Source organism: Pedobacter sp. W3I1, assembly GCF_030816015.1.
Taxonomy (GTDB): domain Bacteria; phylum Bacteroidota; class Bacteroidia; order Sphingobacteriales; family Sphingobacteriaceae; genus Pedobacter.
This window is the reverse complement of sequence record NZ_JAUSXN010000001.1, coordinates 2,363,064-2,593,749: the sequence shown is the minus strand read 5'-3', so window position 1 is coordinate 2,593,749 and position 230,686 is coordinate 2,363,064. Positions and strand designations below refer to the sequence as shown.

The 230,686-nt window shown below is 38.6% G+C and carries 193 protein-coding genes, 1 tRNA gene and 1 pseudogene (2 of these 195 only partly in view); 104 read left to right on the top strand and 91 right to left on the bottom strand.

The window, feature by feature from the left end:
- The 8 genes from QF042_RS10845 to QF042_RS10810 form a co-directional block, all read right to left on the bottom strand.
- Positions 1-226 carry the 5' end (the start) of a fasciclin domain-containing protein gene (locus QF042_RS10845; protein WP_307528147.1) on the bottom strand. 1,277 nt of this gene lie to the left of the window's left edge, so 226 of the gene's 1,503 nt are visible here — the first part of the coding sequence; it begins with the start codon at positions 224-226; the stop codon falls past the left edge of the window.
- Between the two features lie 195 nt (positions 227-421).
- Positions 422-2,176: a fasciclin domain-containing protein gene (locus QF042_RS10840; RefSeq protein WP_307528145.1), complete on the bottom strand. Its 1,755-nt coding sequence runs from the start codon at positions 2,174-2,176 to the stop codon at positions 422-424.
- Between the two features lie 23 nt (positions 2,177-2,199).
- The gene (locus QF042_RS10835; RefSeq protein WP_307528143.1) at positions 2,200-3,753 is read right to left on the bottom strand and encodes a RagB/SusD family nutrient uptake outer membrane protein; all 1,554 of its coding nucleotides are present in this window, start codon (positions 3,751-3,753) and stop codon (positions 2,200-2,202) included.
- Between the two features lie 10 nt (positions 3,754-3,763).
- Positions 3,764-6,988 (bottom strand): SusC/RagA family TonB-linked outer membrane protein, encoded by a 3,225-nt coding sequence (locus tag QF042_RS10830; RefSeq protein ID WP_307528141.1) that lies wholly within the window; start codon positions 6,986-6,988, stop codon positions 3,764-3,766.
- Between the two features lie 83 nt (positions 6,989-7,071).
- Positions 7,072-9,351: a fasciclin domain-containing protein gene (locus QF042_RS10825; protein ID WP_307528140.1), complete on the bottom strand. Its 2,280-nt coding sequence runs from the start codon at positions 9,349-9,351 to the stop codon at positions 7,072-7,074.
- A 747-nt stretch (positions 9,352-10,098) separates the two neighbouring features.
- Complete coding sequence (locus QF042_RS10820; protein ID WP_307528138.1) at positions 10,099-14,454, bottom strand: hybrid sensor histidine kinase/response regulator transcription factor; 4,356 nt, start codon at positions 14,452-14,454, stop codon at positions 10,099-10,101.
- A 58-nt stretch (positions 14,455-14,512) separates the two neighbouring features.
- On the bottom strand, positions 14,513-17,911 hold the full coding sequence (locus tag QF042_RS10815) for a DUF4450 domain-containing protein (RefSeq protein ID WP_307528136.1): 3,399 nt from the start codon (positions 17,909-17,911) through the stop codon (positions 14,513-14,515).
- Between the two features lie 8 nt (positions 17,912-17,919).
- Positions 17,920-19,338, bottom strand: a complete 1,419-nt coding sequence (locus QF042_RS10810; RefSeq protein WP_307528134.1) for a glycoside hydrolase family 28 protein — start codon at positions 19,336-19,338, stop codon at positions 17,920-17,922.
- Between the two features lie 199 nt (positions 19,339-19,537).
- On the opposite strand from QF042_RS10810, the gene QF042_RS10805 reads away from it, so the two are divergent.
- The gene (locus tag QF042_RS10805) at positions 19,538-21,280 is read left to right on the top strand and encodes an ABC transporter ATP-binding protein (protein WP_307528132.1); all 1,743 of its coding nucleotides are present in this window, start codon (positions 19,538-19,540) and stop codon (positions 21,278-21,280) included.
- Between the two features lie 581 nt (positions 21,281-21,861).
- Here the strand turns inward: QF042_RS10805 and QF042_RS10800 are convergent.
- Positions 21,862-22,044: a twin-arginine translocase TatA/TatE family subunit gene (locus tag QF042_RS10800; RefSeq protein WP_307528130.1), complete on the bottom strand. Its 183-nt coding sequence runs from the start codon at positions 22,042-22,044 to the stop codon at positions 21,862-21,864.
- A 157-nt stretch (positions 22,045-22,201) separates the two neighbouring features.
- On the opposite strand from QF042_RS10800, the gene QF042_RS10795 reads away from it, so the two are divergent.
- Positions 22,202-22,432 carry a hypothetical protein gene (locus QF042_RS10795; RefSeq protein ID WP_086547003.1) on the top strand — a complete coding sequence of 77 codons (231 nt, stop codon included), beginning with the start codon at positions 22,202-22,204 and terminating at the stop codon, positions 22,430-22,432.
- 15 nt (positions 22,433-22,447) lie between these two features.
- On the opposite strand, the gene QF042_RS10790 is transcribed toward QF042_RS10795, so the two are convergent.
- Both QF042_RS10790 and QF042_RS10785 read right to left on the bottom strand, forming a co-directional pair.
- The gene (locus QF042_RS10790; RefSeq protein WP_307528127.1) at positions 22,448-23,089 is read right to left on the bottom strand and encodes a hypothetical protein; all 642 of its coding nucleotides are present in this window, start codon (positions 23,087-23,089) and stop codon (positions 22,448-22,450) included.
- A 4-nt stretch (positions 23,090-23,093) separates the two neighbouring features.
- Complete coding sequence (locus QF042_RS10785; RefSeq protein WP_307528125.1) at positions 23,094-23,267, bottom strand: hypothetical protein; 174 nt, start codon at positions 23,265-23,267, stop codon at positions 23,094-23,096.
- Positions 23,268-23,448: 181 nt separating this feature from the next.
- Here QF042_RS10785 and QF042_RS10780 point away from each other — a divergent pair, with 181 nt between their 5' ends.
- The 11 genes from QF042_RS10780 (at position 23,449) to QF042_RS10730 (ending at position 31,826) form a co-directional block, all read left to right on the top strand.
- Positions 23,449-24,564, top strand: a complete 1,116-nt coding sequence (locus tag QF042_RS10780) for an XdhC family protein (protein WP_307528123.1) — start codon at positions 23,449-23,451, stop codon at positions 24,562-24,564.
- Positions 24,565-24,567: 3 nt separating this feature from the next.
- Complete coding sequence (locus QF042_RS10775; RefSeq protein ID WP_307528121.1) at positions 24,568-25,158, top strand: nucleotidyltransferase family protein; 591 nt, start codon at positions 24,568-24,570, stop codon at positions 25,156-25,158.
- Positions 25,155-26,135 (top strand): GTP 3',8-cyclase MoaA, encoded by a 981-nt coding sequence (gene moaA, locus QF042_RS10770; RefSeq protein WP_307528120.1) that lies wholly within the window; start codon positions 25,155-25,157, stop codon positions 26,133-26,135. The genes QF042_RS10775 and moaA overlap by 4 nt, the downstream gene beginning before the upstream one ends.
- Positions 26,136-26,141: 6 nt before the next feature.
- A complete protein-coding gene (gene glp / locus QF042_RS10765) occupies positions 26,142-27,320 on the top strand; it encodes a gephyrin-like molybdotransferase Glp (protein ID WP_307528118.1) in 1,179 nt (392 codons plus the stop codon).
- 3 nt (positions 27,321-27,323) lie between these two features.
- A complete protein-coding gene (locus QF042_RS10760) occupies positions 27,324-28,064 on the top strand; it encodes a sulfite exporter TauE/SafE family protein (protein WP_307528116.1) in 741 nt (246 codons plus the stop codon).
- On the top strand, positions 28,057-28,563 hold the full coding sequence (locus QF042_RS10755; RefSeq protein WP_307528114.1) for a molybdopterin-binding protein: 507 nt from the start codon (positions 28,057-28,059) through the stop codon (positions 28,561-28,563). Before QF042_RS10760 ends, QF042_RS10755 begins: the two co-directional genes overlap by 8 nt.
- Positions 28,564-28,567: 4 nt before the next feature.
- Positions 28,568-28,801 carry a MoaD/ThiS family protein gene (locus QF042_RS10750; protein WP_307528113.1) on the top strand — a complete coding sequence of 78 codons (234 nt, stop codon included), beginning with the start codon at positions 28,568-28,570 and terminating at the stop codon, positions 28,799-28,801.
- A gap of 6 nt (positions 28,802-28,807) precedes the next feature.
- Positions 28,808-29,914, top strand: coding sequence for a HesA/MoeB/ThiF family protein (locus QF042_RS10745; RefSeq protein ID WP_307528111.1), 1,107 nt, complete (start codon positions 28,808-28,810; stop codon positions 29,912-29,914).
- Position 29,915: 1 nt separating this feature from the next.
- Positions 29,916-30,359: a molybdenum cofactor biosynthesis protein MoaE gene (locus tag QF042_RS10740; RefSeq protein ID WP_307528109.1), complete on the top strand. Its 444-nt coding sequence runs from the start codon at positions 29,916-29,918 to the stop codon at positions 30,357-30,359.
- 1 nt (position 30,360) lies between these two features.
- Positions 30,361-31,293, top strand: coding sequence for a bifunctional molybdenum cofactor biosynthesis protein MoaC/MoaB (gene moaCB, locus QF042_RS10735; protein ID WP_307528107.1), 933 nt, complete (start codon positions 30,361-30,363; stop codon positions 31,291-31,293).
- Between the two features lie 191 nt (positions 31,294-31,484).
- Positions 31,485-31,826 (top strand): hypothetical protein, encoded by a 342-nt coding sequence (locus QF042_RS10730; protein WP_307528105.1) that lies wholly within the window; start codon positions 31,485-31,487, stop codon positions 31,824-31,826.
- A gap of 1 nt (position 31,827) precedes the next feature.
- On the opposite strand, the gene QF042_RS10725 is transcribed toward QF042_RS10730, so the two are convergent.
- From QF042_RS10725 to QF042_RS10685, 9 genes are all read right to left on the bottom strand, one after another.
- Positions 31,828-32,499, bottom strand: coding sequence for a hypothetical protein (locus QF042_RS10725; protein WP_307528103.1), 672 nt, complete (start codon positions 32,497-32,499; stop codon positions 31,828-31,830).
- Between the two features lie 245 nt (positions 32,500-32,744).
- Entirely contained in the window at positions 32,745-32,933 is a 189-nt protein-coding gene (locus QF042_RS10720; RefSeq protein ID WP_025142821.1) for a cold-shock protein, read from the bottom strand.
- A gap of 163 nt (positions 32,934-33,096) precedes the next feature.
- Entirely contained in the window at positions 33,097-33,387 is a 291-nt protein-coding gene (locus QF042_RS10715; protein WP_215126659.1) for a hypothetical protein, read from the bottom strand.
- A 788-nt stretch (positions 33,388-34,175) separates the two neighbouring features.
- The gene (locus QF042_RS10710) at positions 34,176-36,599 is read right to left on the bottom strand and encodes a DUF4982 domain-containing protein (protein ID WP_373459068.1); all 2,424 of its coding nucleotides are present in this window, start codon (positions 36,597-36,599) and stop codon (positions 34,176-34,178) included.
- Positions 36,600-36,619: 20 nt separating this feature from the next.
- Positions 36,620-39,160 (bottom strand): membrane or secreted protein, encoded by a 2,541-nt coding sequence (locus QF042_RS10705; RefSeq protein ID WP_307528094.1) that lies wholly within the window; start codon positions 39,158-39,160, stop codon positions 36,620-36,622.
- A 325-nt stretch (positions 39,161-39,485) separates the two neighbouring features.
- Entirely contained in the window at positions 39,486-40,538 is a 1,053-nt protein-coding gene (locus tag QF042_RS10700) for a glycosyl hydrolase 53 family protein (RefSeq protein WP_307528092.1), read from the bottom strand.
- A gap of 253 nt (positions 40,539-40,791) precedes the next feature.
- The gene (locus QF042_RS10695; protein ID WP_307528090.1) at positions 40,792-41,907 is read right to left on the bottom strand and encodes a SusE domain-containing protein; all 1,116 of its coding nucleotides are present in this window, start codon (positions 41,905-41,907) and stop codon (positions 40,792-40,794) included.
- Positions 41,908-41,917: 10 nt separating this feature from the next.
- Complete coding sequence (locus QF042_RS10690; RefSeq protein WP_307528088.1) at positions 41,918-43,525, bottom strand: RagB/SusD family nutrient uptake outer membrane protein; 1,608 nt, start codon at positions 43,523-43,525, stop codon at positions 41,918-41,920.
- A gap of 28 nt (positions 43,526-43,553) precedes the next feature.
- Positions 43,554-46,538: a TonB-dependent receptor gene (locus tag QF042_RS10685; RefSeq protein ID WP_307528086.1), complete on the bottom strand. Its 2,985-nt coding sequence runs from the start codon at positions 46,536-46,538 to the stop codon at positions 43,554-43,556.
- A gap of 192 nt (positions 46,539-46,730) precedes the next feature.
- On the opposite strand from QF042_RS10685, the gene QF042_RS10680 reads away from it, so the two are divergent.
- Complete coding sequence (locus QF042_RS10680; RefSeq protein WP_307528084.1) at positions 46,731-48,281, top strand: two-component regulator propeller domain-containing protein; 1,551 nt, start codon at positions 46,731-46,733, stop codon at positions 48,279-48,281.
- Complete coding sequence (locus QF042_RS10675; RefSeq protein WP_307528081.1) at positions 48,244-50,814, top strand: hybrid sensor histidine kinase/response regulator transcription factor; 2,571 nt, start codon at positions 48,244-48,246, stop codon at positions 50,812-50,814. Before QF042_RS10680 ends, QF042_RS10675 begins: the two co-directional genes overlap by 38 nt.
- A 198-nt stretch (positions 50,815-51,012) precedes the next feature.
- Here the strand turns inward: QF042_RS10675 and QF042_RS10670 are convergent, their stop codons facing one another.
- The 4 genes from QF042_RS10670 to QF042_RS10655 all read right to left on the bottom strand — a co-directional run bounded on the left by QF042_RS10670 (position 51,013) and on the right by QF042_RS10655 (position 56,373).
- Entirely contained in the window at positions 51,013-51,903 is an 891-nt protein-coding gene (locus tag QF042_RS10670) for an SMP-30/gluconolactonase/LRE family protein (protein WP_307528079.1), read from the bottom strand.
- Between the two features lie 56 nt (positions 51,904-51,959).
- Positions 51,960-53,720: an ABC transporter ATP-binding protein gene (locus QF042_RS10665; RefSeq protein ID WP_307528078.1), complete on the bottom strand. Its 1,761-nt coding sequence runs from the start codon at positions 53,718-53,720 to the stop codon at positions 51,960-51,962.
- Positions 53,704-55,440, bottom strand: a complete 1,737-nt coding sequence (locus QF042_RS10660; protein ID WP_307528075.1) for an ABC transporter ATP-binding protein — start codon at positions 55,438-55,440, stop codon at positions 53,704-53,706. The genes QF042_RS10665 and QF042_RS10660 overlap by 17 nt, the downstream gene beginning before the upstream one ends.
- Positions 55,441-55,770: 330 nt before the next feature.
- On the bottom strand, positions 55,771-56,373 hold the full coding sequence (locus tag QF042_RS10655) for an LURP-one-related/scramblase family protein (protein ID WP_307528073.1): 603 nt from the start codon (positions 56,371-56,373) through the stop codon (positions 55,771-55,773).
- Between the two features lie 415 nt (positions 56,374-56,788).
- On the opposite strand from QF042_RS10655, the gene QF042_RS10650 reads away from it, so the two are divergent.
- Positions 56,789-57,634 (top strand): S1 RNA-binding domain-containing protein, encoded by an 846-nt coding sequence (locus tag QF042_RS10650; protein ID WP_307528072.1) that lies wholly within the window; start codon positions 56,789-56,791, stop codon positions 57,632-57,634.
- Between the two features lie 352 nt (positions 57,635-57,986).
- Here the strand turns inward: QF042_RS10650 and QF042_RS10645 are convergent, their stop codons facing one another.
- From QF042_RS10645 to QF042_RS10635, 3 genes are all read right to left on the bottom strand, one after another.
- Complete coding sequence (locus tag QF042_RS10645; RefSeq protein ID WP_307528071.1) at positions 57,987-58,658, bottom strand: MCP four helix bundle domain-containing protein; 672 nt, start codon at positions 58,656-58,658, stop codon at positions 57,987-57,989.
- Between the two features lie 123 nt (positions 58,659-58,781).
- Entirely contained in the window at positions 58,782-60,215 is a 1,434-nt protein-coding gene (locus tag QF042_RS10640) for an ATP-dependent RecD-like DNA helicase (protein ID WP_307528069.1), read from the bottom strand.
- A gap of 221 nt (positions 60,216-60,436) precedes the next feature.
- Complete coding sequence (locus QF042_RS10635; protein ID WP_307528065.1) at positions 60,437-61,576, bottom strand: putative sensor domain DACNV-containing protein; 1,140 nt, start codon at positions 61,574-61,576, stop codon at positions 60,437-60,439.
- Positions 61,577-61,948: 372 nt separating this feature from the next.
- Between QF042_RS10635 and QF042_RS10630 the strand changes: the two genes are divergently transcribed.
- The 7 genes from QF042_RS10630 (at position 61,949) to QF042_RS10600 (ending at position 67,144) form a co-directional block, all read left to right on the top strand.
- On the top strand, positions 61,949-62,755 hold the full coding sequence (locus tag QF042_RS10630) for a DUF3822 family protein (RefSeq protein WP_307528063.1): 807 nt from the start codon (positions 61,949-61,951) through the stop codon (positions 62,753-62,755).
- On the top strand, positions 62,746-63,279 hold the full coding sequence (gene rsmD, locus QF042_RS10625; protein WP_307528061.1) for a 16S rRNA (guanine(966)-N(2))-methyltransferase RsmD: 534 nt from the start codon (positions 62,746-62,748) through the stop codon (positions 63,277-63,279). The genes QF042_RS10630 and rsmD overlap by 10 nt, the downstream gene beginning before the upstream one ends.
- Positions 63,280-63,607: 328 nt before the next feature.
- Entirely contained in the window at positions 63,608-64,684 is a 1,077-nt protein-coding gene (locus QF042_RS10620; protein WP_307525919.1) for an IS110 family transposase, read from the top strand.
- Between the two features lie 343 nt (positions 64,685-65,027).
- Complete coding sequence (gene coaD / locus QF042_RS10615; protein WP_307528059.1) at positions 65,028-65,489, top strand: pantetheine-phosphate adenylyltransferase; 462 nt, start codon at positions 65,028-65,030, stop codon at positions 65,487-65,489.
- Positions 65,490-65,503: 14 nt separating this feature from the next.
- A complete protein-coding gene (locus tag QF042_RS10610) occupies positions 65,504-65,836 on the top strand; it encodes a hypothetical protein (protein ID WP_307528057.1) in 333 nt (110 codons plus the stop codon).
- 209 nt (positions 65,837-66,045) lie between these two features.
- Complete coding sequence (locus QF042_RS10605) at positions 66,046-66,549, top strand: RNA polymerase sigma factor (protein WP_307528055.1); 504 nt, start codon at positions 66,046-66,048, stop codon at positions 66,547-66,549.
- Entirely contained in the window at positions 66,539-67,144 is a 606-nt protein-coding gene (locus tag QF042_RS10600; protein WP_307528053.1) for a hypothetical protein, read from the top strand. Before QF042_RS10605 ends, QF042_RS10600 begins: the two co-directional genes overlap by 11 nt.
- 100 nt (positions 67,145-67,244) lie before the next feature.
- On the opposite strand, the gene QF042_RS10595 is transcribed toward QF042_RS10600, so the two are convergent.
- Positions 67,245-67,856, bottom strand: a complete 612-nt coding sequence (locus QF042_RS10595; protein ID WP_307528051.1) for an NUDIX hydrolase — start codon at positions 67,854-67,856, stop codon at positions 67,245-67,247.
- A 434-nt stretch (positions 67,857-68,290) separates the two neighbouring features.
- Between QF042_RS10595 and QF042_RS10590 the strand changes: the two genes are divergently transcribed.
- Complete coding sequence (locus QF042_RS10590) at positions 68,291-69,157, top strand: hypothetical protein (protein ID WP_307528049.1); 867 nt, start codon at positions 68,291-68,293, stop codon at positions 69,155-69,157.
- Positions 69,158-69,250: 93 nt separating this feature from the next.
- Here QF042_RS10590 and QF042_RS10585 read toward each other — a convergent pair whose 3' ends face one another.
- Positions 69,251-70,294 carry an NAD(P)-dependent alcohol dehydrogenase gene (locus tag QF042_RS10585; protein WP_108200215.1) on the bottom strand — a complete coding sequence of 348 codons (1,044 nt, stop codon included), beginning with the start codon at positions 70,292-70,294 and terminating at the stop codon, positions 69,251-69,253.
- 99 nt (positions 70,295-70,393) lie between these two features.
- On the bottom strand, positions 70,394-70,972 hold the full coding sequence (nudK, locus tag QF042_RS10580) for a GDP-mannose pyrophosphatase NudK (RefSeq protein WP_373459067.1): 579 nt from the start codon (positions 70,970-70,972) through the stop codon (positions 70,394-70,396).
- 54 nt (positions 70,973-71,026) lie between these two features.
- Here nudK and QF042_RS10575 point away from each other — a divergent pair, with 54 nt between their 5' ends.
- Positions 71,027-71,779 (top strand): DeoR/GlpR family DNA-binding transcription regulator, encoded by a 753-nt coding sequence (locus tag QF042_RS10575; protein WP_307528045.1) that lies wholly within the window; start codon positions 71,027-71,029, stop codon positions 71,777-71,779.
- A gap of 85 nt (positions 71,780-71,864) precedes the next feature.
- Here the strand turns inward: QF042_RS10575 and QF042_RS10570 are convergent, their stop codons facing one another.
- From QF042_RS10570 to QF042_RS10555, 4 genes are all read right to left on the bottom strand, one after another.
- The gene (locus QF042_RS10570; RefSeq protein WP_307528043.1) at positions 71,865-72,275 is read right to left on the bottom strand and encodes a hypothetical protein; all 411 of its coding nucleotides are present in this window, start codon (positions 72,273-72,275) and stop codon (positions 71,865-71,867) included.
- Between the two features lie 277 nt (positions 72,276-72,552).
- Positions 72,553-72,933, bottom strand: coding sequence for a DUF4440 domain-containing protein (locus QF042_RS10565; protein ID WP_307528042.1), 381 nt, complete (start codon positions 72,931-72,933; stop codon positions 72,553-72,555).
- Positions 72,934-72,952: 19 nt separating this feature from the next.
- Positions 72,953-73,723, bottom strand: coding sequence for an isocitrate lyase/phosphoenolpyruvate mutase family protein (locus tag QF042_RS10560; RefSeq protein ID WP_307528040.1), 771 nt, complete (start codon positions 73,721-73,723; stop codon positions 72,953-72,955).
- Between the two features lie 85 nt (positions 73,724-73,808).
- Positions 73,809-74,621: a helix-turn-helix transcriptional regulator gene (locus tag QF042_RS10555; RefSeq protein WP_307528038.1), complete on the bottom strand. Its 813-nt coding sequence runs from the start codon at positions 74,619-74,621 to the stop codon at positions 73,809-73,811.
- Between the two features lie 357 nt (positions 74,622-74,978).
- Here QF042_RS10555 and pyrE point away from each other — a divergent pair, with 357 nt between their 5' ends.
- The 7 genes from pyrE to QF042_RS10520 all read left to right on the top strand — a co-directional run bounded on the left by pyrE (position 74,979) and on the right by QF042_RS10520 (position 85,171).
- On the top strand, positions 74,979-75,644 hold the full coding sequence (pyrE, locus tag QF042_RS10550; protein ID WP_307528036.1) for an orotate phosphoribosyltransferase: 666 nt from the start codon (positions 74,979-74,981) through the stop codon (positions 75,642-75,644).
- A gap of 37 nt (positions 75,645-75,681) precedes the next feature.
- A complete protein-coding gene (locus tag QF042_RS10545) occupies positions 75,682-76,080 on the top strand; it encodes an SRPBCC family protein (protein WP_307528034.1) in 399 nt (132 codons plus the stop codon).
- 154 nt (positions 76,081-76,234) lie between these two features.
- Positions 76,235-78,910: an alpha-L-rhamnosidase gene (locus tag QF042_RS10540; protein WP_307528032.1), complete on the top strand. Its 2,676-nt coding sequence runs from the start codon at positions 76,235-76,237 to the stop codon at positions 78,908-78,910.
- 713 nt (positions 78,911-79,623) lie between these two features.
- Positions 79,624-82,227, top strand: a complete 2,604-nt coding sequence (gene clpB, locus QF042_RS10535; protein WP_307528029.1) for an ATP-dependent chaperone ClpB — start codon at positions 79,624-79,626, stop codon at positions 82,225-82,227.
- Positions 82,228-83,078: 851 nt separating this feature from the next.
- The gene (locus QF042_RS10530) at positions 83,079-83,732 is read left to right on the top strand and encodes a hypothetical protein (RefSeq protein ID WP_307528028.1); all 654 of its coding nucleotides are present in this window, start codon (positions 83,079-83,081) and stop codon (positions 83,730-83,732) included.
- 11 nt (positions 83,733-83,743) lie between these two features.
- On the top strand, positions 83,744-84,373 hold the full coding sequence (locus tag QF042_RS10525) for a hypothetical protein (protein ID WP_307528026.1): 630 nt from the start codon (positions 83,744-83,746) through the stop codon (positions 84,371-84,373).
- A 156-nt stretch (positions 84,374-84,529) separates the two neighbouring features.
- The gene (locus QF042_RS10520) at positions 84,530-85,171 is read left to right on the top strand and encodes a hypothetical protein (RefSeq protein ID WP_307528025.1); all 642 of its coding nucleotides are present in this window, start codon (positions 84,530-84,532) and stop codon (positions 85,169-85,171) included.
- A 50-nt stretch (positions 85,172-85,221) separates the two neighbouring features.
- Here the strand turns inward: QF042_RS10520 and QF042_RS10515 are convergent, their stop codons facing one another.
- Positions 85,222-86,424 carry an MFS transporter gene (locus tag QF042_RS10515; RefSeq protein ID WP_307528024.1) on the bottom strand — a complete coding sequence of 401 codons (1,203 nt, stop codon included), beginning with the start codon at positions 86,422-86,424 and terminating at the stop codon, positions 85,222-85,224.
- Between the two features lie 103 nt (positions 86,425-86,527).
- Between QF042_RS10515 and QF042_RS10510 the strand changes: the two genes are divergently transcribed.
- Both QF042_RS10510 and QF042_RS10505 read left to right on the top strand, forming a co-directional pair.
- Positions 86,528-87,085 (top strand): NADPH-dependent FMN reductase, encoded by a 558-nt coding sequence (locus QF042_RS10510; protein WP_307528022.1) that lies wholly within the window; start codon positions 86,528-86,530, stop codon positions 87,083-87,085.
- Positions 87,086-87,402: 317 nt separating this feature from the next.
- The gene (locus tag QF042_RS10505) at positions 87,403-88,005 is read left to right on the top strand and encodes an outer membrane beta-barrel protein (protein ID WP_307528020.1); all 603 of its coding nucleotides are present in this window, start codon (positions 87,403-87,405) and stop codon (positions 88,003-88,005) included.
- A 79-nt stretch (positions 88,006-88,084) separates the two neighbouring features.
- Here QF042_RS10505 and QF042_RS10500 read toward each other — a convergent pair whose 3' ends face one another.
- Both QF042_RS10500 and QF042_RS10495 read right to left on the bottom strand, forming a co-directional pair.
- Positions 88,085-89,737 carry a M28 family metallopeptidase gene (locus tag QF042_RS10500; protein ID WP_307528019.1) on the bottom strand — a complete coding sequence of 551 codons (1,653 nt, stop codon included), beginning with the start codon at positions 89,735-89,737 and terminating at the stop codon, positions 88,085-88,087.
- A gap of 233 nt (positions 89,738-89,970) precedes the next feature.
- Positions 89,971-92,598: a S8 family serine peptidase gene (locus QF042_RS10495; protein ID WP_307528017.1), complete on the bottom strand. Its 2,628-nt coding sequence runs from the start codon at positions 92,596-92,598 to the stop codon at positions 89,971-89,973.
- 320 nt (positions 92,599-92,918) lie between these two features.
- Between QF042_RS10495 and QF042_RS10490 the strand changes: the two genes are divergently transcribed.
- Complete coding sequence (locus tag QF042_RS10490; protein ID WP_307528015.1) at positions 92,919-93,755, top strand: M57 family metalloprotease; 837 nt, start codon at positions 92,919-92,921, stop codon at positions 93,753-93,755.
- Between the two features lie 515 nt (positions 93,756-94,270).
- Here the strand turns inward: QF042_RS10490 and QF042_RS10485 are convergent.
- Together QF042_RS10485 and QF042_RS10480 are read right to left on the bottom strand one after the other, a co-directional pair.
- Positions 94,271-94,714, bottom strand: a complete 444-nt coding sequence (locus QF042_RS10485; protein WP_307528014.1) for a PepSY-like domain-containing protein — start codon at positions 94,712-94,714, stop codon at positions 94,271-94,273.
- Positions 94,715-95,944: 1,230 nt separating this feature from the next.
- On the bottom strand, positions 95,945-98,452 hold the full coding sequence (locus QF042_RS10480) for a DPP IV N-terminal domain-containing protein (protein ID WP_307528012.1): 2,508 nt from the start codon (positions 98,450-98,452) through the stop codon (positions 95,945-95,947).
- A gap of 176 nt (positions 98,453-98,628) precedes the next feature.
- On the opposite strand from QF042_RS10480, the gene QF042_RS10475 reads away from it, so the two are divergent.
- From QF042_RS10475 to QF042_RS10455, 5 genes are all read left to right on the top strand, one after another.
- Positions 98,629-99,507, top strand: coding sequence for a polysaccharide deacetylase family protein (locus tag QF042_RS10475; RefSeq protein ID WP_307528010.1), 879 nt, complete (start codon positions 98,629-98,631; stop codon positions 99,505-99,507).
- Between the two features lie 56 nt (positions 99,508-99,563).
- Complete coding sequence (locus QF042_RS10470) at positions 99,564-99,806, top strand: hypothetical protein (RefSeq protein ID WP_307528008.1); 243 nt, start codon at positions 99,564-99,566, stop codon at positions 99,804-99,806.
- A gap of 7 nt (positions 99,807-99,813) precedes the next feature.
- The gene (locus tag QF042_RS10465) at positions 99,814-100,926 is read left to right on the top strand and encodes a M1 family aminopeptidase (protein WP_307528006.1); all 1,113 of its coding nucleotides are present in this window, start codon (positions 99,814-99,816) and stop codon (positions 100,924-100,926) included.
- An 11-nt stretch (positions 100,927-100,937) separates the two neighbouring features.
- A complete protein-coding gene (locus QF042_RS10460) occupies positions 100,938-101,819 on the top strand; it encodes a polysaccharide deacetylase family protein (protein ID WP_307528004.1) in 882 nt (293 codons plus the stop codon).
- A 156-nt stretch (positions 101,820-101,975) separates the two neighbouring features.
- Positions 101,976-103,145: an RsiV family protein gene (locus QF042_RS10455; RefSeq protein ID WP_307528002.1), complete on the top strand. Its 1,170-nt coding sequence runs from the start codon at positions 101,976-101,978 to the stop codon at positions 103,143-103,145.
- A 200-nt stretch (positions 103,146-103,345) separates the two neighbouring features.
- On the opposite strand, the gene QF042_RS10450 is transcribed toward QF042_RS10455, so the two are convergent.
- From QF042_RS10450 to QF042_RS10430, 5 genes are all read right to left on the bottom strand, one after another.
- On the bottom strand, positions 103,346-103,798 hold the full coding sequence (locus QF042_RS10450) for a 3-oxoacyl-ACP synthase (protein ID WP_307528001.1): 453 nt from the start codon (positions 103,796-103,798) through the stop codon (positions 103,346-103,348).
- Positions 103,799-103,851: 53 nt separating this feature from the next.
- Positions 103,852-104,196: a DUF1801 domain-containing protein gene (locus tag QF042_RS10445; protein ID WP_307527999.1), complete on the bottom strand. Its 345-nt coding sequence runs from the start codon at positions 104,194-104,196 to the stop codon at positions 103,852-103,854.
- 176 nt (positions 104,197-104,372) lie between these two features.
- A complete protein-coding gene (locus QF042_RS10440) occupies positions 104,373-104,948 on the bottom strand; it encodes a nitroreductase (protein WP_307527997.1) in 576 nt (191 codons plus the stop codon).
- A 116-nt stretch (positions 104,949-105,064) separates the two neighbouring features.
- Entirely contained in the window at positions 105,065-105,625 is a 561-nt protein-coding gene (locus QF042_RS10435; protein ID WP_307527995.1) for a hypothetical protein, read from the bottom strand.
- 273 nt (positions 105,626-105,898) lie between these two features.
- Positions 105,899-106,579, bottom strand: a complete 681-nt coding sequence (locus QF042_RS10430) for a hypothetical protein (RefSeq protein WP_307527993.1) — start codon at positions 106,577-106,579, stop codon at positions 105,899-105,901.
- Between the two features lie 358 nt (positions 106,580-106,937).
- Between QF042_RS10430 and QF042_RS10425 the strand changes: the two genes are divergently transcribed.
- The 6 genes from QF042_RS10425 (at position 106,938) to QF042_RS10400 (ending at position 112,661) form a co-directional block, all read left to right on the top strand.
- Positions 106,938-108,560 (top strand): ABC-F family ATP-binding cassette domain-containing protein, encoded by a 1,623-nt coding sequence (locus tag QF042_RS10425; protein ID WP_307527991.1) that lies wholly within the window; start codon positions 106,938-106,940, stop codon positions 108,558-108,560.
- A gap of 166 nt (positions 108,561-108,726) precedes the next feature.
- Positions 108,727-109,422 carry a DUF4397 domain-containing protein gene (locus QF042_RS10420; RefSeq protein WP_307527989.1) on the top strand — a complete coding sequence of 232 codons (696 nt, stop codon included), beginning with the start codon at positions 108,727-108,729 and terminating at the stop codon, positions 109,420-109,422.
- Positions 109,423-109,545: 123 nt separating this feature from the next.
- Positions 109,546-110,130 carry an RNA polymerase sigma factor gene (locus QF042_RS10415; RefSeq protein WP_307527987.1) on the top strand — a complete coding sequence of 195 codons (585 nt, stop codon included), beginning with the start codon at positions 109,546-109,548 and terminating at the stop codon, positions 110,128-110,130.
- The gene (locus QF042_RS10410; protein ID WP_307527985.1) at positions 110,123-111,310 is read left to right on the top strand and encodes a hypothetical protein; all 1,188 of its coding nucleotides are present in this window, start codon (positions 110,123-110,125) and stop codon (positions 111,308-111,310) included. The genes QF042_RS10415 and QF042_RS10410 overlap by 8 nt, the downstream gene beginning before the upstream one ends.
- Before the next feature lie 83 nt (positions 111,311-111,393).
- Positions 111,394-112,023, top strand: coding sequence for a Uma2 family endonuclease (locus QF042_RS10405; protein ID WP_307527983.1), 630 nt, complete (start codon positions 111,394-111,396; stop codon positions 112,021-112,023).
- Positions 112,024-112,031: 8 nt separating this feature from the next.
- Positions 112,032-112,661: a Uma2 family endonuclease gene (locus QF042_RS10400; RefSeq protein WP_307527981.1), complete on the top strand. Its 630-nt coding sequence runs from the start codon at positions 112,032-112,034 to the stop codon at positions 112,659-112,661.
- 88 nt (positions 112,662-112,749) lie between these two features.
- Here QF042_RS10400 and QF042_RS10395 read toward each other — a convergent pair whose 3' ends face one another.
- A complete protein-coding gene (locus QF042_RS10395) occupies positions 112,750-113,256 on the bottom strand; it encodes a peptidylprolyl isomerase (protein ID WP_055905862.1) in 507 nt (168 codons plus the stop codon).
- Between the two features lie 10 nt (positions 113,257-113,266).
- A complete protein-coding gene (locus QF042_RS10390; protein ID WP_307527975.1) occupies positions 113,267-115,276 on the bottom strand; it encodes a thioredoxin domain-containing protein in 2,010 nt (669 codons plus the stop codon).
- A gap of 128 nt (positions 115,277-115,404) precedes the next feature.
- Between QF042_RS10390 and QF042_RS10385 the strand changes: the two genes are divergently transcribed.
- A complete protein-coding gene (locus QF042_RS10385; protein ID WP_307527973.1) occupies positions 115,405-116,388 on the top strand; it encodes a YhcG family protein in 984 nt (327 codons plus the stop codon).
- A 4-nt stretch (positions 116,389-116,392) separates the two neighbouring features.
- On the top strand, positions 116,393-117,490 hold the full coding sequence (locus QF042_RS10380) for a mandelate racemase/muconate lactonizing enzyme family protein (protein WP_307527971.1): 1,098 nt from the start codon (positions 116,393-116,395) through the stop codon (positions 117,488-117,490).
- A 210-nt stretch (positions 117,491-117,700) separates the two neighbouring features.
- Here the strand turns inward: QF042_RS10380 and QF042_RS10375 are convergent, their stop codons facing one another.
- Positions 117,701-118,597, bottom strand: a complete 897-nt coding sequence (locus tag QF042_RS10375) for a glycoside hydrolase family 25 protein (protein WP_307527969.1) — start codon at positions 118,595-118,597, stop codon at positions 117,701-117,703.
- A gap of 141 nt (positions 118,598-118,738) precedes the next feature.
- Here QF042_RS10375 and QF042_RS10370 point away from each other — a divergent pair, with 141 nt between their 5' ends.
- A complete protein-coding gene (locus QF042_RS10370) occupies positions 118,739-119,986 on the top strand; it encodes an MFS transporter (RefSeq protein WP_307527967.1) in 1,248 nt (415 codons plus the stop codon).
- A gap of 19 nt (positions 119,987-120,005) precedes the next feature.
- On the opposite strand, the gene QF042_RS10365 is transcribed toward QF042_RS10370, so the two are convergent.
- Positions 120,006-120,986 (bottom strand): glycoside hydrolase family 43 protein, encoded by a 981-nt coding sequence (locus QF042_RS10365; RefSeq protein WP_307527965.1) that lies wholly within the window; start codon positions 120,984-120,986, stop codon positions 120,006-120,008.
- A gap of 787 nt (positions 120,987-121,773) precedes the next feature.
- Positions 121,774-123,144: a dipeptidase gene (locus tag QF042_RS10360; RefSeq protein WP_307527963.1), complete on the bottom strand. Its 1,371-nt coding sequence runs from the start codon at positions 123,142-123,144 to the stop codon at positions 121,774-121,776.
- A 297-nt stretch (positions 123,145-123,441) separates the two neighbouring features.
- On the opposite strand from QF042_RS10360, the gene QF042_RS10355 reads away from it, so the two are divergent.
- From QF042_RS10355 to QF042_RS10340, 4 genes are read left to right on the top strand one after another with little or no spacing between them, the layout of a single operon-like run.
- The gene (locus QF042_RS10355) at positions 123,442-124,416 is read left to right on the top strand and encodes an SGNH/GDSL hydrolase family protein (protein WP_307527961.1); all 975 of its coding nucleotides are present in this window, start codon (positions 123,442-123,444) and stop codon (positions 124,414-124,416) included.
- A gap of 55 nt (positions 124,417-124,471) precedes the next feature.
- The gene (locus tag QF042_RS10350) at positions 124,472-125,026 is read left to right on the top strand and encodes a PH domain-containing protein (protein WP_307527959.1); all 555 of its coding nucleotides are present in this window, start codon (positions 124,472-124,474) and stop codon (positions 125,024-125,026) included.
- Entirely contained in the window at positions 125,019-126,524 is a 1,506-nt protein-coding gene (locus QF042_RS10345; protein WP_307527957.1) for a PH domain-containing protein, read from the top strand. Before QF042_RS10350 ends, QF042_RS10345 begins: the two co-directional genes overlap by 8 nt.
- 27 nt (positions 126,525-126,551) lie before the next feature.
- A complete protein-coding gene (locus QF042_RS10340; RefSeq protein WP_307527955.1) occupies positions 126,552-126,917 on the top strand; it encodes a nuclear transport factor 2 family protein in 366 nt (121 codons plus the stop codon).
- A gap of 47 nt (positions 126,918-126,964) precedes the next feature.
- Here QF042_RS10340 and QF042_RS10335 read toward each other — a convergent pair whose 3' ends face one another.
- The gene (locus QF042_RS10335) at positions 126,965-127,849 is read right to left on the bottom strand and encodes an NmrA family NAD(P)-binding protein (RefSeq protein ID WP_307527952.1); all 885 of its coding nucleotides are present in this window, start codon (positions 127,847-127,849) and stop codon (positions 126,965-126,967) included.
- A 6-nt stretch (positions 127,850-127,855) separates the two neighbouring features.
- On the opposite strand from QF042_RS10335, the gene QF042_RS10330 reads away from it, so the two are divergent.
- Positions 127,856-128,284, top strand: coding sequence for a helix-turn-helix domain-containing protein (locus tag QF042_RS10330; protein WP_307527950.1), 429 nt, complete (start codon positions 127,856-127,858; stop codon positions 128,282-128,284).
- Positions 128,285-129,143: 859 nt separating this feature from the next.
- Here QF042_RS10330 and QF042_RS10325 read toward each other — a convergent pair.
- Positions 129,144-129,467 carry a DUF493 family protein gene (locus QF042_RS10325; protein WP_307527948.1) on the bottom strand — a complete coding sequence of 108 codons (324 nt, stop codon included), beginning with the start codon at positions 129,465-129,467 and terminating at the stop codon, positions 129,144-129,146.
- A gap of 560 nt (positions 129,468-130,027) precedes the next feature.
- Here QF042_RS10325 and QF042_RS10320 point away from each other — a divergent pair.
- The 6 genes and pseudogenes from QF042_RS10320 to QF042_RS10295 all read left to right on the top strand — a co-directional run bounded on the left by QF042_RS10320 (position 130,028) and on the right by QF042_RS10295 (position 139,464).
- The gene (locus QF042_RS10320) at positions 130,028-132,331 is read left to right on the top strand and encodes an ATP-dependent helicase (protein ID WP_307533277.1); all 2,304 of its coding nucleotides are present in this window, start codon (positions 130,028-130,030) and stop codon (positions 132,329-132,331) included.
- Positions 132,332-132,600: 269 nt separating this feature from the next.
- Positions 132,601-135,276 carry a chromosome segregation protein SMC gene (gene smc / locus QF042_RS10315; RefSeq protein WP_307527946.1) on the top strand — a complete coding sequence of 892 codons (2,676 nt, stop codon included), beginning with the start codon at positions 132,601-132,603 and terminating at the stop codon, positions 135,274-135,276.
- Positions 135,221-136,141, top strand: coding sequence for an AAA family ATPase (locus QF042_RS10310; RefSeq protein ID WP_307527944.1), 921 nt, complete (start codon positions 135,221-135,223; stop codon positions 136,139-136,141). The genes smc and QF042_RS10310 overlap by 56 nt, the downstream gene beginning before the upstream one ends.
- A gap of 360 nt (positions 136,142-136,501) precedes the next feature.
- Positions 136,502-137,476 carry a M28 family peptidase gene (locus QF042_RS10305; RefSeq protein ID WP_307527942.1) on the top strand — a complete coding sequence of 325 codons (975 nt, stop codon included), beginning with the start codon at positions 136,502-136,504 and terminating at the stop codon, positions 137,474-137,476.
- Positions 137,477-137,655: 179 nt separating this feature from the next.
- Positions 137,656-138,028, top strand: a pseudogene (locus QF042_RS10300) (BlaI/MecI/CopY family transcriptional regulator).
- A gap of 182 nt (positions 138,029-138,210) precedes the next feature.
- The gene (locus tag QF042_RS10295) at positions 138,211-139,464 is read left to right on the top strand and encodes a M56 family metallopeptidase (RefSeq protein WP_307527941.1); all 1,254 of its coding nucleotides are present in this window, start codon (positions 138,211-138,213) and stop codon (positions 139,462-139,464) included.
- 93 nt (positions 139,465-139,557) lie between these two features.
- On the opposite strand, the gene QF042_RS10290 is transcribed toward QF042_RS10295, so the two are convergent.
- From QF042_RS10290 to QF042_RS10280, 3 genes are all read right to left on the bottom strand, one after another.
- Positions 139,558-140,676 (bottom strand): ATP-binding protein, encoded by a 1,119-nt coding sequence (locus tag QF042_RS10290; RefSeq protein WP_307527939.1) that lies wholly within the window; start codon positions 140,674-140,676, stop codon positions 139,558-139,560.
- A 135-nt stretch (positions 140,677-140,811) separates the two neighbouring features.
- Positions 140,812-141,447, bottom strand: coding sequence for a 16S rRNA (guanine(527)-N(7))-methyltransferase RsmG (gene rsmG, locus QF042_RS10285; protein ID WP_307527937.1), 636 nt, complete (start codon positions 141,445-141,447; stop codon positions 140,812-140,814).
- Positions 141,448-141,472: 25 nt separating this feature from the next.
- Positions 141,473-142,690 carry a glycosyltransferase gene (locus QF042_RS10280; protein ID WP_307527935.1) on the bottom strand — a complete coding sequence of 406 codons (1,218 nt, stop codon included), beginning with the start codon at positions 142,688-142,690 and terminating at the stop codon, positions 141,473-141,475.
- 142 nt (positions 142,691-142,832) lie between these two features.
- Between QF042_RS10280 and tgt the strand changes: the two genes are divergently transcribed.
- From tgt to QF042_RS10255, 5 genes are all read left to right on the top strand, one after another.
- Entirely contained in the window at positions 142,833-143,963 is a 1,131-nt protein-coding gene (tgt, locus tag QF042_RS10275; protein WP_307527933.1) for a tRNA guanosine(34) transglycosylase Tgt, read from the top strand.
- A 1-nt stretch (position 143,964) separates the two neighbouring features.
- Complete coding sequence (locus tag QF042_RS10270) at positions 143,965-145,068, top strand: LptF/LptG family permease (RefSeq protein ID WP_307527931.1); 1,104 nt, start codon at positions 143,965-143,967, stop codon at positions 145,066-145,068.
- Between the two features lie 2 nt (positions 145,069-145,070).
- The gene (locus QF042_RS10265; protein WP_307527929.1) at positions 145,071-145,949 is read left to right on the top strand and encodes a DMT family transporter; all 879 of its coding nucleotides are present in this window, start codon (positions 145,071-145,073) and stop codon (positions 145,947-145,949) included.
- Positions 145,950-148,042: 2,093 nt separating this feature from the next.
- Positions 148,043-150,847 carry a hypothetical protein gene (locus tag QF042_RS10260; protein WP_307527926.1) on the top strand — a complete coding sequence of 935 codons (2,805 nt, stop codon included), beginning with the start codon at positions 148,043-148,045 and terminating at the stop codon, positions 150,845-150,847.
- 4 nt (positions 150,848-150,851) lie between these two features.
- Entirely contained in the window at positions 150,852-151,130 is a 279-nt protein-coding gene (locus QF042_RS10255; RefSeq protein ID WP_307527924.1) for a lipopolysaccharide assembly protein LapA domain-containing protein, read from the top strand.
- A 226-nt stretch (positions 151,131-151,356) separates the two neighbouring features.
- On the opposite strand, the gene QF042_RS10250 is transcribed toward QF042_RS10255, so the two are convergent.
- From QF042_RS10250 to QF042_RS10240, 3 genes are all read right to left on the bottom strand, one after another.
- The gene (locus QF042_RS10250) at positions 151,357-151,650 is read right to left on the bottom strand and encodes a hypothetical protein (protein WP_307527922.1); all 294 of its coding nucleotides are present in this window, start codon (positions 151,648-151,650) and stop codon (positions 151,357-151,359) included.
- A 162-nt stretch (positions 151,651-151,812) separates the two neighbouring features.
- On the bottom strand, positions 151,813-152,535 hold the full coding sequence (locus QF042_RS10245) for a pirin family protein (protein ID WP_307527919.1): 723 nt from the start codon (positions 152,533-152,535) through the stop codon (positions 151,813-151,815).
- 108 nt (positions 152,536-152,643) lie between these two features.
- A complete protein-coding gene (locus tag QF042_RS10240; RefSeq protein ID WP_307527918.1) occupies positions 152,644-153,327 on the bottom strand; it encodes a DNA alkylation repair protein in 684 nt (227 codons plus the stop codon).
- A 224-nt stretch (positions 153,328-153,551) separates the two neighbouring features.
- On the opposite strand from QF042_RS10240, the gene QF042_RS10235 reads away from it, so the two are divergent.
- On the top strand, positions 153,552-154,808 hold the full coding sequence (locus tag QF042_RS10235; protein WP_307527916.1) for a hypothetical protein: 1,257 nt from the start codon (positions 153,552-153,554) through the stop codon (positions 154,806-154,808).
- A 241-nt stretch (positions 154,809-155,049) separates the two neighbouring features.
- Here the strand turns inward: QF042_RS10235 and QF042_RS10230 are convergent, their stop codons facing one another.
- The 3 genes from QF042_RS10230 to ispE all read right to left on the bottom strand — a co-directional run bounded on the left by QF042_RS10230 (position 155,050) and on the right by ispE (position 157,733).
- Positions 155,050-156,216: a PLP-dependent aspartate aminotransferase family protein gene (locus QF042_RS10230; protein WP_307527914.1), complete on the bottom strand. Its 1,167-nt coding sequence runs from the start codon at positions 156,214-156,216 to the stop codon at positions 155,050-155,052.
- A 165-nt stretch (positions 156,217-156,381) separates the two neighbouring features.
- The gene (locus QF042_RS10225) at positions 156,382-156,798 is read right to left on the bottom strand and encodes an OsmC family protein (protein WP_307527912.1); all 417 of its coding nucleotides are present in this window, start codon (positions 156,796-156,798) and stop codon (positions 156,382-156,384) included.
- A 131-nt stretch (positions 156,799-156,929) separates the two neighbouring features.
- A complete protein-coding gene (gene ispE, locus QF042_RS10220; protein ID WP_307527910.1) occupies positions 156,930-157,733 on the bottom strand; it encodes a 4-(cytidine 5'-diphospho)-2-C-methyl-D-erythritol kinase in 804 nt (267 codons plus the stop codon).
- A gap of 213 nt (positions 157,734-157,946) precedes the next feature.
- Between ispE and QF042_RS10215 the strand changes: the two genes are divergently transcribed.
- From QF042_RS10215 to QF042_RS10185, 7 genes are all read left to right on the top strand, one after another.
- Positions 157,947-158,741, top strand: coding sequence for a thymidylate synthase (locus QF042_RS10215; RefSeq protein ID WP_307527908.1), 795 nt, complete (start codon positions 157,947-157,949; stop codon positions 158,739-158,741).
- 20 nt (positions 158,742-158,761) lie between these two features.
- A complete protein-coding gene (locus QF042_RS10210) occupies positions 158,762-158,965 on the top strand; it encodes a hypothetical protein (RefSeq protein ID WP_132403862.1) in 204 nt (67 codons plus the stop codon).
- A gap of 5 nt (positions 158,966-158,970) precedes the next feature.
- Entirely contained in the window at positions 158,971-159,243 is a 273-nt protein-coding gene (locus QF042_RS10205; protein WP_307527905.1) for a type II toxin-antitoxin system YafQ family toxin, read from the top strand.
- Positions 159,244-159,268: 25 nt separating this feature from the next.
- A complete protein-coding gene (locus QF042_RS10200) occupies positions 159,269-159,760 on the top strand; it encodes a dihydrofolate reductase (protein ID WP_307527904.1) in 492 nt (163 codons plus the stop codon).
- A 373-nt stretch (positions 159,761-160,133) separates the two neighbouring features.
- A complete protein-coding gene (gene secDF / locus QF042_RS10195; RefSeq protein ID WP_307527902.1) occupies positions 160,134-163,118 on the top strand; it encodes a protein translocase subunit SecDF in 2,985 nt (994 codons plus the stop codon).
- A gap of 340 nt (positions 163,119-163,458) precedes the next feature.
- The gene (locus tag QF042_RS10190) at positions 163,459-164,793 is read left to right on the top strand and encodes an NAD(P)/FAD-dependent oxidoreductase (RefSeq protein ID WP_307527900.1); all 1,335 of its coding nucleotides are present in this window, start codon (positions 163,459-163,461) and stop codon (positions 164,791-164,793) included.
- A gap of 125 nt (positions 164,794-164,918) precedes the next feature.
- Entirely contained in the window at positions 164,919-165,779 is an 861-nt protein-coding gene (locus tag QF042_RS10185; protein ID WP_307527898.1) for a hydroxymethylglutaryl-CoA lyase, read from the top strand.
- On the opposite strand, the gene QF042_RS10180 is transcribed toward QF042_RS10185, so the two are convergent.
- From QF042_RS10180 to fbaA, 4 genes are all read right to left on the bottom strand, one after another.
- Positions 165,776-166,471, bottom strand: coding sequence for an energy transducer TonB (locus QF042_RS10180; protein WP_307527896.1), 696 nt, complete (start codon positions 166,469-166,471; stop codon positions 165,776-165,778). The two genes, QF042_RS10185 and QF042_RS10180, sit on opposite strands and share 4 nt — an antisense overlap.
- A gap of 195 nt (positions 166,472-166,666) precedes the next feature.
- Entirely contained in the window at positions 166,667-167,089 is a 423-nt protein-coding gene (locus QF042_RS10175) for a GNAT family N-acetyltransferase (protein ID WP_116252822.1), read from the bottom strand.
- Positions 167,064-167,570 (bottom strand): low affinity iron permease family protein, encoded by a 507-nt coding sequence (locus QF042_RS10170; RefSeq protein ID WP_307527893.1) that lies wholly within the window; start codon positions 167,568-167,570, stop codon positions 167,064-167,066. The genes QF042_RS10175 and QF042_RS10170 overlap by 26 nt, the downstream gene beginning before the upstream one ends.
- A gap of 142 nt (positions 167,571-167,712) precedes the next feature.
- Positions 167,713-168,792 carry a class II fructose-bisphosphate aldolase gene (gene fbaA / locus QF042_RS10165; RefSeq protein WP_307527891.1) on the bottom strand — a complete coding sequence of 360 codons (1,080 nt, stop codon included), beginning with the start codon at positions 168,790-168,792 and terminating at the stop codon, positions 167,713-167,715.
- Between the two features lie 321 nt (positions 168,793-169,113).
- Here fbaA and accD point away from each other — a divergent pair, with 321 nt between their 5' ends.
- From accD to QF042_RS10150, 3 genes are all read left to right on the top strand, one after another.
- The gene (gene accD, locus QF042_RS10160; RefSeq protein ID WP_307527889.1) at positions 169,114-169,959 is read left to right on the top strand and encodes an acetyl-CoA carboxylase, carboxyltransferase subunit beta; all 846 of its coding nucleotides are present in this window, start codon (positions 169,114-169,116) and stop codon (positions 169,957-169,959) included.
- 324 nt (positions 169,960-170,283) lie between these two features.
- The gene (locus QF042_RS10155) at positions 170,284-170,748 is read left to right on the top strand and encodes a YciI family protein (RefSeq protein ID WP_307527887.1); all 465 of its coding nucleotides are present in this window, start codon (positions 170,284-170,286) and stop codon (positions 170,746-170,748) included.
- 308 nt (positions 170,749-171,056) lie between these two features.
- Positions 171,057-172,604, top strand: a complete 1,548-nt coding sequence (locus tag QF042_RS10150; protein WP_307527885.1) for a M20/M25/M40 family metallo-hydrolase — start codon at positions 171,057-171,059, stop codon at positions 172,602-172,604.
- Between the two features lie 194 nt (positions 172,605-172,798).
- Here QF042_RS10150 and QF042_RS10145 read toward each other — a convergent pair whose 3' ends face one another.
- The 4 genes from QF042_RS10145 to QF042_RS10130 form a co-directional block, all read right to left on the bottom strand.
- Positions 172,799-173,803, bottom strand: a complete 1,005-nt coding sequence (locus QF042_RS10145) for a cytochrome d ubiquinol oxidase subunit II (protein WP_307527883.1) — start codon at positions 173,801-173,803, stop codon at positions 172,799-172,801.
- 77 nt (positions 173,804-173,880) lie between these two features.
- Positions 173,881-175,206 carry a cytochrome ubiquinol oxidase subunit I gene (locus QF042_RS10140; RefSeq protein WP_307527881.1) on the bottom strand — a complete coding sequence of 442 codons (1,326 nt, stop codon included), beginning with the start codon at positions 175,204-175,206 and terminating at the stop codon, positions 173,881-173,883.
- A 247-nt stretch (positions 175,207-175,453) separates the two neighbouring features.
- A complete protein-coding gene (locus tag QF042_RS10135; protein ID WP_307527879.1) occupies positions 175,454-176,353 on the bottom strand; it encodes an MBL fold metallo-hydrolase in 900 nt (299 codons plus the stop codon).
- An 83-nt stretch (positions 176,354-176,436) separates the two neighbouring features.
- The gene (locus tag QF042_RS10130; RefSeq protein ID WP_307527877.1) at positions 176,437-176,640 is read right to left on the bottom strand and encodes a hypothetical protein; all 204 of its coding nucleotides are present in this window, start codon (positions 176,638-176,640) and stop codon (positions 176,437-176,439) included.
- 570 nt (positions 176,641-177,210) lie between these two features.
- Here QF042_RS10130 and QF042_RS10125 point away from each other — a divergent pair.
- Positions 177,211-177,366, top strand: coding sequence for a hypothetical protein (locus QF042_RS10125; protein ID WP_307527875.1), 156 nt, complete (start codon positions 177,211-177,213; stop codon positions 177,364-177,366).
- A gap of 821 nt (positions 177,367-178,187) precedes the next feature.
- Here QF042_RS10125 and QF042_RS10120 read toward each other — a convergent pair.
- The 3 genes from QF042_RS10120 to glmM form a co-directional block, all read right to left on the bottom strand.
- The gene (locus tag QF042_RS10120) at positions 178,188-182,987 is read right to left on the bottom strand and encodes a RecQ family ATP-dependent DNA helicase (RefSeq protein WP_307527873.1); all 4,800 of its coding nucleotides are present in this window, start codon (positions 182,985-182,987) and stop codon (positions 178,188-178,190) included.
- A gap of 528 nt (positions 182,988-183,515) precedes the next feature.
- Complete coding sequence (locus QF042_RS10115; protein WP_307527871.1) at positions 183,516-184,664, bottom strand: cysteine desulfurase family protein; 1,149 nt, start codon at positions 184,662-184,664, stop codon at positions 183,516-183,518.
- A gap of 131 nt (positions 184,665-184,795) precedes the next feature.
- A complete protein-coding gene (glmM, locus tag QF042_RS10110) occupies positions 184,796-186,181 on the bottom strand; it encodes a phosphoglucosamine mutase (protein WP_307527870.1) in 1,386 nt (461 codons plus the stop codon).
- A gap of 271 nt (positions 186,182-186,452) precedes the next feature.
- On the opposite strand from glmM, the gene QF042_RS10105 reads away from it, so the two are divergent.
- From QF042_RS10105 to QF042_RS10085, 5 genes are all read left to right on the top strand, one after another.
- A complete protein-coding gene (locus tag QF042_RS10105) occupies positions 186,453-187,184 on the top strand; it encodes a bifunctional 2-polyprenyl-6-hydroxyphenol methylase/3-demethylubiquinol 3-O-methyltransferase UbiG (protein ID WP_307527867.1) in 732 nt (243 codons plus the stop codon).
- Positions 187,181-187,744, top strand: a complete 564-nt coding sequence (locus QF042_RS10100) for a phosphatase PAP2 family protein (RefSeq protein ID WP_307527866.1) — start codon at positions 187,181-187,183, stop codon at positions 187,742-187,744. Before QF042_RS10105 ends, QF042_RS10100 begins: the two co-directional genes overlap by 4 nt.
- Positions 187,745-187,747: 3 nt before the next feature.
- The gene (locus tag QF042_RS10095) at positions 187,748-188,464 is read left to right on the top strand and encodes a ZIP family metal transporter (protein WP_307527864.1); all 717 of its coding nucleotides are present in this window, start codon (positions 187,748-187,750) and stop codon (positions 188,462-188,464) included.
- A gap of 134 nt (positions 188,465-188,598) precedes the next feature.
- On the top strand, positions 188,599-189,204 hold the full coding sequence (locus QF042_RS10090; protein ID WP_307527861.1) for a Uma2 family endonuclease: 606 nt from the start codon (positions 188,599-188,601) through the stop codon (positions 189,202-189,204).
- Between the two features lie 68 nt (positions 189,205-189,272).
- Positions 189,273-189,878: a Uma2 family endonuclease gene (locus tag QF042_RS10085; protein ID WP_307527859.1), complete on the top strand. Its 606-nt coding sequence runs from the start codon at positions 189,273-189,275 to the stop codon at positions 189,876-189,878.
- A 54-nt stretch (positions 189,879-189,932) separates the two neighbouring features.
- On the opposite strand, the gene QF042_RS10080 is transcribed toward QF042_RS10085, so the two are convergent.
- The 8 genes from QF042_RS10080 to QF042_RS10045 all read right to left on the bottom strand — a co-directional run bounded on the left by QF042_RS10080 (position 189,933) and on the right by QF042_RS10045 (position 195,810).
- The gene (locus QF042_RS10080; RefSeq protein WP_307527857.1) at positions 189,933-190,079 is read right to left on the bottom strand and encodes a DUF5522 domain-containing protein; all 147 of its coding nucleotides are present in this window, start codon (positions 190,077-190,079) and stop codon (positions 189,933-189,935) included.
- Positions 190,080-190,188: 109 nt separating this feature from the next.
- Positions 190,189-191,142, bottom strand: a complete 954-nt coding sequence (locus QF042_RS10075; RefSeq protein WP_307527855.1) for an exonuclease — start codon at positions 191,140-191,142, stop codon at positions 190,189-190,191.
- Positions 191,143-191,184: 42 nt separating this feature from the next.
- Positions 191,185-191,802 (bottom strand): dephospho-CoA kinase, encoded by a 618-nt coding sequence (coaE, locus tag QF042_RS10070; protein ID WP_307527853.1) that lies wholly within the window; start codon positions 191,800-191,802, stop codon positions 191,185-191,187.
- Complete coding sequence (locus QF042_RS10065) at positions 191,802-192,749, bottom strand: YbbR-like domain-containing protein (RefSeq protein ID WP_307527852.1); 948 nt, start codon at positions 192,747-192,749, stop codon at positions 191,802-191,804. Before QF042_RS10065 ends, coaE begins: the two co-directional genes overlap by 1 nt.
- Positions 192,750-192,869: 120 nt before the next feature.
- Positions 192,870-193,190 carry a preprotein translocase subunit YajC gene (gene yajC / locus QF042_RS10060; protein WP_307527850.1) on the bottom strand — a complete coding sequence of 107 codons (321 nt, stop codon included), beginning with the start codon at positions 193,188-193,190 and terminating at the stop codon, positions 192,870-192,872.
- Between the two features lie 69 nt (positions 193,191-193,259).
- Positions 193,260-193,718 carry a DUF1573 domain-containing protein gene (locus tag QF042_RS10055; RefSeq protein ID WP_307527847.1) on the bottom strand — a complete coding sequence of 153 codons (459 nt, stop codon included), beginning with the start codon at positions 193,716-193,718 and terminating at the stop codon, positions 193,260-193,262.
- Positions 193,719-193,720: 2 nt separating this feature from the next.
- On the bottom strand, positions 193,721-194,671 hold the full coding sequence (gene nusB / locus QF042_RS10050; protein ID WP_307527845.1) for a transcription antitermination factor NusB: 951 nt from the start codon (positions 194,669-194,671) through the stop codon (positions 193,721-193,723).
- A 50-nt stretch (positions 194,672-194,721) separates the two neighbouring features.
- Positions 194,722-195,810 carry a Glu/Leu/Phe/Val dehydrogenase gene (locus QF042_RS10045; RefSeq protein ID WP_307527844.1) on the bottom strand — a complete coding sequence of 363 codons (1,089 nt, stop codon included), beginning with the start codon at positions 195,808-195,810 and terminating at the stop codon, positions 194,722-194,724.
- Between the two features lie 666 nt (positions 195,811-196,476).
- Here QF042_RS10045 and QF042_RS10040 point away from each other — a divergent pair.
- Together QF042_RS10040 and QF042_RS10035 are read left to right on the top strand one after the other, a co-directional pair.
- On the top strand, positions 196,477-198,267 hold the full coding sequence (locus QF042_RS10040) for an ABC transporter ATP-binding protein (RefSeq protein WP_307527842.1): 1,791 nt from the start codon (positions 196,477-196,479) through the stop codon (positions 198,265-198,267).
- Positions 198,268-198,346: 79 nt separating this feature from the next.
- Positions 198,347-198,670 carry a DUF3276 family protein gene (locus tag QF042_RS10035; protein WP_029275977.1) on the top strand — a complete coding sequence of 108 codons (324 nt, stop codon included), beginning with the start codon at positions 198,347-198,349 and terminating at the stop codon, positions 198,668-198,670.
- A 66-nt stretch (positions 198,671-198,736) separates the two neighbouring features.
- On the opposite strand, the gene QF042_RS10030 is transcribed toward QF042_RS10035, so the two are convergent.
- On the bottom strand, positions 198,737-199,201 hold the full coding sequence (locus tag QF042_RS10030) for a hypothetical protein (RefSeq protein ID WP_307527841.1): 465 nt from the start codon (positions 199,199-199,201) through the stop codon (positions 198,737-198,739).
- Positions 199,202-199,432: 231 nt separating this feature from the next.
- On the opposite strand from QF042_RS10030, the gene ychF reads away from it, so the two are divergent.
- Positions 199,433-200,533 carry a redox-regulated ATPase YchF gene (ychF, locus tag QF042_RS10025; RefSeq protein WP_307527838.1) on the top strand — a complete coding sequence of 367 codons (1,101 nt, stop codon included), beginning with the start codon at positions 199,433-199,435 and terminating at the stop codon, positions 200,531-200,533.
- A 991-nt stretch (positions 200,534-201,524) separates the two neighbouring features.
- On the opposite strand, the gene QF042_RS10020 is transcribed toward ychF, so the two are convergent.
- On the bottom strand, positions 201,525-202,139 hold the full coding sequence (locus QF042_RS10020; RefSeq protein ID WP_307527836.1) for an HAD hydrolase-like protein: 615 nt from the start codon (positions 202,137-202,139) through the stop codon (positions 201,525-201,527).
- A 9-nt stretch (positions 202,140-202,148) separates the two neighbouring features.
- On the bottom strand, positions 202,149-203,525 hold the full coding sequence (gene mgtE, locus QF042_RS10015) for a magnesium transporter (RefSeq protein WP_029275973.1): 1,377 nt from the start codon (positions 203,523-203,525) through the stop codon (positions 202,149-202,151).
- A gap of 468 nt (positions 203,526-203,993) precedes the next feature.
- Between mgtE and QF042_RS10010 the strand changes: the two genes are divergently transcribed.
- From QF042_RS10010 to QF042_RS09930, 17 genes are all read left to right on the top strand, one after another.
- Positions 203,994-204,365: an SPW repeat protein gene (locus QF042_RS10010; RefSeq protein WP_307527832.1), complete on the top strand. Its 372-nt coding sequence runs from the start codon at positions 203,994-203,996 to the stop codon at positions 204,363-204,365.
- Positions 204,366-204,606: 241 nt separating this feature from the next.
- Positions 204,607-205,758 (top strand): zinc-dependent alcohol dehydrogenase, encoded by a 1,152-nt coding sequence (locus QF042_RS10005; protein ID WP_307527830.1) that lies wholly within the window; start codon positions 204,607-204,609, stop codon positions 205,756-205,758.
- A gap of 4 nt (positions 205,759-205,762) precedes the next feature.
- Positions 205,763-206,245: a hypothetical protein gene (locus QF042_RS10000; protein ID WP_307527829.1), complete on the top strand. Its 483-nt coding sequence runs from the start codon at positions 205,763-205,765 to the stop codon at positions 206,243-206,245.
- Between the two features lie 263 nt (positions 206,246-206,508).
- Complete coding sequence (locus tag QF042_RS09995; protein WP_307527827.1) at positions 206,509-206,790, top strand: hypothetical protein; 282 nt, start codon at positions 206,509-206,511, stop codon at positions 206,788-206,790.
- Positions 206,791-207,058: 268 nt separating this feature from the next.
- Positions 207,059-207,799, top strand: a complete 741-nt coding sequence (locus tag QF042_RS09990; protein WP_307527825.1) for a DUF4142 domain-containing protein — start codon at positions 207,059-207,061, stop codon at positions 207,797-207,799.
- A gap of 92 nt (positions 207,800-207,891) precedes the next feature.
- The gene (locus QF042_RS09985; RefSeq protein WP_307527823.1) at positions 207,892-208,218 is read left to right on the top strand and encodes a hypothetical protein; all 327 of its coding nucleotides are present in this window, start codon (positions 207,892-207,894) and stop codon (positions 208,216-208,218) included.
- A gap of 447 nt (positions 208,219-208,665) precedes the next feature.
- Entirely contained in the window at positions 208,666-209,796 is a 1,131-nt protein-coding gene (locus QF042_RS09980; protein WP_307527821.1) for a Gfo/Idh/MocA family protein, read from the top strand.
- 227 nt (positions 209,797-210,023) lie between these two features.
- A complete protein-coding gene (locus tag QF042_RS09975) occupies positions 210,024-212,195 on the top strand; it encodes a hypothetical protein (RefSeq protein ID WP_307527819.1) in 2,172 nt (723 codons plus the stop codon).
- Between the two features lie 483 nt (positions 212,196-212,678).
- Positions 212,679-213,176: a BON domain-containing protein gene (locus QF042_RS09970; RefSeq protein ID WP_307527817.1), complete on the top strand. Its 498-nt coding sequence runs from the start codon at positions 212,679-212,681 to the stop codon at positions 213,174-213,176.
- A 6-nt stretch (positions 213,177-213,182) separates the two neighbouring features.
- The gene (locus QF042_RS09965) at positions 213,183-213,878 is read left to right on the top strand and encodes a DUF421 domain-containing protein (protein ID WP_307527815.1); all 696 of its coding nucleotides are present in this window, start codon (positions 213,183-213,185) and stop codon (positions 213,876-213,878) included.
- Positions 213,879-213,881: 3 nt separating this feature from the next.
- Positions 213,882-214,586, top strand: coding sequence for a DUF421 domain-containing protein (locus tag QF042_RS09960; RefSeq protein ID WP_307527813.1), 705 nt, complete (start codon positions 213,882-213,884; stop codon positions 214,584-214,586).
- 200 nt (positions 214,587-214,786) lie between these two features.
- Positions 214,787-215,308 carry a DUF4142 domain-containing protein gene (locus tag QF042_RS09955; RefSeq protein WP_307527811.1) on the top strand — a complete coding sequence of 174 codons (522 nt, stop codon included), beginning with the start codon at positions 214,787-214,789 and terminating at the stop codon, positions 215,306-215,308.
- Positions 215,309-215,359: 51 nt separating this feature from the next.
- Positions 215,360-215,554 (top strand): hypothetical protein, encoded by a 195-nt coding sequence (locus QF042_RS09950; protein WP_307527809.1) that lies wholly within the window; start codon positions 215,360-215,362, stop codon positions 215,552-215,554.
- A gap of 78 nt (positions 215,555-215,632) precedes the next feature.
- Positions 215,633-216,586, top strand: coding sequence for a manganese catalase family protein (locus tag QF042_RS09945; RefSeq protein WP_307527806.1), 954 nt, complete (start codon positions 215,633-215,635; stop codon positions 216,584-216,586).
- Positions 216,587-216,665: 79 nt separating this feature from the next.
- Positions 216,666-216,881 carry a hypothetical protein gene (locus QF042_RS09940; protein WP_307527804.1) on the top strand — a complete coding sequence of 72 codons (216 nt, stop codon included), beginning with the start codon at positions 216,666-216,668 and terminating at the stop codon, positions 216,879-216,881.
- A gap of 113 nt (positions 216,882-216,994) precedes the next feature.
- A complete protein-coding gene (locus tag QF042_RS09935) occupies positions 216,995-217,822 on the top strand; it encodes a cyanophycinase (protein WP_307527803.1) in 828 nt (275 codons plus the stop codon).
- Between the two features lie 293 nt (positions 217,823-218,115).
- Positions 218,116-218,187: transfer RNA gene (locus QF042_RS09930), tRNA-Arg, on the top strand.
- A gap of 89 nt (positions 218,188-218,276) precedes the next feature.
- Here the strand turns inward: QF042_RS09930 and QF042_RS09925 are convergent.
- Together QF042_RS09925 and QF042_RS09920 are read right to left on the bottom strand one after the other, a co-directional pair.
- The gene (locus tag QF042_RS09925; protein ID WP_307527800.1) at positions 218,277-218,435 is read right to left on the bottom strand and encodes a hypothetical protein; all 159 of its coding nucleotides are present in this window, start codon (positions 218,433-218,435) and stop codon (positions 218,277-218,279) included.
- 134 nt (positions 218,436-218,569) lie between these two features.
- Positions 218,570-220,399, bottom strand: a complete 1,830-nt coding sequence (locus QF042_RS09920) for a glycoside hydrolase family 2 protein (protein ID WP_307527798.1) — start codon at positions 220,397-220,399, stop codon at positions 218,570-218,572.
- A gap of 306 nt (positions 220,400-220,705) precedes the next feature.
- Here QF042_RS09920 and QF042_RS09915 point away from each other — a divergent pair, with 306 nt between their 5' ends.
- Both QF042_RS09915 and QF042_RS09910 read left to right on the top strand, forming a co-directional pair.
- Positions 220,706-221,812 (top strand): lactonase family protein, encoded by a 1,107-nt coding sequence (locus QF042_RS09915; protein WP_307527796.1) that lies wholly within the window; start codon positions 220,706-220,708, stop codon positions 221,810-221,812.
- A 382-nt stretch (positions 221,813-222,194) separates the two neighbouring features.
- Positions 222,195-222,539, top strand: coding sequence for a transposase (locus QF042_RS09910; RefSeq protein ID WP_307527794.1), 345 nt, complete (start codon positions 222,195-222,197; stop codon positions 222,537-222,539).
- A gap of 246 nt (positions 222,540-222,785) precedes the next feature.
- Here the strand turns inward: QF042_RS09910 and QF042_RS09905 are convergent, their stop codons facing one another.
- From QF042_RS09905 to QF042_RS09875, 7 genes are all read right to left on the bottom strand, one after another.
- Positions 222,786-223,622 (bottom strand): transporter, encoded by an 837-nt coding sequence (locus QF042_RS09905; RefSeq protein WP_307527792.1) that lies wholly within the window; start codon positions 223,620-223,622, stop codon positions 222,786-222,788.
- A 541-nt stretch (positions 223,623-224,163) separates the two neighbouring features.
- Positions 224,164-224,934 carry a DUF1080 domain-containing protein gene (locus QF042_RS09900; RefSeq protein WP_307527790.1) on the bottom strand — a complete coding sequence of 257 codons (771 nt, stop codon included), beginning with the start codon at positions 224,932-224,934 and terminating at the stop codon, positions 224,164-224,166.
- 32 nt (positions 224,935-224,966) lie between these two features.
- Positions 224,967-226,907, bottom strand: coding sequence for a c-type cytochrome (locus QF042_RS09895; RefSeq protein WP_307527789.1), 1,941 nt, complete (start codon positions 226,905-226,907; stop codon positions 224,967-224,969).
- A 4-nt stretch (positions 226,908-226,911) separates the two neighbouring features.
- Positions 226,912-227,664 (bottom strand): hypothetical protein, encoded by a 753-nt coding sequence (locus QF042_RS09890; protein ID WP_307527787.1) that lies wholly within the window; start codon positions 227,662-227,664, stop codon positions 226,912-226,914.
- Between the two features lie 162 nt (positions 227,665-227,826).
- A complete protein-coding gene (locus QF042_RS09885) occupies positions 227,827-229,953 on the bottom strand; it encodes a Sip1-related alpha-galactosidase (RefSeq protein WP_307527785.1) in 2,127 nt (708 codons plus the stop codon).
- A 111-nt stretch (positions 229,954-230,064) separates the two neighbouring features.
- Positions 230,065-230,265 carry a hypothetical protein gene (locus QF042_RS09880; RefSeq protein ID WP_307527783.1) on the bottom strand — a complete coding sequence of 67 codons (201 nt, stop codon included), beginning with the start codon at positions 230,263-230,265 and terminating at the stop codon, positions 230,065-230,067.
- Between the two features lie 117 nt (positions 230,266-230,382).
- Positions 230,383-230,686: the 3' end of a hybrid sensor histidine kinase/response regulator transcription factor gene (locus QF042_RS09875; protein WP_307527781.1), read on the bottom strand. It continues 3,821 nt past the right edge of the window; only the last 304 of its 4,125 coding nucleotides appear in the window; its start codon lies beyond the right edge, outside the window; it ends in the stop codon at positions 230,383-230,385.

The following is a 230,686-nucleotide window of genomic DNA, read 5'->3' as shown; positions in this document are numbered from 1 at the left end:
CCGTAAACGATTTAGACGATTTGAGCACGGCATCATAACCTGTTTTTACCACGTACGAAGTAAAGGTACTCAGGTTCGCATCATTGCTGATCTGCTCAAAAAGGGTTCGGTCTAATCTATCAATATTGATCTCGGTATGGTCTTTCCAGGAGTCCTTACAGCCAGCGAAGGCTAAACAGGCGCATAGAAATAGCAAAACAAAATATCCTGGTTTAAAATCAATCATTTCGGTTGGTATAATTTTTTAAATTTTATTTAATTCCTCTCTTATGGGGGAGGATCATAATCGTTGTCAGTCTGAGCTTGTCGAAGACTTCTCAATAGTCCAAAACAAAAAGCATCTGTCCTTCGACAAGCTCAGGATGACAATATTTTTTATTATATTCTCTTAAGCAATCGCAGTAGAATTGTGGTATTTTCATTATGGCCTAAGTATTTTAGATCCATCAACATTATATTTCCAGTACTGCTGATCGTCGTTAACCGGAATAATGTGGATCATATCGACATTGTTAGTGGCCTGCGAACCGTTTATGGCTTTTAAACGCAACCAATAACGACCTGTTTGTGGCAGATCGGCAATACCAACCAGCTTCCCGATCTGTGCGCCTGCTGTGTTTAACATATAGGTTTTAAAACCTACAGCCTCTTCTGCATCGGCATCAATTACGGTTACCCCATTTACTACTTTGTTTATTCCCGGGCGTTTTACCGTAAAGTTTAAAATGCGCGAATTTGATAAAGCAGCCCTATCGGTAGTGCCATCCAAGCCAATACTGGCCTGCACCTCGGTAGTGGTATTCGATTCGGCCTGTGCGTAAATACACACCCAGATTTTATATTTTCCTTTAATCAGCAAAGGCGTTCTAAACTCTACCCATTCTGCAGTATTAGACGTTCCGCCTGTAGCCAGCGGAATCACCAAAATATCTTTGTTGTAGGAGTTGGTTGAAGTTCCGGCACTGCCATATCTGTAGATCAGCGATTTGGTCGGGTCTTTTCCTTCTTCCCTTCCCGAGAATTTAATTTCGGTTAAAGCAGCCGCTTCATCTCCTGTAAAAAAGTAATTATTCTTCTTATAGTACTGTGTATTCTTCAACATTTCGGGGAAAGCACATACATCAAAATCAACGCGAAAAGGTGCACGAACCTTGATATCGAAATGTGCAGAAGGTTGATGCACTACCCCATTGCTGGCTGTAATATCACTTTTACCGCGAAGGAGTGAAAAACCTGGCTCGTAAATACCATTAAAGGTATCATCGTTCATCAACACCGTTTCGCCAGATAATTTTGAGGTTAAAACCTCCAATGGCGCCAGGGTATTGTGGGCACTTGCCGTAATGATATCGGCTAAATATTTGGCGTCGTACAAAATGTGATAATTTAAGAAAAGCTGTAAGCCATCTGTAGGCTGTGTCACATTTCCTGTAGTCGAATATTTAGCTTTTAAAGCGGCATAACTGTTAATGCCTGCAGCGGCTAATGTGGCGTTACTCTCTGGAATTACCGTCAAAAACTTCTGCTTTTCATCTGGATTATTAGCAGGCAGAATATTCAGTTTATCAAAGAGACCGCTTTCTCTCAAAGCCTCAGTAAAAATTGAATAATCAGGGTTTGCAGCAATGGTTTGCGCAACGGTTAAGGTGGCCGGCGTTAAAACATGATCGATACTGTGGATCAAGCCATTGCCCACTGAAATATTAGGTTGGATTACACTTGCCTGCCTGTTGATGCGGATTTTAGTTACGCCCGAAATCAATTCAGAAGAGGTGGTTAAATATTGACCGTACATGGTCAGATCGAACAGTTTACCATCAGTAAACCTCGATGTTGGAATAGAATCTTCGAGCAGGTGCAAACGGATAAAACTCTTCCAATCGGCAGCTGCAATATCGCCTACTGCACTTTTACCTTTACTTTGCAGGTACGCTTTAATCGCCTCGTTGGTTGGTGCAAAAAGGGTATAAGATCCATATGCATTTAAAAAAGATGCTGTTTCGGAGATTTCGAGGATCTTTGATAACTCTGAAAACTGATCAGGGTGATCACTCAGGTATTGAGTCATGTTCACCACATTTGATGTACCCTGTACCACCGAATCTTTGCGGCAGGCCCAAAGACACATAAATAAACTGCATAATCCCAGCAGCACTATTTTAACATTCTGTTTCATAGCTTTATTTTTTTGGTTAGCAATTATTGATAAAATGGATTTTGAACAAGCGCATTGTTTGTTTGCAACTCATACGAGTAGATCGGAAAATAATGGCTCCTGTGATCTCTGTATTTATTGATTACGGTTTGCTGTTTACTCGGTTGTGCACTTGCTGAAACGATATCGATCAACAGTTTTTCGTTTGCATAATTATTCCTTTTGGCATTGCGCAGAATATCATACCAGCGTTTGCCTTCGAAAGCAAATTCGCGTGCACGTTCTTCAAATACATATTGCGAAACATTGGCTGTTAGTGCAGGATCGGGTATTTCGATAAATTTATCAGCAACAAAAGTCTGCGCATTTCGGGCGGCCCTGATTCGGCCTACCAATTCAATAGCCTGACTGCCATTGGCACTATTTCCCGGCGCCAACCAGGTTAAAGCTTCAGCTTTCATTAACAATACATCCGAATAACGGTAAACAAACCAATGGGTAAAGGAGGTGGCGGCTGTTCTAAAATTGGTAAACTTGCAGATGGCAGAGTTGGCCTCAAACATTGAGGTGCCGTTACCACGGATATCTTTATTATTTAAATTGGCTAAATCGGTTCCAAAGAGTCCACCTTCTGCAATCCAATCAGCAGCTCTGAATTCTCTTCCGGTGATACCAAACATCGGTGCAAAAGGATTGAGTTTCTGATTATCAAACTGAAATTCAAAAATGCCTTCTACCGAATTTCCGTTAAGGTATACGGTATTGTAATAATCGGTTTGTTGGGTACCATTAGGTAGTAACCTGTATTTACCTGATTCGATGACCTTGTTGCAGGCATCGATACTTTTCTGGTATTCTTCGTTCCATAAATAAGCATCGGCCAATGCAGTATAAGCGGAGAATTTGGTCATTCTGCCCCGATCTTCGGCCATACTTCCATAGGTTACCTGTCCGTTTTCGCTTCCAAACAAGAGGTCTTTTATCACCTGCTGGTACACTTCCTGCTGGCTGTTTTTGGCAATCGCACCAATCTGCGAATCGTTATAAGTAGGTTCGAGTTTGAGCGGCACTTCGCCAAAAGACCTTAACAGATAGAAATACATCAACCCACGCAAAGCATGTGCTTCGGCCAGGTAGCTATTTAATGCCGTTTGGGTTAAAGTTTTATCTTTATTGAGTACCTCTGGGGCAAATTTGATTACCGTATTGCAGTAATTAATGGTTTTGTACACCGCCTCCCAGTTTACCAAAGTATTGGTTGAGGCAATTTGAGTACGCATAATATCAAATTCGTCTCTCAGCAATCCGCTTAGTTTCGATTCGTCATCATCAGAAGATATTTCTAAACCGGGTACCACCATATCGGCACGGAGCTCGCCCCAGATGAAAAGGTATTTGGCCAATGGTGTGGTGCTTCCACCCAACAATGAGGCATAACAGCCCATTACCGCAGCATCTAACTGTTCTTTAGTTTGCCAGTATTCATCGCGGATTAAACCATCCTGTGGCTTTAGATCCAACCATTTCTTACACGAAGTTCCAAAAACACTTACCAGTGTGATAAAAACCAATAGGGTATATTTAATTTTTCTGTTCATGGCTAATCAATTAAAGTCCAAGGGTTAAACCCATCGTAAAAGTTTTTGATGGCGGCGTAAGCGAACCATCGGCAGCGTAAGAAAAAGGATTGCTGCTCCCTACAGAGGTTACGTCAGGGTCTTGTCCGGTGTATTTAGTCCAGGTATATAAATTTTGTCCGGTTACATAAATGCTGGCACTTTTTACACCGACCCTCCTAAGCATATTCTGGGTAAAGTTGTAACGTACCGTAACCGAACTCAGGCGGATAAATGAAGCATCTTCTACGTAACGGTCAGATCCTAACCAGTTATAACCCACGCCATATAAAGCACGTGGCATATCGGTTACATCACCAGGGTTTCTCCAGCGTCTTAAAACCGCAGTACTCTGGTTATTAACCCCATACATATTAGTGGTAGTGATTTTAGCCGTGTTTACGATGTCGTAACCATAGCGGTAGCTAAAAAATGCCTGAACTTTAAGGTTACCATTAAAAGTTACACTTGGCCCGAAACCGCCTGTAAACTTTGGCACCGAATTACCCAGGTACACCATGTCTTTTTCATCAATATTTCCATCGTGGTTAATGTCTTCATATATGGCATCGCCCGGCTGAAATACATAATCAACTGTTGGGTAATTGTAACGCATGTAAATCGTCTGGCCATTTGGGCCCACAATTTCCTTCCCGTTCTGGTCTCTGGCAATCGTGGCATCAGCATCTTTATACACGCCTTTGTATTTAAACCCATAATAAGATCCGAAAGGATTGCCGATAATGAGGAACGATTTATACTCGCCCTGATCTGGAAGCCCTACAGAACTTTCTCTTGGATAGAACTCTGAAATGGACTGGATAGAATTGATGTTTCTAGAAATATTAAAATCAAAATTTACGATCCATTTTTTTGTTTTAACAGGTGTGGTACTGATCCCGATTTCCCAGCCATCGTTGTTCATGGTACCGATGTTCATATCAATGGCATTGTAACCGGTAGTGGCGGCAATCCGGAGATCATTGTAGAACATATTTTTAGTGGTGTTCTGGTAAATTTCCGCATCAATTTTAACGCGGCTATCGAACAGCCATAAGTTGAAACCAAGATTCTTACCTACAACGGTTTCCCATTTTAACCGCGAAAGTTCGATGTTTGAAGGATACACTGCGGCCCTACCAGCATACGACCATGCAAAAGGGGTATAATTGTTAAAATAGGCATAATTGCTGCCCGGTGCTTTTCCACTTGCACCATAACTAAGGCGTAAACTTAAATCATCAATGAAAGTGAAATTTTTCATAAAAGGTTCACCAGAAATTCTCCAACGGGTAGAAATCCCAGGAAAAAGACCAAAACGGTTATCTGGCGAGAATTTGGAGTTACCATCTACCCTACCATTCATGTTGATGATGTAACGGTCCAGAAACTCATATTGCGCTTGTAATAATACCCCTACACTCCTGGATTGTGCCTGACTGGAGTTTAACCCCAGGCCAGTTCCATTGGTGATAGACGGATTAGAAGGATCCTGAAATTCAGAAGATGCTGTATTTGATGTAGTAACCGAATAAGAAGCCGATTTGGTGTCATTGGTCTGAAAAGACAGCAAGCCCTGAAGGTTATGCTTTTCGTTTAAATGCGGGCGATAGATTAAGTTAATTTTAGATTGGATATTATAGGAGTCTCCATCAGCATCAGAAGCGCGGTTTACCGTAGTTTCGGTACTTGGCTGTCCGGTAGCTATCTGAGGTAGAAAGGTTTTCGATTTGGTATTGTTGATATCAAACTGAACATCTACGGTTGAAAATAAAACCGGTGAAATATCGTACTGAAGGTTAAATTTTGGTGTAATGCGCTCGCCGATTAAATGGCTTGCCCCTTCATTGGCCATCGCCAAAGGATTATAAGTTGCCTTATATTGGCCCTGGATATTGGAGATGGGTGAGAAATAGGCTGAAGTTTTATTCCCATATTCATCATACTCGTAATCAGACATATTCGGCATTTTGTTGATGGCCGTACTGCGCAAAGATTTATCGTAGTTGAGGTTATTATCCACGTGTGTATAGGTTACATCTGTTCTGAACCTCAACTTACTAGATACAATATAATCTAAATTGATTTTGGCTGTAATTCTTGATAAATCGGTACCTAAAGTGGTTCCGGTTTGCCCTAAATAGCCAACTGATGCATAATAGCGTGCTTTTTCTCCACCACCGCTCATCGAAATGTTATGGTCTTGTGTATAACCGTTTCGGGTAATCAGTTTTACCCAATCGGTATTATTGCTGTAATTGTAATAGTAATAGGCATCAGATGGATCGTATTGAAAGGCCTTATTTTGTCCGTTATTACCTAAAAAATCGAGCGGTAAACCTGTGGCATTCATTACCGCTTCGGGAATCAACATTGAGTATTGATCGCCAGTTAAAAACGGAATGGGATTAGGTTGCTGGGCCATCGAACCCTTAAAATTGTATGATACGATGGGTCTTCCCCTTTCGCCACGTTTGGTATTGATTAGCAATACGCCATTAGCTGCTCTCGAACCCCAAACTGCTGTAGATGCTGCATCTTTTAAAACAGTAATGTCTTTAATGTCGGATGGTGCAATATTTAAAAGCTGTGCATAACCTTGCTCATCTGCCGTTCCGAAGTTAAAATCAGAAGGGATTTCTGTTTCGTAAGGCATGCCATCGAGTACGATAAGCGGTTCAGCAGAGCCATTGATGGATGAAGTACCACGTATCCTGATCGACATACCTGCGCCCGGATCGCCCGATGTAGTACCAAAATCAACCCCAGATAAACGTCCGGCCAGAGCCTGATCAATTGAAGTTACCGCAAGCTCTTCTAAAGCTTTCCCGCTCACGGTTGCTGATGCAATGGTCGAATTACGCTCGGCAATGTTTAGTCCGGTTCCGTTATTCACCATTCTTTTTGCGGTTAACACTACTTCCTGCAAACTGTTCGAACTGGATTCGAGTGATACATTTATGGTTGTGCGGTTACTAATTACTCCTGCATTATGACTTTCATAACCGATAAACGAAACCACCAATTGATTTTTAGTATTGGTTACGCGCAGCGCAAAATTTCCGTTTATATCAGTACTTACCCCGGTAATAGTTCTTTTATTCTGATCTACCTCAATAACCGAGGCGCCAATAATTTCGAGCTTGTCTTTTTTATCGGTTACTTTTCCGCGCACGGTAACGGGCTGCTGTGCACGGATTGTCCCTGAATATCCCATGATTGTTAAAATCAAAACAGATAGACAGAAAATTCTATATAGAAATATTTTCATCTTATATAATCTAATTTTATCTGTAAGTGTTACTTATTGTAATTGAGATAATTGGAAATGGAATGGATCAGCGTACGGTTGGAGAGCTGGTTACTTGAACTGAAATTGACCTGCGTGGTGCGCCCTGCCCGATCGGTGATAATCAGATTGCTTGGCTGGTTCAGAATATTCAGCAGCGTATTATCTCCTGATTCTGTTTGTAGCAGGGTTAAATAGTTATCGGCTTTTTTACCATCAACCGCAACCGATTCGCCATTGATGATATGGTAGAGGATAAATTTTCTTACTAAATCTTTTTGAGCTTCTGCCGTTGGTGCAGCTGTCGGCAAAGCGCCTGTAGCTTTGGTTCCGGGTAATAATCCATCTTTAATCGCCTGTGTAATGGCTGCATTATCGGGCACCAATAGAGTATATTTATTATCAATCCCCGTATTCATGCCCGATATGGCCTTGGTGGTAGCATTGTACAATGAAGAGGTTGAAACAAACCAGTAGAAAGACGAAAAACGTGCAGGATCACTCGTAGCCAGATTTTGCAGGTGCTGACCTACGTTTTTATCAGTAAATGCCAAAGGTGCATCAACATAATATACAATGCCATTTACAGAAGTGGCGTCTGTTTTGGTCACATTGATATCAACACCGGTATCTACAGTTCCACTGGTCTGGATTTTTCCATTGCGGTAGCGAACATAATCGCCACTCTGACTTTCAACAATACCTGAACCGCCTAAACTGGTTAATTCGCCAGTTGGCGTAAGCAAAACACCTGTCTTAAACAAACGGAATGCATTATCGCGGTAAATCTGGTTGTGTGAATAACTTGCTGTTTGTGAGGTTCGATATCCCCAGGCTGTGGTTGTTGTGCCAATACTGCCTTCGTTATAACGGTAGCCAGCTGCTGTTACAACAGCATCGGGCATTACCAGTAAAGTTTGCCTTACGCCTGGTTGTGTCGTATAGATTTTAACGCCCGAGCCTCCATCCGCATAAACCAATAAAGTAAGGTTGGTTGTTGGATCGAGGTATGGAACGCCGTAAACCGTCCTGAAAACGTTCGAACTATGAGCCTGGTTTACACCATAAAAAACAGCATTGCTTAATACCTGCTTATCAACGGCATTATCAAAATTCAAGGTTGTGGTTTCGAGCAGGTAATTTTGGCCTTGTGCAAATTTGCCTGGCCATAAAGCTGTTGGCCACATATGAGAATTGATAAAATCGATCACAATACTGGGTGGAGTGTTTTTAAAGAATGAATTGCCATACTTGGCCAATATTTTTTTCCGGTAAGCCCTAAATGCATCATTGGTTGGCGCCATGATTGTCCAGCTTGATTTTTGAGATTCGTTTGCCAGATAACTGTTTACGCCGGGTTGCTGATAATTTTCATTGTTGATGGAGTAAGCCAGTAAACCGTTATATCCTTTTACATAAACTGAATCAGAAATGCCTGTAGCTACAAAGTTGCGGTGGGTTTGATAGGCATTAGAAACATAAAATTTTAGGGAATCGAGCAGTGCTTTAAATTCGCTGTAATTGGCATTGGTACTGATGTACTGATCGATACTTTTTAAAGGCATCGTAACGCGGTCTACTTCGTGTATCATTCCATTCTCGGCGCTGATATCCATATTCACCACTGCTGCAGCGGCTACATTGAATCCATTGTAAGCAGAACCTGGATAAAACACATTATAATCTGCAGGGCTCATGCCACCTGTTGTCATAAATGCGGTGGTAAAGTAAGGGATGTATTTATTGTTGTTATCGCCATCTATATAGGCAGAAGTATTTACGCCCCTAACCGATTGCACATTCCTATTGGTGGCAATAACTTTTCCGTGTGCAGCATCACCTTTTTGTTGTACCCAATCGTAATAAGCGGTTTTTCTTTTAAAGGCAAAACCAAGCCCAGTTTCTGCTCCTCCGGCCATTTGGTAGTTACTCAACTGGTCTTTACGGTAAGCATTGTATACCAGGGCATATTTTACGATAGAGGTAGCCATCGAATCGCTGATCTCAGCAGTACCTTTTATGTTCTGATCTTTAAAAAAACGTTCGAAAGCACCATCATTTGGTGCAAAAAAAGTCCACCAGCCTGTTTTACTTAAAATATCTTTATAACCCGCTTTGTCAATTACTGCGGTTAAATGTTTAAAATTGCCCCTGGCTTCAAGCTGTTGGTAAATGGGATCTCCCAAACCTGCCGGGCGCTCATAAAATGCATCAAATTCTTTTTTCTGGCACCCCGATAAAACGGCCAGAAAAAATAGAAAACAACACGAACTTGTAAAAAGTCTGGTCATAGATTATTTGGTTAGTACAGGTTTAAACAAGCAGAGGCTGAAGAGAAAAATTGAATACAGCAAAGCGGTGGCGAAATAAAATTGTCTTTTCATTTCAGCGCTAAAACCAGGATATCATAGACTGATATTCCTCAATAAAATTCAATGTAAATCTTTAAGCTATCGGCTTATTTGTTCAGTTATATATTTGGTTATTCAATACAAATCTATCTCAAACCACTAAAATGAGTTTTCAGAAATTGACGAATTACTTTCGTTATTTGGTGAATAAGTGGTTTTGAAGGTAGTTTCACGCTGATTTCGCAGATTACCGCAGAATAAAAAACATCATTAAAATCTGCGGGTATCTTTTTAATCTGCGGGAGCCGGACGACAGGTTTACAATGAATCGTCATCTCGACCGTAGTGGAGAGATCTTTTAATATAGTCCAAAGATCTCTCCACTACGCGTTGCTCCGGTCGAGATGACGACCATCTTTAATATCTACCATTGATAGCGTAGTTGAAGGGCATTTATTTGCGATTTATCTATCTCAAGTAGTCTTCGACTATGCTCAGACTGACGACCGAAGCGCTTAACTTAATGACATTAACTGTTTTGGTTCCCGCTGATTTCGCAGATTACCGCAGAATAAAAAACATCAATAAAATCTACGGGTATCTTTTTAATCTGCGGGAGAATAAACTGTAAATACTAAATTTGTTCCCGCTGATTTCGCAGATTACCGCAGAGCAAAACAACAGTAATTAGCTATGCACGATTGTTTTAAGATAAGCCGATGGTGAAGCACCGTATTTCTCCTTAAAACAGGTACTGAAATAAGGCAAACTGTTAAAACCTGATAAATAACCTGCGTCAGAAACAGTGAATTCGCCTGAATCTAACAACTGTTTACTACGTTTTAAACGCATATCACGTACAAATTCTACAGGACTCAGTGAAGTCAGGCTTTTTAGTTTTTTATAGAATGTTGTTCGGCCCATACCAATCGCAGTAGCCACCTCATCAATGTTAAAATCGGCTTGTACCATGCCCTCTTCTACGATTTTTATAATTTCTTTTAAAAACGTTTCATCTTTCGAGGTAATTACAATTTCATCCGGTTGAAGTGTTACAATACGTTGATCTTGTTTATTGGAGAGCTGTTCGAATAGTTTTCTTCTGGAACGGATTAAATTATCAATGGCTGCCGACAGGAAATCGGTATTGAAAGGTTTGGTTAAATAAATATCTGCACCATATTTCAAACCTTCAATTCTACTTTCGATAGAAGATTTAGCCGTTAGTAAAATTACAGGGATATGGCTTGTAGCGGCTTCATTTTTTAACTGGTCGAGCATTTGAATGCCATCCATTTTAGGCATCATCACATCGCTGATTATGAGGTCGGGCAGAATGGAAAGGGCCATTTCAAAACCTTCAGCGCCATCACCAGCAGTGCTTACCCGATACCGATCTTTAAATCGAAGCTCCAAAAAGTTTCTCAGATCGGGATTATCCTCAACAATTAAGAGTTGCGGATGAAGTCCGTTTTTATTTGCATGAGTTGACAGGATAAGGTTTTCTACCGGCAAGGCTAAATCTATTGGTTCAATTATATCCTGCTTTTCAGTAAAATTCACCTCCGAAGCATCAAAATGTGCATATCCAGGTTTTAGTTGAAGGGTAAAGATCATTCCGCCGCTGCTATGTTGCTCAGCCCAAAGCTTACCGTGGTGACTTAAGGCCAATCCACGGGCCAGCGCTAATCCAATTCCCGTTCCTTTTAAATTGGTATCTGCGGTGATACTTTCTTCGTGATAGATCTCAAATATTTCTTCAAGTTTATCTACAGAAATGCCTTTACCCTCATCAACAATGTGCATCAATATGTCGCCTGTTTCTTCTTCTGTTTTAATCTCCATCCATATTTTTCGATGTGCTGGCGTAAACTTAAAGGCGTTCGAAAGCAAATTATATAGGATAATTTCAATCTTCTCGCCATCTGCCCAGGCAAAAACCTTTGGTTGATCAGCAAAAACATTAAAATCAATGTGCTTTTCTTCGGCCATGGCAGAAAAGTGGCTGGCTACCTCTCTTGATAAGGCTACCACATCGATTTCGGCAACATTAAGCTGCATTTTACCATTCTGCAGCTTTCTAAAATCAAGCAGTTGATTGGTAAACCTGATCATGCGGTTGGCATTGCGGTGGATTACATTGATAAATTCCCTGCCTTTATCTGATAATTGCTCGTTACGTGATATTTCTTCCAGCGGACTTACAATTAACGTTAATGGCGTTCTCAATTCGTGTGAGATATTGGTAAAAAAAGAGAGTTTTACTTCTGTCAATTTCTGTTCTACCAACACCTTATTGCGTAACCTGATCATGGTTACAATAATCCTTCGAGCCAAAACGGCAACAACAATGGCTAAGAAAAAGTAGATCAGATAGGCAACCCAACTTAAATAAAAAGGCGGATGTACGATAATCTCCAGTGTTTTTTCTGGCAGACTTGAAAAAAGGTCATCATTTGTGGCCCGCACTTTAAAAGTATAACTTCCAGGCGGAATATTGGTGTAGGTTGCCCTGCGCAGATCGTTTACCTGATGCCAGGTTTTATCAAAACCTTCGAGCTTATAGGCATAGGTTATTTTGTTGGAGGCACGGTAATCGAGCACCGTATAATCAATGCTGATTACATTTTGATCGTAATTGAGCTGGAGCGATTCTGTTTCGTTAATGGTATATTTTAGTGGCGAATCTTTAGCTCCGGGATCAATATCTTTGTAGTACAGCTGAATTCTGGTCAGTGCCATTTTTGCCGAAGTGCGCTGATCGGCAATTTTTGAAGGATTAAATTTGATGTAGCCATCGGTAAGACCAAAATAGAGCTGCCCGTTACCTGCTGTAAAACACGTCGCTTCAGAGAAGCCAACTTTTGGCAATCCATCAAAAGAATCGTAGTTTTTAAATGTCTTGTTCTTTGGATTAAATTTGGATAAACCGCGTTCAGTGGCAATCCAGATATTTCCATCCTTATCACCACTCATCCCTAATAACACATCATTTGCTAAGCCATTTTGTGTGGTAAAAACTTCAAAACGTAATCTATCTGGATTTTTCTGATCGATAATTACTTTGTTCAATCCCCCACCAAAAGTACCGATCCAGATTCCACCGATCTTATCCTTATAAATATACTGCACGCTGTTGTTGCCCAAACTGGCATGGTCCCCGCGGATTTTACGGTAAGATAAAAACCGGTAACCATTGGCAACCGGCTTGTTCGGATCAAACAACAGCAAGCCATTGCTCGTTCCAATCCATATCCTACCGCCGTTATCTTCCAACAGGTACCTGATTACCTTGGCCCAACCAAAAGGGTAATTATGAAAAGCATTATAAAAATTCTTAAAACCTTCTTTACCATTGATATTACTCAAAAGGTTAATCCCACCGCCCAATGTGCCTACCCAGATCCGCCCTCTCGAATCTTCAATAACCGAGTAAACCAGATCACTACTCAGGCTATTTACATCTCTCGGATCATTTCTAAAATTCCTGATGATATAAAGATTGCGTTTTTGATCAGTTGGTGTTGCTTTAAACAAACCATCACCCTTGGTGCCTAACCAGACATTACCTTTGCTATCTTCTATGATGCTGTAAACCGTGCCAATTTTATTTCCTTTTCCGAAAACAGCAACTTCTTTTTCATTTTCGTAAACCCGAACCTGGCCGTCTTTACTACAGATCCATAAACGGCCCTTCTGATCATGCATCATGGCCCTTACTTCATTCTCTGAGCGGTTTTTGGGATTATCAGCCAAACGATGATAATTAAACTTATCAGTGAGTGAAACCACTTTGTTAATTCCGCCATCCCTTGCGCTCATCCATAGCGTACCAGTACGGTCCAGGTATAAACTGGTGATGATATTGGAGAATTTTTGATCTGAAGAACCCGGTTGATCATAAAAATAATCAATCTCATCACGCTGTGGATTGTAATAACCAAAACCACCACCTTTCATGCTCACCCATAATACACTGTTTGCGTCTGCAACCACACTATAATCGCGGCTTGAAAAGTTGAAATCCCTTTTTTGGCTAAAATATTTATACTGCTGCGTTCTAGGATCATATTTTACAATACCGTTTTCCTGTGGCTCGATCCAAATCAAACCTGACCGATCTTCGTAAAGAGATAAATAACTTTCGTTTGTACCAGATCCGCTAACTTTAAAACTGATCGGATCTACCGTAAGCATGCCTTTACCTTTGGTTGAAATGTAAAGCAAACCTGCTTTTGAATAACAAATGGAATTAAAGGCCGTTCCCTTGCTAATCTGCCTAATCTGAAAAGACTGTGTTCTGAGGTCATAGATTAATAAATTCCCATCACTGGTACCAAAATAAAGTGATTCTTTGCTCTGTGCAACGCAATTAATAGCAAATGAAGAAAGCATTTTTTCTACCGCTGGCTCAAACCTGACCACTTGATAATCTCCGTTAGGGTTTCGTTGCAGACAGTTTAATCCACCTTCAGTGCCTATCCAGATCCGCTGTTTTTCATCGAGATACCTGAATTTTACAGCATTTCCTTTAATCTGTCGTGCAGATTGCTGCATTTTAGCGAACTGAATAACAACTGGTTGCCCTTTTGAGTTATTTGCAGCATATAAAAGACCTTGATTTTCGGTTAACAACCAAACCCCATTTTTGGAATCGGGCACTACCTGATCTATAATGACCTGATCTTTAAAAAATGACTTAAAAGGACCATCAGATACCGGCAAAAATTGCTCCGTACGTTTATCAAAACGATAAATCTTAAAATCGTAGGTTTTCACCCACAAATAACCAGATTTATCCTCCACAATTTCTCTTATTTTATTGGAACGCAGGTTTGAAGTATCGCCTGGTCTGCTTTTGTAAACCACAAAATTGGTTCCATCAAAACGGTTTAAACCATCAAAAGTACCAAACCACATAAAACCATCGCGGTCTTGGGTAATGCAAAGCACACCATCGTGCGAAAGTCCATCTTCAGTAGAATAATGGGCTATATTGCTTTTCAACTGCGCAAATACAGAGAAAAAAGATAAGCAAATCATTATGATCAGCACTATTATTTTTCTCGATATCCAGTTTTTATAACACATTATTCAAAAACTAACGAACTAACGTCACAGCCATTAAACCAATAATCACATCATTGCACAGCGCAGACAAAGTGACTTTAGCAAGTGTTTTATTGTGATCGAGCTGAATACCCAATGCTGTTGCCGCACCTCCTTTTATTTCCTTTCCGTTCCAGCTGTCGCCGTCTTGTGCGGTTACGATTTTTCCTGTTTTTAGATGCACGCGGACTGGTCGTGCTGCACTTGTATCGAAAGCAAAACCATCTGTAAAAAGATCCTGCTCAATTGGCCACCAATTTTCTGGATTACGCAAAGGAAGTTTTTCAATAGAGCCATCGGTATAATGAACCATAATTTCTCCATTATCCATTCTGCTTTGCATCGGGTTAGTTGTTCCGGCGAGAAGAAAAAATATGCCACTCGCTTTGCCTGAAAGTGGAATTTCAGCCTTTCGTGGAAAATTGTCCCATTGAGAAGTGTAAATGATATTTTTCGAGGTACTATCTGAAGGCGTTTTAAAAACTATGCCCGAAGACATTGAAAATTCGCCTTTAGCGCCGGCCAGTTTGCGCAAACCTGCATCGTTAATTTCTGGTTTTAGTTTTGGATGCGTCCAATCGCCAATACCCTGCCAAGCCAACTGTAAAGTTGTGGTTTGTGGCCGTGGTGATAAATATTTATGATTAAAAATCTGGCTGACCTGATCATTAAAATAAGCAGATAAATCCTGCGTTTCGAGCTTTTTACCTGCCCACTGAGAGGAAGTTAAATCCAAAGTATGATCAGACTTCTTAACGCCTTCATTAAGTTTGAAACAGATCGGAAACCAATAGGTAAATGAACCATTACTGATCTGTGCAAAAACAGTACGGTCGCCAAGTTCGCCCTGAACGTTGGCACTCAGTTTTCCCAGGTTTGTAGTTGTGTTATTAAGCACCTTTTGGGGATCGAGTATCTTAACGATTTTCACTCTCCCGAAATCGACTTCCAATTTCGAACCAAGGGTATAAGCTGTATTTATTTTAGGATGGCTAATTGTCCCGCTACCCCAGGTTAACTCAACCAGGTAATCTTTTGCAGCTGCGCTTTCAATCTCAATTTCAGGTAAACCGATGGCATCAGCTACGTTTTTCCACTTTACTTCTTTACCATTGATCTTAACCGATTTTAACTGACTACTTCTGGCTTTAATGCGCATTTTAAGTCCAAGCCTGATGGCAAATCTAGGCAGTAGCTCATAAGTATCTGCCAAACCTTTCCGTTTGAAAGAAAAAGAAAGATCGGGAATATTTAAAGCTGCATGATTCCATTCTTGCGGTAATCCTGGTCTGATGAGCAGGGTTTTATTCAGTGCATCTGGTACGATACCAAAAAGCCCTTCTACCAGTGCCCTGGAATTAATGCCTACCGGATCGGCAAAATCACGGTAAGATTCGCCTAAAATGGCATCGTATCGAGAAACCTGCGCAAAATTACCCGGGCTACCGCCAATATACATGCTGGCCAGCAATTCACTTTTCCAAAGTTTAAAGGCTTCTTCAGTTCTGCCCGATTGCCAATTGGCCAATGCCATATGCGTAACTTCGGCCAAAACCACATTGTTTAGCGACCACTCGTAAGGCATCCAGTTTGTGGTTGATAAGGTATAATAACCTTTATCTTCAAGCCCACTGGCTCTTACCGGAATATGTGGAATGTTAGTATCTACATAACGCAAACTTTGCCAGGCCTGAAAGGCATCTGGAACTTCAGCATCTATACTATGATAAACCGTCCACAAACCTGCCGCAGGGTGTAATTGCTGTAAGCCTAAAGCATCTTTATATTCCGCATACCAGCCTTTCTCTGGCATCCAAAGCTGGCTATTCATCGCTTTTAATATTTTATCGGCTTCTTTCTGATAGCTACTGGGATCTTCATTAATCAATCGGGCCAATTGAGCTGCAACTAAATTTGCGCGGTAATTATAAGCCGAACTGTGCGTTCCGCTTCCACCACTGTATTGCAGCGCATCGCTTGCCCAGATGGCCGCATAAGCATCATAAAGACCATTATCATCCGGATCAAAAACCCTTTTCTCCCAGGCCAGATGTCGTTTAATTACAGGCCACATTTCCTTCACATAGGCTAAATCACCTGTCCAGTTAAAATGCCAGAGCAATTGATCGATATATACCAGGTTCATATCGTAATGGTGTGGCCTGATGGATTTTCCATCGGGTTCACGACTTATGTAACCATTGCTGAACATTGCCGTTCCCATCGCTTCTTTCGACCTGGAAAGATTAAAGACCGTATCGGCTAAAACAGGTCCGCTCTCCGGGCTAAGCACCTGCGATTTGGCATAGGCATTAAAATGTATTCTTGCCCGATCGTGCCAGCCTAAGGGATCGGCCGTGTAAGGACCACGCCAGCCCGGCAAGCGCATACGCCAACCAATGGCACCATGCATATAAGAGGGCGATTCCCAAATTCCATCCGAAGCCATAGCCAAAGCACCACCAAGGGTATTAAAAAAAGGATCTGGCGTATCAACCAGGATCCGATCGGCCAAAACTTGACGTTTCTTTTCAGCCTCCATAAACTGAGTGGCATTGTCCCATGTTTTAGGAGCATCGTCTTTTTCAGGATTTTGGATCAATATGTAAAAATCCTTACCGTTTTCTATTTTCAATTTCCCGGTAACTACTTGGTTTTGCTGTGTTTTAGATTGATCTAAGTTTAAAGGAGAAGATAAATCAGCAGCATCGGCAACTCTGATTCCGGCAGGAAAAGTTCCGTTTATTTTTTTGATTTTGGCGTATTGAAGCGAAAAACCGTTCTTCGTAACTGTATATACATTATCCTTACAGTTTTGTTTTTCCAGATAAAAAGAAGATTCAGGATCTACGCCCATATCGCCACTCCGGCTAAACTTTTTATCACTTGCACCACCAAAAACCCAAAGCAGTTCCACTCCTTTCTTCACATTTTCGAAGCGGGCTTTAAGCACAACACCATCGCCGTTACTTAATGCCAATACTGTTAAATGAAGTACACCATTGCCTAATATTGGATCTTTTATAGCATAAATCATCGATCCTGGTCTGTACCTTGCCGTAATATCAGCGGCTTTAATCAGCCATTTACTGCTATTGCCATCTAACAAAGCAAACTGCAAATTACCCCCCATGGCAGGCATGTACAAAGCAAATTCGGGCAGATCGCCTGCTTCTACCCTAAACGCGGTATTGGTTCCGTACAAAGCTCTGGTAAATCTCCTTGTTCCGTTATGGATTACAAAATCTCTCCCCTCCGGATGGTACCTTAAACTGGCTTTTTCATTGTGCCAGGTTCCGCTTTTCAATACCGGAGGATAAAGTTCTTGTGCAAAAAGTGTGGTAACAGACAGCGTCAGGCAGCAGCAAAAACTGTAAAATCTTTTCATCATCAAAACGTTTATGGATTTACATTTACTGAATTGCTCACTTTCAATACACTTTGATCTGCAGTGGTAATATTCACCCGATCAAAAGTCCAGTTTTGCCCAAAATCGATCGTTCCTGCAGTAGCAGCCTCTATTTTCAGGTTGCTCAGGTTAAAATTTTTCAATATGGTTTCAGAAAAACCAATAGCGTTGATTGCCTTCTTGGCTCTTGTAGCCGTAACATTAAATACGTTGATGTTCTGTATTTTAGGGATACCCTTACTTGCGGGTTCTACATGGGTTAACAGTTTGGTCCAATGTGCCGGAATAGAATCCGGATTGTAGCCAGCCGGTAAGGTAGAATAACTATAAGAGGGGTTCCAGTTTGGGTTTACCTGGATCACATTGCCCACACCATGCATGATAATGTTGCCGAAATACACGTCTTCAACTGTACCTCCTCTGGTTTTGGCCGATTTAATGTTGATGGCATTTCCGGTACCGTAGCCTACCAGATCAACAGCCCAAACGTGGCGGATACTGCCCGAAGTTTCACTGCCCAAAGTGAGTAAACCTGCTCCTTTACGGGCCACACAATTCCGGATCACCACATATTCTGTTGGCCGGTTAACCCGCAACCCATCCCAATCGCGACCAGCTTTAAGACAGAAATTGTCATCATTACAATCTATATCGCAATTTTCGATCAGTGTCCATAGCGAGGAATCTACATCAATCCCATCCGTACTTGGGCCACTGCCATCAACATTATTCCGAATGGTAATATGATCAACAGTTACATAAGAAGAGTACAAGATCTGCACCGTCCAGAAGCCAGCTTGTTGTACATGAATATCTTTGATCACCACATCTTTGGCCGACTCGACCAATATCGTTCTTGGACGTTTGGCATCGTAATCCACAATCCATCGTAATCCTTTGGGGTCATATTCTTTTCTTAAATTCCAGTAGTATTCCCAAAACGGTTTGCCCTGGGCATTTATGAGTCCTTTACCCGAAATGGAAGCTTTATCCTGTTTAAGAATATTGATCAGCGCTGCTGGCCATTTCATTTCAATCCCTGCCACTCGGGTATCTATTTCGGGATAATCCTTAATATTCTGACTACCGAGGATTCCTACGCCCTCATCTATCCTTAAGTTAACCCCGTTTTTAATAAAAATCGATCCGGTAAGGTATTGGCCTGGTTCAAAAGAAACTACCCCACCACCTTTTGCAGCGCAATCATTAATGGCTTTCTGAATGGCATTTGTAGCCAAAGTTTTACCATCGTTTATCGCTCCAAACTTATTTACGGAGTAGTTAGTCAGCTTAAAACTGAATTTTCTAGCGCCTACCTTGCTTACCCAATCTGGTGTTTTGGGTTGGGCAAAAACGGTAATATTAACGAGCATAAAGGCTGCAAACACAAAAAAAGGGATGCTTTTCATAAATCCGGGAATATATTTGGTTATACATTACAGCATGCGTTAGCTGGTCTGCTGGTTTATTTCCGGTTAATATATAGAATGTGGGTTATCCAACCATCCTGCTGCATCCTGTTCATCCCTGCAAGTACAAAATCTTATCAAAACTATTATAAGCCATTCGCGTTTATTATTTGCCCAACTGTACCTGTACTCCTCTAAGATGAAAATACTTTTAAAATACCTGAGGCCTCACCGGAAACTCATTATATTATCGCTCCTTTTGGCAGCAGCAGCTCAGCTCTTAAGCTTGCTCGACCCTATCATCTTTGGAAAAATCATCGACGATTATTCTACCAACAAACACCATTTAAGCGAACGTCAGCTGATTAGCGAAGTTTTTTATTGGCTGCTTATTGCGCTTGCTATTGCACTGGTAGCCAGACTTTGCCGTTCGATACAGGAATTTACTACCCGAAAAGCAGTAGCCCGTTTCGGAATGAATATTTTTAACGATGGCCTTAAACAAACACTCCGTCTCTCCTTTCAGGAATTTGAAGAAAGCCGCAGTGGAACCACGCTTTCTGTATTGCAAAAAGTAAAAACCGATGCCGAACGTTTTATTAACGCTTTTATCAATATTCTTTTTTCTTCATTGGTTGGGATCGGTTTTTTATTGTGGTACAGCCTGAACAAGAACTGGCTTTTGGTGCCTGTATTTTTTATAGGCGTATTGGTATTGGGTTCTTTAACAGGCCTCTTGTCTAAAAAGATAAAGGCCATTCAGCGGTCCATTAACCGTCAGGCCGATAAACAGGCTGGTGTAATAACAGAAAGCCTGCGCAATATCGAACTGGTAAAAAGTTTGGGCTTAACCTTTGCAGAGATCAGAAGGCTAAATGTACAGACCTTGAAAATTTTCGACCTTGAAATGTTAAAAGCCAGAAAAGTAAGTACGTTATCATTTCTGCAGGGCAATTTGCTCAACCTGCTCAAGCAATCGGTACTGTTCATTTTGCTCTGGCTAATTTTCCGCAAAATTCTCAGCACAGGAGAACTGATTGCGATGCAGTTTATCTCCACCGCCATCTTTACGCCACTGCAAGATTTGGGTAATATGATCATCCTCTACAGGGAGGCCGATGCTTCGCTTAAAACCTTCGATAATTTGATGCAAAAGCCGATAGAAACACGCCCTGATGATGCCGTAGAACTTGATGCCTTAAACCGGCTCGAATTTAAAAATGTAATTTTCAGACATAAAACAGCTGGTTACAATGCCATTGACGATATATCTTTCGAGATTCAAAATGGTGAAACAGTAGCATTTGTTGGCCCTTCAGGTTCTGGCAAATCTACGCTTGTTAAATTATTGGTAGGGCTTTATCTTCCGGTTGATGGTGAGATTCTCTTTAACGAAACCAGTTCTAAACGCATCCGTTACAATCCATTAAGGAGGCAGATCGGTTTCGTCACTCAGGATACCCAGCTTTATGCAGGTTCCATTAGGGAAAACATGCGTTTTGTTAATCCTACAGCCAGTGAAGAAGAGATTATGGAAGCGCTAAGGAAAGCCTCGGCAACTGCGCTCATTGCCAAAGCTGCTCAAGGAATTAATACGGTATTGGGCGAAAATGGCATGAAGTTATCTGGCGGCGAAAAACAACGGATCTCCATCGCAAGGGCGTTATTAAGAAAACCAAGGTTATTGATCTTTGACGAGGCTACCTCGGCGCTAGATTCGCTTACCGAAGAAGAAATATCGGCAACTATACGCGAAATCTCCTATAGAAGAGAACAAATGACCATCCTCATTGCCCACAGATTATCGACCATTATGCATGCCGATAAAATCTTTGTGCTCGAAAAGGGAAAAGTATCTGAAACGGGCAACCATACGGAACTGCTTGAAAAGAAAGGCCTGTATTATTCCATGTGGCGGCAACAAATTGGTGAGCGCAGGTAAGTTGAGAAGATTTTTATACATAAAATGTGGTTTTGGAGCGCAGGGCTTCTGCATCAAACCAACCTGGTTCCCGTGTTGCGCTTTTACGCTTCGGTTTCATAATCAACCAGCAGGGTAACGCTTCACCCGCGGCTAAATGGCTAAAACAGCTTTTCATTTTTGCGGTTTGCAAGGTGCAAAACGCTGTTCATAAACGCGATGATAACAAAAAGGCATTAACCATGTAAGAAATGTAAGGACCATATAAGCTTATATTTTCTTCTATGCCTTACATGGTTTAATTAGCTGTTTTTCTTTTTAGCGGTTTGCAAGGGCACAAAACGCTGTTCATAAACCTGATTGTCGGGAAAAGCTCCCGATTCTTCCATCGGGACTTGTACCAAAAGCAGGGCTGCAAAGCACTAAGAATAACTGCCCTTCCATTTCCAAACAAAAAAACATTTCCATTATTCAGCTGGCTAATTTTATTTATAAAGCAACCTTTCTTTTCCGGAGCGTAAGGCCGCTGCATCAAACCAACCTGGTTCCTGTGTTGCGCTTCACCCCAGGTTAACTATTCGGCATAGAAATTTTAAAAAAAATTAAGCTTGCTTTGTTACTTCAGGTTTTTCCTCTTCCTGTCCTGCTTTAAATTCTTTTATCCCTTTGCCAATTCCTTTCATTAGTTCAGGAATTTTCTTTCCGCCAAATAATAATAGTACAGCTATTCCAACAATAATCATTTCAGGGCCTCCAAGCAGGGCAGCGATGGTTGTATTCAACATTTTGTTTTCAGTTTATTAATATATTACACCTACGCATAAAACAGGGTCTTGGTTCTTTGACAACAAAATTTAAAATAGTTAAAAAAATCAACTCCTTTTAAAGTAATTTCTAAAGTTGTACGTCTACTACTGATAACAGACCTAAAAACTTTTCTATATGATAGCCGTTTTCAAAACAAATGTATCCACGGATAGCGAGTTAAACGTAATCAGCCCACTGCTGAACAGCCAGTTCAAAGAAATTAAGTGGAATATCGATTTATGGGACAGCGATAAAATCCTTAGGGTAGATTCGCCAAGAGATTGGACAAAAGAAATCACCGAGCTCTTTAACAGTATTGGTTTGCGCTGTATTAACCTCGAAATTTTTCATTCCGAGCCTTTTTGATTTTAAAAGCCTTATTTATAAAGGTATGGGGAAATCAATTTCTTCGCGTGGAATAAAGAATCCCTTAATGCAATTAAGATTTCGAATACAGATTTGAATATGACTTTTTTTCTTGATTCCTGCTCCTGGAAAAGCAGGTCCTCCTTCAGAAAAGACGCCTCTTACAGAATCGAATACCTTGAATTGACTATGGTTTTTATTGTTTATATCGCTGAAATAATTTTCAGTGATCGACTTATGCATATATTCAATAGTTGCACAATCCAGCAATCTTAACAATTTGTCTTTATGCCCATCATCTCTTGCTTCCAGATTTTTGGGCAGTGGTTTCCCAGCTTGCTGATATTCTTCAGCCATAGCAGGGTAATAAGATTCTATAAGACCAGTAAATTTTGAATCAAGAAAATCACAGCAATTGCCAAGCTGAAGCACTGCACCTAAAACAGCAGGGATTGTAATTTCTCCACGGTCATATTTATCGTTGGCCCATTGAAATGCTCTGGTATAATTATTTTCCCAAAAATAGAATCCATTCCCAAGCCAGTCATAGGGCTTTTTACTAATTTCAATAATATTTGGGTTTGATATTAATTTATTGCGGATACTAAGTTCGCATCCATGGAAACCAATAATCGTATTGGGCCTAACATCATACATAGAATTATTTATCTACGATTTCTTCAAGGGGTTGATAATCTTTTTTAAACTCGCCCTTTGTTGTTAGGATGCCAGCATGATTTAATGAACGGATAGCCTCCGTTTTTGTCATCTGCTTTGCTTCTTCAAGTTTAACCTTAGCCAGATCCATTAAATTTTGTATATCCTTTTCACTCATGATTAACTACCTATTGTATAGTCAAATATACCAATACAATTACTAAAAGAGAAAATATACCTGATGTTTTGCATATCCGTCGCTTATACAAAAAACGTCAATACAAATGGGCTTCTCCTACTTCTTACTCATTTTGTAATAGATAATGATTAAATTGCATCATCTATTGCATCAATCCCTAATGAAAGAAATTACCGATATCATAAAGGCATATCAAAAGGCTACGAAGGAAAAGAAAAAAACAGCCCTTGCAACGGTAGTTAAGGTAGAAGGTTCTTCCTACCGAAGGCCAGGCGCCAGGATGCTGATTACTGAAGATGGCCAGTTAACAGGTGCCATTAGTGGTGGTTGTTTAGAAGGGGATGCGTTGCGAAAAGCACTTTCGGCAATTGTACAGCAAGAAAACAAGCTCATTACTTACGATACCACCGACGAAGATGATGCCAAATTTGGTGTTCAGCTAGGCTGCAATGGTATCGTACATATCCTGTTCGAACCCATTATAGAAGCGGATGAGTTAAATCCAATTGCTATTTTAATCGCTTTGCAAGGCAAAAGGGAGAATGCGGTATTAGCAACACTTTTTTCCCTAACAGGTAAGCAGCAGTTAGGTACAAGCATGCTTTTTAGAAATGAACCTATTTTTTCTAAAACCCCAAAGTCAATTAGTGATGAATTAATTAAAGATATCCAGAACGTTTCTGAAAATAAAACTACAACATTTAAAGTTTATGAGCGCGACAGTCAACAGATTGATGCCTTTCTGGAGTTTATCCAACCTCCTATTTCATTAATGATAGCAGGTGCAGGCAATGATGCGCAGCCTTTGGCCGAAATGGCTTACCTTTTAGGTTGGGAAGTAACCGTAATAGATGGAAGACCTACACATGCCACGCCCCAACGTTTTGCAAACGCAACCAGGATTTTAGTGAGTAAACCTGAAAATGTGTTAGCTCAAATTCAGATAGATGAGCAAACGGCCTTTGTACTGATGACACATAATTACAACTATGATCTCGAACTACTTAAATATTTATTGGGTACAAACGCTCCATATATCGGTACACTAGGGCCAAAGAAAAAGCTGGTCAGGATGTTAGATGAACTGGATTTGGCAACGCCGGCAAACGAAACACGTGTACATGGTCCGGTTGGGCTGGATATTGGTGCAGAAACTGCAGAAGAAATTGCCATTTCTATCCTCGCAGAGATTAAATCCGTTTTTACAGGTGCTTCGGCCATGTTTTTAAAAGAGAAGAAAAATCCGATTCACGTTTACGAATTAAAAAGTAATTAAGCAATGAAAACAGGTATTATCATATTGGCTGCTGGCAGTTCTTCACGTTTAGGAAGACCAAAACAGCTTTTGGATTATAAAGGAAAAACACTCTTGCAAACGGTAATAAATGAAGCTTTAGAAACAAATTGCAAACCTGTTATCGTTGTTTTGGGTGCTAATGCTGAAGAAATAGCCGCCCAACACCAGAATGATCAGGTTAGTTTCGTGATTAATGAAAGTTGGGGAAATGGAATGGCCTCGAGTATTGCTGCCGGGCTTTCCGCCATGATCAAAAATAATAGCGCAACAGAAAGTATCATTATTGCAGTTGCCGATCAGATTTTTGTAAAAATGAGTAACTTTAATAACTTAATCGAAAAGCAGAGAGAAACTGGTAAGAATATCATTGCCAGTGCATATACCGAAACAATAGGAACTCCTGTCCTCTTCAAAAAAGATTACTTTGAAGCACTTTTATCGCTCGAAGGAGCAGAAGGGGCAAAAAACATATTAAAACAGTATCCTCAAGATGTAGAGACAGTAGTTTTCGAGCGTGGGGGAATTGATATTGATACAGAAACAGATTACAACAATTTAATTAGCCAGCAATGATAACAGATTCTTTCGGAAGAATACACGATTACCTGCGAATATCGCTTACCGATAACTGCAATTTTCGCTGTTTTTATTGCATGCCCGAAGAAGAATACGACTTCACCCCTGCCTCCCGGCTCATGCAAACCAACGAAATTATTAAGCTGGCAGAAGTTTTTGTGGCCAATGGCGTAAAAAAAATCAGGCTTACGGGGGGTGAACCATTGGTGAGAAAAGATGCAGCCCAAATTATTGCCGCTTTGGGTAAACTTCCGGTCGAGCTCGTCATTACCACAAATGGAACCCGCATTGCTGAAATGTTGCCGGTATTAAAAGAAGCAGGTATTAAAACCATTAATATTAGTCTGGATACACTACAACCTGAGAAATTCTTCATGATTACCCGAAGGGATGTTTTCCATCAGGTACGCAGTAATATCGAACTGCTTTTGCAGCATAAAATCAAGGTAAAAGTAAATATGGTGGTGATGAAAGGGCTTAATGATAATGAGATCGGCGATTTCATTAGCTGGACTAAACACAATCCCATTCAAATCCGGTTTATTGAGTTTATGCCTTTTAGTGGTAACAAATGGACGAGCAATAAAATGTTTTCTTTGGATGAAATACTGGCTGTGATTGAAAAAGATTTTACAGTATTACCTGTTAAAGGAGAACCGCATGATACAGCTAAAAGTTTCATGATTCCTGGCCATGAAGGTTCATTTGCCATTATCAGCACCATGACCAACCCTTTTTGCGATACCTGTAACCGCATGCGCTTAACTGCAGATGGCAAACTAAAAAACTGCCTGTTTTCGGATAGCGAAACCGATCTGCTTACCGCATTGCGGAAAAACGAAGATGTGCTTCCACTAATTCAATCGGCCATATGGAGCAAAAAGAAAGCATTAGGCGGACAACTGGTAAGCGATTTCGAAAAAATTGATGCTACCACCATTCAAAACAGAAGTATGATTACCATTGGAGGATAAATTTTCATGATTAGCGTTAAAGAAGCAAAAGACCTCATTTCTCAACACATAATAGCACTAAATCCCATTTCAATTGACCTGGCAAAGGCATCAGGGCATGTACTTGCCACTGATGTTTATGCAAAATACGATATTCCTGCATTTAACCAGTCATCAATGGATGGTTATGCGTTAAAGTTTGAAGATCATGAACAAGAACTCGACTTAATTGGCGAAATGGCCGCAGGAACGGCAATCCGTATTACTCTACAACACGGACAAACCAGCAGGATATTTACAGGTGCACCATTACCAGAAGGTGCCGATACTGTGGTGGTGCAGGAAAAAATCACGCGTAAGGATGGAAAAATCACCTTACAAGATCCCAATTTAAAACCGGGCTTAAATGTACGGGATAAAGGGTCGGAAATTAAGGCAGGAGCATTGGCCATGGAAAAAGGAAGCCTGCTCAGTCCTGCCGCTATTGGCTTTCTGGCAGGGATTGGTACTAACGAAGTTAGCGTTTATCCCATGCCAAAGATCTCGATTATTGTAACCGGAAAAGAATTACAACAACCGGGAAAAACACTTGAGTTTGGTCAGGTATATGAATCAAATTCCTATTCGCTCTCAGCAGCATTAAAACATGAAGGCATTGAACAAATTACAGTTTACGAAGCTGATGATGATCTCGGGATCCTTCAAAAAGTATTACAAACTGCAACAGAAAACAGCGATGTTGTTCTACTTACCGGAGGTGTAAGTGTTGGCGATTACGATTTCGTAATCGAAGCAGCTACACATTGCGGCATTAAACAGATTTTCCATAAGGTGAAACAGAAACCTGGCAAACCTTTGTATTTTGGCACAAAAGATCAAAAGCTAATATTCGGACTCCCCGGCAACCCTTCATCCGTGCTCAGCTGTTACTATAATTACGTATTGCCATCCATTAAGTCCTTATCACATAAAAACAATAGTGTAATTGAGGTTCAGGCTGAGCTTACACATCCCTATTCCAAACCTGCAGGGCTAACACATTTCCTGAAAGGCAAATATGAAAATGGGCTCGTTACCCCACTCAGCGCGCAGGAATCGTATCGATTAAGCTCCTTTGCACAGGCCAATTGCCTGATCTGCCTTGATGAAACACAAGAACAATTAAAAAAAGGCGACATCCTAACCGTAATGATTTTACCAAATTAAACCATGCAAGAAAGCTTTATCCTCTTTTACTGTTTACTTTTTATTGTTGCCTTTTTATATGCTTCAGTGGGGCATGGGGGAGCAAGTGGTTACCTTGCACTGATGGCTATTTTCGCCATTTCGCCGGCTGTAATGAAACCTACGGCACTATTGCTTAACCTTTTTGTTTCTTCCACCTCCTTTATCCAGTTTTACCGCGGCGGCCATTTTAAGTGGAAAACCTTTTGGCCTTTTGCGCTTGCCTCTATCCCACTCTCTTTTGTTGGCGGTATGATGGTTATTGAAAGTTCCATTTATAAAAAGATTTTGGGACTGCTTTTGCTTATCCCGGTCATCCGTTTTTTCTTCTTTAAAAATACCAACCCAAAAGATTTCAAACCATCAAATATCCCATTATCATTGGCCATTGGTGGCATTATTGGCTTACTTTCGGGCATGATTGGTATCGGGGGTGGGATTATCCTTTCTCCTATCCTCCTGCTTTTAAAATGGACTGATCAAAAACAGACCGCAGCCATTAGCGCAGCATTTATTTTTGTTAATTCAGTTGCTGGTTTAGCCGGTCAGCTGATCAAAGGTTTCGAATTTAACAACCACATGCTCGTTTATGTTGGGGTAGCTTTTGTTGGTGGCATTTGCGGGGCTTATTTTGGTGCCTTAAAATTCCCCCAAGCCGTTTTAAAAAATGTGCTGGCCTGTGTATTGGCGCTGGCCGCTTATAAATTACTATTTACACATGCATAATATCAAATACCTTATCATTGCCTTATTATTTTTAAGTTTTGCTGCAAATGCACAAGAGATCAAACAATTTATAATTGAAGGAAAGGTTAAAACACCCTTAACGGTTACTCTAGACAATTTAAGTGCTTATAAATCCGTTAGTTTGGATAGTATGACAATTTTTAATCACCTGATGCAGCGTAAAGGCAGTATTAAAAATATTAAAGGTGTGCTTTTAAAAGATATTTTGACTAAAGTGGAAATAGATGCCGCATCACCAAAAACATTGAGCGAATATTACCTTGTTTTAACCGCAACTGATAACTATAAAGTAGTGTATTCGTGGAACGAGATCTTTAATTCGCCTACGGGAAATCAAGTGCTGGTTTTAACCAGTTATGATACTAATCCTGCAAAAGCAGAAAAAGGGAATATTGCCATTATTACGCCCAGCGATTTCGCTACAGGAAGAAGATTTGTGAAAGGATTAAGTAAAATCAGCATCTTACAGGTAAATTAGCAGCATGGAAATTGAAATGATCAGTTTTGGCAAAATTGCCGAGTTTATCAACAATCAAAAAATTGAGGTTGATGGCATTGCTGATACCAATGCTTTTAAACAGTATCTCGAAAACCAGTTTCCTGCTTTAAAAGATATGAAGTACAAACTTGCCTTGAACAAAAACATTGTTCAGGAGAATACTGAAATTACAAACAATGCTACAATAGCCATAATGCCACCCTTTTCTGGAGGATAAAACGATATGAGTGCAGAGCGATACAACAGGCAGATTATCCTTAAAGGATTTGGAGAGGAAGCACAACAACTACTCTTAAAGGCGAAAATACTGGTAATTGGTGCTGGTGGTTTGGGTTGCCCTGCGTTACAATATCTCGCCGCTGCTGGCATTGGTCATATTGGTATTGTTGATGACGACACCATTTCATTGTCCAATTTACATAGACAGATTCTTTTTACTACGGCAGACATCGGAAAGCTGAAAGTAGAGGTTGCAGCCAAGCGCCTGCAGGAGATGAATACCCAGATTGGAATCATCCGTCACCCCATCCGCTTGCAGAAAAATAACATCCTCGATATTCTATCCAGATACGATTACATATTGGATGGTACAGACAATTTCGAATCGAGATACCTGATTAACGATGCCTGTGCCTTGCTTAACAAACCACTTATATTTGCAGCAGTTTCAGGTTTTGAAGGTCAATTAGCTATATTTAACACTCCTGATCATTTAACCCCTAGTACCAATTACCGCGATCTTTTTCCTGTTCCACCCGATAAGGGAGAAATACCAAGCTGTGCCGAAAATGGTGTAATTGGCGTATTACCAGGTATATTGGGCACCATGGCAGCCGCAGAAACCATTAAAGTGATTGCCAGAATCGGGAAACCGTTAACCAATAAAATATTAAGTTATAATTTACTTACACAAGAACAATATACCATCAGCATCAGTCACGGAGGCGGTTATACCCTGCCTAAAACTGTTGATGAATTTTTAAATATGGATTATCAGGATACGAGCGAAGGACCACAGGGATATATAGAAATAGATGCCAGCGAACTGGTTAAACTCCAACAACTAGAATCAACAATTTTAATCGATGTACGCGAAAGGCATGAAGTACCAGTGTTGGATAAACAGATTTTTACACAGGTACCAATGTCAGAATTTGGAGCTTTTATGAGCAAAGAGTTTTACCAAAAACATGTGGTTTTAATCTGCCAGCATGGGATAAGAAGTGTGGCCGCAGCAGAGGCCATACTGGAAAAGTATGGCGATGCCAAAAAAATTTACAGTTTAAAAGGTGGTATTGTAAAATGGAGAGATTACTTTCTCAAATCCTAACATGAGCGAAATAAAGATAAAGAACATATTTGTTGATGGTCCAATAGAACCTGCTTTTATAGCCGAAAGCATTGCCAAACACAACAGCAAAACAGCTATTGGTGGCCATAGTATTTTTATGGGCCAGGTGAGAAAAGATGAAATTGAAGGCAAATTTGTTGCAGCGATAGCATATACCGCCTACGAAGACCTTGCGCTCGAAAAAATGCATCAGATCAGGGAAGAAATCTTTGAAAAATATCCACTCAATTGCATGCATATTTATCATAGTTTGGGTACAGTTAAAACAGGCGAAATCTGCCTTTTTGTTTTCACTTCGTCAGCACACCGTAAACCGGCAATTGCAGCGTGTAGCGAAGTAGTAGACCGCTTAAAAGCAGAATTACCGATCTGGGGAAAAGAAATATTCGAAGACGAAACCCATCAGTGGAAAGAAAATATTTAATATGGTAAACATTACAAAAAAATCCAATACCTTAAGGATTGCCATTGCAACCGCTACCGTAAAGGTATCGAAGCAGGAAACCATTGATGCGGTTGAGCAACGCAAAATTCCCAAAGGCGATGTATTTGAATTTGCCCGCGCAGCAGGATTATTTGGTGTAAAGAAAACAAGTGATGTAATTCCGGATTGTCACCCGCTGCCGATTGAATATACTGCTATTACTTACGAAATTGTGGGTTTAACCATCATCATTAATGTTGAGGTACATACCATTTACAAAACAGGTGTAGAAGTTGAAGCCATGCATGGCGCCTCGGTTACCGCCTTAACCATGTATGATATGTTAAAACCAATTGACAAAGGCGTTGAAATAGAAAATATCAGGTTACTAAAAAAATCGGGAGGAAAATCTGACCTTAAAAATGCCAAATTCCCAGAACTAAAAGCTGCTGTTGTAGTTTGTTCGGATTCTATTTTTGAAAATAAAGCACAAGATAGTTCTGGCAAAGCGATTATTTCGCGACTTACCCAATGGGAAATTAATGCAGAGAAATATGAAATCGTACCCGACGAAATTAACATCATCCGGGATAAAGCCATTGAATTAAGTAGAAACGGCTATCATCTGATCATTTTTACCGGAGGAACCGGCCTTTCGCCACGCGATGTTACTCCGGAAGCCATTGCGCCTTTAATTGACAGGAATATTGAAGGGCTTATGGAAACTGCCCGTCGTTACGGACAGGAGCGCATGCCTTATGCCATGCTTTCGCGCGGTATAGCAGGTTTTATTGGAGAAACATTGGTGCTTACTTTCCCCGGCTCGAAAAGCGGTGTAGAAGAAAGCATGGATGCGCTATTCCCGCAGGTTTTGCATTTATTTAAGGTGATTAAAGGCGAAAAAACATTAGCTATCGTTAGTCTGAATTTGTAATCCATTTATCCTGTATTCCTTGGCTGGTGGCTCACCAGCCAATCCATCATCTACATTAAATAGGTCGGTGCGTCACCAACCTTGGAATTTGATTAATGGTTAAGATCCTGACCAGCACAAATGTCAACAATATTAAATCTAAACAGCAAAAATCTTTTTTGTGGTAAAAAATTAAGTCCTATTTTTGCGGCATGTCGTCTAAATATAAGATTTTATACTTTTTCCAAAATTCTGATACCGCTATTCTAGAAATTCAGCGTCTTGGTTTGCCGGACAATGCAGATGCAGAGGCGACCTACCACTGGCTTTATTTTGATAAATTAACAGGGTCGCTGATTAAATTATGGTTCAGATCGATGGATTCTTCTACCGAAATTGAAGAACGTTATTTTGAACAGGGTTATCTTAAATTTAATAAAACTGAGGCTACGTACATCGAAAAGCACAATTCTTCGCAGCAAAAACTCAATAATATGGGCAATAGAGCTATTGGCGATGAAATAAGTGTTTTATTAGAAAATTATCTGAAATAATTCAGGCCATCTCTGGCAGTTCTGATTCTAAACCAACTTTACTTAAAGGATAACGAGAGGCATGGAAATCCAGAAGCGAGCGACAAAAATCAGGATACCATTTTTGTTTATGCATGCTTTCTAAAAGTTGCGCACAGGCGAGCACATCGGCATCAGCCTGATGCAGTGCATGGGCAACAAAATTAACCACATCCCAAATGCCTTCCATCATAAAAAATCTAAACGTAGACAGGATTGCAGACCATTGCACTTTTTTAGCTTGTAGCAAAAAGAACCGCGAAACAGGGCTACATAAACGTTTAAAGGCCATGTAATCCTCTTCAGCACCTTCTAAGTTTAAGAGGCCATCGCTATAAGGAAGATTCGCAATTTCTGCAGCAATTTTATCACGGCCATGGAAATAAACACTGCCTGCACAAATAGAAGATATCGATATCAGCGCTAAATGATCATAGATTTCGGGGTGCATTTTCAACTTGCCATTGCGTACAAATACCAGTCCGCCTTTTTTAGCTACGCCGGCTTGTGTGTTTATAGCCGATAAACTTAAAAGCTCAAATTCGCCAGCAAAATTAAGTGCCGTTACAAACTGTGCTGCAGCCATAAAAGTACCCCGATCTAGCGGTTTATTGTTTATAACAGGTTCCTGAATTGAGAAAATAGAAAGTTGCAAAAATATTTAATTTGTTTGGTTCCGGCCGACTATATCGACATTAGCAAAAATAAAAATCCAATTCAGAAAAGAGCTATAATGAAAGCACGGAAAGCCCGCCAGAATGGTAATCAACTAGAAATGAGAAAGAAATTTTTTCAACCTTTTTGTTCAGTAAATGGTATCCTTAAGTTCGATAGTGTAATGAAATATCCGTGCAAAAAAAAAGCAGGACTAAATCCTGCTCAAAATCTTTTGGGGAAGAATTAAACAACTCTTACTTTCACTGCATTAAGGCCTTTTTTGCCTTCTTGAACTTCGTATTCAACTGTATCATTTTCTCTGATTTCGTCAATCAGGCCTGATGCATGCACAAAAATCTCAGATCCGCTTTCTTCTTTAATAAAGCCAAAGCCTTTTTCTGAGTTAAAAAATTTTACTGTTCCGTTTTTCATTATACTGGATGTTTTTAAATTAAAAACCAAAAATAGGATTAAAACCGAAAAACCAAAATTACTGGCAAACAAAATTGCTAATTATGAACAAAAAGATTACAACTGTAAAGATTATTGCCGCCATTTTACAGTCTAAAATATTAACTATGAGTGCTTATAAACCTTAAAAAGATTTTCCTTGCGTAATGGAAGAATACCAATTAATCGGGTGTGATCTTAAATTCATACCGTCACTCTCAATGTGATACAAGATAATGGGCATACTGAAATCAACAAAACGCTCTACCTGTTTGGAAAGTTTACCGAGAAAATCCATGCTCGATATGCCTTCCTTCAAATGAACGTAAATTACACTGCCTGTTTTAAACTCAAAGCGTTCTACCACTCCTGGCCACTCTGCTTTTATCCTGGTGAGGAAAGCTTTGATTTTGGTTTCTTCTTTTAGATTTTCCATAAGCTTATCAGGTTTTTTTAATATATGCTAATTTAAAAAATTATTCTAAATAAGATAAATTGTAACAGCACCTATACAATGATGTGGCAAAAAAACAATAAAACAAAAAGGGCTCTAAAAACAAAGCAATTTGATGGTGGTTTCTAAGAAAAAGCAGTACTAATTAGCTAGAAATAAAACAGATATAATATAAATAGTACCTACTATTCTTTCTTTTTGTCATTCTGAGCGTAGCGAAGAATCTTTAATTAAAGTGCTAATTCTCCTCTTTATCGTCTTTAGTGCCTAGGCAGGAACCCTAATCCCACTTACTAACAAGACAAACCTGTTAAATCATTAAGATTCCCAGTCGGGCTGGGCAATCACGGTATACCCCCCTACGTCATTCCCGCGCAGGCGGGAATCTTAATACCACCTATAAAAAGACAAACGTGCTAAAGCCTTAAGATTCCCAATCGAGTTACCAATGACAGATTCTAAAATTGGCGTCATCTTGACCGAAGCAAATGCGGAGTGGAGAGATCTTTGGACTATGTTAAAAGATCTCTCCACTGCGGTCGAGATGACGATTTATCTTACCTGTCACCCAACTCCTCTGTTTTTCGCTAAAAAACTGACCTCTGGGAATGACGATACGGATTAGGAATTTTATTAGAAACTTGTATTTTAAGTTATGGAACGAGGTGGTTGCGTATATATCATGACAAATGTCTTTAATACGGTTTATTATACTTGAGTTACCTAAATTCTAGTCTTAGCATCTGCTAAGATCACATTTAACAAGTTCACTACTTTACTGAAACAATCTCCACTCCGCCATCCTGTAATCCTTTCCCTTTAACCTTCAACTGTAATACACCACCTTTTTTACCAGCCTGTACCACTACCACCAACTTTCCGCTAAACAGTTTCATGGTTGGCTTTACGAAAGATTCTAATGAAGTTGCATCGCCGTTACAAACGGCTTTGAATGCCCCTGCTCCTTTTACTTCAAAATTTAAAGCATTGGTTGCTGTTGGACAAGGTATACCGTTTTGATCTACTACTGATACGGTTATGAAAGACAAATCTTTTCCGTCAGCCTTAATTTCTTTTCTATCTGGTGTTAACACAATTTTATAGGGTTTACCTGCCGTCATTACCTTTTCTTCTGCTACAGGCTTTCCATTGCTATCAAAGGCTACTACTTTTAAGGTTCCGGGTTCGTATTTCACATCCATCCACATTAGTCTGTAACGGTTCTGTGGTGTTGATTTGTCTTTTTTCCGCACGCCTAAACTTTTGCCATTCAAAAAAAGTTCGGCGCTATCGTAGCTCGTGTAAACGAAAACAGGTGTGGTTTGGCCTTCTCTTCCCTCCCAGTTCCAATGTGGAAGTAAATGTAGTGTAGGCTGTATTTTATTCCAACGGCTTTTGTACAGGTAATAACGGTCTTTGGGTAAACCTGCCAGATCAGAAATCCCGAAATACGAACTTCTTGACGGCCAGCTGCTATCGTAAGGGGTCGGCTCGCCCAGATAGTCGAAACCTGTCCAAACAAATTCGCCTATTACCCAGGGTTTATCGTCCTGCATTACAAAATCATCATCAGGCACGTTAGACCAGCTGCAATATTCAAGATCATAAGATGAAGATTGAAAATCAGGATACTGTTTATCAAATCCTTTTACAACCGGAAATTTATATATGCCCCTGGAACTTACCGTTGATGCCGTTTCTGATCCCAAAATAAATCCCTGTGGAAAAACCTTATTTGCTTCTTCGTAAAGGTGAACCCGATAATTTAACCCCGGAATATCCATTAATGCTCCAAAACCGGATTGCATGGTTGCCTTCACCTGATCCATCCCTACAGTAACTGGCCGTGTAGGATCTTCGCGATGAAAAATTTCCTGAAGCCATTTAGCCCTTTTAACGCCTTCAGCACCAAACTGATCGGGCACCTCATTTCCTGAGCTCCACATCACAATACAAGGGTGATTTTTATTGGCCTGAACCAGGTTTACAATATCCTTTTCGGCATCGGTATTGAAATATAAATGGTAACCGTTTTCTACCTTGGCCTTTGCCCATTCATCGAAACTTTCGGCAAGAAACATAAATCCCATTTCATCGCACAGTTCCAATTGCTCAGGTGAGGGCATATTGTGCGAACTCCTGATGGCATCGCAGCCCATTTCTTTCAAAATCGTTAATTGTCTTCTTAAAGCTGCTGTATTGATGGCAGCACCAAGCGGACCCAGATCATGGTGCAGACACACGCCTTTAAACTTTCTTACCTCACCGTTGAGGCTAAACCCTATGCCAGCACTAAAATTGATCGTCCTGATCCCAAATTTTGTTTTGACGACATCCTTCAATGTATTTCCGTCATATACACTCGATATCGAAGTGTACAAATAAGGTCTTTCCGGGCTCCAAAGCTTAGGATTGCTGATTTCTATATCCTGATCAGTTTCGTTCCCGAATATGCTTTTTGCCGTATCAATAGCCACCTGTTTGCCCAAACTATCTAAAATCTGCGTAACCAGGCGTACACCTTTACCTGTTAGTTTGGTTTTGATATTTACCTTAGCAAATTCTTTCTTAATTATCGGGGTGGTTATCGTAATCCCCCATTGCTCAATGCTTTTTTCTTCTTTGATAATCAAATGCACATTGCGATATAAACCCGCTCCAGGATACCAGCGAGAAGACTTCGGCAGGTTCTTCAAATGGATAGCCAATAAATTATCGCTCTTTTTTAGGTCGTTGGTAATGTCTATATAAAAGTAATTATAACCGTAGTTCCATTGTCCAACCTGTTTCCCGTTCAGGTAAACGCGGGGTTCGCTCATGGCGCCATCTATCTGAAGCAGCACTTTCTGGTTTGGTTTAAGTGCTGGGAGATTCAATTTTTTGCGGTACCAGCCTTCGCCGATATAAGGTAAAGCTCCTGTTCTACCGGTTTTTTCAGTGGCCTTGCTTTCGCCATTTTGAGTGATGGCGGTTACCTGTTTGTCTATTTCCTTATCAAAAGGCCCGCTAATGGCCCAATCATGCGGAACAGTTACGGTTTCCCAGCGGGTATCATTAAAAGTGGCTTCAGCACCATTGGGAAAATTTCCCTTTGAGAATTTCCAGCCTTCATCCAATAAAATTTCAGTCCGTTGTGCGGAGGCATTTAAATAAGCAAGGCTAACCATAAAAATGGTAAAAAGTATTTTTTTCAATCGGAACATGTAATTGACGGTTATTTTAAATAGATAGATTCGATAGTAATATTAGTAGGTTTAGTGGCATTTTCATAACCAAATGTAATTTCAAGTTTTTCAGCATTCTTCAGACTAAAAGCAGATCGGTCTGGTGATTGATAGTAAAGTGGCAAAAAGCCTGGATAAGGACGTGGAAGCAACAACTGTGCATCATTTTTAAGCTGATTTAAAGGAACTTCGATCAAATGAAAATCTTTTCCAGCAAGAATTTCTGCCGCGAAGAAATGTGCATCAGCATCAATTAAACCGATTTTAATCTTTGTGTTTTCGGTATTTGCTTTAATCTTGATCATCAATGTTTTTAAATTGTTCAGCTCTGTAGTTCGCCCAGCCATTTTATCGGCAAAAAAGCTTTGAAAACCAATCAATTGACCAGTTTTCGGCTTATTCATGGAGAGTTTCAGGTTCAATACCGATGGATTTTCTGCTGAAACATATTCAATTTTATTGTTTCCCCAATCGGGACTATAAATATTGATATTTTTTCCATCTATACTAGCATTGAAGATTTCTACAATGGCATCTTTAGCTGCCACATAAGTCTGGTAACTTTCAGTTTCAAGCTTATCCCAGGCATTGGGGTTTCCCTTTACATTTGTTGGAAAAGTGATGTAATCACCATTTGCTTTATGAACGATGATCTGATATTTCAGCAAACCATTTTTCACCAGTTCAGCCGGGATTGTTGCGTTATACTGATATTTCTGTTTTTTTTCTAGAGGAATATTTTTCCAGCGGTTTGCAGCATTTAGTTGAACAAAGGCAGAATCTTTTGCACCTAAGTCTGTAATTTCTACATTGATCTGAAAAGAAACATCTTCAGAAACCGTTGTTAAAGCCTGATGTTTAACAAAAATAGCCTCGTTAGAAGCTTTTGGTGCAACAAACTCACCCAAGGCTGTATTCTGACTAATGCTTTGGGCATTCAGATTGCTTTTCAAATTTTTCTTAATCAACAGATAAGCACCAGGAGAAACATTAAAACCATTATTAACAGCGGTTGAATTAAAAGTATTACCTTGATTTAATCCTTTGACCGAAAAATCTGAACCCAGATCGGGAAGATCAATTTCGATTGGTAAGGTAGACCAGATTATCCGTGTGACTTCTTTTTTTGGTGAAGCTCTTTCAAAAGGATCTCTGATGAGGATTGCATCTGGCATTACTTCCAACCGCCATACCCCAGCAGCCACCTGATCTATAAAGTACGCCCCTTTGCCTTGATATTGAATAATTTTAGAGCTGCCCACACCTGCAATATGCTTTAGTTTTTTTACATTGGTTAGTTTCGATGTGGTGTTGTTCGTATAATAAAATTCTTCAGCGGTATTCATTTCGCTCAACGAATTTTTGTAATCAATTTTAAACGGGCCAAAAGTATTGCCATTGTTTAAAGTATCTAAACGACCCAATTGATGGAAAACCTTGGATGCAATTAACATACTGATCGCTTTTGATGGCGTATAAGCGAGGTTTAAATAATGAGTTTGATACTCGGTATTGGCATAAGCAGTCGCCATCGGATCGTAAGCAAACTGCGTTGCCCATTGAAAACCCGCAGCTTTGAAACTTCTGGCCATTGCCGGATACATTATCGGCACCATCACATCACCTGCGTCAAATTCGTAAACTACTTTAGCGCGATTTTTAAATCCTGGAATAGTATCAAACGGAATTTTATATTTAGCCACATTAGGGAGATAATTACCCTGCAAGGTATGCCCGGCAACCAATCCTGTTGGATACCACTGAAAGCTATGTCCCTGAACATCTGCTTTTACAATGGCATCAGCGTACCAGGGCGATTCGCTGATGTTATAGAAAATAGGTTTGGTCCAACCTGTACTTTTTATGGCGGCTGTCATGCGGTTTACATATTCAGTTGCCCTTTCCTTTGCACCACTGTGATGAGGTTCGTTATTGATCTCGGTGGCTAAAATATCTACATCCTGTTGGTAAGTTAAACCAGTGTAAGGATTTTTATGCTTAAAAAACTGTTTCAGGTAATTTTCCTGCGCTTTAAAAGCTTCTTCATTTACTACGGATTTATCTTTACCGTACTTATTGGAGAAGCTTCCAGTATTTTCATCTTTCTCCGGATAACCGTTTCCCCAAAAGGCAATTGGCGTAACCAGGGTTTTGATTTTACGTTTCTTAAGTTCTGCCAACAAAAAATCGAAAAGACGTAAATGTTCATTATTGATCAGGTTTCCCTCAGCATCTGATATTTCCTGATCCCAGACATGTACACGGAAAGCATCTAAGCCCAATCGTGAGAAATGATAAACATCATCTTTTATCGCTTGCTCAGCTGTAACGCCCATTCTTAAAATGGCACGGTTACCATAAGCAAATGGCGCAGTATAATTTGTTCCAAAAAAAGCTGCTTCTTTATGGTCTTTCTCCCAGCGGATCACACCTGATGCATCTACATAAATGCCTTGTTTATTTTGGGCATGAGTAGCTATTGCTGCAAGAACAAAAGCGGTTGAAAGAAACAGTTTTTTGAGTAAAATCATAATAAAAATTAAAAGTTGTCGTCATGCTGATTTCAGCATCTTTCTCGCTATTAGACCCTGAAATAAATTCAGGGTGACGATCGCTTGTTAGTCGGGATTTGCAATCCCGACTCTTTAACTGCGGATTTGCAATCCGCTTCACCAGATCCGGATTACAAATCCGGACCATCAATATCTATATGGTTCGTGGAAGCACGAATCACAGCACCGCTCGCCTTGGTACGTGTCCTCACGTACCAAATTTGCATGGTTCGTGTCTCCGCGAACCAAGGCCAAATCAACTATTTTTGTTAGTCCGGATTACAAATCCGGACCAGCTGCCAAGTTAAGGCAGAAACGCATCCATGGCAACCGTTGGCTTACCGCTATCATCAAAAGCACCCAATTTATAACCGCTCCAGCTATTGTAAGATTGTGGTTCCCAATAGAAAACGCCTAAACCTTTGTTATTTGGCAACGATTTATTCTTCGCTATTAAATCCTTAATAAAAGCTTTGCAGGCCACCGCTTCTGAAACTGGCATTCCCAATTCGCAGATCATTACTTCCGATCCGTAACGGGAAACCATATCCGTCATATTGGCTAAACACTGTGTATTTTTTGCCGACCAATCTGTCGCTGTAGGATACATTGACATTCCGATCACATCCCATTTGGCGCCATTATTTTTTAATCCATCAAATATCCATCTAAATAAACTGTTATCATAGCCATTAGAGATGTGTACAATCACTTTTGAAGTCGGATTTACCGCTTTTACGCCATTATAACCAGAAAGCACTAAATCTGCAAAATTTTTCATGTTTACAGATGCTTTTCCATCGTTCCATAACATGCCATTATTGGTTTCGTTACCGACCTGCACCCATTCAGGCACAATTTTATTGGTTTTCAGGACTGTTAAAACCTCAACGGTATGATTGTAAACAGAGGTTTTTAAAGTAGCAAAGTCTTGAGACACCCATGCAGCTGGTTTGTTTTGCTGTGCTGGATCTGCCCACGAATCGCTATAATGGAAATCAATCAGCAAGCGCATATTCATGGCTTTTGCCCTTTTTGCCTTAGCCAAAACATCGGCCGTATTGCAATAACCACTAGCCGGATTTACCCAAACCCTAAGACGAATGGTATTGATCCCTTTATCTTTCAAAATCTGAAGCAGATCTTGTTGTGTTCCTGTAGCATTGTAAAACTTTTTACCCGCAGCTTCCATTTCCGTCAGCCAGCTTACATCGGCACCTAAGGCATAAGTACCCACTGGATCTGGCTCAGGATAAAACTGCGTTTCGCCTTTAACTGTTTTTTTACAGCCTGTGTTGGTCAGGGTAAATATGATAATAAGACCTAACCAGTTTATGATTTTTATTTTTTTAAACATCTCTATATTCTTTAAGCAAGTGGTGAACTTAATTTTTTTCTAACTCATCCGTCATTCCCGCGCAGGCAGGAATCGCAATCCCCAACACGACCTACCAACACTTTAAGATGAGGCTGTCTCATAGTATAGTTGTCATCCTGAGCCTGTCGAAGGACTAGATTAAATAGCCTTGACAGAGCGTTTCGACAAGCTCAACGTGACAATGCGGATCGAATGTAACTTTTTGATACAACCTCATGACGCAGCGAGAAATTTATTTAACCGAATAAGTATAATTTCCATCACCAGCACTTAAATCTAAAGTAACCGTGAAAACACCTGTTTTGGTAATTGGGATATTGATGCCGCCCCAGGTTGGTGCACCAGCATAAACTAAGGCGCCATTGGCATCTACTTTATAACTGATATCGTAGCCTCCATTACAGGTAAATACAAATGTTTTACCGGCAGTTAACGATACATTTGCCGCAACCCATTTTCCTGTGGTTGCATTGTAAATTAATGGTGTTGACGAAGTACTCCAGGCGTTATCATCTCCAGAGATAAAGAATTTTACTGGTGTATACGTGATGGTTAATGCATCTACATCGGCATTTACTTTCATGTAAGCTGGTGCTGGCGTAAGGTACAAATTACCTCCTGTTAAACTCATCGTTGTCGAAGTTCCTCCCCAACCATAAACCTTGCTGGCGTCTTTTGTAGATACCAATTGAAAAGCATCACCGCCATAACCATCGGCATTAGGTAAATTGAGATAACCTTCGTATTTCGAATTGAATTTAACTGAGGTTAGCACAAAACCATTGGTCCTTGCGGTTGGTGTTTTCCAGGAATTACCTCCTTTTACCATCAAAGCAGGATATTCTATTGTGGCTTTGTATGGATTAACCGTCATGGTTAAGCTCGAATAAATAGGTTTAATGGTTGATGCTGTCCCGGTATTCTGGGTCACTTCTGCTTTCAATCTCACCACTACAGTACTTACAACACCTGTTGGCAATAACAGCTGATTGGCCAAAAGCGAATTAAAATCGGCACCTAAGTAAGCTTTTTCAAAAGTACCAGCCGCAAGTTTAACGATTACCGCATTCGCCCAGGCAGTTGTGCCTATAGTATCAGCAGGGACATCGAATTCTAACGAATAGGTTGGGATAACACTTACGCCAAAGTTTGCAGCTTTAAAACTAAAAGTAGTAACATTGGTGGCATCATTCGCTGAGGTTAATACAACACTGGCTACCGAACTTTTAAAAGCAAGGCTACCTGCACCTGGTGGGGTAACGATATTTGTACTTTCTTCTTTTTTGCAGCCAAAGAACAGGCAGATTAAAAGCAAAGCATATATGATCTGAATTGATAACTTTTTCATATTTTTTAGATTAATAACCTGTATTCTGACGAAGATTTGGATTGGCCGAAAGATCAGTTGGCGGCAATGGATAAAGATTGTATTTGCCATTTACAGCTGTACCGCCTTTAACCCCACCTTTCCATGCCCATAAATAAGCGGCTGTGGTAAATTTTCCGAAACGGATCAAATCTGTTCTGCGGGTGGCTTCGTACCAAAGTTCACGTCCACGTTCATCTAAAATAAAATCAGTGGTTAAAGCGCTCGAGGTGATGTTTCCTGCTACACTTCCGTTATATGCACGGCTACGCAACTGGTTAATGTACGTTAACGCTTGTGTTAAACTACCACCAGTACCACCACGCAAAACGGCTTCCGCATAAGTTAAATAGGTTTCTCCTAAACGGAAAAGTGGAAAATCGATATCCGAAAAGTCTTTGGCCACATCCTGATGCGGTGCCGGACCACCTGAACGGGTTTTATTACGAAATTTAGTGCTTGAGTAACCATCATTCGAAGTGTATAAATCATTCACTTCCAAGTTTTGGCCCGACATATAAAACTGTGCCCTTGTATCCGTTGCACCTGTTTTATCGGCAAAAAGATTGACAAACTGCTGGGTAATCCTCAAACCGCCCCAATCGCCGTTAGAGCCTGAAACTTCAGCTGGTACGTGTGCCGGCCCATGCATCAGGTAAGTAGTCCCTCCAAAATTCTGGGTATTGGTGCCATCATAATTAATGGTAAAAATGTTCTCGTCTGTATTTAAGTGATTATCGGCAATGGTTAGTTCGCGGTAATTACCATGAAGCGTATAACCTGCAGCGGTAATTTTGTTGCAATAGGTAATCGCATCGGTATACCTGGCCGTACCGGTATATACCTCCGCATTTAGATAAATCCTCGATAACAAAGCCCATGATGCAGCCCGATCGGCACGGCCATATTCGTTGGCTTTTGGTGCGGCTAAATCATTTTCAATCGCTTTAAGTTCTGATTCTACATAAGCGAATAAATCTTTACGGGCAATTTGTTTGGGCAAATCTTTACCACCAATTTCGGCAGTTTCGGTAACCAGTGGTGGGTTTCCATAAATATCCATCAATACAGCGTATTGATAAGCCCTGATAAAACGTGCTTCGGCTCTAAACTTACGCACCTGATCTGCATCAGCACCAACAATTCCTCTTTTGCTTAAATTATCGTCAGACGATTGGTTGATAAAATCATTACAAAGTGTAATCTGGAAAAATGAACGGTAATATAAACCATTGATAATCGAATTAATCGACGACCAGGTCATTTCATGCAAGCCTTGGATTCCGGCATCATTCTGCCAGGACCAAACAGCCTCGTCGGTTGTTAATTCCTGCAAATTCCAGTATAAACGAAGGAAATCAGAGTTTCCTTCATCCTTAATAATCTCTACCGGAATATCAGGCTGACCTACCGATGCATTTCCGGTAAGGGCAAAAGCACCATACACCTTGGCTAATGATTGTTTATAACCAGCCGCCGAGGTATACACTTTATCAGCAGTAAGATCATTTGTAGGCACTAAATCTAGTTTGTTGCACGATGTGGCCAGTATGCCAATAGCACAAACTAGCGTGAATAATTGTAAAACACGTGGTTTCATATATTTTGTTTTAAAGCAGTTCATCATCTTAGAAATTAACATTTAAGCCTAGAGAGAATATCCTTGGTCGTGGGTAGATGTTGTTATCCACTCCGGAGGCCACCTCTGGATCCAGGCCTTTGTATTTGGTAATTACGAACACATTCTGTACACTAGCGGTTAAGCCTAAGTTTGCTTTGGTTTTTAAGATCTTACCAAAGGCATAACCCAGATTAACATTGTCCATTCTTAAAAAAGAAGCATTTTGAACATAATAATCGCTCAATAACTGCTGCGTTTTAAAATTGGTAGTGAGGTAGTTTGGCGATGCATTTAAAATAATGGCCGTTCCTAAAATCTGGTTTAAATTACCGCTTTGGCTATAGTTATTGTTGTAAACGTAGTTGCCTAAATTAGCCCTCAAAGTGAAAGACAGGTTCCATTTTTTATAGCTCAGGTTATTGCTAAAACCCAGAAATACTTTTGGATCTGCTTGTTTTCCTTTTTTGAAATCGTTCTGATTGATTACACCATCGCCATTCTGATCTACATAAACACCCTCAATTGGGTTTCCGTTCTGATCGTAAGTCTGTTCAAACAGGTTGAAGGTATTTTTTGGTCCGCCAACGGCATTGATAAAGGCATTTTGTCCACCAACCCCACCGGCAATTGTCCCACTAGGGAAACCTCCATAATTTGGATCGTTTGGCACCACCGTTAAATTGGTAATGGTGTTTTTGTTATAAGTGGCATTGAAGCTGAAATCCCAATTGAAATCTTTTTCTCGAACTGGATTAAACCCTAAGGTAAGCTCAACACCTTTGTTTTCCATATCCCCGACATTCACAATCGCGTTAGCAGCAAAATTAGTTCCGGCAGGCTGAGGAATTAAATTCAACAAATCGCTGGTTTTCTTTTGATAAACTTCCAGTGTACCTGTAATACGGTTATCCAAAAATCCGAAATCTAAACCAATATTGGCGGTTGCAGTTTCTTCCCACTTAATATTAGCAATGTAGGCACTTGGACGATACATCTGGTAAAATGTATTTCCAAACTGATAAGAGGCATTTAATGCACTCAAACCGTATGTAGACATATAGCCATAATTACCGATTCCGTCTTGCTGGCCGGTAACACCATAACCCAAACGTAGTTTCAATGCAGAAACGATTTTACTATCCTTAAGGAAAGATTCATTTTTAATCGTCCACGCCAGGGCGGCCGAAGGGAAAACACCGTATTTAAAAGAAGGCCCGAAACGGGATGAGCCATCCCTACGGATTGTTGCTGTTAGTAGAAACCGATCATCATAATTATAATTTAATCTTCCAAAATAAGAGATCAAACGATATTGAGGTTTATTAAAAGCAAAAGCAGGATCAGAGTTCACTACTTTAGTTCCATAAGCGTCAAAACTTGGATAATTGTATTGCGTAGTTAAATAATCATTGTAAGAATAACCTGCTGTTGCATCTATCCTACTTTTAATCGATTTAAATTCTTTAATGTAGTTCAGGTAAAAATCCAGAACGGTATTTCTTCTGTTTTGCTTATACTGATTGCTTACTCCATTGCTTAAAATCGATTCTGCAGCATTTGGATCTACGTAAACCGTTCCTTTGCCTGAGGCTACATCATAAGCAGCATTTAAATTGGCATGTAATTCTGGCAGGAAGTGAAAGCTATAATCAAGCTGAACATTACCGATACTACGCATTGGTTTCGCACGATCTTCTCTTTGTTCTAATAAACCAACCGGGTTACGCCCAACCAAATTAACCAGGCCCGTTGGTGTACTGGGATCTAACCATTCCCAATAACCATTATAATCAGATCGGTTGGTATAAGTGGCTTGCGTAGGATCGAAACTCACTGCCCCGCCGATCGCTGAAGTATTTGCAAAACGCGTTTTCTGCATACTTCCCTTAAGGTTAATATCCAGTTTTAGGTGATTATCAAAAAATCTTGGGTTAAACACAAGGGCAGCTGAGGTTTTCTGCAATTCATCGGTACGTAATACGCCTGTTTGATTTTGATAACCAATTGATAAACGGTAAGGCAATTTTTTGATTCCTCCGCTAATGCTGATGTTGTTATCGGTAGAAAAACCATCCTGATAAATTAAATCCTGCCAATTGGTATTAAATGTACCCAACTGCGCTTTTTGCGCTGAAGTACCTTTAGCGTTTACAATCGCACGGATTTCATCAGCACTCAATACATCTAACTGTTTGCTTAATTTAGAAACAGAGTTTACCGAATTAAATGTCACTTTTAAGGCATCACCCAAGCCTTTTTTTGTGGTGATGATAATTACACCATTTGAAGCTCTTGCACCATAAATGGCTGCTGCTGATGCGTCCTTTAAAACCGTAAAGGTTTCAATATCGTTAGGGTTAATGAAACTCAAAGGATTTGATGCACCCGAAACACCACCGCTTTCTAAAGGTACACCGTCTATAACAAATAATGGATCGTTACTTGCATTTAATGACGAACCTCCACGGATACGGATGGTACTGCCACTTCCCGGCTGACCACTGTTTGAAGTAATCGAAACCCCTGATACCTTACCTGATAACATTTGCTCTGGTGTGCTGATACTTCCTTTTTGGAAATCCTTTACACCAACAACTGCTACAGAACCCGTAAGATCTTGTTTTCGCGTGGTTCCGTAACCTACAACAACTACATCGTTTAAGGTAGAAGCATCTTCGATTAAAGTGATGGTTAAAGTTGTGGTTTTAGAAACTTGTACTTCCTGAACTTTATAACCCACCGAGGTGAATTCGAGAATCCCGGCTTTCGCAGGTATCTTGATACTAAAGTTTCCATTTGCATCAGTAGAGGTGGCAATCGCCGTTCCTTTTAAGCGAACACTTACGCCCGGCATTCCTAAATTATCGGGTGCTGATTTAACAACACCGGCAATGGTCGCCTGCTGTGCAAAAAGATATCCATGGGTAAAAATCAGTAGTAAAAGCATTAACATTCGCTTGTTACTCTTGAAGAAAGATGTAAAAATGTGCATAGAATATTATGGTTAGAATTAACGATACAAATGAAGGGTTTATGGCATTGCCCGCCTTGTGCTATCGTTCATTTCTTTTGTGCTAATCGACATATTATTGGTTTAAATCGCTATAAATTACATCCATCAACCTATTCCTGATAAAAAATCAATTATCTTTATCGGCTCAGAACTGTCTGCATAAACCGTCAAATGAACACACTAACGAGAACTTTTTTCCTGCTCCTCTTTATTTTTTTGATAGGAAACGTTAGCGCACAAAATTTAAAATTTAAACACGTTAGTGTCGAAGATGGACTGTCGAACAGTACCATCGAATGCATCTTTCAAGATCATCGGGGTTTCATCTGGTTTGGTACACGCGATGGTTTGAATAAATACGATGGCAATCAGATCACCGTTTTCAAACACAATAAAAACGGAAACAGCATCAGCGATAATTTCATCAGGTGTATCTTTGAAGACCAGAACCATAACCTATGGATCGGTACATCCGACGGACTAAACAGGTTTAATGCCGAGAAAAACAATTTTGTAACCTACAGATCTAAAGACAATAAGAACCAAACCAATAACATCGTTACCTCAGTTAAAGAAACCAACAAAGGAATTTGGGTAGGCACTTATGGAGGTGGGCTGAACCTGCTCGATAAAACTTCAAATACCTTTAGCCGATATCCATACCCATCTGATCAGACAAAAAGCGACCGAAAAGATTACATCAACGATCTGTACTGTGATGCTACCGGAAACATCTGGATGGCAACCGATGCTGGCATCCATGTTTTAGACCTTAAATCTGGTAGATCCACAGCCATAAAAGGTTTAGAGAATGAAACCTTCAGGGTAATTAAGAAAGACGCCGATGGTTCTTTTTGGTTTGGAACAGAAGAAAATGGCTTAATCCATTTCAATCCTGACAAAAATACGATTAAAACCTACCAGCATCAGGAAAAAAACAGCAGCAGTATTGGCAGCAATTTGGTAAGGGCTATTGTTTTCGATAAGCAAAAAAAGATATGGATCGGTGGCATTAACGGAGGTTTGAATCTTTTTGATCCAAAAACTGAAACTTTTGCACATTACCAGAATGAACCTGGTAATACCTTTAGTTTATCGCAACGCACGGTTTCGGCACTTTTTGTCGATCAACAGGAAAACTTATGGATCGGCACACACCGCGGAGGGGTAAATTTATATAGTCCGCAGGCAGAAAAATTTAAACTGGTGCGTCAGGAACCCAACAAAAACAGCTTAAGTTATAACGATGTTAGGGCATTCCACGAGGATAAAGCTGGCAATATTTATATCGGAACCGATGGTGGCGGACTCGATATTTACAACAAAACCAGCAAAACCTTTATCCACCACCGCTATAATCCTTTCAACCCCAAAAGCATAGGCGCTGATGCTATTCTGGATATCACCGAAACAAAAAGCGGTTTGTTACTCGTTGGTACCTGGGCAGGCGGGTTAAACCTTATGCACAGCGATGGCTCTTTTACCCGTTTTAACCACAACGCCAGCCCAACTTCTATTTCTTCGGATTACGTTCAAAAATCTTTTGAAGACAGCAACGGAAATATCTGGATAGGCACCTACTATGGCGGTTTGAACCTTTTCGATGCACAAAACAAACAGTTTAAACGCATTACCGAGGGGAAAAACGGCAGTAAATTAACTGGAAACAATATTGTCGCCATTAATGAAGATCAATATAAAAAACCTTTGGATCGGCACTGATGATGGTGGTTTAAACTGTTATAACCTCCATACCCAGGTATTTACCCATTATTTTATGGGCGGTGGAAAACGGCCGGATTTAAGGGTAATTTTTATCGATAGTAAAGGAAATTTATGGATCGGGCAGGCCGGGCTTTACCGTTTTAACCGTGCAAAGAACAAATTTGAACTATATACCACCAAAGCAGGTTTATCAACCGAGTTTATAAAAGGAATTATCGAAGATGACAAAGGCAATTTCTGGATTTCGACCGCCCATGGCCTTACCAGATTTAATCCGCAAAATGAAACCTTTAAGAAATACAATACCGGTGATGGTTTGCAAGGACTTGAATTCGAGACCAATGCCTATTTAAAAACACAGAATGGGGAAATGTTTTTTGGGGGAATAAATGGTTTCAATTCATTTTTTACTGACGATATCAAAACCAATAAGTTTATTCCGCCTGTTTACCTCACAGAGTTTCAGATCTTCAATCAAAAAATCTTACCAAACACAGAAGGTTCTGTACTCGAAAACGACATTAGCTATACCAAAGAAATTAAACTTGATTATGATCAGGCTTCGATATCATTCCGTTTTGCCGCTTTAAATTATGTGGCCAATGAAAATAATAACTATGCTTATCGATTAGAAGGTGAAGATAAAGACTGGATTTTTGCAGGCCATGCGAAGCAGGCATTTTATACCAACCTCGATCCGGGAACCTATACTTTTAAGGTTAGGGCATCGAACAACGATAATATTTGGAATACCACCGGAACAACGCTAAAAATCATCATCGCCCCTCCTTTCTGGGCAACCTGGTGGTTCAGGCTCATTGTGATTGCCACAGCCCTTTATTTAACTTATTTAGCACTAAGTTTTAAACGCAGATTGGAAATCAGAAGAATAGAGGAAGAAAAAAGAGAAGAAATCCATCAGACACAGCTTCAGTTTTTCACCAATATTTCGCATGAGTTCCGCACACCCCTATCGTTAATATTAGGGCCGATAGAACGCCTGTTGAGAGAAGATACACAAGAAAGTTTCCAGAGTTATTACAATACCATTCATCGTAACGCCAATCGCCTATTGAGGTTGATTAACGAACTGATGGATTTTAGAAAAACTGCTTCAGGCGCTTTAAAGCTAAACGTAGTAAACGGAAACCTGAACCTTTTTATTGATGAGGTTGCCGAAGAATTTTCGGAAATGGCAGCTGAAAAAGAAATTAGTTTTACGGTAGAAAAAGAAAATCTCCCTGCCGATATCTGGTTTGATCGGCAGGTAATCGAAAAAATCATCCTCAACCTGATTAATAACTCCATCAAATACACTAAATCTGGTGGAACACTTAAACTTCAGGTTTTTAGCGATCTAAGCGATCATAAACCAGCTTTCGAAAACCAATTGGTGATCAAAAGTGATTATGAAGCCAATTCGTACATCTATTTCCAAGTCATAGATAATGGAATAGGGATTTCCAAAGACTCCATCCAACATTTATTCGAACGTTATTACCGGATTACCGAAACACATTTGGGTTCTGGCGTAGGCTTAGCATTCGTAAAAAGTTTAACCATACTTCATAAAGGATTGATACAGGTATCCAGCGAGCGCAACGAAGGAACAGAAATTATTATCGGTATCCCAGGCAGCAAAGCAGATTACACACTAAACGAACAGTTTAGCCAAAACAATGAACCTGGTGGAACGCGGTTAGAAAGCATCAGTTATCAATTGGAAACTGAAGTAACACAAGTCAGTATAGAGCAAATACCTGCAGATGCCGCAACAAGTATTCTTATCGTAGATGACAACGAAGAACTGAGAACATTTTTAAAAGATACCTTAAGTCCTTTTTATGTAATTACCGAAGCTGCAGATGGACATTCAGGGCTTGAACAGGCGCGAAAAAATTTACCTGATCTGATTATCAGTGATGTAATGATGCCTGGCATGAACGGAACAGAATTTTGTAAGCATATCAAAGAAGATATAGAAACCAGCCATATTCCATTTTTAATGCTTACGGCCAAAAACAGTATCGAGGCTGAGATAGAAGGTGCCGAATCGGGTGCTGATCTTTATTTCACCAAACCCATCAATATTAACCTTTTACAGCTCACCATCAAAAACATTTTCGAGCAACGGCAAAAACTTAAAGATCACTATTTAAAAAATAAAGATACTGAGCCAAGAGCACTTGCCCATTCAGAGAGGGATAAAGCTTTCCTGACCAAATTACTGTCGATTATTGATGCCGAGATGATTAACCCTGAAATGGATATCGATTATTTATGCAAAGAAATTGGCATGAGCAGAACGAAACTCTATCAGAAAATAAAATCGATAACAGGTCAATCGATTGGAGAGTTCGTACGTTCAGCGAGACTTAGAAAGGCCATTGAAATTATGAAAACCGAAGATGTATTGATGACAGAGGTAATGTACCGGATCGGTATACAAACACAATCTTATTTTACAAAGGCATTTAAAAAAGAATTCGGAGTAACACCAACAGGTTACATGCAGAACTTAAAACATTAGCGTGGATATAAAAGTAAAAAAGCCCTTCAATCCTGAGAGGGCTTTTTCATAGTCGTCTATCCCTATAAGTAGGAATCCAAAACTAATTAATGTGTTTAATATTTTTAGGGGTTGAATAAACTGAACAGATTTTTTTATTGGCTTAATTCATCCTTGTTTATTTGGCTTTACATGCCTTTAAACGACCATAACAAAGCATTACTCCACTCCCTTCGCATTAGTAGGAATAACATACAGCGATTTTGAAGCCGTAATAAAAAGCAAATTTTTATCTTTTCCACCAAAACAAATGTTACCACACCACTCTTCAGGTACATCAATATGACCAATTTTTTCGCCTGTAGGTTTGTAAATGTTCACTCCTTTTCCGGTTACATAAATATTTCCTTTGTTATCCAAAGTCATCCCGTCAGAATGCTGGTTAAGGATAAGTTGCCTGTCTGTTAACCTGGCATTAGTACCAATCGAATAACGGTATGTTTTATTCGCGCCCATATCGGCGACATATAAAAATTTACCATCTGGCGTACCCACAATACCATTAGGTTTTATCACATCATCGGCCACAATAATGGCTTCTTTTTTGCCTTTTGGCAGATAATATACCTTTTGACCTTGAATCTCAGGCGATTTTCTCGTCCAGTAATCGCGCTGATAGTAGGGGTCAGTAAAATAAATACCACCTTTAGCATCCAACCAGATATCATTTGGCCCGTTAACCTTTTTGCCTTCATAATCACTGAAAAGCACTTTTATTTTTTTGTTTTTATCGATAGACCAGATTTGATTATGCTCATCGGCACACACAATTAAGTTTCCTTTCTTATCAAAATAAGTTCCATTGGCCCTACCCGATTTATCCATGTACAGACTCAGTTTGCCATCAATATCATATTTCCAGATCTTATCGTTGGGTTGATCCGTAAAAAAAACGTTGCCCTTTTTGTCAACAGATGCACCTTCTGTGAACTTAAACTGTGCAGAAATCACCTTTAAACTGTCCTGAACAAAAAGATTTTGACCTGCACTTTGCGCAAAAGAAGTAATGCTTAGGGCAGAAAACGCCAAAAAGAAGAAATATTTTTTCATTTGTATTATTGATTAGACCTCGCAGGTTTTAAAAACCTGCGAGGTCTGTAAATATATTAACTTACCCGCTTCCCTTTTAGTAACATATTTAATGCATCGTTCAGCGTTCCGGCCTTTTGCACTTCACCTTCGTTTACAAAATAAATTTCATCAGCGTTTTCGATGGTATTTAAACGGTGGGCAATAATAACAAGGGTAGTTTCTTTCGAAAGTTTGTTTAATATGCTTCCCAAAAGCTGCTCCGTTATGGTATCGATGTTTGCCGTAGCCTCATCAAGGATCAACAGTTCAGGATTCCGTAAAACCGCACGCATAAAGGCAATCAGCTGTTTCTGCCCCAAACTTATACTGTCTGATCCGGAAGTAATCTGTGTATTTAATCCCTCATCAAATATGGCTAAAAGTGCATTTAGGTTGGCTTCTTCAATTATTTTTTCTAACTGCTCATCCATTACGTCTTTATATTGACTGTTGCCATACAAAATATTCTCTTTTACAGTTCCAGTAAATAAAAATGGCTCTTGCAAAATGAAACCGATCTTTTGTGTTCTTTCTTCCGCAGAAAATGAACGGATATCTTTACCGTTTAAGAGCACCGTTCCTTTAGTCGCATCGTACAAACGGGAGATTAAAGAAGCAGTAGTGGTTTTTCCCCCTCCGGTTGGACCAATCAAAGCATAAGTTTTACCTTTTTCGAACTTCAGATTAATATTATGGAGAATTTCTTTACTGTCATCATAAGAGAAATTCACATTTTTAAATTCAAGCAAAGCATCAGAAGTGATATTTTCGTCAACTTTAATCTGTTTTAGGTCACTCTCCAACGATAAGATCTGCGATATCCTGTCCCAACTGGCCATAGCCACCTGAAAACTGGTCCAAAGGGCAGCCAATTGCCTTAGCGGATTATAAAAATTGGTGGTATAAGCAATATAGCTTACCAATAAACCCAATGTAAAGTTGCCGGTAGAAATCAGGTAAATACCGAATAATAAGGTAATCAGCTGTGCTATGCTCGATAACAAACCATAAATTGGCACAAAAATATTATTGGCCAAACCCGCACCTATGGCTGTTTTATAGTTTTCGGCATTGGCTTCATTAAAACGTTTCCTAAAATAATCCCTACGGTTAAAGGCAATAATCACTTTAAAGTTGTTCAGGCTTTCCTGTATTTCAGCGCTCATTCCGCCAACACTTTTTAAATTTTTAGCATTTTTACCTTTTACCCAAGGCGATAAGGCCACGGTAAAAAGAACGATAAGCACTGCAGGCGAAAGTGTTGCAGCACCCAGTTCTAAATTAATCGAAAGCAGAAAAATACCTGCCCCGATCATGGTTACAATACTGCCGATAAACTGCATTAACGATTGTGAGAAAAACTGATTCAGCTTGTCGGTATCGTTATTTACCCTTGAAATCAGATCGCCAGCTTTATTCTGATTAAAAAATGAAACCGGTAACTCCTGCAGTTTATTAAAAATGGCATTGCGTAAAGTGTATAACATTCTTTGCCCCACTCCGCCCATCAACCGGGTTTGGGTGTAACCGGTAACCATGGCTATCATGTACATCACCAACAGTATGCCACCAAAAATAAGCACACCATGAAATTGTTTGGTGCGGATATAGGTATCAACCGTGTGCCCCACTAATAATGGTCCCAAAAGTAATAATCCCGAGTTTACCAAAATGGCAATTAGTGCCAGCCAAAGGTTTTTTCGCTCAGCAGAAATGAGTTTTAGCAAGCTTTTTAAAGCCTTAAAAGTAGATTGCTTTTCCTGCCTGGTGTTAAGCTGGTTAAGATTGTAGTTCATAATTACTCGTGCTCTGTTGTGAATTGTAAATCTGAACATATTCAGGGCTGCTTTTCAGCAATTCCTGATGGGTTCCTTCTGCAATGATTTCGCCCTGCATCAGCAAGATCACTTTTTCGTAATGTTCAACAGAAGCTATTTTTTGGGTAATGGAAAGTAAAGTTAAACCTGGATAATTCTGCTGGATATTTTCCAGAATCCTTTTCTCGGTATTGGTATCAACACGGGCGGTAAAATCATCGAGTAATAAGATCTTCGGATTTACCGCTAAAGCCCTGGCCAGCATAATCCGTTGTTTTTGTCCACCAGAAAGGCTGTTGCCACGCTCTGAAATAATAGTATTTAATTGATCGGGCAAAGCATCTACAAAATCTTTAAGTTCGGCAGTAGCAATGGCCTTGGCCAGAGATTCGTCTGTAACGGTATCGCTAAAGGCAATATTTTCCCTAATGCTCATGTTGAACATGATGCTGTCCTGAAATACAAAACCTACCTGTTGGTGAAAATTCTCTTGGTTGTATTGTTTAATCTCCTCGCCATCAAACAATACCGCCCCCGAATCAGCATCAATCAAACCGGTTAAAATATAAAGCAATTGTGTTTTACCCGCAGCTGTAGGACCAATAATGGCTGTTTTAGAACCTGCTTTGGCAGAAAATGAAACCGATTTTAAAACTGGCTTTTGACCAAAACTCAAATTAATATCTTTCGCTTCTACATCGCCCCTCAATTGTGTAGTTAGCGTACCCGGATGTTTGATCTCAGCAGCATTCAGCACACTTTCTATCCTTTGGTAAGATGCTGTAGCCTGTGCAATTACATTGCTCATAAAACCGATTACCAAAATGGGAAATATAATGAGTGTGAGGTAACTGCTAAAAGCGGTAAACTCTCCCAAGGTCATCGAATTGGTAATTACAAAATGACCACCCAGCACCAAAATGCACAAACCAGATAAATTGGCGGTGAAAACAATAACCGGAATCAAGGCTGCAAACATTCGAAGAATAGATATCCCTAAATCTCTCGCTTTGGCATTTGCATCTAAAAATTTATTGTATTCTAAAGCTTGAGAATTAATTACCCGGATTAGAGCTGAACCTAATATACTTTCGCTGATTACCTTGTTCAGCCAGTCGATCACTTCCCTGCTTTTTTTGAAAAGCACTTTTACCTTGCTTAACACATAGAAAAATGCGCCCCCAATAATCGGCACTATCGCAATTACACAAAGTGCCAGTTTCCAATTGATCATCAGGAGCAGAATACTTGCCCCAACAATTAAAAAGATAGATGAACAGATGGAAACGATAGCCTGCGAAACAAACATTTTGATCGAATCGGCATCGGCAGTAAGGTTGGTAAGCAGTTTCGAAGGATTAGCCTGAATAATGTAGGCATGGCTTTGTCGCGAAATCTGATCAGATAACCTGGTTCTTAAATCTCTTGCCACACGTTCCGAAGCATAGGTTTGCACAATACTCTGTAAATAAGTAAAGATAAAAACCAATACAATGGCCAGCGAAAACTGAAACAGGATACTTTTTAGATCGAATGTTTTGTTAGTGTAAGAGTCGATACCGCTTGCAATAATCTTCGGTAAAAGTAAGTTGATGCCGTTACTGAGCAATGCAAACAGGATCAGCATAAAAATTAAGCCCCTGTAGTTTCCAAGTAAACTGAAAATACCTGGCTTTTTAGCTTCTTTGGTTTTTTTCATATCAATGAAGATACCTTAAATTGTAGGTTCCAAATTTAACCGAATTATTTGATATCGTTTGTAAGAAAATTATAGAAGAAGAAGAAAGCTATAAAATAAAAAGAGGCTGTATCATAATTATAGATTTGTCATCCTGAGGGGTAATTTATTTTATAAAAATCAACATGAATAACATGTTTCTAAGGAAATAAATCGCCTCACAGTATCGTCATTTCGAGCGGAGTGCAACGTAGTCGAGAAATCTAACAAATAGATTTCTCCGTTTCGCTGCGCTTCAGTCGAAATGACGACCGATTTTTGGATCCTGTCATTGATAGCTTGTCAAAGCACTTATTTACTCTCCTTCAAAACCATATCAATGGTAATCGCAGTGGCTACAATCGCAACCTTTTGATTGCTTTCGGCATAACTGGGATCGATAGAAACATTGTATTTATCAGCAGTGGTAAAAACTTCTTTCAAAGCACCAGCCCATTTTTTGTTTATTTTGCCCATTTCAGCACCTGCATTATTGGTGATGCTAAAGTTCCAGGCTTTCCAATCGCCGGAGATTTTTGCAATTTCCTCTCCTGATGTCGGGCTCGAAATGGTAAAGGTTGGTTTAAAGAATTTAAATTTTTGTTTAATAATGCCCACTTCAACACCAAACGGATCGGTAACGATAATTTTCGACATCCAGAAGGTCCAGCCTCTTGTAATGGTAGCCTGTAACTGGTCGTTGGTATCGGTAATTTCTAATTTAAAAGGCATCATTCGCTTATCAACCAATAAGGTTAAAGCTTTTTGCCAGCCAGAAATACGCTGTTTAATAATCCCGATCTGAGCGCCCTGATCGTTGTAGACTTTGTACTCGTTTGCAAACTTTAAAAAGTTTACTTTCTCATCAATAAAATATTCATCGCTTAAAAAAAATGGAGGAATCTGCTTGTTCATATTGTAGATTTAATTTTAGATAAGTTGCGAAAATATATATTTTTTTTCAATGCTGGTTCAAGTAGTGGAGAGAGATTGTCATTGAATAGCTCCCAGTTTACGTCATTTCGAGCGGAGTGCAACGTAGTCGAGAAATCTAATTGTAATAGATCTCTCCTCTCCGCGTTGCTTCGGTCGAGAGGACGACTGCTCTAGCCGAGTCGGTCAATGGTAACCTGGCGAAGGACAAATATTAGGTTAGTTTCTTTCACCACAAATACACACGGATATTAATATCTGTGTGCATCCTTTTTATCTCCCGAAAATCGGGACAAGTCGTGGTAAATTACTCCAATAGATTTAAAACCAATTTGCGACTAAACATTGCTACCTTTGCAGCAAAAGCCATTGAAGAAAATGGTTAAACCCAAAATACATGATTGAAATAGGAAAATACAACGAGTTAAGGATTTTAAGCAAAACAGAAGCTGGATTAAACTTAACCGATGGCGATAAACTGGTGGTGCTGCCTTACCAATACGTCCCGAATGGCGTAGAAATTGGCGATAACATTACCGTTTTTGTTTTTGTACAAAAAGATGGTCGCTTAACCGGAACTACGCAAAAAGCTTATGCCGAAGTGGGCGATTTTGCTTTTTTGAAAGTGGTTTCTGATGGTGATGATGGCGTTTTTATGGACCTTGGTATTGATAAAGATGTATACGTGCCAGACCGTGAACAAAAAAGGCCTATGCAGAAAGGCTATAAATATGTGGTTTACTTGTATTTAGACGAAAGTAACGACCGCCTGTTGGCTTCTTCCAAACTATATGATTTTGTTGAAGAAGATGGCTTCGATTTTGAAGAAGGCGACGAAGTAAGCTTATTGATTACTGAAGAAACCGATCTTGGTTTCAATGCCATTATCAACAATACTTATATCGGTTTGCTTTACAATAATGAGGTTTTCGATAATATCCAACCGGGCGAAATGCGCAAAGGCTGGATCAAGAAAATCCGTGTGGAAGGCAAGATTGATTTAACCCTACAGCCAAGTGGTTATGGCCATATTCTCGATTCGAAAGAGATGATGTTAAGAGAGCTGAAAAAGAGTGGCGGTGTGATTGAACTGGGGGATAAAAGCACTCCTGAAGAGATTTATCATCGTTTCCAGATCAGTAAAAGTGCTTTCAAAAAAACCATTGGTTCATTGTATAAAGAGCGTTTGATTGTACTTTCTGATGATTCAATTAGATTGATTACAGACGACGAAGCAGAATAATTTATTTCATAAAAATCTTAAGATTGGTCGTCATTCCCAACTTGATTGGGAACCACGAAGTGCTCATCGCAGATAATCTTAAAGCGCTTGCATTATGATTCCCGCCTGCGCGGGAAAGACGACCACACTATGGATTCTGTAAAGGGTAGAGATCAGTTTTTAGCCAAAAACAAAGGAGTTGATGACAGGGTTAAGATAAATCGTCATCTCGACCGCAGTGGAGAGATCTTTTAAACATAGTAAAAAGATCTCTCCACTGCGGTCGAGATGACGCCGATTTTTAGTATCTGTCATTAATAAATGTAGTCAAGGATCTCCTCGTTCTATGCCTTAGTGGCCAATACAGCAAAACCTAATTCAAATTAAACTTCTCACTCTGAATTTTAACCGCATTCGAGGCCGAAACAATGGCCACAATCATAATTCCGATTACGATAGCCAAAATAACCTGCAAGGTAGAGTAAACCTTGGTTCCCGAAACAAAAATTTCTGACCCTTTAATCAGCTCGTTCCCTACTTTAGATTGTATTTTAATAAGTGCTGAGAGTTTAGATAAAGTCTGGTTTGCTGCATTTCTACCCATCGATTCATAAATTGCCCTACCTTCTGTGCCAGCCATGTTCAAAATTTTAGCTTCTAATCCTTGCTGAACAGTTAATGCCTTTTTTAGATCATTTAAAAAACTTTTCTCCTGCTTTACCAATAATGTAAGCTCGTATTTATTAATAACCGAATCGATTTTACGGTTGTGTTTATTCATTTTCATTATACCAGTTGAGGAATGAACAACACCATTACCTAACAAAGCTTCCTGAAGGATCTCATTTTTATAATACAGATTTTCTGCAATAAAATATAAATCTGTCGCCGGTACAAGCCTGTCATTGTACATCGAAATAAAAGATTCGTTAATCTTCTCTACACTTTTATCTTCCAAAAAACGGATCAATAATGTGCAGCACATAATGCAGAAAAGCAGGAAAGCTATTTTTAGCTTGTTTTTAAGACTAAAAGCAAATTTCATATTATAATTGGTTAGTATATAAACATCTTAGTGCATTTATCTTACGTTGATCGTCACCCTGAATTCATTTCAGGGTCTCTTCGTAAAATAGATGCTGAAATAAATTCAGCATGACGATAGCTACTAAAAGTAATCCTCCTGTGCCGTCTTCGCGAAAAGCTGTGGGGCAAAATTGACTAAATATAACTCTTTTTTTGCTCGCGTTACAGCAGTGTATAACCAGCGGAGAAAATCTAAATCGATCATTTCTTCGGTAAGATAACCCTGATCAGCAAAAACAGCATCCCATTGCCCGCCTTGTGCCTTATGACAGGTAACGGCATAAGCAAACTTAATCTGCAGGGCGTTATAAAAAGGATCGGCCTTTATGGCCAGCATCCGTTGCCTTTTATTGGCGATGTGTTCGTAATCTTCATTAAGTCCGTCAAAAAGCTTTTTGTTCTGCTCATAGGGCAGGTTGGCACTTTCTAAATTGAGGGTATCTAACATGACTTTACAGCTGATCTGCCCCGCGGCCGGAAAATCCATAAACTCTAAAGTGGCATCGGCAAAACGGAATCCATAACGTTCTTCTTCTCCCCTTACGCGGATCACCTTTGCCATATCGCCATTGGCAATAAAAGCAGTATCCTCGTTCTCAGGCAGCCAGAAATAATTGTTCCGTACCACCATTATCTGATCGCCTCCCGTTAGTTCTTCTTCCCGGTAAAGCAACCTTGCTCTAATCTGCTGGTTATACACATTGGCCGATTTATTGGAACGGCAAACCACCAGGGTATTTTCCATGCCGAATTTACGATAGGCGTATTCTAATCCTTCTACCAATCGTGCACCAGCCATGTTGTAAATATCGGTGTAGCTTTTAGTCAGGAATTTAGGCATCGGATTTTCAGGATTTTTAGCAATCTGATTTCTCAACATCGTGGCATTGGCCAAAATACCTGATTTCTTTCCTTGCCTAACCACTTCTCTTAACTCAACAGAAGAAACGGTTAAGGCAAATTTATCTTTTAGGTATTGTTCATTCAGCGCCGGGCTATCTAAACTCCCTACAGGAGGTAGCTGTGCCGTATCACCTACAAAAAGCAAAAAGCAGTTTTTGGTATTATACACAAACTCCAGCAGATCTCTTAATATGGATGAGCCTGTTTCGTTAAATTCATCGGCAATCATCGAGGCCTCATCAATAATAAACAACGTATTTTCGGAGAGGTTAGGTGCCAATTGAAATTGCATTTCTGGCGATGCTGCTGAACGCTTGCGGTAAATTCGTTTATGTATAGTTAAGGCCTTCCGAAAAGAATATTGACTCATTACTTTCGCAGCTCTTCCGGTTGGTGCCAGCAGCTCACTGCGCAAGTTAAATTGTTTCAGCACCTTCACCAAAGCCGCTACAGAGGTAGTTTTACCCGTACCAGCGTAACCTTTAAGTACAAAACAACGATGCTCATCATCCTGTTGCAAAAACACCGACATCCGCTCGCAAAAAAGCAATTGCTCCTTAGTTGGTGTATGTTCGTATGCTGAAGCTATAAGCTGACTTTTATCGGATATCATCTCTAATGGTTAATTGTTTTAATCAGTTGATGTTTTAGCGAGCGTGAAATAAAACTTAAGTTTTAAGCACCAGCCTGAGTTAACTAAACCGTATTGAAGCGATATTTCCCGATTCTTCATCGGGAATTTAGCGGAAAGACGGACTACAGCAACCCACTAGCAGTACAGCACCTTTTCAAATCAATATAATTGCTATGCCCTACGCTTTCTGCTCTTGCCTATTACAAAAGTAAGGTTTCGATGCGATGTGCCATTACCATATTTTGTTTTTTGCTGTAGCTGAAAATGGTAAAGTGGCCATCCTGAGAGGCTACCAAACCTATGGACTGTGGCTGATCATTAACAAACTGTGCCACAGAAAAGTGCCTGGTACCACCGAGCTGTCCGGGATAAAGGATCTTATCTTCGCCACCAACAATGGGCTCCGAAAATGCAATTTGTTCTACTGTGGGTTTGCCTTTAGCACGACCAATTTTTGCACCAAATGCAATCAGATCAAATTCTTCGTTGATGATCGTTGCACCATCTACTGCAGTCAAACCTGCTAGATGCTCTACCTCACGACGAACAGCACCCTGAGAGAAAATTTCGCTCTGGTTACCGCTCTGTTTTGCCAGATTGGATAGACCACAGAATGGAGGTTGAACTAAATATTGTATCGGGTGGATAATGGATTCTTCCCATTTGGTATCTCCTTTTGGTATAATTAACAATGCCCCTCCACGACCATGGGCGCGCATAGAAACCGAAAATTGAATTAAAATATTAATGGGATCGTTCCAACTGGCCAGAACTGTCAGATCTAGCAAGGCCTGCAAAATAGGTGGACAATCTTTATTTGCACAACTGGTATCATCAACAATGCGGATTTGCTCTCCCTTAAGTACGGCAACATTGGTAAACTTACCGATGCCATAAATCCTCCGGTGTTTAATTACGATTAGCCCGGGTTCAGAAACATCAACTACAAAACAAAAGTTCGGAATATTGAGGGTTGTACCCCAGATATAAAGTTCACCATCCTCTTCCCAAACCCCTAAGTGAATTCCTGAACGTTCAATTCCAGGGGCAATTTTGGTTAAGGTATTGGCATTTAACGCTAGCTTTTTTGCAAAACGTAATGGTTTCGACGTTTGCTCTGGTGGTAAAAAAGCAATCGAAATCCGTGGTGAATGCCCCTCCTCCTTACGCAGACTGCTCCAAAAAGCAACATCAATTATCGCTTCAATTATTTTCCGATCCGGTTGAGTAGCCAAATCTATCTCACCCTGTGCAATTGCATTTTTATGCAGTTTAACAAAATGTTGCTCAATAGTTGCTGCAATGGTGTTTGCCGCTTTATAGGTAGGCTTATAACTCATGTTCCGAATTTAAGTCGAATATTTCGATTTTTGAATACCCGAAAGGTTTGATTTTGGTAAAAAAACACAGACATTTTTACCACAGATCTTCACAGATAAACACAGATATTTTCTATATACTTTCAACCGCAAAGAGGAGGATTAACCACAAAGACGCAAAGCACACCAAGTTAATTGTATATTTTTTGGAGAATATAAATTCACTCAAGTGTCTCTGGTGGTAAAAAATTCACCGGCTCACTGGCCATTTAGTAAGCAAAATGGCGAGGAATTGTTTCCGTGAACTCCGTGTTTCCGTGGCAAAAAAACAAAGCACCCAAAAAATTAACCTCATCTTACCGTTAATCCTTAAAAAAGTCTATTTTTGTTTCAATGAGTAACAATAGTCTCTTATTAGTCGACCCAAATTTTAAAGCTGATGCATCTGCAAACTGCCATTTATTATTAAAAATAACGAATGATAGCTTTTCTTATGCTGTGATAAGTAAGGCTACAGAAGAGATTAATGTCATTTTTGATAAACAAGGTTGCGATGATGTACAGAAAGAACTAAAATCTGCCTTTGAAACCGATAGTTACCTATCATTAAACTATGCAACGGTAAAAGCGGCAATCCATACTTCTAATTTTATTTTTATCCCTGATGAGTGGTTTGATGGTGAAAACCTGGCCGTTTACGCGAAATATTTAGGTTCAGACGCTAAGGTTTATGCCAAACATAACCATGTGCTCGGATTTAATACCATTTTTTGCTTAAATGAAGATGTGAAAGCAAATCTGCCTGAAAAAACAGATTTATTTCCACAATCTGAACCACTAATGGCTTTATATAACCATTTGGCAGACGAATCTTTATTAATCGATTTTACAGCAGTATCTTTCAATGTACTGTACACAAAAGATAAAAAGATTGTTTTTCAAAACCACTATCAATCAGAAAATGCTGAAGAGTTTAATTATTTTCTTTTGTTAATGATCGAACAACTGGGCTTAACTGATACCATTCCCGTTTATTTACAAGGCATTATAAATGAAGATGATGAGCATTACAACTGCTTATTAAAATATTTCAACCAACTTTATTTCTTCCTTCCTGCTGGAAAACAGAATAGCGAATTATTGGCCGATATGCCTAAACACTATTTCAGCGGCCTGCTTGCTTTAGATTTATGCGAATAATTGGTGGCAAATTAAAGGGCATCCGTTTGCAGCCCCCTGCAAATTTACCGGTGCGCCCGACTACGGATATGGCCAAAGAAGCCCTATTCAATATCCTCAACAACAAATATGATTTCGAAACCTGTACTGTGCTGGATTTATTCTGCGGTACCGGAAATTTAACTTTCGAATTTGCCTCACGTGGTGCAGAAAGTATTTTAGCGGTTGATATGGATTATGGCTGCGTAAACTGGGTTAAGAATACCGCAAAACAATACCAGTTCGATCAGGTTGAGGTACGTAAGGGCGATGTTTTTAAGTTATTGAAACAGATGACAGGTGCTTACGATCTGATCTTTGCCGATCCACCCTACAATATGCCTAACATTCCGCAGATTCCTGTGATGGTTAAAGAACAACAATTGCTTAAACCCGATGGCTTATTGATTGTAGAGCACCAAAGCAATATGAAACTGAACAGCCAGCCTGGCTATACCGAAACCAGAAAATACGGCAATTCGTCTTTCAGCTTTTTTGAGTTATAGTTGTTCAATCGTTCATTAGTCATTAGTTCATTGGTGGATTGTTAATTGGTTAATTGACTTTTTGAAAGTGAGCATTCTTGCTTTTTGGCGGTCTTCAGTCCTGCTCATATCTTTACCTTTATAATAAAAATAATCAAAAGAGGGAGAAAAACTTGTAGTCCCGCTAGACACGAGAATTCATCGATGTCGATGTAAAAGGATAACCCTCCCTTTTTTATTTCTTAAAGTTTGAACAGTACCTATTGACCATTTCGCTGTATTTGGATCATCTATATCATGAGCAAAAACTAAGAGAGATTATTGATTATTCTATCTAAATAATAAAGGTATGATGAACTTAAAGTATTCCATCGGAATTGATGTATCAAAAAAAGATTTTCATTGCTGTTTGTCGGTCATAGACAGTAGCCAGAAAGTAACTGTAAAATCCAGCCGTAAGTTATCTAACAGCCCTGGCGGTTTTAAAGAGTTTTTGGCATGGATCAAACAGCACCAGAAAGAAGAGCTGCCCCTGCGCATCGTAATGGAAGCCACTGGCGTGTACCATGAACAACTTGCATGGTTTCTGCATTCCAAAGGCTTAGTGTTAAGTATTTTATTGCCAAACAAAGCTAAGAAGTACTTACAGGCAGACGGAGCAAACTCTAAAAATGACAGTATAGATGCCCGCGGCCTTGCTAAGATTGGTGCAGAAAAGAACCTGGAACCTTGGACACCAGGAAGTGAGAAATTGTATGAACTCAGACACTATACCCGTCAGCATCAAAACCTAAAAGAGACCATCAATGTTATCGGTAACCAGCTTGAGGCACTGACCCATGCCCAGTTCCAAAGCAGGGAAGTTATAAAGCAGCTGAACAAAACGATAAAACTGCTTGAGCAACAAGTAGCAGAAATGGAAAAGGCAATGGGAAAGCTTGTTAAAACAGACAAGGTCTTAAATCTTCACTATGAAAACATTACGGCAATAAAAGGAATTAACCTGCTATCTTTTTGCGTAATCGTAGCTGAAACTAATGGCTTTACATTGTTTAAAAATTCGGCATCCTTGGTAAAATACTCAGGTTACGATGTGATAGAAAACCAATCGGGCAAACATATAGGAAAAACAAAAATATCAAAAAAGGGGAATTCCCGGATCAGAAGAATTCTGTTTATGCCAGCATTTTGTGCGGTAAGGGATGACCAGCCGCAATTTAAAAGTCTTTATGAAAGAGTTGTTGAGCGAACAGGATTTAAAATGAAGGGCTATGTTGCCGTGCAAAAGAAACTATTGGTAATGATGTACCATCTTTGGAAAAATGAGCAGAGATACAATCCTCAATTCAATTATTTAGAAAAAATAATAGCTCCAGAAAAATCCAGAGCTACACATGATAAAATTCCAGATGGAAGTTTTCACTAAAACAAAGGTAAAGTTATTGTGCTGTTTTACAAATGGAAGGCATTTAAGTTAATGCTTCTCAGAAGCTAAATTTTTATCAACTTTTATTTGCTTTTAAAGACAGTACCTTTTCATTACAAGTCCTCACCCGATAAAGGATCGGGTTCGGGGCTTTCCATTGCAATCAGGCTTATTGTCAATGGTCTGCTTCAATCATAATGCAATTGAACTTCTTAATGTCCTTAATTTCTTAATGATAAAATATTCCGTGTAAATCCGTGTCTCCGTGGCAAAAAATAATCCTCTTTGTGTTCTTCGTGTCTTAGTGGTAAATAATTCCAGCATAAAAATCTATATTTGAATTATGAAGATAGCGCTATTTCCAGGCTCATTTGATCCGATCACTATTGCGCACGTAAACATATTACAACGTGCCACCCCACTTTTCGATAAAATTGTAGTGGGTATTGGACTCAACAGTTCTAAACAGAATTTCTTAAGTGCAGAGCAGCGTCTTCAAATTTTACAGACTGTTTTTAAAGGCTATCAGAATATCGAAATCCAAACTTACGAAGGCTTAACAGTAGATTTTTGCAGAAAAATTGATGCCACCTATATGGTGCGCGGGATCCGTTCGGCTGCTGATTTTGAGTATGAAAGAGCCATCGCACAGATCAATCAAACTATGATGCCCGAAGTAGAAACCATTTTACTTTTAAGCAAGCCTGAATATTCGGCTATCAGCTCCACTATTGTGCGCGATATTTTAAGAAATCATGGCGATGTGAGTCCATTTGTACCACAAGAAGCCCTTAATTTTTTATAAAAACCTGACTCCTTATGCTCGTTCATTTTGGTAAAACAGAGAAACTGCTCAATTTCTACGAAGATGAGTCGGCAAGCTGTGATAATTGCAATGAAACAACAGTAACTTATCGCATTGTTCAAAAATATTATCAAATCAATAATATTCCAATCCTTCCTGCCGAAAAATATACCGGAATGAGCTGCGACAGCTGTCACTTCAGCAACAATAACGTAATAAGCGAAAATGCTAAAGTGTACGAAAAACTTTCAAAAACCCCATGGTATCTGTACACAGGTGCTGCAATTTTAACCGGCACTTTTTTATTCTTGATCATCGGCGCTATTTACACAGCAGTCATTAAATAATCTATATACCGCAACTAGTTTTAGCATCTCACTAAGACCAGCAAGAGATGTGGAGTCAGGTATTACCACCTGACTCATAGATATATTTACTTACAGATTTCTAATTTGCTTTATTCGTGTCCGATAGAAATATCTGACACCACAATTAAAAATTATTTAATTAATCTGTAACGTTTTAAAAAACCGGTTACTAATTGGTTATACATTAAATGAAAGAAACAGAAAATATATTCCTCACCCTGATCAATCAGCACAAAGCGATTATACATAAGATTTCTAAAATGTATATGAACGATGCCGAAGAACAGCGCGATCTGTTTCAGGAAATCGTATTACAGCTTTGGAAAGCCTACCCCACTTTTAAGGGCAATTCCAAATTTACCACATGGATGTACCGCGTATCCTTAAATACCGCATTAGTTTATTTCAAAAAGGATAATAGAAAAGTAGATAAAACACCTTTAGACGAAAATATTGATCTAATCGATGTAAACGAGAGCGAAGGAAAAGAAGAAAAACTTGCCTATCTGTACACAGCCGTACAAGAGTTAAATGTTGTAGAAAAAGCACTGATATTCCTTTTTCTCGAAAATCAATCGCATCGGGAGATAGCCGAAAACCTGGGCATCAGCGAGGTAAATGCACGGGTTAAACTAAACAGAACAAAAGAAAAATTACAATTCATCATAAAGAAAAACGGATATGAATTTTGACGATATAAAAAGTGAATGGAGTGCCGAGAATCCTGAAGGGAGCAGCATTTCTACCGACATGCTTAAAATAAAACAAGCGCATACTCCAATTGATAAGATCAGGGGAAAAATGAAACACGAGTTTTTTTACCAGATCTTCTTTTTGGTCATCATGGCCTTCATCCCTTACTTTTTTGGTTTTTCCTCAGCAATGGATCAGGTATTTTTAATGTTTTATGCTATCACTTGCGGATTTACGGCTTATTACTTTATAAAATTTTACCTATTCTATAAAAACTCTTACGATATGAGCCTGGATACGCGTAAAAACATCCTTTGGTTTTATTATGAAATGAAACTGAATATCGAACTTTATAAAGCCCTAACCTACATTGTTGCCTTTATTGGAATTGCCTTTATTGCGGTTTACCTATTTATAGAAAAAGCTTCTATTTTCACCCGGATTTTAGGAAAACTATCACCTGTTTACATCTTGCTGAACTGTTTTATTACCATTTTGATTATTGGCGCAATTACCGAACTATGGGCCTGGTATTATTACGGAAAGTATTTAAAGCAGGTTAAAAAAGTAGTTGATGAATTGGATTATGAATAATAATCTGTGCAGTCAGCTGTTACCATCTGACTGATAAAATATTAAAGTGTAGATTAGATGCTGAAACAAGTTCAGCAGGATGATCGCTTGAGCAGAAAACCTATAATATGCCTCCGGCCCTTAGCACATCCATAATGGATGGAAAAGTATTTTTAACTACTGGCGAAATGTGATTTTTATCCAACCAAACCGCTTCATCAATCCCTTCTTCTTTCTGAGGGATTAATTTTGGTTCGCCTTTAACCTTCATTTTGTACCAATTGGTCTTCTTGATCACCATTTTAGTACCAATTGGGTAAACGTGATAGGTTTTGCAAAGTTTTTCTTCGCGTTTATAAACCCTGATTCCGCACTCTTCTTCTACCTCACGAACAGCGGTTTCCTTCATTTTCTCACCTTCTTCGAGTTTCCCTTTGGGTAAATCCCACTTTTTATTTCGAAAAATAAAGAGATAATTTCCATTTGCACTTTCTACCAAACCACCTGCAGCTTTAATAATGGTACAATCTTTCTTTAGCTTTTTGAAGGTCTCCCGGGGATTTTTCGTCAAGAAAATATAGCTCTTTCTAGAACCATTTTTTAGCTTTTTGTAGAATGTTTGCAGATTAAAATCCTGAAATTCCAGTTGTTGAATTTTTTCTTTTTGCTCTGGCAAAAAATCTGAGATAAACAAAGTGTTATCGTTGATGTAAATTCTATAATTTCTTGGCATATATTTTTAAACACATAAATAGAGTATCCTGCATTTTATAGCAATCACTCCTTTCCCGATTACATTTAAAGAGTTCTTTTTGCGAAACCTATATATTTTGCAATGCTCTAAAAGTAGAAAAATTGTTGGGTTATTTATAGGGTATAAAAAAAGGTTACAACAATTAATGTTGTAACCTTATCTAAATTAACGCTCTCAATCAAAGATTGATGCAAGGCTCTCACCCCTTGCTTGGCACAAATATATAATAATTTATTAAAGAGTGAAAAAAAAATAATATTTAATCAACGATGAGCAGATATAACGAAAAGCCAGATACACTATAATGTAAAAAAAATGGTTAGTAATCTGTACTGGAACATTCACATAGAAAACAATGATGAATAATTCCCTCAACGATAATATTTTTCATAATTTTAACCTTTTAATCTGCCATGCCCATACCTTCATTATCCGAAACAGATCTGGAAGCATACCGAAATGATCTTTCTAACCCAGAAAAATCAACTGGAGCGCTCTTTATCACATTAACCGGGCTTTATCGGCGTTTTGCCGGTAATGAACAGCTGTTGGCCAATTTCGAGTATGCATCTGAACTCCAAAGTTTGGAAAACAGTTACGCTTCGAAAAAAGAACATTATAATAAAGAAATTGCTGAGCTTAAAAGACAGTTTAAACAATTAGATAACCGTATTGTTGCCGCAGAGCAAAAGTTACGTCATGGTATCCCCGACGATTTGATGGTAATGGATAAAATTATAGCGGAGCAGGAATCTATTGTTGAAGATCAGGAAAAACTTAACAACGCCGAATCATTCATCGTAGAGCAGGTTAGAAAAATAGATATAGCACATGGAAAAGACCTTCAGAAGCTAGAACAGCTACAAAACAATAGAAATACCCCTCTTAACAGTAAATTTTCTGCTTTCAACGAGCAAATAAAACAAGCTGAAGAACGCATTAGGCTAAAAGCAAGTGCGATCTCAATTATTGCTATTGTTGGCATTCCTTTAATAATAGATATGGCCCTGGTATCATTAGGATTGCCCGCTTTAAGCAAGAATACCAATAACCTGATCTTTACCCATTATATTTTTTTAATTACACTGATTCTGGTCGAATTGTTTCTTGCCGAAAAAATCAGGAGCAGGATTTCACGCATATTATCCATCTCCTACCTTAAAGATTCGCTAGGTGCGCTCCAAAATATGCTGCTGGAAAACAAAAAACAGATTTTCAAAGTAGAATCTCAGCACAACATCTCTATATCAGAATTTGTAAAACAAAACTACACAGCCTAGGGAATTAATTTCTTTAACAAACAAACAGGGATTTAGAAACCTTTATTTTCAGTCTCTAAACCCCTATTATTAAATACAATCTGATATTTAGATCTATAGCGTAGCCATATCAATCACGAAGCGATAGCGTACATCACCTTTTTCCATACGTTCGTAGGCATGGTGGATGTCTTTCATATCGATCATTTCAATATCCGATACGATATTGTTCTCCGCACAGAAATCTAACATTTCCTGAGTTTCAGCAATACCACCGATACCTGATCCGGCAAGGCTTTTTCTGCCGCCAAGTAAACTGAAAGCTGCAATTTCTGCCGGCTTAGGTGGAACACCTACGCAAATGTGTATACCATTTGTTCTCAATAAAGAAAGATACATATTAAAATCATGCTCTGCAGATACTGTATCCAATATAAAGTCGAACGTACCCCTTGCTGCTTTAACCTGCGCGGGATCGGTAGTTACCACAAAGTGGTGCGCGCCAAGTTTTTTGGCATCCTCTTCTTTTTTTGGTGAAGTACTTAATACTGTTACCTCTGCACCAAAAGCTACACCAAATTTCACCGCCATATGGCCTAAACCACCTAAGCCAAGTACAGCCAGTTTATGACCTTTTCCTACTTTCCAGTGTTTTAACGGAGAATAAGTGGTAATACCTGCACATAAAAGTGGTGCTACAGCAGCAAGATTTAATTTATCCGATACATGAAGTACAAATTCTTCACGCACTACGATCGTATCTGAATATCCACCATAAGTTGGTGTTTTACCATCTCTTTCTAAACCATTGTATGTCTGCGTGTTTCCTTCTAAACAATATTGTTCTAAATCTTGCTTACAGTTTTCGCAAACCTGACAAGAATCTACCATACAACCTGTACCTGCAAGATCGCCCACCTTAAATTTCTTAACGTGGTCTCCAACCTTTACCACCCTGCCCACAATTTCGTGACCAGGAACCATTGGGAATATTCCCGGAAACCAATCGTTTTTTATCTGGTGCAGATCGGAGTGGCAAACCCCGCAGAAAAGTATCTCGAACTGAACATCATGAGGCCCTACTTCCCGGCGCTCAAAATTCCAGGGTGCAAGATCAGTTTCGGCATTTTGTGCCGCATATCCTTTTGTTGCTATCATAAAAATTTAAATTAATTAGACCATAACAAATGTAAACAGCAGTTTGTTAGGAACAATTACACAAATCAAATAAATCATTGCAAAATTCAAACAATGGTGTTACAACATCAGGCCGTTTAGCAAGGCGTATTGAAGAAGCATAATCGTTTTCCCATCCTTAATTTCACCACTTTTTACCATCTCCAGGGCTTTTTCAAACGGTAATTCTAATACTTCAATATATTCGTTTTCTTCTTTCAGCCCGCCTCCGTTATGCAATTTCATTTCATTTGAATATGCAGCAACGAAAAAGTATAGCAGCTCAGTAACCGAACCAGGAGACATATAAGCTTCGAAAACTTTTTCTACCTGACCGATCCTAAACCCCGTTTCTTCTTCGGTCTCTCTTCTGATACAATCTTCGGCATTATCTTTATCTAACAGTCCGGCACAACATTCAATCAGGTAACCCGTCTCATTTCCATTGATAAATGTCGGGATCCTGAATTGGCGCGTAAGTACAACAGTCTTATATTCTTTATTGTACAACAAAATTGTGGCGCCATTTCCCCTATCGTACGCCTCTCGCTCCAGAATAGATTTAGTCCCATCCAGTCTTGTCATTTCGAAACTCACTTTCTTCAAAGTGTACCAATTATCTGAAAGTATTTGCGTGTTAAGGATATTAATATTTTTCATAATGATTATTTTTGATTGGTTATGATTATTTTTGATCGAATTAACTCATTATATATGACATTTCAAAAAAGAGCACACAAAATCCTGGAACTTTTAGAGGAGTTTGGCGAAGTCGACATTCGGCAGTTGGCGCTAGCCATAGGAATTTCTGAGGTTACTGTGAGAAGAGACCTTGCAAATATGGCCACTAACGGACTGCTTTACCGTACGCATGGCGGGGCCATGAACGTAAGTCATCTGATAAAACCGGTATCATTTGCCAATAAAGCTGCTGTTAATTTTAAAGCAAAAGATGCGATTTGTAAAAAGGCTGCAGAAGATATAGTTGATGGCGATGTCATATTTATTGACTGCGGAAGTACGGCCTTTAGGTTATGCCAATTTATCAAAAACAAGAAAATAAAGGTAATTACCAACTCCCTGCCCGTAGTTAGTGAGTTACAGAATAGTGCCATAACCATTAACCTCATTGGTGGTGAAGTTGATCCAATCAGGCAAGCTGTTCACGGAACAATAGCTACAGAGCACATTGCCAGATATCATGCATCGAAAGCCTTTCTTGGTGTAGATGGGATCACAAGCGATGGATTATATGCCGGTAGCGAGCATGAAGCTTCAAATACTTTGGCTATGGCATCACAAAGTGATCAGACTTACCTACTCTGCGATATTAGCAAAATAGGAAAAACATCCTATTTAAAGTTTGATGATTTATCGCTGGTAGATATTTTGGTTACAGACTATAATGGATCCGAAATAACAGCATTCCAGTCAAAAGGGATTTCAGTATATTCAGTAACGCATTAATATTACAGCAATTCTCCATTATTAGGAGAACAATCCATGTGTGATTTCTACAACTGCATCATCAGCAAAATAAGATCGTAAAGATTCAGGCATCTGGGCAACTATAAAATATCTTCACGTTAATGTGGTTTTCGTTGATGAAACGGGTAATACACTCACGAGAGGCAAAATAATCGGATTTTAAAACGATCATAATTTCAAGATTTTGATTAAGACGGCCAGGGCTAATCAATGTTATCATATTCACACGGATTAAAGGTAATTTCCAGCTAAGGCAAATAGCTTTGCAAGAATCGTCTCCTGTTTCAAAATGTATCGTGGGTTTTAATTGCCCTTCTTTTTTTAATGCACTTAAGGTATTGCCAATTATGGTGATAACTTCAGATAAATTTTGCTTATCTGTAAGTATTTTTCTTATTTCTGGCTCCAACATATTTCTAGTTTGACAAGCTATGATCAGAAGTAAAATGGCCAGCAAAATTCTGTTCGTTTTCATAAAATATCTCTTTATTACCAACAAAATTAGCTTAGCCAGAGGCTGCAAAATAGGATGAATCGGAACGGAATTTATTTGGCTTCAATTGTACGCTAGTTGGAAGCAGACGTAAGCTAGAAAGATCCTGAAACAAGTTACCATTGATAGCTCCCATAGTAAAAGTCGTCATTTCGACTGTAGCGCAGTCCCGAACTTTCGGGAGAGAGATCTATCTAGACAGATTTCTCGACTCCGTTTCACTCCGCTCGAAATGACGATTCTTTGCGTTCAATGTAATTTAAGCGATAAGATCTCCTTCCGCCCCAAAGGCATGGTCAATCAAGATTTTCCAGGTACCATCATCACCTTGCCTCATCAATTCGATACCTTTTGCACTTATCTTTACTTCATCCCCATCAGTAATATTCCATTCCGATCTTCCTATAGCAAGATTTCCCGTTTGCATACAGTATACCGTTTTAATTTCCATAGTGCCCTTAATAGCAAGAATGCTTTTAATAGCCGCTTCGAATTGTGCTTTGCCCGATACAGGCTTCCCAGGTTCGGGAACGATAATACCAGATGTATCGTACATATTAAGTACGGTAGCTACATCGCCGGTATTAAATGCAGCAGCTAGTGTTGAGTGGGCATCTTCTGCTCTTTTTGGTAAATTCATATTCTTATTTTTAAATGTTTTAAGAAAAAATGCTCGAAAACTCCTGCTCTGCCAATATTTTTCTCGCAAGTTGACTTGCGTGATCATATACATTATTGAAGAAGAATCCACCCATGCTAATACGCTTAACCCCAAGCGATTCTAATACTTTAAATCCCGGAAGATCGGGCATACACATTACATTGATGGGAAGTGAAGTACATTGAACTATGCCTGCAATATCATTACTATTGGTAATGCAAGGCACAAAAATCCCATCTGCTCCTGCTTCGTGGTAAAACTTGATGCGATTTTTGGTTTCTTCCAAGGCATTTGGCAAGCCCAAAAGAAAAGCATCCGTCCTGATATTCAGAAAGATATTCATTTTTTTTCTCTTGATGTGCCCTGCCACCGCAGCAACGGTTTCTGCAAACGAAGCTGCTGGTACCAAGCTTCTCTTTTCTTCAGGTAAAGTATCCTCAAGGTTAATCCCCACCGCACCACAATCATGTAGTTTTTCTATATTTTCCAGAATGCCTTGTAGGTCGCGGCTATACCCAGCTTCCATATCAACGGTAAGTGGAATATCTACTACATCGGTAATGCGCTTTGTTATGCGGAGCAGTTCTTCAAAGGGTAGGTTTTCTCCATCTGGATAACCCAGGGCATTAGAAAGCGCCTGACTGGAAATACCGATGGCCCTAAAACCACTGATTTGAAAGATTTCCGCACTTTTTACATCCCATACATTACCGATCAAAAGTGGAGCGCTATTCTTGTGCAGATGTTTAAATGTTTCAAAAGAATTCATAAGTTATATCTTGTTTAATTGATTATACATCAAAGATATAGCCGTTAAAAAGCAACGGATTGTACAAATCCGAACAAAATAAAACTTATGGAAAAAGCAGCTGGTTTACCGGAGTAAGGTTATCCAGGTAACTTGAAGGGGTAAGTCCGGTAAAGGATTTGAAGTCTCTTATAAAATGCGATTGATCAAAATATCCGCAGGCGTAGGCAATATTCGTAAATGGTTGCTCATTTTTAGAGATCATCTTTAAACTCTGTTGAAAACGGTTAATTTTATCGTATGATTTTGGCGAAAGCCCGGTATGCTGATGTAATAACCGTTGCAAATAACGTGTAGTAATATTGTGCCTTGATGCGATATAGGTAATATTGCTCCCAGAAGCATCTTTTAGAATACTATTTAAAATATCGGCTACCTTATTGATATGAAAGGACTTTTTTTGATGCCTGATTAGTCTTTTCAGCAGAAATGTTTCTAAAAGATCAATCCTATTTTGTTCGCCCTCAGTTTCCAACAGTTTTTGATGGAGCACATCGGCGCTTCCTCCTATTACATCTTGCAAATCGGTAATTGAGTCGTTGAAAGCGCCCATCTGATCATTAAAAAAGTACGATGCAGAATGGGTGTAAAACTTAATGCCGAGCATCGAATGTTTACCTACCGATCTGATGGCGAGCGGTTTTGTAATCTGCCCCCAGAGTTCAATTTTTGGCGTTTTCTTAAAACTATTGCCAACTAGAGATTCCCAGCTTCCACTGCCCAAATTAAAGATTACCTCCATATCGCCACTAGGAAAAACCACATCTTCAAAAGTCGAATCGGCATCCGACTGGAAAATATAATAATGCCTGATATAAGGTTTTAAAGCCGCTGAAGGTAAAAACTGTTTAAATTCCATATGCCAATTAATTACAAGATCGTAAAATTAGATTAGTTCTGAGCCCTGTGATTGTAAAAATCGGAACAAATTATACCATTAATGAGACAATTAAGCGCTGTAATAAAACTCCGAAGCGTAAAAATAATCTTTTACTGCCACAAGATATTTCAGAAATGTTTAAGCCCTTACATTCTTTATCACATTGATTTACAAGGAGTGGCAAGAAATAGCTTTTACCATCCATCAAAATTTCTGATATTTGTGGCATTTGGAAGTCGTGATTAAATTCAAATCCCGACATTTCCTCTCTCCGCTAAAACAAGTGGGGCTTAATAAACGTTATGACAAACACAAATAAATCTGTAATTTTGAGCCATGTATAATAAAAGTGATATTGAATTAAAGGTAGCGGAATTTTTATTACAGATAAAAGCAATCAAATTACAACCAAATAATCCTTTTACCTGGGCATCTGGTTGGAAATCGCCGATTTATTGCGACAACAGAATTACCCTTTCCCACCCTCAGGTTAGAACTTATATCCGTCAGAAACTTGCGCAGGCCATTCAGGAAGAGTTTGGTTCTATAGATGTTATTGCTGGTGTTGCAACTGCTGGAATCCCTCAAGGTGTTTTAGTAGCCCAGGAACTTGGTTTACCTTTTATCTATGTAAGAGCGAAGGCTAAAGAACATGGCACTGGAAGTTTAATTGAAGGCGAAGTGGTAGAGGGTCAACGTGTGGTGGTTATTGAAGATTTAATTTCAACCGGAAAAAGCAGTTTACAGGCTGTTGAAGCACTAAGAGCTGCAGGCTTATCGGTAGCAGGCTTAGCAGCAATTTTCACTTACGGTTTCGAAAAAGCAGATGAAAATTTTGCAGCTGCAAAATGTCGTTACTTAACCTTATCAAACTATGGTGCTTTAATCGATTATGCTGCCGAGCATAGCATTATCGCCAAAAGTGATATGGAATTATTAAGTAAATGGCGCTTAAATCCTTCAGAATGGGGACAGGGACAGGTTTTAAGTTCAGAGTCTTAAATTTTGAGTAAAAACAAAAATCTATAATAAATATATAATGACTGTTATTGAAAGCGCAGTAGAGGTGAATAAGCCAGTTACAGAGGTTTATACATTCCTATCCAATATGAACAATCATCAGCAACTGATGCCAGAAAATATTTACAACTGGGAATCTACCGAAGATGATGCACGGTTTACCATCCAGAATATGGCAAAATTGGCTATTAAGATTTCGAGCCGTATCGAAAACCAGGAAATAACAGCAATTCCGAGCGAAAAAGCACCGTTTGATGTGGAGTTAAAATGGACTTTAACCGATAATGGAAATGGAACCACTACAGCTAAACACATTATTTCAGCAGACCTGAACATGATGATGAAAATGTTGGCATCTGGTCCACTACAAAAACTGGCCGATCATCAAACAGAAAAACTAAAAGGCATATTAGGTTAAAAAGTAATTACACAGATAGAACGATTTCACAGATCATGTGATTCCACAGATGAGACGAGTTAAACCTCGTCTTTTTTTATGCGTAAAATTTCTATTGTGGTTCCTTTATCAGCATTTTATTTTAATACCTTAGTTTTTGAATAACCATTAAACTATGAACCTCAGATTTCTACAGGTAACTGCTCTATTTTTTGCCCTTGTCCCTATTTCCAAAGCGCTTGCTCAATCGGTTACGGCGTTAAAAACCGAATATTTGGTTAATCCGATGGGATTAGACAATCCAAACCCGCGTTTTACCTGGCAAATGAACGATAACAGCCAAGGCGCTAAACAAACAGCCTACCGTATTTTAGTAGATACCGATTCAGCTTCGCTTGTTAAGGCTGAGGCAAAACTTTGGAACACGGGATGGATAGCTTCAGAAAAAAATCTGATTGTTTATTCGGGCCAGCCACTAAAACCTTTTATTAAATACTATTGGAGGGTTGATATTGCCGATGGAAACCAAAAGAAATCAAATAAGGCATACATCGCCAGCTTTGAAACGGGGATGATGAAAATGGAGAATTGGCAGGGCGCATGGATTGCTGATAACGAAAATACCAAACTTAAACCTGCTCCCTATTTCCGAAATACCTTTACTACCATTAAAAAAATCAAATCGGCCAGGGCATACATTGCTGCAGCCGGATTGTACGAACTTTCTATTAATGGGAAGAAAATAGGCAACCACCGCATGGACCCCATGTACACCCGTTTTGACAGACGAACCCTATACGTTACCTATGATGTAACCCATGCAATCAGCAGCGGTAAAAATGCTATTGGCGTATTGCTGGGCAATGGATGGTATAACCACCAATCAACCGCAGTTTGGGATTTCGACAGAGCCCCGTGGCGTAACAGACCAACTTTTTGTCTTGATGTGCGCATTACTTACGAAGATGGCACAACCGAAACCATTAAATCGGGTAAAGAATGGAAAACAGCCTTAAGTCCTATTATTTTTAATAGCATTTATACCGCCGAACATTATGATGCCCGCCTGGAAAAAGCAGGCTGGAACACACCAAATTTTGACGATACCGAGTGGAAAAATGTGATTTACCGTTCAGCTCCATCTAAAAATATTGTTGCACAGGCCATGCATCCTATCCACAATGTGGAGGAAATAGCCAGCAAAAGTTTAAGAAAATTTAATGATACCACCTACCTTTTCGATCTGGGCAGGAATATTTCGGGTGTAAGCAAAATCACAGTAAGTGGCCCGGCCGGTACGGTTATTAAACTGAAACATGGAGAGCGTTTATATACCAACGGGCACGTGGATATCTCGAATATTGATGCCCATTACCGCCCAACTGATGATACCGATCCTTTCCAAACCGATATCCTTATTTTGAACGGAAAAGGTGCGCAAAGTTTTATGCCACATTTTAATTATAAGGGCTTTCAATATGTGGAAGTAAGCAGTTCCGCTCCCATCGAATTGAAAAAAGAAGATCTCGTTGGTTATTTTATGCACAGTGATGTGCCCATTGTGGGCGATGTTAAATCGTCAGAACCAATCATCAATAAAATCTATTACGCCACCAACAATTCTTATCTATCAAATCTTTTTGGCTACCCTACAGATTGTCCGCAGAGAGAGAAAAACGGCTGGACAGGCGATGCACAGATTGCCATAGAAACAGGCCTTTATGGTTTTGATGGGATTACCATTTACGAAAAATGGCTTGCCGATCATCGCGACGAGCAACAGCCGAACGGTGTTTTACCATCCATCATCCCTACCGACGGCTGGGGTTACGAGTGGGGTAATGGCCCTGATTGGACCAGTACGATTGCCATTATCCCATGGAATGTTTACCTGTTTTACGGCGACAAAAAATTACTTGCCGATTGTTACGAAAATATCAGAAAATACGTGAACCACATTGATGAAACCTACCCAACAGGTTTAACTACCTGGGGCTTGGGCGATTGGATTCCCGTAAAATCAAAATCACCTGTCGAGCTTACCTCTACCTGTTATTACTATGCAGATGTGCTTATTTTGGCCAAAGCAGCAAAAATTTTAGGTAAAAACGACGATTATGAAAAGTACATGGCGCTGGCTAAAAAAATTAAAGATGCTTTTAACAGCAAGTACTTAAATAAAGAAAAAGGAATTTATGCTTCGGGCGTACAGACCGAAATGAGCGTTCCACTTTATTGGAAAATTGTTCCGGAAGAATCGATTGCTTTAGTTGCCGAAAATTTAGTGAAACGTGTGGAAGCTGATGGTTTCCACCTAGATGTTGGCTTATTAGGCACCAAAGCCATTTTAAATGCTTTAAGCGAAAATGGTTATAGTGATATTGCCTATAAAATTGCCGCTCAAAAAACCTATCCAAGCTGGGGCTGGTGGATGGAAAATGGCGCTACCACTTTATACGAGAACTGGCCTATAGATGCAAAATCGGATATTTCAATGAACCACATTATGTTCGGCGAAATTGGTGCCTGGTTATACAAATCGCCAGGTGGTATTAAACCAGATGAAAAACAGCCTGGCTTTAAACATGTCATATTGAATCCGCACATTATGGAAGGTCTAAATTCTTTCGAAGCCAGCCACATTGGTCCATACGGAAAGATTATCAGCGCATGGAAAAAAGTTGACAATGGGGTTAGATATGACATTACCATTCCGGCCAACTCTTCTGCTACTTTTAGCCTACCACCAACAAGTGGTAGAAATGTTTATGTAAATGGTAAAATGACTAATAACACCAAAATAGATTTATCTGCTGGCAAATATGTGATTGAGCATAAAGTAAGTAAGTAAGTAAGTAAAAGATGTTCCTTTTTATCGGAATTGATAGGTTGCGAAGAATCGTCATTCCCAACCCGATTGGGAATCTTAATGCCATATGCTTTAGGATTCCCGCCTATGTGGGAAAGACGAACGCCTTTGATACACCTCGCAGGTCTTAAGCCTAAAATATTAAATTAACCGCATCACTTAGATACATTCAGGTGACTTAGGTAGTCAATTTTTTTTTGGAAAAGCGGGGTTCGGCATGCTTAGGTTACGACAGTCCTGCTATCCCTCCAAGTCCTCACTCATTCTTCGCTCCGGGCTTTCCGTTCTATCAGGTTTATTTAACAATGGTTCTTCGTTCATATCAATGTTCCAGACCTCACAGGTTTTAAAAACCTGCGAGGTCTAAATATTCGCGAAGTTACTTCCAAAAAATACCGCGTTAGGGATTGTAAGGGTTCAGTACCGATCCTTCATCGGTACCGGAGCGAAGCGGAGCCCTGAAAAGCCCGACCCTTTCCCGTATTTCACGGGATTGGTAACGCCCTGATCAGTTTGACAGTTTTCAGTTGGCAATTTATAATACCAAACTGTAAAGTTTAAATCCATACACGACAAATTTTCAGTATAAATCACTAATTATCAGTAATTTAGTCATAAATATTAAAATCTTACCGACAAAATTTCCGATTGTAAAATCAAAACTACTGTGGCATTTGTTTTGACTTAAAAGGGATATGAACTTCAACAATTTTACAATAAAAGCCCAGGAAGCAGTTCAACAGGCTTCTGAAATAGCCCAAGGCAATCAGCAACAGGCTATTGAAACGGCACACCTGCTTAAAGGTTTGCTTACTGTTGATGAAAACGTGGTTTCTTATGTTTTAAAGAAATTAAACGTTAACCTAAATTCATTAAATCAAAACTTAGATGCAGAGATTGCCAGGTTCCCGAAAGTGAGCGGAAGCAATGTCTATCTGTCATCTAATGCCAATAGCGTTTTACAAAAAGCGCAAACATTTTTAAAAGAATTTAAAGATGAATTCGTATCCGTAGAACATTTATTATTAGGTATTTTAGCCGTTAACGATAGCACTTCTAAGTTATTAAAAGAACAGGGCGTTAACGAAAAAGACCTTAAAAAAGCCATTGTAGCATTACGTGGTGATAACCGGGTAACGGATCAAAATGCCGAAGCAACTTATCAGGCCCTAAGCAAATATGCAAGGAATTTAAACGAGTATGCCGAGAGCGGAAAACTTGATCCGGTGATCGGTCGCGATGAAGAAATCCGTCGCGTCATCCAGATTTTATCACGCAGAACCAAGAACAACCCTATTTTAATTGGTGAGCCAGGTGTGGGTAAAACGGCTATTGCAGAGGGCATTGCTTTTAGGATTATTAAGGGTGATGTACCTGAAAACCTAAAAAGCAAGGTGGTTTATTCGCTCGATATGGGTTCGCTTATTGCAGGTGCCAAATATAAAGGCGAGTTCGAAGAACGTTTAAAAGCCGTAGTAAAAGAGGTTACCCAAAGCGATGGCGAAATTGTATTGTTTATCGATGAGATCCACACTTTAGTAGGTGCTGGTGGCGGTGAAGGTGCAATGGATGCGGCGAACATTTTAAAACCTGCCCTTGCCCGTGGAGAGTTGCGTGCCATAGGTGCAACAACTTTAGATGAATATCAAAAATATTTAGAAAAAGATAAAGCATTAGAGCGTCGTTTCCAAAAGGTAATGGTTGAAGAACCTGATACACAGGATGCGATTTCAATCCTTCGTGGCTTAAAAGAACGTTACGAAACACACCATAAAGTAAGGATTAAAGATGAAGCCATTATCGCAGCCGTAGAAATGAGTCAGCGGTATATTTCAGACCGTTTCTTGCCTGATAAAGCCATCGATTTAATGGATGAGGCTGCATCGAAATTGCGCATGGAGATGGACAGTGTGCCTGAAAATGTAGATGCTTTAGACCGTGAAATTATGCGTTTAGAAATTGAGCGTGAAGCCATTAAACGGGAAAAAGACGATAGGAAGGTTAAAGAACTTTCAGAAGATATCGCCAATCTATCAGCAGAGCGTGATCAATTGAAAGCCAAATGGCAAGGTGAAAAAGATTTGGTAGATGCGGTTAATAATCAACTGGAACAAATAGAGCATTATAAATTAGAGGCAGAGCAAGCTGAACGTGCAGGCGATTACGGTAAAGTGGCCGAAATACGTTACGGAAAAATTAAGGAAGCACAAGATCAGGTGGAAAAACTTAAAGCTGATTTAGAAAGCCAGCAAAGCGATAGCCGCATGCTTAAAGAAGAAGTTACAGCTGATGATATTGCAGGTGTGGTAGGCCGTTGGACAGGTATTCCGGTAACCAAACTGATCGCCAGCGAGCGCGAAAAATTGCTTCATTTAGAAGAAGAATTACACCAGCGTGTGGCTGGTCAGGATGAAGCAATCGAAGCCATTTCTGATGCGATCCGTCGTTCTCGTGCAGGCTTACAGGATAAACGCAAGCCAATTGGCTCTTTCATCTTTTTGGGTACTACAGGTGTAGGTAAAACGGAGCTTGCAAAAGCCCTGGCCGAATTTTTATTCAACGATGAAAATGCCTTAACACGGATTGATATGAGTGAATACCAAGAGCGCCATGCCGTGTCGCGTTTAATCGGAGCGCCGCCGGGATATGTTGGTTACGATGAAGGCGGACAGTTAACTGAAGCCGTTAGGCGCAAACCTTATTCGGTGGTATTGCTTGATGAGATTGAAAAAGCACATCCTGATGTATTTAATATTCTGTTACAGGTATTGGATGATGGCCGTTTAACGGATAATAAAGGAAGGACGGTGAATTTCAAAAATACCATCATCATCATCATGACCTCTAACATAGGAGCGCATTTAATTCAGGATAACTTCAAAAACTTAAGTGATGAAAACCGCGATGAAGTAATTGCCAAAACGAAAAACGAACTGTTTGAAGTATTAAAGCAAACCATTCGCCCTGAGTTTTTGAACCGGATTGATGAGCTGATTATGTTTACCCCATTAAACCGGAGCGAAATCAGAAATATTGTGAGCTTGCAGTTTAAACATGTACAGCAAACATTGGCCGAGATGGGCATAGAAATGGATGCCAGCGATGAAGCTTTAGATTGGTTGGCACAATTGGGTTACGATCCGCAGTTTGGCGCCAGACCACTGAAAAGAGTGATCCAGAAAAGAATCTTAAATGAGCTGTCGAAAGAGATATTAGCGGGTAAGATAGATAAAGACAGCAAAATTAAGTTAGATATGTTCGATCATAATTTTGTGTTCCTAAACCAAAACGCTGGTTAACACATTTCGGATCAAATCCCGCAGATTAATTTTTGTGGGATTTTTTTGTTTAATAGCTGATTTCTCTACTATTGACAGACTTTAAAGGAGAAACCGTCATCTCGACTGGAACACAGTGGAATGGAGAGATCTGCCTAGACAGATTTAGCTGCGCTGAGCGCTTAGGTGATTCTCGGCTGCATTGCATTCCGCTACCATTAATATATTGGTTTTGTATTTCCACCCAACTAGGCCGTAGAACCGTATCTCCGTTCTACTTAAATCCGGCCTAACAAATTTTTCGGGCTCCATTGACAAAGCCATCCCACTGGCTTTAAAAGAAAACGGCGTAGCCCTCATGAATACAGCTGAAAACTACAATACAAATGAATAAATTTTCAGCCGGCGTTTATTAATGGTTTTTTGTTTTTTTCATCCGTATTAATGAGCTCGGCAGAGCCTCGGTTTTTGGTTCTTTTTGACGCCAAAAAGAAGGAGCCTTTCGGCGGCGGCGAGCCGAGGCAAGACTACCCAGCATGACAAAATAAAATAACTTTATGCATCATTCATATTGATTTTTATGCAATAAATTTAAACTCAAAATGATGATTTTTTGCCTGAAGATCCTTCGACTACGCTCAGGATGACAACTCTCAATAGAAAATATCATCTCAACTGAATCGTTGCCTAGATGGATTTAGATTCGCTGAGCACTTATGTAGTTCCAGGCTACGTTGCAATCCGCGCGAAATGACAGCCGTGTATTGAGCCCTAATTTAAAAATACATTTAGGTAACTAACATGATAGTTCATTTTCTTGCTTTTTGTTTCAATAATGATTATTATTGATTACACACAAAAACACAAACAAAATGAAACCTAAATTAATCATCATGGCGCTGCTATGCGCCGTCAGTTGGCATTGTTATGCCCAAACTGAAAAAGGAACCGGCTTCGCTGGTTTGAGCTTAAGTTTTGGAACCTCCAAACAAAACAATTCATCACCAAGCCTAAACACCTTCACCGTCACACCGCGTGGAGGCTACTTTTTGGCCAATAATTTTGCCATAGGTCTGGAGATCCCTTTAAATCTTTCCAAGCTACGCGGCGAAAGTTATATCTCCTGGGATGAAGAAGATGGACGATACGAAGACCGCTATGGTCCGAAGGAATTTAGCTTCGGCCTCTCTCCCTTTGTGCGTAAATATGTTGATGTAAGGGAACATTTTAAGTTTTTTGTACAGGCAAATTTGCTCCTTCAGATTAACACCTTCAACAGAATTGATGATGAAGGTTATCTTATCCGTACCGATGCACGTATAAAAGGCTTTGGAGCAAGTTTAAGCCCGGGTTTTACTTATATGCTCTCAAACGATTCGAGTATCGATTTTTCGTTTCCAATTTTAAGTTTCTTTCATCAGAATTATTATGCCGAAGAATCACTGTACAACTTTGATAAAAAAAATAACTTGCGATTGGCACTCGATAACTTTACCCCTACTTTCACGATCAATATTCACTTCTAACCTTACATCTCATGAAAAATATATTCAGCCGGCTAAACATAAAGGTTTTAAGCTTAGCCCTGCTTTTAACTTATGCATTTAATGTAAAAGCACAAACTACAGCAAACACAGAAATAAAATATTACAGAAGCATTTTCCCTGAAGAAAACGGAAAGATCAAATCAATCGGTAATAGCAATTTTGAATACTACAAAAGTATTTTCCCTGAAGAAAATGGAAAGATTAAATCCATTGGAGATAAGAAATTTGAATATTATAAAAGTATTTTTCCAGAGGAAAATGGTAAAATTAAATCTGTAGGCGATAAAAAAATAGAATATTTTAGAAGCATCTTTCCTGAAGAAAATGGAAAGGTCAAATCAATCGGAGATATGCCTATCGAATATTATCGAAGCATATTCCCTGAGGAAGATGGAAAAATCAAATCAATTGGTAATGTTACCATCGAATATTACAGAAGCATTTTCCCCGAAGAAAATGGGAAGATCAAATCAATAGGCGGTGCCCAGATTGAATACTATAGAAGCATTTTTCCCGAAGAAAATGGAAAGCTCAAATCAATTACAGGTGAAACAGGTAGCGATTTCAATTTCTCTCCTACTGAACTGTATTATTTTATCCTGAATGCAAATTCAAAGTAAAATACAATCCATTCATTATCGAACACCGATCTAAGAAATCAGATCGGTGTTTTTTTTTTACCACTGATAATCAATAGCTTAATCAAAATGTAAACTAAATAAATAGTTAATGTCGTTTTTTTATTTTATTATTGAATACACAAAAACACAAATGAAATGAAAAAACAATTATTAGTTACAGCTATGGCTGTGGGTATCTCCCTATGCGGTTTTGCGCAAACAAAAGGAACAAACGCCTTAAGCTTTGGCGTTAATTCAAGTACAAACAAACTCTCAGGAAACAACTATGAAAACAAAGTAAAAAACAACTCTTTCACATTGGGTTATGGCTATTTTTTTAAAGACAACAATAAAATTGGGTTGGATTTGACTTATGGAATAAATAAAAATACCTATGGGAATGATAATACGAATAACCAAGAGCAAAAAAGCTATGGTGGTAACTTAAGCTATCAGCGCTATTTCCCTCTTGTAAAAACTTTATTTGCCTATGCCGGTGGAAAAGCCAGCTATACACGCAGTAAAAATAACAGTCAATATACTAACACCTACCCACAAGTAACCAGTTATACTTCCAACCAATATGCTATTGGTGCTTATGGTGGCATTACCTGGTTTGTTTCTAAAAGATTTGCATTAGAAACAAGTTTATTATCTGCAGATATTGCCTACAGCAAAACAGAACAAAATGAGGTTAGCGCCAATAACTCTTTTACCAAAAGTGAATATACTTCATTCAATTTAAACAGCCAGGGTTTTATCAATAACCTGGGTTTTAAGATTTATATCCTTTTTTAATCCCTCAACTAAAATTTTGGCCCATCCTTTATAAAAGAGGGTGGGCTTTTTTATTTCTTTTTCGTTTCAATATTCGGTAAGAATCCTGTTAACAACCCGATTAAAGGCAAAAACGCACAAACATTAAATACATATTCAATACTGGTAGAATCAGCTAGTTTCCCCAACAAAGCCGATCCGATGCCGCCCATACCAAAGGCGAAACCGAAAAATAAACCTGCAACTAAACCTACTTTACCAGGAATCAGCTCCTGTGCATAAACCAGAATTGCCGAGAATGCTGAAGCCAGGATCATCCCGATAGGAACAATTAACACGCCCACCCAAAACAAGTTTGCATGTGGTAGTAATAATGCAAAGGGAGCAGTGCCCAATATCGATGCCCAGATTACATATTTCCGGCCAATTTTATCGCCAATTGGTCCGCCTAATAAGGTTCCGGCTGCTACCGAAAATAAAAACACAAATAAATAAATTTGCGAAGTTTGTACAGATACATGGAATTTATCGATCAGATAAAAGGTGAAATAATTGGTTAAACTCGCCATATAAAAGTATTTGGAAAAGATCAGCAACAGTAGAATACACACCGAGAAGATTACCTTCCCTCTCGAAAATTGATTAACAACGGTTTGGATATTAATCTTTTTACTTCTCGAAAGCATAAATCCCCTGTACCAATTGCCCACATAGGTTAAAATAATAATAGCCAAAAGTGCAATTACCGAAAACCAGATTACGCTGAACTGCCCGTATGGTACAATAATCCAGGCAGCCAATAACGGACCTAATGAGCTCCCTGCATTACCGCCTAGCTGAAAAACAGATTGTGCCAATCCCCTCTTTCCTCCAGAGGCGGCGTGCGCCATCCTCGAGGCTTCCGGGTGAAAGATGGAAGAACCTATGCCGATAAAACAAACTGAAATTAATATAGTGTAAAAGTGGGTAGATTGTGAAAGCGAGATTAAACCGATCAGCGTAAACCCCATCCCGACTGCCAACGAATATGGCTGAGGCTTTTTATCAGTATATAAACCTACAAAAGGCTGTAACAATGATGCGGCTAACTGAAAGGTTAATGTAATGAGCCCAATTTGCGAGAAACTTAAATGATAACTGGTTTTGATAATGGGATAAATTGCGGGAATTAATGATTGTATGGTATCATTAAGCAGGTGCGAAAAGCTTAAAGCGAAAAGTATCGGAAAAACAGTTTTTTCAATAATTGATGTGGTAGTCGTATTCTCAGTCATAACGGGATCTTATACCGTCAAAAATAGTGATTATAAATTTTTAAACGGCACTGGTTGTCCTTGCAAAAACCAAACATTTTTATAAAGTTTTGGTTTTATAGCTATGGAAAAAAACAGAAAAATTGTTGGCCTATGCGGAAGTTTAAGAAAAGGCTCATATAATGCCATGTTACTTAAAGTTGCAGGCAGTTTAATTCCCGAAGGTATCCACTTCGAAACAGTGACTTTTGATGATATCCCTGTTTATAATGCAGATCATGATTTACCTGAAGTTGAAGAGCGACCAGCAAGCGTGGTGAAATTTAGAAACGCCCTCGCTACTGCAGATGCTTTTATCATTGCTTCTCCTGAATATAATTATTCTATTCCTGGTGGTTTAAAAAATGCTATCGATTGGGCAAGCCGTGGAAAAGATTCGCCCTTAATGCATAAACCAGTTGCCATAATGGGCGCAACACAGGGCATGTGGGGAACAGTTAGAATGCAAACCGCATTTTTACCCGTTTTTACATTTCTGAACATGAATCCTGTTTTACAACCAGAAGTTTTAGTTGCCCAGGCTCAAAATAAATTTGATGCGGATGGGAATTTAACAGATGAAAAGACCATTAACATTATCAAAAAGAAAATAGAAAATTTAATTTCTGCTTGTAAAGTTTAATCCAAAACAATAACAACTCTTCTGTAAAATCTGCCACTTTCGACATAATAAAGACTGACATTTATACAAAAAAAGTCAGATTGTCAATCTGTCATGCCTAAAAAATTAATCGGTCGATTAATTTTTAGTCACACGAAAATAATATTGACTTAACATTAATTTTATATCTCTTTCTCATTTAGGCACTTAAGCAAAACCTGATTTTTTGATGACTTAGACAAAGTTTTTTGGCACAAGTGTTGACTTTTATTCAAATATAGTCAGACATTAAAAAAGTAAAAGTGACTATATTTTTATAACAAATAAATAATAAAAAGATGAAAAAACTATTATTATCTTTAGTAGCAGTAGCAGGTTTAGTTTATGGTGCACAAGCACAAACTGAAAAAGGAAATTTTATGTTAGGTGGTAACGTAGGTGTAAACTCTACAAAAGCAGATGGCGCCCCAAAAGCAGATTTCAGCTTTAGCGTATTACCAAGTGTTGGTTATTTTATCAGCAACAATTTTGCAATCGGTACGGGTGTTGGTTACGAATACGATAAAGAAGTAAGCAAGAAAACTCAGAATGGTGCTTTTAAAGTTGCTCCTTTCGGGCGTTACTATGTTGGTTTATCTGATCAATTCAAATTCTTCGGACAATTGTCTGTTCCATTGGCTTTCGGTGAATTAAAAGCAACTGATGCTAACGGCGATAACGCAGTTAAATTGGGTACTACTACTAAAATCGGTGTAGAACTTGCTCCAGGATTTGCATTTTTCCCAACAAAAAGAATCGGCATCGAACTTTCGGTTAAAGGTTTAAGTTATGAAAACTATACTTTAAAAGAAGAAACCACAGGTGCTAAATTAAAAACAAACACTTTTGGTTTAAACGCTGATACTTTCGCACCAAGATTAGGTGTACAGTTCTACTTTTAATTAATTCTCCCTTTAGGGAATTTAATAAATGACTTTTTTTCGAAGAGCGTCCCGGTTTACCATCGGGACGCTTTTTGTTTTACTTCTTTTCTCTAATGGCTTTAAATTCAGACCCATCTTTCCATTTTGGATAGGAATCTTCGTTACTAATTCGGTAACCCATATCAAACAGCATTCTTACGTCTTCTACAATGCCTGATAAATCCCATGTTTTGGCATCGAAATTATCCTGTGGCGAATGGTAACGGAATTTGGTAAAATCGGCTACCTGCTTTAATCCCCATGCTCTGCCGTTTTTGATATTATCTACGCCAGAACCTGTAAACAATGATGGCACACCAACTTTGGCCAGATTAAAATGATCTGAGCGATAGTACAAGCCTGATGATGGAACAGGATCCGGAACAATTACCCTCCCCTGCTTTTTAGCCGCCCCTGCAGCATAATCTTCCAATTCTGACTGACCAAAGCCATACACCACAATATCTTTGGTTTTACCTGCTATGCCCATCATATCCATATTGATATTGGCGACTGTTTTAGCCAAAGGAAAAGTTGGGTGTTTGGCATAATACTCAGAACCCAACAGGCCCTGCTCTTCAGCAGTATAAGAAATAAATAAAATGGTTCTTCCGGGAGCTTTAGGTAACTTTTTAAAGGCCGAAGCAATTTCGAATAAAGCAGCTACGCCGGTTGCATTATCAACTGCTCCGTTGTAAATAGAATCGCCTTGTATTTTTTCTCCCACACCTAAATGATCCCAATGTGCTGAATAAATAATAGCTTCATCTTTACGCTTATCGCCTGGTATTTTAGCCAGAACATTATAAGTAACCGATTTCTTGATGGTATTTTTAACTTTTAAAGAAGTAGTAATGCCTAAATCGACAGCCTTAAAACCTTTTTTCCGGGCGGTAAGAGCCAATTGATCGAATGATTTCCCATCCATTGCAAATAGTTGTTTCGCCTTATCTAAAGTAATCCAGCCTTCTACTACAGTCCTGCTCATTCCATTGTCTTCGCTTTGCAGGGTAAGTTTAGATTTCGACCAACCGCTTCGAACAACTGTCCAGGGGTAAGCTGCCGGTTCAGTATCGTGAACAATGATGATCCCCGTAGCACCCTGCCTTGCAGCCTCTTCAAACTTATAGGTCCATCTACCGTAATAAGTCATATTTTTGCCTTTAAACAAAGTAGAATCGGCAAAGCCCGGATCATTGATCAACACCACCACCGTTTTTCCCTTCACATCAAGATTTGCATAATCGTTCCAGCCATACTCGGGTGCAACGATGCCATAACCCGCAAAAACCAGTGGTGAGTTAGCAATGCTTACTTCATCTTGCACACGGCGGGTGCCAGCCACAAAATCGGATAAATAATTTAAGGTTAAAGACGTTGTTTTTCCTTTGAGCACCATTTTATCTTCAGGTACAGATTTAATCTCGACCATAGGAACCTCCTGGAAGAAACTATCTCCATTGCCAGGCTGCAGACCCAGTTTTTCAAACTGCGCTTTTAAATAATTAATGGTTTTGGTTTCTCCACTGGTAAAAGGTTTTCGCCCTTCTAAACTATCAGCCGCAATTACTGATAGATATTGGGTTAAACTAAAATCATTAATGGCTTTTATGGCTAAAGAATCGGCACCATCTTCGGTACTTTTTGCACCTTGTTTACAGGAACCAAAGAACAGGAGTGCGCAACTGGAAAGTAATAAGAGTTTTTTCATTATTAGGGATTTTTTTTAATAAAATGGTCGAATTTGCTGAAAAATACGAAGAAATTAGGAGTTTCTGTGCTTATTACCCGAAATTTGAGGGCCTCCTGCTGATCTCGCATATCTACGCAGACTAAGCTTAAACATCCTTATTCCAAATTTCAGCGTTTATCATCTTAAATCTGCGGGGACAACATATACCTTCCGCTAATCGCAAGATATACGCAAAACATGTATAGTTAGAGTTATTTCTTAATCAACTTAAATTTCTTCAATTGCTGCCCGTTCTTATTGATTACCCCTACATATACGCCTGTTGATAGTGCATTAAGGGCAAACTTATTCGAACTTGTTGCTTTTTCTTCAAAAACCTTCTGCCCTAATATGTTAAAGATAGATAGGCTATAATCTTCAAATGATCCGCTCAGAATGGTTAAATAATCGGCTACTGGATTTGGAAAAAAAGAAAATTCATTCTCCTTTAGGAACACTACCGATACCAGATCGCTCTGCACCTGGCCGTTGGCCGTTTCGAAAGTAACGCGGTAAAACTGGATTCCAGTTTTTGGTTTATCATCAAAAATGGTATAATCGAGCTGATTCTCAACAGGTTTAGTTTGCTGTAAAGCCGTGAAAGTATTAACCCCGGTTTGTTTTTCCCAGATGATATTCTTTAAATCCAAGGTGCTTCCAATCCTGAGATCAACCCTTATCCGGTTATCATCAGCCACTGATGCAAATAAACTCTTTACGTAACAGGCAATCCCCTGTTGTGTATAATCGATGGTATAACTTTTTACGCCTGTAAAACCTGCACCATTAGCTGCTACGGCAAAGTATTTACTAGAAACTTTATTGATATCAATTTTTGTAATGGTATCGGTAAGGGTTAACACAGGAGCAAGTATGTTATCTACAATATTATAGAGTGTATAATCTTTAGCACCTGATTGTGGATTCCAGTTTAGCACAATGCCATCCTTACATACATAGCCAACATTTAAGGTCCGCGGACTAGAAATCACAAAAGATTGACTCCATATGGTATCGCCTTCAACCACCATCCTGATCATTGCTTTCGAAAATTGATCGGGTGCTGCCCAATTATAAAAACCTTTGCTTAAATCGATTCCAGAAGCTATTGATTTCCATGTAACACCCTCGTCATAGCTCACCGATAAGTTTCCCGTTTTGCTGGTATAAGTATTCTCCCACCGGATGTAATTATCTTCATTGGCAAAAAAGTATTCATTTTTTTCAGGACTGATGAAGGAAAAAGCGTTTTTAAATGTATAACGATAAGCCAACGCAAAACGCTGGTTATTGCCTTGTATGATCCTGTTACCGTTAACATGAACATTGTAAGCACCAGCTGGAGGGCTGTCGAGCGTAATCTGCTGAATGTTATTGATCATGTCTGCCTTACGCACCGAAGGCTTTGAGAGGGAATCTAAATGCGGAAAACTGCTTAACACCCACGGAAGCGTTAAATTTCCCGCAGGATTTTCGAGACTTAAATCCAATCCATTAACCAAACTTTGCGCTGCATTTACCACAGCGGGAGGATCGTTCCAGGTAATGGTAAGTTTAACTTCGGCTACATTAGATGGAATAGTTAAAGGAATAAGCAAATCCTGATTTTTAGCCACTTCATATAAAGACACTCTGTTTTCATCTAAAGTTTTTAACGATTGGGCAACATTGAGTTTTCCATATCCGTACACAAAATCAACCTGCGGTGTACCTAAGTCATCGGCCGAATTAATTACTGTTGCCCTGATCAGTGATGCAGAAGGTGCTTTTTTATATTTCTGCTGGTAAAATTGTTCGAGCAAAGTAATAGATCCGCTGGTAATTGCTGCAGATCCGGATGTTCCATCTTCGCCAAGGGCAACAAGTTCAGGTTTTACACGACCATCGTAGGCAGGGCCTTTGCTACTCAGGTTTTCAGAAATATTTCCTCTGTTGATCCCACCTATTACCAACAAATTTTTAGCCTGTTTAAAATTGCCGGTTAAATTAGCACGAGCAGTCATGCCTTGATAAAATCCTACAGAAGGTGTGGTTGTTCCTTTGTTCCCGGCAGAAAAAACATGAATCAGTGTATCGGTTTCAAAAATCTGTTTATCGTAGGCAGCAGCCTCCATTCCATAATCATTATCTATATCGGTACCGTACGAATGATTTTGAACTTTAATCTGGAGTTTGTTTAAATCGGTAGCCGGGTCGGGCATTAAATTACTGAAATCGGAATAGGCAAGTTTGGCCTTAGGTGCCGCGCCCAAACCGCGGATAAAAGAATTACCATTTCCTAAGGCTAAAGTAGCCATAATAGTGGCATGAGTAGTTGGTGTTTTACCAATAGTAGCTCCCGGAAGTGTTTTTCCTAACAAATCAAGATCGGCTGCATCATACATTCCTTCTTTAAAAGAAACATTTATCCCTGTGCCATCAATCCCTGGAAAAAGATTATGTGCATTAGAAATTTGGTTTAAACCCAGATCCATTCCATTAACCACCACTTCCTCTTTAGCTATCGGTAAAACATCGGCGTATAAAATATCATTATGCTCCAACAACAACATTAAATCGGTTGGCGACAGGTTAACGGTACAAATGTTATTCACATGATCCGTTGATTTTATCTTTAAGCTTGTAACAGCCTTTGGCAATACATTTATATTTTTGAAAGCGAGCCGAACCAGGATAGAATCATTCTTTTTATTGCTTTTACTTAGTACTTTCATCAATCTATCACTAACCTTCCAAAGTCCGTTGGCTTGTTCCTGAGAAACTATACTGTTGGAAAGGTTATTAACAGAAGATTTTTCAACAATAAAATAATCTCCTGAAAGCTTCTTTTTGGGCTTCAATAATTGAATTTCGCGGGCAGTTAAGGTATGGTTGAACCGAACCAAAATGATCCCTTCATCTTTTATTTTTTGGAGATTGCTTGTTTTGGAAATATATTTTTCAAAATATTTTTCTATTCCAGCAGGTTGTACTTGTGCGTTTAAACCAAACGCAGACAGACAAAAACATATAACTAAAAATACAGTAACGACTCTCAATAATTATTTTATTATAAAATTTTGTTTACATCATATATCTTCCCTAAATTAGGATTTATAAGGTAATCCACAAATTTTATTAACTAACTTATTCAACCTAAACTAATTTAATTCTAACTAAGATGAAAACAACAAAATTTTTATCGATTGCTGCAGTGTGTCTTCTACTCACGAACTTATACTCTTGTAAGAGTAATAATACAGAAAATGCAGTAGAAAATAAAACTGATATTTCGGCAGACAAATTATCACAGATCAAATCTCTAGGCTTTAGCACCGATAATATCCGTAAGATAGATGAAGGCTACTTGGTAGAAGGAGATATTCTTTTAACCGACGACAATTTAGCTGAACCTTCTACAGGTGCAAATTTAAACATTGCCGAAACTGAACAGTACCGAACCACAAACCTGGTTAAATCTTTACCACGTGTAATTACTGTGTCGGTAACCAATTTGCCTCAGGTATATAGCGATGCTGTAAACACCATGATATCGAGATATAACTCATTGGGTTTACGTATCACTTTCCAGAGGGCAAGTGCCGGAACAACCGGAAACATTAACGTTGTAGGCTTTAACGAAGGTCCGAGTGGCGGCTTTATTACCTTAGGTTCTGCGGGTTTTCCTACTTCTTCAGGCCAACCTTTTAACCAGATCAGAATGAATACCAATGCAGCAGCCTATGGTACCAATCCTAATTTATTGTATCTGGCTTCTGTGATCCAGCACGAAGTTGGCCATTGCATCGGTTTCCGTCATACCGATTACATGAATCGTGCCTTTAGCTGTGGTGCCAGTGGCGCAGGCAACGAAGGTGCATCGAACGTTGGTGCGGTTAGAATACCGGGAACCCCTTCTGCTCCTGATGCAGCTTCATTTATGTTAGCTTGTTCTAATGGTGGTAACCGCACATTCAATGCAAATGACGTCATTGCCGTAAATTACCTTTACAAATAAAATTTTAGCGGATTACCTTAACAGATCAGAAGCCCCGAAATTTTCGGGGCTTTTTTGTTTATATTCTATTCACTAAAGGATTACAACAGAAATAGACCCTGAAATAAATTACCAATGACAGCGTTATAAAATCGGCCGTCATTTCTACTGAAGCGCAGCGAAACAGAGAAATCTTTAACATAGTTTAAAGATCTCTCCACTGCGGTCGAGATGACGACACTTCGCAGTATATCATCTCCACTCCAATGTTTTTTTCTGGAACTGACCTCTCAGGATAAAGCGTAACGAGAACCACTGACAACTTGCTTAACCTTTGAAACACATCCCTAAATTAACCAAACCTGATAGCGCCAAATAGCTCCCGATTTAAGGAAACATTTGTTATTTAAGTGCTTTTAAAATCGGGACTATGGGCAATAGCAGGGCTGAAATAACCGAAGAACTACCGAAGCCTGCTTTCCAAAAAAATAAAATGGTTTATGGGGACACAAACCAGGGCAATCGTGTTTAAAAATTTAATCGGCTACCTCTTTGATAAACTTACCACTGGCATCATACCAAACATTTACATCGGGCGTACCTTCAATATCGATTTTATAAATAATTTTTCCGCCGGTGTTAATCCAATCTACATCATCAATCCTGCCTTTTGGATATTTCGCTTTAATATTTTTAGCTATTACTGCCGGAAGCTGGGAATTTGGAATATCTTTTTCGGAAGAAACCGTTTTGCCTGAAGCTGTATAGGTAGCTTTATGATCTACCCTTCCTAAATTAAAATCGACTTCATAGTTAGCTCCCTTCTTTTCCCAATCTACATCTGATGCTTTCGGATAAGCTTTATTAAATGCCGTTTTAATAACTGATGGAACATCTTTTTGATTTATATCTTGAGCGCTGCTACTGGCCATCCCTCCTACCAGGAGAAATGCTGCCAAAATTGTGCTTTTGTAATTCATAATAAAACAACAGCCACATCCTTTAAATTGTTTCACCCCGTGAATGAGGCTTAATGAGTTATGGTTAAATCACTAGAATGGTTTGTGAGGGCACAAACCATGGAAATTGATAAACACGGATTGAATCTGTGTGCATCCTTTTTATCTGTGGTTAAATAAATAACAAAATGCCTTGTGAGAACGCAACCATGGCGAAAGGGGAAAACTTTGCAATAGAAAGGTTTAAATTTGGAACACAACCCTAAATTAATCAAACCTGATAGCGCCGAATAGCTCCCGATTTGAGGAAACATCTTCTATTTAAGAACACTTTAAATCGGGACTATAGGCAATAGCAGGACTGAAATAACCGAAGAACTACCGAAACCTGCTTTTCAAAAAAGCTATCAACACTAAACATAAACACCAATCGGATAGATTGCCACGGCTAATGAAGGTTAGTCTCAACAGTCAAGAGTTTTTTTTGGAGCGCAATACCTGTGTAAAACATTTAGTTCCTCCCGTTTTACGCTTATACGCTTCGCTGCCTCGTACCTCGTTGCTGCAGGGTAACACTTCAACCGGGGCTAGGTGGCCAAGGCAGCATTCCATTTTTGAGGTTGCATGAGCACCTACTTCGTTTCTAACACCAATCGGATAGATTGCCACAGCTAATGAAAAAATTAGCCTCGCAATGACGACCTTTCTAGAAAAATAGACCATGAAATAAATTAAGGGTGACGCGCTGATGAAGTATTTTAACCACAGATGGGTACAGATAAACACGGATTGAATCTGTGTGCATCCTTTTTATCTGTGGTTAAATAAATAACAAAATGCCTTGTGAGGACACAAACTATGGCGAAAGGGGAAAAATTTTGCAATAGAAAGGTTTAAATTTGGAACACAGCCCTAAATTAATCAAATCTGATAGCGCCAAATAGCTCCCGATTTAAAGAAATATCGTATTTAAGAGGCTTAAAATCGGGACTATAGGCAATAGCAGACTGAAATAACCGAAGAACTACCGAAACCTGCTTTTCAAAAAAGCTATCCAACACTAAACATAAACACCAATCGGGTAGATTGCCACGGCTAATAAAGGATTAGCCTTATAATGACGCTCATAAAAGACCCTGAAATAAATTCAGGGTGACGCTGCGATTAAAATTAGCCTCGCAGTGACGACTTATCGTTATAAAAAATGGCCTGCGTTTCCACAGGCCATCTAAATAAACTATTGTAATAAAACTATTTTCCGTTCTGCTCGATATCACGGTCCATTTCTACTAAATCAACATCACTTGGTTCAGAAAAATCACCGATTAAATATTTATTAAAATGATCAGCCAGTTTCCAGAAAGCATACTCTGTCATATCTCCAAAACCATGGCGCTGCCCAGGGATAATCAAGAAATCGAAACGTTTACCTGCTTTCATTAGTGCATTGGCCACGCGGATAGAGTTTGCTAGATGCACATTATTATCTACATCACCGTGCATCAATAACAAATGCCCTTTAAGATTTTTGGCCAGATCAGGATTTTTATCGATGCTGTATTTAAATGAAGTATCACCTTTTAACGAAATCGTTTCTTTTACACCATGATGTTTTTCGCTCCACCAGCGGTTATAAATGCTGTTATCGTGGTTACCTGCGTTCGAAACCGCAGCTTTAAAGAAATCCGGATAAACCAACATAGCAGCTGTTGACATAAATCCGCCTCCGGAATGGCCTGTAATACCCACTTTAGATTCGTCGATGTAAGCATATTTAGCTGCCAATTGCTCAATGGCTGTTTTCTTATCTGCTAAACCGTAATCGCGCAAATTACCATAACCGTAAGTATGGTACCATTTAGAACGTGAAGGATTTCCACCACGGTTACCTACTGTAATTACGATATAACCAAATTGCGCCAAACGTTCGGTACGATCCATACTTTTGCTAAAAGCTTTGTTTACCGCTTCCGTTTGTGGTCCTGGATAAACATATTCGATAACCGGATATTTTTTATTTGGATCGAAATCGAAAGGTTTATACATTACGCCATACAGATCAGTTATTCCATCATCTGCCTTTACTTTGAAAGGTTCAGGGAATTTGTAACCCGCTGTCATTAGCAATGAAAGATCTGTCGTCTCAAGATCCATTACTTTTTTGCCTGTTCCATCATAAAGCGTAGCTTTTGGTGCCGTATTTACCCTCGAATAATTATCTACAAAGAAGCTATTGTTATCATTCATGTTCGCCACATGGTCAAAATCTCCGGCATTTAACAATTTTAGGTTCGAACCATCAAAACTGATGCTGTACAGGTGTAGATAATAAGGATCTTCCTTACCTTCCCTGCCATTTGCCGTAAAATAAAGGATCCGTTTTTTCTCATCTATATTCACGATACTCTCGCAGTGGAAAGCTCCTTTGGTAATCTGGTTTTTTAGTTTTCCATTTTCGTCAAAAAGATAAAAATGTGCCCAACCATCGCGCTCACTCCAATGAATTAATTCTTTACCATCATTTACCAAACCCGGGCGGTTAACTTCAACATAAGTATTAAAGCGTTCGTCGATTAAAGGCGTTACTTTTCCGGTGGCAATATCAACCGTACCTATATCAATACGCTTTAAATCGCGACTGGTGCGCGAAAAATAAAATCTACTATCGTTTCCCAACCAAATCGAAGGGCGAAATTCGTTATCGCGGTCTTTATTTAAAGATGGTTTGCTCCAAACGGAAACACTTTGATCTTTAAAAGCGGCAACACTCAATTTTTTATAAGATTTTGTAGCAAAATCAAATAACAAAACTTCATCTTGCGGAGCTTCGGCCTCTCCAGGCATTTGATATTTATAGGTTTCTAAAGTCGGGCGACCAGGTGTAACGCTATTAATTACCCAAAGATCTTTAACCTTACGCGAATCGGTTCTGTCCAATACAAAATATTTCGAATTTGGCGACCAGAGCACATAAGCACCACGGCGTTTTTTATTGTTTTTTTCGTTCTCTACGTTGTTCTCGCCATCGCCATCACTTCCGTAAGAATAGAATTTAACCCCATCTTTAGTGAGTTGATGCTCAACAATAGTGCTATCATCTTCATTTTTCACCGCTTTTTTGTAGTTCTCTTTATCCATCCAATACAGGTTGTAGTTACGGGAGAAGATAATTGCCGACGAATCAGGTGCTACTGATCCCCATGATGGTTTTGGTTTTGGCTTACTGAAGTTTGGCACCTCTGTTAATTTTGCACTGGCCAGCTCATATTTGAAAGAAAATATTTTCTTCTGCATCGAATCTGCAGCTTTTTTATCTTTTCTATCCTTTTTAAGCTCATCCACACTGCTTTTGATTTCGAAAGAAATACTTTTTTCGTCGGCAGCAAATTTTAAGTTTTCGAGCGGTAAATGTTCGGCATCGAATGGATCTCGAACAATTAGAGTAATATCTGCTGCCAGTTTTGCATTATCAAACATTAGTTTCTTGTTTTTTGATGCAGGATCTACCAGATACCAGAATTTTCCTTTTGGACTTTCGAAAGTGTACCAGAAACGATTACTCAATTTTAACCAATGCGGATCCACAGCAGTAGAATAAACCATTTTTTTCAACTTATTTGGCGAAAAACGCGATGCAAGCTGATAGTTTGCTTTAGGCTGAGGCTGAATATTTTCGGTTAAAGTAAATGTTTTGTTTTGTGCGGCTACAGTTAAGGATAAAAACTGCGCGCACAGCAGGAGTTTGTAAAGTTTATTCATCAAAATTTGTTTGAGCCGCTAAATTATTTAATTAAAGCATATTAAGCAGGTTTTGATATGTAATAAATGCGATAGTTAGTGTAATTTCCTGCAATTGAAATTAATTATTAACACAAGTTATTTTGATGGAAAAATAATTAATGGTTTTTATAGTTTTGTAGCTATATATCCTAATAATGAAATACAGCTTTTTAACCCTAATAACAGCCGGAGTAATCTTATTTGCCAGCTGCCAATCCAAATCTCAAACAGAAAATTCTGCTACTCAAGATTCTGCTGCACAAACCAGCAATGCTGCAGCAAGTACCGGAACCCCAGTTGACGTTTCGAAAATTAAAGTTGCTGATGCTAAAACCATTTTAGCCAGAAAGCAGGTGCCAATTTTATGCTACCACCAGGTAAGAAACTGGAAACCAACTGATGGCAAAGTAGGTAAAGATTATATAGTAGAAATCCAGAACTTTAAAGATCAGATGAAAATGTTGGCCGATAGCGGTTACCATACCATTTTACCAGATCAGCTTTACGCCTACCTGAACACTGGTGCAGCGTTACCAAGTAAACCCATTATGCTAACCTTTGACGATACTGACCTCGATCAATTTACCATTGTACGCCCAACTTTAGATAAATTGGGTTATAAAGCCGTTTATTTTATCATGACAGTTTCGATTGGCAAAAAAGGCAAATTTGTAGATTACATGAGCAAGGAGCAGATTAAACAACTTTCTGACGAAGGAAATGTTATTGGTAGCCATACTTACGACCATAAAAATTTCAAGAAATATGCAGGTAAAGATTGGGAAGAGCAATTAGACAAACCAACCAAAAAACTGGAAGAAATTACAGGTAAAAAAATGACAGAATTTGCCTATCCCTTTGGTTTATGGAATGCAGAAGGTATTCCGGAGCTTAAAAAGCGTGGTTTTAGAATGGCTTTTCAACTATCGACCAAACGCGATGAAAAAGATCCGTTATTTACCATCCGCAGGATTATCGCCAGTGGTTACTGGTCGCCTAAAACATTAAGCAATAGTATTAAAAATAGCTTTTAAGCAAAATAATCCCGGCAAAAACCGGGATTTTCTTTTTAACGAACCCCCTCTTCGATATGAAAAAAATTGCAGTATTAGTTTTATTGTTCTTTCAGATCATTAAGCTCCAGGCACAAACACCACACTTGAGCGGAAAAGTAGAAGTTGTAATGGCTACAGGCCAGATTACCTGCGATTTTGTACTCAGTAACATCCCCAACCTGGCAAAAGACTATCAGATTTTATTAAATAAGGGCTTTAACATTAAGGCCATCATAAGATTCTGCAAACCAAACCCTAAAATATTCTGGCTTTTATGATGGCGCCATGCGTGGCGAGGGCTTAACTTATGCCCCATTATATAAAGATAGCACACTGGTAAATCCTGTCAAACTACACATCACCTACACAGGAGCATTCCCGATTTATACCGATACACTGAACTTTATAGATTTTAAGGGATTGATTGCTTTTAATGGTAAAACGATGAGGGCTGCCGATCAATCTAAATGGTATCCTGTAATTTACGACATCAAAAACGACAGGTTGATTGAACAGATGACCTTCGATATCCAGGTAACGGCTAAAGATGTTAAAATGATTTTTGTAAATGGCGATCTGCCTAAACCAGGCCCTATGGCCAGATTTAAATCGAATATCCCTATTGCGCCTATGCTTTTTGCCGGAGATTATGATGTACAAAAAACCAATGGTGCGTTATTTTTAAACACGCAGATGAATGATAAGCAACTGAAGGTTTTTGAACAGAATATTGCTGAAATGAAAGCCTATTATTTTAAGGTTTTAAAAATTCCATACGATACAAAAAATGTATTTATTGAGCATGCGCCGGTAGAAAAATTTAACAAAGGCAGAAGCTGGGGTTTTGTGGCTTTTCCAACAATAGCTTTTGCAGGTATTAAACTGGGCGATATGGTTGATGAGGAACACAGTAAACTTAAAGATTCTACAGATTATCCATTTATTGCACACGAAATTGGCCATTATTATTTCGGCAACGTGCTACAACCCAACTCTACTTTGTTCTGGTTCTTTTTAGAATCTACCGCAGAGTATTTATCAGTAAAAGCCAGTGAAGAAAAATTCGGAAAAGCTTTCGGCACTAAATATTTTCAGGACAGGGGAAAACAACTGAAAAATTTTAAAGCCAAACCCTTAAATACGGTTAAAGAAATGAATGAGATCTCAGGTACTTACCGCTATTCCTACGGTCCATTTCTGCTTCGTGGCTTAGAGCAAATGATTGGTGAGCAAAGGACATTTAAATTCTTAAACACCTGCTTAACGGCTAAAAATGAATTTACTGACTATAATTTCTTCAGAAAAAATGCTTTAAAATCGGGCATTACTCAAAAAGAGTGGGATGCTTACGAAAAAGAATTTATCCTTTCTGAAAACGCTGTATCTTTAATCAAATAAATTAAAAAAACTTGGATAAACATCTAAAATCTGCTGCTCATACCCTTTTATTAATGCTATTTTTGGGATCATTTTTACTGGCTTGTTCGAGCAGTAAACAAAAAGAAAAAATCGCTATAACAAGCACTATCAAACAGGTTAAACTAGATTCGGCCAAAGCCCAACCTGCCGATAACAAAACCATTTTGGCCCGTAGAGAAGTGCCTGTTCTGTGTTATCATCAGATCAGAAACAATATTGCAAGTGACAGTAAAAGAGCACACGACGATATTATTGCCCCAGCTAAATTTAAGGAGCATATGAAAATGCTGGCAGATAGTGGTTACCATTCCATTTTGCCAGATGAGTTGTACAACTACCTGGTTTATGACGCCAAATTACCTGAGAAGCCCATTATGATTACTTTTGATGATACGGACGAAGATCAATTTACCATTGGGAATACAACGTTAAAAAAACATGGCTTTAAAGGCGTTTATTTTATCATGACGGTATCAATCGGCAGAAAAGGCCGGATCAATTACATGACTAAAGAACAGATTAAACAACTATCTGACGAAGGAAATGTGATTGCCAGCCATACCTACAATCATAAAAACTTTGCACAGTTTACCGATGCCGACTGGACCACTCAAATTGATGAGCCAACCAAAAAACTAGAACAAATTACGGGTAAAAAGGTCGCATATTTCGCCTATCCCTATGGTGTTTTCAAAGCTTCAACCTTACATAAGCTAAAAGAACATGGCTTTAAAGCGGCGTTTATACTTTCAACGGCAAGAGATGAAAACTACCCGCTTTATACGCTCAGAAGAATAATTGATCCGGGAAGATACACGGCAAAAAATTTATATTACAGCATAAACAAGAGTTTTAACAAAACAAAATCTTAGTAAAGAGGTTTAAAAATTGGAGGGTTTGAATGTTAAGAGCGATTAAAAGTTAAAAGGTTTGAATGTTGAAAAGTTAAACTTATCGAGAAATACAACATTTAAACGTTACAACATTACAACTCTACTGCCAACTTTACAACATTAATCCCCTGCCCTATGAAATATGCTCTGTTTTTTTGCCTTTTCGGAATAACGATCATATCAGCCTGTAACAACCCTAAAAATGGAGCCAATACCACTGAAACTACAAATGATAGTACAGCGAATGTAAAAGCCGAACTTGCAGAAAGTTTTTACAAGAGATTGGAAGGTACTATTGCAGGCAAAAAGGTGGTAATGCATTTGCAAAAAGTTGATAACGATGTAAGTGGCACTTATTATTATGACGGCTCATGGCTTAATCTATCAACCGATACTTTAATCGGGAAAGACAGCATTGTACTTACAGAATACAGTTTTTATGAATCGTACTTTACGCAGGATTTTAAATCGCCACATTTGGCCCTGAAATGGAATGGAAATGGCTTTAATGGAAATTGGGAAAGTGGCGATAAAACCAAAAAATATCCGATTACTTTAACCGAAAAATATCCTGAGGGCAGTTATCAATTCAACGCAGGCATTTATAAAGATTCAGTTAAAGCATTTGCCAATCAGCCAAAATCGCCTGCAGCTGAAATCAGTTTTGAATACCTCGAAAGCAAAAGCAATAATGAATACGGCAACTGGCTAAACTCGGAGCTTAAAAAAATTTCAGGACTAAAATCACTGGTCGATCGCTCAATCGGTTTCAAAAATATTGCAGCTGCCTATTTTAAAGATTATAAAACCCAGGTAACCGAGCAATCAAAAAATAGCCGTGGTGATGATTTCCAGGCATGGATGAATTATACCAACAATAGTCAGCAATCGGTTAATTATAATGATAATGGTTATGTCGTAATCGATTTCCTGGCTGATGCTTATACTGGTGGTGCACATGGAAACTACAGCAGTGTGATGTACTGCCTGGATGTGAAAAACAAAAAACAAATGGTATTGAGCGATATCATTAAAATAGATTCGAATACCTTACAAAGCATTTTAGAACGCAATCTTCGCAAAGAATATAACATTAAAGCTAAAGACGCATTGAGCACAGTTCTGTTTGATGATTTTATAAAACCAAACAATAACTTTTATTTCAATGCCAATGGGATTGCTTTTATGTATAACCCATATGAAGTAACCAGTTATGCACAAGGGCAGATTGTCGTATTTATTCCTTATGCAGATTTAAAGACTTATTTGGTGCCGGCTTTTAAGCAAAGGGTAGGCATTAAGTAGCTCATCAATTTACAATTGACAGTTCTCAGATTTCAGTTGATTATTGATTAACTGAAAACTGCCAACTGAAAACTTATCATCTGCGTTTATCCTCCTCAATCAGCGGGAATAAATGTAAAAGGAGCTTTAGAACTAACTGCGACTATAGAGCTGTTACCGGCACACATAGAACTGAAAATTGCAAATTGCTAACTGAAAACTTATAATATCTCTTTTACGATATAATCTTTACCATTAAACTTAAAGCTTTCATTTATTGCTTTTCCGATCAAAAACCGCCCGATTGGCGAAGCCTGCGATACTGCAAAGATTTTTTGTCCATCGATATTAAGTTCTCCGGCACTGATGCTGATGTAAAAATTGCCTTCTGAAGTTAAAACCAAACTTCCGTTTTTAACCAGGCGATCTGATTCCACATTCTCGATCTGCTGTAATGCAATTTTCTGCTGCCCGGCTTCGTACAGTAATTTACTGTTGCGATCCATCTCCTGTTGCATCATTTCTCGCGTGGTTTCATATTTATCGCCCGCGCTACTTTTTGTATCATCATTCGAAGCCTGCCTGGCCTGTTGCAAAGAATATTCAATATTTTCTATCCTGTTTTGGATAAAAGTTAAGCAAAGCTGATAAAGTTTAGATTTTAATGCAGACATATAATAATGGGTAATAGAGAATGTAAAACGGATGATATTAAATGGAAAATAGACTATTTCCTTAAGGCAAAGGCCTGTTTTAAAATAGATTCGATTTTCTTTTTAGGAATATCTTTTAGGTGGTTAATCAATAAAATTTTCATTCGTGCTCTTTTCTCCTGCAACAGATCTTCGTGTTCAATTTTATTTCCATCAACTAAACCAATGTAAGGCTGATGAAGTTTTTTATGTATCCAAAGATAACAGAACATTTTCCCTTTATGGTAATAAAAAGGCATTCCATATTTCCAATGCTCGGTAATATCATTATAACCCATTAAAAGCGACCTTAAATATTGCAGGCAGCCTTTTACAGGTTCATCTTTTTGCTCGAAATAATTATCAAGAGGATTTAGCATAACATTAAATAATGAATCAGTAGATAGATCGTCATTTCGACCGAAGTGGAGAAATCTTTTCAAATTGCCCTATGAAATTTTTGCTTAAAGATCTCTCTCCCGAAAGTTCGGGACTAAGCTCCAGTCGAGATGACGAAGACTCTTGACTCAGGACTAAGGACTCAAGGACTCAAGGACTACCCTTCTATCCACCTCACTTTTTCTTCCATCGAAGTTCTATTTGGCGCCCAGGGTTTTTCGTTATGATAGCCCATGTAAAATAAACCGATGCACTTTTCGTTTTCACCCAGACTTAAGAAATCGCCTAAATCATCAATCAATGGTGGCGAACTCCAATAGGCGCCAACATTCAAACTTTCTGCAGTTAAAGCCATATTTTGAACTGCACAGGAAACGGCCGCCAACTCTTCCCACTCAGGTATTTTACCGCTCACCTGCATATTTATAGCGATAATGCAATCAGCCTGACTCGTTTTTTCGGCAAAGCTGTCGTACTTTTTCTGTAAAAACTGTTGCGGGCTCACCAATTCTTTATATAATTTACCCAATTCTTCACCAAGTTTTGTTAATCCCGCTTTTCTGATCACCACAAAGCGCCAGGGCTGGGTTAATTTATGTGTTGGTGCATAATTGGCTGTTTCTAAAATCTGGTTAATTACCTCAACAGGAATTTCTTTTTTTATATAGCTGGCAGGGAAAATACTGCGACGTTCTTTTATCACTTTTGAAATGATATCGTATGTTGTACTCATGTGGTAAATATAAGGTAAAAGGCGTAAGGTAGAAGGTTTAAGGCTAGATTTGACGTTTAGCTAACTGAAAACTTTGAACGACTAACTGCAAATTGAAAACTGCAAACTGATAACTGTCAACTGCGAACTGCCAACTGTTTCCTAATCTGTTTAACTTTCGCAAAAAAGCCTATGCTTTCTTTATCCACCAGAAAATCCATGGTTTGTAACAGTTCTTCCTTAATCCAGCTGTGCTTAGTGTTTAAATTGGCTAAAATATTAAGGCAATGTGACTTTACGGCTACAGGAATCTTCTCGTCAATCAACCAGGCAAAAACAACTTCTACCAAATGATCGGTATTATAATCGGCAAGGATTTTCTTAATTTCCATAGAAGCATTTTTTTTGGTCATAAAGGCGAGGATTTTAACATAATGCCTTAATGCCGATAAATTGCTTTGATGTGGAAATTTCTCCAAAAAATAAAGTGCATAAGGCATAAATCGCTGTTGATGGTTAGCAAAAACATTTTCTAAAATCCATGCGGCCCTGAAACCAATCTGTTCGTCATGATAGAAGCTTAAATCGATCAGATCTTTTACCGAAAAGGTGTCTTCTGAAGCTATAGCTGCTAATTTTTCTACTTTGTTTTTTTGAAGCGTCGTTTTTACGGTTTCGAGCAAGAGATCGTTTTGCATAAAACGAAAATATATTTTTTATTAGACAAAACCTCACATTTTTTTTGAACCCTGAGCCGTTTTAAAAAACTATTAACTGAAAACTGCAAACTGTTTGGGCGTTACCCAAGCTACGCAAGGGTCGGGCTTTTCAGGGCTACGTTACACTCCGGTACCGATAAAAATCGGCACTAAACCCTTACAATCCCTAACGCAAAACCCACAGTCTAAACACAATATCGTTAATAAACCTCACAGGTTGTTGACGCCTGCGAGGTTTATTTATTAATACAATTAATGTTCGGGAACAAAAGATTTATTTCCAAAAATATCGGTTTTGTAAACGCCGATCTTTTTACCATTCACGTCTTCTACTACCGTATCGCCAAAAACATCTTCTTTATATTTTGCCAATACATTTCCATGCTCATCTTCAATAATGGTTTCACCAAAAGAATTCTTTTTCTGTTTGCCTATTGCCTTTCCATTACCGTCTTCTACAATGATGTTACCCGAAATATCTGTTTTGTATATACTTATGGTTTGGCCGCGTTCATCTTCAATAATAATATTACCAAAAATATCTGTTTTTTGCCTGATTTTAACTTCTGTTTTCCCATCACCGGGAACCAAACCTCCTAATGGCTTTGGCACCAGGTTTTGTTCACGTTCGCTTTCTAACACCGTATTGCCAAAAAAGTCTTTCTTTTGTGTACCTACAGCTTTTCCGGCTTCATTTTCCAATATCGTATTGCCGAAAAAATCCTTCTTTTGCTTGGCTATGGTTTTACCATCCTTATCTACAATGATGGTATTGCCAAAAAAGTCTTTCTTCTGTTTACCGATGGTGTTATCTTTGGAATCGACCAGAATGGTATCGCCAAAAAAATCTACTTTATATTTATACTGGGTTTCCTGGCCGTAAGCCACAACGGAAATTGTAGACATCATGATGCCTAGTGTTAATTTTTTCATATTGATTCCATTTTGTGTGTATTACTAAAATACCAAAATTATGTCGAGAAAAGGACTGGCTCGCCATGTATTAATCTTGTTAATTTGAGGTTTTGGGTTTAAGTCATTGGCCAAAAGCTTCTTCCCTTTGTTAAATAAACCCGGTAGTAGCGAACATGGAGTGCAACGGAGTAAAGCGGATAACGGGACTGCTCCTCCCCACAAAGAAAAGAACCCCTCCTTTCCAAACCCTAACCTTTCAACTTTCCAACCTTCAACCTTCAACCTTTTAACATTTCGATTTTCCAACAATCAACCACCTTCTGTCTTTCTACCCTCAACCTTTTTCCTTATCTTTGCGGCTTATTTCAATTATAGCATGATTTCAGTTTCTAATTTATCTTTACGATACGGCAAACGCACATTATTTGAAGATGTTAACCTAAAATTTACCCAGGGCAATTGCTATGGTGTAATTGGGGCTAATGGCGCAGGTAAATCTACTTTTCTAAAAATTTTATCAGGAGAAGTTAACCAGACTTCTGGTAGCGTGGCTTTTACTCCAGGCGAAAGAATGGCGGTTTTAAAACAAAATCACTACGAATTTGATGAGTTTTCGGTATTAGAAACCGTAATGATTGGCCATAAAGAACTTTATGCCATCATGAAAGAGAAAGACGCCATTTATATGAAAGAAGATTTCTCGGAGAAAGATGGCGAACGCGCCGGAGAGCTTGAAAATCTTTTTGCAGAAAAGGATGGCTGGAACATGGAAAGCAATGCTGCCACCATGCTTAGCAATTTGGGTATAACCGAAGATAACCACCATAAATTACTTAAAGAACTAGACAATACACAGAAAGTACGTGTGTTACTGGCACAGGCATTATTCGGTAATCCGGATATTTTACTACTGGATGAGCCTACCAACGATTTGGACATCGAAACCATTGCCTGGTTAGAGAACTTCCTGGCCGATTATCAGAACATTGTATTGGTTGTATCGCACGACAGGCACTTTTTAGATGCAGTTTGTACGCATATTGTGGATATCGATTTCGCTAAAATGAGCATTTACACTGGTAACTATACCTTCTGGTACGAATCTAGTCAGCTGGCACTAAAACAACGTAGCGACCAGAACAAAAAAACGGAAGATAAGGTGAAGGAGCTACAGGAATTTATCCGCAGGTTTAGTGCAAATGCCTCTAAATCAAAACAAGCAACTTCTCGTAAGAAAGCTTTAGATAAGATTGATATCACCGAAATTAAAGCATCGAGCAGAAAATATCCAGCCATTATATTCAACAATACGGGTCGTGAGGCTGGTGACCAGATTTTACAGGTAGAAAACCTGGGTAAAAATGGAAACGATGGTGTTTTATTCGACAAAATTACCTTCATGGTAAATAAAGGTGATAAAATTGCCATACTATCTCAGAACAGTTTGGCTACCGCAGCATTTTACGATGTTTTAACGGGTAGAGATACAGACCATAGAGGTGAATTTAAATGGGGCGTTACCATCAGCACTGCTGATATTCCGAACGATAACTCCGAATATTTTGCAGGTAAGGATGAAAACCTGGTAGACTGGTTGCGTGAATACTCTGGTACTGATGCCGATGAACAATTTGTACGTAGCTTTTTAGGCCGTATGTTATTCTCAGGCGAAGAAGTACTTAAAAATGTAAAAGTGCTTTCAGGAGGCGAAAAAATGCGTTGTATGTTTTCCAGAATGATGTTACAACAGGCTAACTTGTTAATGTTTGATGAGCCAACCAATCACCTGGATCTGGAATCCATCGAGGCACTGAACAATGGCATGAAAGATTTTAAAGGTGCGATATTGTTTACCTCGCGAGATCACCAGTTAACAGAAACCGTTGCGAACCGCATTATCGAAATTACACCAAAAGGTACGATTGATAAGCTGATGACTTACGATGAATATATCAACAGTAGCGATGTTGCAAAACTAAGAGAAGAAATGTATTCTTAATTCTTCAATTAAAATCTCTTTTTAAGAGCCACATGCAGCGCATGTGGCTTTTTTTATGAAAAATCAAATCAGATGTAGCGTTTTCGTTCCGTTAATCGTTTTACAAGAAAAAAGCGTTAATGGCCATTAACCAATTTTGTTCATAAAATTGATTTAAAACATTAAAATGAAAACGAATTTGAAAAATTTTAGCACTACGACAAAAATTATACTCTCTCTCCTTGTTATAACTTTAACCATAACTGCCTGCAAAAAGGATTTTAACAACGATCCGATAGAAGCTGCTGGTATTGGCTTTGTTCATGCATCACCTGGAACAGGCGCGTTGGATTTTATATTGGATAACCAAAAAATAAATAGCTTTACCTACACTAAAGATTTAGGATACTATGCCGCTTATCCTGGAACAAGATTGGTGGGTGTTGCTAAAAAAGACTCTTTAAAATATTTAACCACAGCTCAAGCAACATTAAAATCTGGATCATTTTACTCGGTTTTCGTAGTAGATACTTTAAAATCTACCAAACTTTTGATCCTTGAAGATGATTTAAAAGCACCTGAAACTGATAAAGCTAAAGTTCGTTTTATAAACTTAAGTCCAGGTTCTGCCCCATTTGATTTAGCTATTGCCGGAACGGATGCACCATTATTTACCGCAAAAGCATTTAAAGAGTTCACCACTTTTAGCAATATTGCACCGAATGACAGCTATACTTTCCAGTTAAAGCAAAGCGGAACAGTTAAAGTTACCTTACCAGCCGTTAAAATCGAAAAAGGTAAAATTTATACCATCTGGGCTAAAGGTTTATCGAGCAAAACCGATAGTACCGGAGTAGGCTTATCAGTGATGACGAACAAATAAAAATATTTCACTCTACCTGTGGAAACGAAAACTGACACCACTCCAGAAATTGGGTGGTGTTATTTTTCTTAAATTTGCAATAATTAATCATGATAAACCTTTAATAAATAGTCCTTTACAGGGGTGGTAAAAAAAATACTCAGTTTTGAGGAAATTTTAAAAGGCTGTGTAAAAAACGACAATAGCTGTAAAGAAATGATGTATAAATCATTTTATGGCTATTTAATGGGCATAATTTTAAGGTATACCAAAAACCCTTCGGACAGTGAAGAGCTTGTAAATGATAGTTTTATCAAGATTTTCAAACATGTTGGCGGCTTCAAAGCACCAAAGAATCCGGAAGAATTACAGCGATCGTTTAAAGGTTGGATTGCCCAGATTGCTTCGCGAACGGCAATAGACAAGATACGAAGTTCGAAGGTTCAATTTTATGTTGATGATTTAGCAGAAAGTGAACATCCGGTTACTCAGGTTTCGATTGCTTCGGAACTACACGTTAATGATATTTTGAATTTACTAAATCACTTACCAGATACGCAGAGACTGGTATTTAACTTATATGAAATTGAGGGCTTTGCCCACGACGAAATTTCGAAGATGTTAAACATTCCTGAAAGTTCAAGTCGTGTTTACCTTACACGTTCTAAAAATAAGTTACGTACCCTTTACCTAAATACCATGGTTAATTCATACGAAAAAAATGGATAAGGAATTAATTGAGCATATTACCGCGCAACTCCAAAACCATGAGGAAACATACCCTAATGGTGCCTGGGAGCGCTTTTCGGAAAAAGGAAATAAAAGACGGGGGATAGCTTACTGGCCTTTATGGGCTGCTGCTGCCTTAATTTTGGTCTTTGGAGGTGTATTTTTCACATTAAACAACAGCCCGAAAAAAGACGGGATTGCTATAACCAAGCCTAAAATTCAAAACAACCCTGTTATAATTGGAAATACGGACGATAATCTTAATACTAAAAGTGATTTAATTCCGCGAAATAACAAGAATAATAATTCTTCAATTAATTTAGTGACTAATCGCCCAACGCAAGCTACAGAAAGAGCAGAACTTTCAACAGATCAAAACAACAATTATACGTTTGAGAATTCATCTGAAAAATTAGATCCAATAAACAATAATATTTTAGATAATAAGCTTGCAGGCACTAATCTTTCAAATTTCACATCAAAACACTTCGATATTTTAACAGAAAAGAAAAAATCTCAACAAATTTCACAACAAACAAACTTTGAGAAACTGCTTGCACAGGATAGTTATGCCAACCAGCACAAAGCGGCCGATAAAACAAACGAAAATTCTAAATGGCAACCTGATGTGTATGTTGCCCCTGCAATGGGTAATGACAATAAAGTAACCATGAATTATGGCTTTTCTTTATCGTATGCCATCGCCAACAAATTATCCATAAGCTCTGGTGTTTCTTATGCTTCTATCAGCACTACAGAATCGTTAAATGCTTCTGCTCCGCAAACTTTATCGGGTAAAAACCTGGAGTCGGTTGATGCTAAAGTGCGTGGGATTAATGTTCCTTTAGAGTTAAAATACAACATAAGTGACAAACTCTACACCAATATAGGAGTTTCTGCATTAGCGGTCATCAAAAACTCACAACAGAATAACTACATTGTAAACCAGGTGCAGAGTTTTCCTTCTGCAGCCGTAAATGGTTATGCAGATTCGAAGACAATGATTGTGAAAGAAAAAACGACTGAACCACAGCCTGAAGCCAATATAGATCCTGATAAATATATCGGATTCTACAATTTCTCGTTGGGTTATAAGCAAAAAATATCAAAAAAGAACAATATTGCCATCGAGCTCTTTTTTAAGGTTACCGATGAAAACATTCTCAAAAGAAAACCTTAACCTCACTAATGGTGGGCTGCGTTTGAAGATTGATTTTTAGAAAAAAAAACTAAGATATTTAGTATATTTGGTTAAATACGAATATGAAAAATATCAAGCCATATCCAACTGAGGAGGAACTACCTCCAATTAAAACACTTAATGAGGTCGATTTTTCTGCGACTTATAGTTATGCAGATTATATGCGCTTCGAATTTGAAGAGCGCTTAGAACTTATCAAAGGATACATTTTCAAGATGAGCCCTGCTCCTTCCAGGATTCATCAAAAAATATCAGGAAGAATTTTTAATCCTATCTATAACGCATTGAATGGTCATAAATGTGAAGTATATTCAGCACCTTTTGATGTCCGTTTAGCAAAGAAAACTCAAGATGACAAAGAAGTTTTCACGGTAGTGCAACCCGATATTGTGGTGGTATGCGATCCGACTAAGCTAGATAAGCGTGGATGTATTGGTGCACCAGATATCGTTGTCGAAATTTTATCGCCAGGCAACAACAAAAAAGAGCTGATTAACAAATATGAAGTTTATGAAGAAGCGGGCGTTAAAGAATATTGGATAGTTAGCCCTGAAGAAAAAACATTTTTCAGATATATTCTTGATGAAAAAGGTAAGTTTCAACCCACAAAACTGCTCACTGAGGGCGAAGAGGTAAGCACAAAGATTATCCCTGGTTTTAAGCTCCTTTTGGAAGAGGTTTTCCAGGATTAACAAAAAGTATGAAAACCATTAAACCATATCCAACTGAAGAGGAACTGCCAGCAATTAAGACACTTAATGAGGTCGATTTTTCCGCTTCCTATAGCTATGCAGATTATATGCGTTTCGCTTTTGATGAACGATTGGAAATTATTAAAGGGCACTTATTTAAAATGAGTCCCGCTCCTTCCAGGATTCATCAAGAAGTTTTAACCAATATTTTCGGACCGATATATAATATTCTAAAAGGAAAACAATGTCATGTTTATACTGCACCATTTGATGTTCGGTTAGCAAAGAAAACTCAAGATGACCAAGAAGTTTTCACTGTAGTGCAACCTGATATTGTGGTGGTTTGTGATCAGACCAAACTGGATAAACGTGGATGTATTGGTGCTCCAGATATTGTAGTCGAAATTTTATCGCCAGGCAACAATAAAAAAGAACTGATCAACAAATATGAGGTTTATGAAGAAGCGGGCGTTAAAGAATACTGGATAGTGAGTCCTTCTGATAAAACTTTTTTTAAATATATTCTTGATGAAAAAGGTAAGTTCCAGCCTACAAAACTGCTAACCATTGGTGAAGTGGTAACAACGCCTATTATGCCAGGGTTTTCACTTGTCCTGGAAGAGGTTTTTCAAGATTAAAACATGGATATCAACGAAAGAAGTCAAGTTTAAATAGCAGCTTAGCCATTTAAACTTGACTTCTTTAGGAATAATTTATATCGATTAATTAGTGACCTGAATGACCATCAGCTCCGTGTGCATGACCATGAGCCAATTCATCTTGTGTAGCTTCACGTACATTTAAAATCACACCACTAAACACTAAGTTTTTACCAGCCATTGGGTGGTTTAAATCTACTGAAATGGTTTCGTCGTGAACAGCGGTAACACCTGCTCTAAACTGGTTACCATTGTTATCTTGCAATGGAATAACATCACCAACATTTGGTAATTCGCCGCCAGCTTCGGTAAACATAGTTTTTGGCAAATCGGCAAAAGCACCCGGATCAATATCGCCATAACCATCTGCAGCAGATAGTTCGAAACCATATTCATCACCAGTTTTTAAACCGGTTAAATGCTCTTCAAATTTAGGCAACATCATGCCAACGCCATATAAAAATACTAAAGGATTTTCTTCGTCAGCTTTTTCGACAAAAACTTGTTGTCCTTCTTCGTTAGTAGTATGCAATTCGTAAGTTAACGCTACTACAGAGTTTGGTGAAATATTCATTTAAATTAATTTATTGTAAATACTCTAATGCGTCCTCAACAGAATTAACCGGCAACTGGCATACTTTATTTCGGCAAATATAAACTTTTGTTTCATTGCTTTGCTTACCTTTTAACAGTGGTAGGTTACTTTTTGTTCCGCCCAATGTAATTTTATTCGGAATATAATGTCCGCTTAATGCTAACTTAATACTATCGGTTTCTAAACCGGTAATGGCAATTTCGTTTATACCATAAACTTCGTTTAACAATTGAATAGCCCAGTTTGAGTAGGCAGAACCATAACTTTTAATCTTTGGATGAACCGCAGCAAGCATTTCTGAAGCTTTTTCGGTATATTGTGCTATATCAAAAAGCAAACCCAGTTGCTGCAAATTCTGCGCCATGGTAGAGTTTGAAGCCGGAATTACATTATCCATTACTTCATGTTTACGGGCAATTAAATCTTCACTTTCTGCAGAGGTATAGAAAAACATCGGCGAATCTGCATCTGTAAAATTAGCGATCACATAATCGGTCAATGATTTTGCCTCTTCCAACCATTTTTCATCAAAATCAGCTTCATACAGGGCAATTAGCGCTTCAATAAAAAAGGCATAATCATCTAAGAAGCCAGTAATTGAAGCCTTTCCGTTTTTATAATTGCGGTATAAGCCACCGTTTTCTGATTTTAAGTGATTTAAAATAAAATTAGCCGCAGTGGAGGCTTTTTCATAATATGGCTTATGATTCAATACCTCTGCAACATCTGCTAAAGCTTTAATCATCATACCATTCCAGGCAGTTAAACATTTATCATCCAAACCTGGCCTAACTCTTTTGCTACGCACAGCCATTAATTTTGTTTTAGCTGAGTTTACTTTGTCATAAAGCTGCTCTGCATCAATATCAAATTTCGCAAGCAAATCGTCATCGCTGATGGTTTTACGCAAAATATTGGTTTGCTCTTCTTCCCAATTACCTTCTTCGGTAATGTTGTAGTAAGCGCCGATTAATTGGGCATCTTCTCCCAAAACCTGATCGAATTCTGCTTTATCCCAGATGTAAAACTTGCCCTCTACCCCTTCGCTATCTGCATCTAATGCTGAATAAAACAAGCCATCAGCTGAAGTCATTTCCTCAAAAACCCAATTTATCGTTTCAACTACAGTTTGTTTAAACGAATAGAATTTGGTGCATTGATAAGCCTCTGCATATAAACTGATGAGCTGTGCATTATCATAAAGCATCTTTTCGAAGTGTGGCACATGCCATTTATCATCAACCGAATAACGGGCAAAACCGCCTCCAATCTGATCGTAAATACCGCCCCTGCTCATTTCTTCGAGTGTATGGCAAACAGCTGTAAAAACAGATTCATCGTCTTTTAAAAAGCCGTAGCGCAATAAAAACACCCAATTATTAGGTAAAGGAAATTTTGGCGCACGGTTATATCCACCATAACCTATATCGAAATGGCGTTTCCAGGGTTCAATAATTTCAGTAAGGTGTTGGTTTGTATATTCTTCTTTCTCGAGCGCTGGGATTATTTTTTCACTGTCGTTGATGCCTGAAGTTAACCGTTCGGCATATTGGATAGCCTTATCAGGCTCATTTGCCCAAAGTGCAGCAACATTTTCCAGAATATTGATCCAATCGTTTTTCCTGAAATAGGTTCCGCCATAAATTGGGCGCTGATCTGGCAAACAGATGCAGTTTAAAGGCCAGCCCCCACTTCCCGTCATGAGTTGGATGGCATACATATAAATCTGATCAATATCCGGGCGCTCCTCGCGGTCTATCTTAATGCAGATAAAATGGCGGTTCATCACCTCAGCAACTTCATGATTCTCGAAACTTTCGCGTTCCATTACATGGCACCAATGGCAAGCCGAATAGCCGATGCTTACCAATATCAGTTTATGCTCTGCTTTGGCTTTTTCTAATGCCTCTGCTCCCCATTCGTACCAGTTAACGGGATTATGGGCATGTTGCAATAAATATGGCGACGAAGCGTGGATTAAGTTATTAGTTTCTGACATGGCAGCTAATGTAAAATGTAAGCGGGAAAATTGAATTTTAATCCGAGGCGTAAATCTATTAATAATCTACAAACCTGTTTCGATTTAGTTTTTGTTTTTATACATTAGTTGGAAATCTATCTGATGGAATGGAATTGAGCAAAAACGAGTTATTTAATGCCATAAAAGAGATTATTAGCCAATCCCGTTTGAAAGTATTTCGTGCGGCAAATTCTGCATTACTTGAATCTTACTGGCAAATTGGAAAACTTATTGTTGAGGATGAGCTGCAGGGAAAATTACGTGCAGAGTATGGCGCTGCAACCTTAAGAACCCTTTCAAATCAATTAACTTTGGAATTTGGAAAAGGTTTTGATGAAAGCAATCTTCGAAATATTAGAAGCTTTTACAAGTCATTTCCAATTCGTGACGCAGTGCGTCACGAATTGAGTTGGACGCACTATCGACTGTTATCCAGATTAGATTCTGAAGAAAAAAGAAAGTTCTATATAGAAGAATCTATAATATCAAATTGGAATAGCAGAGAATTACAGAGGCAGATAAATTCTTTATCATACGAACGCTCCTTAACTGGGCCAAAAACGAACAATCCGAATCCAAACATTCAAGATTATATAAAAGATCCTTATATTTTTGAATTTTTAGGTTTGGATTCTGATACTAAAAATACAGAGAAAAGTTTAGAATCTGCAATTATAAACCATCTTCAGAAATTTTTACTGGAATTTGGAAAAGGTTTCGCCTTTGTTGCCCGGCAGCAACACATTGTAACAGATACTTCAGACTTCTTTATAGACCTCGTATTTTACAATTACATTTTAAAATGTTTCGTAATCATTGATCTTAAAACAACAAGTTTAAACCATCAAGACATCGGACAAATAGATATGTATGTTAGAATGTATGATGATTTGAAAAGAAATGATGATGACAGCCCAACCATTGGCCTGTTACTTTGTACGGAGAAAGATGAAACAATTGTGAAATACTCAGTTTTAAGTGATAAAAATCAGTTATTCGCCAGTAAGTATCTATTGTATTTACCAAAAGAAGAAGAATTAAAAGCAATTATAGAACAAGACAGACAACGTTTCGAACTAGATAACCAATAACCTAATGAAAATCACCAATACCGAAATATACCGCTTTAGTATACCCATGGAGCCTTTTGTTATTGCAACAGGAACCATGCATTTTGCCCAAAATGTACTGGTGAGGATTTATACCGACACTGGCATTCACGGCATTGGAGAGTGCTCTGCTTTCCCGATGATTGTAGGCGAAACACAAGAAACCTGTATTGCCATGGCTAAAGACTTCGCCGCCATTTTAAAAGGGAAAGATCCCTTAGAAATTCCGGAGCGGATGAGTGATTTACTAGGTTATGCCGATCACAACAATACCATTAAAAGTGCTTTCGATATGGCATTATTTGATATCGCAGCCAAAAACGCCAAGTTACCACTATATAAATTTCTAGGTGGAACCAGGCGCACCATTGAAACCGATATGACCATTGGTATCGACACACCAGAGGGAATGGCTACAACAGCATTGAAATACAAAAGTCAGGGTTGCCGTATCCTGAAGATTAAGCTGGGTAAAAAAGTACATGATGATATAGAAAGGGTAAAACACATCCGCGAAGCAGTGGGTGAAGATTTGATTTTGCGTTTAGATGCCAATCAGGGTTGGAGTTTTGATGATGCTTTATTTGCACTAGGCGAGTTAGAAAAATACAATATTGAGTTTTGCGAACAACCCATGCGCACCTGGTATGATGATAAATTACCAGAGCTGAATGTAAATTCGCCGATTAAATTAATGGCTGATGAAAGCTGCTACAACCATCACGACGCCCGTAAACTGATCAATAGCCAGTCTACAACCTATTTAAACATTAAATTTTCGAAATCCGGAGGCATTTTAGAAGCGCAAAAAATCCATGAGGAAGCCTTACAACGAGGTGTAAAATGTATGATTGGGAGTATGCTCGAAACCCGGATTGCTTTAAGTGCCAACCTGCATTTTGCCTTGGCCAGCCCTAATGTTGAGTTTTTCGACTTAGATACTGCGCTATTGGGGCACTTAGTTGATCCAGTGGTTGGTGGCTTAACCTATAATGGCTACTTTCTAGATGTTCACGAAGAAATCGGTATCGGTGCAGAAGCTGATGAATTTTTCCTGGAGAAATGTGAAAGCTGGACTATTTAGTTCATTGGTCAATTGTTTAATGGTTTTCTAGCGAGTCTACTAGTATAGTTCATTAGATTCCCATATGATGTAAAATGGTCTGGAACAATATATTTAAACAATGAAAGGATTGTAAAAATCACCTATAATAGATTCTGAAACAAGTTCAGATGACGATTGGAGAAGTATATTACTAATGACTAGTAAACCAATGACAAATGAACCATTGAACTAATGAACCAATAACCTATCTAACGCCAAACTATCTCCATTAAAAGCATTGAAATCGACTACATGGCCGATGCCATTAATTTTAGCTTTATCAGAATGCTGCCAAAATTTCCAGCGGCTTTTATCCATTCTTAACTTTGGTTGATAATAATGGGCAATCCACAAAGGATAATCGTCAAAATGATCGGCTAAATAATCTTCATAAAATTTAAGCCCGGTATAAACAATCGGCCTAACTTTGGTTTTCATTTCTACGTAATTAAGGAAATCAGACAGCTCTGCCCTCATCTTTAGCGGTGAAACTCCATCTAAAGATTCAATATCTACAACTGGTGGCAAATCACCTTTCTCAATATGTACCACTTGTAAGAAAAATTTAGCCTGCGTTTTACCGTCCTTTTTTGGTCTGAAAAAGTGATAAGCACCGCATATAATCCCAGCTTTTGGGGCTTCGCGCCAGTTGCGTTGAAAATATGGATCAACCAACATTAATCCTTCTGTGGCTTTGATAAAGGCAAAACGGATACTGACCTCATCCTCTTTCATTTCCTTTACTTTTTGCCAGTTTATTTTACCCTGATAATAGGAAACGTCGATTCCGTGAACGGTATATTTTTTGGGGATCTTGATGTTAAAACTTTCGTAGGTTCTGTAATTAGGGTCTTGCCCCCAATCTTTAACCCATCGCCAGGTAGCTACAAAACTTTTTAATACATAACCGTAATAAAATGGAGAGAGTAAAACCAACAATAAACCTGCAATAACCAGTTTAAGCTGAACGGAAAGCACAGCTTTCTTTTTTCTGCTTGCTGTAGGTTTTCTGGCTATAGGCTTCTTAGCGGCAGGTTTTCTGGCAACTGGACTTTTGTTTATTGGGGTTCTTTTCTCTGGCGGCATTTGATCGGTTTCCGGATGCAAATTTGTGAAAAATTATGAGATATTTTTTGCTCATCTTTTTTTCGTTTAATAAGCGGATATTGAATTCAGATGATTAAATAATATCTGGCTTTTGGTACTTTTACTGCATCTAAATACACCATGTTCAAACTTATTTTTAATACATATAAAACATCATTCAGCGGATTAAGCAGAGAAACCTGGCTTTTAAGCATTGTAATGATGTTTAACAGATGTGGGAGCATGGCCGTTCCATTTATGGGCTTATACGTTACCCAAAGTTTACATCGATCGGAAATGGACGCAGGTTTAATTATCACCTTATTTGGTGTGGGTTCAATTCTGGGTTCGGCAACAGGAGGAAAATTGACCGATATGATCGGTTTCCGCCCGGTACAAATTCTATCGTCAATTATTGGCGGCTTGCTTTTCATGCTTTTTTCTACGATCACCCATTTTTCTACTTTATGTATTCTAGCCGTAGTAATCAGCTTTTTTTCTGAGGCATTCCGTCCGGCTAATTTTACAGCTGTTGCACATTATGCCGCAGAAGGAACCATAACAAGATCATACTCCTTAAACAGATTGGCAGTAAATATAGGTTGGTCGGTAGGAATCAGTTTGGCAGGTATTATTGCCTCAATAAATTACAAACTCCTGTTTATTGTAGAGGGAGGCGTAAGCATTGTGGTTGGTTTATTAATCCTGTCGTTTTTGCCACAGGTGAAAGATTTTATCAAAAAAGCCAAAGAAAATGCCAGTAGCATGGTCATTATGAAACCATGGAAAGACATTTTCTATGTAAAATTCATCCTGCTCACTACTGTTTTTATTACCTGTGCTTTTTTAATGTTCAGAGTTGTACCAGTATTTTTTAAGGAGCAATGGCACATTGATGAATTTGCAATCGGTATTATTATAGGAATAAATGGAGTAGTAATTGCCTTATTCGAAATGATTATGATCAATAAGATTGAAGCGAAAAGATCTCCAATGTTTTTCATCATCATAGGAGCAGTTTTATTTTCGGTTGCTTATATTATGTTAAGCGCGCCTGTGAGTTTTCACATCGTTGCTGCTGCACTTACTATTGTTGTTTTTACCTGTGGAGAAATGTTCTCGTTACCCTTTATCAACACGATTGTAATCAGTAGAAGCAATGAACACAACAGGGGCTTATATGCCGCAGGTTATACATTGAGCTGGTCGTGTGCGCAGGTTGTTGGACCATTATTTGGATTTTTCATTGCCAAAAATTTAGGTTACAACTGGCTTTGGCTAGGACTTGCGGGTATGCTTTTGTTATGTGCCTGGGGATTTAACACACTTAATAAAAAGCAGGCAAAAACTGTTTTGCAAACGAGTAAAGTTCAGCTGGAAATTGAATAAAACTTCCAGCCGAACAGCATTATTTTACTTTCTGGGCTTTTACACCTTCATTTGTAATCTTTACGGGAAGAATATTACCATCTGCATCAAACTTCATTTCATCAATACAGGTAACGCGATGGTTTCCATCAGTTTCGGTTAAGGGACGACGGTGGTAAACAATGTAGTATTGTCCTTTTTTCTCGTTAATAATTACAGAGTGATGGCCTGCACCTGTAGCAATAGCCGCATCTTGCTTTAATATTTTGCCAATCCTCTTAAACGGACCGAATGGCGAATCGCCAACGGCATAAGCTACGGAGTAATCGGGACCAGTCCAGCCGCCTTCGCTCCACATGAAATAATACTTACCGTTTCTGATGAACATATACGGCCCTTCTACATAATTATCAGGTGTAATTTCTTTAAAGGTGGTACCATCTTCAAAAGGTAAAAAACCACTAAAATCTTTATTTAATTTGGCAATGTTGCAATGTTTCCAGCCACCATAAATTAAATAATACTGGCCATCTTTATCTTTAAAAACAAACTGATCAATAGGCTGAGCGCCGTTATGAAATTTATCTACCAAAGGTTTCCCTAAGTGGTCTTTATATGGTCCTTCTGGTTTATCGGCAACGGCTACACCAATCCCACCAATTTCTTTGTCGCTCTGGATATCGTTAGCGCCAAAAAACAGGTAATACTTTTTGTCTTTTTTAACAATTGCAGGAGCCCACATCGCTTTGTTGGCCCATTTTACAGCAGCAGTATCTAAAATATGCGGGTGTTTTTTCCATTTTACCAAATCATCTGATGAAAAGGCATCTAAAAAAACCTGCTCTTTGTATTTGGCAGAATAGGTTGGATAAACCCAATACTGATTGTTAAAAATAGCAGCATCAGGATCTGCATACCAACCTTGAAATATTGGATTTCCAGATTGCTTAATCGTTTTAGCATCTTGAGCTAAAGAAGCAAGTCCAGATAAAAGTAAAAGTGATGAGAATAGATATTTCATGGCACCAATTTAGAAAAAAATCCCTGGTAAAAAAATTAGTCCATCAGTTTGACTGCAATTACGGTAAGTAAAAGCGAAGATGTTTAAAGATAGATAGGGTCTTCGACTACGCTCAGACAGACAACACTTATACTTAACTTAATGACATTGGAACTGCCTAAGTTAAATAAACCTGACAAAGCTAAATAGCCCGGAATGAAGTGCAACGAAATGATGACTATAAGCGATAGCGGGATTGCAGTACCTGTGAAAAACAGGATGCTCATTTTCAAAAAAAAAATCCCTGCTTAATAAATTAGGCAGGTCTTCGACTCCGCTCAGACTGACAATAAAAGTTAAATTTATTTAGTTGTTTTGAAAAGCAAAACTCGTAGCAATTCGGTATAAGCAGTCCCGCCCTTCGTTACAAATCCTCAGCCTCATGCTTCGGCCTGCGGGTTTACTCTGCGGTCGGGTTTAGGTAGCACAGCCAGTATTACTATCTGGGGTTGCAGGGTGGACAATCAGCACCATTGCAGGAACAGGCCTTTCAGAAGAAGAACAGCCCGCTGTTAAATAAACCCGACAAAGCTAAATAGCCCGAAATGAAGCGCAGCGAAATGAGGACTATAAGCGATGGCGGGACTACAGCACCTATGAAAAACAGGATGCTCATTTTCAAAAAAAATCGTCATCTCGACTGGAGCGCAGTGGAATGGAGAGATCTATCTAGACAGATTTCTCGACTGCGTTGCACTTCGCTCGAAATGACGATCTGTTGCGTCTGAACGGATAAATTAAATCAAGCTTATTTGCTCAACTCTGCGAAATACTTATGGAATAACGGCAAAGTTTCTATTCCTTTATAATAATTGTAAATATCATATTTCTCATTCGGAGAGTGTAATGCATCGCTATCTAAACCGAAACCAAAAAGTACCGATTTAATGCCCAGTACATCTTCGAATAAAGCCACAATAGGAATACTGCCACCACCACGCGTTGGAATAGCTTTTTTGCCAAAACTATTTTCAATTGCCTTTTCGGCGGCCTGGTAAGCAATACTATCAGTTGGGGTTACTACAGGTTCGCCGCCATGGTGAGGGGTAACTTTAACCTTTACATTTTTAGGTGCAATGCTTTCGAAATGTTTGGTAAAAATCTCCGCAATTTCTTCAGAGCTTTGGTGTGGAACCAAACGCATAGAAATTTTTGCATTGGCTTTACTTGGCAATACGGTTTTTGCACCTTCGCCGATATAACCGCTCCAAATTCCGTTTACTTCTAAAGTTGGGCGCGTACCTGTACGCTCCAGGGTCGAATAACCTTTCTCGCCCCAAACTTCTTCTATATCTAAATCCTTTTTGTATTCTGCTTCGTCGTAAGGTGCAGAGTTTAATGCTTTTTTCTCCTCATCTGTTAACTCGAGCACTTTATCATAAAAGGCAGGGATAGTGATGTGGTTATTTTCATCGTGTAATGAAGCGATCATTTTACAAAGAATAGTAGCTGGATTAGCCACTGCGCCACCATAAACTCCAGAGTGTAAATCGCGGTTCGGACCAACAACTTCAACTTCCATGTAAGCTAAACCACGTAAACCAGTTTCGATTGATGGGTATTCCATACTGATCATCGAAGTATCAGATATTAAAACTACATCGGCTTTTAAACGCTCAGCATTCGCTTTTACAAAAACGCCCAGATTTGCAGAACCTACCTCCTCTTCACCTTCAATCATGAATTTGACGTTACAAGCCAAAGTATTGGTTTGCATCATCAGTTCGAACGCTTTTACATGCATATAAAACTGTCCCTTATCATCGCAAGCACCGCGGGCATAAATTTTACCATCGCGTACTGTAGGCTCAAAAGGTGGTGTATGCCAAAGTTCTAATGGATCAGCCGGTTGAACATCGTAATGACCGTATATTAAAACAGTTGGTAGAGAAGCATCTATAATTTTTTCGCCATAAACAATAGGATATCCTGCAGTTGGGCAAATTTCTACCTGATCAGCGCCTGCATCTTTTAATTTCTGCGCAACATAATCAGCTGTTTTTAAAACATCGCCTTTGTATTTCGGATCAGCACTAACTGATGGAAAACGCAATAACTCAAACAACTCATCTAAAAAACGTTGTTTGTGCGTTTCTACATAATTTTTAATCTCTTGCATAACAAAATGAATTTGGACAAATATAGGCTTTACCAAATAAAAAGGCACTTAAGCGGTTAAATTATCCCCGTGTAGGTGCAAAAATTGCTTATAATCAGACGGTTAATGGATTTAATTTTTTTTTTTAAAGCTCAAAACCACTGTGTTATCTTTAAAACTTAAAACCGTCTTTTAACAGATACAAAAAAATGATTTAATGTTTGTAAAAAAGAATAGCACTGCATTATTTATATTTACTTTTTTGTAAATTGCGCAAATAACAGATATCCTTAAATCCTGTACGAAAGAATTTTAACAATGAAGTTTAGCGCAAAAGTATTTCAATCTCTGCTGCTGCTTCTTGTTGTCTGTATCCCATCGTTAGTTCAAGGGCAAAACCCCACTCGTGTAAGTTGCCCGGAAGCAGCCCAATATTATTCGAAAGACAGTATAAATATTGTAACCTTTGGAGCTAGCACGGTAGAAGGTGTAAATGGCCTTGGTTTTCAAACCATGCTCCAGAACAATTTTACAAATTGTTATACGAACAAGATAGTGGATATTACCAATCATGGTATTGGTGGCCAGACTACTTTTCAGGGTTTGCTCAGAATTGATAATGCAATAGCCAATAGAACAGGCTTTATTGTAATTGATATGGGCATTAATGATGCTGTTGCGATAGCGGCAGGCAAAGGAAGTATAGCCGAAACCGTTGCTAATATGCGGGTTTTGATTACAGCTAGCCTTAAGCAGAAATTAATCCCAATTTTGTGTACACTTCAGTTTGTTGATGATAGAACCATTAAAAGTTATGTTGCTGTAAATACCAATATAAGGAACCTTAATACGGCATACAGAAAATTAGCGATAGAGTATAAAATATATTTAGCGGATGTAAATGCGGCTATGAGACGCGATTTTTCACTTTATCAGGATGCATTTCATCCAAATGCACGCGGTTACAGATTGGTGAGCTACGTTATTTTCGACGCCATTAATAAAGCAATTTTTGATAAATTTTTGAAGTTTACTGTTACTCAGAATTACCCGAATCCTGCCGCCATGCAAACATTTATTGATATAGTTTTGCCAGAATCGGATAAGATTAATGTTCAGATTTACGATTTAATGGGCCGATTGGTTAAAACAGTAGTAAACGAATACCTTAATACGGGAAAACACACGTTAGAAATTAATACCGCTACTTTTGTTCCCGGCATTTATTTCTTCAAAATCTCTTCCGATTCCGGTCAATACAACGCTGCAAAAAAGTTTATTGTTGCGAGGTAACAAAAGATTTAAACATTAGTCTATTTATAGATTAATATGTTTTATACCTTTAACCATGACTACTGAGACACTTTTCACCAATGAAGTTATTGATCTCGATCTTCTTCCAAAATATGAAGACATTCAGTTAAGCCGACCACATCCCGATTATTGGAAAATCATCTGTATTAATCTGTTGATCTTTTTTGGCCTGCTGGGAATAACTATTGCTATACTTCTATTCTTTATCGATGAGGTAAAACCAAATGCAAAATGGATTATCCCTCTTTATTTTGTTTTATTAGCCATCTTCTCGTTACTCTTTCGCGCCAGTTTTAAGAAACGGGGTTATGCTATCCGCACGCATGATGTAATATACAAGAGTGGGATTATTGCCGAATCGACAACAATTGTTCCTTTAAACAGGATTCAACATATCGAATTAAATGAAGGGATTTTTTCCAGAATGTACAAATTAGGGTCGTTACAACTATTTACCGCGGGTGGCCAAACGGGGCATATCCATATTTCGGGCATTGCAATTGATGAGGCAAAGCGGATTAGAGACCTGCTTTTGAAAAAATTAGACTTGCTTGAAAACCCAACAACTGAATTGAATCCCAATGAATAACGATTTTAGCAAACCACAGCGTGAATCGGCCTTTGGTATCATCATAATGGGCGCTCATACCATGCTAAAAATTGGCAAGGCGAGTTTTTTCTTATTCATTATCGCGTTTGTAAAAATGTCGGGCACTTCTTTTACCTATCTCCTGTTAGGCATTTCTGCTATCATTGTATTCAGTTTTGTATTTGCTTATTTATGGTATTTAAAATTTACGTTCTTTCTGGATAAGGAAAAGCAGGAATTTGTGGTGAATAAGGGGATATTCAATCGGGATCAGGTAATTATTCAGCTCGATAAAATACAACAGGTAAACATTAACCAGAATATTTTGCAGAAAATTATCGGTGTTTATGGTTTAAAAATCGATACTGCTGGTGCTCATGGAGAAGAAGTGAGCATAAAGGCCATCAATGAAACTTCGGCCTATAACCTTAAAGAACATTTATTAAACGGAAAAGCAGTAATTGAAACACCATTAGAAATAGCGCACGAAAACGACAAGACAGAAGAAGCACCATTTTTAAAAATAAGTGCCTGGACTTTGTTTAAAGTTGGACTAACCTCTAATTACGGACAAAGTTTAGCTTTACTTGCTGCTTTTTTTTACACCGTTATTTATGAGGGAAGGCAGTTGCTTGATGCTTTTAAAATTAATAAAGATGAGATTCAAAGCGCGGTAACAGGTATGTTAACAATTGTTACGGTTTTTATCTTAATTGCGTGCCTTTTAATTGTACTGTTAATTATTAACCTGGTTAGAACCTTTTACAAGTATTTCGAACTCGAAATTAGTGAACATAAAAACACACTCTTACTCTCTTCAGGGCTGATTGCCAAGAAAAACACTTTGATTAGTCCAAACAAAGTCCAGATTACCAAATACAGCCAGAACTACTTTCAGAAAAAGATGAACATGCTGAACATGAGTTTAAAGCAGGCTCATTTTGGTCAAAGTAAAAAAGGGCATGAAATGCAGGGAAACACTTTAGAAATTCCGGGATGTAACCCTGGCGAACGGGATGAATTGTTAAAAATGATATTGGGCCAGACACCTTTAAAAGCAAAAACATTTATCCCTGACTGGCGGTTTTTGAATTTACCGATCTTCTTTAAACTGATTTTACCGGTTGTGGCATTTTTAATCATTGCGTTTAACATCCCTGAGGTTAAACCTTATATCGGTGCATCAATTGCTTATTTCATCATTGGCGTTTTGATGATTTATATCAGCTACCGCCGGCATCGGATTGCAGTAAGTCAAGATTTCATCATTAAAACCAGCGGAATTTGGGATATTTCGAACGAAATTGTAGTGCCAAATAAAATTCAGGCCATTACTACTTTTCAATACCCATGGCATAAAGGAGTTGATGTTGGCCATCTCACCTTACACACGGCTGCAGGTCAGATTCATTTTAAATATGGCAATTATACCGAAATTAAACAGCTGGTAAATTACTGGCTGTATCAGGTAGAGCATAAAAATGAGAATTGGATGTAAGCTTTTAAAGAGTTAGAAACAATTAATATGAATACCAGGGAACAGATCATTTTAAATGAAGATAGATTATTAACGGCCATACAAAATGGTGATATTGAGGAGCTGGATCTGCTTTTACATGAAGATTTACTTTTTAACCTGCCCAATGGAATAACCATAACAAAAGCTATGGATATGGAAACTTATACATCCGGAAATATGGTTGTAAATTCTATTTTACCGGCTGAACAGCAAATTAATCTGATTAACGATACTGCAGTTGTTAGTGTGAAAATTGAGCTAAAGGCAGTATATAATTCACAATCCATTGAAGGTATTTTCAGCTATTTAAGAATCTGGAAGTTGTTTGATCAGGAATCGAAAGTAATTGCGGGAAGTTGTGTGGCCATATAAAAATAACAGCTGCCAGGTTTAAATCCAAGGCAGCTGCTATAATTCAATTAATTCTGATATGCCGCAGCAAACTCAGCAGCAAAATCTTTAAGTTTAATGCTACCTAAAACAGGCCTGTTTTTATAATAATCTACAAAAAGTTTATTGCTTCTGATCGCATCGCCCATTTCTACATAGTTTTTAGCTATTTCTTCAGGTAAACCCGCTCCCACCATTCCGTTAAATGCATCTTCATCGCTAAATTCTATCCATGGCAACTCTGGTTTACCAATTGCAGTACCTAATACTTTTGCAACATCAGCAGGCGTATTTTCATCATCACTGGCTACATACTGTATAGTTTTGCCTGTAAAATTACTTTCCAATACTTCGGCAGCTACCTCTGCAATGTTGCGGGGATGCACCAAAACCAGTTTTGCATCAGCACCAAAATTAGACCCTAATATATTTGCATGTTTAACCATATCGATATTGGCTAAAAAGTTAATATAGAAATAACCAGCACGCAAATGTTTTACATCTACCCCATTTAATGTGGCAAAGATGTTTTCTACGTCATACAATCCGGCAATTGGCCCGGTTCCATCTGGCAGATCTGCACCTAAACTGCTTAAATTCACTACTTTTTTAACCCTCGACTCTTTTATGGCAACAGCATAATTTTCGCCAATACTTTTAATATATGCCCTAAATTTTGGCGCCGCAAAATTTGGTGGGACCATGGTGTAGATAGCATCAGCCCCGGAAAAGGCTTCTTTTAAAAATTCGGTGTCGCTTACACTTCCAATTAATGGTATTGCGCCAAGCGATTTAATTTCTTCGGCCCTATCGGGCTTGCTGCTAATAATTTTTACTTCGTGGCCTTTAGCTACTAATATTTCGGCAAGCGGCTTTGTAATATTACCTGTTGATCCTGTTAATGTTATTTTCATGATTTTTTGTTTTTAAATATTGAATACAAAGTTATATTTGTACTTACTTTTATACAAGTACTTACCCCAAAGTATGTAACCATGACAGCTGTTAAAGAAAGTTCGACCCGTAATTTTAATAAAGGCATAGCGCTAACCAGTTGCCCTGTTACTTTTGTAATGGAAAAAATTGGAGGTTATTGGAAACCGATTATTATTTTTCATTTAATGAGTGGACCAAAACGTTATAGCGAATTAAAACGTGCTATACCACAGATAACTGAAAAAATGCTTATACAACACTTAAAACAACTGCAAAATGATGACCTTGTTCATCGGGATGCACAAGCCGTTATTCCTCCAGTAGTTACGTACAGCCTCACGAAGTCGGGGCAGGAGCTGTTTCAGGTACTAGATTCGATGGTAGATTGGGCCGTTAAAAATGGCTCTGTTTAACTATTATATGTATTCATCTGGACAATTTGAATGACGAACGAATATATAGAAGGTTTTAAACCTTCGATAGTAGCACAAACTAAATGATATAAACCTTGGAGAAGCGGATACCCTAATATCATTAAGTTAAGGGATAAATAGCAAAAAGAAGTCACCCTGAGCGTAGTCGAAGGGCATTTATTTACGTTTTATCAACTTTCAAGAAGTCTTCGACTACGCTCAGACTGACAACCGCGGTGCTTAACTTAATGACATTGAGCATTACCCTGCAGCAAGGAGGCACGACGAATCAAATTGTAAAGCGAAAATGGAACCAATTTGATTACGCTCCGAAAATGAAAATTAGGCGATATAATTTTTTTATTGATTGGAAATGAAAGAATGGTTTTTCATTGGAGATTGCAGTCCTGCTGTTCGCTGTAGCCCTCATGCTTCGGGGCTGCCGCTGCCATCAGGTTTACGAACAGCGTAGGTGCGCAAGTAGCCTCAAAAATGAAATACGGTTTTGGCCACTTAGCCCTGGGTGAAGTGGTACCCTAATATCATTAAGTTAAGTGATAAATCGCAAAAAGAGGTCACCCTGAGGCATAATTTATTGTATAAAAATCAATATTAATAAGAAGTGAATTTAAAAGGTTAAATCTCCTCAGATTATCGTCATTGCGAGAAGGCTTTTTCAGCCGACGAGGCAATCTTTATGGCAAGGATCACTAGCGTGAAAGATTGCTTCGTCGTTCCTCCTCGCAATGACGACCTTTCTTTTGAATCTGTTATTGATAGCGTAGTCGAAGGGCTTTTGTTTGTGATTTATGAATCTTAAAAAATCCTCGATCGAATCATGTATTTGATATACAGAAGTCTACAGTACCATAATCCCCTTGATATTTCCTACTTGCTTATAAACAGCAATCACCTCATCAGCATTTTGCACATATTTTTTTACTGTAATGGAAACATATTTCCCGGTTTTTGAAGCATGCTCAATAAACTCATCATCAGGTAAAACGGTACGTAAGTCTTGTATTTTATGCCGCCCGCCAGTAATAATAAATTTAAAAATGTAAACACCTGGAAACTGCTCCACACTTTCAAGTTTCTCTTTTAAATTGGCATAAATATCTGTATTTGCCCCATCCGGAATATCAGAAAACTCAATATCCTTATTTATTTTTTTCTCTTCCATTACGATAGCATATCAAATTCTATACCCAAATAAATAGAATGCAATTCTGGCAGAAATACAAGATTACCATAGCCTGTGTGTCCCCAAAGACTATTTCTTTTGATCATAGAAGGTATTTAACATCAATAAAAGCAGGATAGATTCTGAACCAAGTTCAGAATGACGACCGGATATATAAAGCTGTGGGTTTTAATCCCTCAATAGTAGCACAAACCCAATCTACATAAACCTTGGCGAAGCGGATACCGGCCTTGTGGGCAATGCCTGCAGCAGTATGAGCAAAGCAAAGGGCTACAGAACCCTATGAAATACTAATGTAGCTTTTCTAAAAACCAAAGAAGCAGATCTACGATAGCCATATTAGCCCCGATAAAAACAAGGTGCACTTTACCATATAAGATAGATAAGGGGCATAAGCTATACCGAATAGTTGATTCTGAAACAAGCTCAGAATGACGAATGGCTAGGACGATCAGTTGGATTTTTAACTAATTACTAACAAATTTGGCAAAAAGCGATAGGAATTGTTATTTTTGAACCTCAAAAAAACAGGAGCCGATTTGGATTATTTAGCAGGATTAAACCCACAACAAAGAGCAGCAGTAGAGAACACAAAAGGACCAGTAATGATTGTTGCAGGTGCAGGTTCGGGCAAAACCAGGGTAATTACCTATCGTGTAGCCCACCTGATTCAAACCGGTACCGACCCATTTAACATTTTGGTTTTAACCTTTACCAACAAAGCGAGTAAAGATATGCGCGAGCGTATTGGCAAAGTGGTTGGTGCAGAGGCAAAAAATATTTGGATGGGTACTTTTCACTCTGTTTTTGCAAAAATTTTACGCGTAGAAGCCGAGAAAATAGGTTATCCGAGCAATTTTACCATTTACGATACGGATGATAGTAAAAGTGTAATTCGTGCGATTTTGAAAGAAATGCAGCTGGATGATAAATTATATGCAGCGAACTTTGTTTTCAATAGAATTTCATCAGCCAAAAATAATTTAATATCCTGGGGCGAATATCAGGCTAACGACCAGATACAGGCCGAAGATATTCAGAATAAACGCCCTCTGATTGGCCAGATTTACGAAACCTATGCTAAGCGCTGTTTTAGAGCTGGAGCAATGGATTTCGACGATTTGTTGTTCAAAACCAATATTTTATTAAAAGAACATCCTGATGTTTTAAATAAATATCAGCAGAAATTCAGGTACCTGATGGTAGATGAGTACCAGGATACCAACTTTTCGCAATATACTATTGTTAAAAAACTGGCTGCGGCTTATCAGAACATTTGTGTAGTGGGTGATGATGCACAGAGTATTTATGCTTTCCGGGGTGCAAACATCCAGAATATTTTAAATTTCGAACGCGATTATCCTGATTTAAAGGTTTATAAATTAGAGCAGAATTATCGCTCTACCCAAAATATTGTTGATGCTGCAAGCAGTATCATCGCCAACAACAAAAATCAGCTCGAAAAAAACGTGTTTTCTGAAAATGCTGAAGGAGATAGAATTAAGGTTTCTCGTGCTTTTACTGATAATGAAGAAGGCAAGCTGGTTGCCGAAGCCATTATCCAGGAGCGGAGTACAAAAGGATACGAGCACAAAGATTTCGCCATATTATACCGTACCAATGCACAAAGCAGGGCTATGGAGGAAGGCTTACGCAAGCTTAATATTCCTTATAGGATTTATGGCGGTCAGTCTTTCTATCAACGTAAAGAGATTAAAGATTTAATTGCTTATTTCCGCTTAACTTTTAATCCGAAGGATGAAGAGGCTATAAAACGTGTAATCAATTACCCTAAGCGTGGTATTGGAGATACTTCGATTGATAAAATTATTGTTGCGGCAGACCAGCATGAAAAAACCATGTGGGATGTAATTTCGAATGCACACGAATATGTAGACGGGCGATTAGCCAATCAATTGAACGATTTTGCCATGATGGTGCAAAGTTTTCAAGCAGAGGCAAAAAAGCTCGATGCCTATGATACGGCTTTGTTTATTGCCCAACATGCAGGCATTTTAAAGGAATTATATACCGATGATAGCGTTGAGGGACGTGCGAGATACGAAAATATTCAAGAATTATTAAACGGTATTAAGGAGTTTGCCGAGCGCGAAGACATTGAAGAAAAAGGCCTTGATATCTTTATGCAAGATGTTGCCCTTTTAACCAACGATGATAAAGATGGTGACAAGAATAAAGATACAGTTTCTTTAATGACGATCCACTCGGCCAAAGGTTTGGAGTTTAAAAACGTGTTTATTGTAGGATTGGAAGAAAATCTGTTTCCTTCGCAAATGTCGTTAACCAACCGGACCGATTTAGAAGAAGAGCGCCGTTTATTTTACGTGGCCATTACCCGTGCCGAAGTAAAATTAACACTTACCTATGCTACTTCGCGTTACCGCTGGGGAACCTTAACCAACTGCGAACCAAGCCGTTTCATCAACGAAATTAGTCCGAAGTTTTTAGAATTGGATGTTAAACCGGCTAAATCAACCAGCTTTGACGGCAATTTTGATGACGACCGTAAATCGTGGACTTCTCAGCCCCGCGATTTCATTAGCAAACCGAAACCAACCGCTGGTGCAACTACTTCTGCCCCACCTGTACGTCCGAAAACAACGTCGCTTTTGGCAAAAGCACACGTACCAACACCTGGCTTTACCCCTTCACAACCACACGAATTTCAGGGCGGTATGGAGGTTGAGCACGAAAAATTCGGTTTCGGAAAAATTATCAGCTTAGAAGGAACCTTACCAGATGTTAAGGCAACGGTGTTTTTCCAGGGCTTGGGCAACAAACAGTTACTGCTTAAGTTTGCGAAACTGATGATTGTAAAATAGTCCGGATTTTTAATCTGGTCACAGAAGATCAGAAACATATAAAATCAACAGCGATTCGTCATCCTGAACTTGTTTCAGGATCTTTTATAGATAAATTTAATAGATGCTGAATCGAGTTCAGCAGGACGATCACTTTTGAAATTTGCACCAACACTGTGCCTCTGCGCTATTCTCTCTGCGTTCTTTGCGGTTAAAAACACCATGGTTAAAAACTTGAAAAACCACAAAATTATCCTTATTATTGAAGTCGGTTCTCCCGATTACAAACCATGCAACTTACCAGGTTAGAAATTAAAGGTTTTAAGAGCTTTGGCGATAAAGTGACCATCAATTTTAATGAGGGTGTTACGGCTATTGTTGGTCCTAATGGTTGCGGAAAATCCAATGTAATCGATGCCATGCGCTGGGTTTTGGGCGAACAGAGTACCAAAGCTTTACGATCGGAAAAGATGGAGAACATCATTTTCAACGGAACAAAAAACCGTAAACAAGCGCAGCTTGCCGAGGTTTCATTAAGTTTTGATAACACCAGGAACATCCTTCCTACAGCCTATTCACAGGTTACCGTAACCCGTAAACTCTACAGAAATGGAGATAGTGAGTACCGCTTAAACGATGTTCAGTGTAGATTAAAAGACATTACCGACCTTTTTCTGGATACCGGAATCGGCTCTGATAGTTATTCGATTATAGAGCTTAAAATGGTGGATGAAATTATTACCAACAAAGAGCATAGCCGTCGTTCTTTGTTTGAAGAAGCATCGGGTATTTCGAAATATAAATTACGCAAAAAACAGACTTTCAGCAAGTTGAAAGACACTGAAGCCGATTTAGAACGCGTTGAAGATTTACTTTTCGAGATTGAAAAAAACCTTAAAACTTTAGAAAATCAGGCACGTAAAGCCGAACGTTATTATAAGTTAAAAGAGCAATACCGCGAACTAAGTGTTCAGTTGGCTACGCACCGTATTGCCTTTTTCCGTACCGACTTAAATGCTTTAGAAACTCAGGAGCAAAATCAGCAGGTAAACCGTACAGAACTCAGCAACAAAATAGATACCGGTGAAGCCGAACTACAAAAACTTAAATTAGGTAGTATCAATCAGGAAAAGAACCTTTCCATACAACAAAAGGCTACAAATGAGTTTGTTTCCAAAATCCGTGCTTACGAAAGTGAGAAAAAAGTTAAGAACGAGCAGATGCGTTTTTTACAGGAAAAAGAAGCGCGTTTATCTGGAGAACTCGAAAAAGATAAAAACCAGGTTAACCACATTAAATACAACATTAAACGTTTAAATGAAGAAGTTTTAACAGAAACCGAGGTTTTTAACCGACTGGAATCTGATTTAAAGCTGCTGAAATCGACGCTTGATACTTTGCGCGAGCAGCAGCAGACTGAGAAAAACAGGATTGATAACCTGATCAAATCGGTTAACGACCTGCAAAACCAAGTATACCAATCGCAAAAAGAAATTGATATCCTGAATATTCAGAAAGATGCGCTGGTACAGGAAACCAACCGGAATGTAGATGATACGGAAACCAAAACCTTAGAGTTAAAAGCTTTCGATCATGCGTTGGCCGAACTTGATATTCAGGTAAGGGAAAAGCAGGCCAACATTAAAAACCTAACGGAAGCTGAAGAACTTTTAAAAGAAAAACTGGCTACCTCCGAAATCAACCTGAGTTCGAACAAGGAGAAACTTACGGCCGAAAATCGTAAAAAAGACGCCAAACAGAACGAATACAACCTCACGAAATCCCTGGTAGACAGCCTGGAAGGTTTCCCTGAATCGATCCGCTTTTTGAAGAAAAACAACGCTTTTGCCAAAAGTGCCCTGCTCCTTTCTGATATTTTATTCTGTAATGAAGATTACCGCATTGCGATAGAAAATTACCTCGAACCGGTAATGAACCACTATGTTGTTGATCAGTATGCAGATGCCGTTCAGGCCATTAACCTCTTAACAGATGCCAGTCGTGGCAGGGCAAACTTTTTCATTTTAGAAAATGTTCCTGCTAAAAATCCGGTTATCGGTACTCATGAAGGGCTAGTTTCTGCTTTATCGGTAATAGAGGTCGACAAAAAATACCAGCACCTTTGCAACCTGCTTTTACAAAATGTGTACATCGCAGTAGCTGAGCAAGAGAATTTATTTAAAGCCACACCAACCGAAAGTCTAACCATTTTGGCTAAAAACGGAAAATATGCCCAAACCAAATTCACTTTGGCGGGTGGTTCAGTGGGTTTATTTGAGGGAAAAAGGATTGGTCGCGCCAAGAATTTAGAAAATCTGGCAAAAGAAATTAAAGCTTCAGAATTTTTGATTAATCAATATAATGCAGCAATAAAAGCCGAAACTGATCAAATATTTGAATTAAAAGAAGCTTCAAAAATCAATCAGATCAATACTTTGCAGCAAGAAATGAACCGTTTAAATAACGAACACATTTCTGTGCAAACCCGCCGCGACCAGTATCAGGAGTTTATTACCACCAGCGAAAACCGCAAAACGGATATCGCTCAGAAGATAGTATCGATAGAAAAAGCCTTATCTGAAAAATTACCGGCATTGGTTCAATTGCAAAAAGACCAGCAAGAAGCGCACGTTAATTTACAGGAACAACAACTTAATTATCAGGAAATTGCTGATCAGGTAAACGAAAGTGCGGGGAAATACAATCAGGACAACATCCGTTTTCACCAGCAACAGAATAAATTATCGGGCTTAGAAAAAGATTTAGATTACCGTTTTGTACAGGAAGAAGCTTTAAACAAACGCATCGCCCAAAACGATAAAGAATTACAGGAAGCACTGACCGAGATTACAGCAACTCTACAGCACACTGATCTTAACGACGATACCCTTTTAGAAATGTATCAACAACGTGAAGAGATGGAAAAAGGGCTTGCAGAGGCTGAGCAAGCATATATTTGCGTGTAAAGGAAGTATTAACGAGGTTGAAAACGAACTGACCAATATCCGTAAAAGCCGTGAAGAAACAGATTTCTTATTAACTGAAATCAAGGATAAAAAAAATGCTTTAAAAATCGATCTGAATGCATTAAAAGAACGTTTAGCTGTCGAATTCAATATTGACATTAACGATCTTTTAGAAACAGATACTGAAATTGAAGCTTTAGAAAGTGAATTTGATCTCCGCCAAAAGGTAGAGCGAATGAAACGTCAACTCGACGAATTTGGAGCCATCAACTCTATGGCAATGGAGGCTTTTAAAGAAATGGAAGAGCGTTACACTTTCATCCAGAATCAGAAAAAAGATCTTAATGCGGCAAAAACCGATCTTTTACAAACCATAAAAGAGATAGACGATACGGCTAAAGATAAATTTATGCAAGCCTTTACCCAGGCCCGCGAGCACTTTATCGTAGTTTTCCGTTCCTTATTTAATGAAGAAGATAGCTGCGACCTGATTTTATCAGACATCAATAATCCTTTGGAGGCTGATATTGATATTATTGCACGGCCGAAAGGGAAAAGGCCTTTATCGATCAATCAGTTATCCGGTGGGGAAAAAACCTTAACGGCTACTGCCCTATTATTTTCACTTTACCTGTTAAAACCTGCGCCATTCTGTATTTTCGACGAGGTTGATGCGCCTTTAGATGATACCAACATCGATAAATTCAATAATATTATCCGTAAATTCTCAGATCAATCGCAGTTTATTATCGTTTCGCATAACAAGCGTACTATCGCCAGTACCGATATTATTTACGGAGTAACCATGGTTGAACAAGGTGTTTCGAGAGTGGTAGCGGTCGATTTAAGGGAAGTGGCAGCGTAAGCTATTCCAGACCTATCAGGTTTTAGAAACCTGATAGGTCTCACAATGAACAATCTGATTAGCATTTTTCTAATTCGAAAATGAAAGATGTGATTACTTTTCAATTCCACTTTTTATTTCGATCGTCTTGCTGAATTTATTTCAGCATCTACCCTGCAATAATTGACCCTGAAATGAATTCAGGGTGACGCCTCTACATATTCCAATAATTAATATCTTTAGGAAAATTTAAACGACTAATCGTCCTTTCGAGCGGAGTGCAACGAAGTCGAGAAATCTATTCCGATAGATCTCTCTCCCGACTTAACGTCGGGACGATGCTCCAGTCGAGATGACGGTCCTAACTTATAACAAATAATCATGAAAATCCTATATATCCTTCCCTTAGCCATGATGCTAAGCTGCTGTTCATCAGTAAAAGACCAAAACAATACGACTTCGGACAAATTGGATACCCAATTGTTAAAAGACGTTGAGGTATTATCATCAGATGCTTATCAAGGTAGAAAAACCGGAACAAAAGGCGCGGAAATGGCCAAGGCTTACATTATAGAAAGATTTCAAAAATTAGGTTTAAAATCTTACCCACAGCATGTAAATTATGCGCAGGAGTTCACTTTTAACGGAAGAGGCGGTACAAAAATAAATGGCACCAACATCATCGGCTATATACCGGGTAAAGGAACAAATGTTATTGTGGTATCTGCACATTACGACCATTTAGGCGTAGTAAAAGACGATGTTTTTAACGGTGCTGATGATAATGCATCAGGAACAGCAGGATTATTAAAAATTGCTGCCTATTTTGCTAAGAACAAACCGAACAATACCATCATTTTCGCGTCTTTTGATGCAGAAGAAATGGGTTTACAAGGTGCAAAAGCATTTGTAGGCAATCCGCCAGTACCCATTAATACCATTGCCATTGATCTGAACATGGACATGATCAGCCACAGTGACAAAGGTGAATTATATGTGTGTGGAACTTTCAAATATCCAGATTTAAAGAAACATGTAGATACGACTAAAACTAACATTAAACTACTTTTTGGTCATGACGATCCAAAACAAGGTCATGATGATTGGACCAACCAGAGCGACCAGGGGGCTTTTAATGCTAAAAATATTCCATTTCTATATTTCGGTGTAGAAGATCATAAAGACTACCATAAGGCTACCGACGAATATTCGACCATTACGAAACCATTTTTCAGCAATGCGGCAAGTGCGGTATTAGATGTTGTAAAAAGTATCGACAAACAAACCGGCTTACAACAGCTGTTAAAAGATAAAATGATTATGATGGACAATCCAAAAAAATCAGAAAGATTTTAACAAACTGATTGATATAAATCTGAACCTGCCCTATTCGGCAGGTTTTTTTATGCATTATAGATTTTACAAATAAATTATCATACTGAATATCATACAGTTACAAATAAAACTATAAAAATAGTTTGCAAACTATTTTTATAGTCGTAACTTCATCTAACCAAACTATAAAAATAGTTGCTATGATAAAAGAGCTCACAAAAGCAGAAGAACAGATTATGCTCATCCTTTGGGAAATGGGCGAAGCACTGGTAAAAGACGTTATCGAGAAAATGAACGAACCCAAACCCGCCCTACAATACAGTTTCCACTGTAATCAGGGTTTTGGAGGCTAAAGGTTTTGTTGATCATAAAGCTATTGGCAATACGCATATCTACTTCCCCATTATAAAAGAAACTGATTATAAACGCTTTGCATTAGATAAGGTAATGAGCAACTATTTCGAAAACTCCTACGAGAGTCTGGTTTCGTTTCTGGTGAAAGAAAAAAGTATGAGTACTGAAGAACTCAATGAAATTATCCAATTGGCAGAGAAACTTAAAAAAGATAAGTGATGAGCTGGTTATATTATTTACTCGAAGCTAATCTATATCTTATCTTATTTTATGGATTTTATAGATTATTCCTCCATAGGGAAACCTTTTATGGATTAAACAGATATTATCTGATTTTCAGTTCAATACTCGCTTTCATACTTCCATTTTTTCAATTGGGATTTTTAAAAAAGGAGGTAGTAATGGACTATACCGGATTTATTCAGGTTCAAGAACAGGCACCGTTGTTCAATATAGAAAATATCTGTTTACTACTGTATTCCGTAGTCTCGTTATTTTTTATCTTAAAAATAGTTTGGGGACTGCGCTATATCAAAAGATTGATAAAAAATGCAACTCGAAGTAAAGAAAACGGCATTACATTAATTGAGGTCGAGAACTCAAAAATGGCTTTTTCATTCTTTAATTTAATGTTTATTGATCCTGCTATGAGTCAAAGAAACACCATCGTAAAGCATGAAATGGTCCACATTAAACAAATGCACAGCCTTGATATTCTTTTATTCGAGTTGATAAAAATTTCAAGCTGGTTCAATCCAATTACTTACTTCATTAAAGATGATATCAAACTCATCCATGAATATTTAGCCGATGAGGAAACGACACAAAAAGATATCGCTAAATATGAGTATGCACTATTTTTAATCCAAAATTCATATGGAAATCAAGAAGTTATCCTTACCAATCAATTTTTTAATTCATCAATACTAAAAAATAGAATAAGTATGTTAAACCAAAAAAAATCGGCAAAATGGGCCAGGCTCAAATTGTTATTTATCATTCCACTAGTTGGATTTATGCTGTTCTTGTCTACAACAGCATTTACAAAAGACTATAATACTATCCAATTAGGGCAAAAAAAGGAAAGTTTAACCATTGTTCTTCAGGACACTACTAAGAAAAAGTCTGATAAAAAGAGATTACCACCTCCACCACCAAAAGAACCATATACAGCCAAAGCCAAAAAAGTTACGGAAATAACGATAAATGAACCCATTATAAAAAAAGACGACAAAATAATACCACCACCTCCACCGGTAGAACCCAGCTCCTTAAAAACGAAAAAGCTTAGCGTACCAAAAGTAGACCAAGTTCGTTTTGCTCCTCCGAGAGTTAAAAAAGATGGTAAAAAGTTGTCTCCACCTGTTGTGAGACAAGATAAAAAGACATTGCCTCCACCACCGCCCCCGATTGAGCCAAAACCAGAAAAAAAAGGGAATGACAATGAGCCAAATACGATTAATCTTGTTCAAGCTACAGGCAATAAGGCAATTAAACGGGATCACACATTATCCTCAGATCAAAAAGATATTAAAGAGGTAGTTGTAAAGGGTTATCCTACTACTTCAAATGCAAAAAAGAAAGGTGATATAAACACAATCAGGATAGCACCTGTTAAAGAAATCACAATTACAGGTTATCCAAAAAAACAATAATTATTGCGGCACATAAACCACGTATTTAGTCTCAAAAAAATCTTCCTCAAAATAAGCTGAAAGCGGGTATAATTCTGCTTTCAGTTTTTCATGTTATATCATCTTTTCCCAAGGCCTTACTTCAATACCATTGCTACGGTTTTGGATAACCGATCCGGCATAACAAATAATGGTTTTTAATTTCTTCTTATCATCTGCTAGATCTTTAAAATATAACAAACCTTTTTGATAATCGGAATTCATTGTTGCCCCAGCTTTAATTTCTATTGCTGTAACTGCTGTGGCTGTATCAAGTAGTACGTCCAATTCATTTCCTGTTTTATCACGCCAATAATATAGATTATCCTGCAAACCATTGTTTAAGCGTTGTTTAAGCAGGTCTATAATCATCATATTTTCGAACAATGCACCAATACTGGGATGAAATGCAAGTTGCTCTACATTTTGCAGTCCCAACAAACTACAAGCAACGCCTGTATCGTAAAAATAAAGTTTTGGAGCTTTTATTATCCGTTTATTGTAGTTATTATAAAATGGTCTTAGCAAATAAATGATATAACTTGATTGCAAAATATATAACCATGCCTGTACCGTTTTGGCATCAATACCGCAATCATTACCAAGCGACTGTATATTTAAAATTTGTCCCGTTCTACCTGCGCATAAACGCAAAAATTTCATGAACAACGCCAAATCTGTAATGTTTTTCAATTGGCGAACATCTCTTTCTATGTAAGTATTGATATAATTGGGATACCAATCTACAGCATCGATATTTTTATATAAAGGCTCGGGGTAAGCCCCAGCAAATATATGGCTTTGATAATCTAATAATAATTTTGCCGTCTTTAATTCTTTTAAACTGCAGGGCAATAAATGTAAGTAAGCTACTCTACCAGCCAAAGTCTGGGATATACTTTCCTGCATTAAAAAATTATTACTTCCGCTTAAGATAAAAAAACCAGCCTTATTGTTTTCATCAACAATTTGTTGGATATAAGAAAACAGATGAGGTAATTTTTGCACTTCATCTAAAATGGCCCCATTTTTAAATTGCTTTAAAAAACCCTTTGGATCAGCTGTGGCAAATTCAGCTATATCGGAATTTTCAAGTGATACATATGATTTATGGGGAAAAGTTGTCCTGCATATAGTTGTTTTACCACTTTGCCGTGGATCAACAACAGCAACAACCCTAAATTTAGAAGCCAATTGTTTTAATTTATTTTTACCATATAAAAAATAAAATAGACAAATCCGGAATCAAATTCCAGATTAGGACAAAATAAATCTACAAAATACTAATAATCAAATAATTATAAAAAAATAATTTATATAAATATTGAACTACTGCGGTACGTAAACCACATATTTAGTCTCAAAAAAATCTTCCTCAAAATAAGCTGAAAGCGGATATAATTCTGCTTTCAGTTTTGATTCCTTAATCTCCTCGGCTAAATCGCCACCTTTTAGATACAAAATTCCATTTGGAATGGCATTTAATGAATCTTTTTTAAATTTTCCCTGTATCCATGGGTAAAATTCGCCTAAACGGGTCACTGCCCTTGAAACTACAAAATTAAATTTCTCTTTAACTTGCTCTGCTCTTAAATGGTCGGCCCTTAAATTTTCCAGACCTAATGCCGAAGCCACCTCTTTTACCACTTTAATCTTTTTCCCGATAGAATCGACAAGATAAAATGCTGTCTCAGGAAACAAGATCGCAAGGGGAATGCCTGGAAAACCACCACCTGTACCTACATCTAAAACCGATTCGCCGGCCTTAAAATTACATACTTTAGCTATGCCTAAAGAGTGTAATACATGGCGTTCATATAATTCTTCAATATCTTTTCTTGAAATTACATTGATCTGTGCATTCCAAAAGTTATATAAATCAAACAACTGCGAAAACTGGGCAATCTGTTTTTCACTTAAATCAGGAAAATATTTTAAAACGATATCGGGCTTTACATCAAGCATATTGTCATTACTAAGAGATTGTGAATTATTTCCAGTTTACTTTTTTCTTGCCAAATAAGGCTAAAAATCCATTCAGGGTTAAAAACAGAAACAAAAGTATATCTAAAATCGGGAACCACCAACGCAAATCGCTATAGTTTAAGCGTTTCAGCAATTTGGGATAAATAAAACACCTGATCATGATGCTTAATCCAAGGATTCCTAAGGCAACATATTGCGCCTCACGGCTAAAAAACATACACGCGGCAAAGAACGCATAAAACAAAAACTGAAAAACAATCTGAAGGCTCAAAATAAATTTATGCTTTGATTTATATAGTTTACCTGCCCCAAAATGACGTTTTTTCTGCCTCAGATAACCTCCCCAAGTATTATTGGGTTCGCTCCAAACATGGCTATCTCGATGTAAACGGATTTCGGTATTATATTTATTGGCATGTGCATTTACAAATAAATCATCATCTCCGGATGGGATATGCATATGCGCTGCAAATCCTTTACTTTTAAAAAATAAAGATTTTTTATAAGCCATGTTGCGTCCGACCCCCATATAAGGCATACCTTTTAATGCAAAAGACAAATAATTTACTGCCGTAAAAAAGGTTTCGAAACGAATCAGTGCATTTAATAAACTTCTTTTCTTTATATATGGAGAATAGCCCAATACGATTTCGGTATTTTCTTCAGCTGGCTGCTGCATATCCATTAACCAATGCTCAGAAGCTGGCGTACAATCTGCGTCGGTAAAAACCAGCCAATCGTACTTGGCAGCCTTTATTCCCATGGTTACCGCGAATTTCTTACCGGCTATAAATTTATCGTTATCTAAAATCTTAACTACTTTCAGGTTACGGTGTTTCTTTTCCAGTTGTTCCAAAAACTCTTCTGTACCATCCCAGGAGCGATCGTTAACCACTACTACTTCAAACTCCGGATAATCCTGGCTTAATAATGTAGGCAGATACTGCGCTAAATTTACAATTTCGTTTCGGGCACAAACAATTACACTTAGTGGTTTTTGCGCCGATAACGGGATCTCTTCGATACTTACATTAGCCAGTTTCAAATGAACAAAAAGTACATAGTAAAGCTGAACCAAAAAGCAAAAAGCCAATATCGAGAGCAGAATAATTTCAAGCAGGGTTAATATCACGATGGTAAAATAAACAGCCGCAAATTTCTCATTTTTAATCTGTAAATCACTTTTATGTGGATAAAAAATTAAACAAAAATATGCCCTCAATTTTTGCTATTTTTGGCAGATTTTCGACGAGAAAAAACACATATAAACCATCTACCATCAAAATAACATTAGTTTTAATAACTAATGTATTTTGAAGGTGGTAATCTCCATCTTACAATTGGAGAAAAATAAATAGAAACAGATGAAATTTAGTTTACAGGCTAACGATCCACTATCTAAAGCCAGAGCTGGAACAGTAACAACTGCTCATGGCGAAATACAAACCCCTATTTTTATGCCTGTGGGCACTGCCGGAACGGTAAAAGCCGTACATCAGCGAGAACTTAAAAACGATATTGATGCTAAAATCATTCTAGGTAATACTTATCATTTATATTTAAGACCAGGATTAGATATCCTTGAAAAAGCTGGTGGATTACATCAATTTATTGGCTGGGACCGCCCCATATTAACAGATAGCGGAGGCTACCAGGTGTACTCTTTAAGTAAAGTTCGTAAAATTAAAGAAGAAGGTGTTACCTTCCATTCACATATTGATGGATCAAAACACCTTTTCACTCCTGAATATGCAATGGATATCCAGCGCACTATTGGCGCCGATATTATCATGGCCTTTGATGAGTGCACGCCATATCCTTGCGACTATACTTATGCAGCGCAATCCATTAAAATGACGCACCGTTGGTTAGACCGCTGTTGTGCCCGTTTTGATAGCACAGAACCTAAATACGGTTTCGACCAAACTCTTTTCCCTATTGTTCAGGGCTCGGTATACAAAGATTTGCGTATAAAATCAGCAGAGTTTATCGCCAGTATGAACCGTGAGGGCAATGCCATTGGTGGTTTATCGGTTGGTGAGCCTGCAGAAGAGATGTATGCTATGACAGAAGTGGTATGCAATATATTACCAGAAGAAAAACCACGTTATCTAATGGGTGTCGGTACTCCGATCAATATTCTGGAGAATATTGCGCTGGGCATCGACATGTTCGATTGTGTAATGCCAACCAGAAATGCCAGAAACGGCATGCTTTTTACGAGAAATGGGATTATAAATATCAGAAACAAGAAATGGGAAAACGATTTTTCTCCATTAGATGCGGAGAGCGATCTTCATGCTGATTTAGTCACCAGTAAAGCATATTTAAGACATTTGGTACATAGCAAGGAGATGCTTGGCGCTCAAATTGCTACCTTACATAATCTACACTTCTATCTTTGGCTTGTAAAACAGGCCAGAGAGAAGATCATTGCTGGTGAATTTTACGAGTGGAAAAACAAAATGGTTAAAGTATTAGGCAATAAGCTATAAAATGAGTCTGCTAAAAGGAAAGATAAAAATCATCGATCAATACATTATCGGGAAATACCTGGGTACATTTATTTATACCCTGGCCATTTTTGTAATCATTATTGTAGTATTCGACTTATCGGAAAAGATGGATGATTTTATGAAAAGCGGCCTTAGTTTTTGGGGAATACTTTCCAAATATTACGCCGGCTCTATTCCTTTTTATGTAAATATGCTTTCACCGCTGATCAATTTTATTGCGGTAATTTTCTTTACCGCTAAAATGGCCGATCAAACTGAAATTGTGCCAATTTTAAGTGGTGGCGTGAGTTTTAACCGCTTTTTGTTTCCTTACCTGGTATCCGCTACCGTTATTTTCTCGGCAAACCTGCTTTCAAATCTATACATCCTCCCTTATACCAACACCCTAAAAAACAGCTTCGAGAATACTTATGTAAAGCGTAATGATCCTTCCACTAAATCAAACATCCACATGAAACTGGATGATAAAACCTATATCTACATCGATAATTTCGACAACAAAACGAACTCAGGATATCGGTTTTCTTTAGATAATTTTAGCGGGGATGTACTCACGAAAAAGATCGTTGCGGAAAATATAAAATGGGATTCGCTTAAACGCAAATGGCAGCTGAACAACTACTCCATCCGAAAGATTGACGGCTTGAAAGAGACCATGATTTACGGTAACGGGAAGCAAAAAGATACCATTCTGGATATGCGCCCTGATGATTTTTCAGCATATGATAATGTGGTACAAAATTTAACCACTAAGGAACTTTCTGATAAGATCAGGAAAGAAAAAATACGAGGAACAGGGGTAATGAACGATCTTCAGTTCGAAAAATATAAACGTTACCTGCACCCGCTTTCTGCTTTCGTATTAACACTGATTGGCGTGGCGCTATCGTCGCGTAAAGTACGCGGAGGTGTCGGTGTATCGTTAGGTATCGGAATCTTCATTAGCTTCGCTTATATTGTGTTTAATCAGTTCACTCAGATGTTTTCTACTAAAGGTGGATTACCTCCTTTTGCGGCTGTTATTATGCCTACATTATTCTTTGGCTTATTAGGTTTTTACCTATTAAGAAAAGCACCAAAATAGCGATGGAAGCCACCAAAAAGAATTTACTGATCCTTCATCTTACGGTGTTTGTTTGGGGCTTTACGGGCGTGCTCGGCAAATTAATTTCTATCGATGCTGTACCCATGGTATGGTATCGCGTTTTAATTGCATCCACTACACTTTTCGCCTGGTTTTTAATCACTAAAAAGAACATTAAGATTACTAAAAAACAGTTCATCCAATTCTTTTTAACGGGAGGAATTGTAGCCATTCACTGGATATTTTTCTTTCATGCCATTAAAGTTTCTACTGTTTCGGTAACCTTGGTTTGCCTCTCTTCATTTACCTTATTTACCGCAATTTTAGAACCGCTGATCAAAAAACAGCCGATACAAATGGGTGATATTTTAATCGGTTTACTCATCATATTGGGCATATACATGATCTTTAAATTTGAAGGCCAATATACCCTGGGGATTATTTTTGGTTTATTGGCAGCGGTGGCCTCGAGCCTTTTTTCAACTATAAATTCTACCTTGGTTCAAAAAAGCGAGCCATCTATCATTAGTTTTTACGAATTGGTAGGCGCGTTCTTCTGGATCACTTTATATCGTTTATATGATGGAACGCTGCTAAACACAGCATTTAACTTAAACACTAAAAACTGGTTCTATCTTATCCTTCTTGGCACACTTTGCACATCCGTTGCCTACGTTGCTGGTGTTGCGGTAATGAGAACTTTATCAGCTTTTAGAGTAGCCTTAATTACCAATCTGGAACCTGTGTACGGAATAGTATTGGCCTTCATTTTCTTTCAAAATAAAGAACAGATGACAGGCGGATTTTATATTGGCGCAACCATTATTCTGACCTCTATTTTTCTCTATCCGATCTACAAAAAGAGAAAGAACAAGCTGTAGAACGCAAGTCTATACATCTCATTTTTTTGAATAAATAAATAACATTTATATCGATTAAATCGCATCGCGTGAAGCGTAGCGAAATAGAAATCCTTCGACTAGAATAGTCGTCATCTCGACTGTAGCGCAGCGAAATGGAGAGATCTATTTAGACAGATTTCTCGACTTCGTTGCACTCTGCTCGAAATGACGATAACCCTAAGGAATTTTTATTTATAGACTAATTGCTGCATATAAATTACCTGGAAATAGATTCATTTTGATAGTTTTCCCAACTTCGTTACACCCCATTCAAAATGACGATATCATGCAATATCTAATACCACTTTACTTTATTCCCTATATGCTCAAGTCTCCACATCACAACCACATAAGCGAAGCTAAAAACATAAATACAAGAAAAATAAATTGGACATTTTTTATTAATCCACCATTGTAGATTGGAATTTTTTGTTAATAAAATAGAGGCAATTAACAGAAACCGGAGGTATCTCCTAAAGCTAAATAAGCACCCTCATACAAACGATTATGCAGCATTTTACTTATACATAAAAAATCGAAATAAAACCACGTGCTAACGCGTGTAAGACAGCAGAGTTTAAAATCCAGAAACAATATCAAAACCAACAGATGAGCACAATAAAACCTCAGCAATACCGTCCAATAATAGACTAGCAAAAACAACAAATAATCAAACAAAAATCACATTGAAAAAACACCTGTTTAAGATTAAAAACATCACAGAAAAAAAGTTGTAAAAAGAGCTAGAAATACCTAAAAAAGTAGAATAAAATATAACACAAAAAGTATTTAAAAAGCATAATTAATTATGATTGAAATCCCAATAAAACTGCTTCAAAAATCATCAGCTATACCAATATAAAATCGAGTTAAAAACCAGCCAAAATCCAATTTCATTCCCAACAATAAGGCATCAACATCATTGAATCCCGCCAAACTAAAAACCGCTAGTTAAAGCAAATACTCGAATGTGAGGTCTTCAATCAGCTTATCAGCATCATATAAAACTACCCATTTTCGACTGAAAAACTGAGCTCTTAAAAACATAATAATTAGAAAAACATATAGAGAAACAGACCTCATTATGTACTCAAGTTTAGCATAAATAGCTTAAAAATCGCCAAAATTTTACCAATTTGCCAACCTAAAAAACCAATAACAAAACCAATCAAAAAGCGTCCCTAAACGATAAAGGGAGCAGTTTTTAACTTAAAAATAATTTTTTTTAAAAAAAGATATCAAAAACCCATTCACCCGAGAATATCGCAAGGAAATCGCATTATCAAGTCAAAAAATTGGAGTTTTAAGGCATAAAAACATAAAAAAAATATACAAATCGGGATACCTGAAGTAAAATTTAGACAAGAATTTCAGTGTTAAAACCCTGGTTCAAGCCATAATAAACTGAGTTTTTAAATGCTAAACTACAACATCCGGAACCACCTGAATTTGGAAATCGCAAGTTGTGAGAGTTAAATTCAGGCCTAATGGCGAAAAAATCAATCTGGATTATGCGATAAAAAACAAAGACATTTTGTCACAATAATCTAATTTTAAATATTAATAGTGATTTTAAATAATCAATTTACATCATACATTTTGTTTCAAAGCACCACAGACAGAACGCAATTTACAAGCAAATTTTCGCATGCTGAAAGCCAATTTTAAAGCCGATAATCTAGTCGAAATCCTAGCAATTCTTTCGCCATTTAAAACCAAAAAGCATCGATGAGAATTACAAAATCCAGCTGCATTTTAGGCTATTCCCTGATCCCAATCGAATTTTGAAAAACCATACAAAAATTTAAAAAGGCAATAAAATTTTCCAAGAAAATCGATTAATAAGTGTAAATTAAATCAATAAAGTTGATGCAATTAAAAATATTGATTGAAGCCTAAATCGGCAATAAAATTCAGTAAAAAATAGAGTCAAAATCAATAAATTAAGGATTTACGTAAAATTCATTAATGTTTAAAAATCAATGTCTTAATTAATTTTATATAAATTAAATATTTACAAAAATCAACACTTGCAAATTTTAAAAAACTAAGTATTTTAGCAAAGAATTTAGATGAATTTGAACATACCAAACAAAAAACTAATTATCAAGTACTTAAGCATAGCTACTTTAAGCTTCACATCACTATCGGTTTTTGGGCAGATTTTCAGCACTGCACAAAACCCACTTAGTGTAAAATGGAACTATATTTATTCAGGTGGCTTCAAAATCATCTATCCGCAAGAACTGGAGAAAGAGGCACAAAGAATGGTCAATACCCTACCCTTCATCTACCCCAAAATAGGACTGGGTTTAAGGCAGCAAAAAACCGCTATTCCACTCTTGCTTCAGAACCGCGGAACCGTGGCAAATGGCTTTGTTCAACTCGCACCCAAGAAGTCTGAGTTTTATGCAACACCCCCTCAATTTTTCGACAGTCAGGATTGGTTAAACAACCTCGCCGTACATGAGCTTAGACACATTGCACAGTTTGACAAATTGACAGGAACGCAAGCACACCCCTTTCCTGAACTGGTTTATTTCGCCTACTTTGGTGCGGGTATTCCCATCTGGTTTTTCGAAGGTGATGCGGTGGTTAACGAAACCGCTTTGACTAATTCAGGCAGAGGCCGGCAGCCCAATTGGATCATGCCTTACCGGACTTCAATTTTAGAGGGCAAAAAAATCTCTTACAGTAAAGCCTATTTCGGCTCGAACAAAGACGTTACTCCAGGCTACTATCAAACCGGATATTTGATGGTATCGGATATGAAAGAAAAATATGGGCAGTTCATTTCCGACAGCCTACTTAGCGATATTAGAATAAGGCCAGTAAGACTGTATCCCTTTTCGCAGAGCTTAAAAAAATTCACCAAGCAAAATACCAGACAATACTTTCTTTCCACTCAAAACAAGCTGACTGAAAAATGGAAAATACAGCAAGAAAAATCTGTTACAGAAAGTTATGAAAGTTTAAATAAAAAAGCTGATTTGGCAACCGATTATTTCCTTCCGGTTCGGCTAAATAAAAATCAGGTTTTAGCGCTAAAAGAAAGCAAGACAGATGCACGATATTTTGTTGTTATTAATGAAGATAAATCAGAACAAAAATTATTCGGAATTGGTTACCAGGAACAGCCTTGGTTTAGCTTAAAAAACGACCTTTTAGTTTGGGATGAAATACGCTATGATCCGCGCTACAAACAACGGAGCTACAGCGTAATCTGTTCATATAATTTGAAGACCAAAAAATTCAACAAATTAAGCAGCAAAAGCAGGCTCTTCTCTCCCAGCCTTTCAAACGACGGGAAGAAAATCATCGCTTCAAAAGTGGAGCTAAACAATCAGTTCAATCTGGTTGAAATGGATGCAAGCTCCGGAAAAATTTTAAAGACCTATCCTAATCTTGAAAACGAAATCCTGCAGACGCCTTCCTTTGATCAATCGGGAAATAAAGTTGCCTACATTGGTGTAAGTGAGAAAGGGAAAAGTTTATGGCTGATTGATGGAGAAAAAAAAACACAACTGATTTCGAAAAGCAGACAACAGTTAAGCCGGCCGATCTTTATTAACGACAAAATTGTTTTCAATGCACACTTCAATGGCATAGATAATATTTACAGCATCGACCCAAATTCAAAAAAAATAAATGCACTCAGTGCGTCTAAATATGGGGCCTTTAACCCTAGCGAAACCGCCGATGGAAAAATCATTTTTAACAACTATAAAATCAATGGCTACGAAATTGCGGAGACCGTATTGACCGAAAAACCAGTTGGCGAAAACAACTTCGTAGATTTTTCTGCAGCAGCAGAAAAGCAGGAAAACGTTGGGAATGTTTTCAACAACATTCCTGACAGCACTTACCAAACTAATCGCTATCATCAGGCCTTAAATCTTTTCAGTTTCCACAGCATTATTCCCGTTATCGACAACGAATATGTTTTCGGTCTGGAGCTACAATCAAACAATCTGCTCAACACGATGGACTTTTATACGGGTGCAAAATATCATCGCGATTTAAAACGTTTTGAGTACACAGCAGATATTAGCTATAAGGCACTTTATCCCGTATTTAGTGTGCTATATCGCAACCGCCCGAAAAGAACGTTCTACAAAGCTAAAAACGCGATACAACAGGGCGACTGGAGAGAGAACTATATCAAGCTTAATGCATCGGTCCCTCTATCATTTAACATGCGCAATGAGAACTATGCTTTCACCTTAAATGCGGCAACCAGTTTTACGCAAAGGTACATGCCAGAAAACATGCCAACCGGTTTTATACGCGAGCTTAAATTTCCGATGGAATACAATTTCACCTTCAACCACAGCGTACGCACTACCGAAAGGGATATTGCTCCAAAATGGGCACAAGTGTTTAGGGCAACTTATAACCACCAACCCTTCGATAAAAACTTAAAAGGAGAAATCTTAGCACTCGAAAGTTTCCTTTACTTTCCTGGCTTTGCAAAAAACCATTCCTTTTTAGCGAGCTTCAATTACCAGAAAGCAAGTGGTGTAAACCAATACGCCACTGAGATTGCAACCGTTTACGGCTACAACAATATTTTAGCGAAAAGTATACTGCAAAACAGTCTGCTTTTTAACTATCGTTTTCCCTTTGCTTTTCCCGATTGGGAGTTGGGTCCACTGGCTTACGTGAGAAATTTCAGGGCAGGTTTATTTTGCCATTACGAGAACATTGGCAAGGGCACAACCTTTAACGATCCGAAAACTTATGGCGTAGAATTAAATACCAGTGTAAACCTTTTGCGCTATCAACCTGTTGTAGATTTAGGAGCGAGATTGGTTTTTGTTAATCAGATTTACAATCAAAATCCGATATTAGAGTTTTCATTTAATTATAGCTTTTAAAACCATGAGCGCAAAAACAATCTCCATCATTATCCTGACTGCATTACTTACCATATTTTTAATGGTGAATACCGAACCTGTTGATTTCGATTTCCTGGTTACCACACTTCCAGTATCTAAACTTCTGGTTATCGGTATTTGCATCATCATCGGTTTTATCATCGGCTTTGTTGTGGGCCGTCCGCGGAAAACAGTAAGCAGTTATGACGACGAGATCGAAAGAAATCAACCGGTTTCTAATAAAAAAGAATTGAGCGATGAAGACAGAGATTATATCAGCTAAGCGTTAGGATTAGTAGGGTTCTACGACCTGATACTCAACAGCAAAATAGTCATCTCGACTGGAACGCAGTGAAATGGAGAGATCTGCTTCGATAGATCTCTCGGCTTTGTTGCACTTCGCTCGAGATGACGGCTACTTGGGAGTGATCTTCTTAAACTTTCTGTCAATCACATTGGTTTTTATGCAATAGATTATTTATCGAAATGACGGGTATTTTTTTTCGTAGTTAAAGTGCCGACATTACCTCGCCATACAACAATCCACTCCCCCCACCATAGTGCTGGATAATTTTCAGGCCAGGCCTTAAGGCGAGAAGTTTATTTTTCAGTTCAGCTTCTGATTCCTGATCAATTCCATTTCCAAGTAAAACCAAGTCAATGTGCTGTTCTTTGCATATGGAAATGGCCTCTTCATTTTTGCAAACACACAAACCTTTCCATTCAGGCCTTGCATTTAACAAGCGGTTCATTACTGCAGTAATTCCTGTATCCCGACCAATATAAAGTATAGTAGTTTGCATAGTGTTAAGTTTAAAAATATATTAAAAAATAAATCGCCATTCCGACTGATACACCGATTTTTCATCAGTAGCAAAGTGGAGAAATACTTGGTCTCTACTCCAAGATTTCTCCTCTAAAGGAGTTCGTTAGAACACTTCTGTCGAAATGACGATACTTCTAAATTAATTCATTTCCATTGGAACATCCATCAACAAAACCTCTGCATCTGCAGTATTGGCTTTAAAACTGATGCTATCGGTATCCCATACACCTAATCCATCTCTTTTACTTAGAACCTGGCCGTTTATAGTTACCTCTCCACTGATTACGAAAGCATAAACACCGTTTCCAGCTTTTTTGATTTTGTATTCGGCTTCAAAACCTTCATCAAATTGACCAAACGAAAACCAGGCGTCCTGATGAATCCAAACTCCGGCGTCATCCGCATTTGGCGATAAAATCTGCTGGAAGTTATTGTGCCTCGCTGCAGCATCTAAAGTTTGCTGATCGTAACGTGGTGTAACGTTTTTCTTGTTTGGAAACAACCAGATCTGCAATAAATTCAATTGCTCATCTGCATTTGCGTTAAACTCGCTATGGCTAACACCTGTTCCGGCACTCATTACCTGAATTTCTCCATTTTTAATTACAGCCGAATTACCCATACTATCTTTATGCGCAATTGCACCAGCCAATGGAATGGTAATAATTTCCATATTATCGTGTGGGTGAGAGCCAAAGCCCATCCCACCATCAATCAAGTCATCATTTAAAACTCTTAAAACTCCGAAGTGCATCCTTTCAGGATTGTAATAGTTTGCAAAACTGAACGAGTGGTGTGCATTTAACCAGCCATGATTAGCATGACCGCGGGTGTTTTCTTTGTGCAAAATAAACTGTGACATAAATTTCCTTTCTTATTTATGATACAAATTTACAGCAGCGATGTTTACCAGGCATTGATGTAGGGTAAGAAAGTAGTCGGGAGTCCAGAGTCCTAAGTCTTGAGTCAATCACCGATTGTGCCTTGCCATTACGGCATCGCTGTTAAGTTCTCTCAATGCATCTAAAGCTACCCAGTTTGCTTTTTTATTGTTTTGGGCAAGGATATTATTTGAGGTTTTAATGGCATGCTCATGTAGGAAGGCATTTCGTTTGCCGATCTGCCTCAGTGCCCAGTTGATTGCCTTTTTAACAAAGTTCCGGTTATCGTAAGCCTCCCTTTCAATAATTGGCAGAAAACTTAAAAAAGTTTCGTCCGGTTCTTTTTTAAGGTGTACAGCTGCCTCGGCCATCAACACAAAACCAGTACGTTTCACAAATTCTGCTTCGGCCTGAGCAAACTCAAAAACCTTCAGCTTAAAATAAGGCGTTTTAACGAAAAGATTTCCACAAGCCTGATCACATATATCCCAGGAGCTAAAATCTTTCGCCCAGGCATTTATTTGCGCTTCACCTACTTCTTTATAATCACCAATAAAGGTTGCTAAAAGCCGGGCTTCATGAAATCCGGTTTCCCAAAGTAGTACAGACAGCTCTTGGTTTTTACCAATCTGTTTGGCCAGCTTTCTGATATTCGGTACACGGATGCCAAAAGCTTTGGAAATATCAATCCCAAAATGAGCCATCTTTTTTAAATACTCAGGCTCACTGATGGATTTTAATTCGGAAAGGACAAAATCTAGATCATTCATCATACGAATTTAGTTTTTTCATTGAGACTTTGAAGTTTAAAGACTTCAGAAGTTTCAGTGGCCTACGCACAGCACAAACTTCATAAGTCTAGAGCAAACAATTGTGAATTCCATACCAGATGCCCAGCACTAAACATAACCAATCCTTAACACGATTTCGGTTTTAAGTTTACATCGATCTTTTAAACTTGTTTAAATTTAACCATAACGATCAAACTTATAAATCCATGCAAAAAAACATCATCTGGATGCTATTAGCGTCTTGCCTTTTCGCATTTTCCTGCAAAAAGAACAAATTACCTGAAGAGGAGGCTAGCACAACAAACCAAAAGAAAAATATGCTAATGGCTAACACTGCAGTAGCCAGTGCTGCCGCAAGCGTAAATGCCTATTCAAACACATCGGCCTACATCAACACTGGTTTTTCATTTTTAAATCCAACACAAATTGATAAAAACCGCCAGGCTATTGGCGGCAGTGCTTACACCGAGGTATATGGCTTTAATGTCCCTGAAGAAAACAGGGCAAGAGGTATTAGATGGAATGAAGATGATGAAACTACATCCATATGGCGCCCCCAGGGAATAGCTGGTTTCTCCAGAAATGGTGTACGCTATTTATTGGTAAGCTGGTACGCCAAAGATGCTGCCGAGAGCAAAGGATCGAGAATAACCCTTATCGACATCAGCCCAAGTTCGAGTACTTATTTAACGTACAGGCACATTTTACTGGTACAGCCCACACTTCCAACCGGCACACTTGATTATACGCAATATGGTACTTATGCGCCCTTAAATGTACATGCGGGTGGTGTAGCTTACTTTAATGGTAAAGTTTATTTAAGCAGTACAAGTTTAGGATTAAGGGTATTTGATTTAGACAAAATTATTGAAGTAGCTACAGGAACAGGCACTGATGATAAGTGTGGCAAAGATGCCAGTGGAAATCTTTACGCTTTTAATTACAGATACATCCTTCCACAAATAGGTTATTATAAAATTAACGATGCAAGTCCTTTTTCAACCGTACAGGTAAATTACGAAAATAATCAATTATGGACAGGACAATATTATGCCGGAAGTGCAGATGCATCTATTGTTCCAAAAATATTCGGATTCCCGATAAACTCATTAGGAGAATTGCAGAATTCGGGCATACAAACAGTGATTCCAAAAAACAGTCTGTTTACTTCGGATCATGCGCATGGCATACAAGGCGTTTTTAGGAAAGGGAACAGGACCTGGCTTTCTTGCACGGGATCGCCTAGCGAATCGTACGGATCGACCGCCCGTTTAGCAAGATATACAGATGGTGATACCAATACCGTTCGTTACAGATGGCCATACGGCGCTGAATCGTTATATCTTGAAGCACAATATGGATATTTATGGAGCTTAACTGAATTTGAACCGAATGCCGGAGCTCAAAATGGCAGTCAGGTTAACCGCTGTATTTTTGCTGTAGATTTTTCAAAGTACGAATAGTTACAGCCTAAGTTCGATTATTAGTTTTTGCTTTTTGGTGTTTTAACTATTTTTTTTTCTAAAACGATCGTCACCCTGAATTTATTTCAGGGTCTTTCTAACCCGAACAAGAGGCTGTATCATATTTATAAATTCTATCCGAATTGTCACGTTGAGCTTGTCGAAACGCTTTTAGCAAGTCCTTCGACAGGCTCAGGATGACAATTATTTATGATACAGCCTATTTCTATTTATGCCTTTATTAAGCTAAAGCCTGCTCAATATCAGCTAAAATATCGTTGATGTGTTCTAAACCGATTGATAAACGGATTGAACCTTGTTCAATACCCACTTCGTTGCGTTGCTCTTCAGTAAGTTTACTGTGCGTACTGGTAGCAGGGTGTGTTGCAATTGAACGGGTATCGGCAAGATTTGCAGAGATCGAGAACATTTGCAGGCCATCCATGAATTTACGCGCAGCATCAATTCCACCTTCAACCACTATGGTTACAATGCCACCACCCTGTTTCATTTGCTTTTTGGCAATGTCATATTGAGGGTGCGATGGTAAAAACGGATATTTGACCAGTTTAATTTTCGGGTGTTTTTCTAAGTATTCAGCAACTTTTAAAGCATTTTCGCAATGGCGGTCCATACGGATGGCCAAAGTTTCCAAACTTTTTGATAAAATCCACGCGTTAAAAGGCGATAACGCTGGTCCGCTGTGACGGGCAAAACCAATCACATCAGCAATTAACTCTTTAGTACCCAAGATAACCCCACCTAACACACGGCCTTGACCATCGATATATTTCGTAGCTGAGTGGATTGAAATGTGTGCACCAAATTCAATCGGCCGCTGTAAGTATGGTGTAGCAAAACAGTTATCAACGACTAATAATACCTTGTGTTTTTTAGCCAGATCGCCCAAAAATTCAAGGTCGATAATATCGATACCAGGATTAGATGGGGTTTCTACAAAAATCATTTTGGTATTCGGCTTAATTAAGGCTTCCCAATCCTGTGGTTTATCTAAATCAGCATAATCGAAAGTTACCCCCCAGTTAGAAAAAACATTGGTTAATAATTGATGTGTAGAACCAAAAACCGATCTGCTCGAAACCAAGTGGTTGCCATTTTTTAAAAATGCACCAAATGTGGTAAAAATCGCCGCCATACCTGTGGCAGTGGCAAAACCATCTTCGGCACCTTCTAACAGGCACATTTTCTCTATGAACTCTGATGTATTTGGATTTGAATAACGGCTATATACATTTCCTTCCTTTTCATTAGCAAACAAAGCACGCATTTCTTCCGCATCTTCAAACTTATAACTTGAGGTGAGGTAAATTGGCGATGAATGCTCCTTGTGTAAACTGCGTTCGGTTTGAGTGCGTATAGCTATGGTTTCAAAATTTTCGGATTTCATTTTTAAGTATCAAGATTTGAGTATCAAGGGATGGGTATCAAGATTTGAGTATCAAGTATCAAGATGTGTGCGAGAATAAAGCCGTCATCATAAATTTTAAGATTTGCTTCTCGATACTTGCTACTTGTTACTTTATACTTCTCTACTTTATCCTCCCTGCCATTGTTATTTGTTTATTTTATAAGTAAAATTAATTGTTGCAGAGCGCCCTAAGATATTCGATACTGAGCAATACTTATCGAAGGTCATTTGTAGTGCACGCTCAACTTTTTGAACGCTTAAATCGCCGAATAAATCGAAGTGAATATCAATTACATCAAAAATCGGCGGCATTTCTTCCTCTTTTCTAGTGGCATTTATCGCGATTTTAACATCCTCAAGGGGTTCCTTCTGCTTGGTTAATACATTTACCATATCAATCCCACTGCAGCCGCCTAATCCAATAAGCAACATCTCCATAGGCCTGAAACCTTTTCCTTCGCCACCAATGGCAGCTTTTGCATCCAGCTCTACAGTAAAACCGCTCTCGTTTTCTGCTTCAAAATTAAATTTACCGCTCTTGCGGATCAGATTTATGTTCATATTAATAGTATCGAGTATTGGGTATCAGGTATCAAGCCACCTAAGCCTTCTACCTTCCAACCTTCTACCTTAATTTAAATTTATTATTTAATACCCTAATATTTTGCTCTTCGAACGCTATGCGCCCCAGCTTAAATGCCATAAAATACTAAGTTATTTTTTTCCAGTTCTGGCAACTTAACCGGATGGTTAAAAAGTGCAAAAACCGACGAACCGCTACCACTCATTAAAGCGAATGTTGCGCCTGCATCGTATAAACTGGTTTTTATTTGACGAATTTGGGGATACTTTGCGAATACCGATGGTTCGAAATCGTTGATAACCTTATTTTTCCATGTTGTTGGATGCAAATGTATAATTTCTTTTAACGATTGCAAAGGTTTTTGCGGTTTTACATGTGCATAAGCATCGGCCGTACTTACATGTACAGGCGGTTTTACCAAAACTTTAAACCAGGCTGACAAATCTATTTCACACTTTTCAAATTCATCACCTTTATTAAATGCATAGACAGGTTTGCTCTCGATAAAAAAAGCACAGTCTGCACCTAGCTGGCGGGCATAACCTTCCATCCTATCAACAGACATTCCCAAACTGAATTTCTCATTTAATAATTTGATCAGAAAAGCACAATCTGCCGATCCACCACCCAAACCTGCACCAACTGGAATGTTTTTCAATAAATTGATCTGCTGCGCCGGAATATTAAAATCTTTTTTTACCAATTGATAAGCTTTAAAACACAGGTTATCGTTCGGGTCGCCAGGAATATCAATCCCATGAATTTTGCACGAAGTTACCTCCGCATCGGTAATTTCGACCGAATCTTTAATATTGATCGGATAAAAAACGGTTTCGAGGCTGTGATAACCATCAGCACGTTTTTCGGTGATATTTAAGCCTAGATTTATTTTTGCGTTGGGAAAAGATAGCATGTTAGTCCTGAGTCGTGAGTCTTAAGTCGTGAGTCCATGGTGCCGAAACCAGCAACCGTCTCATGCTGCAAACATACAAACAAGTCACGAATTTTAATACCAGTAGGTCCCGGCTTCACGCCGGGACTACACGTAACCGATGTTAACAATTAAACAATAAAATGATTTATAACACCTGATAAATTTTAGATATTTGTAAATTATCAGAACAGTATGAAACAATATTTAGATTTAATGCAGCATGTGCTGGATCATGGCGCTCAAAAGCACGACCGTACCGGTACTGGAACTATAAGCGTTTTTGGATATCAGATGCGTTTTAACCTTCAGGAAGGTTTCCCAATGGTAACGACCAAAAAGTTGCACTTAAAATCTATCATACACGAACTGATCTGGTTTTTAACCGGCGATACCAATATTAAATACCTAAAAGATAATGGTGTACGTATTTGGGACGAATGGGCCGACGAAAACGGAAACCTGGGACCGGTTTATGGTTCGCAATGGAGAAGCTGGCCAACACCCGAGGGACAGCACATCGATCAGATCACCAATATCATCAATACGATAAAGAACAATCCCGATTCGCGCAGGATTATTGTTTCTGCATGGAACGTTGCTGAAATCGAAAATATGGCTTTGCCTCCTTGTCATGCCTTTTTCCAATTCTACGTGGCCGATGGAAAATTAAGCTGTCAGTTATATCAGCGCAGTGCCGATATTTTCTTGGGCGTACCTTTTAATATTGCTTCTTATGCTTTATTAACCATGATGGTAGCACAGGTGTGCGGTTTAGAAGCCGGAGACTTCATTCACACGCTTGGCGATGCGCATTTATACAACAACCATATAGAACAGGCCAACCTACAGTTAAGCCGCGAGCCTAAAGCATTGCCAACCATGAAAATCAACCCTGAAGTGAAGAGTATATTCGATTTCAAGTTTGAGGACTTTACTTTAGAAAACTACGAAGCCCATCCGCATATTAAAGCTGTTGTTGCTGTTTAATAGAATTAGTATATTTGTATATGGAAACTTTTTCAATCAGCGTACCAGAAAAAAAAAGCAGTTTAGTTAAACAGCTATTACAAGAGTTGGGGGTTATCATTAATACTGATACGGAGAAAAAACCGAATAAAACCACAATTGCGTCAATGAAAAAAACAAGCAAAGGTGAAGAATTAACAAAATCATCTAGTCATTTGGATTTGATGCAAAAGCTTAACTCTTAATATTTATGTACGATATATCTTTTTCAAATCAATTTAAAAAAGATTATAAACGCTGCATAAAACGCAATTACGATATTTCCCGTTTAGAGGTAGTTCTTAAAATCTTAAGAGAAAATGGGAAACTGCCTCCAAAATACAAACCACATATTTTAAGTGGGGATTATAATGGCTTTTGGGAGTGCCATATAAAAGGGGATTGGTTGATGACCTGGCTTCAGGACGATACTAAAAAAGAAATCTACCTAGACAGGTTGGGAACCCATTCTGATCTATTTTAAACTACTCCATAATTCACTATTACTAATGAATAATATTTCTATCGCAGTAGCTGTTGGCGAAAATTTTGCAATAGGTAAAAACAACCAGCTTTTATGGCACATGCCAGCCGATTTAAAGTTCTTTAAACAAACTACATCGGGGCACACAGTGGTAATGGGTCGCAAAACTTTTGATTCTGTTGGCAGACCGTTACCAAACCGCAGGAATATTGTGATTACCAGAGATCCCGACTTAAAAATAGACGGAGTTGAAGTGGTAAATAGCTTAGATGAAGCTTTAGCAATTACCAAAACGGAAGATAAACCTGTATTCATTGTGGGCGGAGCTGAAATTTACAGACAAGCATTACCAAAAACACAAACACTTTATTTAACAACCATCCACCGCAATTTTGATGCAGATACTTTTTTCCCTGAAATTGACCGGAACGAATGGAAAGTGATTAGCAGTGAAGCCCATCAAGCCGACGAAAAGAACAAATACGATTATACTTTTGAGGTTTTAGAAAGGATTTAACTCAAATTAACCGCAAAGAACGAAAAGAATTTCGCAAAGTGCGCAAAGCCTCTTATTTATAAGTTATTCATGCAAACAAATACTTCTGCCTCTGCAATCTAAACCCGATATACGTGGATGCCGATTTTTCATCGGCAGAAACATTAGCGGGACCGAACCAAAGCCAAAAGCCGCTGCACCTGCTTTTCTAATCATTTGGCAGCATAACAACATGAGTATTCATTAAAACGGTTAGCAGGCAAAAAATAAGATTATTGCCCGATAAAAATTAATGTTAATAAATTATCAATTAAGGGGTTCTATAATTTAAAAATTTAATTAGATTTGCCGACTTGTTAAAAAACAGCGAAAGACAAATTATTTTAAACAAACAATGCAAGGAAAAGGTTTTATTAAGTTTATAGCGATAGTATTAGCTATCGTTTGTGCGTACGCACTTTCTTTTACTTTGGTAGCATCCAAGGTAGAAAAAGACGCAAAAAACGCTGCGAAGGGTGATTTGGCCAAAGAAAAGGCTTACTTAGATTCGATGAGTACCGTGAAAGTTTATCCTATCGTTGGATTTACTTATCAAGAGGTAAAAGCGAAAGAGATTAATTTGGGTTTAGACTTAAAAGGCGGAATGAACGTAACGATGGAGATATCGTTAGCGGAGCTGGTTAAATCATTGGCAGGTAACCCTACTGATGCAAACTTTAACAAAGCAATTCAAAATGCACAAATCCGATTAAACGCCGGTGGTAAAGATTACATCAAAATTTTTGTTGATGAATTCGAAAAATTAAGCCCTGGAGTAAAACTTGCAGATTATTTTTCTAACCAGGATAACGCATCTCAGTTAAAACCTAGCGCAAGCAATAGCGATGTTGAATCTTTCTTAGAAAAAGAAGCAACCAGTGCTATCGATCGTTCATTTACAGTTTTACGTTCACGTATTGATGGTTTCGGTGTAGTGAGTCCGAACATGCAAAAACAAGAAGGTAGTAACCGTATCTTAATCGAAATGCCAGGTGTTCAAGATAAAGAGCGTATTGCTAAACTTTTACAGGGTTCTGCCGAATTACAGTTCTGGCAAGTATACCAGGTACAAGAAGTTGCACCATTGTTAGAAAACATTAATAAAATTCTAGCTGCAACATTAAAAGCTGATGCACCTGCAACTAAAGATACAACAGCTGCTCCGGCTGCTGGTGGTAAATTAGCCGGTTTAGAAAAAGCTGCTGCTAAAGACACTACCGCTAAAGGCAGCAAACTTGCTGGCTTAGGTAAAAAGGATTCGACTGCGGTTAAAGCTGAATTGCTTAAATCTAACCCATTGTATGCTGTTCTTAACCTTCCTATTTACCAGGGTGAAAACGGACAACAACAATTAATGCCAGGTGCAGTTGTTGGTATGTCGTTACAAAAAGATACTGCAAAGGTTAATGCTTATTTAAAACTTCCTGAAGTTGCTGCATCTATTCCATCTACGATGAAATTTATGTGGAGCGTTAAACCTAGAGAAGGTTCAAAAATTTTCGAATTATACGCCATTAAAGTGGTTAGTGCTGATGGCAAACCAGATTTAGGTGGTGAGGCAATCAGCGATTCGCGTGCAGATTTTGATCAAAAAGGTAAACCAGAAGTAACCATGTACATGACCAGTGAAGGTTCTGCCAAATGGAAAAAAATTACTGCCGAAGCTGCTGCTGATCCAAACAATAAAAAATCTATTGCCATTGTATTAGATAACCAGGTTTATTCTGCTCCTACCGTTCAGAATGAAATTGCTGGTGGTGTTTCATCAATCACTGGTAACTTTACTCAGGCAGATACTAAAGATTTATCTAACATTTTAAAAGCTGGTAAATTACCTGCTCCTGCTCGTATTGCAGGTAGTTATGTAGTTGGTCCAACATTAGGTGCTCAAGCTATTCACGATGGTTTAATCTCATTCGTAATTGCCTTTATCGTAATCTTAATCTTCATGGCGTTGTATTATCACCGTGCGGGTTGGGTTGCTAACTTTGCCTTGTTAATCAACTTATTCTTCATCATTGGTATCCTGGTATCACTCGGTGCAGTATTAACCTTACCTGGTATTGCTGGTATCGTATTAACCATTGGCTTATCGGTAGATGCAAACATCCTTATTTTTGAGCGTGTACGTGAAGAGCTTGCGCATGGCAAGAACACCGCTACTGCAATTAAAGAAGGTTTTAAACATGCAATGCCGTCAATTATTGACTCAAACGTTACCTTATTTATTTTAGGTGCTATCCTTTACGTTTTCGGTAGCGGTCCGGTTCAAGGTTTCGCAACTACATTATGTATCGGTATCCTTTCTTCATTATTTGCTGCTGTAGCCATTTCGAGAGTAGTTTTCGAATCGTTATTAAACCGCAAAATCGATGTAAGTTTCGATAACAGCATTACCCGTAACGCATTTAAAAACATTGGTTTCAATTTTGTTGGCCGTCGTAAAATTTATTATGTAATCTCTACCATCATTATTGTTGCTGGTATTGGCATGTACTTCAAAAATGGCGGTTTAAACTTAGGTGTCGATTTTAAAGGTGGTAGAACTTACCTAGTTCACTTCGATAAAGCAGTTAACACAGAAGATTTAAAAGCTAAGTTAAACCCCGTTTTCGGTAACGAAACACCTGAGGTTAAAACTGCAGGTGAAGATAGCCAGGTAAAAATTACCACTACTTTCCACATCGAAGATCAGGATATTAAAACTGATAAAGTTGTAGAAGATGCCTTAAACAAAGGTTTAGCAGGGTCAAAATATGAAATCGTAAGTTCTCAAAAAGTAACACCTATCATTGCAAGTGATATCGTAAACGGTGCTTTTTATGCTGTATTGATCTCATGTTTATTCATGTTTATCTACATCGTAGTACGATTCAAAAAATGGCAGTATGGTTTAGGTGCGGTAATTGCATTGTTCCATGATGTGTTAATGGTATTATCTTTCTACACTATTTTAGATGGTATTATGCCATTCTCATTAGAAATTGGTCAGGATTTTATCGCAGCAATTTTAACGGTAATGGGTTACACCATGACAGAGACAGTTGTTGTATTTGACCGTATTCGTGAGAAATTAAAAGAATCTGGTAAAGAAGATTTACACGGTGAAGAGCGTAACAACTTAATCAACTTCGCGTTGAACAGTACATTAAGTCGTACCATCTTAACCTCATTAACCGTATTCTTCGTGTTATTGGTAATCTTTATTTTCGGTGGCGATAGCATCCGTGGATTCATCTTCGCATTGTTAATCGGCCGTATCATTGGTACATATTCATCATTATGTATCTCTACTCCTATCGTAATCGATCTGGGTAGTTCAGCCGAGAAAAAAAAGTAAGAGGTCAAGAATCTTAAAATATATAAGCGTTCCGATTTATCGGGGCGCTTTTTTTGCACCCGCTTTTTTACTACGAAGGCACATTTTTTTTTTGAAAAGCAACGGCTGTGGTTCTTCGGTTCCGATAGCCCTGCTGTTCGTTTTATCCCGATGAAGAATCGGGATGTCCACTTCCATCAGGTTTATTTAACTTAGAACACAGCTTAAAACCTACAAAACACCGCTTCGTCATGCCAGCGTTATATCTTTATTATTAAACAAGAATAACTGCCAAAACCTCATTTTCTAAACCTTTTGGCCATCTTTTTGTTACATTAGCAATAGATAAACCGATAAGAAAATGGATTTACAACTTCCTAAAAGCGAATACCCTAGAGTAGTTATAGTTGGCGGTGGATTTGGTGGAATTGAGTTAGCTAAACGTTTAAAAAATAAACCTTTTCAGGTGGTTATGCTCGATAAGCACAACTACCATACCTTCCAACCCTTACTTTATCAGGTGGCTACAGGAGGCTTAGAAGCCGATTCGATCGCGTTCCCTTTAAGAAAAATTTTTAAAGGTCAAAAGAACCTGATTTTTCGTGTAACCAAGGTTACAGCAGTTAATGCAGCTGAAAACTGTTTACAAACCGACATTGGTAAAATCAATTACGATTATTTGGTTATCGCCACGGGCTCTACCAGTAACTTCTTTGGTAATAAAGAAATTGAGGCCAATTCAATGCCGATGAAATCCATACCAGAGGCATTGGATTTGAGAAGTTTGATTTTACAGAATTTTGAAAAATCGCTGATCGAAAAAGATTTAGATAAAAAGAGTGCCCTGTTAAACTTTGTTGTAGTTGGCGGTGGCCCAACAGGGGTTGAAACCTCTGGTGCTATTGCAGAACTTAAAAAACACGTTATTCCAAACGATTATCCAGAAATGGATCTGAGCAGGGTGAACATTTACCTGATCGAAAATTCACCAGAATTATTGGGTGTAATGTCACCACAAGCACAGAAAAAAGCCAAAGATTTCCTTACCGATATGGGCGTTCAGATTATGAATGACACCAGGGTATTGGGTTATGACGGGCATACACTTACCTTACAGGATAAGGCGCCGATTTTGAGCTCTACTGTAATTTGGAGTGCAGGTGTTAAAGGCGAAATATTAGCTGGTTTAGACAAAGCTGAAGTGGTAAGAGGTGGTAGATTAAAAACCGATACCCAAAATTTAATAGTAGGCTATCAAAATGTATATGCTATCGGAGATGTGGCTGCCATTATCGATGAAGAAACACCAAATGGCCATCCCGGCGTTGCTCCCGCAGCTATCCAACAAGGGCACCAACTGGCAAAGAACTTAATTAATATTAAAGAAAATAAACCTTTAGAGAAATTTAAATACTTCAATAAAGGCTCAATGGCTACAGTAGGTAGAAACAAAGCCGTCGTAGATATTGGTAAAATCCGTTTTCAAGGTGTTTTCGCATGGTTTACCTGGATGTTTGTACACTTAATGACTTTGGTAGGCTTCAGAAACAAGATTATTGTTTTTGTAAACTGGGTGTGGAGTTATTTCAGTTACGACAGAGGAACCCGTTTAATTATCAGAACCTTTGCTAAAGATAGAAGTGTGGATTATAGAGATGAGGTACCAACAGCGAAAGAAGAAGTTAAGGTGTCATAGTCTTTAGTCTTTAGTCTTTAGTCTTTAGTCTTTAGTCTTTAAAGTAACTTCGATGATAAAAAATTGTTTCCTTTTTCTTCCTTACTTTGCGAAAACTTTGCGCATTTTGCGGTTAGACCAAAAACATGAGCCAAAATAAATTCAAATTAGTAGAATGCCCACGTGATGCCATGCAGGGATTGCATGATTTTGTTCCTACAGCGCTTAAGGCTGAATATTTAAACCTTTTGCTTCAGGTTGGTTTTGATACACTTGATTTTGGAAGTTTTGTGTCGCCTAAAGCCATTCCACAAATGGCCGACACGGTAGAAGTTTTAGCTCAATTGGATCTAAGCAACACCTCTACCAAGCTTTTGGCCATTGTAGCTAATTTAAGAGGCGTAGAGAGCGCTATAAAACATAAAGCGATCGATTATCTTGGTTTCCCTTTTTCGATCTCAGAAACCTTCCAACAGCGCAACACCAATTCAAGTATCGCACAATCATTAAATACGGTAGAAGAAATGCTCTCTCTTTGTGCTAAAAACAATAAGAAAGCGGTGGTTTATCTGTCGATGGGTTTTGGAAATCCTTATGGGGATGAATGGAATTATGAAATTGTAGAAAAATGGGCTGATGTGCTGGTGAGTAAAGGTGTGGAGGTTTTATCGCTGGCTGATACTGTAGGCATTTCCACGCCAGAAAAGATAGCAACTATATTACCTAAATTAATTTCAAGATTTAATGGTACAGAAATTGGCATCCATTTACACTCCACTCCTGCTGAGCGCTTCGAAAAGATAGAAGCTGCTTACCATGCTGGTGTAAAACGTATTGATTCGGCATTAAAAGGTTTTGGCGGCTGCCCGATGGCTGCAGATGACCTCACAGGTAATATTGCTACAGAAGATGTAATTGGCTATTTGATTACTAAAGGAGAAAAATTGAACCTTGATATGGATAAATGGAATGACGCAATGGCTTCATCAGGGAAGATATTTCACTAAGGTTTAAAATTAAAAGTTTGAGTCGCTTGCATCTTAACAAAATGGTTGTTTTGCCTAGCTGGTTGCCACCTTGGCATCATTTTCAAAACCCTGATAGCTTCATTATCTAAAGTTGGATGTAATGTCTTTTTAACCTTAATATTTGTTATTTCACCTTTAATTGATACTGTGAATTTTAATATTACAGAACCTGTTATTTTTTGACCAGAAATTTCTTCAGGATATTTTAGATTATCGTGAATAAACTTATTCATTTCAATTTCGCCAGATGGGAAAGTAGGCTTCCTATCTATTTCTTTAAAAGTACCCGTAATATAAACATCAGTCACAAAAGCAGATCTATTCAAATTAATTAATTCCCCATTTGTATTCCAAATTTTAGTTTTTTTTATGATATTATTTTCAAAATAAGATTTCTGACTAACTTTCCCATTAGGAAAATACCAAACGAAATCGCCCTGTTTAATTTCGGGATCTAATGATTTGAATACACCTTTCATTTGAAGCTGATTACTTTTATAATAGTCTTTAACAAAAAATAGGTTGTTTTCTCTTGCAGCTATTCTGTAATAATCATAACTTGAATTATCAGTCTTTTCCCAGTTAGCATTAAAGTAAATAGTATCTATTTTTTGGGCTTTTGAGGCGATAGCCATTTCAAGTAATAATAAGAATAGAGAGAGTTTTTTCATTCGAGAGGCGTTATTATTATTTTTGTTTCCAAGCCTTTAAAACAATAGCGAAAGATAATTAATTTATAATTATTTTTCAACTGGTCATTCTTAAGAAATAGTTTTTATTTCTTAAGAATTTTGCGAGTAGAACACAAATTAGTCGGAAAATATATTCTAATTTCGTTATTTTCCATGTCTCTACGGAAAATTACTTCAAACCTTCTTCACCATTTTAAAGTGCTGTATCCCAGCCTCTTCAAATTGCTCTCCCTCCGCTACAAAACCAAACTTAGCATACAAACTCATAGCATCTAATTGCGAGTTCAGGTAAATATAATGCGCATCCTCTGGCAAATCGGATAAAGCCTCAGCTATTAGTGCCCGACCAACTCCTTGCCCTCTAAAATCCTTTAAAACCGCGAAACGTTCCAGCTTATAACCATTATCCGTTTTACGCCATCTGCAGGCACCGCAAGGCTGTCCGTTATTGGTAGCGAGAAAATGGACAGATTCATCTTCATGTTCCCACTCCAATTCCGGCGGGCAATTCTGTTCGTCTACAAATACAATCTTACGGATAGCAAATACTTTATCTAAATCTTCGGGATGATTAACTTTTTGAACGTGCAGACTCATTATCGTGGTGTTTAAAGTGTTTATTCGATTTTAATTTCATTTCATTTAATGCCTCAGCAACATCAATTGAATGTGAACAATGAATATCGGCCTCTTTTTTGGCAAGTGTGGCAATCGTAACGTAAAATTTATGCAACTGATCCAATTCTTTTTCACTCAAGTCTTCAATATCTACCATCCGGTTGCTTGCGCCTTGCTGCGCGGCAATCAATTCATTCAATTTTAGCTGAATGGCCTTACCATCTTTATTCTGTGCCTTCTGGATTAAAAAAACCATTAAAAAGGTAATAATCGTTGTACCCGTGTTAATTACAAGTTGCCAGGTTTCAGAATAATTGAAAAGCGGACCTGTTACTGCCCAAACAACCACAATCGCTGCTGCAGCGATAAATGCAACAGAGCTACCTGTAAATTTGGTTGCTGCATTCGCAAATTTCTCGAAAAAATTATTTTTTTGGGTATCGTTTTTAGATTTTGCCATTACAAATTTGTTTGATTAAATATAACCATAAACAAACAAAAGCGCCATAAGTTTTTAAACCCATGGCGCTTTTGTTTAATTATTAAATGATTGATTTTTTGAATGATTGAATGTAAATCCAATCTTCCAAACCAATCAAAACTTACAACTTATCGTTAACATTAATACAGTTTAGATCTTCGAAAGCAGTAGTTAAACGTTTCACAAAAGTTTCTTCACCTTTACGCAACCAAACGCGTGGATCGTAATATTTTTTATTTGGTTTATCGTCGCCATCAGGGTTACCAATCTGGCCTTGAAGATAAGCTTCGTTCTTTTTGTAGTATTCTAAAATACCTTCCCAAAATGCCCACTGCATATCAGTATCGATATTCATTTTAATTGCACCGTAAGAAATTGCTTCTCTGATTTCTTCCTGAGTAGAACCAGAACCACCGTGGAATACGAAATTGATCGGTTTCTCTGCAGTTAAGCCGAGTTTTTCTTTGATAAAATCCTGAGAGTTTTTCAAAATTACCGGTTGCAATTTTACGTTACCTGGTTTATAAACACCGTGCACGTTACCAAAAGCAGCAGCAACTGTAAAGCGAGGAGAAACTTTGCTCAATTCTTCGTAAGCATAAGCCACTTCGCTAGGTTGTGTATATAATTTAGAGCTGTCTACATCGCTATTGTCAACACCATCTTCCTCACCACCTGTAACACCAAGTTCGATTTCGATAGTCATATTCATTTTAGCCATGCGTGCTAAATATTTAGCAGAAATTTCCATGTTTTCTTCGATCGACTCTTCCGATAAATCCAACATATGTGATGAAAATAAAGGTTTTCCGGTTTCAGCGAAGAATTTTTCACCGTGGTCTAAAAGTCCATCAATCCAGGGTAATAATTTTTTAGCGGCGTGGTCAGTATGTAAAACCACGGCAACACCATAATGCTCTGCCAATAAATGTACATGTTTAGCTGCCGATACAGCACCTAAAATACATGCTTGCAATTTCTCATTATCTAAAGATTTGCCTGCATAAAACTGTGCACCTCCATTAGATAATTGAATCATAACAGGCGAATTTACTGCCTTAGCAGTTTCCAATACCGCATTAACCGTATTTGTACCGGTTACGTTAACTGCTGGTAAAGCAAACTGATGTTTTTTAGCCTGCTCAAACAATTCTTGAACGGCATCTCCGTAAATTACGCCTTTGTAGCCTTTTAAACTCATTTCTTGTTAATTTTATTAAGTCCGAAGTTATAAAAAAAAATAACATTCCAAGCTTTTCTAACAACAGAATTATTTGCCTAACAGCAAAATAAGGCCTATTTAGTGTAAAAAACACATTATCCTTAGTGTAAAAAAGACACACTTCAGTTTACCAATTAGCAGTTAACAGTAGCCGAAGCCGAGTTTTCAATTACATATCCAACGCTTGCATTATTGCCAATCGACTATTAACCAACTAACCATTGACTATTTTTACACCTAATAAGGTTCGACTTTATTTTATTTTTCGTTTCTTTGCAATCCAATTCTTCAAAAAATTATATGGCTTGGTTTAAGAGAGAAAAAAAAGGTATCATCACCACAACAGAGGAGAAAAAAGAAGCACCAGATGGTTTGTGGAATAAATGTCCGAACTGTAAAAAACCCCTACATCAGGCAGAACTTCAGGAAAACAAATACGTTTGCCATTACTGCGATTACCATCTGAGAGTAGGCTCAAAAGAATATTTTGAGGTTTTATTTGATAATAACGAGTTTAAAGAGCTGTTCCCTAACCTAACATCAGGCGATCCTTTAAATTTTAACGATAACAAACCTTACACCGAAAGAATTAAAGAAAGTCAGGCTAAAACAGGCTTAAAAGACGCTATTCGTGCCGGTGTTGGTAAAATCAACGGACAAGATCTCGTAATTGCCTGTATGGATTTTGCTTTTATAGGCGGTTCAATGGGTTCGGTTGTGGGCGAAAAAATTGCAAGATCGATCGATTACAGTATCAAACATAAAGTTCCGTTCCTAATGATTTCTAAATCAGGTGGTGCACGTATGATGGAAGCCGCATTTTCATTAATGCAAATGGCTAAAACATCGGCTAAACTGGCTTTATTAGGTCAGGCAAAAGTTCCCTACATCTCTTTATTAACAGATCCAACTACGGGTGGTGTAACTGCATCATATGCGATGTTAGGCGATATTAATATTGCAGAACCAGGCGCGCTGATCGGCTTTGCTGGTCCGCGGGTAATTAAAGAAACCATTAAAAAAGACTTACCTAAAGGTTTCCAAACTGCAGAATTCGTTCTTGAACACGGTTTCCTCGATTTCATTGTAGATAGAAGAGCCATGAAAGCTAAATTGGGTGCTTTTATTAAAATGATGAATAATTAAGTTGGTTCAATAGTTCATTAGTCATTGGTTCATTAGTGCAAATCGACCAATAAACAAATGACAAATGAACAAATAAACTACAATAAGAAAAGTAGGACTTGAATAACTTCGGTTAATTCAGTCCTGCTTTTTGCTTCAAGTCCTCGCTACACTCCGGGCTTTCCGCGGCAATCAGGTTTAGTTAACATGGGCCGGTGGTTCTTTTGAGGGGTTTTTCCAGCGAGTGCTACAACCACCCCGCCCTGCGGGCACCCCTCCGAGGGAAGGGAATAAAAAACACCACTAATTTTTCTTATTTTTAAACTAACCAAACTATAAACTCAGATGAAAAAACTACTCCTTTTAACCTGTCTGATTACCGTTATGATCGCCACACAAGCCCAGGATAAAAAAGCCAAAGTGCCTTACGACGAGGCTTTGGCCAAAAAACTCGGTGCCGATAATTATGGTATGAAGATGTATGTGTTGGTGATCCTCAAATCAGGCTCAAATACAACCGAAACAAAAGCCAAAACCGATAGTTTATTTGCAGGTCATATGGTAACCATTGGTAAAATGGTCGAAGCGCAAAAACTTATAGTTGCTGGTCCGATGGGTAAAAACGACAAAAATTATCGCGGCATTTTCGTTTTAAATACAAAATCGATCGAAGAGGCAAAACAATTATTAGAAAGCGATCCGGCCATAAAAGCCAAATTACTGGAACCAGAATTGTACAACTGGTATGGTTCGGCAGCACTAGCTGAGTATTTGCCGTTTCACGATAAGATCCAGAAGAATAGTTTTTAAGGTTGTTTGCCACGGAAGCACTGAAGGCGCGGAGAAATTTTGATCGTGATATGCTATATTACAAATAAATTGTCATCCTGAGCTTGTCGAAGGACCTATTTAAATGTCTTAAAAGGCGTTTCGACAGGCTCAACGTGACAAATTCTAAGGAAATTACCACTTACAGACTCTTTAAACTTACAGATCATTCAGTCGAACGGCCCCTACCATCGATTAAATCTATTCAACTGCAACATTTCCATTAACATCCTTCAACCCTACGCCTTATTTCATAAATTAGCTTATCAAATAATCAACCCTAACTAATTATGAATAAAAAACTACTATTTTCTGCGCTATTGCTGTGCACCTCAACCTGCATATTCGCGCAAGACAAAAAAATAATCGACAATATTGTAAAAGAAGTGAACGAAAATTCTCAATTAGAGAAACTTGCACACGAACTTTTAGATGTTGTTGGACCACGTTTAGTTGGTTCTCCACAAATGAAACAAGCCAATGATTGGGCTGTAAAAAAATATAGTGATTGGGGCATCTCGGCAAAAAACGAAAAATGGGGCGAATGGGCAGGCTGGGAAAGAGGCATTACCCACATCGATTTAATAAGTCCACGGGTTAGAACCTTAGAAGGTACACAATTGGCCTGGAGCCCATCTACAAATGGTAAATCTATTAATGCCGAAGCGATTATTCTTCCAGCAATTACAGATTCTGTTTCTTTTCAAAAATGGTTACCCAATGTGAAAGGTAAAATCGTATTAATTTCAATGAACCAGCTCTCTGGCCGACCAGAAAAAAACTGGGAAGAATTCGCCACTAAAGATTTGTTCGAAAAGTTTAAAAAAGAAAAAGCCGAGGCTGCTAAAGCATGGGTAACCAGCATAGCCAAAACGGGTTTAACAGCAAAAACACTTCCTGTAGCTATAGAAAATGCAGGCGCAGTGGCGGTAGTGATCAATAACTGGTCGCAAGGTTTTGGTGTAGATAAAATTTTTGGTGCAAATACCACAAAAGTGCCAACTTTGGATCTATCTGTAGAAGATTACGGTTTAGTTTACCGATTGGCTTTAAATGGTGATAAACCTAAACTAAGAATTGAAGCAGAATCTAAAAAATTAGGTGCTGTACCTACTTTTAATACCATCGCAGAGATCAAAGGAACACAAAAACCAAACGAATACGTGATGCTTTCTGCTCATTTCGATTCATGGGATGGGGCAAGTGGTGCAACTGATAATGGTTCTGGCACCATCTTAATGATGGAAGCCATGCGCATTTTAAAGAAAATCTACCCTAACCCAAAACGTACTGTTTTAGTTGGCCACTGGGGAAGTGAAGAGCAAGGTTTAAATGGCTCAAGGGCATTTGTAGAAGATCATCCGGAAATTGTAAACAACCTTCAGGCCTTGTTTAACCAGGATAATGGCACAGGGCGTGTAGTGAATATTGGCGGACAAGGTTTCGCGAAATCAAAAGATTACATTACCCGTTGGTTAGCTGCAGTACCAGATACCATTAAAAACCAGATCAAAACCAATTTCCCAGGATCGCCTGGTGCGGGAGGATCAGACTTTGCTTCATTTGTAGCTGCCGGAGCATTGGGTTATTCATTAAGCTCTACCAGCTGGGATTATGGCACGTATACCTGGCACACCAACCGCGACAGTTACGATAAATTGGTTTTCGATGAAATAAGAAGCAATGTAATTTTAGCGGCCATTATGGTTTATATGGCCTGCGAAGATCCTGAGAAAACCTCAACAGAAAAAGCAACAGATTTACCTGTAAACGAACGCACCGGAAAACCAGCCACCTGGCCGGTACAAACCAAATCGAATAGAAAAGGTGGGTTGTAAATAAAAGTTTGGAATACATTTTTAAAGGAGCATTTGGAAGCAGGTGCTCTTTTTTATACACACATCGTCATTTCGAGCGGAGAGCAACGAAGTCGAGAACCCGAAGGCTCTGCGGAGCAAAATCTATCGAGCTAGATCTCTCCATTCCACTGCGTTTCAGTCGAGATGACGACCCTTTTTACTGACAGAAATGCCTACTCTTCTTTCTTCTGAAACTTATAAAACAAATAACCTAAAAAAGGTAAAATCAACACACTGCCCAATAGAAGCGCTAAACCTAAACTATAAATAGTTTTTTCAGGCCCTACAGTTTCAAGAAGTGAAATGGCATCTCCGTTTTTTAAACGGATGAAGTTTGGAAAGTGGGCATAACTAATCGCCAGGAGGATCATCGTCACCTGAAAGCCAGCTAAAATGCGTAAAACTTTTGTTTTACCTTTAATTAGCAGGTACCATAACAACACAAGAGATATAGTAGCCAAAATAATGGCCGATAAACCCACATTACTTTTAAAAACCCAATCAATCAATGGAATTCCATCTCGCCGGGCCGCAATAAAAACCATCGCCCCAAAAACTACGGCTGCCACATTCATAAATTCGGCTTTTTTAATGAAACGGCGTTTATCATGTGCTTCTTTTGTCTCACCAATTAGATATATGGCGGCAAGGAAACCGCAAAGCGCAACCGTAAACAAGCCCACAGCAACAGAAAACCAATTAAGCCAGCCCGAAATATACGCGGTATAAAAATCGTTTGCCTGTGTGTTTATATGCCCCGAAATTAAGCTTCCGGCAATAATGCCCAGAAAAAGTGCCGTAACAAAACTCGAATACCTGAATATACGGTTATAAAGCCACTGCATATCATCTTTTACCGCATCATAATGGCGGAATACAAAAGCAGTACCACGGGCAATAATCCCAATGAGCATAATGGCTAAGGGAATATGCAAATACACCGACATGGTGGTGTAAATATGCGGAAAACCCACGAAAAGGATTACAATGGCAATAATCAGCCACATGTGGTTGGCTTCCCAAACCGGACCAATAGCATGGTAAAGGGTTTTACGTGTTCTACTCCTGTTTTTTGTAGAAGTAAACAGTTCGATAATTCCTGCACCAAAATCGGCCCCACCCAATAAAAAGTAGAGCAGAATGGCCATGCATAAAAATGTAATTACAACTTCTTTCATATCTGAAAATGATTACACCGATATTTTGATTACACTGATTAATAAGATTTGCTTTGTGTTGTTCATTCCATCTATGGTTAATTGCCATTAGATTCGCCTTTATTATAGAGTACTGGCACCATCTTAATCTGACGGTAAAGCAAAAATGTTACGATCATGCTTAAAGAAACGTAAATGGCCGAGAAGATATAAAAGGAGTAAACAATACCCGGCATTGGCGTTACCGCATCTTTAGTGCGCATAATACCATAAATGATCCATGGCTGCCTGCCAACCTCTGTAACTACCCAACCGGCCTCTAAAGCGAGATAACCAAGCGGAATGGCCGCAACAAATAATTTCAACAGCCAGCGTTTCTCGGTTAAAGGTTTCTTTTTAAATAGGATGAAGAAATAAGTTAAAGAAACTAAGAGCAGCAGTGTACCAATTCCAACCATAATTTGAAAAGCATAATGGGTTATGGCCACTGGCGGATGTTCATTTTCAGGAATCTGATCCAGTCCCTTAACCTCAGCTTTGAAATCGCCATGTGCCAGAAAACTTAAAGCACCGGGGATTTCGATTGCCCCTGTTACCGTTTTGTCTTTCTCATTCACAATACCACCAATTAATAGTGGGGCAGGTTTCTCTGTTTTATACAAAGCTTCCATAGCAGCAAGTTTAGCGGGTTGCCTTTTGGCCACATCTTTTGCCGAAATATCGCCGCTTAAAGGCTGCAGTAATGCACCAATACAAGCGAATATGGCCGCAATTTTAAAAGCTTTTAAGTGAAATTCTGTGTTTTTGTCTCTTAAGATCATCAAGGCATGTACTCCTGCCACAGCAAATCCCGTCGCCGTAAATGCCGCCAAACACATATGTAAAGCCTGGCTAAACCATGCTTTATTAAACATGGCCTGTATGGGATCGATATTAAGGTATTGTCCGTTTACAAAATCGAAACCCGCCGGACTGTTCATCCAGGCATTTGCGGCAACCACCAAAATTCCGGAGGCCAAGCCACTTACGCCTACCACCATCCCTGTAAACCAATGAAACCATTTATTTAACTTATCCCAACCGTAAAGAAAAAAACCAAGGGCAATGGCTTCGATAAAAAAAGCTGTTCCCTCAAGCGAAAAAGGCATTCCGAATATTGGCCCGGCGTGATCCATAAATTTTGGCCAGAGCAAGCCCAACTCGAATGACAACATGGTACCGGATACAGCGCCTGTAGCGAAGAATATTGCAACACCTTTACTCCAGGCTTTGGTGAGATTTTTATACACCTCATCATTTGTTTTAAGCCATTTATAATGCGAAACAGCCATAAAGAAAGGCATAACCATGCCAATACAAGAAAAAATGATGTGGAAGCCTAACGATAAGGCCATCTGGGAACGGGCTGCAATAAAATCATCCATGAGCTGTAGATTTTGAATTGTAACAAATATAGTTGTTAAACACTAAAGCCTACGGTAATTCAATGACGTTGAAAGGATTATTTTAAATATAGAACGTTTATAAATTGAAAAAAAATTTGGATGTTCGTTGCTACGGAGAAAATGTTCTTTTAACCACAGATGCGCACAGATAAACACAGATTTTACAGGTATCATACCTTATCTGTGTTCATCCTTTTTATCTGTGGTAAAATAAGTAATTAGAGACCTAAGCCCCTTTCAGCTCCTCATAAGCAGCAGTTAAACTCCTTTGAATGCCTTCTCCCTGCCATTCAGGGGCATTGGGGATGGTAGTTGCTTTTAAAATATCTTCTTTGCTTTTACCCGCCTTGATTTCTCCACTTACAAAGGTTAAAAGATTTTGAAGGTAATTTTGAAAAGCTTTAACATCTGCTTTGTTTCCCGTTACTTTTTCAGGATCTAAGCTGTGTCCCCAGATGAACAGGGTATCGTTATCAAACTGTGCTAGAATTTTATCCAATGCAGTGATCCAATTGCCGATGTGCGCACCATTTTCCCGATCAATATAAGGAAACTTACGGTTAAACACCAAATCGCCTACATGTGCAATATTTGCATGTTCGAAATGATAAACGGCATCGCCATTGGTATGACCAGAGCCATAATAGTAAGCTTTTATATTCTCATCGCCTACTTTTGCAGTCCATTTTGTTCCAAAAGTAGTATCGGGCAGTAACTGTTTATCTAAATTATTTGCTTTTTCCGCTCCTCTTTTCTGGTTCACCAATGAGTTCTGGTGTGCTACAACTTTCTCGGCTAAACCTTTAAAGGAAATATTTCCTGCGGTATGGTCGCCATGATGATGCGTATTAATCAGGTATTTGAAAGGTTTTTCGCCCAGTTTTTTCAATTCTTCGATCAGGTGAGGTGCTGAAGTTGGGAACTGTGCATCTATCACTACAAAACCATTGCCCGAATTTAACCACCCTATCGTACCACCCTGCTCGGTAAATATGCCGATGTTATTACGCAAGGTTTTAAAGTTATAAGCACGCAACAATTCTTGTTGTGCAAAAACATCTGTTTTATAAATTGACAGCAAGGCCATGGCCAATGCCGAATTTTTAATAAAATTTCTTCTTTCCATTTTTGGGATTAAGCTAAAAAAAACCACAGCGTTTGCCGTGGTTTAAATTTAATCATTTTGTTCGTAAATTATATTCCGAGCTATTATATTCCTGAACCTGGTGTTGGTCCGGGCTCATGCCCTGGCCCCAGTGGATTATTTTTACGCTTATCATCTTCATTAAAAAGATTAGTGGCAATTTTAGAAGATTTATTTTCATCTAAAGAGTCATGATCTCTCACATCTTCTACTTCTTTATCCAGCAAATCGTTCTCAACAACTTTACCTTTTTCTTTATTTGTTTCCATAGTATTGTAAATTGATGTATAAAAGAAACACGTAAAAAATAGGATTGTTTTTTCTTAGTTGTTTTGAGAATGGGTTTATTGATACCAAATTCCCATGTTTGATGGCTCACCAAACAAATAACAACAATTTAAGAATTATTATTATCTTGGTTAAAATGTAATCATATGAGTTCTGATATTTTTAAAGATAGAAGAAAATCATTCCTAGCATATAAAGAAACTTACTTTTGGACCTGCACAATTAAGGATTGGAATCACTTGTTTAAGCTACCTTACTATAAGAGTATAGTAGTAAATTCCTTAAAAAAGCTTGTTAATCAAAACTTAATAGAAGTTTATGGCTTTGTTATCATGCCAAATCATATCCATTTAATTTTGAAACTCCTAAAACCGAATGGGAAGGAAAGACCAAGTTCGAGTTTTTTAAAATAAACTTCGCATGAATTAAGAAAAGATTTGATCATCAGTGATCCAAATATTTTGAAGCTTTTTGAAGTAAAAGAATCAGACAGAAAATACAGGATATGGCAAAGAGATTCACTTGCTATTAATATGTTTAATACTAATATTTTGGAACAAAAGTTAGATTACATACACAATAACCCACTACAAGAGAGATGGCGTTTAGCTGAAAATGCGGAAGATTATTACTGGTCTTCAGCTAAGTTTTACCAGACCGGGATTGATGATTTTAATGTATTAACTGATTATAGGGACGCATTCTAATTCACCCCTTATTTCATCACTTAGAAATATAGCGTTGCGTATGACTAGTCTAATGGTTGGTGAGCCACCAACCAAGGAAGCAGGAAGCAGAATTGATGATTTAAATGCATTAACTGATTATAGGGACGCATTCTAATTCACCCCTTATTTCATCACTTAGAAATATAGCATTGCGTATCACTAGTCTAATGGTTGGTGAGCCACCAACCACGGAAGCAGAAGCAGCATAGCATAATCTTATAGGTTGTTGTGTCTTCAACCAAAGCATTACCTCATAACACAAAGAAGTATTTGCCTCTCCTTAGAAAAGCCAATAACATTAAATAAACACATTTGCCTTTTGCAATTACAACATTGCACCAGGAAGTTTTCCTAATTCGTGAATGCAACCAAAGGAATGAAATCTCCTTTTATGGATTTTGTTGAAATGATTTGAAGATTCAAACGAAAATGGATTAAGGATAAACTTGTAAATGTGTTTCCTTTCTTCATTTAATTTTTCTTCCTGCTTCGCGTTCTCTAGATTTTGATTGTTTTGGCTCTTTTCCATGACGATATAGATTGTTGAAAACATGGTTAGTTTTCAGGGTTAACAATTTTAATCAGAATGCCTTTTTAAACTGCACAATGCATTAGTAAAAAAGCTATTTAAAATTTGCTTAACCTTATACCACGGGAATTTGATAAGGTTTCGTTCTGGAACTACATTAAAATGGCGTGGATTGCCTTTATCTTAATTAAATATAACTTTTATTTTTGAGTTTTGCAAGGTATATTAAACCTAAAATTCAATATTTTAAAATAACGGTCTTAAACCAATATTAATTATCTTTCCTCTTTACAAATAAAACCTCTGGTAAAATTATTATAATCTCTTTCTCTTCTCCCTCTTTTAACCAATAAACAACAAAATTTACTTTTGCTTCTTTCAGATCAAAACCTTTTTTTGATTGCTTTTCTATTTCAGCAATAAATTTTCTTGAAAACTTAAGAATAGACTGACCATTTAAATTCTTACACTCATCTCCGTCAACGATTAAGCTTGCTCCGCTTATTAATTGTGATATTAAATGTTGTTTATTAGCAAAATAATCAAGCCAGATATCAGTATGCGTCAAGTTATATACAATGTCTTCTAATGTAGGATATATATTTGCATCCACAATTCTTTCTAAATTTTCAACTTCGATCTGATCCAGGTAGTTACCATTTAAATGAACTGACAAGTTATTTTTAGCCCTCGTCATGCCAACATATAACTGCCTCTTGATACTATCTTCACTCGCGTCAAAATCTTTTAACAGCAAAAAAACATTATCATATTCTTTGCCCTTTGATTTATGGATGGTTGAAACCATAACTGTTTCGCCTGTATCGTTAAAAAAGTCCTCAATCTTTGATTCTTTAATAAAAACTTCAAAATCAGATTTATACTTAATTTTCGGATTTACAGCTTCAAAATCATGAATAAGGTTATCAACGATTTCGAATTTAGAGCTCTTTTTAAACTTGTAAGTTAATTCCCGATATGCATTTGTCCAAACCTCATCACTGTAAGTATATACTTCATTATTTGATCCCAGTTTAGATAAGAAAAACCTTATCTCAGAAAGGTTATAGAGATTAAAAGAGTCGTTTGTCTGTATTAACTGCGCTGGCATTTTATGTTTCAACAAGCTGCCTACAACCATGCTTGCTTCTTCATTTGTCTTTGTTAATACACATGTAGTACCAACCAATCCCGTTTTTAGAATATCATTGACCAATGGGGTAATTAGGTTGCCGTTTTTATAATGCGTTATTTTTATATTGCCAATACCTTTACTATTTGAAATAATTGGCGTTGTTTTTAAACGATGGCTTATTTTTGTGATGAATTGATTACTAAACGCGATCAAATTTTGTTTGCTTCGATAGTTTTCAACCAATTCATACTTTATAGCATCTTTATTTCTAATAAATTCTTCCAGATATTTTGAATCGGCATTTCTAAACTCATAAATATTTTGATCATCGTCACCAACTGCAATTACCCGCATCTCTTCATTTTGTGCCATTAAGGTATTAATTAGCTCAAATTCATCAGCATTAATGTCCTGTGCTTCATCAATTACCAAAACGGCTTTCGTGATTTTACTGATTTCTACTTCATTATTTTTTATTTTAGAAATGGCAGTCCTTAGAATGGCATCTGCTTTTTCTAGGCTACCCACCTTTCCCAACAGATCAAAGCAAAAAGAATGGAAGGTTTTAATCTCGACAAAGCCCGCAGCGTTACCAATTAATTTTAACAAACGCTTTTTAAATTCTGTTGCTGCTACTCTCGAAAAGGTAAGCATTAGCAATTGTTCATGTTTTACATCTTCCATTAATAAAAGAGAGGCTAGTTTATGAACCAATACTTTGGTTTTTCCGCTTCCCGGACCGGCAGCTACGATAATATATTTGTTTTCTTTATCATTTATGATTTGTGATTGACTTTCTGATAAACCACCGAACAGTTGCTTGTATTTGGTTGGTGTAATGTTCCGCTTTATTTCATTTTGGCGGGTTACATTAAAATATTTATTTAAAAAAGAAGTATAATTAAGTTGAAAGTAATCTTCTGCAAACGCTAAAGCAAGTTTATAGTTCTCGGTCATTTTCTTAGCATATTCACCCACAATATGGATCTGCTGTACCCTATTTTCATAAAATTGATTTAATTTTTCATAATCTTCTGCCTTATATCTAACTTTATTATCATTTTCCAATCTATCGATAGTTAAACGGTTGTAGATAACCATAAAACCACCTTCAATTTTGATGGCTTCAATTCTAGAAAGATAAAAGAGTGTATCTTCTACATCCTCAACAGTAACTGAAAGCTGAAATAAACTGCCCCTATTGAGAAAAGTATCTTTTAGTTCATGAACCGAAAATTCGACTAAAACTTCATCCTTTTCGGCGTTGTCTTTATCATTATTAGATTTGTCGTACAAATATTCTACTGTAAACCTGGCTAACTCATGCCTTTTATGCAATTTGTCTTTTAATAACGCTACTGTTTGTGATGCGATTACAGAAATGTGATTTTTAGAGTATGTCTGATTTTCCCGCTTTATCCATTTTTTTATTGCCCAAAAATTGATGATGGTTTTGATTTTGTTTGGTGTAAAATCATTATAACCTTTAAATTCAGCTTCTTCATTTAGCTCCTTAAGGTTTATTGTTATTTCCTGTTCTTTAAAAATCGGCGCTAGAAAGTTCTCGATTTTCCGAAATGTCTCAACAATTGTCAATGAACGGTTCCTGCTTTCATTTCTTTTAACAAATGCAGTTAAATCCTTCGTATCGGCAAGAATTTTCTCTTCCCTAAGCAGATTTATAATGTGGATCACATCTTCTTTCACCATACTCAAACGATCTGAGATATAATCAATACGTGATTCACCAACATCATCAGATAGCTGCTTCTTACTTTTGCTCGAAAAAAGTTTCTTTATAATTCTAACTGCCTTTTCTTTCTGTTTTTCATCAAACCGAAAAGAACTGTTAATTTTATTTATGGCTTCCTGAGCGGTTTTAGTTAAGATGCTGTTGGCAAAAACCCTGGGCATATTTTGCCCACGCTTTAAGTAACCGGCATCTTCTAAGGCAGCAATAGCAGTTGTTACCCTGGTTTCTATTTCATTAACACTATCGTCCCAGCCTGCCTTTCTGGCAATTTCTAAGGCAGAATTTGATGCATTTAAGCGAAACCGTGTAATTTCTTTTACGGCTTTCCAGATCTGCTGAATTTCCTTTATGTTTAATTTGGTCTGGTTTAATAAAATAAAATGCTTGCTTAAATCTTCTTCATTAAACAGAACATAACAAACTGCCGATAATTTTTCATCACGGCCTGCCCTCCCGGCTTCCTGAACATAATTTTCTAAAGAGTCAGAAATATCGTAATGCACCACCATCCCTACATCTTTCTTATCCACCCCCATACCGAATGCAGAAGTAGCAACCATGATATTAATTTGGCCGGTTATAAATTCATTCTGGCTTTTTGTCTTTTCACCCGATTCCATTCCCCCGTGGTAATAAGCTACAGAAAAACCATCCTTTGATAATCGTGTAGCCAGTTTAACAGCCTTGCTCCTCCTTGAAACATACACAATGGTTGGACATTGCTTTTCTTCGATTAAATCCCGCAGTGCATTATATTTTTCTTCTTCATCATTCTTTTCGAATACATTATATGTTAAATTTGTTCTCGAAGCCTTTGAGCTAAAAATTTCTAAATCAAGTGATAATTTCTTCTTAAAATAATTTCTGATATCTTCAATTACATTCTGTTTGGCTGTGGCCGTAAAACATGAAACTGGAATCTGCTCATCAAGATTCTTCTTTTCCTGCAATAGCTTTATAAAATCTCCTATATACAAGTAATCAACCCTAAAATCTTGCCCCCATGATGAGAAACAATGTGCTTCATCTATTACGAAACGAATAATTTTCCGCCCCAAAAGGAGCCTTTCTATTGATTTGGACCGCAAAGATTCAGGAGATATATAAAGCATTGATGCCGAGCCATCCTCGACCCGCTCAAATGATTTCCCCCTTTCTATTGGGTCGAGCAGACCGTTGATTGTAACTGCTTCTGTTATTCCTATTTTTTCCAGATTATCTACCTGATCTTTCATTAAAGACTGTAGCGGAGAAATAATGACGGTAAGTCCTTTTGCATTTGCACCGCCCATTAAAGCTGGCACCTGAAATGTTATGGATTTGCCTCCTCCTGTAGGAAATACAGCTAAAATTGATTTATTTTGAATGGCTGCCTCAACTGATCTTTCCTGTAGTGGTTCGCCAGCATAACTTCTGTATGAATCAAAACCAAAATATTTTTTTAAGCCTTTATGGATATCCAGTGCGGTATTACAATATGCACAGCCAGCTAAACATGGTTTATTTGTCAATTCAGACATAATACCTTCCACCTTTGGATAAACTTTCAATACCCATGGAGGTGTAATTGAATACCTGTCCTGGCAATTGATTATTGATAAACAGTAGGCTAATTCAATAGGATTTTGTTGTATAATTTTATCCAGATCTGCCTGCACACAGATTTTTAAGTGGAATTTGGCATGAATAATTCTGGCAATATCACTAATATCTGGCTGGAAGCTGTTAAATTTAAAAAACGCACTAAACTCTTTCTTATCATTTAGCAGCGCAAAAAATATTTGTTTTAGTAAATTATCCAATTGATCAAATGATGCAATCTCATCATAGAACAGATCTCTTGCCTTTATAGCATCATTTAATGGGTTGCTTAACTCTTCCGTTTGCAGTTTATCATCTTTTAATAAAGCATGGTATGGTTTATTGGGGAAAAGTAGTGGCGATAAATACAGGGTATCAATAACCTGTAAATCATCTAATTCGACTATAGCTTTCTTAAGATGTGGTAAATCATGGTAAATAATGTTATGCCCACAAATAAATTCAGTAGCACCTAAAAATGTAGATAAGGATTCAGGAGAATTTGAGTGAATACTACTTCCATCATCCTTAATGCAACCTATATCAAGGATATTTAATGTTTCGGGATTAATTTCAGTATCTACAAAAGCTATTGGTTTCATAAAAATGATCAACTGAGCGCATTAATATATGCAATATAATAAAACCAAATGTATATCTATTAAGAGCAACGGTTACCTTCAATAACCTAATAGTCCCAATCAACTAGTTATTAAATGTTTATGATTTCTGATATAAAATATAAAATTGTAATTATTTTATTTGGAAATCGGCTACAGTAGCATTTGAGCACATACAGTCCTGCTCTTCACTTTATCCCGATAAAATCGGGATGCACGTTCCGATCAGGTTTAAGTGGCACAGCCAGCAATACTATTTTGGGCTGCAATGTGCAGAACAGATTAGGCATCATGCGATTAAACCTTCAATAGCAGCAATGACTTCAGTATATAAACCTGATTGAAATGGAAAACCCGCAGCCCGATTTTAATCGGGTGAGGATTTGAAATGAGCAGGACTAACCTTAAAATGAAATGCTGCCTTTGCTTTCCAAAAAAAAAATTAGCTAAATTTTTGCACAAAAAAAGTCCCAATTTTAATTGAGACTCTCCTATTTGGTTAATGATATTTTAAGCCAAAGCATTTTGCTTTACTACCATTTTAACTTTTTCTATTACGTAATCCAACTCTTCTTTGGTAGTGTATTTACTAAATGAAAAGCGAACGGAAGGACGGTTTGGATCGGCCTTAATGCCATTTAACACATGCGAGCCAATATTTGAACCAGAGGAGCATGCACTGCCACCAGAAGCACAGATGCCATTAATGTCTAAATTAAACAACAACATATCGGCCATGTCCATCTCTGGGAACGATACATTTAATACCGTGTACAAACTTTTATCGGCATCAGTTTCGCCGTTAAAGCCAATACCCGGAATCTCTGCAATTAACTGTGCTTTCAAATAATCTTTTAAGCCCTGAATGTACGACTGATGCTGGTCCATTTCTGCATAAGCAATTTCTAAGGCCTTTGCCAAACCTACAATACCATACACATTTTCTGTACCACCACGCATATTGCGCTCTTGCGCACCACCATAAATCATTGGTGGGATTTTAATATTGCTGTTTACATATAAAAAGCCAACGCCCTTAGGTCCGTGAAGCTTGTGTGCTGCGCAAACAATAAAATGTGCTTTAAGCTCGCGTACGTTATGTGGATAATGGCCCATGGTTTGCACGGTATCGGCATGATAAATGGCATTGTATTTTTCGCAGATATCGCCAACTTTAATCATATCAGTGAGTGTACCCAACTCGTTATTGGCATGCATTAGCGAAACAAAAGTACGTTCGTTATTTTGAAGCAGTTCTTCTAAATGGTTGTAGTCGATATTTCCTTTTTCGTCAATATTAACGAAACTTAATTTATCGATCTCGCCATTTTTAAGCATCGTATTTAAAGTATGCTCCACAGCATGGTGCTCTATTTTTGAAGTAATGGCATGTTTAATTCCATAAGCAGAAATTCCACAACGGATAGCTGTATTATCAGCCTCGGTACCTCCTGAAGTAAAAAATATTTCGGATGGAGAGGCACTTAAGAGGCCAGAAACAGTTTTACGGGCTTTCTCTACAAGCGTTCTCACTTCACGTCCAAGCGCATGAATGGCAGATGGATTACCGAAATAGTTTTCCATCACGTTTGTCATTTCTGCGATTACTGCAGCATCTAAAGGCGTTGTGGCCGCATTATCTAAATAGACCCTTTTCATTTCTACGAATATTTAAAAGTTAGTGTTGTAGGATGCCTTGCTAAGGGCAGTCTCTATTTTAAATGTTCAGGGATTTAATTTGTTGTATTAAACCCTGAACAGGTATGCTTAATCCTGCAATCCTTTAGGGATTAAAGGTGTAATATTTCTTTAATGTCAGAAATAATTTTGTTAGCCAAATTCTCGGCAATGGTTTCATTTTCTGCCTCACTGTAAATCCTGATGATTGGTTCAGTGTTAGAACGGCGCAAATGTACCCAAGTTTTATCAAATTCTATCTTCAACCCATCAATTGTACTATATGGCTGGTTTTTATATTTCTCTTCTACTTGTTTCAACAAATTATCAATATCCATTTCTGGTGTAAGAGTAATCTTGTTTTTAGAAATATGGTATTGAGGATAACTAGCTCTCAACACAGAGATCGATTTACCAAATTTAGCCAAATGCGTTAAAAATAAGGCAATACCAACTAAGGCATCTCTGCCATAATGCGATTCAGGGTATATAATGCCACCGTTTCCTTCACCACCAATAATGGCGTTGGTAGCTTTCATTTTGTTTACCACATTAACCTCTCCTACTGCCGACGCATTGTATTCTGATCCTGCTTTTTCGGTCACATCACGTAGTGCACGTGTTGATGAAAGGTTTGAAACTGTATTTCCTGGTGTATTTTTCAATACATAATCGGCTACTGCTACCAAAGTATACTCTTCGCCGAACATGCTACCATCTTCGTTTACAAAACATAAACGGTCAACATCCGGGTCTACTACAATACCTAAATCAGCATTCTGTTTCTGAACCTCTTTCGATATTTCAGTTAAATTTTCAGGTAGCGGCTCAGGATTGTGTGGGAAATGTCCGTCGGGTGTACAATATAATTCTACCACCTTGCTCACGCCCAAAGCTTTTAATAAAGCAGGGATAAAAATACCCCCTGTTGAATTTACACAGTCGATTACTACTTTAAAATCAGCTTTTTTAATCGCCTCAACATCAACTAATTGTAATGCTAAAACTTTATCGATATGTTTTTGAAGGTAAGTATCGTTTTTAATTACTTTACCTAATTTATCTACATCAGCAAAATCAAAATCAGCACTTTCTGCCAAATCTAAAACTTCTTTGCCCTCAGCATCGCTAATAAACTCGCCGTTTGCATTCAGCAATTTTAAGGCATTCCATTGTTTTGGGTTATGGCTCGCGGTTAAAATGATACCACCACCTGCTTTTTCATCAGGCACGGCTACTTCTACAGTTGGCGTGGTTGATAAACCTAAATCGATCACTTCAATACCCAAGCCCTGTAAAGTCCCAATAACCAAATTGTTTACCATCTCACCCGAAATACGGGCATCGCGGCCTAAAACAATTCTTTTGTTGCCTGTTTTTTGTACTACCCAGCTCCCATAAGCAGCTGTAAATTTCACAATATCAAATGGAGTTAAGCCGTCTCCAGCCCTTCCGCCTATGGTTCCTCGTATTCCTGAAATCGATTTTATTAAAGTCACTGTTTATATTTTATTTGAGCCTCAAAAATAAGAAAAAAAACAAGATAGCCGCTATTCTGGCGCGTTTGTGCACGTTAATTTACATTGTTTTTATATCTATTTACATGATCAATTTTCTAGAATTGAGACTATGGACAAAAACAAACGTATGTTTAATTGATAGCGTATTGATAATATTCTTGCAACTTTATTGCATAAAAGCGTATTCTAACTTTACTAGCGATTGTAAAACCTTATATTTGCATCTTTTTAAGATACAAACGGCTTTTATATGCAGCGCAAGTGGTTTCAATATTGGTTTAATTCGCCATATTATCATATTCTATATCAACAACGAAATGATGCTGAAGCCGAGTTTTTCATTGATAAACTTACGCATTTTCTTCACCCAAAGGCCGATGCCAAAATGTTGGATATTGCCTGTGGAAAAGGCCGACATTCTATTTACCTGAATAAAAAAGGCTTTGATGTTACCGGAATAGACCTGTCAGAACAAAGCATAAAATACGCCAAGCAATTCGAAAACACCAAATTACACTTCCTTGTTCACGACATGCGGAGACTGTTTTACATCAATTATTTTGATATAGCCTTAAATCTGTTTACCAGTTTTGGTTATTTTGACACAGAAAAAGACCATGTAAATGCGCTTAAAACTTTTCGCAAATGTTTAACCGCCGATGGTATTTTGGTGCTGGATTATTTTAACACCGAAAAGATCATTCGCAATTTAAATTCATGTGAAACGAAATCACTCGATGGCATAACTTTTCACATCACCAAAAATGTTATTGACGGGAAAATTATTAAAAAGATAAATTTCGAAGACAAACAAAAGATATATAATTTCGAAGAGCGGGTACAGGCATTTAGTTTTGAAGATTTTAAGCGTATGTTGAACAAAGCGGGGATGATTATCGAAAAAACCTTTGGCAGTTATGGCCTAGCGGATTTTGACGAAAACAGTTCTGACCGGTTAATCTTAATCTGTAAAAAAGCATGATGGAAAGCATACAGCAATTTGATGTAGAATTGTTTTTGAAAATCCACCGTGGACTTTCAAACGGCTTTTTTGATTGGTTGATGCCTTTAATGCGCAACCGTTTCTTTTGGTCGCCACTTTACCTTTTTATTGTTGTTTTTTGCATCAAGCAGTATAAAAAACAAGGTTATTATATCATTGGCATGGTACTGTTTACTTTTGCTATGGGTGATTTAATCGCCTCGAGGGTTGTAAAACCTTTGGTATCGCGTGTAAGGCCTTGCAATGATTTAAGTTTGGCGAACGATATCATCCACCGTGTTCCCTGTGGAAGCGGTTTAAGTTTTCCATCGGCGCACGCTACCAATCATTTTGCTATAGCTGTTTTTTTGATCTGCCTTTTTTATAGCAGATGGAAGCCTATTTTACCCATTGGTATATTCTGGGCATTTATCATCAGTTTTGCGCAGGTATATGTTGGCGTTCATTATCCTGTTGATGTAACTATTGGCGCTTTGCTAGGCATAACAATAGGCATTATCTGTTCGAGAATATTTAAAAAATTACAACCTGATTTTTAACTTATGGAAATCTGGAAACTCTGCGTACTCTTTTTTTGTGCCTTTTTAGGCGGAACCGCTATTTTTTTGGTAAAAAGTGATAAATCTAAATTACTTAAACTGATTTTATCTTTTAGTGGAGCCTATTTATTTGCCATTACGGTTTTACATTTAATTCCTGATGCCTACAGCGGGCCTGATAAATGGCAGATTGGCATTTTCATCCTGATTGGCTTCTTATTACAAATTTTCTTAGAACAGTTTTCAGAAGGTGTAGAACATGGGCACATCCATAAACATCACGACGGGCATATATTTCCCTTTGGAATTATGATCAGTTTGTGTTTGCATGCTTTTTTAGAGGGAATGCCTTTAGCAAAAGAACAGCACAATGAACTTATTTTTGGAATTTCGTTACACCATATTCCTGCAGCCTTTGCATTAGCCAGTATATTAATGCAGAATCATTTTAAAAAAAGCAGCATTGTATTTTATCTGATTGTGTTTGCCATTATGGCGCCCCTTGGCTTTTATGTAAGTGTTGGCTTAAGCAACGGAACCATTGGCGGTTTAGATGCCTATTTCAATAAAATTATGGGCATTGTAATTGGTATTTTCTTACACATTTCTACCACTATATTATTCGAATCGAGTGCCGATCATAAAATTAATACCCGTAAAATGATTGCCGTTTTATTTGGAATTGGTGTAGCATTAATTGGTTTCTTTGCCGGACATTAATTCAGTTGGCAGTTTTCAGTTAGCAGTTCTTAGTTGGCAATTTGAAGTTAACCGATTAATCAACCGATATCCGTTTTAAACGTTTAATCGTTTATACATTTAACTTTTATGAATAAACATCTGTAAATTAGTATATGGATGAGATTGTAAACGAACCTGCTGTAGCTTACCAAAAAAGGCATTATACTATTGAAGAATACCTGGAGATGGAAAAAGCATCAACAGTAAAGCATGAGTATTTTCAAGGTGAAATATTTGCAATGTCTGGTGCGACCTTTAATCATAATCTTATATTTTCAAATATTTTCGGCCCCCTTTTCTTTAAATTAAAAGGTTCGAAATGCATTCCTTTTGGAAGTGATATGAGAATGAATATCTCAGAAAACACCTTGTTTACTTATCCAGATATTTCTATATACTGTAACGAAATCAAACATTTAAGTGAAGATGGAGACACTATTCTGCAACCAACCGTAATAATCGAAATCCTATCGCCATCAACCAAAAATTATGACAGAGGGAAAAAATTTAACCTGTATAAAGATATTCCATCATTAAAGGAATACATCATGATCGATTCGGAATCTGTGTTGGTAGAGGCTTATTACATTGATGATGAGCAAAATTGGGTACTCCATAAACACGAAGAGATTTCTGATATACTAAATCTCGTTTCGATGGGATTCGACGTAGCCTTAACCGATATTTATAACCATATTTCCTTTAGCGCTGCAATGTGATTCCGCTCACAACTTCAATTGGGCAATTTAAACCATTAACCTTTCGTACCAATTCAATAAATTATGATATGGATGAGATTATAAATGAACCTGTTTTGGCCTATCAAAAAAGGCATTATACTGTTGAGGAATACCTTGAGATGGAAAAAGAATCGCAAGAAAAGCATGAGTATTTTCAAGGTGAAATATTTGCAATGTCTGGCGCTGGTGATAATCACAATGAGATTTTCAGCAATGTTTTTGGAGAAATAGCTTATAAGCTCAAAGGCACGCCATGCAGGCCCTATGGAAGTGATAAACGGATGAATATTCCCGAGAATACGTTATTTACCTATCCTGATATTTCCATTTATTGTAATGGTCTAGCGCATAGCGATGTTGATGTAGACACTTCAATTTTACCCACTGTGATCATCGAAATCCTATCTCCATCAACTAAAAATTACGACAGGGGCAAAAAATTTAATTTGTATAAAGATATTCCATCATTAAGAGAATACATTATGATCGATTCGGAATCTGTGTTGGTAGAGGCTTATTACATTGATGATGAGCAAAATTGGGCACTCCACAAACATGAAGAGATTTCTGATATGCTAAATCTTGTTTCGATGGGGTTTGATATAGCGTTAAGCGACATTTATGATCATGTTCGCTTTAGTAAGGAGAAATGAGTTTGTAAACAAAGTTGAGAAATGTAAACTGAAAACTGCCAATTACCAACTGCATCACTTCTTCGCTTTCTTCTTCCCATAACCCCATGGACAGTGCTTACACTTATTTTTGCAGCAATAACCACGCTTTAGATGGTAGGATTCGGTAAAAACCATCAGTCCATCTTCGTTAAAGTAAAAATCTTCGCCTTCTTTTAACATAATTATTGAATGAGAGAATTGTTGAATTAGAGAATGAGCGAATTTGAATGAGTGAATGAGATTTTTAAGTCATATCATCTTCATTCAAATCATTCTCTAACTCTCTCAATCAATCATTTTTACTATTAAGTATTTTAACTTCCAGCTTATTTTTAAAATGATCTTTAAGCTGTTTACCATCACCATGTAAAGTCCATACCTGTTTTGGTTTAACTTTTTCTATGGTTTCTAAAATTGCATCCCAATCTGCATGATCAGAAATATAAAGTGAAATCCCGTTTTGCTGCTGCAGGTTCTTCCATCCGGAGGCAAAGGCGCGTACTACATTAATCGCCTTATGGTAACTATGAAAAACCATTGGTGGCACAATATAAACCTGATTTTCCTGATTATTTTTCATAACCTTTCTATCGTACATTTTGTAATTTCCTACTTTCATGCCATAATCTTCATAGATTTTAACAAAAGGCATAATGCTATGGTGCACCATAATGTTCTTCGTAGGGCAATGCTCGTTGAGCAGCTGGATAATGCGCTGGCTTTTACCCAATGCATAAGCACCCAGCATGATATTCGTATTGGTTTCGTTCAGCTTTTGAATTTCGGCTATTGGTGAAGGATGTTTGGTTTCTGGATTAGCAAAGGTACTTTCCGTAATCAACACGTCTGCTTCTACAAATTCAAAAGGCTCGCATGTATTATCCGGTTCAATCTTATAATCACCAGTATAAAGGTACTTTACCCCCTTATACTCCATTAAAATCTGTGCAGAGCCCAAAATATGTCCGGCAGAATAAAAAGTAATAGTAACCTCTTTTATTTTGAAGGGCTCATGATAACTTTTGGTATAAAAATCTACCGCTGCAAATTTGCGGTAACGGTGTTTCATAAAAGTTGCAGTAGCAGCAGTACAGTACACATTCTGGCTTCCTCCAATAGCATGATCGCCATGCGCATGTGAAACCACCGCTTCTTTAACCGGCTGTTGCGGATCGAGGTAAAAATCACCGTAAACACAATATAAACCAGTTGGGGTAATGGCAATAAAATCTTCTAAAATCATGATAGGATAAATAGGATTTAAGGATGGTATGATTTAAGTAGATTAAGCGTTGGTGCTGTTTGATTTTTTGGCCGACTTAAGAAATTCCCGGTGTAAAGCTAAAACCTGTTCGATTATGGATTGCTGCTCATCATTAACAATAAAATGATCGGCCATTTTTGTCTTTTCTTCATCGCTGAGCTGTTTATCCATGCGGGCCATCACTTGCTCTTCAGTAACACCATCGCGTTGCATTAAACGCTTTAATTTAACTTCGTAAGGGGCGATAATCAAAATTGTAGTATCGCACAATTTATAAGAACCGCTTTCGAACAGTATTGCTGCTTCTTTTAAAGTATAAGGAACTGTTGAAGGAATGGTTGCTTCCCAGGCATCAAATGCTCTAAAAACTGCCGGATGAACCAATGCATTTAATTTTGCAAGCTTTTCATCGTTATTAAAAACGATGCCGGCAATATGTTTGTTATTCAGTTTCCCATCTTCAAAATAACTTTCTTTTCCGAAAGTAGATTTAATCCCCTCCATCAACAATACATCCGTGCACATGATTTCTTTGGCAACGGTATCGGCATAAAACACAGGGATTCCCAATACTTCAAAAACCTTGCAAGCAGTTGTTTTACCACTTCCTATGCCGCCTGTTATACCTACTTTATACATTATTTTTCTACAATGAAATCTATTTTAGAAGGAATGACACTCACCAATTTACAATAATCTGGAAATTCGGTTATATTAACCCTAAACTGTCGATGCCTTAAATTTTGCCATTCATCAACATCAATAGTAGCGGTAATAAAACTCTCATCAACCTGATCGTAATTACTTAAGGCCACTAAAAAGGTAACTTTAACTTTTTTAGGATAAAGTTTAATGCTGTTATAGCTTCGATTATTGGTGATTTTTAGAGGTACCTCGATCGTTTTTTCAGTAAATTCATCAACAGGGAGTTTAACCTCTACAGATGATGGATAGATGCTTACATTTTTATGGATACTGTGCTGTAAAGCTACTCTGGTAGTACTACTACTCTGTATTTTATCCTGTTTAAGCGTATCGGTTGGCCAAAATTTTATTTTTGAAAGCTCTTCTAACGGACCAGCTACCTTTACATATTTCGGATTGAGGATAATTTCACTGGAAATACCATATTGCTTTTCAAAGCTCAGTTTATCAATCAATTTTACGGGAACTTTTTTCACTACGCGTTTGGTGAAATCGAAATACAGGGTATCGGGCTTAACAGAAATTACCTTTTGCGTACTTTCTAACTGCCTGTTGATATTGAAAAGCTGATCGGAAAAAACGATAAAATCTTTGGTATTGAGCTGGCTCAGGTTAACAGAAACAGAAGGTGGACTGATCCTTAAACGGGCAAACAGTAACTGCCAGCCTGTTCCTTCTACCTGTAAATCTATCGTATCGGATTGTAAAGGATAAAATGCTCTTTTGGTGGGGGTATTTTTAAAAACTAATACCGTTTTAGCTACATAAATATACTTGTTGTTTAATGCCATAAAAAGCCATGCAGCTATAGCCAACAGCAAGCAGGCCAATAAGCTAAATACACGTCTTTTTTCAATCTTCGTTAACCTAATGAAGGGCATAATAAATTTAATGTTAGCTTTAAACTGGAAAAATATTATCCAAAATGCATTTAATCAAATGTAGTAAAACAAAAACAGTCCCGAAAGTTTTCGGGACTGCGCTTAAATTTTATTAATTTATTAGGCTTTAGGCGCTACAACTGCTTTGGTTGCATCTAAAGAAACTGCTGATTTATCGAAACGGATTTTCACACCACCTTCAACTTCGATCAAGAAAGTTGTTTCATTCATATCGGCAATACGGCCGTGAATACCCGCAGTAGTCACAATTTTATCTCCTTTTTTCAATTCTGCAACCAATTTTTTATGGTCTTTAGCTTTTTTAACTTGCGGGCGGATCATGAAAAAGTAGAAAACTACCATGATTAATACCATTGGTACAATTGTAGTTAGCATGTTACTACCACCTGCTGCTGCATCTAAAATTACTGTTAATGTCATTTCTTTTTTATTTGTTTTTTTGTGAATAGTTTATCATTATGGATTGCTGCCATAAACGATCAAACCAATTTATTTTTTAGCAAGTACCTCTCCTACCAAATGAACAGTGGTTACTGTTGGATTAGCATTTGAAGTAACGGTTACTACTTTATCCTGCATGCCCATTTTACCTTCGCTATTAAAAACTACGCTGATGACACCTTCTTTACCAGGTAAAATTGGCTCGCCCGGTACCTGCGGAATGGTACATCCACAGGTTGCTGTTGCATTTGAAACAATTAGTGGGCTCTTACCTGTATTTTTAAGTTTGAAATCGTGCTTAACTTTTTCGCCTTGCGTTATTTTACCGAAATCGAAAATATCGCGTTCGAAAACAATAACAGGCGCATCTGCCGGGGCAACTTTAGCTGTTTTTGATGTATCGTTACCAACCGAAACAGCTGTAGCCGTTTCTTTAGTTTGATTATTGGCATTACGACATGCTCCGAATGAAAGTGCAGCAATTGCCAGGATAAATGTTCTTTTCATTTTTAATCTTCGATTAATCCGCGGCCAATCTTTTTAATGGTATTGTTTTTCTTAAGATCGCCTAAAATTTTGTCTAAAATACCGTTAATAAATGAATTACTCTTCGGTGTACTGTAATCTTTTGATAACTCTAAATATTCGTTAATGGTTACTTTAACCGGAATAGATGGAAAGTTTAACAATTCGCAAATGGCCATTTTCATTAAAATGGTATCCATTAATGCAATACGTTCTGATTCCCAGTTTTTGGTTCTATCGGCAATCATTTCCTGATATTTTGCATCGTTCTGCAAAGTATGTACAAAAAGATCCTGAACAAATTTGCTGTCTTCAACCCAATCGGCACTAATTTCGGTCAATTTATTTTTGAAAGGATCTTCGGATGTAAAGTTTTTCAAGGTTTTAGCCACCATACCTTTCATCACTTCGTGATCTACCTGCCAGTTGATAAATTTCTCTTCAAAAACCTGCAAAATGGCCTGGTTTTTTAAGATGATTTTCCGGAAAATGTATTTGATAATATCTTTTGATGATTCTAAACTTTCGTTAGGATCGACAAGATAATCGGCATATTCTTTTGATGCTTTTAAGGAATTGTAAACTGTTTTACGAATTTCCGGATCGAAACCCCAGTCTACTTTGTATTTTTTAACTGCAGAAACGTACTCAGGGTTCTGCTGCATTAAAACGCTAAACTTATTGTGTAGCAATTTCATGTTAGGATTAATATCCTCTGCTGTTTTGATAAACTTATTTGCGCGCTCTGCGGCGTCGTTAGCAGTAAATTCGGTAACTTCTACCATTAAAGATAACATCCAGATGTACATTTCGTACACGCTATCGATGCTCTGCATTAAAGTTTTCAAATCACCTTTAATGTCTTTTTTGTCTGCCATGTGCCAAGCAAAAATATTTTGCAAAGCTTTGATTCTTAAGTGCCTTCTGTTTAACATGAATGTAAGAACGAGTGCGGTTTTTTAAAACCTGTTTTAATAATTATGATTTAATATGACGATTTAATTTTTTTAACATCTGCAATCCTTTTTTCAGCAATGCGGTTTGCAGCAATATTTGTTGATATACTTTCAGCTTTACTTAATTTAATTACACTGCGGGTTGCATCGTAAATATTCTCGGTAAGCTGCACTGTACGTTTTTTACCAAAGCCCGTTAACTCAGAGTAGCAAGAAATCAATCCACCAGCATTGATTAAATAATCCGGTGCAAATAAAATTCCTTTCTTCAAAAGCAATTCGCTATCTAAAACCTCATCTTTTAACTGATTGTTTGCTGAACCTGCAATAATTGCAAATTTCATTTTTTCGATGGTTTTGTTGTTTACTGTAGCGCCCATTGCACATGGCGCATATACATCGGCATCAGTTGTAAAAATTTTATCAGCCTCGATCGGTTTTGCTTTATATTTCCGGGCAACATAAGTGAGTTGCTCCTGATTAATATCGCTAATCAAAACTTCGGCATTTTCTTTTCTCAATAACGCAACCAGGTGTTCACCAACATTTCCGATACCTTGAACTACAATGGTTCTTCCGGCAAGCATATCTGTACCGAAAACTTCTTTAACACTGGCTTTAATGCCTAAATAAACACCCTGTGCAGTAAAAGGAGCCGGATTACCAGCACCACCAATTGATTCGGGAACACCGGTAACATAATTGGTTTCCATACGGATATATTCCATATCGCGTGTATTGGTACCCATTTCTTCTGCAGTGATAAATTCGCCATTTAGGTTTTTAATAAACCTACCGTAGCTACGCATTAAAGTTTCTGTTTTGTCTTTTCTGGAATCGCCGATAATTACGCCTTTTCCACCACCCAGATTCAATCCCGTTATCGCTGCCTTGTAAGTCATTCCCCGCGATAAACGCAGCGCATCTTCTAAAGCTTCGCCTTCAGTACTATAACTCCACATGCGTGTTCCGCCTAAAGCAGGACCCAATGTGGTATCGTGTATAGCAATAATTGCTTTTAAACCTGTATCTGGATCGTTGCAAAAAACCAATTTTTTATGCCCATAGACACTTAATTGATCTAAAATTGAAAAATCTGACGGAGAATTTGCTGGCATATTGAACGTTCGGCTAACCTGCTGCAAAATTAAAATAAAAAACCATTATTACATGTATTTAACGAAACTATAACAAAATATATTCGGTTCTGGCTAAATTAATAAACCTTTGAGATTTTTAAAACGTTATAGGCTGAAGGTAAATGATTCAAAAAAACCTGGTTAAATCCACTAATGATTGGTTCGTGAGTACACGAAACCAAGGCGTAAGTATTTAATGAAATTAATTCGGTTCTGGCTAAATTAATAAACCTTTGAGGTTTTTAAAACGTTATAGGCTGAAGGTAAATGATTCAAAAAACTTAGATAAATCCACTAACGATTGGTTCGTGAGGACACGAACCAAGGCGTGAGAAGCGAATGAGATAAATATCCAATGCTTTTCTCTATAATTAAACTGACAACAGATTTCATTGAACCGAACCCTACTGCTCCTGGTTAAATAAACCTGATAGGAATGCAAAGCCCGATTCTTCATCGGCTTGAAATGATAGCAGGACTGTTATAGCGATGAAAGGCAGAACCACTCGTTTTCAAAAAACAAAGACATTTAAACAAACCCTACAAATAATATTTTGCGCCAACAATGTCATTATTTTTTAAAGCTTATTGCCGAATAAACAAATATGCATCATGAAATAACAAAATTATCTAAGTTTGTATGGAATGAAACATTTAAGCCGATTAAACAAATACTTTCTTAAATACAAATGGTGGATTATACCCGGAAGTATTTTCGTGGTAATTTCTAATATTTTTGGGGTAGTGCCTGCTCAGGTAATTGGCTATGCAGTTGATCTGATTACCGAAAACATTCAGATATTTAATCTCTTTTATGGTTTTGATCGGCAGGCCATCATTTACGACATATTTAGCAGCAACCTTTTATATTTTGGGTTGCTGGTTATTGCACTTTATTTATTGAGGGGGTTGTTTCTGTTCTTTATGCGTCAAACCATTATTTTAATGTCGCGGCATATAGAGTTTGATATGAAGAACGATATCTACCAACATTATCAGGAGCTGAGCTTAGGTTTTTACCGCAGAAATAATACCGGCGATTTAATGAACCGCGCTACAGAAGATGTTAACCGGGTGAGAATGTACGTTGGTCCGGCGATTATGTACACGATTAACACTTTTGTTTTATCTGTGCTTATTATCTGGTCGATGTTTGATGTAAATGCCAAACTGGCCATTTATTGCCTGTTGCCCCTTCCTTTCCTAGTGGTGATTATCTATTATGTAAATACGCTGATCTTCAAAAAAAGCGGGAAGATACAGGAACGTTTATCAGATCTTTCCAGTTTTGTACAGGAGCGTTTCTCGGGGATCAGGATCATTAAATCATATGTCCGCGAAGATTACACCCGAAACATGTTCTCCATCCAGAGCAATGACTATAAAAAGGATTCGATGAGCCTGGTTAAAGTATCGGCTTTGTTTTATCCTACCATGCTTCTATTAATTGGATTGAGTACCATTTTAACCATATATATTGGCGGTATCCAGGTAATGAATGGCAGCATCACTGCAGGGAATATTGCCGAATTTATCATTTACATCAACCAGTTAACCTTTCCGGTAACCATGTTGGGTTGGGTTACCTCTTTAATCCAGCGGGCTGCTGCATCGCAAAAAAGGATAAACGAGTTTTTAGATATCCCATCCGACATCCAGTCGAAAGAAACTGTAGAAATTGAGCTTACGGGCAATATCAAATTCGATCATGTGAGTTTTACCTACCCAGATACGGGCATTGAGGCCTTAAGGGATGTGAATTTTGAGATCAATAGTGGCGAATTTGTAGCCATTATCGGGAAGACAGGGTCAGGAAAATCGACATTGGCTAATCTGATTATGCGGATGTATGATGTAGAAAATGGCGCAATAGATATCGATGGAAAGAATATAAAAGCACTCAATCTTAAAGATTACCGTAGCCAGGTTGGCTTTGTACCGCAAGAGGTTTTCCTTTTTTCGGACACCATAAAAAACAATATAGCCTTTGGTTTAGACCAAGTTACCGATGAAGAAGTGCATACGGCAGCAAAAAATGCCTCGGTTTATACCAATATTATCGGCTTCGAAGAAAAATTCGAGACGATGCTGGGTGAGCGTGGAATTACGCTCTCTGGAGGACAAAAACAACGCGTCTCTATCGCAAGAGCATTGATTAAATCGCCAAAAATTTTAATCTTCGATGATTGTCTTTCGGCGGTTGATACTAAAACCGAGGAGGAAATACTACAAAACCTGGGTAAAATCATGGCTGGGAAAACAAGTATTTTAATTGCGCACAGGATTTCGACCATTAAAAATGCAGATAAGATTTTAGTGCTGGATAACGGCAAAATCATTGAACAAGGCACACACAATGAATTACTTAGTTTAAATGGCAGCTATACCGAGCTTTACAACCACCAGCTTTTGGAGGAAGAAACAAGAACTATTTAAATTGTATTAAAATTGTATTTTGAACTTTAAATATTTGCTTTATATTTACCGAAACCAAAAACCAACATCAATACCAACCATGGGAGAATTCGACAACAAGGAAAGAGAAGAAGTTTTTTCAAAGAAAGTAAGAGCAGGTAAGAGAACTTATTTCTTCGACGTGAAGGCTACAAGATCGGGTGATTATTATTTAACAGTTACCGAGAGCAAGAAAAGATTAGAAGACGGTGTGTTTGTAAAACATAAAATCTTCTTATACAAAGAAGATTTCGAAAAATTTGCAGAGGGACTAAACGAAACTGTTGATTACATCAAAACTCACCAAGATGTTGTTGAAAAACGTTATGAATATTCTGAAAATGGAGAACATAGCACTAAAGCAAGCGACGATTTTACTTTTTAAGTAATTATAATTTCAATAAAAAGCCTCCGTTTTTAAAATCAGGAGGCTTTTCTGTTTGTATACGATTTATTTTATACCTACGCTGCTAACGGCTATGGCAAGAATTAACAAAAAATAACTCACTAACAATACAATGGTGAGTATGCCCCAAAACTTAAAAAGCGATTTTACATTTGCAATGGCATCGTTTAAATTTTCCTGATCGCCAAACAACACACCTTGTTTACCCTTAGCTGAAAAACGTAATAACAGTAAACTTGGGTAAAAAAAAAGTAAGGCTAAAAACAGGTAAAATATAGTAATTCCCGTTGCCCCGATGCTCGCCAATGGTCCTAATTGATTAAGCATTCCAGGATTTGCCGTTATTGCTGCCCCTATTCCAAATGAACTTAAGGCTAAAAATGCGGAGATAACAAAACCTACAACTGATAAAAATCTTGCCCATTTACTCATATCGTAAAAATAGCTCCGCATTTCTTCGGTAACGACTAATTTTACTTCCTGGGGCACTTCATTTTCAAAATCTTCCATTTATCTCTATCTATTTTGGGCTAAACTTAGATAAAATATAGATTTGATACAATAGCAAGGGTTTAAATAAAGGTTTTAAAAGCTTATCTTTGCGCGGATTTTAAGGCGGAAGGCGGAAAAAGGTAAAATGGTTGATGGCCAAAACTAAAGCCCGAGAACGAAACACAAGGCTATTGACCATAAGACAATGGACCAATAGCCAAAAACTAAAGATATAAAGACTAATAAATAATGGCATTACAATGTGGTATAGTTGGTTTACCAAATGTTGGAAAATCAACTCTTTTTAACTGTTTATCAAATGCAAAAGCGCAGGCTGCAAACTTCCCCTTTTGTACTATTGAGCCCAATATTGGCGTAATTACAGTACCTGATGATAGATTAACCAAACTGGCCGAGTTGGTTAAACCAAACAAAGTACAACCAAATACAATCGAGATTGTAGATATTGCAGGTTTGGTAAAAGGTGCATCGAAAGGTGAAGGCCTGGGTAACCAGTTTTTGGGAAATATCCGCGCTACCAATGCAATTATTCACGTTTTACGTTGTTTTGATGACGGAAATGTAATCCATGTAGATGGTTCTGTTGATCCGATCCGTGATCGGGAGATTATTGATACTGAGCTACAGCTTAAAGATTTGGATACGGTTGATAAACGTATTCAAAAAGTTGAAAAAATGGCTAAAACCGGTGGCGATAAGGATGCTAAACGTACTTATGAGATCTTAACGGTTGTTAAAGCGCATTTAGAAGCAGGTAAATCTATCCGTACTGCGGCTTTGGCTCAAGATGATTTCGATTTTATCGAAGATTTAGGCTTACTTACCCAAAAACCGGTTATGTATGTGTGTAATGTTGATGAGGCATCGGTAATTAACGGTAATCAATATGTTGATTTGGTTAAAGCAAACGTTGCGGATGAAAATGCTGAAGTTTTGGTGATCTCTGCTAAAATTGAATCAGAAATTGCTGAACTGGATAGCTACGCAGAGCGTCAGGAATTTTTAGCTGATTTAGGCTTAACTGAATCGGGTGTAAATAAATTGATCCGCGCGGCTTATAAATTATTAAACCTTTATACTTATTTCACCGCTGGGGTACAAGAAGTTAGGGCCTGGACCATTACAAAAGGTTTTACAGCCCCGCAAGCTGCCGGCGTAATTCATACTGATTTCGAAAAAGGATTTATCCGTGCGGAGGTAATTAAATACAACGATTTTGTAACCTTAGGTTCTGAAAACGCCTGTAAAGATGCTGGTAAATTAGGTGTTGAAGGAAAAACCTATGTAGTGGAAGATGGCGACATTATGCACTTTAGGTTTAATGTTTAAGCCTACCCAAACCCCTGAAGGGGCTTTTTAAAACATCAATAACATAGAGCCATTCGAAAGAGTGGCTTTTTTTATTATAGCGCATCGCCGCGGAAGGTTTTGCCACCGAGACTCGGAAAACACGGAAGATGCTATGCTGTTAGGCGCGATTAGCAGCATTACAGGAATTAACCACAGATGCACACGGATAAACACAGATAATTAAGCGAGGTGTTTCCTTTTTGCGCCTTTTTAGCAGCCAGTTTGCCACTCAAACCCGTAGCTTAACTTATATTTCTCAAATGGCAAACAGCTCTAAAATCAATCATGAAAGATCCTGAAATAAATCCGATGGCTATCGGATCAGGATGACGGACGCTGGAGAAGGCACAGATCGTCACGCTGAGCGGAGTCGAAGCGTATTTGCAAGGGTTAATTAACCACAGATAATACAGATTAACACAGATCATTATTTTTTACTTTTTACCGTCGACATAAATTGAGATAATTATGACTAGCTCTATAACGGAGATCCTGTGATGAACCAATTCTATTTACTTTAAACCATATCAGGCATGTAAGCACATATAAGTTTAAATGAACTTATATTTCTTAAATGATGACAACTCTAAAATCAATCATGAAAGATCCTGAAATAAATTCAGGATGACGGACGCTAGAGAAGTACAGAAAACACGGAACTATATTCCTGCTCCCAGCCTTAAATATTAGTACTTATACTGCCGCATAAACCCGATTGACAGTGAAAGCGCCTGATTCTTCATCAGGCCTTGAACAGAAAGCGGGAGCAAACTTTAAAAAAATCTACTGCCATTGCTTTTCAAAAAAAATATTTTTACTGTTGGCATACAGAATTATTAAATCGGGAGTTGACAACTTAATAACACAGTTGTATAGAAAGTAGTTTCAGGATGTCAGATGGTAACATCTGACACCACGAAAATAGATCTCTCCATTTCGCTGCTCTTCAGTCGAGATGACGATCCATTTATTAAACCTCTAATCCATAAGCAGCTAGCTGCGATTTGGTATCTTCGTAATCGGTATGATGAATACCCCTTAAGCCTAAACCTTCGGCAACCTGTACAAAAAGCATCCGATCGTCTATATATAAACTCGTTTCTACGTCGCTTTGCGAAATATCGATGGCTACTTTAAAAATATCGGCATCTGGTTTACGGAAATGCACAAAACTTGATGACACAAAGAAATCGACAAACTCGTTCAGTTTAAAGGTATTGATGCGGTATTGGTTCAACTCCCTTCCTTCGTTACTGATTACGGCTACTTTCAGGCTGTATTTCTTTTTTAAATCGCAGATTAACTGAATCATTTCCGGATAAGGGAGCGATTTTTTGAACATGAATTCTTTAAAATCATCATAGCTGAAGCTTCGTTCTTCGAAGAAAACGATGCGTTCTAAATATTCATCAAGAGTTAATTTACCCACTTCATAGGTATCGAAGGTAAGGTGATGGCGTTCTTCGAGATCAACTGAATCGAGGTTAAAAAGTACCGAAGCCTCTCCCCTTGCATGCCTATCCCAGCCATTGGTTAATAAAACGCCTCCGATATCGGTAAAAAGTGTGGTTATTTTCTTTTGCATGATTTAAATTTAAAGTAAAACGCCTTTTAAAATTAATACGGCTACACTGAAATAAATTACAATTCCGGTTACATCAACCATGGTGGCTACAAATGGTGCTGATGAGGTTGCTGGATCGAGTTTCAGTTTCTTTAATATGATCGGCATCATCGAACCGATTAAACTGCCCCATAATACAATGCCAACAAGAGTGAAAAATATGGTAGCTGCGATTAAAAACCAATGTGGACCATAATTATAAAGGTGTAACTCTTGCCAGGTTACAATGCGGATAAAACCAATTGTGCCTAAAATGATGCCCAGCAAAGCCCCTGAAACGAGCTCGCGGCGCATTACGCGCCACCATTCGGCAATGGTTACCTCGCCTAAGGCCATGGCCTGGATAATTAATGTTGAAGCCTGAGAACCACTGTTACCACCGCTACTCATAATTAATGGAATAAAAAGCGATAATACTACGGCTTTTTCGAGTTCGATTTCGAAATGCTGCATCGCTGTTGCGGTTAACATTTCGCCCAAAAACAGAACGATTAACCAGCCTGCACGTTTTTTAACGAGTTTTAGGATCGGGATATCGAGATAAGGTTCATCTAGCGCCTCGGTACCCCCAATTTTGTGCATATCTTCGGTATATTCTTCGTTGGCAATCCACAAAATATCATCAACAGTAACAATACCTAAAAGAATATTATTTTCATCTACTACAGGTAAAGCCACCCGGTTATTCATCCTAAATATGTTAATCGCATCTTCCTGTGGATCGTTTGCTTTTAAAGCAATAAAACGTTTATCGGTCAATTCGCCGATGATGGCTTCGGGGTCGGCCAGTAAAACCTCGCGGATCCTGATATCATCCAACAACACCCCTTCCTTATCGATTACATACACCACGTCGATGGTTTCGGAGTTTTTTCCGTAACGCCTGATGTGTGCCAAAACTCTTGTAATAGACCATTCGGGTTTTACGGCGATGTAATCGGGTGTCATTAAACGGCCAATACTATCTTCTTTATAGCCTAAAAGCGCAAGTGATTCTTTACGTTCTTCGGGCGGTAAAAGCGTAATCATTTTTTTTACCACATCGCCTTTTAATTCGCTAAATAGTGCGGTACGGTCATCAGGTGGCAGATCTTTGATGATCTGATTCAGTTTATTGCCTGAAAGTTTTTTAATGATACGCTCCTGGGTAGGGAAATCCAGAATCCGAAAAACGTTTACCGCTCTGTTGAGGGATAAGGTTTCGATAAATTTAGCTGCATATTGTGGAAGTTCATCAATTAGTTCTTCAACATCCGAAATATTCAGTTGATCGAGATATTGCTTTAAAGCCTTATCATTTTCTTTTTCAAGCAGTTCCTGAATCTCTTCCACAACCAATTCTTCCATAAACAAAATTTAATTTATTACATGCTTAATCCTCTATTAACGGTTCGCAAAGGTGCATTTTTATTTCTTAAAAAGCCAACAGTGCAACTCTAAAAATAGCCAAAAAGGTTTCCTGAACTAAAAATAAAGGCGAATAAACCCAATATACCAACTGCTCGCTTTATGATTTAATCATTTTTTAACATAAAAGATATCTTAACGGCAGGAAGTTAAGTGAAGTACTCAATGTCAAGCGGATAAATACCTGTTATCATTTTAGGTAAAACCTACTGCGGGTTTATCAGGTTTTGTTGAAGGACAGTGGTTATCAGTAAACCACTGGACGGTTTCAGGGCAACCAAGTTCTTTCATTAGCGTAATAAAACCGGACACGTTGAGGGTCGGTAAATAAGCGGAAACAGTGAAAACTGGTATACTGAGCTATGCCTGGCGACTTTTTTAAGCAGAAAATATAAACTGACATTGATCATGAAGAAACTACCAAGAAAACTGCATGGAATAATAGACTATCTATGGGCGGCGATTATGTTTTTATCCCCTTTTATCTTGGGTTTCAACAACGTGAGGCCCGCTGTAACCTGTTTTTTTATTGCTGCATTAAGTGCCATTCTGCTATCTCTCTTTACGAACTATGAAATGGGGGTATGGAAAAGATTGCCAATGGCTTTCCATCTTGATATGGACATGGTACTTGGATTTACTTTGGCTATTTCCCCCTGGCTCTTTGGATTTTATAGGGAGATTTTTTGGCCACATGTAGTTATGGGAATTTTTTCCTTTTCGGCGGGGTTACTAACCTATAGTAATTCACTCATAATAGCCCCCAGAGACATTAAATGATGAATTTTCGGATTATTTTTTTTAAGTCAAACTTACGACAATGTCAAAAACAACAGATTACTTCAACACTGTTCAGCAGAAAAATTTCCATTTGGATTTCAGCGTCAAACCGATACAGACCGGACCATCAGCGCCGCTTTTCCGTTGGTCTCCATATGTCCTACTGCCCTTCACGCCGATCTTACAGAATGGAAAGCAACAGAGAATATGATCACTTCATTATAAACTAAAAACTAAGACTATGTTAGCAATGAATTACCGCGGACCTTACAGGGTTCGTACCGTTCAGCGGCCAATGCCAGAAATCCTGCACCCAGAAGATGCAATTGTACGGGTTACACGAACCTGCATCTGTGGATCGGATCTCCATCTCTACCACGGCATGGTACCAGACACACGCGTGGGCTCAACATTCGGGCACGAGTTTACAGGAATTATCGAAGAAGTCGGTCCGTTGGTGACCAATGTCAAAGTCGGTGACCATGTACTTGTACCTTTCAATATTGCCTGTGGAAAATGCAATTTCTGCAAACAGGGCCTTTACGGAAACTGCCATGAATCGAATACGATGGCAACCGCCGTGGGTGGGATTTTCGGATATTCGCACACTGCCGGCGGCTTTGACGGAGGTCAGGCAGAATACGTACGTGTCCCTTATGCGAATATCGGCCCCACCGTCATCCCACCTGATATGGATCCTGACGATGCCGTTTTATTGACTGATGTTGTACCCACAGGATACCAGGCAGCCGAGATGGGCGGCATCAAAGAGGGTGATACGGTTGTGGTGTTTGGGGCAGGCCCGATAGGGATAATGGCTGCAAGATGTGCCTGGTTTTTTGGTGCCTCAAGAGTAATCATCATCGACCATATTGACTACCGTTTAGAGTTTGCAAAAAATTATGCAAAATGTGAAGCATACAACTTTAAATCAATGAAAGATCCGGTCGTTTTCCTAAAAAAGATTACCGATTGGTATGGTGCAGATGTGTGTATTGACTGTGTAGGTTGTGAGGCTGAAGGAAATTTACTCCAAACCTTTACCGGTAAAGTGACCCTGATGCAGGCCGGTGCCGCAACCGCACTGCAATGGGCGATCAACTCCGTGAAGAAAGGCGGTATTGTATCGGTAGTGGGTGTTTACGGCCCTCCTTTCAATTACGTACCAATAGGCAATATACTTAATAAAGGCATTACCCTGAGAGCAAACCAGGCATCGGTAAAAAGACTTTTGCCCCGTTTGATCGAACATGTACAATCCGGAAGGCTTGATCCAAAGGGACTTATCACACACCGGATTCCTCTTGAGGAAATAGCGGAAGGCTACCGGATATTTTCGTCGAAACTGGATGAATGCATAAAAACTGTAATTATTCCATCAACCAAACCATAATATTATGAACATACAAAATGAAGATTTCAAAAATATTCCTGGATGGGGAATGGACATCGATCCAGACAATGAGCCCACCTATCCCATTAAAAACTATACAGGAGATGACCATAAGCGCAGCAATTACGAAAAAGCTGAACAACAGCCATTGAATATTGAGTTGCTAAAATCTAACGAGCGACCGCAGAACAGCGTGGTATTCGGCACATCTGTGCCGCCTACCGGCCTGAGCGGAATGATTCGCAGATATGCTTTCAGACACAGCGAGGACAGATACCGCCACTGGATACCATTGATTATGGCAGACAGGATCAATGCCTGGGAAGGGATAATTGAAGACCTGAAAAAGGGTACAATTCCGGATATAGCCAAAGAACGGGGCTGGAGGTCAGAATTCAGACATAATCCTGCCGGCATGATCGCAAAGGCGGCAGTAATGCTGACCATCGGCAGCTTGGTGGTAAGGCATCTCTTTAAGAAAAAATGAGAACAGAGACTAGCCCTGAACTTTCCTCAGGGCTAGTTGTGGTAATCCAATGTTGCATTTTCAATAAGGTAAATCTTCGATGGCATTACTATAAAAGATAAGGGTTTTGATCTTTCTCAAAAAAATAGTGCTTCCCATTGTTCGGATTGTTCAATGGATCGTATTAGTGAACCATAAAAACGGTAATAACGGCAAATAGCCAATCTTAGAAAAAACGGACAATTGTGTCAAAACCAAGATATGGTTTTTTGGGTTAATAGGTTATGGAAAATGATAATATTCAGGAATACTTTACTACTTATATTGAACTACTTGACAAAATCCATACCCTTGGCCATGAAATTGATGCATCAGTTATTGAAACCGACATAGAGGACATCATCGAAAAGAGGTTGAAGTACAAGACAAGAATGGATATGATAAGTAAAAAATTAATTACGGCGTTAAAGGATAAAGGTAACAGATACCCTGTCTATAATGCTTTGGCTCAAAAAAACACACTGCTTTCCGTGATAGATGGCAAATTGGAATTTAATGGCGAATGATAAAGCTCTGGGTATGCGCTAAGCATGCGTCTAGGTTTAGTCATGAACAGTAAGCCTTACGCGAAGAAGGATATCTAAACGTAGTGGCAAATATATGCCATTATTATAGAAACGGGTAATGTGAGTACGCTTAACGATCTATAGAACAAGGGGCACTGATCAGTATCAGCAACCAGGTGCTGCTTCCAAAAAGATCCGCTGAGTATAAAATTCAAGAAATAAAAAGGTTTTAATAAAGGATAACGGCTAACCCATAGCAATAAAAATCATGAAATTATTTTTCGCTACAGTCATCTCTCTTAGCACATCTCTCTTGGCAATAGCCCAGGTACCGGTAAAACCAAAGGCAAGTTTTACAGGGAGGCAATTTATAGAACAGGCCGCGTTAAACAGGATTAAGGTGGTCGGCGCTGCAAATTTGGCAAATAAAAAAGCGCAGGACAAAAAATTAAAAGCGTTTAGTGAAATGGAGCTTTCTGACCATCACCGTGTCAACATTGAGCTGATGACTTTGGCAAAATCGAAAAATATTGTTATGCCTACCAGCACAGCCCGACATCAAAAAGCGGATAAAAGAACAGCCGCCTCCCCATCGGCGACGCTTTCCGACCAAAATACGCAGGGAAATATTCCGAAAACAGGTGAAGGAGTTAATAACGGTGCCAACGGGGTTGCAAGCGGCAGTATGATATCAGGGTCAACATCCAATAAAAGTGGAGGAACATCCGAAGGGCCTAACAGAGGTGAGGAGAAAATTTTGGATCAACAGGATGTAAGTGATGCAGTAAGTGCATTAAGCGGCTTTGATGGCCTCGCTTTTGATGGAGTATATATTCAAATGGCCATCAGTGACCATGAAGATGCAATTTCACTTTTCGAAGCAGCCGAAAAATCTGAAGATCCGCAGATCAGATCCTTTGCCTCAAAAAACCTGCCTATGCTGCGTCGTCATTTAAAAGCAATAAAGGATATTGGAATTCCATCCAACAGGAGGCCTAACAATAATTAAGTTTTAAATAATACATTATGCTATAACATACATATTAAAGCCGAGAGACCTATCCTCGTTAAATGATTACTAATGACATTAAAAAGTGCATCATGAATATTCCCCAGGAAATGCTGATCAACATACCGCTAAAAGGTGTTGCCAAAAAGCTCAGCCCATCTGTTTTTAGAGATGGAGATTATGTATGCGTGCTTTATGGTGAAGATCCGAAACATGGTGTATTCGGCCGCGGAAATTCTGTTGAAGAGGCGCTGGACGACTGGGAAAACAACCTGCGTAAAGCGGTAAGCAGTGATATCGACATTAAGCGGATAGTCGCACATATAGATCCCCCGGATGAGGTGAAAAATTTCCTGATGAAGTACCGGGCCAGGGCCAGGAAAGATGATACCGGTTATAAACTAAATAAAAATTTTTAGTATGATCTCTTTGAGAACCAAAACATCAAAACTAAAGGAATATCAAAATTGACCGGAGTAGCGGTATACCAGGAACCAACCGGGTTCATTTGTCTACTTCATCATGATGAGCATTAAGGGTGGTTGCGCACTGGCCGTGTGCCTATGATACAGCCGTTTTTGTCAAAGCGCATTTAGTCAAAGCAATTATGTCTACACTCCAGAAAGTTTCTCATAACAGCCTATTAGAAACCGGATACAGAAAACCTCTATTTTGATATTGCAAAAAGCAGAAATAATGCTTGAAGACCAATTAATGAACTATGGAAAGTAGTATCCATTCTGAAATGTCGCTCGAAATATTTATTTCTCTTGTTTTTTTAAAACCTTCAGTTATTGGGCAATGTTATTTCTTAATAAAAGAACATACACATACAGTAGTATATCAATAATAAGAAATATTAAACGATGAAAAGATACAAGATCGGAATAATTGGATATGGAGGATTTGGCAGGTTCCTCCATTATTGGTGGTCCAAGCTGGACAATGTAGAAGTTACCGCCATTGCAGAGTCTGGTAAAGGTTTCGAAAGTGCCAATAGCTGCAAAGTCTATTCCAATTGGCAAGAACTGATCAATGATCCTGAGATAGATATAGTCAGTATTGTTACCCCACCTGGCCTGCACGCCGAAATGGCCTGCGCAGCAATGAAGGCGGGTAAACATGTATTGCTCGAAAAGCCTATGGCCATCACCGAAGAAGGCGCCAGCTGGATTATTGAAACACAGAAGGAAACAGGAATGGTAATAACGGTAGATCATATGATCCGTTATAACCCTATTATTCAGCGTTTCATGCAATTAGGCCGTGCCGGAGTATTTGGCAAGCTCAGACACGTAGTAATAAACAATTACGCCCAAGATGAAGCCCTGCCAGCAGATCACTGGTTCTGGAAAAAAGGAATGTCAGGCGGCATACTTGTGGAACATGGGGTACACTTTTTCGATATCGTTAACGCCCTTGGCGATCAGCAATACAGAGAAGTACATGGTTACTCAACCCAGAGAAACGAGCATCAGCATGACAGGGTATCGGCGATGGTCTTATATAACGAAGGATTAATAGCCAGTTACTACCATGCTTTTTCAGGCCCCGGTTTGTTCGAGCAAACCACTATACATTTAGCATATGATCTTGCCCGGGTAGAAATTGAAGGCTGGATGCCAATGAAGGGCTCTATAAAAGCATTAACGAATAGCGATAGCAAAGAGCAGTTGAACAGCATTCCAGGCTGGACAGCAAACGAATCTACTCCTTTGGCATCATTAAGAGATGTATCACGGCCCGAGGGCTGGGGCGGTGCTGATGTGCAAACAGGGGATAAAACGATAAACAGTGGTGGAATAACTTACCAGGTTGAAGAGATGCTTTCGGGTACTTTTGAAATAAACCAAACCAAGGGAGAAGTCTATGGTCAGTGCGTACAATCAATTTTATTGGACATCATAAAAAAAATAGAGGATAAAGAACATAAGTTAACTATTACCATTGAAGATGCCTTTGAAGGTTTAAAAATTGCGCTTCTGGCTTCAAAATAATTTAACTTTAGCTAAAAAGTTACTGTCCAATTAGATGCGGTTCTTTATTTTTCATTTCAACAGGTATCCAGGTTTTTTAGGACAATTAAACAAGAGCTAAATTCTGCCGGATCAGTTGCATCTCTATGGAGCCAGAAAGATGGCCACTGTTAAAGCTGGGCGAGTAACAGGAACACCAACAGCGTAGGAGCAATTGGCTAACATTTAACTTTTCACTTATATTTAATATGAAACCGATTTCCATTTGGGCGGCAAATGCCCAGTCAGAACTTAAATTACTTGAACCGGCAGCTGAGATATCAAAAGAACTCCGATTATCGGCTTATTTAACCAGTGATACACTTTGGCTTGTTAAGGAGTGGCCTGATGGAAAACGTATTGCTTTCCGCACGGCATTTTCACCATCAGGCAAACTTAATATTAAAAAGATTCATCATGAAAATCATGAAATCAGATTTATACTTGCCTGTTCTACCATTATTTACGAGGTAAGCGTAAAGTATGAGATTGAAAAACTTTTTTTCAGGTATACGGTGATGGCAACGCCAAAAATCCCGCTGGTTATCCCATTCTGGCCGAGAGACATCCTCAGTTTTGACGAAAAGGGCAACATCAAACAAAAGAGCACTGTACATACCCAGCAAAGGGGTACCCGATCGGGCATTATATTTTTCAATGACGGTAGATCCGGTTCCGTATTCTACTTTCAGAATCTGACCGCACTTAACTCCTACTGCGAAACGACAAAATGCAGTGCTGGGGGGACAGTTGGCGGAGAGTGGCCGGAAATAGGCTTTTCTTTACCTGCCACCAATGCACCTTTAGAGAAAGATAAAACCTATACCTTTAACGATGCTTTTGTAAGTCTTTCAACGCAGCTGCCTGATACCCCTGCCGAGATTGCAACAGCATATATGGATCAGTTGGCCGCAACTTATTTAAGGTTGCCCCGTCCCGAACGTATTTATCACAACTGGCTTGATACTGTTGAAAATGGTTTAAAAGATCTGACTTATCATAAAGGCTGCTGGACTTTTTCCGGCGGGCACAGTTATTTAAACGCTTACGTAGCCGATTATAAAACCCCTCCGGAAGTGATGGTGCAATTAGCCGTATTGCTCCCTATGCTTGATTACCTCGACTGGAAAGAAGAAACCAGTCACCAGCTTGTAGATGAGCTTAGATCTGGTCTTGAAAATTTTTACCAGGAAGATATAGGAACAATTGTAAGGTGGCTCCCATCCGCCGAAAAAAACCTTGACCATTCTGAAGAGCAGAAGAAACCGCGTGTAATGGACGCCTGGTACCTTCATCACCCCTTGATGAATCTGGCGCGGCTGAGCGAGCGTGGGGATAAGAAAGCAAAAGAAATCCTGTTAAAATCAATCGACTATACCATCAGGGTGGCAAAGAAGTTCAATTACGAGTGGCCGGTATTTTACCAGATGGATACCCTGGATATAATTAAAGCAGAAACCGCTGAAGGAGAAGGCGGCGAAAAAGACGTTCCAGGTACTTATGCCGACCTAATGTTGAGGATGTGGAAAATAACAGGGGAAAGTAAGTTTTTAAAGGAGGCTAAAAAAGCAGCAGTTAAACTAAAGGGATTAAGTTTCGAGCTGTTTTACCAGGCGAATAACACTGCATTTTCTGCAGGGGCAATGATCAGATTATATAAAGAAACACAGGATAAAACCTTTCTGGAATTAAGTTATGTCTGTTTGGCATCGTTGTTTGACAATGTCCAGCTTTGGGAATGTGATTATGGCAATGCCAAAAATTTTCCGACATTTTTTGGAGTTTTCCCTCTCAAGGACGCTCCTTACACAGCTGCATACGAGGAACAAGAGGTATATTCCGCACTTCATGATTATATCAAAGAAGTGGAGGATTTAGAGATCCTGCCATCGGTAAGGTTACTGATAGCCGAGTTTATCAGACATATGGTAGGACGTGTGGTTTATTATTATCCGCCATTGCTGAAAGGCGATATGATCGCCCAGGAAAGTAAAACAGGAGAGGTCGATCCGACATTGTGGATTGCGCTGGAAGACCTTCATGATGGATGGGAGCAGTCGGGAGAAGTTGGCCAGGAAGTATATGGTGCAGGAATCGCCTTTGGTGTAATCCCGAACCAGTACTATAGAATTAAAAATGAATCGTTTATTATTTTTTGCGATTATCCGACATCCAAGTTCCAAAACCGGGGAAAATCGGTTTCTTTTTTAACCGGAGGTAGTGATCAGCTGAATTGCAGGATTATTATCTTATTCCGGGAAAAGGAAAAAACGGACATCGAAGTCTTCTGGGACAAAGAAAAAATCACTCCCATAAAACATACTGCAGAAATGCTCGAATACAGCATTGCCGGTAATCAAAATGTAAAAATCAGCTGGTAGTAAATAGGAGCTGAAACACACTGGGCAAATTAAATGACCAGTGTGTTTCAGCATCATAAAAGCATTAAAACTCATTTCTGTTTTAATAGGTACAAATGCTATAATTACAATCTGGTTTTTAACTGTCCGGTCCCTGCCGGCCTAAATCCACCAGAAAGCAACAAAATCGAAATAACTATCCGTTTGAACCTTTTTTGGTATTCGTTCACCCCTTTTATACAACCCAACCATAGCTGAGATTACTGATCTAAAACTATCTGTTTATTGAGGCTAAATACCCGAAATATAATTGCCAATCGTGCAAAATGGGGCTTATAAAATTATTTCCAGTTTAAAACACGTTGTCCCCGTTAAAATACGGCTAACCGCTACTATATATACGTGTTCTAATATCAAATAAAACCGACAGCACAAAAGCCCTGTTGAGCATTTAGTGCACGTTCAGGCCGTCAAGCCCTGGCATAATATTAAATGTACGTTAAAATGAAAAACAGTAAAATAAGTTGCACCAGGCTTTTTATGCTCATGTTAACCTATCCGCTTGTATTATCATGCAATAGTGAAAAGAGAGATCAGGAGATCAAGGCTGACCTGGTAAGCAAAGCGAAAGAAGACCTCAACTTTGTGGGTGTGATGTTTACGGTCAGCGATGCCAGGGTACATTTATGGGGATCATGTCCAACAGCGCATTCCAGAAACCTGGTAAGAGAAAAAATCGGCACCATACATGTAATTAAATCAGTAAACGATCAGATCAGGATCAATGCTGTGAAAGTAGACCATAACCTGGAACTGAAACAGAAAGCCGACAGTGTATCGGTTGAATACCCCGGTGTTGCTGTCTCGGTTTGTGATGAGGTGGTTACATTAACCGGCAAAGTTAGGCCTGATAAGTTAAAAGTTTTAATCGCATCCATCGGGCAGCTCAATCCCAGAGCCATCAGAAATCAACTTTATCAAACTTCTAACCGGGATCAATAAACAAATATGAAAAAAGAGGAAATACACTGGGCCGACTGGCACCGTATATTGATGGGTACAGCGCCAATAGAATTTTTGTGGGAAGTATTGATCAGATCGATTATCATTTACCTTTTTCTGTTGATTACCCTCAGGCTACTTGGCAAAAGAATGGGTGGCCAGCTGACAATCTCCGAGCTTGCCGTAATGCTTACCCTGGGAGCGATCGTTTCAGTACCCATGCAGATACCGGACAAAGGGCTGTTACAGGGTATTTTGGTGCTTTTTTGTGCTTTTGTATTCCAGCGGGGCATTACCTATCTGGCTGTAAAAAGCCATAAAATAGAATTGCTGACACAGGGAAGCGAATCACTGATTATCCGGGATGGCGTAATACTAACCGATGAACTTAAAAAAATGAAAATCTCAAGGGAGCAGATGCTTGCCGTATTGAGGAATGCCAGTATTTATAATCTTGGCGAAATACAGCGGGTTTACCTGGAGGCCTGTGGCATTTTCTCAATTTTCAAGTATGATCAGCCAAAGCCGGGACTAAGCCTCTTGCCTCCGTCAGATGAACAGGCGGGACACGAATTTAAAATCGACAAGGACCTGAGCCTTTGCCAGCAGTGCGGAAATCCTGCTGCAAATCTGAATGAAACATACCAAAAGTGTACAAATTGTCATAAAAAAAACTGGGGTTACGCAGTTTTAGCTAAATAAGTTATGAAAGAATACGAGATCAAACTGACCGATATTCAACGCATCCTCCAGGGTGAAATACCCATGCATTTTTTTATTGAAGTTATATTCCGTACCGCCGCCATTTATCTGATATTAATGGTATCAATGAGGCTGATGGGCAAAAGAATGTCTTCGCAATTAAGCCGTAACGAAATGGCTGCTGTGGCATCGCTCGCAGCTGCAGTCGGTGTACCATTAATGAACCCTGACAGAGGCTTGTTGCCTGCGGTTGTCATAGCGGCGGTTATCATTACACTTCAAATTCTGATCGCTAAAATTGCAGCCAACAATATAAAATTCGAGTCTTTAACGCAGGATAAATACAATATGCTGATAAAGGATGGTGTAATGAATCCAAAAGCCATGGTACTTACCAGGATCACAAAAGACCGCGTACTATCGCAGCTACGATCAGAAGGGATAAGCCATCTTGGAATGGTGAAACGGTTATACTTCGAAGCGAGTGGAACGTTCAGCTGTCTGAAAAATACTATTCCGGTGCCGGGTTTATCAACTATCCCAAATTGGGATCATGAAATGTCAGAAAAAATCCATTCGCAAACCGCAATCCGGGTATGTGAATCATGTGGAGCTTATAAACAAGATACAAGTGCAGATAAGTGCCAAAACTGTGAAAAAAATGCTTGGGTATATGCGGTCAGCAACCTGAAGGATATTAAGGGCTGATCCAAGCAGGAAATTAATCTGAAATCTGATTATAATGTCTTGCATTTTTTTTGGTTAGGCTACCGCTTCCACAGGTGCAGGCTAAAGCAGATATTTCTACGCAGTTAAACAAGGGGGTTTACCACCTGCATTTCAGGTATATCACACTAAACCAGCAGCACGAAAAAAAGGTTCTTAATAGAAACAATTAACAAAACACTATGAAAACATTAAAATTGATGGTATTGGTATCGTTGACGATATTATGCCTGCAGGCTTGCAAAAAGGACAATGAAGAAAATTACCAAATGGACAATCAGTCGTTTGTTACCCAGGCTTCGAGCAGTAACAGTTTCGAGGTACAAGCTGGCGCAATTGCAGTGCTTAAGGCACAAAATGCTGCCGTAAAACATTATGGCGAGCACATGGTTGCAGACCATACATCTGTAGGAAATGAAATGAATTCCCTTGCAACGTCTAAAGGATGGGTTATCGGGGCCGCACTCCAGCCCAAAGAGCAGGCAAACCTTCAAAAGCTGAACAATCTGGATGCGGCATCTTTTGACAAGGTGTTTATGCAAATCATGGTTGCCTCACACCAGGATGCCGTTACTTTATTTTCAAATGCAGCTGGCGATATGGGCGTATATGATCCGGATTTAAGGGCATTTGCCGAAGCTAAGCTCCCATCTCTTAGGTCCCATCTGGAAGATGCCGTTAGTCTACAGGCACAGTTGAAATAACAATTTTAAATTGGCATTAAATTGAAAATCAGCAAGATAAAATAAATAACTATGGAAAACAGAGAGAACACAAAACATGGGTTGGAAGACGAACCACTCGGCAATGAAGATCAGAACAATGAAGACGGTCCAAAATCATTTGAAGATAAGCGACCCGCAGACCTGGAAATTCCTAAAGGAGACCACATCGATGCCGATACAAGCCGCAACCCAAAAGACTGGGAAAATGAATCTGAAAAGGATTAAAACAACCGGGATCAAAAATGGCTAGCCATACTTTATAAATCCTAATAAATTATTACTGACAACAAAAAGAATAAAATTATGTTCCATCATTCGAAAGACTTACAATTTAATGCGAGGGTCTCCAAACCAGATCCAGCATTTGCAAATATCCTGCTTGAACAGTTTGGCGGGGAAAACGGAGAACTCGCAGCAGCAATGCAATATTTTACCCAGGCATTTAGCGCAAAGCAACCATATCCAGACAAATATGATATGCTCATGGATATTGCCACAGAAGAATTTTCTCACCTTGAAATTGTTGGCGCTACCATCCAAATGCTGCTCAAAGGTGTAAACGGTGAACTTAAAAGAGCTGCAGACTCTTCAGAAATCATGCAGGTACTGGAAGGTAAAGCCGCAAAGGAAGAGATCATCCATGATGCCCTTAAAGCGAACCCACAGTTCCCGATTATTACCGGAGGCGGGCCTACACCGCGTAATAGCCAGGGGATTCCGTGGTGCGCATCTTATATACATTCCAATGGTGATTTGACCGTAGACTTAAGAAGCAACCTTGCCTCCGAGTCGCGGGCTAAGATTGTATATGAGCATCTGATGAAATTTACCACAGATCCTTATGTAAAGGATACGCTTTCCTTTTTAATGACCAGAGAAATTGCCCATTATAAAATGTTCGAGGCTGCACTTGAGTCCATTCAACCAAATTTCCCTCCCGGAATATTACAGTCTGATCCAAGGTTTACCCAACAATACTTTAACCTGTCCTCACCTACGAGTGCGCGCGGGCCGTGGAACCAGGGTAGTATGCCAAAAATGGATAAGGAGTGGGAATATATTGCAGATCCATTAAACCATGTAACGGCAACAGCAGGGCTTACCAATCAGGATGAGGAAAAATTGGATGAGAGTGAACAGACCAATGCCATGAGCATTCAACTTGGAGAAATCCGTAGTCTGGAAGTTGACCAATCAGAACCTGAAGGTGTTGCTCAATGGAGTACTTATGGAACAGGCGTTCCTCCATTGGCTTAATTAAGCAACTGAAAATCACCCGGTCTTTCAACAGATCGGGTGATGTTATTTATATATCGAAACGATAATAAGATCTGTTATGGTAGACATTAATAAGAATAGCGCTAAAAAGAAGCATCAGAAAGATGAAAACATTGAAAACGAAAAAAGTTCTTTAGAAGAAGAGATTATAACGGCTTTAAAGGAAAAAAATGAGGCCATCAAAAGCGTAAAAAATTCCGATCATGAGAGCCAGGGCAGCAAAAAAGACAATCAATCAAGCGGTTTTGATGAATGGTCTGTTTCGTGGCCTTAGATAACAGCCCAAAAGTATATTTTTAATAGTTTGACAACTTAACATTAAAATTGACTAAAAACAATCTTTTACCCGGGAGATCCAGGACAGGGTTCAATAAACAACGTACATCCATGAAAAACACAGCTTGGCCAGTACCAAATGGAAAACTCATGCTCATTGGAGGTGCCGAAAATAAATCACCTGCAGCGGGAACAGACAAAAAAGTGCTTATGGCCTTTTTGGAACTCTGTGGCAAATCGCCCATCATTGAAATTATTACAACGGCAGGATCAGAAGAAGTTAATGAAACCTACAGCGTATATGAGGCACGCTTTAAGGAGCTTGGTGCAAAATCATGCGGCCATATCCATCACGAATGCCGCCTGTTTGAGGAGGAGATGACCGAAAGGCTAAATACCGCAAGCGGGATTTTTTTTGCAGGAGGCGATCAGCTCAAACTCACTGCTATCTATGGAGGAACTGAAATCATCAACCGCATTAAATACAGGTACATCCATGAAAAACTGGTAATCGGTGGCACAAGCGCGGGCGCAATGGCCATGTCTACCCCGATGATATTTGACGGCAATGGGGAAGCCGAAATGATTGCGGCCGGCGTTAAGGTTACGACCGGATTTGAGTTTTTGAGAGATGTCTGTGTCGACACACACTTCGTGCACCGTGGCCGTTTTGTCAGGATGGCGCAGGTGATCGCTACAAACCCTGCTTCCATCGGTATCGGTATTGAGGAAGATACAGCCATTATAGTTACAGAGGCCAACAATGCTGAAGTTATTGGAAATGGAGTGGTTGTAGTGCTGGATGGAGAAATAAGCCACGGATCAAACGTCACCGCTTTCGATGAAAACAAGAAAATAACCATCAGGGATTTAAGGGTATCTATTCTTTCAATGGGTGAAAAGTTTGTGATTCCATGCCGTAACATTCCTCACCTATAGCGCATTAACGTACGGTCTTGATAGCGACATCAGAATCATAATTTCCTTATTTATCCTTCTTACAGAATTAACTGCTGCTTCATCCTGCTTACCAACTGATATGCCAGGGTGGCAAAAAGCACAAAAACGATGTGTGTGGTGCGCACTGTGTGTAAAAAAGTTTAAAGATCCCTTAATACCAAAGCGTTGATATTAAGGAAAACTTTGCAGATAAAGACTAAAGGAAAATAAGTCTATTTTTTATTCAAAATGCCAAAAAAATAAGTTTTCAAATCCTATATTTGCAGCCTTATGCTCCCGTAGTTCAATGGATAGAATTATGGTTTCCGGTACCATCGATATGAGTTCGAATCTCGTCGGGAGCACCTCACGAGACAAATCAGTTTTTAGGCTGTTTTGTCTCGTTTTTTATTTTATGTAACTCACTATTAATCAGACATAGTAACTCAACACCTCATTCAGTCTTGGTGTTCGATAAATCTTTGATCAGGTTATTCACATCTTCCTGTTTTTTATCAAAAGAATATAGGTTTTTCTTTAAGCTGTAAATCTTTTCTTCCAATTGCTTCTTGATTACCCCACAATCTTCAGCAGAGATTTGATCATTAATCAAGATTTTACCTGCGCAAATGACAGGTATGCGCTTGGCAGGATCTGGGACAAAAGGAAATTCAAGTTCTTTTTCTGGATAGGGCAAAACGCAATTTCTATCTGGAAAACCTTTCAATTCCTAATGAAATGAAAAGGTTATTTTATCTTAAATGGCTTGCCTATCTTTTGCCCTTCAGCAATCACCGCCTTATTGATTTCACTTATCCTTTTGATATCCATTTTTTCGACTGCCCGGTCATAGGTCATCAGCCCATTCACTTCATGCTCCACATCTGTGGTCTGGGTGTAAACAGCAACACTGAGCCCTTTGTACTTCATCAGCTGCTCCACCTGGCTCATCAAAAGTATGTACCTGTCAGTCAGCGCAGATATGGTAGGTTCATAAGCGTATGCATTGTTTTCTACAGGCCACATGTGGTCTCTCACAAAAAGCCCGACTCCCCCAAACTCTCCTAGAGAAGCCGCCCTTTTACTGTCAGGCGTTGAAGCATCATAAGGACCTACATAGATATGCGTATCCACAAAGTCTCCGTTACCCGGGTCACCGGCCGCCTTCTGGTAACCGGGATTGTTGTTAAACCCCGAATTTCCATTCACCAGTCTTGAAGGATCGTAGTTTTTTACCCAACCTGTAATCTCCCGGACATCGAAGGCACCCCAGTTCTCATTAAAGGGTACCCAGGCTATCACCGAGGGTGAGTTATAATGTTCATCCATGATCGCTTTTAGCTCACGCCTGAAAGCCGGTCTGACCCGTGCAGTATCTTCGTTCTGGTACCAGATTGCCGGCATATCCTGCCATAACAACATACCCAACTTATCTGCCCAATAATAAAACCGCCTGGGCTCAGTCTTCATGTGCTTGCGGATTAGATTGAAGCCAGCTTTTTTTGTAAATTCGATATCCGATTTCAGCGCGTCATCGCCCGGAGCCGTCAGGATCCCGTCCGGCCAATAGCCTTGGTCAAGCAGGCCAACCTGCATGATAAACTTTCCGTTCAGCAGCGGACGTACCACGCCTTCTATCTTGCCCAACCTGATTTCACGCATGCCGAAATAGCTACTAACCTCATCAACAACTTTGCCCTTGGAATCTTTAAGTGTAATTTTCAGATCATAGAGAAAAGGCTCTTCCGGGCTCCAAAGCTTCGGCGATATTATAGGCAGATAAAATTCCTTTGCGGAACGTCCCTCCGCTTTTGAGATGATCTTATTGCCGTCAAGCGCCACTGCGGAGACCAGAGAAGAACTTCCATCGACCGTTACTTTCAGTCTACTGTGTTCCAGGTCGGGCAATAACCTGATATTTTTGATATAATTGTTACCCACTGGCTCAAGCCATACGCTCTGCCAGATCCCCGAGCTAAAGGTATAATCCCCTCTTGGCCCGTTCTTTCCCGAGGGCATTTTCCCGTCATTGAAATCGTGCGCTGCAACAATTACCTCATTTGTCCCCGCATTCAATAAAGCAGTAATATCTAATGAAAAAGCATCATACCCGCCAGAATGGAAACCAGCTTTTTTTCCATTCACAAAAACTGTAGCGTCATGATCAACCGCTTCGAAATTGATCCTCACATTTTTTCCCTTCCAGTTCTGGGGGACTTCAAAACGCTTTCGGTACCACATATTAATCTCCTGATTGCGCCCGATACCAGAGATTACTGACTCAGGGCAATAAGGAACAAGAATCTGTTCATATCTCGCGGCAAAGGAGGCCGGCATTTCCGGATTTAAAGCCCGTGGTTTATCCTTTCCACCGATGTAATCCCATCTGCCGTTCAAAGACTTCCATTCTGTGCGTACCAGCTGTGGACGTGGGTAATCAGGAAATGGGTTTAAGGCCTTCATTGCTTCTCCTGTCCATCTAGTCGGCAGCTTTGCAGTCTGTGAAAACGCAGGCCTGCAATAATTCAGCTGTAATAAGATCGTTAGGCATATCATTGGCAAACTGGTATTTCTCATCTGTTTGGTTAGCATTTTTTAATTGCCGAAGACTAATATAGTATTTTTTTTAGGAAAGCTAAATCGATTTAAAAACGACAGTTCAAAGAAATACCCAATTATCGGCGTAACTGTAAATCCTTGCCGTTATCAGCAGAAGTGGCCAGCGGCATTAAGCTACAGGTACAACAAGGCAATTACAGTCCATAGTTGCCACCAATCATAAACAAATCGTCAGTTAGCAATCATTTCGATTTACCTAAAAACACAATCCATGCGGGAATCTACTTAAGAATAGTAGTTTTGTACATAATCGTTTAATTGATCATGCGTATATATTGTCTATTTCTTTACCTCACGTTTTGCTGCTTTAGCTCAAAAGCACAACAAACAGTTCTTTTCATCGGATCCTATAATATGGACAAAACACTTCCTGGGATCTATGCTTACAGTTTTAACAACAAGACTGGTAAGCTGTCGAAAATAACCGATTACCCGGGTGTGCTTAATCCCTCCTTTCTAACGCTGTCCAAAGATGGAAAATACCTGTATGCGTGCACAGATTCCAGGGCAGAAGAAAAGGGAAGCGTAAGCAGTTTCAAGTTCGACAAACAGTTAACACTAATCAGCCAGCAACCTACAGGAGCTGCAAATCCAGTCTACGTAGCTCTCGATAAAACAGAGCGCTGGTTACTTAGCGGCAGCTATACTGGAGGTGGTGTAGCTGCGTTTCCTATAAAAAGGAACGGTGAGATCGATAAGTCGGCTCAAATCTTCCTCTTCCAGGATAGCAGCATAAGGCCGCAGCAAAAGTCCGCGCATATTCATTCGGTTAACTTTTCTCCTAATGGACAAGTTATTTACCTACCCGACCTGGGTGCAGACAAAATCCGTAATTTCCACTTTGATGGGTCGAACAAAATGCCTTTAAGCCAAGAGTCATTTATACGAACTGTTCCCGGAAGTGGCCCCCGACACATGGCCTTTCATCCAGGAGGAAAATTTGCTTATTGTTTGTCGGAACTTTCGGGCGCTGTCACAGTTTACTCACTAAATGATGGCCGACTGGACTTCATTCAAGAAATCGACTTACATAGCAAATTGCATCAATTTTACAGTAGCGCAGATATACATCTCTCTCCGGACGGTCTATTTTTATATGCATCCAATAGAGGTGAAGAAAATAACATTGCGATATTCCGGGTAAATAATAAATCTGGAAAGCTAACACCAGTTGGCTATCAACCAACAGCGGGGGATCATCCAAGGAATTTCGTGATCGATCCCTCCGGAAAGTTTTTGCTGGTTGCTAATGAATATTCAGGCAGTATTAATGTATTTCAGCGTAATACCAGGACTGGATTGTTGACAAAGACCTCAAGCAAGCTTTTGATAAAAGGCCCATCGTGCTTAGTCATGAAATCCTATTACTAAGTCTCATTTCCGGCACCACCCCCTGTCAAACACGGCACGGTTATCCCTCAGCCAGCAATCTGATCAGGTAATTTGAGGAACATTAAATTGATTAAATCACCTTTGATCGCTAAATTTGTTAGAAGCGACCGGAAAGTTGCAATATCGAGTAAGACGGATATGAAGTAATATCCCATCAAACTTTTAACGGATTTTAGCATTAGTATCGGTAGAAGACTTAAGCATAGATCGAGGAAAGACCCATAGGTTAGTAAGAGACCGGATAAGTTAAAGATCAGATCTAATTAAAAGGACGGTCAGGTGAGTCAAAGCTTTTACTAAGGTAATACTTAAATTGTAGTAAACGCCTGACCGTTTAAGACGGGGCATAAAGCCACCGCCTATGAACGCATTGAATAAAACAAAAAAGTACCTTTATTTCGGGATTGACATATCAAAAGAAACCCTGGATATAGCCGTTACGGTCCGCGGAACTATTTTAATCCACAACACCATTTCCAATGAATCAAAAGCGATCAAGGATCATCTGGCACAGCTGAAAGCTTCTTTGAAGTTTACCACCAGGAACGCTGTTGCCGAGATGGAAAATACGGGTATATACAGTAACCATCTGATCAAAAAATTCGGGACACTTAAAATCGATACTGTAGTTGACCCTCCCCTTCAGATTAAAAATTCTTTGAGTACAATCAGGGGCAAAACGGATATGCCACCCTGGGTGAGGTGAAAAAATGTGAGGCAGATGGTTTTTATCAGCAAGCCTTTTAACATTGACCGTTTTATCGGTAAGGTTTCACATTTAGTGGCCGGGGGAAATTTTGAACTAGATAATTCAGGTTAAGACAACGGGTCCATCACCACCATACTCATCTGATTCCCCAAAAAAAATTGTACCGGCGAAGTGGCGAGGCAAAAAAGAGTAAAGTATAAATTGAAAGTTACGGAAGTATGATCACCATGAACTATTGAGTCATTACAATCTGAATGAAAGCCCCAGGAAATAACTTTTCATCGCATCCTGCTGCATTCCATAGTTTAGCCCGCAGTCCAGCCTTACATCCTTCGCAACTTCTACCTGTAAGGCTGCGTTGATAAAATTTTTAAAGTGATGCTGAGCGCAGTCGTAGCTATAATAAGTTTCTGCAATTCCATCAACACCCTTTACAATTTCATGTCCGATGGTAAGCGATTGCAACAGCTCGGTGTGAAGGCCTGGTCCTTCACTATCCTGTAAGCGGTCTGCTTCAATCTGCATGCCCAGTTTCCATTCACCGGGCAGCTTAAGAGACATCGGTACGATAAATCCCCCTTCATATCTTTCTTCCTTGTTCGCATGCGAGGTGGGAAATTTTACATAGGGCAAAAGCGCAATGGCAAAAGTCCCCTTGTCGTTTCCCAGAAGATTCTGTTTAATGCGCACGGTCATGTCCCCAAATCCGTGAGCGCGTTCAATAGTTCCATCATCCAATGACTTTTCGCTCTGGTAGGAATAACTCTGAACCACGACCTGAACTGCCGTAGAGCTGGTCAGGCCAAGTTTAAGATTTACCTGATTCAACAGGTAGCTATCCGTTAAAGTATTTTCGCTCCTTTCCCTTTCCAACCGGAAAAGGTCCGCCTCATACTGAAAGTGGCCGGCATCGACCGTAATAGGGGATTCGGTCACATCTGGCCTGTCGGTCTCCATTTCCCTCAGCGCAGCCTTGGGAACGGGGTGAAAAAGGTTATAAGAAATGTTCTTCTTTTCCTGGGCCTTTGATGCAGCACAGAGAAGTAAAATGGCAGACATCAAAAAACAGATCTTTTTCATTTGGTTAACACTTTTACTAAGAACAGGAAAAGATGCACCAAAGTTTTAATTATCAATCAGCAGATCAAAGCTATCACAGAATAAACCTTTTCTTAACCGATAAAGCCATCTATCAGGTCCTCTGTTCCTACCAAACCCCAGGTATTTTCTATTTGGGCGAATAAATTGGTATGTCCCAGTCAATGCTGGTTAAATCGGGGTTTACCTGATAATGGTATGCAGGATATTTTTCTGGTAATGTCATTTTTAGGTATCGAATACTGTGGAGCGATAAAATGAACTATTATGATTGCGCTTAAAAAACGGGATGTAAAAGTAAGGGGTAAATTTATGGATTAAGGGCTTTAACAAACGGCAAAATTCAGGACAATAGGAAGATTTCCATAGAGATCTTTGCCAGGGACGGGAATTATATTTCCGAAGCTATTCCCGTACATTTTACTGAAATCCTTTTAAGCACCCGTAACAAAGTTCAGCCCGGCTTGTCCAAGAGAGCCATAACAAATAATAAATAAAGTCTAGTTAAAAGAATTAGGTGTTACTAAAGCTTTCTTAACCAAATATTGCGATAACTGATCGGTTCGCTTTTATCGCCATGACTTTGTAGTTTGATCGGCGAGGCTCCATGCTTGCGGTAAACAGGTTGACCAATGTAAGGTGTATCCCCTTTGAGTATGGTCGCATTCTGTACTAAAATACCATTATGAATGACTGTCGCTACAGCCGGTGACTTTACAGAACCGTCCTCGTTAAAACGGGGAGCCGTCCAGGCGACGTCAAAGGTTTGCCACTCTCCGGGTTTTAAACAGGCATTTACCATCGGTGGCGATTGTTTGTAAAGACTGCCCGCCTGACCATTTACATAGGTTTTATTCTCATAATTATCCAGCACCTGCAACTCATATCCACCTGCACCCCAGGGAAGCGCAGCCAGAAAAATACCGCTGTTACCCCGGCCCTGGCCACTTCCGGTTATATTTTCCGGAATCCGGTATTCAATGTGAAGCTGAAAATCCATAAATTTCTTTCTTGTCTGGATATCACCCATGGACTTATCTACCGTCATGATCCCATCGGATAACTTCCATTTTCCTGCTGAAACAGTATCGCTGGATTTCACCCACTGATCCAGATCTTTCCCGTCAAAAAGAACTATGGCGTCTGAAGGCGCTGCTCCTGGCACCTTGGCCGGACTTACCTTTGCAGGTACCGGAGCCCATATTTCAGTATCTTCTGGCTTAGCAGGTTGCTGTGCCTGAATGAGCAGTGCATTTGTTACGAGTATCCCAACAATTAATATTGATCGTTTCATATATCGATTGATTTTCTTTAGCTAATGATGTATTATTTATTTAATGATTTGATCCAGGCCGCAATTTTTTTCACCTCATCTTTTGGAACATTGGTCATTGGCGGCATCGGTGTAGAATAACCCGGCCAGTGCTCTGGTTTAGGCGTATAAATCAGGCTTATTAGTTCCTCGACCGTATACTTTTTGGTGGAAATCTCTTTAAAAGAGGGGCCAACTTGTCGTTTATCCGGGTTGTGGCAGGCCAGGCAAGTATTTTTAGTTAGCAGCCCTTTCACCTGCTCATAAGTTGGAATTTTCACTACTGATGTTTTTCCACCTGATGGAGACTTTTTGCTTTGTGCCAAAGGCAAAGTTTTAGTTGAGGTCGAATTTTTGGTACTTACTTCTGCAAGGCTAAGCACTTTCCCTTCCGGGATATTATTTAAAGTATAATATGCTGTTGGATGTACAAGGCTGTAGTAGTTCTCCTGGGAGCGAATGCCATCCAATGTAATGTTGTGAATATATCCTTTGCGCAGGTTGGCTACGATAATTCGGGCAGTGCGGCCATCAGCTGAAACGCGAACGCCCTTTATCTTGCACTTTTGGCTATTGACCGGCGGACTTCCGTACACACTGTGGTATTTATAGATAAAGCTCTCCACTGAATAAGAAGCAAGATCTAAGGCGTATTTTTTATCAACAGGCTTGGTAAACGCTATTTCAAACCCATCTGGCATAGCCTTTATACTAAGCATTTCAAAAGGGATTTTGTTATTCCATACTAGTCGCTGGATTCCCTCTGTGGCCTCACCGGCCGAACCCCATCCCCGGTTGGTCTCGCCGGCAAACAATGATCCGTCCTTCCCCCAGGCCAGACGCACGATACCCGATTGAAAACCACTTCTGAAAGGCCATGCCGCTCCCTGGTACTCACCGTTTATCTTTTCCATAAACACCCGGCTAACCATGCTCTGCCCCTGATCGCCCACCAGCAGCTGGCCAGCGAAAGGACCAAAGGAGCCCGGAGGGATTTTTACAATCTCAGAATTTGAAATACCAAGAATTCCGTGGGGCAACCAAACCGCAGGAAGTTGGAGTTCAGGAAAGTTCTTCTTCATATCGAACTCGGTTACCACTTTTTCGTTCACATCGTTTTCTGGCTTTACACTGTTTCCCTTGCTGTCGTAAATCATCTTTGTTTGATTCTTAGCAAAGAAATCTTTTTCACTGAGTTTGAGCGGAGACTGCGGCAGATTGGTCCAGACCAGGCTGGATGGGTGGCCCATAAATGCACCTTTTTTCACTTGCATGATACTCCCCGAGCCAACCCAGTCTCCCTGGTTATCGGTATAGAAAAGCTGATCATCGATCATACTGATCCCACAAGGTGAGCGCATACCGGCAGCCCAGGGTTCAACCCTTCCGTCTTCAAAAATATGGAGTGCCCAGCCTCTCCAGGGAACCATACTTTTTGGGTTCCACCAGGTGGGCGGAAATCCAAGGTTCAGGGTCACAAAAAAAGATCCGTCGGCAGCAAGCTTAGGGCCAAAACTGTACTCATGGTAATTTCCCGACAATGGCCAGGCATATATGGTTTCAAAATCATCGGCCACTCCATCGTTGTCGGTATCTGTCATTTTAGTAAGTTCCCCCCGTTGGACACAATAAAATGATCCGTTTTTATAGGCAAGTCCGAGCACCTCATGAAGGCCCGAAGCAAATTTCTGAAATGTTGGTTTCAGTGAAGAAGGATTTTTCACGATGAAAACATCCCCTCTCCTGGTGGTGACACCCAAATCGCCGTTAGGCAATGTACAGAGTCCACCAACTTCGAGGATTGCTCCTTCAGGAGCGGGTACTTTCATGATCTTAAAATAATCATCTTCCTTTGGAGATTCTGCCTGGCCAAAGCATTGTGAAGAAAACAGGAAAAATGAGATCGCAAACAGTCCGACAGAAGAGGTTTTAAAAAAATTCAGGTAATTAATCATGATACTACTGGTTAAAGAGAATAGAATAACTGATTTTGTTTTTGACCGGAACAACCAACTCTTTGATTCCTGCGATTGTTCTAATGAACGGCCTGACAAGCTCAGCATCATCAAGTTTCACTGAGTATAGATTGTCGGCAACTGTGTAATTTCCTGCTCCGTTTTCCTCAATCAGGTTTGCCTTGGCCAGGCACAAATACAGATTAGCTGAACTTCCGCGAGCTTCAATTTCGCGATGAATACCCTTACAGTTATCGATCACCTTGGTAGCATCCTTTATTTCAACTCCATAAACAAGATATTTAAAAGTTGGCCTGCCATCTTTATCCAGGGTATATCCTTTGGGTCTGAAACCTGACCCAATCGTATCTTTTTTAAACACAGATTGTGGGGTTGGGAGCATCTGCATTTCCGGCATTACATCTCCCAACTGAATAGTTTTTCCAAGCGGATGGGAAGAGCCATCTCCCCTGTCGTGCCACATTGGTGTCGCATCCAGAAATCCACCTTTCCATAACAGAATTAATTTGCCGTTATCAGCATCATAGGTATAATGAACATTCAAGGGACTCCCGACACTGATGGCATGAGTGAGCCGTTTACCACCCTGAAGGTCCACAAAACTCCTGATTAAGACATTCCGGTCCGCTTTAATAATGACCGGCTCGACTTTAGGCTCTTGTGCAGAAATGGGTTCTCCGTTCAGAAGCCAGAACGCCGTAAGGCTGGTAACGATAAAATATGGGGATAATTTCATTTTAGTTTGCTTATTGGTTAGATTATGAGTGCAGTCTACGTTCTAATTTTCAAATCTAAAAATTTGACCGTCTGAATGATTATCAATATATGCCAATTTATTATCAAAATCACCCGGCATCTGATATATTCATGGTTTTCATTTTGAAAGTCCCAGCATACCTTATTTCTTAGCGAATGTAAATTCAACTACAGGGTTCCCTCCGGTCATAGGTACATTCACAGTCACCAGGCCATTCTTGATATCAAATCCTGCTTTCCTGCCATTGATTGTCAATTGCTTTATGGGCCTCGAACTATACCCTCTGAATACGCCACCTTCTTTAAGTGTAACCTTTACTTTATCAGCGGTATAAGTCTGATGAGCAATTGTTGCCGGTGCATTATATTTATTAATAAGGCCAAAAGCCGCAAAACCATACTGGATCGGCACGATGTAGTGGAGCTGGTAGCCCATCCTGGGAAGATTAACTTTAAAAGATTCATTAGGATCCGCGATCTTCAGATCTTTTGAAAAGTGTTCGTATATCGCAAAGTGGTCACCTTTCAAACCATGTATATCAGAAGCTTTAAAACTACCGCTGACCACGTCAGCGTCAGCAGCGTTATAGAGCACCAGCAAGCCCGTACGCTGTACAGTTGAATAAGCTTTAAACAACTTCTTCTCCTGAACTTGAAATAAACAGTCTTCGGTAGGTAACAGCGCTGTTTCAGAACGTATGGAACGACCGTCAGAAAGCACAATGCTGTTCAGAACATCAAAATTCTGCTGCCCCGGATTATCAGTCAGGTATATCGGCCCGTTATTAATGGTTCGCGCTATGGCATGGAAGATTGCATTTGGATGATGTGACTGGAACATGTCAAAGTCCGGGTAAACCATCTGAGAAAAATAAATGGCATTATATATTCCCTGAAGCACGTGTGCTGCAGCATTTCCCTTCTCCATGTTATAACCTTCGCCTTTTTCATATGGAAAATAATCTTCTACGGAACGGGCAACTGCTGAAGTGCCAAAATTAAAGTACGATTCAGCACTCATATCCATACAATTGATTACCGCACCTTTAAAATACTTATCCGCTGACTTGTATAAGGCATCATGTAGATGTTCTGACAGATTGAAAATGGGATAATTGCCAACGGCCATACGTTCAGTTACGGTCTGATTATCTACTTTTATAAAATCAAATCCTTCATCTCTCAGGTATTTGTGCCAGGAGCCATAAAAGTCATAAATATCATTGCGCTCGGGCTTAATGAAATAATAAGGTTTATCTGCAGAATTTTTCACTGCTATCTGTTCTTTCTGGCTCCAGGAAAACAGCCTGCCCTTATACCGATAACCAAGTTCAGATTCCGGATCAATCCCGTTCCAATAACCACCCAGAGCGTGCCATACACCCATATACTTTATCCCATAATCTTCCTTGAGTTTCCTGATCAATGGCTTAAAGCCATTGGGGAACTTTTTTGGATCAGGAACTAAGGACCGGAGCTGTGAATTTTTATGCTGAAACCAGCCATCATCTATCAGTACCCATCCAAGAGGATATTTATGATCTGTAAAGGTCCTTACACCCTCGATAATGTGTTTTTCATCCAAGTTTTTGCCCATGGCGGAAGAATTCCAGGTACACCAGCCTATATATTCCAGGGGCTGTGGAAACTTCTTTTTGGAGATTTCATTTTCCGCTTTTCCCATGTCTTCGAGCGCCGCCTTGTAGATTCTGGCAAACAACCGATAGGGATCGCTGTCAAATGCAATTGCCATAGCAGGAACCTCAGTATTTTTATTTACAGAATAACTAAGGGCCTTGCTTCCCCATTTAGTTCCATTACTACCCAGAGTCGTCCTGAAGCCATTGCCAGATAGGGGAATTGCAGCACCATATGTACCGTCGTCATATTGCCAGTAAAAGAATTGAACATCCCATTCTTTCATTTTGGTAGCATCAGTGATTGCTACCGGTTCGGTCCAACTGTTCCAAGGCTTATAGCGCCAGATGGTCACTCCCTGCTTTAAACCGGGGATATTATCAAAAAAAACACCTGAGAATTGACCGGTATCCAGGGCTTTGTTAATATTCAGCCGCAATAGTAGTACATCATTCTTTAAGTAACTTTTTATAGCTTGCTGATGTTGGCCACTCAGCCCGACGCCACTCATCAGACGTACTTTTTTGTTAAACTTCACTTCCAGTTTCGCCGCCGATGTTTCTATAGAAATCTGTGCTTTGGCAGTGCCACATAAAAGAAAAATTAAAACACTGCAGATTAATTTATGCATTCTTATTAGGTATGATTTGGTTATCAAAAGGATTCTAGTTGTCCTTTCTAAAAAACAAAACTAGCCATTGTATATGTCCTACAGCTTATCAATATATGCCAATACACTTCATTAATGACCAAAATCGGGTAATCGGAGCGCATAAAAGGAGCGTTCCCACATCAGCTTTGTTAGTTCATTATCGTTGTTTCCAGATTGTGTTCTGAAAACCTGTAAAAGTGGATTGGTGAGATTTATCTGATCCGAAGTAAACACCCAATGATTTAAACGAAGGTTCATTGGTTTATCAGCTGCGATCTCATTCCTTCCCATAGCCTACTACTAAACGTCATGCAAACCGTTTTTCAACTGGCCCGAAATCACCATTTTATTCCAAAACATCGGATCATATAACATGAAAAATGTTCCTGCCCCGTAAACAAGGTGACGCTATGGATGAAGCTTGCCCTGCTTTTGATCGTTGATATATTTTTTTGGGCTTACCCCATGCTCCCTGGTAAAAGACCGGCTGAAATTGGCCGGTTCTGAAAACCCTAACCTGTAAGCAATCTCGGAGATTGTATAATCACCACTTAACAACAGTCTGGTCGCCATTTCCAGCTTGATGCCGTTAACAAAATCATGAGCAGTCTGATTGGTCAGCGCTTTTAGTTTACGATAAAGCTGTCTTCTACTCATTCGCAATCCACCGGCAAGCTTATCGATGTCAAAATTCGGGTCAGAAACATGCTCT

What these genes read in the sequence shown, in the direction of transcription:
- QF042_RS10840 (WP_307528145.1), bottom strand. Translation starts at nt 2,176, where the DNA reads ATGAAACAGAATGTTAAAATAGTGCTGCTGGGATTATGCAGTTTATTT.
- QF042_RS10835 (WP_307528143.1), bottom strand. Translation starts at nt 3,753, where the DNA reads ATGAACAGAAAAATTAAATATACCCTATTGGTTTTTATCACACTGGTA.
- QF042_RS10830 (WP_307528141.1), bottom strand. Translation starts at nt 6,988, where the DNA reads ATGGGATATTCAGGGACAATCCGTGCACAGCAGCCCGTTACCGTGCGC.
- QF042_RS10825 (WP_307528140.1), bottom strand. Translation starts at nt 9,351, where the DNA reads ATGACCAGACTTTTTACAAGTTCGTGTTGTTTTCTATTTTTTCTGGCC.
- QF042_RS10820 (WP_307528138.1), bottom strand. Translation starts at nt 14,454, where the DNA reads ATGATTTGCTTATCTTTTTTCTCTGTATTTGCGCAGTTGAAAAGCAAT.
- QF042_RS10815 (WP_307528136.1), bottom strand. Translation starts at nt 17,911, where the DNA reads ATGATGAAAAGATTTTACAGTTTTTGCTGCTGCCTGACGCTGTCTGTT.
- QF042_RS10810 (WP_307528134.1), bottom strand. Translation starts at nt 19,338, where the DNA reads ATGAAAAGCATCCCTTTTTTTGTGTTTGCAGCCTTTATGCTCGTTAAT.
- QF042_RS10805 (WP_307528132.1), top strand. Translation starts at nt 19,538, where the DNA reads ATGAAAATACTTTTAAAATACCTGAGGCCTCACCGGAAACTCATTATA.
- QF042_RS10800 (WP_307528130.1), bottom strand. Translation starts at nt 22,044, where the DNA reads ATGTTGAATACAACCATCGCTGCCCTGCTTGGAGGCCCTGAAATGATT.
- QF042_RS10795 (WP_086547003.1), top strand. Translation starts at nt 22,202, where the DNA reads ATGATAGCCGTTTTCAAAACAAATGTATCCACGGATAGCGAGTTAAAC.
- QF042_RS10790 (WP_307528127.1), bottom strand. Translation starts at nt 23,089, where the DNA reads ATGTATGATGTTAGGCCCAATACGATTATTGGTTTCCATGGATGCGAA.
- QF042_RS10785 (WP_307528125.1), bottom strand. Translation starts at nt 23,267, where the DNA reads ATGAGTGAAAAGGATATACAAAATTTAATGGATCTGGCTAAGGTTAAA.
- QF042_RS10780 (WP_307528123.1), top strand. Translation starts at nt 23,449, where the DNA reads ATGAAAGAAATTACCGATATCATAAAGGCATATCAAAAGGCTACGAAG.
- QF042_RS10775 (WP_307528121.1), top strand. Translation starts at nt 24,568, where the DNA reads ATGAAAACAGGTATTATCATATTGGCTGCTGGCAGTTCTTCACGTTTA.
- moaA (WP_307528120.1), top strand. Translation starts at nt 25,155, where the DNA reads ATGATAACAGATTCTTTCGGAAGAATACACGATTACCTGCGAATATCG.
- glp (WP_307528118.1), top strand. Translation starts at nt 26,142, where the DNA reads ATGATTAGCGTTAAAGAAGCAAAAGACCTCATTTCTCAACACATAATA.
- QF042_RS10760 (WP_307528116.1), top strand. Translation starts at nt 27,324, where the DNA reads ATGCAAGAAAGCTTTATCCTCTTTTACTGTTTACTTTTTATTGTTGCC.
- QF042_RS10755 (WP_307528114.1), top strand. Translation starts at nt 28,057, where the DNA reads ATGCATAATATCAAATACCTTATCATTGCCTTATTATTTTTAAGTTTT.
- QF042_RS10750 (WP_307528113.1), top strand. Translation starts at nt 28,568, where the DNA reads ATGGAAATTGAAATGATCAGTTTTGGCAAAATTGCCGAGTTTATCAAC.
- QF042_RS10745 (WP_307528111.1), top strand. Translation starts at nt 28,808, where the DNA reads ATGAGTGCAGAGCGATACAACAGGCAGATTATCCTTAAAGGATTTGGA.
- QF042_RS10740 (WP_307528109.1), top strand. Translation starts at nt 29,916, where the DNA reads ATGAGCGAAATAAAGATAAAGAACATATTTGTTGATGGTCCAATAGAA.
- moaCB (WP_307528107.1), top strand. Translation starts at nt 30,361, where the DNA reads ATGGTAAACATTACAAAAAAATCCAATACCTTAAGGATTGCCATTGCA.
- QF042_RS10730 (WP_307528105.1), top strand. Translation starts at nt 31,485, where the DNA reads ATGTCGTCTAAATATAAGATTTTATACTTTTTCCAAAATTCTGATACC.
- QF042_RS10720 (WP_025142821.1), bottom strand. Translation starts at nt 32,933, where the DNA reads ATGAAAAACGGAACAGTAAAATTTTTTAACTCAGAAAAAGGCTTTGGC.
- QF042_RS10715 (WP_215126659.1), bottom strand. Translation starts at nt 33,387, where the DNA reads ATGGAAAATCTAAAAGAAGAAACCAAAATCAAAGCTTTCCTCACCAGG.
- QF042_RS10705 (WP_307528094.1), bottom strand. Translation starts at nt 39,160, where the DNA reads ATGATTTTACTCAAAAAACTGTTTCTTTCAACCGCTTTTGTTCTTGCA.
- QF042_RS10700 (WP_307528092.1), bottom strand. Translation starts at nt 40,538, where the DNA reads ATGTTTAAAAAAATAAAAATCATAAACTGGTTAGGTCTTATTATCATA.
- QF042_RS10695 (WP_307528090.1), bottom strand. Translation starts at nt 41,907, where the DNA reads ATGAAAAAGTTATCAATTCAGATCATATATGCTTTGCTTTTAATCTGC.
- QF042_RS10690 (WP_307528088.1), bottom strand. Translation starts at nt 43,525, where the DNA reads ATGAAACCACGTGTTTTACAATTATTCACGCTAGTTTGTGCTATTGGC.
- QF042_RS10685 (WP_307528086.1), bottom strand. Translation starts at nt 46,538, where the DNA reads ATGCACATTTTTACATCTTTCTTCAAGAGTAACAAGCGAATGTTAATG.
- QF042_RS10680 (WP_307528084.1), top strand. Translation starts at nt 46,731, where the DNA reads ATGAACACACTAACGAGAACTTTTTTCCTGCTCCTCTTTATTTTTTTG.
- QF042_RS10675 (WP_307528081.1), top strand. Translation starts at nt 48,244, where the DNA reads ATGAAGATCAATATAAAAAACCTTTGGATCGGCACTGATGATGGTGGT.
- QF042_RS10670 (WP_307528079.1), bottom strand. Translation starts at nt 51,903, where the DNA reads ATGAAAAAATATTTCTTCTTTTTGGCGTTTTCTGCCCTAAGCATTACT.
- QF042_RS10665 (WP_307528078.1), bottom strand. Translation starts at nt 53,720, where the DNA reads ATGAACTACAATCTTAACCAGCTTAACACCAGGCAGGAAAAGCAATCT.
- QF042_RS10660 (WP_307528075.1), bottom strand. Translation starts at nt 55,440, where the DNA reads ATGAAAAAAACCAAAGAAGCTAAAAAGCCAGGTATTTTCAGTTTACTT.
- QF042_RS10655 (WP_307528073.1), bottom strand. Translation starts at nt 56,373, where the DNA reads ATGAACAAGCAGATTCCTCCATTTTTTTTAAGCGATGAATATTTTATT.
- QF042_RS10650 (WP_307528072.1), top strand. Translation starts at nt 56,789, where the DNA reads ATGATTGAAATAGGAAAATACAACGAGTTAAGGATTTTAAGCAAAACA.
- QF042_RS10645 (WP_307528071.1), bottom strand. Translation starts at nt 58,658, where the DNA reads ATGAAATTTGCTTTTAGTCTTAAAAACAAGCTAAAAATAGCTTTCCTG.
- QF042_RS10640 (WP_307528069.1), bottom strand. Translation starts at nt 60,215, where the DNA reads ATGATATCCGATAAAAGTCAGCTTATAGCTTCAGCATACGAACATACA.
- QF042_RS10635 (WP_307528065.1), bottom strand. Translation starts at nt 61,576, where the DNA reads ATGAGTTATAAGCCTACCTATAAAGCGGCAAACACCATTGCAGCAACT.
- QF042_RS10630 (WP_307528063.1), top strand. Translation starts at nt 61,949, where the DNA reads ATGAGTAACAATAGTCTCTTATTAGTCGACCCAAATTTTAAAGCTGAT.
- rsmD (WP_307528061.1), top strand. Translation starts at nt 62,746, where the DNA reads ATGCGAATAATTGGTGGCAAATTAAAGGGCATCCGTTTGCAGCCCCCT.
- QF042_RS10620 (WP_307525919.1), top strand. Translation starts at nt 63,608, where the DNA reads ATGATGAACTTAAAGTATTCCATCGGAATTGATGTATCAAAAAAAGAT.
- coaD (WP_307528059.1), top strand. Translation starts at nt 65,028, where the DNA reads ATGAAGATAGCGCTATTTCCAGGCTCATTTGATCCGATCACTATTGCG.
- QF042_RS10610 (WP_307528057.1), top strand. Translation starts at nt 65,504, where the DNA reads ATGCTCGTTCATTTTGGTAAAACAGAGAAACTGCTCAATTTCTACGAA.
- QF042_RS10605 (WP_307528055.1), top strand. Translation starts at nt 66,046, where the DNA reads ATGAAAGAAACAGAAAATATATTCCTCACCCTGATCAATCAGCACAAA.
- QF042_RS10600 (WP_307528053.1), top strand. Translation starts at nt 66,539, where the DNA reads ATGAATTTTGACGATATAAAAAGTGAATGGAGTGCCGAGAATCCTGAA.
- QF042_RS10595 (WP_307528051.1), bottom strand. Translation starts at nt 67,856, where the DNA reads ATGCCAAGAAATTATAGAATTTACATCAACGATAACACTTTGTTTATC.
- QF042_RS10590 (WP_307528049.1), top strand. Translation starts at nt 68,291, where the DNA reads ATGCCCATACCTTCATTATCCGAAACAGATCTGGAAGCATACCGAAAT.
- QF042_RS10585 (WP_108200215.1), bottom strand. Translation starts at nt 70,294, where the DNA reads ATGATAGCAACAAAAGGATATGCGGCACAAAATGCCGAAACTGATCTT.
- nudK (WP_373459067.1), bottom strand. Translation starts at nt 70,972, where the DNA reads ATGAAAAATATTAATATCCTTAACACGCAAATACTTTCAGATAATTGG.
- QF042_RS10575 (WP_307528045.1), top strand. Translation starts at nt 71,027, where the DNA reads ATGACATTTCAAAAAAGAGCACACAAAATCCTGGAACTTTTAGAGGAG.
- QF042_RS10570 (WP_307528043.1), bottom strand. Translation starts at nt 72,275, where the DNA reads ATGAAAACGAACAGAATTTTGCTGGCCATTTTACTTCTGATCATAGCT.
- QF042_RS10565 (WP_307528042.1), bottom strand. Translation starts at nt 72,933, where the DNA reads ATGAATTTACCAAAAAGAGCAGAAGATGCCCACTCAACACTAGCTGCT.
- QF042_RS10560 (WP_307528040.1), bottom strand. Translation starts at nt 73,723, where the DNA reads ATGAATTCTTTTGAAACATTTAAACATCTGCACAAGAATAGCGCTCCA.
- QF042_RS10555 (WP_307528038.1), bottom strand. Translation starts at nt 74,621, where the DNA reads ATGGAATTTAAACAGTTTTTACCTTCAGCGGCTTTAAAACCTTATATC.
- pyrE (WP_307528036.1), top strand. Translation starts at nt 74,979, where the DNA reads ATGTATAATAAAAGTGATATTGAATTAAAGGTAGCGGAATTTTTATTA.
- QF042_RS10545 (WP_307528034.1), top strand. Translation starts at nt 75,682, where the DNA reads ATGACTGTTATTGAAAGCGCAGTAGAGGTGAATAAGCCAGTTACAGAG.
- QF042_RS10540 (WP_307528032.1), top strand. Translation starts at nt 76,235, where the DNA reads ATGAACCTCAGATTTCTACAGGTAACTGCTCTATTTTTTGCCCTTGTC.
- clpB (WP_307528029.1), top strand. Translation starts at nt 79,624, where the DNA reads ATGAACTTCAACAATTTTACAATAAAAGCCCAGGAAGCAGTTCAACAG.
- QF042_RS10530 (WP_307528028.1), top strand. Translation starts at nt 83,079, where the DNA reads ATGAAACCTAAATTAATCATCATGGCGCTGCTATGCGCCGTCAGTTGG.
- QF042_RS10525 (WP_307528026.1), top strand. Translation starts at nt 83,744, where the DNA reads ATGAAAAATATATTCAGCCGGCTAAACATAAAGGTTTTAAGCTTAGCC.
- QF042_RS10520 (WP_307528025.1), top strand. Translation starts at nt 84,530, where the DNA reads ATGAAAAAACAATTATTAGTTACAGCTATGGCTGTGGGTATCTCCCTA.
- QF042_RS10515 (WP_307528024.1), bottom strand. Translation starts at nt 86,424, where the DNA reads ATGACTGAGAATACGACTACCACATCAATTATTGAAAAAACTGTTTTT.
- QF042_RS10510 (WP_307528022.1), top strand. Translation starts at nt 86,528, where the DNA reads ATGGAAAAAAACAGAAAAATTGTTGGCCTATGCGGAAGTTTAAGAAAA.
- QF042_RS10505 (WP_307528020.1), top strand. Translation starts at nt 87,403, where the DNA reads ATGAAAAAACTATTATTATCTTTAGTAGCAGTAGCAGGTTTAGTTTAT.
- QF042_RS10500 (WP_307528019.1), bottom strand. Translation starts at nt 89,737, where the DNA reads ATGAAAAAACTCTTATTACTTTCCAGTTGCGCACTCCTGTTCTTTGGT.
- QF042_RS10490 (WP_307528015.1), top strand. Translation starts at nt 92,919, where the DNA reads ATGAAAACAACAAAATTTTTATCGATTGCTGCAGTGTGTCTTCTACTC.
- QF042_RS10485 (WP_307528014.1), bottom strand. Translation starts at nt 94,714, where the DNA reads ATGAATTACAAAAGCACAATTTTGGCAGCATTTCTCCTGGTAGGAGGG.
- QF042_RS10480 (WP_307528012.1), bottom strand. Translation starts at nt 98,452, where the DNA reads ATGAATAAACTTTACAAACTCCTGCTGTGCGCGCAGTTTTTATCCTTA.
- QF042_RS10475 (WP_307528010.1), top strand. Translation starts at nt 98,629, where the DNA reads ATGAAATACAGCTTTTTAACCCTAATAACAGCCGGAGTAATCTTATTT.
- QF042_RS10470 (WP_307528008.1), top strand. Translation starts at nt 99,564, where the DNA reads ATGAAAAAAATTGCAGTATTAGTTTTATTGTTCTTTCAGATCATTAAG.
- QF042_RS10465 (WP_307528006.1), top strand. Translation starts at nt 99,814, where the DNA reads ATGCGTGGCGAGGGCTTAACTTATGCCCCATTATATAAAGATAGCACA.
- QF042_RS10455 (WP_307528002.1), top strand. Translation starts at nt 101,976, where the DNA reads ATGAAATATGCTCTGTTTTTTTGCCTTTTCGGAATAACGATCATATCA.
- QF042_RS10450 (WP_307528001.1), bottom strand. Translation starts at nt 103,798, where the DNA reads ATGTCTGCATTAAAATCTAAACTTTATCAGCTTTGCTTAACTTTTATC.
- QF042_RS10445 (WP_307527999.1), bottom strand. Translation starts at nt 104,196, where the DNA reads ATGCTAAATCCTCTTGATAATTATTTCGAGCAAAAAGATGAACCTGTA.
- QF042_RS10440 (WP_307527997.1), bottom strand. Translation starts at nt 104,948, where the DNA reads ATGAGTACAACATACGATATCATTTCAAAAGTGATAAAAGAACGTCGC.
- QF042_RS10435 (WP_307527995.1), bottom strand. Translation starts at nt 105,625, where the DNA reads ATGCAAAACGATCTCTTGCTCGAAACCGTAAAAACGACGCTTCAAAAA.
- QF042_RS10430 (WP_307527993.1), bottom strand. Translation starts at nt 106,579, where the DNA reads ATGAAAAAATTAACACTAGGCATCATGATGTCTACAATTTCCGTTGTG.
- QF042_RS10425 (WP_307527991.1), top strand. Translation starts at nt 106,938, where the DNA reads ATGATTTCAGTTTCTAATTTATCTTTACGATACGGCAAACGCACATTA.
- QF042_RS10420 (WP_307527989.1), top strand. Translation starts at nt 108,727, where the DNA reads ATGAAAACGAATTTGAAAAATTTTAGCACTACGACAAAAATTATACTC.
- QF042_RS10410 (WP_307527985.1), top strand. Translation starts at nt 110,123, where the DNA reads ATGGATAAGGAATTAATTGAGCATATTACCGCGCAACTCCAAAACCAT.
- QF042_RS10405 (WP_307527983.1), top strand. Translation starts at nt 111,394, where the DNA reads ATGAAAAATATCAAGCCATATCCAACTGAGGAGGAACTACCTCCAATT.
- QF042_RS10400 (WP_307527981.1), top strand. Translation starts at nt 112,032, where the DNA reads ATGAAAACCATTAAACCATATCCAACTGAAGAGGAACTGCCAGCAATT.
- QF042_RS10395 (WP_055905862.1), bottom strand. Translation starts at nt 113,256, where the DNA reads ATGAATATTTCACCAAACTCTGTAGTAGCGTTAACTTACGAATTGCAT.
- QF042_RS10390 (WP_307527975.1), bottom strand. Translation starts at nt 115,276, where the DNA reads ATGTCAGAAACTAATAACTTAATCCACGCTTCGTCGCCATATTTATTG.
- QF042_RS10385 (WP_307527973.1), top strand. Translation starts at nt 115,405, where the DNA reads ATGGAATTGAGCAAAAACGAGTTATTTAATGCCATAAAAGAGATTATT.
- QF042_RS10380 (WP_307527971.1), top strand. Translation starts at nt 116,393, where the DNA reads ATGAAAATCACCAATACCGAAATATACCGCTTTAGTATACCCATGGAG.
- QF042_RS10375 (WP_307527969.1), bottom strand. Translation starts at nt 118,597, where the DNA reads ATGCCGCCAGAGAAAAGAACCCCAATAAACAAAAGTCCAGTTGCCAGA.
- QF042_RS10370 (WP_307527967.1), top strand. Translation starts at nt 118,739, where the DNA reads ATGTTCAAACTTATTTTTAATACATATAAAACATCATTCAGCGGATTA.
- QF042_RS10365 (WP_307527965.1), bottom strand. Translation starts at nt 120,986, where the DNA reads ATGAAATATCTATTCTCATCACTTTTACTTTTATCTGGACTTGCTTCT.
- QF042_RS10360 (WP_307527963.1), bottom strand. Translation starts at nt 123,144, where the DNA reads ATGCAAGAGATTAAAAATTATGTAGAAACGCACAAACAACGTTTTTTA.
- QF042_RS10355 (WP_307527961.1), top strand. Translation starts at nt 123,442, where the DNA reads ATGAAGTTTAGCGCAAAAGTATTTCAATCTCTGCTGCTGCTTCTTGTT.
- QF042_RS10350 (WP_307527959.1), top strand. Translation starts at nt 124,472, where the DNA reads ATGACTACTGAGACACTTTTCACCAATGAAGTTATTGATCTCGATCTT.
- QF042_RS10345 (WP_307527957.1), top strand. Translation starts at nt 125,019, where the DNA reads ATGAATAACGATTTTAGCAAACCACAGCGTGAATCGGCCTTTGGTATC.
- QF042_RS10340 (WP_307527955.1), top strand. Translation starts at nt 126,552, where the DNA reads ATGAATACCAGGGAACAGATCATTTTAAATGAAGATAGATTATTAACG.
- QF042_RS10335 (WP_307527952.1), bottom strand. Translation starts at nt 127,849, where the DNA reads ATGAAAATAACATTAACAGGATCAACAGGTAATATTACAAAGCCGCTT.
- QF042_RS10325 (WP_307527948.1), bottom strand. Translation starts at nt 129,467, where the DNA reads ATGGAAGAGAAAAAAATAAATAAGGATATTGAGTTTTCTGATATTCCG.
- smc (WP_307527946.1), top strand. Translation starts at nt 132,601, where the DNA reads ATGCAACTTACCAGGTTAGAAATTAAAGGTTTTAAGAGCTTTGGCGAT.
- QF042_RS10305 (WP_307527942.1), top strand. Translation starts at nt 136,502, where the DNA reads ATGAAAATCCTATATATCCTTCCCTTAGCCATGATGCTAAGCTGCTGT.
- QF042_RS10295 (WP_307527941.1), top strand. Translation starts at nt 138,211, where the DNA reads ATGGACTATACCGGATTTATTCAGGTTCAAGAACAGGCACCGTTGTTC.
- rsmG (WP_307527937.1), bottom strand. Translation starts at nt 141,447, where the DNA reads ATGCTTGATGTAAAGCCCGATATCGTTTTAAAATATTTTCCTGATTTA.
- tgt (WP_307527933.1), top strand. Translation starts at nt 142,833, where the DNA reads ATGAAATTTAGTTTACAGGCTAACGATCCACTATCTAAAGCCAGAGCT.
- QF042_RS10270 (WP_307527931.1), top strand. Translation starts at nt 143,965, where the DNA reads ATGAGTCTGCTAAAAGGAAAGATAAAAATCATCGATCAATACATTATC.
- QF042_RS10265 (WP_307527929.1), top strand. Translation starts at nt 145,071, where the DNA reads ATGGAAGCCACCAAAAAGAATTTACTGATCCTTCATCTTACGGTGTTT.
- QF042_RS10260 (WP_307527926.1), top strand. Translation starts at nt 148,043, where the DNA reads ATGAATTTGAACATACCAAACAAAAAACTAATTATCAAGTACTTAAGC.
- QF042_RS10255 (WP_307527924.1), top strand. Translation starts at nt 150,852, where the DNA reads ATGAGCGCAAAAACAATCTCCATCATTATCCTGACTGCATTACTTACC.
- QF042_RS10250 (WP_307527922.1), bottom strand. Translation starts at nt 151,650, where the DNA reads ATGCAAACTACTATACTTTATATTGGTCGGGATACAGGAATTACTGCA.
- QF042_RS10245 (WP_307527919.1), bottom strand. Translation starts at nt 152,535, where the DNA reads ATGTCACAGTTTATTTTGCACAAAGAAAACACCCGCGGTCATGCTAAT.
- QF042_RS10240 (WP_307527918.1), bottom strand. Translation starts at nt 153,327, where the DNA reads ATGATGAATGATCTAGATTTTGTCCTTTCCGAATTAAAATCCATCAGT.
- QF042_RS10235 (WP_307527916.1), top strand. Translation starts at nt 153,552, where the DNA reads ATGCAAAAAAACATCATCTGGATGCTATTAGCGTCTTGCCTTTTCGCA.
- QF042_RS10230 (WP_307527914.1), bottom strand. Translation starts at nt 156,216, where the DNA reads ATGAAATCCGAAAATTTTGAAACCATAGCTATACGCACTCAAACCGAA.
- QF042_RS10225 (WP_307527912.1), bottom strand. Translation starts at nt 156,798, where the DNA reads ATGAACATAAATCTGATCCGCAAGAGCGGTAAATTTAATTTTGAAGCA.
- ispE (WP_307527910.1), bottom strand. Translation starts at nt 157,733, where the DNA reads ATGCTATCTTTTCCCAACGCAAAAATAAATCTAGGCTTAAATATCACC.
- QF042_RS10215 (WP_307527908.1), top strand. Translation starts at nt 157,947, where the DNA reads ATGAAACAATATTTAGATTTAATGCAGCATGTGCTGGATCATGGCGCT.
- QF042_RS10210 (WP_132403862.1), top strand. Translation starts at nt 158,762, where the DNA reads ATGGAAACTTTTTCAATCAGCGTACCAGAAAAAAAAAGCAGTTTAGTT.
- QF042_RS10205 (WP_307527905.1), top strand. Translation starts at nt 158,971, where the DNA reads ATGTACGATATATCTTTTTCAAATCAATTTAAAAAAGATTATAAACGC.
- QF042_RS10200 (WP_307527904.1), top strand. Translation starts at nt 159,269, where the DNA reads ATGAATAATATTTCTATCGCAGTAGCTGTTGGCGAAAATTTTGCAATA.
- secDF (WP_307527902.1), top strand. Translation starts at nt 160,134, where the DNA reads ATGCAAGGAAAAGGTTTTATTAAGTTTATAGCGATAGTATTAGCTATC.
- QF042_RS10190 (WP_307527900.1), top strand. Translation starts at nt 163,459, where the DNA reads ATGGATTTACAACTTCCTAAAAGCGAATACCCTAGAGTAGTTATAGTT.
- QF042_RS10185 (WP_307527898.1), top strand. Translation starts at nt 164,919, where the DNA reads ATGAGCCAAAATAAATTCAAATTAGTAGAATGCCCACGTGATGCCATG.
- QF042_RS10180 (WP_307527896.1), bottom strand. Translation starts at nt 166,471, where the DNA reads ATGAAAAAACTCTCTCTATTCTTATTATTACTTGAAATGGCTATCGCC.
- QF042_RS10175 (WP_116252822.1), bottom strand. Translation starts at nt 167,089, where the DNA reads ATGAGTCTGCACGTTCAAAAAGTTAATCATCCCGAAGATTTAGATAAA.
- QF042_RS10170 (WP_307527893.1), bottom strand. Translation starts at nt 167,570, where the DNA reads ATGGCAAAATCTAAAAACGATACCCAAAAAAATAATTTTTTCGAGAAA.
- fbaA (WP_307527891.1), bottom strand. Translation starts at nt 168,792, where the DNA reads ATGAGTTTAAAAGGCTACAAAGGCGTAATTTACGGAGATGCCGTTCAA.
- accD (WP_307527889.1), top strand. Translation starts at nt 169,114, where the DNA reads ATGGCTTGGTTTAAGAGAGAAAAAAAAGGTATCATCACCACAACAGAG.
- QF042_RS10155 (WP_307527887.1), top strand. Translation starts at nt 170,284, where the DNA reads ATGAAAAAACTACTCCTTTTAACCTGTCTGATTACCGTTATGATCGCC.
- QF042_RS10150 (WP_307527885.1), top strand. Translation starts at nt 171,057, where the DNA reads ATGAATAAAAAACTACTATTTTCTGCGCTATTGCTGTGCACCTCAACC.
- QF042_RS10145 (WP_307527883.1), bottom strand. Translation starts at nt 173,803, where the DNA reads ATGAAAGAAGTTGTAATTACATTTTTATGCATGGCCATTCTGCTCTAC.
- QF042_RS10140 (WP_307527881.1), bottom strand. Translation starts at nt 175,206, where the DNA reads ATGGATGATTTTATTGCAGCCCGTTCCCAGATGGCCTTATCGTTAGGC.
- QF042_RS10135 (WP_307527879.1), bottom strand. Translation starts at nt 176,353, where the DNA reads ATGGAAAGAAGAAATTTTATTAAAAATTCGGCATTGGCCATGGCCTTG.
- QF042_RS10130 (WP_307527877.1), bottom strand. Translation starts at nt 176,640, where the DNA reads ATGGAAACAAATAAAGAAAAAGGTAAAGTTGTTGAGAACGATTTGCTG.
- QF042_RS10120 (WP_307527873.1), bottom strand. Translation starts at nt 182,987, where the DNA reads ATGAAACCAATAGCTTTTGTAGATACTGAAATTAATCCCGAAACATTA.
- QF042_RS10115 (WP_307527871.1), bottom strand. Translation starts at nt 184,664, where the DNA reads ATGAAAAGGGTCTATTTAGATAATGCGGCCACAACGCCTTTAGATGCT.
- QF042_RS10105 (WP_307527867.1), top strand. Translation starts at nt 186,453, where the DNA reads ATGCAGCGCAAGTGGTTTCAATATTGGTTTAATTCGCCATATTATCAT.
- QF042_RS10100 (WP_307527866.1), top strand. Translation starts at nt 187,181, where the DNA reads ATGATGGAAAGCATACAGCAATTTGATGTAGAATTGTTTTTGAAAATC.
- QF042_RS10095 (WP_307527864.1), top strand. Translation starts at nt 187,748, where the DNA reads ATGGAAATCTGGAAACTCTGCGTACTCTTTTTTTGTGCCTTTTTAGGC.
- QF042_RS10090 (WP_307527861.1), top strand. Translation starts at nt 188,599, where the DNA reads ATGGATGAGATTGTAAACGAACCTGCTGTAGCTTACCAAAAAAGGCAT.
- QF042_RS10085 (WP_307527859.1), top strand. Translation starts at nt 189,273, where the DNA reads ATGGATGAGATTATAAATGAACCTGTTTTGGCCTATCAAAAAAGGCAT.
- QF042_RS10080 (WP_307527857.1), bottom strand. Translation starts at nt 190,079, where the DNA reads ATGTTAAAAGAAGGCGAAGATTTTTACTTTAACGAAGATGGACTGATG.
- QF042_RS10075 (WP_307527855.1), bottom strand. Translation starts at nt 191,142, where the DNA reads ATGATTTTAGAAGATTTTATTGCCATTACCCCAACTGGTTTATATTGT.
- coaE (WP_307527853.1), bottom strand. Translation starts at nt 191,802, where the DNA reads ATGTATAAAGTAGGTATAACAGGCGGCATAGGAAGTGGTAAAACAACT.
- QF042_RS10065 (WP_307527852.1), bottom strand. Translation starts at nt 192,749, where the DNA reads ATGCCCTTCATTAGGTTAACGAAGATTGAAAAAAGACGTGTATTTAGC.
- yajC (WP_307527850.1), bottom strand. Translation starts at nt 193,190, where the DNA reads ATGACATTAACAGTAATTTTAGATGCAGCAGCAGGTGGTAGTAACATG.
- QF042_RS10055 (WP_307527847.1), bottom strand. Translation starts at nt 193,718, where the DNA reads ATGAAAAGAACATTTATCCTGGCAATTGCTGCACTTTCATTCGGAGCA.
- nusB (WP_307527845.1), bottom strand. Translation starts at nt 194,671, where the DNA reads ATGTTAAACAGAAGGCACTTAAGAATCAAAGCTTTGCAAAATATTTTT.
- QF042_RS10045 (WP_307527844.1), bottom strand. Translation starts at nt 195,810, where the DNA reads ATGCCAGCAAATTCTCCGTCAGATTTTTCAATTTTAGATCAATTAAGT.
- QF042_RS10040 (WP_307527842.1), top strand. Translation starts at nt 196,477, where the DNA reads ATGAAACATTTAAGCCGATTAAACAAATACTTTCTTAAATACAAATGG.
- QF042_RS10035 (WP_029275977.1), top strand. Translation starts at nt 198,347, where the DNA reads ATGGGAGAATTCGACAACAAGGAAAGAGAAGAAGTTTTTTCAAAGAAA.
- QF042_RS10030 (WP_307527841.1), bottom strand. Translation starts at nt 199,201, where the DNA reads ATGGAAGATTTTGAAAATGAAGTGCCCCAGGAAGTAAAATTAGTCGTT.
- ychF (WP_307527838.1), top strand. Translation starts at nt 199,433, where the DNA reads ATGGCATTACAATGTGGTATAGTTGGTTTACCAAATGTTGGAAAATCA.
- QF042_RS10020 (WP_307527836.1), bottom strand. Translation starts at nt 202,139, where the DNA reads ATGCAAAAGAAAATAACCACACTTTTTACCGATATCGGAGGCGTTTTA.
- mgtE (WP_029275973.1), bottom strand. Translation starts at nt 203,525, where the DNA reads ATGGAAGAATTGGTTGTGGAAGAGATTCAGGAACTGCTTGAAAAAGAA.
- QF042_RS10010 (WP_307527832.1), top strand. Translation starts at nt 203,994, where the DNA reads ATGAAGAAACTACCAAGAAAACTGCATGGAATAATAGACTATCTATGG.
- QF042_RS10005 (WP_307527830.1), top strand. Translation starts at nt 204,607, where the DNA reads ATGTTAGCAATGAATTACCGCGGACCTTACAGGGTTCGTACCGTTCAG.
- QF042_RS10000 (WP_307527829.1), top strand. Translation starts at nt 205,763, where the DNA reads ATGAACATACAAAATGAAGATTTCAAAAATATTCCTGGATGGGGAATG.
- QF042_RS09995 (WP_307527827.1), top strand. Translation starts at nt 206,509, where the DNA reads ATGGAAAATGATAATATTCAGGAATACTTTACTACTTATATTGAACTA.
- QF042_RS09990 (WP_307527825.1), top strand. Translation starts at nt 207,059, where the DNA reads ATGAAATTATTTTTCGCTACAGTCATCTCTCTTAGCACATCTCTCTTG.
- QF042_RS09985 (WP_307527823.1), top strand. Translation starts at nt 207,892, where the DNA reads ATGAATATTCCCCAGGAAATGCTGATCAACATACCGCTAAAAGGTGTT.
- QF042_RS09980 (WP_307527821.1), top strand. Translation starts at nt 208,666, where the DNA reads ATGAAAAGATACAAGATCGGAATAATTGGATATGGAGGATTTGGCAGG.
- QF042_RS09975 (WP_307527819.1), top strand. Translation starts at nt 210,024, where the DNA reads ATGAAACCGATTTCCATTTGGGCGGCAAATGCCCAGTCAGAACTTAAA.
- QF042_RS09970 (WP_307527817.1), top strand. Translation starts at nt 212,679, where the DNA reads ATGAAAAACAGTAAAATAAGTTGCACCAGGCTTTTTATGCTCATGTTA.
- QF042_RS09965 (WP_307527815.1), top strand. Translation starts at nt 213,183, where the DNA reads ATGAAAAAAGAGGAAATACACTGGGCCGACTGGCACCGTATATTGATG.
- QF042_RS09960 (WP_307527813.1), top strand. Translation starts at nt 213,882, where the DNA reads ATGAAAGAATACGAGATCAAACTGACCGATATTCAACGCATCCTCCAG.
- QF042_RS09955 (WP_307527811.1), top strand. Translation starts at nt 214,787, where the DNA reads ATGAAAACATTAAAATTGATGGTATTGGTATCGTTGACGATATTATGC.
- QF042_RS09950 (WP_307527809.1), top strand. Translation starts at nt 215,360, where the DNA reads ATGGAAAACAGAGAGAACACAAAACATGGGTTGGAAGACGAACCACTC.
- QF042_RS09945 (WP_307527806.1), top strand. Translation starts at nt 215,633, where the DNA reads ATGTTCCATCATTCGAAAGACTTACAATTTAATGCGAGGGTCTCCAAA.
- QF042_RS09940 (WP_307527804.1), top strand. Translation starts at nt 216,666, where the DNA reads ATGGTAGACATTAATAAGAATAGCGCTAAAAAGAAGCATCAGAAAGAT.
- QF042_RS09935 (WP_307527803.1), top strand. Translation starts at nt 216,995, where the DNA reads ATGAAAAACACAGCTTGGCCAGTACCAAATGGAAAACTCATGCTCATT.
- QF042_RS09920 (WP_307527798.1), bottom strand. Translation starts at nt 220,399, where the DNA reads ATGAGAAATACCAGTTTGCCAATGATATGCCTAACGATCTTATTACAG.
- QF042_RS09915 (WP_307527796.1), top strand. Translation starts at nt 220,706, where the DNA reads ATGCGTATATATTGTCTATTTCTTTACCTCACGTTTTGCTGCTTTAGC.
- QF042_RS09910 (WP_307527794.1), top strand. Translation starts at nt 222,195, where the DNA reads ATGAACGCATTGAATAAAACAAAAAAGTACCTTTATTTCGGGATTGAC.
- QF042_RS09905 (WP_307527792.1), bottom strand. Translation starts at nt 223,622, where the DNA reads ATGAAAAAGATCTGTTTTTTGATGTCTGCCATTTTACTTCTCTGTGCT.
- QF042_RS09900 (WP_307527790.1), bottom strand. Translation starts at nt 224,934, where the DNA reads ATGAAACGATCAATATTAATTGTTGGGATACTCGTAACAAATGCACTG.
- QF042_RS09895 (WP_307527789.1), bottom strand. Translation starts at nt 226,907, where the DNA reads ATGATTAATTACCTGAATTTTTTTAAAACCTCTTCTGTCGGACTGTTT.
- QF042_RS09890 (WP_307527787.1), bottom strand. Translation starts at nt 227,664, where the DNA reads ATGAAATTATCCCCATATTTTATCGTTACCAGCCTTACGGCGTTCTGG.
- QF042_RS09885 (WP_307527785.1), bottom strand. Translation starts at nt 229,953, where the DNA reads ATGCATAAATTAATCTGCAGTGTTTTAATTTTTCTTTTATGTGGCACT.
- QF042_RS09880 (WP_307527783.1), bottom strand. Translation starts at nt 230,265, where the DNA reads ATGGGAAGGAATGAGATCGCAGCTGATAAACCAATGAACCTTCGTTTA.